Origin of the sequence: Duganella sp. CF517 (genome assembly GCF_900110275.1) — a bacterium.
Taxonomy (GTDB): Bacteria; Pseudomonadota; Gammaproteobacteria; order Burkholderiales; family Burkholderiaceae_D; genus Rugamonas.
In genome coordinates, this window is record NZ_FODC01000006.1 from 1 (window position 1) to 225819 (window position 225819).

The window sequence follows — 225819 nt, forward strand, 5'->3', positions numbered from 1 at the left end:
GAACATGGCACTTGGTGGCATCACCCCAAAACAGAAGCTTGCCTTGGCCGCTTAACCTCTACTTTTAGCGCGCTCTAAAAATGGGAGGATTACCCCTATCGAAAGTGTCCGTCCTGGTGGGGGAAGGCCACCCTGCTAAACGAAAATGCTGGGTCCACCCGGATGCTGATCATATTTTAGCGGCAGCCGAGCTAGCAAACTGGCTTGAAAAACAGCCTTTTCTCGGATGCGGCAAAGTCGAAAATATTTCAGGCGAAGACTGGCGCGACAAGGTCAGTGAGAGGACAGGCATTATCTGTTTTGAGGACTATTACACGCCGTCCGGAGGTTCAGGTGGCGATCATATCGACCTGTGGAATGGAAGTCGCATGACGGACCTGACATCCAGTATCCGTACGCGATTTAGCATCGTCATTCCTACCATTTGGTCAGATCTTCGCAAAGCGCGAAAAATCCGTTTTTTTCCGGTCGCTTGATGAGAACATTTCTTTATTCTGCTTTGGGTTTTCTTGCCGCTACGGTCCTTCTATGGGGAGGGCTGTTGATGTGGGCGAAGTTGTCGCTCGATGCCCAAGATAGCTATTGGGACCGCGCTCCATATGCTGCCGATCTTTTCTTCGCTTGCTGGATTATCCTTGGAATTGCAGCCGCAGTGCTAGCTGTCCGTCTTAGTCGCAGGCGTAATAAAAATTAACGAATTGAGTCCCAAACATCTTAACGCCCGATTTTTTCCGTTTCCCTCTTCTCCCTCTATGACTTTTGGGACGATACTAAAGGTATGCCGCTGACGCAGGGCTGGATTGAAACGCTTCCTTGCGGCGGATTAGCCGTCCTTTTCAACACGCCAATTCACACCCGACGCGGAGCCAGTCGAACAGAATCCGAAGAGCTCTAAGAATAAGACGTGTCCAACCTGGCGGCAATTTTGCCAGTGCAAGAAAAGAGTCGCCCCAGCTTATTTCGATATCCTACGGTTCAGTTGCTGCTAGCAGCGAAATGATTTGGGCGTCGTCCAGCGTCGCAGCACCAGGCACCGCGTCCATTTCGGAAGGTCACACGCCCCTATGAACAGTGTTCTAAACTGCTTGGCGTTATCGGAGAAAGGGGAAAAATCTGATGTTCCTATGCCACAAAACGCGGCACAAATTTGGCACAGTCAGTGTGCCAAATCAAAACATAATATCGCTAAACATTGCATCGTATCGCAATGGCTAACTTCTTGATTTTTATAACAAATTCTGGTGCGGCTGGCGGGGATCGAACCCACGACCCTTGGCTTCGGAGGCCAATACTCTATCCACTGAGCTACAGCCGCGTAGGGGGATTTCTTGAAGTGAGCCGTAGGATACCGTTTTTATCGCTTCCCGTCCACGGAAAGTGTCGTTTTGAGCACCTTAGCGTTTCCATACAGGGATTTTTGAGTCTATAATCGCCCGTTTGGTGAAGGTTTTGCAAGGCAGCTGCTTGATCAGTTTTTCGCACGCCACCCCGGCTCGACAATAGTCTGTTAAGGAAATCATGAGCGACGCACATAACGAACACGAATCCGCAATCAGAACACCTAAACAGCTCGCTGCTGCTGTGATCGGCTTTTTCCTAGTCACCGTCTTAGGCATCATCCTGCTGGTCAAGTACGTCACGGAAGATAAATTGACCGGCGCCGGCTCTAACAGTCAGGCCCCGGAGCAAATCGCCGCCCGCCTCTCCCCCGTCGCCGATTCCGGCTTCACCTTCAAGGACGTGAACGCGCCGAAGGTGCTGCAATCGGGCGAAGCCATCTACACCTCCACCTGCGCGGCCTGCCATGGCGCCGGCGTCGCCGGTGCGCCGAAGTTCGGCGATGCCGGCGGCTGGGCCGCACGGATCGCCCAAGGTTACGATACCGTCGTCAAACACGCGATCGAAGGTTTGCGCGCGATGCCCGCCAAAGGCGGCAATCCGGATCTGGACGACGTGGAAGTGGCGCGCGCCGTGGTCTACATGGCCAACAAGTCCGGCGCCAAGTTCAAGGAACCTGAAGTGCCGGCCGCTCCAGCGGCTGCTGCGGCGGACAAAGCCGCCGATCCGGCCCAGCCGAAGTAAGCGCACGCGGCACCCATCGAAACCGGTCTGCATGGCCGGTTTTTTTACGCCCAAAAATTTATTTGCGGCCGGTGCCGATCTGGTATTTCTTCAGCTTGTCGTACAGCGTCTTGCGCGGCACCAGGAGATTGTCGGCCGCCAGACCGACGTTGCCGTCGACGGCGGCCAGCGCCTGGACGATCAATTCGCGCTCGTGGTGGTCGACCTGCTGCGGCAGCGACATGGCAGCGCGCGCCTCTGCGGCCGGCGCGTTACCGGGCGCGGCGACGATGCCCAGCACCAGCCGCTCGGCGAAATTGCGCAATTCGCGGACGTTGCCCGGCCAATCCGCGGCCTGCCATTGCGCCATCTGTTGCGGGGTCCAGGCCGGCACCGGACGCCGGTAGCGGGCGGCGGCGTCGGCGGTGAAGTGGGCCAGCAGCAGCGGAATGTCGTCGCGCCGGTCGCGCAGGCGCGGCAGGTCGATGCTGACCACGCCGATGCGGTAATACAAGTCTTCGCGGAAGTGGCCCTGCGCGCTCAGCTGCAGCAGATCGACCTTGGTGGCGGCGACGATCGAGCATTCCAGCGCGACCGAGTCGTTGCCGCCCAGGCGTTCGAGCTTGCGCTCCTGTAGCACGCGCAACAGCTTGACCTGCAACGCCATCGGCATGCTTTCGATTTCGTCGAGGAAGACGGTGCCGCCCTGCGCGAACTCGAGCTTGCCGATCCTGCGCTTTTGCGCGCCGGTGAAGGCGCCCGCCTCGTGGCCGAAGATCTCGCTTTCAAACACCGATTCGGGCAGCGCGCCGCAGTTGATGGCGACGAAGTTACCCTTGCGTCCGCTGGCCGCGTGCAGCAAGCGGGCGACCACTTCCTTGCCGGTGCCCGTCTGGCCGTTGATCAGCACGTCCACGCCGGCCGGAGCGACGTTGCGCACCAAAACCTTCAATTGTTCGATGGCGGGCGAGCGGCCGATCAGGTCGGGCAGCTCCGGATGCTGGGCGCGGTCGGTGCGCAGCTGGCGGTTTTCCAGCACCAGCCGGCGCCGCTCCTGCGCGCGCCGCACCGCGTCCAGCAGTCGGCCGCTGGCGAAGGGCTTTTCGATGAAGTCGTAGGCGCCGCCGCGCATGGCGGCCACCGCCATCTCGACGTCGCCGTGGCCGGTGACGACGATCACCGGCAGTTCGGCGTCGAGCGCGGCGATCTGCGCCAGCAAGTCCAGGCCGGAGCGGCCCGGCAGGCGCACGTCGGTGACGATGACGCCGGCGTAGTCGGCGCGCAGCAGCGCCTGCGCCTCCTCCGCGCTGGCGCACGCTTGCACGCTGAAGCCGCCCAGCTCCAAGGTCTGGCCGGTGGCCAGCCGCAGCGCGGCTTCGTCTTCGATCAGGATGGCCTGCACGTCATGCTCCTTGGTGTTGTAGCGGCAGGCGCAGCTCGAAGCGCGCGCCGCCGCCGGTCTGATTATGCGCCGTCAGTTGGCCGTTCATCGCCTGCACGATCGACGACGAGATCGCCAGCCCCAGGCCCAGGCCCTTGCCGGACGGCTTGGTGGTGAAAAACGGTTCGAACAGGTGCGCCGCCACCCGCGCCGGGATGCCTTCGCCGCTGTCGCTGATGCCGACCAGCGCGCTGTCGCCGTCGCGCGCGAGGTGGATGGCGACCAGGCGGCGCTCGGCGCCCTCGACCGCGTCCAGCGCGTTGCGCAGCAGGTTGATCAGCACTTGTTCGATGCGCACGCTGTCGCCGGTCACTTTCAGGTTGTCGACGCCGACGTCGATATCGAGGGTGACGGCGTGGCGGCGGAATTCGCTTTCGAGCAGGAAGGCCGACGCCCGCACCGACGCGGCCAGCTCGACCGTGCCCAAGGCCTCATCCTTGCGCGCGAAGCCCTTCAGCTGGCCGATGATGGCGCCCATGCGCGCGCTGGCCTCGCTGATGTGGCCGAGGTTGCCGGCGACCTGCTCGCCCTGCCCCCGTTCGAGGAACACGCGGGCGTTGTCGGCGAAGGCGCGAATCGCGGCAAGCGGCTGGTTCAGTTCATGGGTGATCCCTGTCGCCATCTGTCCCAGCATCGCCAGCTTGCCGGCCTGGACCAGTTCGTTTTGCGTCGAGCGCAGCAGGTGTTCGGTCTCCTGCAGCTTGGCGTACTTGCTTTCCAGGTGCTGGTTGGTGGTGCGCAGCTGCTGCGTGCGCTCGACGATTTTGTCGTTCAGCTCCAGCTCGGCCTTTTGCAGCGCCGCGCGCGAGGCCAGACGCTCCTCCAGCCGCCGCCGGCGCTGGTGCGAGGCCCAGCCCGCCAGCGCGGCGCAGGCCAGCAGCAGGACCGCCGCCAGCGCCCATTGCAGGCCGGCGCGCAGCACCCGCGACTGTCCGGGGAACAGCATCAGCTGCCAGCCCAGCTGGCCCACCGATTGCGTCACGAACAGGTCCGGCTGGCCGCTCAGCGGCGTCACCGTCTTGCCCATGTATTGCTGGGTGTGCGCCAGCTGGCGCTCGGTGGCCGCGTCCAGCGGCGTCAGGCTGCGGTAAATCCAGTCGGGCCGGTTGCTGAGGAAGATGACGCCGCTGCGGTCGGCCAGCACGATGGCGTCGTCGCTGCTGCGCCACGTGCGTTCGAAGTCGGCCAGGCTGATCTTGACGGCGACGACGCCGGTGACCGGCCCGCCGGCGCTGCCGTTGCCGTAGACCGGCTGGGCGATGAAGTAGCCCGCCTCGGTGGTGCTGGTGCCGATGCCGTAGAAGCGCCCCGCCCTGCCCCTGAGCGCGGCGTCGAAGTACGGGCGGTAGGAAAAGTTTTTACCGACAAAACCCAGCGGCAGGTCCCAGTTGCTGGCGCCGATGGTCAGGCCGTCGCGGTCCATCACGTAGATGGCGCCGACGTTGGCCTGTTGCTGGATGGTTTTCAAAGTGCTGTTGAGGCGGCTGATCGCCCGCGCGTCGGACGGATACGCCAGCGCCTCGATCAAGTCGGGCTGGAAGCCGAGCACGAACGGCAGCGTTTCGTATTTTTGCAGCAGCGATTGCAGGTCGGGCGCCATCAGCTGCAATTGCCGTTGGCCCTGCAGGCGCAGGTCGTCGCGGGCGCGAGAGGTGCCGGCCAGATACGAACCGGCGATGACGCCCACCGCGCAGATCAACGCGAACAGGATGAGCAGGGATTTTTTGGCGCGCATCGGCAGATTCTACTGTAAGCCCGCGAACCGGGGCCGGACCGGGATCGTCCGGCCCCATCGCTTAATCGACGGCGGCCATCCGCATCTCGTCGTTGTGGTGGCGCTGCTGTTCCTCCATCACCAACTGCCCCAGCTCGCGCTTCAACGCGTTGAACTCGGCGGCGGCCGGGTCGCGCAGCCGCGGCAGATCGACCAGCATGTCGCGCTTGACGGTGCCGGGACGGTAGGTCATCACCACGATGCGGTCGGCCAGGTAAATCGCCTCCTCGATGCTGTGGGTAACGAAAATAATCGTCTTCTTCAGCTCGGCCCAGATGCGCAGCAATTCGTCCTGCAGGTTGCGGCGCGTCAGCGCGTCGAGCGCGCCGAACGGCTCGTCCATCAGCATGATCGGCGAATCGAGCGCCAGCACGCGGGCGATGGCGACGCGCTGGCGCATGCCGCCGGACAGGTCTTTCGGGAAGCGGTGACGGAAATCGCTCAGCGACAGCATCGCCAGCAGCTCGTCGACCTTGGCCGTGATCGCGGACTGGTCCATGCCCTTGATCTCGAGGCCGAAGGCGATGTTCTTTTCCACCGTCATCCACGGGAACAGCGCGTATTCCTGGAACACCATGCCGCGTTCCGGTCCCGGACCGGTGACCAGCTTGCCGTCGGCGGTGATGGTACCGGACGACGGCAGCGAAAAGCCGGCGACCGCGTTCAGCAACGTCGACTTGCCGCAGCCGGACGGTCCCAGCAGGCAGACGAACTGGCCTTGTGGAATGTCGAGGTTGATATCCTTCAGTGCGACGACGTCGCGGCTGTCGGTCTTGAAAACCTTGTCGACGCCACGGACTTGAATGTGGGTGGGATTCATAGCATGCACCGTCATCTCAATTCTCCAGGCCACGGTGCCACCGCAGCAAATGATTGTTCAGTTTGTTCATGCCGACGTCGATGATCAGGCCCAGCAGACCGATGCTGATCATGCCGGCGATAATCTTGTCCGACCAGAAGTACTCGCGCGCCTCCAGGATGCGGAAGCCGAGGCCGTTGTTCACCGCGATCATCTCCGAGACGATGACGACGATGAAGGCGGTACCGATGCCGATCCGCACGCCCGACAGGATGTACGGCACGGCGGCCGGCAGCATCACGCGGATGAACATCGTGCGCTGGTTGACGCCCAGGTTGCGGGCGGCGCGGATGTAGATGCCGTCGACCTGGCGCACGCCGGCGATGGTGTTGACCAGCACCGGAAAGAAGGCGCCGAGCGCGATCAGGAACACGGCCGGCGCGTTGCCCAGGCCGAACCACAGGATGGCCAGCGGGATGTACGCGATCGGCGGAATCGGGCGCAGCACCTGCATCAGCGGATTGAGCCAGGCGTACATGCGCTGGCTCGCGCCCATCATCAAGCCCAGCGGCAGCGCCAGGCCGGCGCCGACGGCGAAGCCGACCACCACGCGGTACAGGCTGCTCAAGGTGTCGCCCAGCAGTTCGCCGGAAAGCGCCCAGCTCAGCCACGAGCCGGCGGCCGGATCGTAGACGGTCAGCGGCAACAGATATTCGATCCACTTGCTGACCACGGCCACCGGCGACGGCAGCACTTGCGGATTGACCCAGCCGAGCATGGCGCTGGCCTGCCACAGCACGACGATCAGAATCGGGACCACGGCCCCGGTGGCGCTCTGGCGCCAGTCTTGTTTGTTCATGGTGTCTCCTGCTGTATTGTGGGATTACTTGATGCCCAGGCTTTTTTTCGACGCGTCCAGCAGATCGGTCTTGACCCAGTCCCTGGCCACCGGCGGTTTGCTCATGCGGCCGACGCCGGTCTTGAGCATGATGTCGGTGGTGATCTGGATATGCTCGGCGGTGACGTCGTAGCTGTACGGCGAGTTGCTGATCGCGTCCTCGAAGTCGTCCTTGGTGATCTGGTTCTTGAACATCGATTCGCGCACGTATTTCTCGGCGACGGCCTGGTTGTCGATGAAGGTCTTGGTGGCCTGGACGAAGCAGTTCATGAACTTCTGCGCCAGCGGACGCTTCTCGTTGTAGAACTTCTCGCTCATCACCAGGGTGCGCACCGGCTCGCCGATGGCGGTGTCGTACGGCTTCATCACCTCGACGCCGTAGCCCTTGTTGATCGCCTGCGATGATTGCGGCTCGCTCTGCATGATGGCGTCGAGGTTCTTGCCCATCAGCGCCTGGTTCAGGTCGGCGAAGGCGAGGAACACCAGCTGCACGTCCTTGCCCGGGCGGTCCGACGAGGTCAGGCCGGCTTGCGCCAGTTCGGCGATCAGCAGCACCTCGTGGATGCCGCCGCGCGTGACGCCGACTTTCTTGCCCTTCAAATCCTTGATGGACTTGATGCCTTCGTTGGGACGGGCCACCAGGCGCGCGCCGCCTTTGGCGAAGCCGGCGACGACGTAGATCGGCGCGCCGTTGGCGCGGCCGGAGATGGCCGCTTCGGATGCGGTAGCGCCAACGTCGAGCTCGCCGGCCAGGATCGCTTGCATGACGTCCGGGCCCTTGGCGAAGATGTGTTCCTCGACCTTCAGGCCGCACTTGGGCGCGATTTCCTTGATGTATGAAACGGCGCCGTAGTGGGCGAATTTGAGGTTGCCAAGGCGGACCACTTCCTGCGCTTGCGCGGTGGAAGCGATGGCGATGGCGGCGGTCAGCACGAGCAGACGGAATTTGGGCAGGGATTTAGGCATTACTTGTCTCCATTGTGGGTGTTGTGCTGGAAGACCAAGCAACTTCGATGCCAAGCCAGAATCTATCGCTAAGTCGTTGATTTTAAGGATCTCTTGGCTGTAAGCGGCATCGCTGAGTGCGGAAGGCCGCAATCAGCTCTCCGGAGCGTGCGGATTTTCGCGCTAGCTCCATCCAGATCTACAAAGCGCCATAATGGAACTTATAAGCCGCCGTTAGCGAATAGTGCGATATGTGCAATCCAGAATAGCCCCTGTTCAGCTGCACAGGCCGAACGCCTTACGCTCGGGGAAGTAGCGGTAGGTGAAGGTGCGCATCGGATATTCCTTCAAGCCGATCTCGAACGCGGGCGCGACCACGTCGAAGCGCTGCGGCAGCTTGGCCTTGACCCGCACCCGCACGCGCCACAACGTTTCCTCGCCGGCGGCGCTGGCGACGAACATGTCCGGCACCTTGGGAATCGAGTCGACGATCTCCGGCCGCGAGTTGGTGGTGCGCTGGTACAAGGTCACCAGCTCGGCCTTGTGCAGCACCGCCCCCTTGGGCGCGGTGACGTTGTAATCGCGCGTGAGGAAACGCGCGCGCTCGCCGCGCGGCAGGATGTAGACGAAGGTGAACTCGGCGCCGCCCTCCGGCAACGTGACCGGCGGCGTGGTCGCCACGCTCATGCCGCGCGGCAGTTCGAAGCGCGAGCCCTCCTGCCACGTCTTGCACTCGGGCGTGGCCGCCATGTAAAGATTGCCGGGCGTATAGGACTCGCCGCAGCCGCTGAGCAACAGCGTGAAAAATATCGGTGCCAAGTAACGCAGACGCATGAAGACGGCTTTCCTGAGAATAGAACCCTTAGTTTACCAGTACCCGCCCCGCGCCGGCGGCTCGCATGCGGCTAGTCATGCGTTGCAAAACCGGCCTTGTCACGCGACACGCAAAGGACTAATGTGAGGTAACAGTTCTTGTGCGGCAATTATTCGATTTCGGACCGCCGGCGCGCCGGCATACTATGAAAGCAATAATATGAAAAACAAATTGTTTAGCGCCGCGCTGGGATTGCTGCTGTCCTCGTTGGTGTCGACCGCGTCGGCCGAGACCGGCGTCACCGCCACCGAAATCAAGATCGGCATGGCCAACGCCCAATCGGGGCCCACCGCGGGCCTGGGCCTGGGCATCAAGGCCGGCAGCGAAGCGTACTTCAAGAAGGTCAACGCCGCCGGCGGCGTCAACGGCCGCAAGATCACCTTGGTCAGCGAGGACGACGGCTACGATCCGCCGCGCACCGCCGCCGCCACCGACAAGCTGATCAAGAAGGACGGCGTGTTCGCGTTGTTCGGCTATGTCGGCACGCCGACCAGCAAGGCGGCGATGTCGCTGGTCAACGAAGCCAATATTCCATTCTTCGCGCCGTTCACCGGCGCCGAGTTCCTGCGCACGCCGCTGAACAAACACGTCTTCAACATCCGCTCGTCGTACTTCAATGAAATCGAATTGCAGGTCGAGCGCCTGGTCACCGATGCCGGCGTCACCAAGATCGGCCTGTTCTACCAGGAAGACACCTACGGCAAGGTCGGCAAGGAAGGGCTGCAGGTGTCGCTGCAAAAACGCAAGATGACGATGGCGGGCGAAGGCTTCTACCAGCGCAACACCGAGGACGTCGACGCCGGCCTGGCCGCGCTGATCGCCGCCAAGCCGGAGGCGGTGCTGATGGTCGGCACTTACAAGGCGTGCGCGGCGTTCGTGCAGAAGGCGGCGGCGGCCGGCTTCAAGCCGAAGTTCTTCAACCTGTCGTTCGTCGGCACCGCCAACTTCATCAAGGCGGCCGGCGACGCCGCCGAGGGCGTCTACATCACGCAGGTGGTGCCGTCGCCGTTCGACGAATCGATCCCGATCGTCAAGCAATACCGCGCCGACATGAAGGCGGCCGGCGTCGGCGAAGGCGACTACACGTCGCTGGAAGGCTACATCAACGCCGTGGCGCTGGTCGAGGCGCTGAAGAAAACCGGCCCGGACCTCACGCGCGCCAGCTTCATGGCGGCGCTGGAAAAACTCAACGTCAATCTCGGCGGCCTCGACATCGGCTTCAGCCCGACCGACCACCAGGGCCTGAACACCGTGTACCTGACCAAGGTACAAAAGGGCAAGCCGGTCCCGGTCGGCAAGCTGTAATCCGCGCGGCCAAAAAAAACCCTCGCCACGGCGAGGGTTTTTTGCACCTGCTTTTTTACCACATGATGACGCGGTCTTTCGGCGGCAGGTACATCTTGTCGCCCGGCTTGACGCCGAAGGCGTCGTAGAAGCCCGGCTGGTTGCGCATGGTGCCGTTGGCGCGGTACTGGCCCGGCGAATGCGGATCGGTCTTGATCTGCTGGATCTGCGCCGCTTCGCGCATCTTCATGCGCCACACCTGCGCAAAGCCCATGTAGAAGCGCTGGTCGCCGCTCAGGCCGTCGATCACCGGCGCCGGCTTGCCGTTCAAGGACAGCTTGTAGGCCTTGTAGGCGATCGCCACGCCGCTGTTGTCGGCGATGTTCTCGCCCAGCGTCAGCTCGCCGTTGACGTTGTAGCCCGGCAGCGGGCTGAACTCGCTGTACTGCTTGACCAGCATCTTGGTCTTGGCCGCGAAGTTCTTGTGGTCGGCCTTGGTCCACCAGTCGCGCAGGTTGCCGTCGCCGTCGTACTGGGCGCCCTGGTCGTCGAAGCCGTGGCTGATCTCGTGGCCGATCACGCCGCCGATGGCGCCGTAGTTGACCGCGTCGTCGGCGTCGGCGTTAAAGAACGGCGCCTGCAGGATGGCCGCCGGGAACACGATCTCGTTCATCTCCGGGTTGTAGTAGGCGTTGACGGTTTGCGGCGTCATGCCCCACTCGTCGCGGTCGATCGGCTTGCCCAGCTTGTTCAATTCCTTGTTGTACTCGAACTGCGTCGAACGGATCACGTTGCCCACCAGGTCGTCCTTGGCCACTTCCAGCTTCGAGTAGTCGCGCCACTTGTTCGGATAGCCGATCTTGGTGGTGAACTTGGCCAGCTTGGCCTGCGCCTGTTTCTTGGTGACCGGGCTCATCCAGTCAAGCTTGTCGATGCTGGTCTTGTACGACGCCAGCAGGTTCTTGACCAGCGCATCCATGCGCGCCTTGCGGTCGGCCGGGAAGTGCTCTTCGACGTACAGCTTGCCGACCGCCTCGCCCAACGCGCCCTCGGCCACCGAGACGCCGCGCTTCCAGCGCGGACGCTGTTCGGTCACGCCGCTCAGCACGGTGCCGTAGAAGGCGAAGTTCTCGTCCACATAGGCTTTGCTCAGGTACGGCGCGAACGCGCGCACGGTCTGCCAGTGGAAGTAGGCTTTCAGGGTGTCCAGCGGGGTCTTCTCCAGCAGCGCGGTCATGCCTTTCAGATAGCTCGGCTGGCTGACGATCACGTAGCTGGCCTTGCCGGCGATGCCGGCGCCGCCCAGGTAGGCGTTCCAGTCGTAGCCCGGCGCCATCGCGCCCAGCTTGGTTACCTCGACCTTGTTGTAGGCCTTGATCGGATCGCGCAGCTCGACCTTGGTCCATTGCAGCTTGGCCAGTTCTTTTTCGAACTCGACGATGCCGTGCGCGGTGACGGCACCGTGCGGGTCGCCCGCCAGGGTCAGCATCTTGCCGACGTGCAGTTCGTACTTGGCCAGCACGTCCGCCAGCTTGGCGTCGTCCGCTTTCAGGTAATAGTCGCGGTCCGGCAGGCCCAGGCCGCTCTGGTACAGGTCGGCCACGTACTTGGTCGAATCCTTGTTGTCCTGGTGGATGCCGAAGGTATACGGCGCGCTCACGCCGATCTGGTTGAGGTGGGCGATCAGCGCCGGCAGCTGTTTCTTGTCGCCGACGGCGGCGATGCGTTCGAGCTCCGCCTTGAGCGGCGTCACGCCCAGTTGCTCGAGCTTGGCCTCGTCCATGAAGCTGGCGTAGAAGTCGCCGATGCGCTGGGCGTCGGAACCGGCGGCCTTGTTCGGCTGGTTGGCGGCGCCTTCGATGATGGCGCGCAGTTGCGGCTGGATATCGTCGCGCAATTTGGCGAAGCTGCCCCAGCTGGCCTTGTCGGCCGGAATTTCCGTCGTGGCCAACCATTTGCCGTTCATGTGGGTGAACAGGTCGTCCTGCACGCGCACGGCCGGGTCGATGTATTCGGTGGCGATGCCGGAGGCCATTTTACCGGTGGCTGCGGTGGCTGCGGCGGCATTGGCGACGGGTTTGGCGGGACCCGCACTTTTGGTGGTGTCCGCGGCGCCGGCCAAGCCTGCGATCAGGCTGAGCATCAATGCACTTACGAGATGACGTTTCACAGAAATTCCTTCAAATGTAAAAAGGCAAAAAGGCCACTGCACGATGCATGGCCTGTACCGCTTTATATCACACGGTTTGTCGTGTTACCAGATGATGACACGCTGTTCCGGCGCCACATACATCTTGTCGCCGGGCTTGACGCCAAAGGCGTCGTAAAAGCCCGGCTGGTTGACCATGGTGCCGTTGGCGCGGAACTGGCCCGGCGAGTGCGGATCGGTTTTCACCTGCAGGATCTGCTGCTCGTCGCGCATGCGCACGCGCCACACCTGGCCGAAGCCCATGAAGAAGCGCTGGTCGCCGGTCAGGCCGTCGAGCACCGGCGCCGGCTTGCCGCCCAGCGACAGCTTGTAGGCCTTGTAGGCGATCGCCACGCCGCTGTTGTCGGCGATGTTCTCGCCCAGCGTCAGCTCGCCGTTGACGTTGTAGCCCTTGATCGGGCTGTAGGCGCCGTACTGCTTGACCAGCGCGTCGGTCTTGGCCTTGAAGTTGGCGCGGTCTTCCTTGGTCCACCAGTCGCGCAGGTTGCCGTCGCCGTCGGCCTGGCTGCCGCCGTCGTCGAAGCCGTGGCTGATCTCGTGGCCGATGACGGCGCCGATGGCGCCGTAGTTGACGGCGTCGTCGGCCTTGACGTCGAAGAACGGCGGTTGCAGGATGGCGGCCGGGAACACGATCTCGTTCATCGTCGAGCTGTAGTAGGCGTTGACGGTCTGCGGCGTCATGCCCCATTCCTCGCGGTCGATCGGCTTGCCCAGCTTGTTGATCATGCGCTGGTTGGCGAAGTTGGCCGCGCGCAGCACGTTGCCGATCAGGTCGGACTTGACGATCGCCAGCGACGAGTAGTCGCGCCACTTGCCCGGGTAGCCGATCTTGGGCGTGAACTTGGCCAGCTTGGCTTGCGCCTCCTTCTTGGTCTCCGGGCCCATCCAGTCGAGCGCGTCGATGCTGGTCTGGTACGAGGCCAGCAGGTTCTTCACCAGCTGGTCCATGCGCGCCTTGCGCTCCGGCGGGAAATACTCGGCCACGTACAGCTGGCCCAGGCCTTCGCCGATCGAACGCTCGACCAGCGCCACGCCGCGTTTCCAGCGCGGCTCCTGCACGGCCACGCCGGTCAGCACGGTGCTGTAGAAGTCGAAGCTGGCGTCGGCGAAGTCCTTCGACAAATACGGCGAGGCGCTGCGCAGCAGCTGCCATTCGAAGTAGGCCTTCCACGTCGCCAGGTCGGTCTTCTCCAGCGCCGCGTTGAAGCCGGCCAGGTAGCTTGGCTGGCTGACGATCACGTAGTCGACCTTGTTGGCCACGCCGGCCGACGCCAGCGCGTGGCCCCAGTCGAAGGCGGGCGCCAGTTCCGGCAGCTTGGCGATCGGCGTCTTGTTGTAGCGTTTGACGGGATCGCGGTTTTGCACCTTGGTCCACTGCGCCTCGGCCAGCGCGGTTTCCAGCGAGACGATGGCCTTGGCGTTGGCGTCCGGATTCTTGTCGCCGCCCAGCTTCAGGGTCTTGGCGATGTGCGCCTCGTACTTGGCCAGGATGGCGGCCAGTTTGGCGTCGTCCTTTTTCAGGTAGTAGTCGCGGTCCGGCAGGCCCAGGCCGCTTTGCGAAATGCTCACCGCGTACTTGGTCGACTCGCGCGCGTCCTGGCGCACGCCCAGGCCGTACGGCGTGGCCACGCCGAGCTTGTCCAGATGCGCGATCAGCATCGGGAAGGCCTTCTTGTCCTTGATCGCGCGGATACGGTTGAGTTCACCGGTGAGCGGGCGGATGCCCAGCGCGTCCAGCTTTTTCTCGTCCATGAAACTGGCGTAGAGGTCGCCGATTTTCTGGGCATCGCTGCCGGCCTTCTTGCCTTTTTGCGCCTCGGTCTTTTCGACGATGCCGCGCAGCTCGGACAGGGTGTCGTCGCGCAGCTTGGCGAAGGTGCCCCAGCTCGACTTGTCGGCCGGGATCTCCGTGGCCTTCAGCCACTGGCCGTTGAGGTGGGTGTAGAAGTCGTCCTGCGCGCGCACGCCGGCATCGATGTTCTTCACTTCGATGCCGGAAGTCAGTGGCGCCTTGTCGGCGTCGGCCGGGGTGTCGGCGGCGCCGGCGAAGGCGGCGGCCAGGCTCAGGGTCAGGGTACTCAGCAGAAAGCGGTTCACGGTGGTCCTTTAATTAGAACTTCAACTCATCATTGTCGGCCGCTTGTGACGGCCGCGCAAATATTCTACCGCCTGAGCTTGTGTCTAAATGGCACCGTTCCGCTTTTTTACTTTACGATACACGCCCGCCGCATGGCGCCACCCGCCTAGCCACCGCCTGGCAGATTGATACTGGCGCCGCCGGCGCCGACGCCGACACCCACGCCACCGGCGCCGCCGCCCCTGCGGCCGCCGCCGCGACGCTCGCCGCCCTCCTCCTTGCGTTCGCCGCCGGCGCGCGGGCCGCCGCCATTGTCCTGCACCCGCAGCAGATGCTCGCCGACCTGCTGCGCGACGATGCGGCGCTGGCTTTCATTTAGCGCATCGTTGACGGTCAGCCACCATTCGCGCAGCAGCTTTTCCTCGGCGGCGGCGGCGTTGGTCTCCTCGTCGATCGCCTTGGTCAGATCGCGCAGTTCCACACCGGCGCCCTGCGTGCCGGCCTGGGTCGCCGCCTGCAGGCGCTCGCGGCGGGCTTTGCGTTCACGCAGCAGGTTGCGCGTCTTGCTTTCGGTCTGTTGCCAAAGTATCTGCTGATTCGGATTCAGGTTCAGCGCCTTGCGCAAGTCGTCCGCCATCGGCAGGAAATCCTCCGCATGCATATCGAAGACGGGCACCGCGAACGCCGGCGGCGGCACGGCCCCGGCGAGCAGCAGCGCGCCGGCCAGGGCCAGGGCGCGCAGGGGTAGACAACGCGATGGGGGAAGCAGTGAAAGACGCATGGAAGCTCCGTAGATAAAAAAAAGCCTGCGCTTGGGGCGCAGGCGAAAACCACTTCAGGGTAGAGAGAAATACAAATTCAGTGTAGGCCGGGCCCCCGGCCGTGGCGGCACTTCTTACAAATGCTTACGGACGTGAACGTAAGGGAAACACTGCGTAAATTTATGCAAACTTGATGTAACACCAAGCGGGTGCTGGTGTGGATTCAAAGTCAACGCCAACCGTTGTAAAATTCCGTAAAGGTATAAATCATTTCGCGAGGGCTACTACGATTGCCCGAAATCAGGTTTATACTCAGCTCATGCACACCGCGCACGCAATCGCTCGCCAGTGATGCCTCTCTGTACATTGTTCCAACAGGTGAAACATGGGCAAGAAACTCAAGAATTCCGGTTTGATCGGCCTCGGCGTCGTCGCCGGCATCGCCGTCTCCCTCCAATTTTCCGCCATGGCGCAAAAGCCGGCCGACCCGGGCCTGCCGCTCGAGGAGCTGCGCCAGCTGGCCGACGTGTTCGGACTGATCAAGTCCGACTACGTCGAACCGGTCGAGGACAAGAAGCTGCTGACCGAGGCCATCTCCGGCATGGTCGCCTCGCTCGACCCCCACTCCGCCTATCTGGACAAGAAAGCCTACGCCGAGCTGCGCGAAGGTTCGCAGGGCAAGTTCGTCGGCCTCGGCATCGAGATCGGCCAAAGCGAGGACGGTTACATCAAGATCGTCGCGCCGATCGAGGACTCGCCGGCCTGGCGCGCCGGCATCAAGCCGGGCGACCTGATCAGCCGCCTCGACAGCACCGCCGTCAAGGGCCTGAGCCTGGACGAATCGGTCAAGAAGATGCGCGGCGAGCCGCACTCCAAGGTCAGCCTGACGATCCTGCGCAAGGGCGAGACCGATCCGCTGGTGTTCAACATCACGCGCGAAGAGATCCATCAGAAAAGCGTCAAGGGCAAGATCGTCGAACCGGGCTACGCGTGGCTGCGCATTTCGCAGTTCCAGGAGCCGACCATCGACGACATGGCCGCCAAGATTGTCGAGCTGTACAAACAGGACCCGAACATCAAGGGCCTGGTGCTGGACTTGCGCAACGACCCGGGCGGCGTGCTGCAAGGCGCCATCGGCGTGGCCGCCGCCTTCCTGCCGAAGGACGCGGCGATCGTCTCGACCAACGGCCAGTTGCCGGACCAGAAGCAAATCTTCTACGGCCGTCCCGAGTACTACACCTTGCGCAGCGAAAGCGACGCGCTGGCCAAGCTGCCGGCCGCCGTCAAGCAGGTGAAGATGGTGGTGCTGGTCAACACCGGCTCGGCATCGGCGTCGGAAATCGTCGCCGGCGCGCTGCAGGACTACAAGCGCGCCGACATCATCGGCACGCAAACCTTCGGCAAGGGCTCGGTGCAAACGATCCGCCAGCTGACCGCCGACACCGCCGTCAAACTGACCACGGCGCGCTACTACACGCCGCACGGCCGCTCGATCCAGGCCAAGGGCATCACGCCGGACCTGGCGGTGGACGAAAACGCCGACGGCGACGGCCTGAACGCGCTGCGCACGCGCGAGTCCGACCTCGACAAGCACCTGAGCAACGACAAGGAGAAGGAAATCGCCAAGACCAAGCGCGACGAGCTGGAGGAGCAGCTGCGCATCGTCGCGCTGGAAAAGACCCGCAAGCCGCTCGAATACGGCAGCGGCGACGACTTCCAGCTGGCGCAGGCGCTCAACCACCTCAAGGGCCTGCCGGTGCAGCTGGCCAAGCAGGAAACCAAGGTCGTGCAGACCGACGTCAAAAAATAACCCCGGGGTCAAGTCTGTCATTCGGACACGAACCCATCACTACGACGGCGCCCCCACGGCGCCGTTTTCTTTTTCGTCGCCTATTTCGGCCGTTTATTGCGCGCATCGCGCGGCCATTGTGTAGAATTTGGCTCATTATTGGCGCAAGCCATTGCCAAATTCGAAAGTTTAACCATGAAACAAGCCGTCATCAGCGGTACCGGCCTTTTTACGCCGGCCCAATCGATCTCCAATGAAGAGCTGGTCGAGTGCTTCAACGCCTACGCCGAGCAGTTCAACGCCGACAACGCCGCCGCCATCGCCGAAGGCACCGCCACCCCGCTGGAAATGTCGAGCGTGGCCTTCATCGAGAAAGCGTCCGGCATCAAGTCGCGCTATGTGATGGAAAAATCGGGCATCCTCGATCCGCAACGCATGGTCTCGCGCATTCCCGAGCGCGCCGACGAGGAACTGTCGCTGCAGGCGGAAATCTGCGTCGCCGCCGCCCACCAGGCGCTGGACCGCGCCGGCCGCACGCCGGCCGACATCGACATGGTGCTGGTGGCCTGCTCGAACATGCAGCGCGGCTACCCGGCGATGGCGGTCGAGGTGCAGGGCGCGCTCGGCATCGACGGCTACGGCTTCGACATGAACGTGGCCTGCTCGTCGGCCACCTTCGGCATCCAGCAGGCGGTGGCGGCGGTGCAGAGCGGCCAGGCGCGCGCGGTGCTGGTGCTCAATCCGGAAATCACCAGCGGCCACCTGAACTGGCGCGACCGCGACAGCCACTTCATCTTCGGCGACGCCTGCACGGCGATGGTCATCGAGGCGGCCGACACGGCCAAGGGTTCGCAGCGCTGGGAAATCCTCGACACCAAGCTCAAGACGAGCTTCTCGAACAACATCCGCAACAACTTCGGCTTCCTCAACCGTTTCGACGAGTCGGGCATCGGCCAGCCGGACAAGCTGTTCCGCCAGCAGGGCCGGAAAGTGTTCAAGGATGTCTGCCCGATGGCGGCCGACATGATCAAGGCCACCATCGCCGGCGCCGGCCTGGAAGTGCCGCAGGTGAGCCGCTACTGGCTGCACCAGGCCAACCTGAACATGAATCTCCTGATCAGCCGCCTGGTGCTGGGCCGCGACGCCGAGCCGGGCGAGGCGCCGGTGATCCTCGACGAATACGCCAACACCTCGTCGGCCGGCTCGATCATCGCCTTCCACAAGCACTCCAACGACATGGCCGCCGGCCAGCTGGGCGTGATCTGCTCGTTCGGCGCCGGCTACTCGATCGGCTGCGTGGTGGTGCGCAAAGTCTGAGGCAGGCGATGCGATCACGCCGACGTTATCGGATGAACCCGAAGCTGGCGCGATCGAAGCCGCCGGCCGTCAAGGCGTGTCGCGCCGTCTCCAGTAACGGGCTCTGAGCGGCACGCCCTCCGTGTGCTACCCTTGGGGCTGTCCCCAACCTCCAGAGGAGCCCCCCGCGCATGCCCCACAATATCAGTCTGATCACCACAATCGCAGCGGCGCTGGGCTTCGGCCTGGTGTTCGGCTACCTTGCAACGCGCCTCAAGCTCCCGGCGCTGGTTGGTTATCTGGCTGCGGGTATCATGTTGGGACCGGCGACACCAGGCTTCGTCGCCGACGCCGCGCTGGCGTCGCAGCTGGCCGAAATCGGCGTCATGCTGATGATGTTCGGCGTCGGCCTGCACTTCTCGCTCGACGACCTGTGGGCGGTGCGCAAGGTGGCGCTGCCCGGCGCGGTGCTGCAAATCGCCGTCGCCACCGCGCTCGGCATGGCGCTGGCCCACTTCTGGGGCTGGAGCATCGGCGGCGGCCTGGTGTTCGGCCTGGCGCTGTCGGTGGCCAGCACCGTGGTGCTGCTGCGCGCGCTGGAGGAACGCGGCATCCTCGATACCTTCAACGGCCGCATCGCGGTCGGCTGGCTGGTGGTGGAAGACCTGGTCACCGTCATGGTGCTGGTGCTGCTGCCGGCGCTGGCCGGATCGCTCGGCGGCGTCTCGCTCGACGCCCACGGTGTCGCCATCCCCGCCGGCGAAGTCGATCTGTGGGGCACGCTGGCCGTCACGCTGGGCAAGGTCGGCGCCTTCATCGCGCTGATGCTGGTGGTCGGCCGCAAGCTGTTCCCGTGGATCCTGTGGCAGGTGGCGCGCACCGGCTCGCGCGAGCTGTTCACCTTGTGCGTGATCGCCGCCGCCGTCGGTATCGCCTACGGCTCGACGCACTACTTCGGCGTCTCGTTCGCGCTGGGCGCATTCTTCGCCGGCATGGTGCTGCGCGAGTCGGAACTGGCGCACCGCGCGGCGCAGGAATCGCTGCCGCTGCGCGACGCGTTCGCGGTGCTGTTCTTCGTTTCGGTGGGCATGCTGTTCGAACCGACCATCGTGACCGAGCAGCCGCTCAAATTGCTGGCGGTGGTGGCCATCATCGTGTTCGGCAAATCGCTGGCCGCCTTCGTGCTGGTGGTGCTGCTGCGCTACCCGGCCAAGACGGCGCTGATGGTGTCGGCCAGCCTGGCGCAGATCGGCGAGTTCTCCTTCATCCTGGCGGCGCTGGGGTTGTCGCTCAAGCTCATGCCGATCGAGGGCCAGAGCCTGATCCTGGCCGGCGCCATCATCTCGATCGCGCTCAATCCGGTGGTGTTCCGCCTCTCCAAACCGCTGGAACGCTGGATGGGCAAGGACGGTTCGATGGTGTCGAAATTCGAGCGCACGGCCGATCCGCTGGCCGAGCTGCCGATGTCGGTGCCGCACGAGCATCTGGACGGGCAGGTGGTGCTGGTGGGGTATGGGCGCGTGGGCCGGCGCATCGCCGAGGTGCTGGTCAAGCACGGCATCCCGTTCGTGGTGGCGGAGCAGAACCGCGAGATCGTCGACCAGCTGCGCAAGGACGGCATCCACGCGGTGGCCGGCAACGCGGGCGAGCCGGCGGTGCTGATCCAGGCGCACATCGCGCGCGCCGGCATGCTGGTGATCGCGACGCCGGACACCTTCCATGTGCGGGCGATGGTGGAGACGGCGCGTTTGCTCAACCCGAACATCAAAACCGTGGTGCGCACGCATAACGAACAGGAAGCGGAACTGCTGCGCAGCGAATTGGCCGGCAAGATCTTCATCGGCGAGGAGGAACTGGCCAACGGCATGACCGATTTCGTCGTCACCAATTTCGAGCGTAACAGCGGCGCGCATTGAACCAGCGGCCGCCTTCGACCGGTTGCGTTACAGGCCCAGGCCGACAGCCAGCTCCGCGCCTTCCTTGATGGCGCGCTTGGCGTCCAGCTCCGCCGCCAGCGCGGCGCCGCCGATCTTGCGGAAGCGCGGCCACGACGGATTCGCTTTCGCCTCCTCCTCCGACGGCATCAACTCGGTCAGGCTGTCCTGGCCCGCGCACACCACCACGTTATCCACCGACAGCAAGCGCTGCTCGCCGCCGACCGTGATGTGCAAGCCATGGTCGTCGATCCGGTCGTACTGCACGCCCCCGATCATCACCACGCCATTGCGCGCGAGGACGGCGCGGTGCACCCAGCCCGAGGTCTTGCCCAGCCCCGCCCCCAGCTTGGACGTCTTGCGCTGCAACAGATACAACTGCCGCACCGGCTCCGGCGTCGCCGGCGCGACCAGGCCGCCCGGCGTGTCGCCCTTCAAACCCACGCCCCATTCCCTGGCCCAGACATCCAGCGCCAGCGGCAGCGGATGCTTAGGATCGTGCAGCAGATATTCGCCGACATCGAAGCCGATGCCGCCGGCGCCGATGATGGCCACGCGCTTGCCGACCGGCGCCTTGTTCTGCAACACGTCGATATACGACAGCACCTTCGGATGATCGATGCCTTCGATCGGCGGGCGGCGCACCTTGATGCCGGTGGCGACCACCACCTCGTCATAACCCTCGGCGATCAGCTGCTCGCGCGTCACGCGCACGCCCAGCTTGAGCTTCACGCCGGTCAAATCGATCCGGCGGCGGAAGTAGCGGATGGTCTCGGCGAATTCCTCCTTGCCCGGAATTTGCATGGCGATCTTGAACTGGCCGCCGACGCTGTCGGCCGAGTCGAACAAGGTGACATCGTGGCCGCATTCGGCCGCCACCGTCGCCGCCGACAATCCCGCCGGCCCGGCGCCGACCACCGCCACCCGGCGCGGCCTGGCCGTCCTGGCGTACACCAGTTCCGTCTCGTGGCAGGCGCGCGGGTTGACCAGGCAGCTGGCGCGCTTGTTGGAGAAGGTGTGATCGAGGCAGGCCTGGTTGCAGCCGATGCAGGTGTTGATCTCGTCGGCCTTGCCCTGCGCCGCCTTGACGACGAAGTGCGAGTCGGCCAGGAAGGGGCGCGCCATCGAGATCATGTCGGCGTCGCCGCGCTGCAGGATGCCTTCCGCCTCGGCCGGCATGTTGATGCGGTTCGACGCCACCACCGGTATCGTCAGCTCCAGCCGCAGGCGGCCGGCGATGCCGGCGAAGGCGGCGCGCGGCACCGACGTGACGATGGTCGGCACCCGCGCCTCGTGCCAGCCGTAGCCGCTGTTGAGGATCGTGACGCCGGCCTGCTGCAGCGCCTTGGCCACCGCCACCACGTCCTCCCAGGTATTGCCGCCGTCGACCAGGTCGAGCAGCGAGTGGCGGTACATGATGATGAAGTCATGACCGACTTCGGCGCGGATGCGCTTGACGATTTCCACCGGCAGCCGCATGCGGTTCTCGATGCTGCCGCCCCAGCGGTCGGTGCGCAGGTTGGTGCGCGCGCACAGGAACTGGTTGAGCAGGTAGCCTTCGCTGCCCATCACCTCGATGCCGTCGTAGCCCGCCTCGCGCGCCAGCCTGGCGCAGCGCGCGTAGTCGCGTATCGTCCGCTCGATGCCGGCCTCGGTCAGCGCGCGCGGCTTGAACGGCGAGATCGGCGATTTCTTGTCCGACGCCGACACCACGAACGGCTGATAGCCGTAGCGGCCCGCGTGCAGGATCTGCATCAGGATCTTGCCGCCCTCCTCGTGCACCGCGCTGGTGACGCGGCGGTGATTGCGCACGTCGCCCTTGAAGTTGAGCGTCCCGCCGAAGGGCAGCAACCATCCGGAGCGGTTGGGAGAAATACCGCCGGTGACGATCAGGCCCACGCCCCCGCGCGCGCGCTCCCGGTAGAACGCCGCGAGCTTGCCGTAGTTGTAGAAGCGGTCTTCCAGGCCGGTGTGCATCGATCCCATGACGACGCGGTTGCGCAGCGTGGTGAAACCCAGGTCGAGGGGCGCCAGCAAATGGGGGTATGGTGTATTTGTCATTATGGTTATATGGCCCAGGTGTGATCCGTCAGACTGGATGCCCGCATTAAAACCGAATTCTCTAGACCCGGGCTTCTAAAGGCCCGGCACCGCGTGTATTTTGTAACGGGATGGCGCTTCGCTTGTATTCTGCCACCCTTTCCCTTACGCTGGAACGATGAAGCGATTCCTTGTGTATTTGTTGTTAGGTGTGGCTGCCCCGGTGGCGATGGCACAAGCACCTAAGCTTGAACTACCCAAGCTGGAGGTCTCGGTCAATCGCGTGGACGCCGAAGCGCGGCACATGTACGAAGTGGACGCCACCGCGACGGTGGCGGCGCCACTGCCGAAGGTATGGCGCGTGCTGACTGGCTACGAGCGCATGTCGGAGTTCGTGCCCGACCTGGAATCGTGCAAGGTCCTGTCACGCAACGGCAACGAAGTGATCATCGAACAATTCGGCGTGGCGCGGTTTCTGTTCATGTCCAAGGCCATCCACCTGATCGTGCGGGCGACCGAGCAGCCGATGTCGTCGATCGAAATCTCGCTGATCTCCGGCGACATGAAGCACTACGAATCGAAGTGGGAACTGGTGCCGATGCCGGAGACCGGCGGCACCAGGATCGTCTACAGCGGCAAGCTGCTGCCGAATTTTTATGTGCCGGGCATCCTGGGATCGAACATGATCCGCAGCGACATCGAACACATGATGAGCGCCGTGGTGGCGCGCATCGAGCGCCGCGACGACGGCCCCAAACGGGGCGGCGTGCAGGCCACGCCGGCGGTCCCCGTCAACGCCCCCGCGCCATCGCCGGCACAGCCCAATCAGGCCAGGTAGGTATCGCGCGAGCGCAGCTCGGCGAAGTTTTCCAGGCTGCCGATTTTCACCAGCACCGGATTCAAACTCAATTTGCTCTGCATCGAGCGCCAGGCGAACTGCCACTCCTGCTCCTGCGCCTCGGCCGCCGTCTTGGTGAAGGCGGCGCCCAGCGCGGCGCGGGTGCCGTATTCGACGGCGCCGTCGATGCCGGCCCAGCTGGGGAGCGCGCGCTGCACCGCGCGGTGCAGGCGCTCGCCGAATTCCTCGGTGTTGTGGATGATCAGGCAGGCGTCGGACGAGAACAGCTCGAACAGCTTGCGGTCCCACGCCTTCGAAAAGCTCAGGGTCAGGCAGTTCGAGGCCGGGACGAGGATGAACTGGCCCTGGGTCAGCGCCAGTTCCAGGTCTTCGCGCACGCCGTAGCGGTGCAGGGTCGGAGGGCGTTGGTAGTCGTGCATGTTGGTACTCTATTCTTTACAGGTTATTTGACCGGGGCGCGGCGCACGTGGCGGTGCGAGCGCATCGCCGCCGAGGCGATGAAGATCTCGCGCAGCAGGTAGCAGAAGCTGCCGATCAGCGCCAGCATCGCCACCACGAACATGCCGGCGATGTATTTGTCCAGCGGGGTGTTGGTGATGTCGCCCAAAAACAGCATCGCGATGACCAGGCAAATCAGCAGGCCGCAGGCGGTCGACAGGGTGATCGAGGCGTTGATCAGGTGCGATCTTCGGTACAGCACATCGAGTTCGTTCAGATAGACGTCGCTGTAACCGATGTCGAGCCGGTCCTCCAGCACCCGCGAACGGTCGATGATGCGTGCCAGCCGGTTGGTCAGCACCATCAGGTTAGTGCACACGCCGGTCAGCAGGAACACCGGCGCGATGGCCAGTTGGATAATGTGGCCGATATCGCCGATCTGGATATTCATGATTGCATATAAGCTGGTTTTAATGCGCGCCTCTCTGGGCAGTCGATATTGCTAGTCAAGCCATAGTGTAGCAGCCCGGGACGGGCGCGGGCCGATTCCCGGCGCCGCGCGCGCGAATGTGCGGCGTTTATGCAAACGCGCGGCCGCGCTTGAACTGTTCGGTCGCGCCCACCAGCGCGCGCGCGATCCCCTTTTCCATCGCGCCGTGGCCGGCGTCGGGAATCATGTGCAGCACCGCGCCCGGCCAGGCCTGGCGCAGGCGCCAGGCCGACGACGGCGGGCAAATCACGTCGTAGCGGCCCTGCACGATCACCGCCGGCAGGTGGGCGATGCGGCCCATGTCGCGGATTAGTTGATCGTCTTCGAAGAAGCCCAGGTTGGCCATGTAGTGCGATTCGAGCCGGCCCACGCCCAGGTCGAGCGCGTCCGACGGCGGTTCGTCCGGCTGCGGCAGCAGGAACACGCGGCGGCCCTCGAAACGGCTCCACGCGCGCACCGCCGGCCAGTGGACCTCCGGGTCGTCGCTCATGATGCGGTCGACGTAGGCCTTGAGCAGGTCGCCGCGCTCCGCCTGCGGAATCGGCGCGATGAACTCCTCGTACACTTCGGGGTGGAACCACTGCGCGCCGTACAGGAACCAGTCGATTTCCGCCTGCGTGCACAGGAAGATCCCGCGCAGCACGAAGCCGAGGCAACGCCCGGGATGCGCCTGGCCGTAGGCCAGCGCCAGGGTCGAGCCCCACGAGCCGCCGAACACCAGCCACTGCCCGATGCCGAACAGCGCGCGCAGGCGTTCGATGTCCTCGATCAGCAGCTGGGTGGTGTTGCCGCGGCACTCGCCCAGCGGCAGCGACTTGCCGGCGCCGCGCTGGTCGAACAGGATCACGCGGTACTGTTCCGGGTCGAAGAAGCGGCGGTGCTGCGGCGACAGGCCGGCGCCCGGGCCGCCGTGCAGGAAGATGACCGGAATGCCGTCCGGATTGCCGACCTCCTCCCAATAGATGGTGTGCAGGTCGTCGACCGCCAGCATGCCGTGCCGGGTCGGCAGGATGGGCGGGAACAGGGGCGAGGTCGGGTCGAACATGGCTATCCTTTGCGTATCCGTTGAGCATCGATAGCTGATTGTACGAAAAAAAAGCCAGGATCGCGAACGAACCTGGCTTCGATTGCCGTGGCGGCAAGCTTGCCGCCCCACATGACGGCCGGCTTACGACATGTGCTGGCCGCCGTTGATGGCGATGTTGGCGCCGGTGACGAAGGCCGCCTCGTCCGACGACAGATACGCGACCAGGCCGGCCACTTCCTCGGGCTTGCCCAGGCGCGCCATCGGAATTTGCGGAATGATCTTGGTATCGAGCACTTCCTGCGGGATTTCCATCACCATCTTGGTGCCGATGTAGCCGGGCGAGATGGTGTTGACGGTGACGCCCTTGCGCGCCACTTCCAGCGCCAGCGCCTTGGTGAAACCGTGCATGCCGGCCTTGGCCGCCGAGTAGTTGGTCTGGCCGAAGGCGCCCTTCTGGCCGTTGACCGACGAGATGTTGATGATGCGGCCCCAGCCGCGATCGACCATGCCGTCGCAGACCGGCTTGGTCATGTTGAACACCGAGTCCAGGTTGGTGGCCATGACGGCGTCCCAGTTCGGCTTGTCCATCTTCTTGAACGTCATGTCGCGGGTGATGCCGGCGTTGTTGACCAGCACATCGATCGGACCGATGTCCTTTTCGATGGCGGCCACGCACGCCTGCGCCGAATCGTAGTCCGCCACGTCGCACGGATAGGCGCGGAAGTTGAACCCCTGGTCGCGCGTCGTGGCGAGCCACTGCTCGACCTTGGGATTGCCGGGGGAATACGTCGTGACCACGCAATAGCCGAGCGCCGACAGCTTGAAACACACCGCTTCGCCCAGACCGCCCATACCGCCAGTTACCAATGCAACTCTTGCCATTTTATTGTCCCCTCTTCGTAGTTGATACCAAACTTCGCTGACACCAAAGTTCGCGCGCCGCCCCGCGACCGCGGAGGCGGCATGTTTTATTCTTACGGACGCTCGATCGCCAGCGCCACGCCCATGCCGCCGCCGATGCACAGCGAGGCCAGGCCCTTCTTGGCGTCGCGGCGTATCATTTCGTGGATCAGGGTGACCAGGATGCGGGCGCCGGACGCGCCGATCGGGTGGCCGATGGCGATGGCGCCGCCGTTGACGTTGATCTTGCTGGTGTCCCAGCCCATTTCCTTGTTGACGGCGACGGCCTGCGCGGCGAAGGCTTCGTTGATTTCCATCAGGTCCAGGTCGTCCGGGGTCCAGCCGGCCTTTTTCAGGCACAGGCGGCTGGCCGAGACCGGGCCCATGCCCATCAGCGCCGGGTCCAGGCCGGACGAGGCGTAGGCCTTGACCTTGGCCAGCACCGGCAGGCCCAGTTCTTTGGCCTTGGTGGCGGACATCATGATGACGGCGGCGGCGCCATCGTTCAGGCCGGACGCGTTGCCGGCGGTGACGCTGCCTTCCTTGTTGAACGCCGGACGCAGGCCGGCCAGGCCTTCGAGGGTCGAGCCGGGCTTGATGTATTCGTCGCTGTCGAAGACCACGGTGCCTTTTTTATTGGCGATTTCCAGCGGCAGGATTTCATCCTTGAACTTGCCTTCTTTTTGAGCGGCTTCGGCCTTCAGCTGCGATTGCAGCGCGAACTCGTCCTGCTCGGCGCGCGAGATGTCGTGTTTCTTCGCGACGTTCTCGGCGGTGATGCCCATGTGGTACTGGTTGAACGCGTCCCACAGGCCGTCGACGATCATGGTGTCGACCATCTTGATCTCGCCCATGCGGAAGCCGTCGCGCGAGCCCGGCATCGCGTGCGGCGCGGCGCTCATGTTTTCCTGGCCGCCGGCGATGACGATTTGTGCGTCGCCACATTTAATCGCCTGGGCCGCCAGGTGGGTGGCTTTCAAACCGCTGCCGCACACGTGGTTGATGGTGAAACCGGGGATGGAATTGGGCAGGCCGGACTTGATGACCGCCTGGCGGGCCGGATTCTGGCCGACGCCGGCGGTCAGCACCTGGCCCAGGATCGCTTCGCTGATCTGGCTTGGATCGATGCCGGTCTTGGCCAGCAGGCCCTTGATCACGTGCGCGCCCAGGTCCGAGGCCGCGATCTTGGCGAGGCTGCCGCCGAATTTGCCGACACCGGTACGGCCAGCGGCCACGATAACTACATCATCCATATGACTCTCCAATACGCCGGCCGTGGCCGGCTTAGTTTAGCAACAACATTAGCAACACGTTAGCAACTGCGCGAACGTCGATAATACGCCTACGGCGGCGAGGCCGTGGGGGGTTTCGATTGTGCGTCGCCGCGAGGAATGGCCACTATTTCTCTAGCAGCATCCATGCCAGCGACTGTCCCAAGTCGCGGAGCCATCGTAAGCGCCCGGATTTGGCAACACTTTGATTTGTGTCAATCTTTGTATCGACCTGCCGCAAGACATTTTGAAGAAACCATGCAAATTTGTCACGACAATAATCTGATACCGTCGAGCGTGGCGGCGCACTGCTCGCGTATCACTTTGACGAAATCGAGCACGTAGGCTTTCTGCCGTTGCGACTCCGGCACCGACACGAACAGGTCGCTCCACAGGCCGTGGTCGCCGACCGGCTTGGCGATCACGTAGTCGTAGTCGACGTAGTTCTTGATGGCCCAGTTGGGCAAGGCGGCGATGCCGCGGCGGCTGGCGACCAGTTGCAGCACGGCGACGGTCAGCTCGGCGGTGCGGCGCTGGACCTGGATGCCGGCCGGTTGCAGCACTTCGCGGATCAGATCGATGCGGGTTTCCGGCACCGGATAGGTGATCAGCGTCTCGCCCTCGAAGTCGGCCGCCTGCAGGCGGCGCTGCATCGCCAGCCGGTGCTTTTGCGCCATCACGACCAAAATTTCATAACGGAACAGCGGGAACGTGACGAAATCCGGGCCATACGCCGAGCCGATGACGAGGTCGGCGGCGCCGACGCGCAGCAGCTCGGCCGGCTCGCTGTGGAAACCGGACACCAGGTCGATTTCCACGTCCGGCCAGCGTTTGCGGAACTCGTCCATGACCGGCATCAGCCAATCGAAGCAGGTGTGGCACTCGAGCGCGACGCGCAGCTGGCCGGTGTCGCCCTGCGTCAGTCGCGCCACTTCGCGCTCGGCCGCCTCGATTTCCGGCAACAGCATATCGGCCAGTTTGAGCAGCCGCGCGCCGGTGGCGGTAAAGCCTATCGGCACCGATTTCCGCTCAAAAAGCGGCCCGCCGTAGCGATCTTCCAGCAACTTGATCTGATGGGACAACGCCGACTGGGTCAGGTTGAGCAGTTGGGCGGCGCGCACCAGGCTGCCCGCCGAACGAAGGGCGCTCAAGGTGCGAAGGTGGCGTATCTCTAGCATGGTCTATTAAAAATTTTCATGTGAAACTACAAAATCTTTCGTTTTGATTATAGACCGGAATGCCGCAAACTTTATCGCATCAATATTAAATGCGGATGACACCGATCATGACACCATCAAATAAAGCGGCCCCGAGCCACATCAACATCCACATCCCGGGTTTTCCGCGCATCGGCGCGGCCCGCGAACTGAAATTCGCGCTCGAGGCGCACTGGCGCGGCGAGCTGGACGAAGCCGGCCTGGAAGACGTGGGCCGCGCGCTGCGCGCGCGCCACTGGGCGTTGCAGGAGCGGGCCGGGCTGGACTTCGTCAGCGTCGGCGACTTCGCCTTCTACGACCAGGTCGCCAATCATGTTCAGCTATTGGGCTGCGAACCGGCGCGCTACGGCTTCGATCCCCGCCAATCGCAGCTGAGCCGCTATTTCGCCATGGCGCGCGGCGACGGCGGCGCGGAGCACAAGGAATGCGGCCATGACTGCGGCCACGACCATGCCGACGATGGCGACGTGCATGCCTCGGCCGCGCTGGAAATGACCAAATGGTTCGACACCAATTACCACTACCTGGTGCCCGAATTCACGCCGGAAACGGCGTTCTCGCTGACCTGCGAGCGGCTGTTCGACGAGGTCGCGGAAGCGCAGGCGCTGGGCCACGCGGTCAAGGCCGTGCTGCTCGGGCCGCTGAGCTTCCTGTGGCTGGGCAAGGAAAAAGGCGGCGCCGCCGCGCAGGCGGTCGAGCACAGCTTCAACCGCCTCGACCTGCTCGACAAGCTGCTGCCGGTCTACGGCGCGCTGCTGGACCGCCTGAAGGCGCAAGGCGTGCAATGGGTGCAGGTCGACGAACCCATCCTCGGCCTCGACCTGCCGGCGCCATGGCGCAGCGCGTTCGAAAACACCTACTGGCAGTTGAACCAGGTCGGCGTGCCGCTGCTGCTGGCGACCTATTTCTCGCCGCTGGAGGAAAACCTGAGCCTGGCGTGCCGGCTGCCGGTGGCGGGATTGCATGTGGACGGCGTGCGCGCCGCGCATGAGCTGGCCAGCATCGCCGACTGGCTGCCGGTGCACAAGGTGCTGTCGGTCGGCATCGTCGACGGCCGCAACATCTGGCGCACCGACCTGGACGCGGCGCTGGCCACCCTGGCGCCCATCGTCGAGAAGCGCGGCGGCAAGCTGTGGCTGTCGTCGTCGTGCTCGCTGCTGCACGTGCCGTTCACGCTCGCCGCCGAAACCGCGCTCGACGGCGAGATCAAATCGTGGCTGGCCTTCGCCACCGAAAAACTGGACGAGCTGTACCTGCTCAAGCATACGCTGCAGGGCAACCACGAAGCCCCGGTCAGCGACGCGCTGGAGCGCTCGCGCGCGGCGCTGGCCGGGCGCCGCGCCAGCGAACGCGTGCATCAGGCCGCCGTGCGGGAGCGCCTGGCGACGCTGGGCGGCGACGCCGACCGCAGGCAATCGGCTTTCGCGCAGCGCCAGGCGGTGCAGCGCGCGCGCCTGCGATTGCCGGACTTTCCGACCACCACCATCGGCTCGTTCCCGCAAACGCCGGCCATCCGCGCCGCCCGCGCCGGCTACAAACGCGGCGAGCTGGACGCCGCCGGCTACGAAGGCAAGATGCGCGACGAGATCGCCTACGCGGTGCGCCGCCAGGAGGCGCTGGGACTCGACGTGCTGGTGCACGGCGAGGCCGAGCGCAACGACATGGTCGAATATTTCGGCGAACAGCTCGACGGCTTCGTCTTCACGCAACTGGGCTGGGTGCAATCGTACGGCTCGCGCTGCGTCAAGCCGCCGATCATTTACGGCGACGTCAGCCGTCCGAAGCCGATGACGGTGGACTGGACCGTGCACGCGCAAAGCCTGACCGGCAAACCGATGAAGGGCATGCTGACGGGACCGATCACGATTTTGCAGTGGTCGTTCGTGCGCGACGACCAGCCGCGCTCGCGCACGGCGCTGCATATCGCGCTGGCGATCCGCGACGAGGTGGCCGATTTGCAGCGGGCCGGCATCGGCATCATCCAGATCGACGAGCCGGCCGTGCGCGAAGGCTTGCCGCTGCGCCGCGGCCGCTGGGACGAGTATCTGGACTGGGCCACGCGCGCGTTCCGCGTCTCGGCCGGCGCGGCGGCGGACGGCACGCAGATCCATACGCACATGTGCTATGCCGAGTTCAACGACATCCTGCCGCAGATCGCCGCGATGGACGCCGACGTGATCACGATCGAGACCAGCCGCTCGGACATGGAATTGCTCAACGGCTTCGGGCAATTCCGCTATCCGAACGAGATCGGGCCGGGCGTGTACGACATCCACTCGCCGCGCGTGCCGGGCCAGGCGGAAATGGTGCGGCTGCTGCGCAAGGCCAGCGCGGTAATTCCTGCTGGCAATCTCTGGGTGAATCCGGACTGCGGCCTGAAGACGCGCGGCTGGGCGGAGACGGAGACGGCGCTGCGCAATATGGTGGCGGCGGCGCACCAGCTGCGCGCCGAGCACGCGATTTATTGAGGGGCCCGCCACGGCGCAACGCCGTCATCGGCCAGGGCTGCGCCGCCGGCGGCGCATGCATTGGCCGATGACGCGACGCCGATCCGCCCCACGTGTATCGGAATTTGCCGAGGTCCCGCGCCGGCGCGCCATGCGACCGAGGCCCGGACCCTGGCCGCCGCGCCGGCCCCATCCCGCATTTTTACTGGCCCGGTAAGCCGTGCGCCCTCCCCATCCGCCGCTTTCCACAGTAGAATGCTCGTGCCTGCGCATGCGCGCGAGGTTATTCACCTCACATACCTCTAATACTGTCGCCCATGTCCAAGAGCCTGTTTCAAAAGCCCATCGAAATCAAGATTTCCACCGTCGTCGCCGTCTCCGCCATCCTGGCGACCGCCGACAGCATCGCGCTCGACGCCGCGCTGGCCGAAATGACCGGCGGCACCACCGACTTCTTCGAGGACGACCTGGCCGTGATCGACGTCGCCGCGCTACCGGCCGGCAGCGATCCGGTCGACTGGGCCGGCATCATCGCGCTGCTGAAAAAATACCGCTTGAATCCGGTCGCCGTGCGCAACGCGCCGCCGTCGATGGCCGCCGACATCGCCGCCCACGGACTGAGCCTGGAAACCGCGACCAAGCCGCGCGCCGACGAGGCCGACGCCGTCGCGGCCAAAGCGGCCGCCAAGGCAACGGCTCCTGCACCGGCGCCGGCGCCGGCGCCCACCAAAGCGCCGGTGGCGGCGGCCACCGCCGCCGCCGCCACCGACAGCCTGCCGGGCAACGCCGGCGTCATGATCATCGACACGCCGGTGCGCGCCGGCCAGCGCATCTACGCGCGCGGCTGCGACCTGATCATCACGGCGGTCGTCAACAACGGCGCCGAAGTCATCGCCGACGGCAGCATCCATGTCTACAACACGCTGCACGGCCGCGCGCTGGCGGGCGCCTCCGGCAATCCCGAGGCGCGCATCTTCGCCATGACCATGTCGCCGGAATTGGTGTCGATTGCCGGCGTTTACCGTACTTTTGAAGACGGGTTCCCCGCCGAGTTCGCGCGTTCCCCTGCGCAAATCCGCTTGGTCGGCGACCGAATCGATATACTATCTGTCAATTCCGCGAACCGCGCCTGAACGGCCTGCTGTTCGTCTCTCTGAAAAGGATTATTTGTGGCGAGAATCATTGTAGTGACGTCCGGCAAGGGCGGTGTCGGTAAGACGACTTCCAGCGCGAGCTTTTCCACCGGCCTGGCCATGCGCGGCCATAAGACCGCCGTCATCGACTTCGACGTCGGCCTGCGCAACCTCGACCTGATCATGGGCTGCGAACGCCGCGTGGTGTACGACCTGATCAACGTGATCAACAAGGAAGCGTCGCTGACCCAGGCGCTGATCAAGGACAAGCACTGCGACAACCTGTTCATCCTGCCGGCCTCGCAGACGCGCGACAAGGATGCGCTGTCGGAAGACGGCGTGGAAGTCGTGCTGCACGAACTGATCAACATGGGCTTCGAATTCATCATCTGCGATTCGCCGGCCGGCATCGAGCATGGCGCCCTGATGGCGCTGACGTTCGCCGACGAAGCGATCATCGTCACCAATCCGGAAGTGTCGTCGGTGCGCGATTCGGACCGCATCCTCGGCATCATCCAGGCCAAGTCGCGCCGCGCCCAGACCGGCGGCGAGCCGGTCAAGGAACACCTGCTGATCACCCGCTACTCGCCGAAACGCGTGGAAGCGGACGAAATGCTGTCGTACCAAGACGTGCAGGAAATTCTGCGCATTCCTTTGATCGGCATCATCCCGGAATCGGAATCGGTGCTGCACGCTTCGAACCAGGGTAACCCGGCCATTCACTTCAAGGGCACCGATGTCGCGGAAGCCTACGAAGACGTGGTGTCGCGCTTCCTCGGGCAGGAATTGCCGTTGCGCTTCGTCAATTATGAAAAGCCAGGTCTTCTGCAGCGTATTTTTGGGAGCAAGTGACATGGCCCTGCTTTCTTTCCTGTTCCCGCAAAAACAGAAAACCGCGACAGCGGCCAAGGAGCGGTTGCAGATCATCATCGCGCGCGAGCGCAATGGCCGCAGCGGTCCGGATTTTCTGCCGGCGCTGCATAAGGAATTGATCGAGGTGATTTCGAAGTACACCAAGGTCAACGCCGACGACATCAAGATTTCGCTCGACCGCCAGGGCAACCTGGAAGTACTCGACGTCAACGTGGTGCTGCCGGACGCGTAAAAAAATGGCGGGCCGCGCGGCCCGCCAACGTGTCACCAGCGACACACTTCATGCCGGACGGGCCAGCGCGCCGTCGTGCGCGACACCGGCCGTCACCAGCTTGGCCGCCACCTTGGCGCAGGCTTCCACGTGCTGGTAGCCGATCTGCCGGAACGCGAAAAATCCGATCCCGGCCGCCGCCAGCTGGCCGGCCAGCGGCACCATCTTGCCGGCCTGGCGCGCCACCACCTTCATGCCGCTGCGGCGCAACAACTGCGTGACCACTTCGCGCGTCACCACCTTACCGATCAGCATGCCGCCGACGCCGATCGCCGCTTCATAGGCGATCAGCCTGAACTTGGGCTGCAACTTCTCGATCTGCTCGTCGGACAAGCCGAACTCGTGGTTGATGTCGTCGATCAGCTGCGCGAACAGGCGCATGTCCGACACCACGTCGAGGCCCGGAATCGGTACCGCCGCCACGCCGGCCGACACCATCGCGCGGCGCCGCACCAGCTTGCGGCAGCGTTCCCGCACCGCGTCGATATCGCGCGTGGTGCCTGGAACCAGGGTCCAGTTGGTGTTTGTTTTGAGTCCCATCGCGCCTCCCGGATGAACTGAAGATTCTTTCCAAATTTCAACTTCTTCATTGAATTCGGGCTTTTTCCAGTGTACCGTGTAATAACCGGACGGGCGCGCACGATGAAAATAAGCAACAAAAAGTCGTTGTCAAACGACAAACGTTAATGTCCCAAAAAAAATATTTAATCATTCTGCCAATTAATTTGTGAATCTCTGTTATATTTGACGTGACATCTCTTTAACATATATTTCCTACAGGCAGCAGTATGAGAATCGCCGTACTCGACAACGACCGCAGCCAGGCAGACTTGATCTGCCAGGTATTGACCTCCGCCGGCCACATTTGCCACAGTTTTCAGACCGCAAAAGACGTGCTGGCACAGCTGCGTAAAGACAGTTACGACATGCTCATACTCGACTGGCAGGTGGTCGACCTGACCGGTGCCGAGGTGATGCGCCGCGCCCGTGAAAAGCTGCCCGACAGCGCACCCGTTTTGTTCCTCACGACCAGTTCGGGCGAGGACGACATCGTCGCCGGGCTGGCCGCCGGCGCCGACGATTACATGATCAAGCCGCTGCGCCGCAGCGAGATGGTGGCGCGCGTGCAAGCGCTGCTCCGGCGCGCCTATCCGGCCCAGAACGGTGCTGAACAATTGCAATTCGGTCAATACGTGTTCGAGACGCGGCCCGGCCGTTTGCTGATGGACGGCGTGGTGTTGGACGTTACCCACAAAGAGTTCTACCTCGCGCTGTTATTTTTCCGCAACATCGGCCGGCCGCTGTCGCGCGCCTATATCCACGAGGCCGTGTGGATCCGCGAGACCGCCGTGCCGTCCCGGACCATGGACACCCACGTGTCCCGCGTGCGCAACAAATTGCAGCTGAAACCCGAAAACGGCTTCCGCCTGGTGCCGGTCTACAGTTACGGTTACCGCCTGGAAAAACTCGGCGCGGCGTGATTCCCCGCGGCCGCCCGGTTCCATCGAGGCGGCCGCTGCTATGGCTTTAGGCAGCCTCGGGGCAACATACGGGTACATCACGGTATAATGTCCGCTAACTCACCGCCCGGACCCGAAATGCAGCTGCTTGCCGTCGGCCTCAACCACAACACCGCACCGGTCTCGCTCCGCGAGCAGCTGGCGTTCGCCCCTGACCAGCTCGGCCAGGCGGTGGTGGCGGCGCGTTCGTGGTTCGAGCGCATCGACCATCGCGGCAGCGACGAGGCGGCGATCCTGTCGACCTGCAACCGCACCGAGCTCTACGCGGCCAGCCAGGTGCCGGAACCGCTCGACGCCGGCGCCCATTTCCTCGCCGATTTCCACAAACTGAACTACGCCGAACTGCGGCCGCACCTGTATCTGTTGCCGCAGCACGACGCCGTGCGCCACACCTTCCGCGTCGCCTCCGGGCTCGATTCGATGGTGCTGGGCGAGACGCAGATCCTCGGCCAGATCAAGGACGCGATCCGCACCGCCGACGAGGCGGGCGGCCTGGGCACCTATCTGCACCAGCTGTTCCAGCGCAGCTTCTCGGTCGCCAAGGAAGTGCGCAGCACCACCGAGATCGGCGCCCACAGCGTGTCGATGGCCGCCGCCGCCGTGCGCCTGTCGCAGCGCATCTTCGACAAGATCTCCGAGCAGAACGTGCTGTTCATCGGTGCCGGCGAAATGATCGAACTGTGCGCCACCCACTTCGCGGCGCAGAATCCGAAATCCATCACCATCGCCAACCGCACGCTCGAACGCGGCGAGCTGCTGGCGCACCGCTACGGCGGCCGCGCGATCCGCCTGGCCGACCTGCAGGACAAGCTGCACCAGTACGACATCGTCATCTCGTGCACCGCCTCGTCGCTGCCGCTGATCGGCCTTGGCATGGTGGAGCGGGCGATCAAGGCGCGCCGCCACAAGCCGATGTTCATGGTCGATCTGGCCGTGCCGCGCGATATCGAGCCGGAAGTGTCGCGCCTGAACGACGCCTTCCTGTACACCGTCGACGACCTGGGCAAGGTGGTGCAGACCGGGATGGAGAACCGCCAGGCCGCCGTCGCCCAGGCCGAGGCGATCATCGAGACGCGGGTGCAGTCGTTCATGCACTGGATCGACGACCGCGCCGTGGTGCCGGTGATTCAAAGTTTGCAGGAAAACGGCGAGGCGCTGCGCCAGATCGAACTGGAACGCGCCCGCAAGATGCTGGCCAAGGGCGAGGATATCGACGCCGTCCTCGAAGCCCTGTCCAAAGGCCTGACGGCGAAATTCATGCATGGTCCGCAGCAGGCGCTGCACCGTGCCCAGGGCGACGAGCGCGCCCACCTGGCCGAGCTGCTGCCGCAGCTGTTCCGCGGCCGTCGTTAGCGACCCCGCCGCACACCGCAAGGCCGACCGCGCATGCCGCCGGTCGGCGCCGAACCGCCCCCCGCGCCGCGTCCCTGCGGCATCCGCCTCACCCCTTACAGAATACCGAATACGCTATGAAACCATCCATGCTGTCCAAGCTCGATCAATTGGCCAACCGCCTGGTCGAACTCGATGAACTGCTGATGTCCGAAGGCGCGACCAGCAATATGGACGCCTATCGCAAGATGACCCGCGAGCACGCCGAACTCGGTCCGCTGGTGGCGCTGTACAACGCCTACCAGGAAGCCATCGGCGACGGCGCCGCCGCCCAGGAGATGCTGTCCGATCCGGAGATGAAGGAATTCGCGCAGGACGAGATCGAAGCGTCCAAGGCCCGCATGGCGGAGCTGGAAATCGAGCTGCAAAAAATGCTGCTGCCGAAGGACGCCAACGACGAGCGCAACATCTTCCTCGAAATCCGCGCCGGCACCGGCGGCGACGAATCGGCCTTGTTCGCCGGCGACCTGCTGCGCATGTATACCCGCTTCGCCGAGCGCAATCGCTGGCAGGTCGAAGTGGTGTCGGAATCGGCGTCCGACCTGGGCGGCTACCGCGAGGTGATCGTGCGCCTGGTCGGCAACGGCGTCTACGCCAAGCTGAAGTTCGAATCCGGCGGCCACCGCGTGCAGCGCGTGCCGGCCACCGAAACGCAGGGCCGCATCCACACCTCCGCCTGCACCGTGGCGGTGATGCCGGAGGCGGACGAAGTCGAAGACGTCAACATCAATCCGGCCGACCTGCGCATCGACACCTTCCGCGCCTCCGGCGCCGGCGGTCAGCACATCAACAAGACCGATTCGGCGGTGCGCCTGACCCACCTGCCGACCGGGATCGTGGTCGAATGCCAGGACGACCGCTCGCAGCACAAGAACAAGGCGCAGGCGATGAAGGTGCTGGCCGCGCGCATCAAGGACGTACAGCTGCGCGAGCAGCAATCGAAGGAAGCGGCCACCCGCAAGAGCCTGATCGGCTCGGGCGACCGCAGCGAGCGGATACGCACCTATAACTTCCCGCAGGGCCGCATGACGGACCACCGCATCAACCTGACCTTGTACAAGCTCGATTTCATCATGGACGGCGACCTGACGGAGCTGACCAACGCGCTGGCGGCCGAGCACCAGGCCGAGTTGCTGGCGGCGCTGGGCGACTGATACCGGACATCGGCATTAAGAGCCGCCTAAGACCGCAACGCCGGTGATGTGCGAAAATCACGCGACTCACTACAACGGATAAAACATGAACCAGTCCCGCTCCCTGCTGCTGTTTATCGCCTTCGCCAGCTTCGGCCTGATCGCCGTCGCCCTGTATCTGCAGCATGGCCTCGACATGCTTCCGTGTCCGCTGTGCGTGATCCAGCGCTACCTGTTCCTGGCGATCGGCATCGCCTCGCTGGTCGGCGCGTATATCAGCAAGCCGAAAATCGGCGCCGGCGTCGGCCTGCTGGCCGCGCTGGGCGGGCTGTATTACGCCGGCGACCACCTGTACGTGCTGGCCAACCCCGGCCTGTCGTGCGGCATCGACCCGATGGAGACCTTCCTCAACAAGATCCCCACCGCCACCTACCTGCCCTTCCTGTTCCGGGCCGACGGCTTGTGCGAGGACGCGCTGGCGCCGTGGTTCGGGCTGGCGATTCCGCAGTGGTCCTTCATCTGGTTCGCCTTCTTCGCCCTGGCGCTGGCATGGGCCCTGCTGCGGCGCCCGCGCGCATGATCGACCGACTCGGCGCCATCGGGGCCGGCGTCACCGTCGGCGCCCTGCAAATCCAGTCGCTGCTCGACGCGCTGGATAACCGCATCCTGCTGTGCCACGCGCTGGGCCTGACCCGCGTCGGCCTGATCACCCAATCGGAGCGTGCGCTGGCCGCCGACGAGGCGCAGCGCTTCGCCGCGCTGGTGCAGCGCCGCCTGGACGGCGAACCGATCGCCTACATCGTCGGCCAGCGCGAATTTTTCGGCCTGCCGTTCGAAGTCGGCGCCGCCGTGCTGATCCCCCGTCCCGACACCGAACTGCTGGTCGAGCTGGCCCTGGAGCGCCTGCCGCCGTCGGGCCGGGTGCTCGACATGGGCACCGGCAGCGGCGCCATCGCCGTCGCCCTGGCCCACACGCGGCGGGACGCCGACGTCACCGCCCTCGATGTCAGCGCCGAGGCGCTGGCCGTGGCGCGCCGCAACGCCGCCGCCAACGGCGCCCGCGTCGCCTTCCTGCACAGCGACTGGTACGCGGCGCTGGAGGCAAAGCCGCCGTTCGACGTCATCGCCTCCAACCCGCCGTACATCGCCAGCGGCGACCGCCATCTGTCCGAGGGCGACTTGCGCTACGAGCCGGTGGGCGCGCTGACCGACCACGCCGACGGCCTGTCGGCGCTGCGCATCATCGTCGCCGGCGCGAAGGCGCGTTTGAAGCCGGGCGGCTGGCTGCTGATGGAACACGGCTACGACCAGTCGGCGGCCGTGCGGGAGTTATTATCCGGACAAGGTTACACCGACGTGCAAAGCTGGACCGACCTGGCCGGCATCGAGCGCGTGACCGGTGCGCGAGCGCACTGACAAGCGCCCCTCCCCCGGGGTATGCTGGCTTTGCGCCACCTCCCCCACTATTTGATAAACTAGCAAGCGATCTTTGGTGATGGCCAACTTTTGGCTTCGCCGACGCGTTTGCCCGTTTTCGGTTAATCTCGCACCTCACAGTTTGTTTGATGCAACACGAAAGGAAGATCCAATTGTCCAATCTACTGACTCGCCGCCTGGCACTGCTGGCCAAGCCAGAGCACCGCGCGGTGCTCGGCGGCTTGCGTGGCATCGAGCGCGAAACGCTGCGAGTTGACCGGCAAGGCCACCTGGCCGCCACCCCGCATCCAGTGGCCATGGGCTCGGCCCTGACGCATCCGCAAATCACCACCGATTACGCCGAGGCGCTGCTGGAGTTCATCACGCCGGCCGAGAAGGACATCGCCACCACCATCGAAAAGCTCGATGGCATCCACCGCTACGCCTACAGCAAATTGGGCGACGAGCTGTTATGGAGCCAGTCGATGCCATGCCAGCTGCCGGGCGAGGAAGACATCGAGATCGCCTGGTACGGCAGCTCCAATCTGGGCACGCTCAAACATGTCTACCGCCGCGGCCTGGCGCTGCGCTACGGTAAGGCGATGCAGTGCATCGCCGGCATCCACTACAACTACTCGCTCGACGAACGCCTGTGGCGCGTGCTGGCGGAGAACGAACCGGCCGAAAAGCGCCTGTCGAAGAAGGGCTATCAGTCGGAAGCCTACCTGGCGACCATCCGCAACTTCCGGCGTTACAGCTGGCTGCTGATGTATCTGTTCGGCGCCTCGCCGGTGCTGTCGACCGGCTTCCTGCGCGGCCGCCCGCACAAGCTCGAAACGCTGTCCGAGGACACGCTGTACCTGCCCTACGCCACCAGCCTGCGCATGAGCGACCTGGGTTACCAGAACGACGCGCAATCGGGTCTGAGCCCGCACGAGAACTGTTTGGACAGTTACGTCGCGGCGCTGACCAAGGCCGTCAACCAGCCGTACGCGCCTTACGCGGAACTGGGCACCAAGCGCGGCGACGAATGGATACAGCTCAGCACCAACGTGCTGCAGATCGAAAACGAGTACTACTCCACCATCCGTCCCAAGCGCGTCATCCACACCGGCGAACGGCCGATCCAGGCGCTGTGCGCGCGCGGCGTGCAATACATCGAAGTGCGCTGCATGGACGTCGACCCGTTCGAACCGGTCGGCATCAGCGTCGAAGCGGGCCGCTTCCTCGACGCCTTCCTGCTGTTCTGCGCGCTGGAGGAAAGCCCGAAGATCACGCCGGAGGACAGCCTGCGCCACACCCGCAACTTCGCCCGCACCGTCAAGGAAGGCCGCCGTCCCGGCCTGACCTTGACCAACGACGACGGCGAGATCGGCCTGCAACGCTGGGGCGCCGAACTGCTCGAACGCATCCGCCCGGCCGCCGAGCTTCTGGACTCGCTGCGCGGCGACAGCGCGCACGCCGACGCCATGGCGTCGCAGGCGGCCAAGCTGGCCGACGCCAGCCTGACGCCGTCGGCCAAGGTGCTGGCGACCCTGCAAGCGAACGGCAAGTCGTTCGCCGCCTTCGGACTGGCGCAGAGCGAAAAGCACGCCGCCTACTTCCGCGGCCATGCGCCGGGCGCCGGCGACGCGGCGTATTTCGACGGCCTGGCCGCCGCCTCGCTGGCCGAACAGGCCGAGATGGAAGCCGCCCCGCAAGGCAATTTCGACGATTATGTCGCGGCCTACCGCGCCAGCAATTTGTGCCACTCCAGCGTCGACTGCGACTAACCACAACCCAACGGGACGCCCGTGCTCACCTTCTACAACGAGCTGCATGCGCAGCACCGGGGACGCCACGAGATTTTTCGCGGCGAGCTGGTGCCGTGCTTCGAGAAGCCGGAGCGGGCCGACTCGGTGCTGGCGGAGCTGGGCCGGCGCGGCCTTGGCCGCATCGTCACGCCGCACGGCGTGCCGTTGATGTCCCTGGAGCGCATCCACACGCCGCGCTATCTGCATTTCCTGCGCACCGCGTGGAGCGAGTGGCTGGCGCTCGATCCGGCCAACGCGCAAAAGGACGCCTTCCCGGCCGTCTGGCCGGTGCGCACGCTGCGCGACGACATCGAGCCGGATAACTTCTGCGCCAAACTCGGTTTGTACTCGATGGACAGCGGCACCCCGCTGACGGCGGGCACCTGGACCGCCGCCAAGACCGGCGCCGACTGCGCGGTCAACGCCGCGCACGCGCTGCGGCTCGGCGAGCGCGGCGCGTTCGTGCTGAGCCGCCCGCCGGGCCACCACGCCGGCGCCGATTTCTTCGGTGGCTACTGCTTCCTGAACAATGCCGCGCTGGCCGCGCAGCACATGCTCGACGACGGCGCCAAAAAGGTCGCCATCATCGACATCGACTACCACCACGGCAACGGTACGCAGAGCATTTTCTATGGGCGCGACGACGTGTTGTTCGTGTCCATCCACGCCGATCCGCGCAGCGAGTATCCGTTTTACCTGGGGCACGCCGATGAACGCGGCGAAGGCGCGGGCCAGGGCTTCAATATGAATCTGCCTTTGGCGGCGGGCAGCTCGGTCAAGGCCTGGTTCACGGCGCTGGAGACGGCCTGCATCCGCATCGGCGGCTACGCGCCGGACGCGCTGGTGGTATCGCTGGGCGTGGACACGTTCGCCGGCGATCCGCTGTCGCGCTTCGCGCTGCAAAGCGCGGATTACCTGAAGGTGGGCGAGCGGCTGGCGTACCTGAACCTGCCGACCGCCTTCATCTTCGAAGGCGGCTACGCGGTCAAGGAGCTGGGCACCAACGTCGTCAACGTCCTCGAAGGCTACGAGACCGCGCTGTAGGCGACCGGCCCTACTTCATCGCCTTGAAGACGTAATCGGTCAGCAGCTTGTCGGTGATCGCGTGCGGCGAGCGGACCTGAAAATTGGTCGTCGTGATGACCGCCACCATGCGCTGCTCCGGCATGACCACCACCTTGTTGCCGCCATTCCCCTGCATCATCACCGTGCGATAGGTCTTGCCCTCCAGCGCATAGCGCTTGATCCACCACCAGTAACCATAATCGGTGCTGTCGTCGACCCGCACGTGCGGCGCCGTCGATTGCCGCACCCACTGCTCGGAGATCACGCGTTTGCCCTGCCACACGCCGCCATCGAGATACAGCTGGCCAAGCTTGAGCAGATCGCGGCTGCGCAAGGCCAGGCCGCCGCCGGTCATCGCCGTCCCGGCGGGCGTGTATTGCCACTGCAGTTTGCTGATGCCCAGTGGGTTGAACAGCGTGCGTTGCGCAAAATGGTCGACTTTTTCGCCGGTGGCCTTCTCCAGCAAAGGCCCCATCAAGGTCGGACCGGCGGTGCAGTAGGAAAAACTGCGGCCGTAGGGAGAGTCCTTCGGCTTCGGCGTCCAGGCGGGGAAGCCCCTGATCGGCAGGTCCAGCGCGAACTGGGTCCAGTCCTCGATCAGGTACATGCTTTCCTCGTTGCCGCGCGAGTACTGGTTTTGATCGTCGCATTCGAGCATGGAACTCATGCTCAGCAAGTCTTCGATGGTGATCCTGGCCTTGCGCGGGTCGGGATAACGCACCGGCTGCCGCTCGGGGAAGAAGTCGAACACCGGCGCCGCCACGCCGGACAGGCTGCCCTTGTCGATCGCGATCCCCACCAGCATGTCGGTCACGCTCTTGGTCACGGAGCGCGTGTTGCGCAGGGCGGCCTCGCCCCCGGCGTCGAAGTAGGCCTCGTACACCAGCTTACCGTCGCTGGCGATCAGAATGCTAGTGATCTGCTTGAAGTCGCCCTTGCGCACCGCCGCGTCCATCGCCTCCAGCGAGCGCGGATCGAGGCCGGCGTCGGAGGGCGTGGCGTAGCCCCATTCCTCGGCCGCCATGGGGGTCGTCGTCACGCCCGCCAACATCAAGGAAACAAGAGTTCCGCGCATAGGCCACCCGTCGTTCAAATTGAAGTGAGGCGGCTAGCACCCGGCCGCGGTCCTCAGTATACATCGCGGCGATAGCGGCTCGTCTCGATCAGATCGTCGAGCGCGGCGCGGCCGATGATTTCCTCCAGCGCGGCCTCGACGCCGCCGGCCATGCCCTGCAAACTGCCGCAGACATACAGCACGGCGCCCTCGGCGATCCAGGCGCGCAAGGTGTCGGCCTTGGTGCGCATGCGGTCCTGCACGTACTCGCCGCCGGAGACGTCGCGCGAGAACACCAGGTCCAGCTCCGGCAGGAAACCGCGCTCGCGGTAATCGCGAAGCTCGTCGGCGCAAATGCTGTCGAACTCGCGCTGGCGCTCGCCGAAAATCAGCCAGTTGCGGCGCACGCCGCCGCGTACGCGCGCGCGCAGATGCGAGCGCAGGCCGGCCATGCCGGAACCGTTACCGATGTAGATGCTCGGCAGCGGCTGCGGATGCGCGTCGAAAGAGGGATTGGCCACCAGGCGCACGCGCACCGCGTCGCCCGGCGCAGCCTGCGCCGTCAGCCAGCCGGAGGCCAGGCCCAGGCCCCGTTCATGTTTGACCTGGCGCACCAGCAGCTGCATGCCGCCGTCGGACGGCAGCGACGCCAGCGAATAGCGGCGCGGCGCGATGGCCTGGCGCTGCGCGTCGCTGGCGCCGGCCGGCGTGTAGTGGCCCGGCCAGACGTCGACCAGCGCGCCCGGTTGCCAGTTGGCGGCGGCTTCCGCATCGCCGGCGCACAGCGTGATTTCGTACAGCCCGTCGCCGACGCTGCCGGGGTTGAGCAGCTCGCGCTCCATCAGCGTCCAGTTGGTATAGTCCGACTCCGCCACCGCCGCCGACAGCGACACCTCGGCCGAATCGCCGCCGATCAGCTCACGCAAGGTGTGCGACCAGCGCGCCAGGGCGCCGGCGTCGCCGTTGTCGACTTCGATCATCGGATGCAGCGGACGCGCGCCCATCACGCGCAGGCGCTGGTCCAGCGTCTGGCCGAAGCCGCAGAACTGCACATAATTGCGGTCGCCCAGCGCCAGCACCGCGTACTGCATGTGCGCCAGCTCCTCCGCCGCCGTTTGCAGCAGGCGGCTGAAGCGGCGCGCGCCGTCCGGCGGTTCGCCTTCGCCGAAGCTGCTGGCGACGAACAGCGCGCGCCGGTACTTGACCAGCTGCGGCGGCGTCAGTTTTTCCAGCGAATGCACGTGGACCGGCACACCGGCCTTCTGCAGGGCCGCCGCGCTTTGCAGCGCCAGCCGCTCGGCCTGGCCGGTCTGGCTGGCGTAGGCCATCAGCACCGGCTCAAGAGCGTCATCGGCGACGTTGGCAGCGGCGGCGGCGAACTGCGCCCGCTCGGCTTGCGCGATGCGTTTCTGGCGTCGGCGGTTCAGGTACAACATCCAGCCGGTGATCGCGAAGCCCGGCAGCGCCAGACTGGTAAGGAACATGAACAGACGGCCGGGCAAGCCGAAATACGTCCCCAGATGCAGCGGATAAATGGTCGACTGCGCGCGCGCGCCGATCGTCATGCCGCGATACGGCTCGTTCTTGATGATGACGCCGGTCTGCTGGTTGACCGACATGCGGCCGCGCGCGCGCACATGCGGCGCGTCGTTGGCCACCCACAGGATCTGGAGCGGCTGGGTGGCGCGCTCCGGCGGCCGCAGGAAGGCCATCTTCCAATCCGGCGCGGCCTGCTGGAAGGTCGCCCAGCTTGCGGCGAGGTCGGGCTGCTCGGCGGCGGCCTTCGGCGGCTTGACGCCTTTCGGCTTCGGCGCGGTGGCCACGCGCGGCGGACGGGTGGTGCCCAGCCAGCCGTCGACCGTGTCGCGCAACACATCGAAGCTCCAGTACAAACCGGTCAATGTAAAGACCACGTACGCCACCAGCGCCCAGGTGCCGGCCACCGAGTGCAGCCCCCACAGGAAGGATCGGCCTTTGAGGCGGGTGTCGAAGGTCAGCCAGGTGCGCCAGTCCAGCGCGCGGCGCGGCCAGCGCAGATACAGGCCGCTCAGCGACAGCCCCAGAAGGCAGATCGCCAGGATGCCCAGCACGATGCGGCCGACGTCGCGCGGCAGCAGCAGGTGGCGGTGCAGCGACTCCACCCACTCGAAAACCTCGTCGTAATGCAGCGGCGGCAGCAGCGCACCGGTGTACGGATTGAGATAAATCGTTTCGCCATGTTCGGCGCCGGGCGCCGGCGCCATGGTCACGCGCGCGGTGGTACCGGGTTCGGTGTAGACGATGATGCCGGTGATGCGCGCCTCCGGATGCAGCAGTTTGGTCGCCTGCGCGATCCGCGGCGGCGCCAGCACGGGCGCCGACGCGTCCACCGGCACGTGTATCACGCCCGGATTCAACAGGTCCAGTATCTCTTCGCGGAACGCGAGGATGGCGCCGGTGAGCCCGATCAGTATCAGGATCGTGCCGGCGGTGATGCCGACAAACCAGTGCAGCTGGAACCAGAGTTTTTTCACAGATCGACCTTCACGCCAAGTTTAATCAGACGCGGCGCGCCGGAACTCAGGCGCGTGCCCGCGCCGGCCCAGTATTCCTTGCCGCCCGCGTTTTCCACATTGAGCTGCACGCTGGTGCGCTTGCCCATGACCGTCGTCACATAGCGGGCGCCGGCGCTGAACAAGGTGGCGCCGCCGAGGAAGGCCTGGTTCAAATCGTTGACCGGGCGGCTGCCGGTGTAATACGCGCCGCCGTTGAGCGACAGGCCGGGCACCGCGTCCAGTTCATAGGCCAGGAAGGCGCTGGCGGTGCGCTTGGCGGCGTTCTCCGGCAGCTTGCCGTTGTAGGCCGCGCCAATGTCGCGGAATTCCGCATCGATGAACTGGGCCGAGGTCTGCCACGACAAACGCGGCGTCAGCCTGCCCTGGGTGGACAACTCCACGCCACGGAAGTGCTGCTCGCCATCGGCGCTGTAAATGTTGGCGGCGTTGGTGTAGTAGCCGGGGCGATTGATCTCGAACAGCGAAGCCTGCACCAGGGTGCCGCCGGCGCCCGGCATGCGCCAGCGCGCGCCCAGCTCCTTCTGGCGGCTCACGCCGGGCGCCAGGCGGTCGTTGGCGTTGGCGGTGCCGGTCGGCGCGGTCTCGCCCTCCTCCAGTCCCTGCGAACCGGACACGTAGAACGACAGGTCGTCGGTATATTTGTAGATCAGCGCCGCCATCGGCGTGGTCTTGCTCACGTCATAGTGGCTGGCGCCCTGGTCGCTCTTGTACTTCACGCTGCGCACGCCGGCGACGGCCTGCCAGTTCGGCGAGAAGGTCATGCGGTCGATCGCGTAGGCGCCCGAGTCGCGCGTCTCCAGGCCGGCGGTGGTCGGCGTGGCGGGATAGGCGCCGACGGTGTAGCTGGCGACCGGCGTCGGGTTGTACAAATTCTGCGACGGGATCGTGAAGGTGGCCTGGTAGATCGGGTCCTGTCCCTTGTCGGTGCGGTTCACGCCGAAAGTGACGTCATGCTTGACCGGGCCGGTGGTCACGGTGCCCGCCAACTCGGCGCGCAGCATGGTCGAATCGAGCACGCTGTGTTGCAGGTTGCCGGTGATGCGGCCGGCGCCGGTGGCGATGGCGGCGTTGTTCGTGAAGCGGAAGATCGGCAGCGCGCGGTCGCGCGCCGTTTCCGAGTGGCCGCCTTCGACGGTGAGCGCCCAGTCGTCGCTCAGCGCATAGTCGGCGCGCAGCAGCGCGTTCTTGGTTTCGGTCTCGAATCTGGCCCAGTCCGGGCCGACCAGGCGCTTCGGATCGACGCTGCGCGGCAGCGTGATGACGCCGTTGACGGCGGTCGGCAGGGTCACGCCCACCTGTTCGGTGACGCGGCGCTTGTCGTATTCCAGGTCGGCCGCCAGGCGCAGGCGCGGGTTGACGCGCCAATCCAGCGCCGCCGACACGAAGCGGCGGTTGCCGTTGCCGACATCGTCCAGATAGCTGGCCAAGGTGCCGCCAGCGGCGTTGACACGCACGCCGACCTGCTGCTGCTCGCCGAAGCGGCGCGCGACGTCGGCGCTGGCGACCGCCGTGCCGTTCTGGTCGACCGTCATGCCCACGGTGGTCACCGGCGTGGCGCCGGCGCGCTTGGTGACGAAGTTGACCACGCCGGCCGGCGACGTGAAGCCGTAGTACAAGGCGGTCGCGCCCTTCAATACTTCGACACGCTCCTTGTCCTCCATCGGCACCTGGCCGAAATTCATGATCGGCAGCGAACCGTTGAGGCGATAGTTGGTGCGGTTCTCCACCGCGATGCCGCGGATGACCAGCTGGTCCCAGGTCTCGCCGCCGTTTTGCTGGCGCGTGACGCCGGCCGTGTTGCGCAGCGCGTCGTACAAGCCGCCGGCCGCCTGCAGCTCCAGCACCTCGCGCGTGACGACGTTGACGGTCGACGGCACTTCCATGATGTCGGCGCCCCGGAAGCTGCCCGCTTCCACCGTCGTCGGCACGAAGCCGTCGGCCCGCGCGGCCGTCACTTTGACGGTCTGCAGGATTTTTTCATCGCCCTCCTGGGCCAGCGCGGCGGCCGGAAAAGCGGCGCACAGCGCGAGGTAGAGCGGAATCAGGCGAAACTCGGACATGGGTGGACCAGAAGGCATCAAATTGAAAGGATGCCGTCATTTTACTAGATAATGAGAATGATTATCAATTCCCGTTACCTCTTGCCCCCCGCTTCCTCCGCCGCCAGCGTTTTATTCAGCCGCTCGGCGCCCGCCTGCGCATAGTCGCGGCACGCCTGGCGGTCGATGAAGGCCGCGTTGCCAAGTTTGGCCTGTTCGGCCTGGCGCTCGAACAGGTCCGAGGCGCCCGGATGCGCCGACACCAGGATGTCGCAATCGAGCGCCGCCACGGTGGCGATCGACTTTTTGATATCGGCCAGCGCGGTCGGATACGACTTGGAGTCGGAATAGCGGAACGGCTTGACGGTGAACGCGTTCAGGCTATCCGCGTAGACCATGGCCGCGCTCTTGCCGTTCTCGCTCGAGCGCCAGGTCCAGCTGACGCCACCCTGGGTATGGCCCGGCGTGTAGCGCGCCGTCACCGCCAGCGGCCCGAGCTTGACCACTTCGCCATCGGCCACGGCGCGCGTGTTGGCCACCGGCTTCATCGACGGCAGGTCGCCGTATTGCGGATCGCCCTTGCTCGGCTGGCCGCTGCGCAGCACCTTTTCGCCCTGCACGCTGGCCAGCACGGTCGCGCCGGACAGTTTCTGCAATTCGCTGATGCCGCCGGCGTGGTCGAAGTGGTCGTGCGAGTTGAGGATGAATTTGATGTCCTCCAGTTTGAATCCCAGCTGGCGGATATGCTGCGCGATCATCGGCGCCGATTCCGGGCTGCCGCCGTCGATCAGGATGTGGCCCCGCGGCGACGTGATCAACACGGCGCTCAGGCCGCGCGTACCGACGTAATAGGTGTCGCCGAACACCGCGAACGGTTCCTGCGGATCGTTCCAGTTCTCGGCCATCGCCGGCGCCGCCAAGCAACCCGCGCTAAACAACGCCGACAACATCAAACCTTTCATACCTTGCATCGTCATTCCTTTGGTTGTTAAAACTTGTCCAGGCGCGCGGGCAGCTCGCGCAGCAGGGCGTCGCGGGCGCGCGGGCCGCCGGCGCGCTCCCGCGTGGGGTCCAGCACCAGATGCGCGAAGACGACGGTGCGCCCGCCCTTGCTGGCCCAGCCGACATACCAGCCGTACTGCAGCGCGCCGGCGCCGTCGCCGTCGACCCGCACCGGCGAGGCGGTCCCGGTCTTGCCCTGGACGGTCCAGCCGTTGGACAGCGTCACCGGCGCCATGATCCGCGACGTCATCTCATACGCCTGCGGCGACAGCGGCAGTTCGCGCCGCACCATCTTGCGCAGGAAGGCCACCTGCTCGAGCGGCGAAATCTTCAGGCTCGATCCGACCCACGACAGCGACAAGCCGTTGTCCTTGCCGGCGTCGCCGGACAGATCACGGTTACCGTAATCGAAGCCGTCGATATAGCGCTGGAAGCGCTCCACGCCCAGCGCCGCCGTCACCTGCTGCGCGAACCACAGCACCGAATTCTTGAACCACAGCGTCGGATCGGTATCCTGCCGCCACGACTCGTTGTAGTCGGTATAGCCGGCCTTGAACGGCATCCTCGGCGTGTGCGCGTCGGTCAGGATGCCGCTGTCGTAGCCCATCAGGCTGACCACGATGTTGAACGTCGACGCCGGCGTCACGCGCTCGTCGCAGCGGCCTTCGTTCGCCAGGGTGGCGCCGCTGGCCGCGTCGCTCATCGTCAGGCAGCTGAACGGCTGGCGCGACGCCGCCGCCGCAGCCGACAATGGGTCGATGCGCCAGGCCAGCGCCGGCTGAAACGCCAGGGTGCCGACGATGATGCCGGCCAGCCCGGCCAACGCTCCCAGACGCAGGCGCAGCGAACGCCCGGCGCCGGACGGCGTGCGTATCTGGCCGATGCGGACGGCCAGCTGGCGCGCGCCGGCGCTGCCGAAAGCGAGCGCCGTCTCGACGCCGTCCCCCTGCATCTTCAACTGCGCCAGCAGCGCCGCCGCGTAGGCCTTGCGCTGGGCCGGCGGACGCCCGCGCAGCACCTCGCGGTCGCAGCCCAGCTCCTGCGCCCACGACAAGCGCCCGCGCAGCAGCCGCATGAAGGGATTGAACCAGAACAGCGTTTGCAGCAGCAGGCCGGCGGCCATCCATTGCAGGTCGCGCCGGCGCAAATGGGTCACTTCGTGCTCGATCATCATTTGCCGCTGCAGCGGATCGAAGCCGCACAGATGCCTGGGCAGCAGCAGGCGGGCGCGGAAAAATCCGTACAACATCGGCGAGATCGGCGCGTCCACCTCGATCACTTCGGCGCCGCCGGCCAGCGCGCCGGGAACGCTGCTGCCGGATGCCGACAAACCGCGCAGGAAGCGCCCCGCCTTCAACAGCCGGTACGCCGCGTGGCCGAGGCCCGCCAGGTACACCGCCAGCCACGCGCTGGCGCCGACGGCCAGCCAGGACCGCGCCGCCGGCCGCATGTCCGTCGCCCACTCGGCGCCCGTCGCGGCGGCCGACGGCGTCGGCTTGCCCGGCGCGGGCGCGGCCGCCGCGACGGCATTCGGCAATTCGATTTGCGGCACCACGCGCAAGCGCTCGCTGTGCGGCAGCAGCACCACCAGGAAGGCGGCGGCGACGGTGGCCTGGCCCAGCAGCCAGATCGAGCGTTGCGACGCCAGCGCGGGCAGCCGCCGGCTCATCACCGACAGCATGGCCCATGCGCCCAGGCCGGCGGCCAGGCAGCCGGCGCAGGCCAGCAAGAACCGGTAGATCAGCAGCTCGTCGAAACTCATGGCGCGGTGTCCGGCTCGTCGGGCCAGTCCTTCAGCATTTGTTCGAGCTGCGCCAGCTCGTCATCGTCGACCAGCTTGCTGCCGGTGAACATATTGACGGGCAGCGGGCCGTCCATCTCCATCACCCGCTGGCCGAAATCACGCGCGAACGCGGCCAAGGTGCCGACTTTCTCCAGCACCGCCGTATAGACTTGCACGCCGTGCACGGTGTGCTGGCGCAGCGAACCCTTGTCCAGCATGCGCTCGAGCGTCTTGCGGGTGGATGAAAAAGACCAGCCGAGCTCGTCTTCTATGTGCTGGTGGATTTCGCGCGCGCTCAACGGCTGCTGCTTCCACAGCGCTTTCAGCACGGTCAGTTCGGTGATCGAGGGAATGGTCATGGGGGCCTTGTGTGACTAGTGCCACCATTGTGCGACACTCGTCACAAGGCCGTCAATATGGCCGAACGAAAAAATATTCTAGTAAAATAGCTTGCTATTTAATCGCGTACTATGTATAGTTCTCACATCGGCGCTGCAAACAGCAGCGAAGCGTAGTAGATTAGCAAGCTGTCGCAATGAATGGTAGATCGCTAGCGATTAGATAGTTTGTTAGATTTAATAATGTGCACGTCAACCTAACTGAAAAGGAATTCATCATGTCGATCGAAAAAGTACTGTACCGCGCAACCGCCAAAGCCACCGGTGGCCGTGAAGGCAAAGCCGTCTCCTCCGACGGCGTGCTCGACGTCAAACTGACCACCCCGAAAGAACTCGGCGGCGCCGGCGCCGTCGGCACCAACCCTGAACAGCTGTTCGCGGCCGGCTACTCGGCCTGCTTCCTGGGCGCGCTGAAATTCGTCAGCGGCCGCGACAAGATCGCCCTGCCGGCGGACGTCTCGATCGAAGGCACGGTCGGCATCGGCCCGATTCCTACCGGTTTCGGCATCGAAGTGGAACTGAAAATCGCGCTGCCAGGCCTGGACCGCGAGAGCGCGCAGAAGCTGGTCGACGCCGCCCACATCGTGTGCCCTTACTCGAACGCCACCCGTGGCAACATCGACGTGACCCTGACCATTCTGTAATCGCCCCACTCCGCGATTGACGGTCCCGAGGCCGGCGCCCACCAGCGCCGGCCTTCTGCATTACAATCGTCGTTCATCCCTTACAGAGAAACGCAATGATTGAGTGGCATTGGCTGGGCTTTGACGACATCCCCCGCAACGACTGGTACGAGGTGCTGCGCCAGCGCCAGGACGTGTTCATCCTCGAGCAAACCTGTTTGTATCCCGATATCGACGGCTACGATTTGGACAGCCACCATCTGATGGCGTGGCGCGAGATCGACGGCAAGCGCACGCTGGTCGCCTATTTGCGCTGCCTGCCGCCCGGTTTGAAGTACGACGAGATGTCGCTGGGCCGCGTGTTGACCACCCGCGCCGCGCGCGGCAGCGGCATCGGCCGCGAGCTGCTGGCCAAGGCCATTCCGCTGGCCGAGGCGCTGCATCCCGGCCACCGCTTCCGTATCGGCGCCCAGGCCCACCTGGAAAAATTCTACGCAAGCTTCGGCTTTCAAACCGTCACGGAGCCGTATGACGAAGACGGTATCATGCACATCGATATGCTGCGCTGAAGTGCGCCCTGGGAACGGGCCTTAAAACGTCAGCATGAAGCGCGCGCCCGCGCCGACCGAGCGCGCGTAGCGCACGGTGCCGCCATTGGCATGCACCAGGTGGCGCACCATCGCCAGTCCGATTCCCCTGCCCTGTTTTTTCGTCGAAAAGAACGGCGTGAAGATGTGCGCGGCCAGCGCTTCCGGCACACCGGGCCCATTGTCGGCCACCTCGATGCGCAACCGGCTGCCGCGGCTCAGGCGCGCGCTCACCGCCGCGCGCGGCGGGCGCGCGCCGCCGGCCATGGCCTCGGCCGCGTTCTTGAGAAGGTTGATCAGCGCTTGCTCCAGCTGTCCCGGATCGATCATCACCTCCAGCGACGCCGGCTCCACCGAAAACTCCACCTTCCCGCCTAGCGCCTGCCACTGCGGCGCCAGCAGCGCGGACAAGCGCTCGAACAACTCCTCCAACCGCACCCGCTGCGGCTGCGCCTGCGGCACCGTCGACAGGCTGCGGTAGCTGCCGACAAAGTCGACCAGGCTGGCGGCGCGGCGGGCGATGGCGTCCAGCGCGATACCCAGGTCGGCGTGGATATCGGCCGGCAGCCCGGAACTGGCTTCATCGAGCAGGCCGCAGGCGGTGCGCGACAGCGAGGCCACCGGCGTCAGGGAATTCATGATCTCGTGCGTCAGCACTTGCACCAGCTCGCGCCAGGCGTTCAGGGCCTCGGCTTCCAGCTCGCTTTCCACCGGCATCAGCGCCGCCAGGCGCTGCGCGCAACCCTGCACCGACAACGCGGAAATGGCGACGAGCGCGCGTTCGCCACCGCGTTCGGTGTCGAAAGTGATCAACCTGCGCTGGCCGACCGGCTGCGCCGCCAGCAGCTCGTGCAGATCCTGCGGCGCGCTGGCGCGGCCCGGCGCCAGCAGCCTGCGCGCGCTGGCGTTGAGCGGCGCGACCTGGCCGGCGCCGCTGGCGTGCATGATGCGGAACAGCGCGATGGGCGCGTGCTCCAGCCGCGCCTCCAGCGCCAGCACGCTGGCGGCCAGTTCGTTCTGCCGGGGACCGGCGGCCGTGTCTGCGCTGGCGCCGTGCGGCTCCATGCGCGGCACGCGCGGGCCGAGTTTTCGCACACATTGCCACAGCGCGCAGAGCGGGGCCAGCGCAAGCATCGCGCACAACACGACGCGGCGCGGCTCCGGCGTGGCGGACAAGGCGTCCGCCGCGGCGGCCAGCGCCATCAATGCGAGCACGCTGGCCGCGATCCCCGACTTGAGCGCGCGCTCAGATGCCATGTTTGCCAAGCTTGCGGTACAAGGCGGCGCGGCTGATGCCGAGCGTTTTGGCGGCGTGGCTGATATTGCCGTTGAACTGCGCCAGCGTGCCGGCGATGGCTTCACGCTCGAGGGCCTCGAGCGTCATGTCGCCGGGGACGGCGAGCGCGGCGCCTTCGGCGGCGCCGACGATATTGGCGGTGGCCGCCACCGGGGACCCCGCACCGAGGCCGAAATCGTTCAAGGCATACTCCGTCCCCTGTCCGAGGATGACGGCGCGCTCGCACGCGTGGCGCAGCGCGCGCACGTTGCCGGGCCAATCGTGCCGCCGCAGGCTGTCGATCGCCATGCCGGCCACCTCGCGCACCGGCCGCTGGTACTGCAGCTCGTACAGCTTCAGGTAGTGCGAGAGCAGCAAGGGAATGTCCTCGCGCCGCTCGCGCAGCGGCGGCACCCGGATCACGATGGTATTGAGACGGAACAGCAGATCCGGCCGGAAGACCGAGGCATCGAACAGGCGTGCCTCGTCCAGATTGGTGGCGCTGATGATGCGCACGTCGATCGCCTCCGGCTTGTCGGCGCCGATCGGCGTAACCTCGCGCCGCTCCAGCGCGGTCAGCAACTTGGCCTGCGCCGCCAGCGGCATATTGCCGATTTCGTCGAGGAACAGCGATCCGCCGCGCGCCGCCTGGAAGCGCCCCGCGCGGTCGGATTTGGCGTCCGTGAACGAGCCTTTGCGGTGGCCGAACAACTCGCTCTCGAAAGTCGATTCCGGCAGCGCGCCCATGTCCACCGCCAGCAGCGTGCCGGCCGCGCGGCGCGACAGCGCGTGGATGGCGCGCGCCACCAGCTCCTTGCCGACGCCGTTCTCGCCGAGCACCATCACATTGGCCTCGGTCGGCGCCACGCTGCCGATCAGCGCCTTCAGTTCGCGCATCGCGCCCGACTCGCCCATCAGCTCCGGCGCGGCGGCCGACGATCCGCGCAACGCAGCGCGGCGCGCCAGCGCCTGGTCGACGGCCGCCACCAGCCGCGCGTTGTCCCACGGCTTGGTGATGAAATCGCCGGCGCCGCGCTTGAGCGCCTCGACCGCCAGCGGCACGTCGGCGTACGCCGTCATCGCGATCACCGCCGGCGGCCGTCCCTGGGCGCGCAACACGTCGAGCAGCGCCAGGCCCTCGGCGCCGTTGATGCAACCGGGCGTGAAATTCAGGTCGAGCAGCACCACGTCGGGCACGCCCCGCGCCAGCAGCGCGGGCAAGCCGGCGGGATCGCAGAGCGTGACGACCTGCCCATGGCGCCGCCGCAGCAGCAACTGCGCGGCGGTGGCGACGTCGGGATCATCATCGAGTATCAGTACGTAGGCGGACATGCAGGCATTCTAGCAGCGCCGGAGAGGCTGCGGACAAGGGAAAACCGGCCGGGCGGGGCGCGCTGGATGCGGATGTCCAGTTCCGAACATCGCCCGGTGTTCGATATTGAACACCTGCGTGCCGCGCGCACGCCAAATGCCCTTGTATCGCCGGTTTACACGCGTGGCACGTCCTTTGCTCATAGGCCTGCATGCAGATCAAAAAAAATACCGACCAGCCGCATCCGGGCCTGCCGGCCAGCGGCGCCGCGATGGACACCGTGGTGCCGCGCCGGCGCGGGAGAGCCATCGCCATCGCGGTCGCCTCGGTGCTGGCGGCGGCCGCCGCCGGCTACGCGCTGTGGTCGTGGATGCCGCGCGGCTTGCGGATCGAGGGCGCGGACCTGCGCATCGGCCAGGCCGCGCGCGGCGTTTTCGTCGACGAAATCGTGGTGCGCGCCAACGCCGAACCGCTCAACTCCGTCATCCTCGATTCGGTGGAATCGGGCCGCGTCGAGGAGGTGCTGGCAAGCGACGGGGCGCTGGTCAAAAAAGGCCAGCTGCTGTTCCGCATCTCCAACCCGCAGCGCAACCTGGAACTGCTGGCGCGGCAATCGGAGCACGCGGTCAGCATCTTCAACCTGTCCAACCTGCGCGTGGCGCAGGAGTCCAGCGCCAGCGACCACCGGCGCCGGCTCGACGAGCTGCGATTCGAGGTGGACCAGGCGCGCAAGCAGCACCAGCGCAACGCGCGGCTGGCCGCGCAGGGCTTCATCTCGAGCGTCGCGCTGGAGGAGTCGGCCGACAAGCTCGATCAACAACAACGCCAGCTGGCCAACGAGCAGCGCGCATCGAGCACCGAGGACAAGGTGCGCAGCGCCGCCGCGCAGCAGCTCGAAAGCGCCATCGACGGCCTGAACTCGGGCCTGAAACTGGTCTCCGGCACCGTCGATGCGCTGGCCGTGCGCGCGCCGGTCGAGGGCCGGCTCACCAATTTCCGCCTGCAGGTGGGCGAATCGATCGCCACCGGCAAAAACATCGGTCGCATCGACGATCCGGTGCGCTTCAAGCTCTCGGCCAGCGTCGACGAGTACTACCTCAATCGCATGGCGGTCGGCCGCAAGGGCAGCGTCAAACAGGACGACAAAAGCTATGCCGCCGACATCAGCACCATCTACCCGCAGATCAAGGAAGGCCGCTTCACGGTCGAAATGGTGTTCAAGGACGGCCAGCCGCCGGTGCTCAACCCCGGCCAGAGCCTGGACGCGCGCATCACGCTGGGCGAGCCGGCGCCGGCGCTGCTGCTGCCCAACGGCGCCTTCATCAACGACAGCGGCGGCGCCTGGGTGTACGTGGTCGACGCGGGCGGCCGTGGCGCGCAGCGCCGCGCGGTGCGCATCGGCCGCCGCAACAACAGCCAGATCGAGGTGCTCGAAGGCCTGGCGGCCGGCGACAAGGTGATCCTGTCCAGCTACGCCGCCTACGGAAATTCACCCAGGTTGCAGATTACGCAGTAAATTCACATCCACACCACCAAAAGGCTAACCCACATGCTCAAACTCGTCGGCATCAGCAAAATCCACCAGGCAGGCGAAATCCAGACCACGGCCCTGGACCGCATCGACCTGGAGATCGAGGCGGGCGAATATGTCGCCATCACCGGACCGTCCGGCTGCGGCAAATCGACCATGCTGGGCATCCTGGGACTGCTCGACACGCCCAACCACGGCGAATACTGGTTCGAAGGCCGCAACGTCGCCGGCTGGAGCGAATCGAAACTGAACCAGCTGCGGCGCGGCCGCATCGGCTTCATTTTCCAGAGTTTCAACCTGATCGAGGAGCTGACCGTGTTCGAAAACGTCGAACTGGCGCTCGAATACAACGGCACGCCGGCGCGCGAGCGGCGCCAACGCGTCACCGCGATGCTCGACAAGCTCGGTGTGGGCCACCGTGCAGCGCACCGTCCGTCGCAGCTGTCGGGCGGCCAGCAACAGCGGGTGGCGATCGCGCGCGCGCTGGTGGCCGGTCCCGCCGTGCTGCTGGCCGATGAACCGACCGGTAATCTGGATACCGCGCACGGCGACGAGGTCATGCGACTACTGCGCGAGATCAACGCCGAGGGCACGACCGTGGTGATGGTGACGCACTCGCCGGACCACGCCGCGCAAGCCTCGCGCACCATCAACCTGCTGGACGGCCGCATCATGGTCGACGCCCTGCAAGCCGCTTAAGCGTCAGGATCGCCCGCATGAACCTGCGCGATTTTCGCATCGGCTGGCGCCTTCTGCTGCAACAGCCGGCCTACTCCATCGTCGTCACCGGCGGGCTGGCGATCGGCTTCGCCGCCTGCTTCCTGCTGTTCGGCTTTGTCGCCTTCTGCCTGAACTACGACAGCAATGTGCCCGACAACGGGCGGCTGGTCACGGTCAAGCAGCGCATCAATGTTTTCCCCCGGCCGGAGTGGCAGACCATCGGCTACCTGCCGCTGCGCGATATCGCCCTGGCCAGCGGCCTGGTCGAGCAGGCCACCATCGTCCGGGGAATCGACAAGCCGCTGCGCGCGGACGGCCGGCTGCACGCGATGGACTTGAGCGTGGTCGATCCGGCCTTTGGCCCGCTGTTCGGCATTTCCGCGTCCGAGGGCGATCTGCACGCGGCGCTGACGCAGCCGGACGGCCTGGCGCTGACGCGCAAGGCCGCCCGCAAATTGTTCGGCGAGGCGCCGGCGCTGGGGCGCAGCGTCAACGTCGGCGACAACGTACTGCAGGTGCGCGCGCTGCTGCCCGACCCGCCGGCCAACTCCAGCCAGCTTTACGAGGCGTTGATCGGCAGCACCAGCAGCGCATGGTCTGAACGCGCGACCGCATTTTCTAATTGGGCGCGCGGCACCGTCTACATGAAGCTCAAACCCGGCGCCTCGATGGAGGCGCTGGCCGCGCTGCTGCAGGACGCCACCGAGAAGTCGCCGATGAACCAGCGCGTCAAGGCCGGCCCGATGGGCGCCGCGCTCAATGGCCGCAACGTCTCGGACATCCGCCTGCTGCCGCTGCGCGACGCCTACTTCGACGAAGACCTGCGCAACAGCCGCGCTACACAACGGCATGGCAAGAAAAGCACCGTGTTCGGCATGGCCGCCGGCGGCTTGCTGATCCTGCTGCTGGCGGCGATCAACTACGTCAACCTGGCCACCGTGCGCACCTCGCGCCGCCAGCGCGAGATCGGCCTGCGCAAACTGCTCGGCGCCAGCGCCGGACGGCTGGTGCGCCAGTTCCTCAGCGAAGCGGTACTGACCGCGTCGATCGCGACCATCGTGGGACTGATGCTGGCGTGGCTGCTGCTGCCGATTTTCTCGGACATGGTGAACCGCCAACTGGACGGCATGTTCACACCGCTGCGCTGCGCGATCGCGCTGGCGTTCGGGGTTGTCATCGGCGTTTGCGCCGGCGCCTATCCGGCCTGGATCGCCCTGCGTTCGCTGCCCGGGGCGTCGCTGGCGGGACGCGGCAACAGCGAGACGGTGGCCGGCCTGTGGGTGCGCCGCGTGCTCACCGTGCTGCAATTCGCCAGCGCGATGACGCTCGGCGCGACGGCGCTGGCGGTAGGCTGGCAGACCTGGTTTGCCAGCCACGCCTCGCCCGGTTTCGACTCCGCCAATCTGCTCACCGTGCCGCTGCCCGACGGCGCCGAGGGCAAGCCGGCCGCCACCGCCTTCATCGAACAGCTGCGGCGCGTGCAGGGAGTCGAGGCCGTGGCCGCGATTTCGGAGGCGGTGGGACGCGACGGCCTGAAACTGGTCAGCATCGTCGTCGCCAGGGACGGCAGGGAGATCCCGATGGAGGCCAAGTACGTCTCGCCCAACTGGTTCGAGGTGCACCGGATACGCGCGCTGCATGGGCAGCTGTTCAACCCCGCGCACGATCCCAACGACACCAAGAACCTGGGCGGCGTGGTGCTGAACCAGGCCGGCGCGCTGGCGCTCGGATATGCCTCGCCACAAGATGCGGTGGGCCAGGCGACAGCGAGCGGGCTGCGGATCAATGGCATCGCGCCGGACATCCGCTTCCAGGGATTGCGCCAGCCGGCCAAGGCGATCATCTATGGCATCCGGCCGGCCGGCGTGCTGTCGGTCCGCACCGACGGCCGCGTGGCCGACGCCTACGACGCGATCGAGCCGGTATGGCGCCGCCACTTCCCGGACGACATCCTGGAGATCGCGACGCAAGAGGCGGTGCTGGCCGAACCTTATACCGACGATGCGCGCCTGGTGCGCATCCTGGCCACCACCAGCGTGGTGGCGATCGCGCTGGCGGCCTTCGGCATCTACGTGCTGTCGGCCTACAGCGTTCAGCGCAGCCGGCGCGAAATCGTCATGCGCAAGCTGCATGGCGCGCGGCGGCGCGATATCGCAATGATGATGGGCCGCGAGTTCCTGTCGCTGATCGGCGCCGGCGCGTTGATCGGGTTGCCGCTGGCGGCGCTGGCGATCGAACGCTATCTCGCCGGCTATACCGAGCGCGCGCCGATCGGCATGTGGACGCTGGCGGCGGCGCTGGCGATGGCGGCGCTGGTCGCCCTGCTGGCCACCACGCGACACACATTGACGGCACTGCGCATGTCGCCGGCGATGGCGCTGCGCGACTAGAAAGGGGATGAAGATGAGACTACGGGACTTTCGCATCGGCTGGCGCCTGCTGATCCGCCAACCATTCCAATCGGCGGTCGAGTTGCTGGGATTGGCCACCGGCTTCGCGGTCTGTTTTCTGCTGCTCGGATTTATGGCTTACTCGTTCAGCTACGACCGCGACGTGCCGCAGCGCGAGCGCGTCTACGTGATCAAGCACCGGCTCAACTTCATCCCCCAGCCGCAATGGATGGAATACACGCCGTTCGCGCTGCGCGAGGTGGCGCTGGGCAGCGGCCTGCCGCTGGAGGCCAGCGTGTGGTGGCCGCACAAGACCACAGTGTCGCTGCAGGGGCGCGAGCGCGAGCTGGAGGTGATGGCGGTCGATCCGGCCTTCGAGCGCATCGCCGGCCTGCGGGCGCGGGAAGGCAGCCTGCAACAGGCGCTGACCTTGCCGGACGGCCTGGCGGTGACGCGGCGAACCGCGCTGGCGTTGTTCGGCGCCGCCGAAGCGCTGGGCAAGACCGTCGACATCGGCGGTCAAACCTTGCAGGTGCGCGCGGTGCTGGACGATCGGCCGGGCAACAGCACCCTGCAATTCGGCGCGATGGTCGGCATCGGCAGCGCGCTGTGGCCGGACGCCGAGCGCCAGCGGGCGCTGTCCAACTGGATGGGGATCGAAGGCCGCATCTACGTCAAGACCGGCGCCGGCGTCAGCGCGACGACGCTGCAAAAGGTCCTGCAGGATGTCGTCGACCGGGCCCCGTGGCAGAGCATGGCCACGCCGGAGATGGCCACCATGCTGAACGGCCGCAAGATGGTCGATATCGGCCTCGGACCGCTGGCGGACGCCTATTTCGACCGCAGCGTCGCCAACACCCTGGGCTCGGGCCCGCGCGGCGACATGCGCCTGGTGCTGGCCATGGGCGCGGCCGGCCTGCTGATCCTGGCCCTGGCGGTGGTCAATTACGTCAACCTGGCGACGGTGCGCACCCTGCGCCGCCAGCGCGAGATCGCCGTGCGGCGCGTGCTCGGCGCCACCACGCGCCGGCTGCTGGCGCAGTTCATGGCCGAATCGGTGCTGCTGTCGCTGGCCGCCGCCGCGCTGGGCATGCTGATGGCGTGGCTGCTGCTGCCGTTGTGCGGCGAATTGCTGGACCGCCGGCTCGATGGCGTTTTCACGCCGCTGTCGCTGGCGGGCGGCCTGCTGTCCGGCGTTTTGGTGGGCGCGCTGGCGGGCTTGTACCCGGGCTGGCTGGCGCGCGGCGTCGACATGGGCGCCGCGCTGGCCCACCGCAGCGGCGAAACGGCCGGCGGCGCGTGGCTGCGGCGCGTGCTGACGGCATTGCAGTTCGCCACGGCGATGGCGACCGGCAGCTTGGCGCTGGCGATCCTGTGGCAGACCCAGTTCGCCGGCCGGGCGCCGCCAGGCTTCGATCCGGCGCCGTTGCTGGTCGTGGAAATGAGCAAAGGGCTGGACGATGCGCGGGCGCTGGCGTTCCGCGACGCCGTCGCGCGCCTGCCGGAAGTCGCCGGCGTGGCGGACAGCTTCAATGTGCCCGGGCGCGACGACCACACCGGCACACGCGGCAGCGTATCGCTGCGGCGTACGGACGGCAGCACCGCCGGGATCACGGCGCAATTCGTCAGTCCCGAGTTCTTCGATGTCTACGGCCTGTCCGCCATCGCCGGGCGGCTGTTCGACCCGCGCATCGACAAATCCGACGGCGCCGCCAAGGACGGGGAGCGCAATATCGTCATCAACCGGGCGGCGGTGACGGCGCTGGGCTGGAGTTCGATGCAACAGGCGCTGGGCCAGCGGCTGCCCGACTCCAACTGGCGCATCGTCGGCGTGGCGCCGGACATCCGCTGGTACACCCTGCGCGAACCGGTGGTTCCGATGTTGTACCTGCCGGCCGAGCGCAGCCGCCTGCTGACGGTGCGGATGCGCGCCGCGCCGTCGGCAAGCGGCGCGGCCGGGGCGCTGGAGCGGGCGATCGCGGCGACGGCGCTGCGCTACTTCCCGACATCCCCGCCGGTCATACGGCGCGCCGGCGCCTACCACGCCGAGGCCTACGCGGACGACCTGCGCGTGGCGAGGATGCTGGCCTGCGCCACCGCCGTGGTGTTTGCGCTGGCGGCGTTCGGCATCTACGTGCTGGCGGCGAACAGCGTGCAGCGGCGCGCGCGCGAGATCGTGCTGCGCAAGCTGCACGGCGCCGGCCGCGCGGCCATCGGCGCGCTGGTGGGACGGGAATTCGTGCTGCTGACGGGCGTCGCGGCGCTGGTCGGGCTGCCGCCGGCCATGCTGGCGATCCAGCACTACATGGCGCCCTTCGTCGAGCGCACGCCGCTGGGCGCCTGGGCGCCGGCGGCGGCATTGGCCGCGGCGCTGATGATCGTGGCGCTGGCCACTGCGCGCCACACGCTGGCGGCAATGCGCATCGCCCCGGCGCGGGCGCTGCGCGACTAAGCCGTACGGACAAAAAAAATGGCAGCCGTTCGATCGGCTGCCATTTTCAGTTCGTCCCGTCGGCGATCAGTTGACCGAAATGAGCTCGATGTCGAAGATCAAGTTCGAGTTTGCCGGGATGGTGGTGGACGGCGATGCGGAGCCGTAAGCGAGCGTCGCGGGAATGTAAACAGTGCGTTTGCCACCAACCTTCATGTCCTTCACACCCAGGTTAAAGCCGGGGATGACTTTCAATGGCGAGGAATCGATCACGATCGACAAGGCGTCCACCGCGGGCGTACGGATGTTGGTGTCAAACTGTTTGCCCTTGCCGTCAACGGCGGTGCGGTCATACAACCAGCCCGTGTAACGAACCACGGCTGTCTTACCGGCCGTCGCGGCGGCGCCCGTACCCGCCTGAAGTTCCGTAATGACGAGCGTGGTCCCACCCGGCTGATTGGGCAGCTGGTTAGGCTTGACGACGCTGACCAGTCGCAGTTCATAGACCAGCGGCGAGTTGGCCGGTATCGCGGCGTACGCGACGCCCAACACGGTTTGCGCCTTGCGTTCGGCGGCGCCGTAGGCCAGGTTGTCCGGCAAGGTGGCCAGACGCACGCCACCGACGCGCATGCCGACGACGGCCAGGTCCCAGCCGTTCGGCACGATGCCGCCCACGCCTAGCGTGAACGGCGGCGCCGTCGTGCCGCTGTCGATCGAGCTTTCCACCTTGGCGCCGATGCCGTCTGGCTTGGTGGAGTCGTACAGGTAGCCGGTGTAGGCAACGGCGACCAGATCGCCTTTTTCCGCCAGCGTGGCGCTGCCGGTGCCGCCACCGACCGTGACATCCTTGATCGCGTACGCCGGCTGCGGCACGACGACCGGATCGGATTTCTTCGAACCGCCACCGCAGGCCGTCAGGATCGCCAGGCAGGCAACAGCAACAATAATGTGAAACTTCGATTTCATGATGACCTTTGATGAACAGTTCATATTCGTGCAAGCTTTTAGGAGCAGAAGTTTAGCAGACGCCGGCACCTCCGCCCCAAGCACTACATTCGGTTACATTTTTTAGCGCCGATTGTGTGCTTATATTTCCACTTGGGTGCCAAGTTCGATCACGCGGTTCGGTGGAATCTGGTAGTAGTCGGCCGCGCCGCGGGCGTTGCGCGACATCGTCACGAACAAATGTTCGCGCCATGGCGCCATGCCGTGGCCGGGGGTCGAGATGACCGTCTGGCGCGCGATGAAGAACGACGTTTCCATCATCTCGAACGGCAGGCCAAGACACTCGCACTGCGCCAGCACCTTCGGAATATCCGGTTCATCCTTGAAACCGTAGAACACATTGACCTGGTAGCACTGGTGTCCGAGGTCGATCACCTTGACCTGCTCGTCCTCCGGCACCCACGGTTCCTCGACGATGTGCACGGTGAAGAACACCACGCGCTCGTGCAGCACCTTGTTGTGCGACAGGTTGTGCAGCAGCGCGTGCGGCACGCCGTCGCTTTCGCCGCGCAGGAAAATGGCGGTGCCGTAGACGCGCGCGGGCGGCGCCACGAACAGCGACGACAGGAACTCCTCGAGCGGAATGGCGTGCTTTTGCAGATTCTTGAACACCAGCTCGCGCCCGCGCTTCCAGGTCATCATAATGGTGAACAGGATGATCGCCAGCAGCAGCGGGAACCAGCCGCCGTGGAACAGCTTGAGCGTGCTGGCCGAGAACAGCAGGATGTCGATGATGATGAAGAAACCGGTGGCGCTAAAGCACAGCCACAGCGGCAGGTGCCAGCGGTAGCGGATCACGAAGAAGGTCAACACGGTGGTGCACAGCATGGTGGCCGTGACCGCGATGCCGTAGGCGCCGGCCAGTTTGTCCGACGAGCCGAAGCCGATCACCGCCATCAGCACCACCACCAGCTGCAGCCAGTTGACCGCCGGGATGTAGACCTGGCCGATCTCGGTGGCCGAGGTGTGCAGGATGCGCATGCGCGGCAGCAGGCCCAGGGCGATGGCCTGCTTGGTCATCGAGAAGGTGCCGGAAATGGTCGCCTGCGAGGCGATCACCGCCGCCATCGTCGACAGCACCACCAGCGGGTAGACGCTCCATGAGCCCAACTGGTTGAAGAACGGATTGGACACCGCCTCCGGGTGCGTCAGCAGCAGCGCGCCCTGGCCCAGGTAGTTCAGCGCCAGCGCCGGGAACACGATCAGGAACCAGGCGGCGCGGATCGGCTTTTTGCCGAAGTGGCCCATGTCGGCGTACAGCGCCTCGGCGCCGGTGAAGGCCAGCACCACCGCGCCGAGCGCGACGAAGGCGATCATGCGGTTCTCCAGCATGAAGTAGAAGGCGTTCATCGGATTGAGCGCGTACAGGATCTGCGGCGCGGCGACGATGTTGATCACGCCCATGGCGGCCAGCGCCGCGAACCAGACCACCATGATCGGCCCGAACCAGCGGCCGATGCCGGCCGTGCCCTGGCTTTGCAGCGCGTACAGCGACACCAGCACGATGATCGACAGCGGCACGATGTACTGCTCCAGGCCCGGCGCGGCCACTTCCAGGCCCTCGATCGCGCCCAGCACCGAGATCGCCGGCGTGATGACGCTGTCGCCGTAGAACATGGTGGCGCCGAACACGCCCACCAGCATCAGCGGAAAGTGCCAGCGCGGCGCCGCCTTGGTGACGGAGTTCAGCGCCAGCGCCATCAGCGCCATGATGCCGCCCTCGCCGCGGTTGTCCGCGCGCAGCACCAAGGTGACGTATTTGAGCGAGACAATCATCGTCAGGCCCCAGAAAATCAGCGAGATGATGCCTTGCAGGTTGAATTCGTTGAGCACCAGCCCGTGGTCGGGGTCGAAGATGGTTTTGAGGGTGTAGAGCGGACTGGTACCGATGTCGCCGTATACGATGCCGACCGCCGCCAAGGTGAGGGCGGCGACGCTGCTTTTCTTGTGTTGCTCGGTCAAGATTGCACCTGTTGTTGTTTTGGTGCGTTGCACAATAGGATAACTATTTGCAAAAGGCAAGGAGATTTTGGCATACGCGGGCGTTCCAATTAGTCAATACCGCCAGTGTACGCTGCTGTGGCCGCGAGCGCGAGTTTGGCGCGCTGCGGGAACGCCGTTGTTGCCCTGCGGCCAGCAAGTCCGACTTAATTGGGCGATAATGTCGGCCCGTCCCCTTTACGCCGCTGCGCACCATGAATCCAGGTATTATTTACGCCGCCTTCGCGTTCTTCTGCTGGGGACTGTTCCCGCTGTATTTCCACGCGCTGGCCGAGGTGCCGGCGCTGGAAATGCTCGCGCACCGCATGCTGTGGTCGCTGCTGTTCCTGGCCATCGTGCTGACCGCGCGGCGCCAGTGGAAGTGGCTGCCGCAAACGCTGGGCCGGCCGCGCGTGCTGGCCAGCTTCGTCGCGAGCGCCGTGTTGCTCTCCGCAAATTGGTTCGTCTATATCTGGTCGGTCAACAACGGCCACGTCATCGATGCCAGCCTCGGCTACTTCATTAATCCGCTGGTCAACGTGCTGCTGGGCATGGTGGTGCTGAAGGAAAAACTGCGGCGCGCGCAATGGATCGCGATCGGCCTGGCGGCCTGCGGCGTGCTGTGGCTGACGTGGTCCGCCGGCCAGGTGCCGTGGATTGCCTTGATTTTAGGCATCACCTTCGGTTCCTATGGTTTGTTGCGCAAGACGGCGGCGCTGGCCGCGCTCGAGGGCCTGTCGCTGGAAACGATGATCCTGTTCCCGCTGGCGCTGGTCTATGTGGTGTGGCTGACGCTGCACGGCCAGAACACCTTCGTCAACAGCGAATTCGACAGCACCCGCTGGCTGCTGGCGGCGGCCGGACCGATCACCGCCATTCCGCTGCTGCTGTTCGCCGCCGGCGCGCGCAAGATCCCGATGGCCGCGCTGGGCTTGCTGCAATACCTGTCGCCGACCATGCAGGCACTGCTGGGCGTGTGGGTGTTCCACGAAGCGTTCCCGCCGGCCCGCCTGATCGGCTTTGTCATCATCTGGGCGGCGCTGGTGTTGTACGTGGCCGAGGGCCTGTGGGCCGGCCGGCGCCGGCCGCCTGCGGCTACCTAACGGCGGCCAGCGTCCGGATGATCGTCGCCTGGAATTTTTCCGGTTCATCCTGATGGATTTGATGCCCGGATTTTTCAAAGAGGTAGAGTTCCTTCCGGGGCGCCTGTAACGCCTCGGCATAGCGGACGGTGATGCTTGCCGACGTCTGGATATCGTTTTTGCCGACCAGGAAGTAGACCGGGCACTCGACTTTCTTCAACGACGCGTTCAGATCGATGGCCATCACTTCGTTCCAGACGGGCGACCAGGCTTTCGACCATTGCAGAAAACCACTCTTGAAGTCGGCGCTTGCCGCGAACGCCTTGCCGTCCTTGATGAAAAGCCATTTTCTCAGGTGAAAGAGGTCGTCGTCCGTTTTAAACGGCAGCTTGACCGCGGCCAGTTCATCGCTGGCGGCGGCGTTGTCCTTGAAGTGAAGCTTTAAGGTTTCAAGCAATTCCTTCTCGCTTGCCAACTGGCTGACCACCGGATTGACGGCGAAGTAAGCGCTTAATAATTCCGGATGGGTTTTGACGATATGGAAACCCAGCACGTTCCCCCACGAGCTACCCAGCAAATAAATCTTTTGCTGTTTCAGCTTGGTCCGGACGAATTGGATGACCTCGAACGTGTCGCTATCCATTTGCGCGAGCGAAGGCCTGGTGGGAGAGGGATTCAATTTGAGCGTCTTGCCGGCGTCACGCTGGTCCCATTGAACAATCGTGAAGTGCTCTTTCAATTGGTCGGTGAAAGCGCCCGCGTTATTGATCATCGAACTGCCCGGCCCGCCCGATAAAAAGAGCAGCGCCGGCTTGCCGGCGTCGTCGGTCTTGATCTCGACAACCTGCTTTATGCCGCCGATATCGGGTGTAAAGGATTGATCGATGCTCACCGGGCCGGCGCTGGACGGCAGCGGCATCAGCGTCGCAATACAAAGCAAAAGTATGGTTTTTATCATGGGCTCAGGTTTTTTATAAGGCGGGAGGACTCGGGGCCAGCAGGCGTTCGAGCCGGTCCGGTTTGCCGGGGAGGCGTTCGAGGCGGGGATAACGCAGCGAGTCGTAGTATGGTATCAGCACCGTTTGCGACCGGCCGTCGGCATCGAAGCCGAGCGAAATCGGCTGTTTCGTCGTTGCCGCCGACTTGATCGCCTGCTTGAGGGCCTCGTCGGTGTAGGGCTGTTCGCCGACCGTGGTCAGCCTGGCGCCGATGCCGACGCCGGCGCGGAAGGCCGGCCCTTCCCACGCCACCGTTTTCACCACGCCTTTCTTGCCGATCGTCACGCCCAGCGACGTGCTCAAGTCCATGCCGCCGACGTTGAAATCCTCGTTTTGCACGAAATATCCGGTCGCCTCGTCGGTGTAGACCAGGCGGTAGCCGGCGCGCGCCAGGCCGTCCAGCAAGTGGCCGTCGTCGTGGGCGCGCAGGCGCGTGTCGAAGTAGCCGGCCCAGTCGTACGGCGCGATGGCGTTGAGCGTTTTACAGACGTCGGCGAAGGTGTAGGTGCTGGTCGCCAGCGCGTTGCGGCCGCTCGCCCCCGCGCCGAAGAAGGCGCCGGCGAAATCGGCCAGGCTTTTGTTACCGCCGGTGCGCTCCCTTAACAGCATGTCGACGTCCAGCCACAGCAGCACGCCCTCGCCGTAGTAATCCTCTCGCCGCTGCCAGTCGCGCCATTGCATCCGGCGGCCCGGCATGTACAGCGGGTCGTTGGTGGTGTCGGCCAGCGACTTCCACTGGCGCCCGGTGCGGGCCACGGCGTTGGCGGCATCGACGGCCAGCGCGTCCAGCGTTTGCTGGCGGCTGCGCAAGCCCAGCTGCGCGGCCAGCATCCGGCCCCAGAATTCTGTTTGCCCCTCGTACACCCACAACAGGCTGCCGCGCACCGGCTGGTTCATCGTCGGCGACCACAGGTCGGCCGGCTGGCGGAAGCGGCCGTTCCACGAGTGCGCGTATTCGTGGACGATCAGGTCGGCCATCGGCAGGTGGGCGTCGGGCCGGGTGAAGAAATCCAGCGCGAAGTTGTTTTCGCTCGATTCCTGGTGCTCGCGTCCGCCGCCCGAAGGCAGGATGTCGGACACGGTCAGCAGGAAGTCGTAATGGCGGTAGTGCTCCGAGCGGAACAAGCGCGGCAGCGCGACGGCCATGGCGCGGTATTTGTCCAGCATGGCCGGCGGGATGGCCAGCGCCGCCTCGTTGTCGCCGATCATGTTCAGGCGGACCGGGCGCGCTGCGCCGGGCGCCAGGTCGAACCGTTTGACATAGCGGCCAGCGTGCACGGGCGCGTCGACCAGGTCGTCGAAGGTGGTGGGCTTGAACGACACCAGCTGGTCCTGGACGGCGGCCGTCTCCAGCGACGTGGCGTACTGGAAGCCTGCCGGCAATTTCAACTCCGCGCGCACGGCGATGTTGCGGATGAACCAGCCGGCCGGATACAGCGCGACCTTTTGCCACGGCAAGGTCAGCATGTCGCGGCTCATCAGCACGTTGCCGGCGGTCGGCGACAGGAACTGGAATTCCAGCTCAAGTTCGCGCGCGCCTTGCGGCACGTCGATGTGGAAGGCGTACGGATCGCCGCCGTCGCGCAGCCATTCGACGCGGCGGCCGCCGGCCTTGACGATCAGGCCGGCCAGGCCGGTCAGCTCCTGGGTGGCGGAGTGGCTGTCGGTTTCCCATTGCGGATACATCAGCACCATCTTGCCTGCGCGCTGGACGGGAATGGTTTGGCGCACGCGCAGGATTTTATGGACCTGGTCGGTGGCGTCGACGCTGAGCCTGATCTCGCCCTTGAACGGGATGTCGCGCGGCGCCGGCAGGGCTGCCGACGCCGCGGCCGACACGATGGCAAACAGGACTGCGCAAATCGTATTTTTCATGGATGTTGAGAGAAATAAAGAACAGCCGTGATGAGCACGATCCGTGCCATCGCTAAGTCCTTGAATTTGCTGAAACGCAGTGTCCGGATGCGCGCGCGATGTGTCCGGCGCTGTCCGCTGCGCCTATAATGCTGGATACGGATTATCCCTTACTCTCTTGAAAGCTCCCCCCTGAATGGCAAATTACGTCTATACCATGAACCGCGTGGGCAAAATCGTCCCGCCCAAGCGCCAGATTCTGAAAGATATTTCGCTGTCCTTCTTCCCAGGCGCAAAAATCGGCGTGCTGGGTCTGAACGGATCGGGTAAGTCGACCTTGCTGAAAATTATGGCAGGCATCGACACCGACATCCAGGGCGAAGCCGTGCCGATGCCGGGCCTGAACATCGGCTACCTGCCGCAGGAACCGCAGCTCGATCCCGAAAAAACCGTGCGCCAGGAAGTCGAATCGGGCCTGGGCGAAGTGTTCGAGGCGCAAGCCAAGCTGGAGGCCGTGTACGCCGCCTATGCCGACGAGGACGCCGACTTCGACGCGCTGGCCACCGAGCAAGCCCGTCTGGAAGCGATCATCTCGACCTCCGACGGCGGCAACCTGAATTTGCAACTGGAAATGGCCGCCGACGCGCTGCGCCTGCCGCCATGGGACGCCAAGATCGGCGTGCTGTCGGGCGGCGAGAAGCGCCGCGTGGCGCTGTGCAAGTTGCTGTTGTCCAAGCCGGACATGCTGCTGCTCGACGAGCCGACCAACCACCTGGACGCCGAGTCGGTCGAATGGCTGGAGCAGTTCCTGTTGCGCTTCCCGGGCACCGTGGTCGGCATCACCCACGATCGCTACTTCCTCGACAACGCCGCCGAATGGATCCTGGAACTGGACCGCGGCCACGGCATCCCATGGAAGGGCAACTATTCGTCGTGGCTGGACCAGAAGGCCAACCGCCTGAAGCAGGAAGAATCGACCGAATCGGCGCGTCAAAAAGCGCTGGCCAAGGAATTGGAATGGTCGCGCCAGAATCCGAAGGCGCGCCAGGCCAAGTCGAAGGCCCGCCTGGCCCGCTTCAACGAGCTGAGCGAGTACGAATACCAGAAGCGCAACGAGACCCAGGAGATCTTCATCCCGGTGGCCGAGCGTCTGGGTAACGAAGTGATCGAGTTCAAGAACGTCTCGAAAGCGTTCGGCGACCGCCTGCTGATGGACAACATCTCGTTCACGATCCCGCCCGGCGCCATCGTCGGCATCATCGGCCCGAACGGCGCCGGTAAGTCGACCTTGTTCAAAATGGTGGCCGGCCTGGACCAGCCCGACAGCGGCGAAGTGGTGATCGGCCAGACCGCCCGCGTCTCGCTGGTCGACCAGAACCGCGACACCTTGAGCGACAGCAAGAGCGTGTTCGAGGACGTCTCCGGCGGCGCCGACATGCTGACCGTCGGCCGCTTCGACATGCCGTCGCGCGCCTACCTGGGCCGCTTCAACTTCAAGGGTTCGGACCAGCAAAAGATCGTCGGCAACCTGTCCGGCGGCGAGCGCGGCCGTCTGCACCTGGCCAAGACGCTGCTCAAGGGCGGCAACGTGTTGCTGCTCGATGAACCGTCGAACGATCTGGACATCGAAACCCTGCGCGCGCTGGAAGACGCGTTGCTCGAGTTCGCCGGCTCCGTGCTGGTGATCTCCCACGATCGCTGGTTCCTGGACCGTATCGCCACGCACATCCTGGCGTTCGAGGGCAACTCGCAGGTCACCTTCTTCGACGGCAACTATCAGGAATACGAAGCCGACAAGAAGAAACGCCTCGGCGAGGAAGGCGCCAAGCCGAAGCGTATCCGTTACAAGCCGCTCACCGTGTAACCGAGCCGGTAACAACGCAAAAAAGCCACCTCGCGGTGGCTTTTTTGTTTGCGATTACTTAGACCGTTAGAACGCGTAACGCACGCCTGCCGTCACAGCACCGCTCTTGCGGCCGGTATCGATGTCGTTCTTGCCGTAGTTTTCATATTCCAGCGAGACTTTGACATTTTTGTTGACGGCGTATTCAGCACCGACCGACGCGTACAGCGCGGTCTTGTCCTTGTCGCCGCTCACCGACGAGAAACCGCTGGTGGTCACTTCGTTGGTGTTGCGTGCCACGCCCAGCTTGCCGAACAGCGCGATCTGCTGGTTCACAGGCCACGTGCCCTTGCCGGCCAGGTAGTAGGAATGCGCATCGGTGCGCACGCCGCCAGGCAAGCCGTTGGACGTGTAGTTATACGACTTTTTACCGAAGTCGGTGTAGCCCGCTTCCACAGCCCAGGTCGGATCGATGTTGTAACCACCGTAGACCTTGCCGCCGGCCTTGTAGCCGCTGTGGTTGTCGCCGCTCAGCGCGTTCGGCGCGTTGAACTCGTAACGGCTGCCCACCACGCCGGCGCCGATGTAACCGGTGCCCGCGTCATCGGCGAAGGCGGAATTGGCGCTCAGGGCGGCAGCGGAAGCGACTAATGCGAACAGAATTTTTTTCATGATATCGATCTTTCAGCAAAATGATTGAAGTGGGACTTGCTTGGGATCGCAGTTCTTTGAATTGCGATGTGTTCAAGATAGCACTCCGACCATCATCCGTCACGACCGAATTAGTAATAAGTGTGACCAAGTGTAAGCCATATGTTTCATGGTATAATCGCTGCTTCGCCAAACTTAAGCGAGGCTTAAGAGCATTTCCCAGGCCTTGAATTACAGCTCAGGAAATCAGGCGGAAAGTCAGGTTGATGCGCGGACCGCGCGGCGTGCGCTCCTTGTTGATGCCGTGCAGCCAGTGTTGCTGCAAGGTGCCCGCCATCAGTAGCAAACAACCGTCGCCCAGCGCCAGCTTGACCGTCTTCGGCAAGCGCCGGTGCTTGAGGATGAAGGTGCGCTGCGCGCCGAAGCTGACCGAGGCGACGGCCGGGTCCGGCCCCAGTTCGCGCTCGTCGTCGGCGTGGAAGCCCATGCTGTCGCGCTCGTCCCGATAGTAATTCAGCAGCACGCTGTTGAAACGCCGGCCGGTGGCGCGCTCGACCGCCTCCTTGATGTGCAGTTGCAGCGGCGTGAACGGCAACGGGTGGAAGGTCTTGCCGGAATAACGGTAGTTCGCCTCGCCATGCCAGGCCGTCAGGCGCGGCTGCATGTGCAGCTTGCCCCAGACCTGCACTTGTTCATGGCGCCAGTCGGTCTCCTCGAGCAGGCGCCGCATGACCTCGGCCGGCGGCCAGTCCAGCGCCAGCCGTTGCTGAAACCACAGTTCGCCATCCTCGATCGGGATCGGTGTCAGGGCGGCGTCGTCGGCGAATAAGTCCATGCGCGGTATGATACCGGCACTACGCGATCGAGGAGAATACCGCATGAAAAAACGCCAGTTCATGAGCAACGTCGTGGGCGCCGCCGTCGCCGGCGGCCTGGCCGCCGCCCTGCCCGCTGGCGCCGCCGGCGCGGCCGCCGCCAACGGCCCCGCCTTATTGACCGTCACCGGCGCCATCGGCAAACCCAACCGGGACAAGTTCGACCCGGTGCGCGACCAGATGATGTTCAAGCAAAAGCTAAGTTTCGAAAAGGCGCACGCGTTCACGTTCGCGGCGCTGGCCGCGCTGCCCGCCGTCACCATCAAGCCGACCCTGGAATACGACGCCAAGGCACACACGCTGAGCGGCCCGCTGCTGCTGGACGTGGTCAAGGCGGCCGGCGGCGCGCTCGCCGACAACGTCAAGCTGGTGCTGCGGGCGGTTGATGGCTATGCCGCCTCGGTCACGGTGGCGCAGGCGCGCGCGCAGCGCTACATCGTCGCCACCCATCTGGACGGGGCGGCGATGGCGCTGGGCGGACTCGGTCCGCTATGGGCGGTCTATGATGCCGATAAAGTGCCCGACATGGCAGGCAAACCGCTGCCGGAGCGGTTCGGTTCCTGCCCGTGGGCCTTGTATCACATCGAAGTCGCGGCGTGAGGCCGCGCGGACGGGTTTAAGCGTAGGCTTCGGCCAGCGTCATCACGCGCGGCGCGATGGTGATGCCGATACCGCTGAACAGCGCGGTGATGGCGGCCATGTTGGCTTCCATTTCCTCGGCCTTCCAACCCTGGAACAGGTCGGTGCCGTCCTTCTGGAAGTGCAGGTCGAGCACCTTGCCGCGGTCCTTGTGGGTGTAGCCGCCGCTGTAGGTGTTCTTGAAACCCATCGCGGCCAGCGCTGCCAGCACTTCGGTTGGCGGATTGTCCGGATCGGTGGCCATGAAGACGCCGAAGGTTTTGCCTGGCGGCTTGGCGGCGATGTCGACGTCGTAAATGCCTGGCGCCTTCGTGACGGTCGTACTTTTCAAAAATAACATGTTCTTACCCCTATCCAATTGGCGCCGGCTGCAGTCTTGCTGACGTGTTGTATTGTGTACTTCTTGATTCTCAAAGAAAACATTCTGAAGAACAAGCTTATTGCGAATCGCCGCGTTTGTCGACAAATCCCGGCACTTATTTGTGAATTCGTACCAATAAAACTGCAACGCCTGATCCGGGCGGCGCCGGACCGCAGGCAATCCTGTCTAAAATATAGTTGTTATGTAGTAATTTGCAAGGAGATAAGTGCCGTAGCGTGCGGCGCGGCACGCTTCACGGCGTTCTTTGATGTTTTCTGCGCGCGAGCTCGGTGGTCGGCGCGACCAGGGCCCGGTACAGCTCGCCGGTGGCGGCGTCCCAGCCGGCCACGGCGCGCTGCTGGCGCCCGACGGTCGCCATGTCGCCGCGCGCGATCGGCCCGCTCAACGCGGCGGCAGCGCCCAGCCGGAACACATTGGCCATCGATTCGGATGCCAGCGGCTGCGCCATTTGGCGCGCCACCGGCTCAGGGATGCCGGCGGCCTGGTAGGCGCGCAGCGCGGCGTCCAGCACCGTGACCAGGTAGTTGCTAGCGAAGACGGCGGCCGCGTGGTACACGGTTTTGGCATCGGCGTCGATCGGCACCGGCTGCGCGCCGATCGCCGTCAAGGCCGGCGTCAGCACGGCCAGCGCGCCGGCGTCGCCTTCGATGCCGCAAAACGTGCCAGCGAATTGCGCCGCCACCGCCGACGGATCTGCGAAGCTGCGGATCGGGTGCACGCTGGCCACCAGCGCGCCGGCGTCCCGCGCCGGCTGCAACTGGTCTGAAGCGAGTGCGCCGCTGCAGTGGAACACCACGCCGCCGGCCAGCGGCACGGCGCGGGCCAGCGCGGCGCAGGCGTCGGCGATCTGGTCGTCGCCGACGGCCAGCACGTGCACCGCCGCCGGTTGCAACTGGTCGTAGCGCTCGACCGCCTGGCCGGCGCCGATGAAGGCCACGCCGTCGCGGGCGGACGCCGCGGAACGCGTGAGCACCTGCTGGATGTTGAAGCAGCCTTGCAGCGCGAACAAACGTCCCAGCACGCGGCCCACATGGCCGGCGCCGATCAGGTTCAAACCCGGCGTCATCAGAATCCCGATCCCGGCTGCTGGAGATAGGCCTGCTCTTCAGCGGTCGAGGGCCGGTTCAGGATCGCGTTCCGGTGCGGGAAACGGCCGAAGCGGCGGATCACCTCGCGGTGGCGCTGCGCGTAATCGAGCGAGCCGGCGATGCCTTTGAGGGTGGCTTCCGACGCCACATCGCGTTCCTCGTTTTCCATGCCGGTGTACAGCGCCACGGCCAGCTCCTGCATCGCCATGTCCTCGGCGTGCTCGAACGGCATATACACAAAGCCGCGCTGCAGCGGCGGCAGCGCCTCGTCGTGCCCGGCGTCGACCATCGCCCGCGCCGCTTGCAGCGCCAGCGCGTCGCCGGCGAAGGCCCGCGGCGTGCCGCGATGGACGTTGCGGGTGAACTGGTCGAGCACCACGATGCGCGCCAGTTGCGATCGCGGTCCCTCCGCGTCCCATTCCAGCAGGCCGCCGGCCAGCGCCTGATCGATCAAGGCGCCGAAACGGTCGCCGATTTCGCGGTCGAAGGCGTCGTCCTTCTGGAACCACTCGCGGCGCGGGGCGTCGGCCGGCTGGCCGGGACCGGGCCGGAACCAGAAATCGAATACGGCTTGGGCTTGTTCGTTCATCGTCTTAATTCCTTGCGTGCGACAGTTGGAAGCTGTGGATGCCGTCGAATGCGGCCAGTTCGGCCGACAGCACCGACATCGGCGCGCCACTGCGCTTGCTCAATGCGATGGCGACGAAGCGCCACTCCTGCTGGCCGCCGTCGCTGCCGATCATCAGCGAGCCGCCGGCGATCTCGTAGCCGCGCTGCAGCGCCATGGCCCGCAGCGCCGGCTCCTGCGGCATGTAGCCGGCCTTGAAGCGCATCGTGATCGCGATCGCGTGCCGCGACGGCAGCCACGCCTCCACGCGGGTCAGGAACACCATCGATCCCGCGCACAATATCGCCAGGCCGATCGCACCCAGATAGAAGCCCACGCCCACCATGACGCCGATCACCGACGAGGCCCAGATCGATGCGGCCGTGGTCAGGCCGCTGATGTTGAAGCCCTCGCGCATGATCACGCCGGCGCCGAGGAAGCCGATACCGGTGACGATGCCCTGTACGATGCGGGTCGGGTCGGAATTGATCAGGTACTGCGACACGTGGCCGCCGAACCAGTGCCCGGGATAGCCGCCGATGACGGTGAGCGCGGCCGACGCCATGCACACCAGCCCATAGGTGCGCATGCCAGCCGCGCGGCCATGGTACGAGCGCTCGTAGCCGACCATCAGCCCCAGTGCCAGCGCACCCAGTAGATTCAACAGGATCACGGCGTTGGTCGCCAGTTCGGCGTGCGACCAGTAGGCACTCAGGAAATCGATGGCGGGCATGTCGAGCCTTTATTCTTTGGGTGCTTTTTTGACAAGCTGCTTTTCGAACGCCACATCGAGCTTGCTGACGCGCCGTGGCGGGCCGGGCGAGATGCCGTTGACGAAGGCGACGAAGTCGTCGAGCTCCTGCGGCGCGCACAGCGGCGGCTGGCCGGGGCCCTCGGTCAGGAAGAAGTGGCCGCTGGCGGTGCGCGACATCGAATACTTGGCGTTGCCGCTGCGGACCTTGAGGCGGTCGACGGCCGACGTGGCCCGGGTTGCGCGGCCGCTCATAGCGCCACCGTGCGGTTTTCCAGCCAGGCCAGCGCGTCGCCGGACAGCAGCGGCAGCAAACGGCTGCGCACCGTGGCGTGGTAGTCGTTGAGCCAGCGCTTTTCGTCGTCGCGCAGCAGCGACGGCTCGATGCAGCGGGTGTCGATCGGGCACAGGGTCAGCGTTTCGAACTGCAGGAAGTCGCCGAACTCGGTCTGGCCGGCCGGTTTGTTGAGCACCAGGTTTTCAATCCGGATGCCCCATTTGCCCGGGCGGTAAAGGCCCGGTTCTATCGATGTGATCATGCCTGGTTCCATAGCGGTGTGCGGCTCCGGCATCGCCGATTGCGAGATCGACTGCGGGCCTTCGTGCACGTTGAGAAAATAGCCGACGCCATGGCCGGTGCCGTGGCCGAAATCGAGCCCTTCGGCCCATAGCGGCGCGCGGGCGATGGCGTCGAGCATCGGGGATTTGGTCCCGCGCGGGAAGCGCGCGGACGACAGCGCGATGACGCCCTTGAGCACCAATGTGAAGTCGCGTTTATGTTCGGCTGTGATGGCGCCGACGGCCACCACGCGCGTGATGTCGGTGGTGCCGCCCAAATACTGGCCGCCGGAGTCGATCAGCAGCAGGCCGTCGCCTTCGATCACGGCGTGGTGCGCCTCGCTGGCGCGGTAGTGCATGATTGCGCCGTTGGCGCGGAAGCCGGCGATGGTGGCGAAACTCGGACTGATAAAGCCCGGCCGGCGCGCGCGCGCCGCCGTGATGTGGCGGTCGATCGCCAGTTCGGTCAGCGGTGCGCGCTGCGGATCGGCCAGCGTCTGCTCCAGCCAGGTGAAGAACTCGCACAGCGCGGCGCCGTCCTGCTCCATCGTCGCGCGGATGTGGCTTGCATCCTGCTCGCTCTTCTGCGATTTGGCGAAGGTGGTGGCGTTGACCGCCTCGATCACGCGCACTTGCGCCGGCACGCACTGGCGGGTGCCGAAGGTGACACGGCGCGGGTCCATCAACAAGGCGGCGTCGTGCGGCAAATCGGCCAGCGCGCCGGCGATGGCGCCATAGGGTGCCATATAAATATCCTGCTCCGCCAACCGCTTAATCAATTCGGGGGCGATTTTGCCGTCGGCGACGAACAGGGTCGCGCGGGTCGGCGTGATCAGCGCGTGCGCCAGGAACACCGGATTGAAATTGACGTCGGCGCCGCGCAGGTTGAACAGGTAGGCGATATCGTCCAGGGTCGAGATCAGGTGCCGATCGGCGCCCAGCCGCTGCATCGCGTCGCGCAACTCCGCCAGTTTGGCGCCGCGGGTTTTCGACGCGTACGGCGGCAGGTGTTCGTAGACCGGCGCGGCCGGCAGGTCGGGACGATCGGGCCAAATCTCGGCGAGCGGATCGAGGTCGGTGCGCAGGGTGACGCCGTTGGCTTCCAGCGCTTGGCGCAGCAGGCGCGCGATCGCCAGGCCCAGTACCGCACCGTCGACGGCCAGGGTTTGGCCGGCTTGCAGGTTGGCGGCCAGCCAGTCAACGTACTGCACGCTGGCGCCGGAGGTGAGCTTCATCAGCTGGATCGACGTGCCGGCCAATTCTTGCTCGGCCTGGGTCCAGTAGCGGGCGTCGGTCCAGACGCCGGCAAAATCGGCGGTGATGATGAAGGTGCCGACGGAGCCGGTGAAACCGGACAGCCATTCGCGGCCCTTCCAGCGGGCCGGCAGGTATTCGGACAGGTGCGGATCGGCTGAAGGCACCATCATCGCGTCGATCCGGCGCTGGCGCATCGCGGCGCGCAACAGCGCCAGGCGCTCGGTGACGTGGGTGTTCTGTGAAGTATCCATGGGTAGCTTGAATCCGGTGCGCCGCCACTGCGGCATAGCTTGTCGCTATGATACCGCGAATACCGCCATCGCCCGGCGCGGCTGGTGGTCGCCGTTCACCTCGGCGTGCGCAGGCAGCCGGCAATTAGTGCCGCCGTCGAAGAACTCTTGGAGCAGAGCTTTAATTCGACCTTCCTTCGACAAATCAGAAAAAGCCTCGGCATGTGAATTGGCCACAGGATGCGCGAGTTGTTCGATATCGACTGGTCCCCGATATAAGCGTAGCTGGAAGCAAAAATAAGGCGGGCGGCACACTATTCCGGTATCGATATTCTGGTGAATAACATGACACCGATGCGCTCAACGATTTCTTTCGCCTCGGACGAGGGTTGGCAACGCATGTTTCAAGTAAATGGAAAGCGGCCATCATCAGGTTATCTCTATTTCCAGCGAAGACGGCATTTGCATGCTACTCGTGCCAAGTATTGGCGCGTATCCGCCAAATTCCGGCACGAGGTCTCATACTTCGTAGCGCCGCAGGCCTTCCAGATCGAGTATGCGAATGCCGCCGTAGTCGACGCGCAGCAAGCCTTGCTTCTCCAGCAAATGTAAAGCCTGATGCGCGCGCTGGCGTGACGCGCCGGAAAGCAGGCCCAACTCTTCCTGCGATATTTGAATCAGTTTTTCCAGGCCGGGATAAAGGTGGGAATTAAACATCGACGCCAGGCAGCGGGCCACCCGCGTATCGGGATTTAGCAGGCGGTCGTTTTCCACCATTCCGATAAACTGCCCTAGACGTTCGTTCAATTGCATTAGCAGGAATCGCGTAAAAGGCAAACTGGAATCCAACAGCCACATAAACGTCGCGGCCGGCATGCGCGCGATGCGGGCATCGCGCAACGCCATCGCATCGTATTTAAGAATCTCGTTCTTTAATATGGAACCTTCGCCAAACCAGCCGCCGGCCGGCACGCCGGTAAAAGTCACGCTTTTACCGGAACGCGAAAAATTATTCATCTTGACCATGCCGTCGATAATACCGAGCCAATTCTCGACCATATCTCCCTTGCGGCAAACATAACCTCCCTTGGGCACGAAGGTTTCAAATGTATCGGCCTCGACGCGCGCCATTTGTTCCGGCGTCAGGCTTTGCGCCCAGATTGCGGACCGCAAAGCTTCCTTCAGGGAGATCGGATGTTGGTCAGGCATTATTGCGTCGCACCATAGAAAAGTCGGTCAATTGTCATCGAAACGACAACGCAGGTCTTTGTGTCAGGCTAATATCATCACACAAGAAGCTGTACACAAGTACAAGAAAAGCAACCGGAGACACTGGTGCAAAACAATCAAGAGACTTTTCCTCGCCGTCTGCTCGCGCACGGCCAGGTCAGACCAGGCAAACCCGCGTTCCGCGAAAAACACCTGGGGATCTGGCAAAGCTGGAACTGGGCGCAGGTGAACGACGAAGTGCGCGCCTTGGCCTGCGGGCTGGCGGCGCTGGGCTTCGAGCGCGGCATGAACCTGGCCATCATCGGCGACAACCGCCCGCGCCTGTATTGGGCGATGCTGGCCGCGCAGTGCCTCGGTGGCGTGCCGGTGCCGCTGTACCAGGACGCTCCCGCCGCCGACATGGCCTACGTGCTGGAAAACGCCGAGATCCACTACGCCATCGTCGAAGACCAGGAACAGGTCGACAAGTTGATGGAACTGCAAACGTTGTACCCGCACATCCGCCACATCGCCTACGACGACGAACGCGGCATGCGCCACTACCGCCAACCAGGTTTGCTGTCCTTCGCCCGCCTGCAGGAGCTGGGGCGCGACTGGGACAAAGCCCATCCCGGCATGTTCGACGCCGCCGTCGATGCCGGCCAGGGCGGCGACAACGCCATCATCCTCTACACCTCCGGCACCACCGGCAAGCCGAAAGGCGTGTGCCAGACCCACGCCGCGCTGATCGCGGCCGGCACCGGCGGCGTCGGTTTCGAGCACCTCACCGACGCGGAAGACATCCTGTCCTACCTGCCGATGGCGTGGGTGGGCGATTGCCTGTTCTCGTTCGCCCAGGCGATGACGGCCGGTTTCACCGTCAACTGCCCCGAATCCGGGGACACCGTCATGACCGACATGCGCGAAATCGGTCCCACTTATTACTTCGCCCCGCCGCGCGTGTTCGAGAACATGCTCACTACCGTGATGATACGGATGGAGGACGCCGGCGCCATCAAACGCGCCATGTTCCATTACTTCATGGCGGTGGCGCGCCGCAGCGGCGCGGCGATTTTGGACGGCAAAGCGGTGCCGCTGGCCGACCGCCTGTCTTATGCGCTGGGCCGGGTGCTGGTCTACGGACCGCTGAAAAACGTGCTCGGATTGTCGCGTGTGAGGGTCGCCTACACCGCCGGCGCCGCGATAGGACCCGATCTGTTCCGCTTCTATCGCTCCATCGGCGTCAATCTAAAGCAGTTTTACGGCTCGACCGAAACCTGCGCCTATATTTGCCTGCAACCGGACGGCCAGATCAAATTCGACAGCGTCGGCCTGCCGGCGCCCGGCGTGGAGGTCAAACTGGCCGACAACGGCGAGGTGCTGGTGAAATCGCCAACACTGATGGATTGCTATTACAAGCGTCCCGACGCCACCCGCGAGGCGATTGACGCGCAGGGCTACTTCCACACCGGCGACGCCGGTTTGTTCGATCCCGAAGGCCATCTGAAAATCATCGACCGCGCGGCGGACGTCGGCCGGATGCGCGGCGGCGCCATCTTCGCGCCGAACTACATCGAGAACAAACTCAAGTTCTTCCCGTTCATCAAAGAGGCGGTGGCGTTCGGACATGAGCGCGACGAAGTCTGCGCCTTCATCAATATCGACATCGAGGCCGTCGGCAACTGGGCCGAACGGCGCGGCATCGCCTATTCCGGCTACACGGACCTGGCGGCGCATCCGCAAGTCTATGGCCTGGTCCGCGACTGCATCGAGCAGGTCAACGCCGACCTGGCCGCCGAGCCGATGATGGGCGACACGCAAATCCACCGCTATCTGGTGCTGCACAAGGAGCTCGATCCCGACGACGACGAATTGACGCGCACCCGCAAGGTGCGGCGCAAATTCATCGCCGAGAAGTACGCGGTGCTGATCGATGCCCTCTACGGCGGTAAGCCGTCGCAATACATCGAGACGCAGGTGAAGTTCGAGGATGGCCGAACGGGCCTGGTGGCGGCGGATCTGAAGATAGAGCGCTGCAAGACCTTCCCCGCGGTCCAAGCAGCGGCATGACGGAGAGCGCGACCATGCAGATGAACGAACCAGACGCCCACTTCGGCGCACACATTGGTGGCGGGCGCCGCGTCATCGGCGACGTGATCCTCGACCTGAAAAACATCTCGCTGTCATTCGGCGGCGTGAAGGCGCTAACCGATATCTCCTTCGACGTGAGGAAGCACGAGATCCGCGCCATCATCGGCCCCAATGGCGCCGGCAAAAGTTCGATGCTCAACGTGATCAACGGCGTCTATCGCCCGCAACAAGGCGAGATCGTTTTTCGCGGCCAGCACCGCAAGAACATGGATTGCCACAGCGCCGCCAAGGCGGGCATCGCGCGCACCTTCCAGAATATCGCGCTGTTCAAGGGGATGACGGTCCTCGACAACATCATGACCGGCCGTAACCTGAAGATGAAGTCCAACTTCCTGATGCAGGCGCTGTACTGGGGACCGGCGCGGCGCGAAGAGGTCGCGCACCGCGTCAAGGCCGAGGAGATCATCGATTTCCTGGAGATCCAGGCGATCCGCAAAACGCCCGTTGGACGCCTGCCCTACGGCCTGCAAAAGCGCGTGGAGCTGGGCCGCGCGCTGGCCGCCGAGCCGGAGATACTGCTGCTGGACGAGCCGATGGCCGGCATGAACGTCGAAGAAAAGCAGGACATGTGCCGTTTTATCCTCGACGTCAACGACCAATTCGGCACCACCATCGTCTTGATCGAGCACGATATGGGCGTAGTGATGGATATCTCGGACCGCGTGGTGGTGCTCGACTACGGCCGCAAGATCGGCGACGGCACGCCGGACCAGGTGCGCGGCAATCAGGATGTGATCAACGCCTATCTTGGAGTCGCCCACGAATGAACATCAATTTCTTCTTCGAGGTGCTGATCGGCGGCCTGCTGTCCGGCGTCATGTACGCGCTGGTGGCGATCGGTTTTGTGCTGATTTACAAGGCATCCGGCGTGTTCAACTTCGCGCAGGGCGCGATGGTGTTCTTCGCCGCGCTGACCTGCGTCGGCATCATGGATAAATTCGGCGTGTCGCTGTGGGTGGCGATACCACTGACGATCGTGGTGATGATACTGCTCGGGATGGCGATCGAACGGGTGGTGCTGCGGCCATTGGTCAACCAGCCAGAGATCACGCTGTTCATGGCCACCATCGGCCTGGCCTTCTTCATCGAGGGGCTGGCGCAGCTGATGTGGGGCAACCAGGTGCACAAGCTGGAACTGCCGATCGAAGACGTGCCGTCGGAATACCTGATGGAGAACTTCAACCTGCTGGTGTCGCAGTTCGACATCATGGCGGCGGCGGTGTGCGGCATCCTGGTTACCTCCCTGGCGCTGCTGTTCTCCAAGACCAAGGTGGGCCGCGCGCTGCGCGCCGTCGCCGACGACCATCAGGCCGCGCTGGCGGTGGGCATTCCGCTGCAGCGCATCTGGGCGGTGTTGTGGGCCGTGGCGGGCGTGGTGGCGCTGGTGGCCGGCCTGCTGTGGGGAGCGCGCAATGGCGTGCAGTTCGCGCTGACCTTCGTGGCGCTGAAGGCGCTGCCGGTGCTGATCCTGGGCGGCTTTACATCGATGCCGGGGGCGATCGTCGGCGGCCTGATTATCGGCGCGTCGGAAAAACTGGCCGAGGTGTATATCGGCCCGCTGGTCGGCGGCGGCATCGAAGGCTGGTTCCCGTACGTGCTGGCGCTGATGTTCCTGCTGGTGCGGCCGGAAGGCCTGTTCGGCGAAAAAATCATCCGCAGAATTTAAGAGGCGAACATGCTCTATCGCGAAGCAGGACAATTCAAGACCAGCTATCAGGCCGACAGCCAGATCTTCCCTATTTTGCAGGACCGCGTGGCGATGCTCGCGTTGCTGGTCGTCGCCATCGTGGTGGTGCCGCTGGTGGCGTCGCCGTACGCGCTGTCGGCGATTCTGATTCCATTTTTGATCTTCTCGCTCGCCGCGCTCGGGTTGAACATCCTGACCGGCTATGCAGGCCAGCTCTCGCTGGGCACCGCCGCCTTCATGGCGGTGGGCGCCTTCGCCTCGTATAACTTCGTCGCCCGCATTCCAGGCATTCCGGTGCTGGTGGCCTTCGTGCTAGGGGGCCTGAGCGCGGCGGCGGTGGGCATCGCCTTCGGCCTGCCGTCGCTGCGGATACGCGGCTTCTACCTGGCCGCGTCGACCCTGGCCACGCAGTTCTTCGTAATCTGGTGCCTGACCAAGATCCCCTACCTGACCAACTACAGCGCGTCCGGCGTCATCACGGCGCAAAAAATCGTCATCCTCGGCTACCAGTTCGATACGCCGGACCGCAAATACCTGTTGGTGCTCGGGGTGGTGGCGGTGATGGCGCTGCTGGCCAAGAACATGGTGCGCTCCAACGTTGGCCGCTCCTGGATGGCGGTGCGCGACATGGACGTGGCGGCGGAGGTGATCGGCTTCCGGCTGATGCGCACCAAGCTGCTGGCGTTCGCGGTCAGCTCCCTCTACTGCGGCGTGGCCGGCGCGCTGTATGCCTTCGCCTATCTGGGCACCGTGGAACCGGAGGCCTACAACCTCGATCTGTCGTTCCGCATCCTGTTCATGATCATCATCGGCGGCGTCGGTTCGATCCTCGGCTCCTTCCTTGGCGCCGCCTTCATCGTGCTGCTGCCGGTACTGCTCAATATTCTGGCACACAGCCTGTCGCTGCCGAACAGCGTCGCGTCCAACCTGGAGTTGATGGTGTTCGGCGCCTTGATCATATTTTTCCTGATCGTCGAGCCGCACGGCCTGGCGCGTTTGTGGCAAATCGGTAAAGAGAAACTGCGCCTGTGGCCTTTCCCGCACTGAGCGTAGTCATACCCAGCGTAGTAAACCAAGAGGAGACAACAATGAAAATCATCGCATCGTTCGCACTTGGAGCCGCCCTTGTCGCAACCATCGCGCCCGCGCTGGCGCAGCAGGCAGCCGGACAGTACGTCGCCCTGCCCTCGTACCGCGTCGGCCCTTACGCGGCGGGCGGTTCCGGCTTTTACGGCGGCATCATCGACTACTTCAACCTGGTCAACCTGGCGGGCGGCGTCAATGGCGTCAAGATCGGCTGGGAGGAATGCGAAACCGAATACAACCCGTCGCGCGGCGTCGAATGCTACGAGCGGTTGAAGACCAAGAACGGCGGCGCCACGCTGGTCGAGCCGCTGTCCACCGGTGTCGCCTACGGTGTGCTCGACCGCCTGCCGACCGATAAGATCCCGATGACGATGATCGGCTACGGCCGCTCCGACGCCGCCAACGGCAAGGTCTTCCCCTACGTCTTCCCGCTCATCACGAGCTACTGGAACCAGGCGGCCGGCATGATCAAATACCTGGGCGACAAAAACGGCGGCATGGACAAACTCAAAGGCAAGAAGATCGTGCATCTCTACCACGACTCGGCCTTCGGCAAGGAGCCCTTGCCGGTGCTGGAGGCGCTGTCCAAACAATACGGGTTTGAACTGATCAAAATCCCCGTCACGCCGCCGGGCAGCGAGCAGCAATCGCAATGGCTGCAGATCCGCCAGGCCAAGCCGGATCACGTGATCCTGTGGGGCTGGGGGTCGATGAACGCGGTGGCGATAAAAACCGCGCAGCGCAACGGCTTCCCGCGCGAGAAAATGCTCGGCGTCTGGTGGGCGGGATCGGAGGAAGATACGGTGCCGGCAGGCGATGCCGCCAAAGGCTACAGCGCTATGACCTTCAACACCCCGGGCAACTACCCGGTGATGGATGACATCAGAAAAAAACTCTACGAAGCCGGCAAGGGCAATCTGGCCGACCGCAACCGCATCGGCTCCGTGTACCACATGCGCGGCGTCAGCGCGGCCATCCTGTGGGTCGAGGCGATGCGCACCGCGCAGGAGAAGTTCGGCAAGGGCAAAGCGGTCACCGGCGAGCAAATGCGCTGGGGCCTGGAAAACCTCAACGTCGACGAAGCGCGCCAGAAAGCCATCGGCGCGCTCGGCATGCTACCGGTGGTGAAGACCAGCTGCGACGACCACGAAGGCTCCGGCGCGGTGAAAGTCCAGCAGTGGGACGGCAAAAAGTGGACCGCCATCACGCCCAACTGGGTCGTCGGCGACAAGGCGCTCACGCGCAAGCTGCTGGAAGAAAGCTCCGCGACCTATGCGGCCGAGAAAAAAATCACCCCTGCTTGCGCAAAATGACGCCTTACCTCTCCGTCAACAACGTGGAAGTGATCTACGACCATGTGATCCTGGTGCTGAAGGGCGTGTCGCTACAGGTCCCGCAGGGGAAAATCGTGGCGCTGCTGGGGGCCAACGGCGCCGGCAAGTCCACCACCTTGAAGACCATCTCCACCCTGCTGCGCGGAGAGCGCGGCGACGTCACCAAGGGCGACGTGCAATTCAAGGGCGAACGCATCGACCAGCTCACGCCCAATGAACTGGTCAAGCGTGGCCTGTCGCAGGTGATGGAGGGCCGCCACTGCTTCGGCCACCTGACCATCGAGGAAAACCTGCTGACCGGCGCCTACACGCGCAGCCTGTCGCGCGCGGAGCTCAAGGAATCGCTGGACAAGGTGTACCACTACTTCCCGCGATTGAAGGAGCGCCGCACCAGCCAGGCCGGCTACACCTCGGGCGGCGAACAGCAGATGTGCGCGATCGGCCGGGCGCTGATGGCCAAGCCGTCGATGATTTTGCTGGACGAGCCCTCGATGGGCATCGCGCCGCAGATCGTCGACGAGATATTCGGCATCGTGAAGGACTTGAACGGCAAGGAGAACGTCTCCTTCCTGCTGGCGGAGCAGAACACCAGCATCGCCCTGCGCTACGCCGATTTCGGCTACATCCTGGAAAACGGCCGCGTTGTGATGGAGGGCGCGGCCGCCGACCTGGCCAGCAACGAGGACGTCAAGGAGTTTTACCTCGGCGTGTCCGGCGCCGGCCGCAAGAGCTTCCGCGACATGAAATTTTACCGCCGCCGCAAACGCTGGCTGGCCTGAGGAATCTGCGCATGAATATCAAACAAGCCAAGACCCTCTGCCGCTCCCTGCCCGGCGCCACCGAGGACGTCAAATGGGAAACCAATCTGGTGTTCTCGGTCGGCGGCAAGATGTTCGCCGTCACCGAGAACGACGACAAAGCCAAAGGCATCAGCTTCAAGGTGGATGACGACCGCTTCCTGGAATTGACGGACCGCCCCGGCATCATTCTAGCGCCGTACCTGGCGCGCGCCAGATGGGTCTACGTCGAAGAGCTTAAATCCATCGGCGACGCCGAGGCGGCGGAACTGCTGAAACGCTCGTACGAACTGGTGTTCGCCAAACTGACCAAAAAACTGCAGCGCGAAATCGGAGGACAGCAATGATGACGGATACCCTGGACAGCCTGGAACTACGCCCGCCCGAACAACGCGAGCGCGAACTGATGGCCCGCTTGCCGCAGCTGGTGGCGCGCGCGAAGGCCGCCGCCGGCTGGTCGCGAATACTGAAGGACGTGAACGCGGCCGACATCACCAGCCGCGCCGCGCTGGCGACGTTGCCGGTGACGCGCAAATCCGAACTGCACGCGCTGCAAAAGCTGCAGCCTCCGTTCGGCGGCCTGAATACGACGCCGGTGGGGCAGTTGGCACGCCTGTACATGTCGCCCGGGCCGATCTTCGACCCCGAAGGCAAGGGCAAGGACTGGTGGCGTTTCGGCCGCCCCATGTACGCGGCCGGCGTGCGTCCCGGCGGCCTGCTGCAAAACTGCTTCTCCTACCACTTCACGCCGGCGGCCTTCATGGTCGAAGGCGGCGCCGCGCGCATCGGCTGCACCGTGATCCCGGCCGGCAGCGGCCAGACCGAGATGCAGGTGCAGGCGATCAGCGAGCTGCGGCCGGACACCTATGTCGGCACGCCGTCGTTCCTGAAGATCATCATCGAGAAGGCGCAGGAAATGGGGGCCGACATCAGCAGCATGACCAAGGCCCTGATGGGCGCCGAGGCGCTGCCCGAATCGCTGCGCGAGTGGTTCGTCAACAACGGCGTGCCGCATGTGCTGCAAACCTACGCCTCCGCCGACATCGGCAGCATCGCTTTCGAAACGCGCAGCGGCGACGTGCGCCATCCAGGCATGGTGCTCGATGAAGACGTAATCCTGGAAATCGTCCGCCCCGGCAGCGGCGATCCGGTGGCGGCGGGCGAAATCGGCGAGGTGGTGGTCACCGTTTTCAACCCCGACTATCCGCTGATCCGCTTCGCCACCGGCGACCTGTCGGCGGTGTTGACCGGCGTGCCCGATTCGCCGTGCGGCCGCACCAACACCCGCATCAAGGGCTGGCTGGGGCGCGCCGACCAGACCACCAAGGTGCGCGCGATGTTCGTCCACCCGTCGCAGGTGCATGAGGTGACGCGCCGCCATCCGGAAATCGTCAAGGCGCGGCTGGTGATCTCCGGGCGCATGGCGCAGGACGTGATGACCCTGCACTGCGAGGTGGCCGATCCCGGCGCCGCCAGCGGCGCGGCCATCGTCGAATCGATCCGCGAGCTCACCAAACTGCGCGGCGAGGTGCGCTTCGCCGCCGTCGGCAGCCTGCCCGGCGACGGCAAGGTGATCGACGACGTACGGGATTACACGTAGGGCTGCGGCAAATCCTGTGGCGGGATAGCAACGATGAGCGGGGCGCGGGGATATGGCGGATAATATCGTTCTTCAACATGTTTTAGAAGCCGAAGAAGACCATGCAAGACTTCCACCACAACCGCGCCCGCGCCCTGCTGGAGAACGCGGAAGAGCTGTTCAATAAAGAGACCGTCGACGGCGCCGTCAGCGCGATGGCCGACACCCTCAACGCCCGTTTCAATCAGGCCGACAGCGAGGAATTCCCGCTGGTGCTGGGCGTGATGGGCGGCGCGGTGGTCTTCACCGGAAACCTGCTGCCGCAGCTGACGTTCCCGCTCGAATTCGACTACATCCACGTCAGCCGCTACGGCGACGACGACCAGGGCGGACAAGTGGTGTGGAAAGTGGTGCCGCGGTCGAACGTGGCCGGCCGCGTCGTCATCGTGTTGGACGATATCCTGGACGAAGGCGAAACGCTGGCCCACGTCAAACAGCGCCTGCTGGACATGGGCGCGGCCGAAGTGGTGCTGGCCGTCTTCGCCGACAAAGCGATCGGCAAACCCAAGCCGGTCAAGGCGGACATCGTCGGCATCACGATTCCCAACCGCTTCGTGGTCGGATTCGGCATGGACGCATACGGCTACTGGCGCAATCTGCCGGGCTTGTGGGCGATCCAGACCGAGAACCAATAACGGAATCCTACGGCTGCAATCCCCACGTATCGACGAATTTGCGGATACCGTTGGGATGCTCCTTTTTCCAAGCCTCGAACTCGGGGCGGTAGGACTCCTTGTACAGCAATATCAGAAGGCCGGCCTCCAGTTGATCGGCCTTGGCCAGCGTTTGCATGGCGATCAAGCCTGGATCGGTGAGCGCTTCGCCGCCCTTTGCCTCGATCTCGCTGGCCGCTTTCATCGCCCCCTCCCATGACGCCAGCTCGATGGCGAACGGCGAGCCGGTGACGTTGTCCGCGCGGTTTTTAGCGCGGATGCTCGCCTCTCTCATGCCTAGCATCAGCCAAGCCCCGGCATCGGCCGTTTTCTGCTCGCCCGGCCCGCCGCTGAAAGTGGAGTCGAGTTTGACGGTCGGCTTGCCCGTGGCCGGATCGAGCGTCACGCTGGATTTGCGCACCAAACCCAAAGGCTTGAGCGGCGTGCCGGCCGCCGCGCGCAGGTGCGCCAGCTTGCCCCAGTTGGGCATCTGGCTCGGTTGCGCGGCGATCCCGTTCAGCAGCGCCTCCTCGGCGGCGGCGCGCTTGCCCTGCGCGCCCAGCGCGTCCGACAGGAATCGCCAGCCCTGGCTATTGAGCGGCTCGATCGTCACGCCTTTGCGGAACAGCTGCTCCGCCTCGGCCCATTTTTTCTGCGCGAAGTAGCAATCGCCGGCGTAAATCCAGGCGGTGGAATACAGCGGGTCGGCCTGCGCGGCCTGCAGATACTTTTCGCGCGCCTGGTCCAGCCTTCCGGCGACGAAAAGCTGCTCGCCTTCGTGCTTCAGGTTTGCAGCCTGCGCGGTCGGTTCGTGCAGCGGCGCCGGTTTTTCCTCGGACAGCATGCGCAGCACCTCCTGCGCGATCGGATCGCGCGGCGCCAGCTTCAGCGCCTGCTGCGCGAGGGCCTCCGACTGCGCGCGCCACTGGGATTTTTTCTCGGCGTCGGTTTGCAGGATCGATAAAAAATAGATCGCGTTGGCCAGCTTCGACAACGGCACCGAGGATGTCGGATCGGCTTTCGCGGCCGCCTCATAGCTGCGCAACGCCTCGCCGGCCTTGCGCTGCGACAGCAGCGTATCGCCCTCCTGCAGCAGCGCGGCGGCGGCGTCGTTGATGGGTAGTTGCGCCAAGGCCGAGGGCGCGAAACATAGCAGCGAGAAAGACAGGCAGACAGACACCGGCAGCGAGCGCAACTTGAACATCATTCAATCCCATTTTTTGACAAGGTTGAATTAATTATAAGTTGTTTCGGCAGGCATACTCCACGGCGCGGCTCAGCGGCGGGCTCCAACAGCGGGGGTCAGTGCCGACATTCGGACATTGGGGAACTGTTAAGCATTGAAAAAGTTCCCCATTTTCGCCATTTGTCCGAATGTCGGACCTGACCCCGGGGGTTTAGAGCGCCAAACGGGCGCGGGCGGCGTCGTATTCGGCTTTCAGGCGCGCGACCATCTCGGCGGTGGTTGGCACGTCGTCCATCAGGCCCACGCCCTGGCCGGCGCCCCAGATGTCGCGCCAGGCCTTGGCGCTGCTCGAGCCGAAGTTCATCGAGCTCTTGTCGGCCTGCGGCAGCGCGTCCGGGTCCAGGCCGGCGTTGATGATGGATTTCTTCAGGTAGTTGCCGTGCACACCCGTGAACAGGCTCGAATAGACGATGTCGGCGGCCGACGATTCGACGATGGCGTCGCGGTAGTCGTCGCTGACGTTCGATTCCTTGGTGGCGAGCCAGCGCGAGCCGATGTAGGCGAAGTCGGCGCCCATCGCCTGCGCGGCCAGGATCGCGTCGCCGGTGGCGATCGCGCCGGACAGGGCGATCGGGCCCTTGAAGAATTTGCGCACCTCGCCCACCAGCGCGAACGGCGACAAGGTACCGGCATGGCCGCCGGCGCCGCTGGCGACCAGGATCAGGCCGTCGACGCCCGCTTCCAGCGCTTTTTCGGCGTGGCGGATCGATACGATGTCGTGCATGACGATGCCGCCGTAGCTGTGGATCGCGTCCAGCATCTCCTTCGGCGGCGCGCGCAGCGAGGAGATGATGATCGGGACCTGGTGCTTGACGCAGACTTCGACGTCATGCGCCAGGCGGTCGTTCGACTGGTGCACGATCTGGTTGACGGCGATCGGGCCGACGCGCTTGCCCGGATTGGCGATCTGGTAGTCGGCCAGTTCGTTTTGCAGGTCGGTCAGCCAGACGTCGAGCATTTCCGCCGGGCGGGCGTTCAGCGCCGGGAAGGAGCCGACGATGCCGGCCTTGCACTGCGCCGCCACGAGCGCGGGGCCGCTGGCGATGAACATCGGGGAGGCGATTACTGGAAGTGAAAGATTTTGCAACGCTGCAGGCAGGGCCATGGCGAACTCGCTGACGTAAGTTGATCGGAGTGTAACGGTCTGCGACGATTATAGACCGGAAATAGTACGGTCGTGCCAAAAATAGGTGGATTGCTCTAGAAGTCGCCATGGCCGCCGGCGGCTCGTGGCCGACCACGCGCCGCGCGCTGATCGGCCCTGCGCGGATCAGTGATTGAGTAAGTGCTCACCCTCGATGCGAGCCGCTACGCTGCGCACCAACTTCTTCACCGCCCACGTTGCCAGCGCTTCCGGCGTCTGCTTTAAAAAGCGCGCGTTGGCCGCCTCGAACACCGGCATCGCCAGCAGCAGCGCCGGCACGTCGGTCAACGCGATCCGCTGCCGCTCCAGCAGCAGGAACTTCAGCAGCACCTTGATCGCGTTCTGCGCGTTGCGCACCGGGTCCGCCTCCAGATACGCCAGACGCGACCTGGCCCGCGCCAGCGCGCCTTCGACATCGCTGAACGGCCGGCCGTGCCCGGGAATCACCAGCCGCACATCCAGTCCCGCGATCACATCGAGCGTGGCGCGCGCCTCGGCGAAACCGGATTCGCCATCGAGCTCCGGGAAGATCACGCCGAAGCCGTTCTCCCACAGCGCGTCGGCCGATACCAGCAGGCGCTCCGCCGGACAGTAAAAAATCAGCGAATGCGGATCGTGCCCCGGCGCGCCCAGCGCCCGCCACGCCATGCCGCCCAAGGTCAGCACGTCGCCCGGGGCGACGGTGGCGTCGAAGGTGAACCGCTCGCAGCGCGGGCCGGTGGCCTTGAAACTGAGCGCGTCGACGTCCCAGTCCCGCACCTTGTCGGCCTCGGCGACCGGAATGGCGACGCGGCTGCCGTAATGCGCCTGCAAGGTGGCGTTGCCGCCGCAATGGTCGGAATGCAGATGAGTGTTGAGCACCAGGTCGAGATGGCGGCCTTGCAGCGCGTGCCGCACCAGGTCCAGCGTTTGCGGCGCGTGCGTCAGATAGCCGGTGTCGATCAGGGCGGTGTCGTCGCGCCCCAACAACAGCACGTTGTTGGAGGACAGCCAGCCCCGCTCGAACACCTGGATCGAGGCCGGCAGCGCGCTCATTGCTGGAAATCGTCGTCGAAATCGACGGTCGGCTCGCGCCGGCGGATCTCGGCCCAGACGCCCCGTTTGTAGTCGTCGTCCGCCTTGGACCAGTTGACGATTTCCTCGATGGTGCGCAGGCATCCCATGCAATAACGGCGCTCGGCATCCATCTTGCACAGGCTGACGCAGGGCGACGGGACGGGGGTGGCCAGCTCGGGCGCGGCGCCCGGAACGGCTAAGTTAGTTGGATCACTCATGCCGACATTATGGACCGAATGCGCTTGACTTGGGGAACGCGAAGCCTATACTACCATCCATGTAGATGGTAACCAGATGGAGACGTATGGCTAAGCAAGAACTAAAACTGAAGACCGCCGAATCGGAAAAGATCACGATCAACCTCGGTCCGATCGACCTGGGGCAGATCGATTTGCTGGTGCAGGAGGGGTTTTATTCCAACCGCACCGATTTGATCCGGACGGCGATCCGCAATCAGTTGAACGAGCACGCCGAAGTGGTGAAGCAAACGGTGGCGCGCAAAAGCCTGGTGCTCGGAATGCAACATTACACCCGCTCGGATCTTGAAGCGGTGCAGGCGGCCGGCCAGCGGCTGCAGATACAGGTACTTGGTTTGGCCAGTATCGCCAGCGACGTGTCGGTCGAACTGGCGCTGGCGACCATCGATTCGATTTTTGTACTAGGTTCGCTCCACGCCAGCGCGGTGATCAAAACCGCATTAGCCCAACGAATCCACTAAAGGACAGCTATGAAACTACCGTTTATGTCGAGCGTGCGCAGTGCCGCACAAAAGCTCATTAACAAGGGCGCCACGGCCGCCGTGCAGAAAGCCATGGAAAGCATGATCGAAATGCAGCAAAAGCAGCAGCAACAGCGTGCGGCCGGACCGCAACCGGCGTCGCCGTCGCCATCGGCGCCGCAGCCGTCGGCGCAACCGCCTATGCGTGACATTAACCCGCCGCCGGAATACGTGGCGCCGCGCTCCGCGCCCCAGGCTGCGGCCGATGGCGCGCGCGTGCATGCCGACTCGACGGCGAAACCGGCCGCCCAAGGCGCCGCCGAACCGCAGCCGCAGGCCGCGCCGGCCAGCGCCCCCAATCCGGCCACCAATCCGACCGAGTACGCGCAGGACATGCTGAACCGGATGGGCATCAAGATCGACCTGCAAGCCAATATGCCGGGCAATTTCAACATGGACTTCGGTTCGATGATGAATCCGGCGCCGGCCGCCGCGCTGCCGGAAGGCGCGCAATTCATCAGCGGCAGCTATGCCAACCACGCCGGCAGCCGCAATTACAAGCTGTATGTGCCGTCGACCTATACCGGCCAGGCCATGCCGCTGCTGGTGATGCTGCACGGCTGCACGCAGAACCCCGACGATTTCGCCGCCGGCACGCAGATGAACCAGGTGGCCGAGGAGATGGGCTGCTTCGTCGCCTATCCGGAGCAGACGTCCGGCGCCAACCACTCCAAGTGCTGGAACTGGTTCAACGCCATCGACCAGCAGCACGGCCAGGGCGAGCCGTCGATCATCGCCGGCATCGCGCAGCAGATCATCGACGAGTATCCGGTCAACGAGCGCCAGGTTTACATCGCCGGGCTGTCGGCCGGCGGCGCGATGGCGGTCATCGTCGGCACCTTGTACCCGGAGCTGTTCGCGGCGGTGGGCGTGCATTCGGGCCTGCCGTTCGCCTCGGCGCAGGATTTGCCGTCGGCGCTGAGCGCCATGAAGCGCGGCGCCAGCAGCTCGCGCAAGGCCGGCAACGGCTCGCAGCCGATCATCGTGTTCCACGGCGATAGCGACACCACCGTCAACCCGCGCAACGGCGAGCAGGTGATCGAGCAAAGCCTGCACAGCCATCAAGGCGCGCCGTCGATCCAGTCGGGCAGCGTGCCGAACGGCCACCGCTATACGCAGACGACGCACACCAAGGCCGACGGCTCGCCGCTGGGCGAACATTGGGTGGTGCACGGCGCCGGCCACGCATGGTCGGGCGGCAGCGCCCACGGCACCTACACCGACGCCAAAGGCCCGGACGCCAGCCGCGAGATGGTGCGGTTCTTCCGCACCGTCAGTTAGTCGGTCGAGCGGTCCGCATCGGGCTTGGGATGATCGGCGATGTGCTGCCTTAGGCACGCCGGGCACCAGCAACTGGCGCCCGGGGCCGACGGCACCGGCAGCGACGCCGGCAAAAAGGTGCACCAGCAGGGCTGCGCCGCCGCGGCGGGATCGGCGTCCACCATGGCGCACGAGAAGTCGGCGCCGCAGCGCGAGCAGGTACTCATATGGCGGCAGGTTGGCTGGTCATGCGGTCCAGCGTATCGGATGATCTCGGAAAATACAACCGGATAGCCCTATAATGCGTAACTGATCGCAGCGATCGCAGCCACAGGCTGTAAAATTGCACAAAATTTTTAACCGGACTCGCCATGACCCAACTGACTAACCTTAACTTAGGCATGAATGACGACTTGACCGCGGTGTCGCCGCAGATCAAGGCACAGATTCTGGCCGAGGCCCTGCCCTACATCCGCAATTTCCATGGCAAGACCATTGTCATCAAATACGGCGGCAATGCGATGACCGACGAGCGCCTGAAACACGGCTTCGCCCGCGATGTCATTTTGCTCAAACTGGTGGGCATGAATCCGGTCGTGGTGCACGGCGGCGGTCCGCAAATCGACAACGCGCTGAAAAAAATCGGCAAGCAGGGCACCTTCGTGCAGGGCATGCGCATCACCGACGAAGAAACCATGGAAGTGGTGGAGTGGGTGCTCGGCGGCGAAGTCCAGCAGGACATCGTGATGCTGATTAATCACTACGGCGGCCAGGCCGTGGGCCTGACCGGCAAGGACGGTGGCCTGATCCGCGCCAAGAAGATGGCGATGCCGGACAAAGAGAATCCAGGCCAGTTCCTCGACATCGGCTTCGTCGGCGAGATCGACGCCATCAATCCGGCGGTCGTCAAGGCGCTGCAGGACGACGCCTTCATCCCGATCATTTCGCCGATCGGCTTCGGCCAGGATGGCCAGGCGTACAACATCAACGCCGACGTCGTCGCCGGCAAAATCGCGGAAATCCTGAAAGCCGAAAAGCTGATCATGATGACCAACATCGCCGGCGTGCAGGACAAACAGGGCAACCTGGTGACCGACCTGTCGGCGCGCGAGATCGACGAGATGTTCGCCGACGGGACGATTTCGGGCGGCATGCTGCCTAAAATTTCATCAGCGCTGGACGCCGCGAAGTCCGGCGTCAACACGGTTCACATCATCGATGGGCGAATTGAGCACTCTTTATTGCTCGAGGTGTTGACCGAACAGGCATTTGGAACTATGATCCGGTCTCACTGAAAAAACGGCGATGCACGTTTCGCCGCGTTTTTGAGTGCATCGCCATACCAGTACGCCCTTTTAGCTCAGTGGTAGAGCACTCCCTTGGTAAGGGAGAGGCCACGTGTTCAATCCACGTAAAGGGCACCATCTCCCGCATCACCCCGCCGCCGCACCCTTCCCCGCCTGTAATTGACTGTTTAATAAATCCGCTCCACCGTCATGCCGCGTTGGCGCAGCAGTTCCGGCACGCTTCCCTTGCCGATCAAATGCAGCACGCCGATCGCCGCGACGCTGTTGTTTTCACGCGCCATCAGCTTTGCCATGCTATCGGCCAGCGCCGGATTGCGTCCGTCCAGCAGCACCTTTTGCACGAAGCGGCCGGAGAAGCTGTCGTCGCGCTCCGCCTGGGCCGCCAGCGCGTCGAGCGCCTTGATGTCGGCGGTGCGCCAGGCCTCGGCGATCTCGCGCGCCTGCCTGGCCTGTTCCTTGTCCTCGATGCCGGCGATGGTCTCCTGCAGGAACAGCAGCTGCTCGGCCGGCGACAGATTGCCGAACAGGCCCATTTGGCCCTCCGGCGATTCCAGCTCGATGACTTTCTGGCCACGGTCGTGCGCCTGCCTGGCCAGGTGCGCGTCGACCGCCAGCGTGGCGTCGTAGCCCTGGCTGGCGAATTCGCTCACCGTCAGCAGACTGGCGACCAGCCATGGCTTCATCGCCGCCACGGTCTCCGGCTCGATCTTGTACTGCTTGAGCAGCGCGTCGAGCCGGCGCCGCCATTCCGGCGACAACGACGGCGCGGCGGCGCCGGGACCGACCAGCCCATACTTCTGCACCGCGCGCGCCAGTTTTTGCGGATCGGCCAGCGGATCGATTTCCAGCGCCAGCACCGGCGCGTGCTTCAACGCGGCGGCCACGCGCGGCTCGAGCGGGTAGAAATCCCTTGAGCCGACGTGGATGGTGCCGAACAGGTATAGCGCATGTTCTCCGCTGCGAACCTTGAACAACGCGCCACGGTTGGGCGCCCGCTCCTGGCCCGCCGTCTGGTCCGCCGCCCGGGCCGGGCCGAGGGCAAAGCAGAACAAACTGCAGAACATCACTATAATCTGGCGTCGCATGGCTTCCTTTGTTGATTGGTCTCCCGTGAATATTACTCGTAACTCACCCGTGTGGTTGTTCGATCTCGACAATACACTGCACAACGCCTCCCACGCCATCTTCCCCGCGATCATGGCCAACATGAACGTCTATATCGCCCGTGTGCTGGGCGACGGCGTCACGCCGGCCAGCGAGGAGATCGTCAACGCCGCGCGCACCAAGTACTGGCGCAGGTACGGCGCGACGATACTGGGACTGGTCAAGCACCATGGCGTGATCCCGGCCCATTTCCTGCACGAGACCCACGCGCTGGCCGAGATGGCGCAGATGATCCGCGCCGAGCGCGGACTGCGCCAGCTGATGCGCCGCCTGCCCGGGCGCAAAATCCTGCTGACCAACGCGCCGCACCGCTATTCGACGCAGGTGCTGCGGCATCTGGGCCTGCACCGCGAATTCGGCCACCACGTCTCGGTCGAATCGATGACGGTGCACCGGCAGATGCGTCCCAAGCCGTCCAAACTGATGCTGCGCCACCTGATGCGCCGCCACCGCCTGACGCCGCAGCGCTGCATCCTGGTCGAGGACACGCTGGCCAATCTGCGCAGCGCCCACGCGCTGGGCATGCGCACCGCGTGGATCACCCAGTACCTGACCATCGGCGACACCGCCGGCCTGGCGCATCCCCAAAAAAGGTTAATTCGCCCCGCTTATGTCGATGTCAAAGTAAAATCTGTCAGGAATCTGCCGGCACGCCTGCACCATCTGCGCTGATTCCCCTCTTTTTCGACACCTATCCGCGAGATCACATGGCAAGCACACCGCCGGGCCAGCGCCGCCTTGAAATCCTCCGAGCGCTGGCGGAGATGCTGGAACAGCCCAAGGGCGACAAGATCACCACCGCCGCGCTGGCGCGCAAGCTCGCGTTTTCCGAGGCCGCGCTGTACCGGCACTTCGCCAGCAAGGCGCAGATGTTCGAGGGGCTGATCGAATTCATCGAGTCCACCGTCTTCGGCCTGATCAACCAGATCGCCGAACGCCAGGCCGACGGCCTGACGCAGGCGCGCGACATCGTCGGCATGCTGCTGCAATTCGCCAGCCAGAATCCGGGCATGACGCGGGTGCTGATCGGCGAGGCGCTGGTCAACGAGGACGAACGCCTGCAACTGCGCATGAACCAGTTCTACGACCGCATCGACCTGGCGCTCAAACAGGCGTTGCGGCAGTCGGTGGCGGAAGGGCAGGCGCAGGAGGGCGAGGTGCAGGCGCGCGCCGGCATGCTGACCAGTTTTGTCATCGGCCGCTGGCACCGGTATGCCAAAAGCGGATTCAAGAACAACCCGTCGCAGGACGCCCCGCTGCAAATCGCCTTGCTGTTATCGTAGATGGAAATGAACGCTGAATGTTTCGCGCTGCTGGACGACGCCAGCCCCGGTAGCGGCAGCGCCGGGGGCGAAGGCGCGCCAGCCGCCGCCGCGCGCTCGCGCCTGTACACCGGGCATCTGGGCACGCTGCGCTGCGACGACATCGGCCAGTGGCCGCAAGTGCTCGAGCAAATGCGCGCGGCGCTCACGCGCGGCGAATACGCGGTCACCTTGTGCGCCTATGAGCTGGGCGCGGCGCTGCTCGATATCGGCACCGCCCCGCCGGCCGCCGCGCCGCTGGCGCAAATCCTGCTGTTCAAGGATTGCGCGTCGCTGACCAGCGCCGACGTGGGCGACTGGCTGGCCGCGCGCTCGTTCCCGATCGACCGCCCGGCCGGCATCGCCAACATCGGCGCCAACATCGACCGCCAGGCCTTCGACGCCGCGCTGGCGCGCATCCACGACTACATCGAGGCCGGCGACACCTACCAGGTCAACTACACCTACCGCTTGCGCTTCCACGCCTTCGGCGGCATCCACGCGCTGTACGCGCGCCTGCGCGGGCGCCAGCCGGTGCCCTACGGCGCGCTGGTGGGACTGGAGGACGGCTCGGCCATCCTGTCGCTGTCGCCGGAGCTGTTCGTGCGCCACCAGGACGGCGTGCTGACGGCGCGGCCGATGAAGGGCACGGCGCCGGCCGCGCCGCCGGCGCAGGCGGCCGAGAACATCCTGCGCGCCACGGTGCTGGCGGCCGATCCGAAGAACCGCGCCGAGAACCTGATGATCGTCGACCTGCTGCGCAACGACATCGGCCGCATCGCCCGCACCGGCAGCGTGAAGGTGCCGGCGCTGTTCGAGGTGCACCGCTACAGCAGCGTGCTGCAAATGACGTCGACCGTGACGGCGGAGCTGCGCGACGACGCCACGCTGGCCGACATCTTCGACGCGCTCTATCCGTGCGGCTCGATCACCGGCGCGCCGAAGCGCCGCACGATGGAGATCATCGGCGAGCTGGAACCGGACCCGCGCGGCATCTACACCGGCGCCATCGGCTGGTTCGATCCCGACAAGGAAGGCCAGGTCGGCGACTTCTGCATGTCGGTGCCGATCCGCACCCTTGCGCTGGGCGCGCCGGACGGCGCCGACGGCGTGCGCCGCGGCGAGATGGGCGTGGGCGCCGGCATCGTCTTCGACAGCGACGCCGCCGGCGAATACGCCGAGTGCCAGCTGAAGGCGCGCTTCCTCACCGGCCTGAAAAACGACTTCGAAATCTTCGAGACGATGTACGCCACGCCCCAGGACGGCGCGCGCCACCGCGCGCGGCACCTGAAGCGGCTGGCCGCGTCGGCCGCCTACTTCGGCTACGCGTGGGACGAGGCGGCGGCCAACGCCTATCTGGACACGGCCTGCCGCATGCTGGCGGACGACGCGTCTCGGCCACCGGCGGCCGGCACGGCGTATCGCCTGCGATTGGCGCTCGGCTCATCGGGCGCGTTCTCGGTGCAGCACGCGCCGCTGGCGCCGCTCACGCAGCCGGTGCGCGTGCTGCTGGCCGCCGACGCCACCGCTTCCGGCGACATCTTCCTGCGCCATAAAACCAGCGTGCGCGCGCGTTACGACGCCGCCTGGCGCGACGCCGAGGCGCAGGGCGCGTTCGACACCCTGTTCTTCAACGAGCGCGGCGAGCTGACCGAGGGCGGACGCAGCAGCGTCTTCGTGCGCGTCGACGGCCGCTGGCTGACGCCGGCGCTGCCCTGCGGCGTGCTGCCCGGCGTGATGCGCGGCGTGCTGCTCGACGATCCCGAATGGAACGCCAGCGAGGCGGTGGTCACGCGCGACATGCTGGCGCGCGCGCGAGACATCGTCGTCTGCAACGCCCTGCGCGGCGCGCTGAAAGCGACGCTTTAAAGGTCGACGATCATCTCGAAACCGCCGTAGATCATGCGCTTGCCGTCGAAGGGCATGCGCTTGGGGTCCATGAACTCGGCCAGGCGCGGGTCTTTCATGACTTTTTCGTTGATCTCGTCGCGCTTGGCGCGCGATTCGTAGACGATCCACGAAAACGCCACCACTTCGTTTTCCTTCAAGTCCACGCTCATCGGGAACGAGGTGACCTTGCCGGGCGGGACGTCGTCCCCGATGTTCTCGCGGAATTCGAGCGCGCCGTATTCCTTCCAGACCGCGCCGCAGGCCAGCGACATTTTTTTGTACGCTTCGATGTTTTCTTTCGGGACCGGAATTACAAATCCATCGACATATGCCATGACTGTCTCCTGGTTATTGGGTGAACAATCAGATTAGTCAACTAAGCTTCGGATGACAAGCGACATCACTTAGCGCGAATCAAAACGATGCACGATTTTCAGCCGGCGTCGACGAAGCGTTTTCGGTAGGCGCCGGGCGTGGTCGCGGCCAGCCGGCGGAAATGATGCCGCAGGGATTCTTCGGAACCGAACCCGGCCCGCTCGGCGATCTGCGCCAGCGGCACGTCCGGCACTTCCAGCATCTCCTTGACGAGCGCCACCCGCTCGCGGATCAGCCACTCGAGCGCGCCCAACCCCGTTGCCTGTTGAAAATGCCGCTGCAAGGTGCGCGGACTCATCGCGGCGCGCTCGGCCATGCTGGCGACCGTGTGCGGCCGTTCCGGATGGCTGCGCAGCCAGTCCATCAGCTTGGACAGCCGGCCCTGCTCGCCCTGCGCCATCGGCCGTGGCAGGAACTGCGCCTGCCCGCCCTCCCGGTGCGGCGCCACCACCAGCCGCTGCGCCACCAGATTGCCGATGCGGGCGCCATGGTCGCGCCGCACCACGTGCAGCAGCATGTCCAGTCCGGCGGCCGAGCCGGCGGCGGTGATGACCTGGCCGGTGTCCACATACAGGTGGTCCGGCTGGACGTCGATGTTCGGATAGCGCTTGGCCAGCTTGTCGGCGTAGCGCCAGTGGGTGGTGGCGCGCTGGCCGTCCAGCACGCCGGCGGCGGCCAGCACGAAGACGCCGGAACAGATCGAGCACAGGCGCGCGCCGCGCCGGTGGGCGGCGCGGATCAGCTCCAGCAGCGCCGGCGGCGGCGCCTCGTCGGCGTCGCGCCAGCCGGGAATGACGATGGTGTCGGCCAGCGCCAGCAACCCGGGCGTGTACGGCGCCTGCACGGTGATGCCGCCGGCCGCGCGGATCGGCCCCGGCTCGATGGCGCAGACGGCGAAGTCGTACCAGTCGACATCCAGCTCGGGACGCGCCAAGGCGAACAGTTCGACCGTGCAGCCGAACTCGAAGGTGCACAGCCGGTCGTAGGCCAGCGCGACAACGAGATGTTTTTTCATGGCGTGATCTTAACGCAGAATGGCGGATGCGCCAGCGACGACGGTGGCGGGGCACGCGCACAATGGGACCATCGCCCTCAACCTCACCAAGGAGATCACCATGTCCGCGAAATCCCCCGTCAGCGCCATCCCGGCCGCACCCAGCGCCGCCGCCCTGGCCCACTTCGAAGCCGGCTTCAGCTACGAAACCGACTGCTGGGACGTGCACGATGCGCTCGCCGGCGGCAAGCCCGATTTCGTGTTGCTGGATGTGCGCGGCACGGAGAAGTACGCCGCCGGCCATGTGCCGGGCGCGCTGGATCTGGCGCAGCGCAAGATCATCGGCTCGAGGATCGCCGCATTCCCGGACGATACGCTGTTCGTCGTCTACTGCGCCGGCCCGCATTGCAATGGCGCGGCGCGCGCCGCCGTGCGGCTGGCGCAACTGGGACGGCCCGTCAAACTGATGGCGGGCGGCATCACCGGCTGGCTCGACGAAGGCTTCGCCCTCGCCCCCGCGCCCGCCGACGAGCCGCACCAGGATTGACTACATCGCCAGCGCTTTTTCGACCGCGCCGACGAGCTGCTTGTCGTCCGGTTTGACTTTGCTGCCGAAGTTATCCACAACCTTGCCGTTGCGGTCGATCAGGTATTTGTGGAAGTTCCAGGCCGGCGCCTTGCCGGTCGCCTTGATCAGGTTGGCGAACAGCGGATTCGGCTCCTTGCCCGACACCACCGACTTGGAGAACATCGGGAACTTCACGCCATAGGTGTTGTAGCAGAAATCGGCGATTTCCTTGCTGCTGCCCGGCTCCTGCTGGCCGAAGTCGTTGGACGGGAAGCCCAGCACCACCAGCCCCTTGCTGCCGTACTTGGCGTACATGGCCTCCAGCCCCTCGTACTGGTTGGTGAAGCCGCAGTACGACGCGGTGTTGACCACCAGGATCACCTTGCCGGAATATTGGCACAGGTCTTGCGGCGCCTCGTCCTGCAGGCGCTTGAACGTCTGCTTGAGGATGGCCGGACAATTGGCCGGCGCGGCCGTCGCCGCGGGCGCCGTCGCGGCCGCGACGGCGGGGGCTTGCGCGAACGCCGGGGCGCCCGCCAACAAGGTCAGCGAGGAAACTACGCACAACTGGGCAATTGTCTTGGACATGGTCGAGGTCGCTTAGAGTAAAAAAATCATTCTATGCCAATCCGCCGGACCTTGCCTGATGAGCATGCGAAATCGCAAACATCGGCGGCCATGACCGCGCCGCCGCCGCCGGTTAAATGCCGCCCAGGCAAATGTACTTAACCACCAGATACTCATCGATGCCGTGTTGCGAACCCTCGCGGCCCAGGCCCGACTGCTTGACGCCGCCGAACGGCGCCACTTCGGTCGAAATCAGGCCGGTATTGACGCCGACGATGCCGCATTCCAGTCCCTCGGCCACGCGCCAGATGCGGCCGATGTCGCGCGAGTAGAAATAGCTGGCCAGGCCGAACTCGGTGTCGTTGGCCAGCGCGACGACTTCCTCGTCGGTCTTGAAGCGGAACAGCGGTGCCAGCGGGCCGAAGGTCTCCTCTTTCGCCACCATCATGTCGTTGCCGATATCGGCGATGACGGTCGGCTGGAAGAAGTTGTGGCCCAGCGCATGGCGCTTGCCGCCGGTCAGCAGGCGGCCACCCTTGGACAGCGCGTCGGCCACATGCTGCTCGACCTTCTGCACCGCCTTCTCGTCGATCAGCGGGCCTTGTGTGACGCCCTCCTCGACGCCGTTGCCGACCTTGAGTTTTTCGACGGCGGCCACCAGTTTTTCGGCGAATTGTTCGTACACTCCGTCCTGCACGTACAGGCGGTTGGCGCACACGCAGGTCTGGCCGGCGTTGCGGTACTTGGAGGCGATCGCGCCTTCGACGGCGGCATCGAGGTCGGCGTCGTCGAACACGATGAACGGCGCGTTGCCGCCCAATTCCAGCGACAGTTTTTTGATCGTCTGCGCGCTTTGCTCCATCAGCAGGCGGCCGATCGCGGTCGAACCGGTAAAGGTCAGCTTGCGCACGATCGGGTTGGACGTCATTTCGCCGCCGATGTCCTTGGAGGCGCCGGTCAGCACACTGAACACGCCCGGCGGCACGCCCGCGCGCTCGGCCAGTTCGGCCAGCGCCAGCGCGCAAAACGGCGTGGCTTCGGCCGGCTTGAGCACCATCGGGCAACCCGCCGCCAGCGCGGGGCCGGCCTTGCGGGTGATCATCGCGATCGGGAAGTTCCAAGGGGTGATGGCCGCGCACACGCCGATCGGCTCCTTGGTCACCAGCAGGCGGCGGTCCGGCCACGGCGACGCCAAGGTCTCGCCGGCGACGCGCTTGGCTTCCTCGCCGAACCACTCGATGAACGAGGCGCCATAGGCCACCTCGCCGCGCGATTCGGTCAGCGGCTTGCCCTGCTCCGCCGTCATCAGCAGCGCCAGGTCGTCGGTGTTTTCCAGGATCAGGTCATTCCACTTGCGCAGAATGGCGGCGCGCTCCTTGGCGGTTTTTTTGCGCCAGGCCGGCCAGGCGGCGTTGGCGGCGTCGATCGCGCGCCCGGTTTCGGCCGCGCCCATGCGCGGCACGGTGCCGATTTGCTCGCCGGTGGCGGGATTGGTCACGGGATGGGTTTCGCCGTTGTCGGCGTCGGCCCAGGCGCCGTTGATATAGGCTTGCTGGCGCAGCAGTGTGGGGTCTTTCAGTTGCAGCATCGTTCGTCCTCCTCATGCAAAGAATGACTATGCCACAGAGCGCGCCGGCGTGATTTACACTACGGTGAACGAGGACAGGTCCGGGTGCGGCGGCGGAAAACTCAGATCCATGCCTTCCAGCGTCTCCAGCAGCAGGCTGGCGATCACCAGGTTGCGGTGCGTCTTGGAATTGGCCGGCACGATGTACCACGGCGCGTGCGGCTGGTCGGTCTCGCGGATGGCTTGCTCGTAGGCGCGCTGGTACTCGTTCCATTTCTTGCGCTGCTCGATGTCGGTGGGCGCGAACTTCCACTGCTTGTCCGGATCGTCCAGCCGCTCCTGCAGGCGCTCGCGCTGCTCTTCCTTGGAGATGTGCAGGAACACCTTGACGATGACAGTGCCGGTTTCGGCCAGCATGCGCTCGAAATCGCGGATCTGCGCGTAACGGCGCTTACATTCGCCGCCGTCGATCATGTCCTGCACCTTGGTGATGAGCACATCCTCGTAGTGGCTGCGGTTGAAGATGGCGATCTGTCCCTTGACCGGCACATGCTGGTGCACCCGCCACAGGTAGTCGTGGGCCAGTTCCTCGTCGGTCGGCGCCTTGAAGGCGACCGCGCTCACGCCCATCGGACTGACGCCGCTGAACATCGCGCGTATGGTGCCGTCCTTGCCGGAGGTGTCCATCCCCTGCAGCACCAGCAACACCTTCTGCTTGCGCTGCGCGTACAGCATGCTTTGCAAGGCCGCGATGCGCTTGATCAGCGCGTCGGTGCGCTTGATGTCGAGCGCCTTGCCTTTGGACTTGCTCAACCCGGGATTGGCGGCGCGGCTGGAGAAGGCGCTGTCGCCGGCGTCCTCGTCGCGCAGTTTCTGTTTGTCGGCGGCGCGGAAGTGCTGGCGGGCGTTATGGGTCATGGTGGTCGATTCGGTTTATATGATTTAGCTAGAATATCATTTCGCCGCCAGACCGGCTGCCCGGTAGCCCCACCACGCTGCCTCCTCGAACACCGAGAAGCCCGACAGGTCGGCGTGCGCGAATAAAATCGGGCCGTCCACCTCGCGCAGGGCCTTCATGCCGGCGTTGGCGCGGAAGTTGGGCCATGGCGCCGCCATCGCGTGGCCGCGCAAGGTGATGTCGACCCGCTCGACGCAGGCGGCGAACTGCGCGCCGTAGGCGGTCGCGAGGTCGGCGCCGGCCAGCGCCAGCAACTCCTCCGGCTTGGCGGCCGCCATCCAGTGCCGGGCGCTGCTCGGCTTGCGGTCGGACAGCGCGATGTAGGCGCTGAAGACGGTTTTTTCCGGCGGCCGCACGCGGATATCCTGGTGCGTGGAGACGACATAGCCCAATCCCGGCTCGCTGTAGACGACGTTGTCCCATGACAGCGGCGGCGAATGCGCCCCCTCCTGCAGCTCCTGCGGAAAACGCTTGAGCAGGAAGTTGGCGACCATCCACGGCGCGTATTCCGGGATATGCGTGGCCGGATCGAAACCGTAGGCGGCGATGTTGTCCACAACCCGCGCGGCGACATAGATCGGCATCGCGCAGATGGCTTTGCGCGCGCGCACCAGATAGGTCGTCGGTTTGCCGTTTTCCAGCTTGAAGCACAGCGCCTCGACGCCGTCCGCCGTTTTTTTCAGCGACACCACGGTGCCGGCCATCCGCTTGATGCCGGAGGCGCGCTCCATGCCGGTCGCCAGCGGTTGCAGGCCGCCCGGCCACGTCAGCCAGGTGCCGTTGCCGGCATTGGCGGCCTGTCCCCAGCGGCTGCAGTAGTAATGCAGGCCGGCCCAGGCCGAGACCTTGTCGTAGCGGGTGCCGTAATCGTCGCGGCAGCAGTAGTTCAGATACCAATGCAGTGTCGGCGAACGGTAGCCGCTTTGCTCCAGCCACTGCTTGAGGGTGATGCGGTCCAGCGCCTGCCAATGCGGGTCTTCCGACGACATCACCGTCGGGAACACGAACACGCGCCGGCCGTCGGCGCCGCGGGTTTGCCGCAGGCGCTCCACTTCGGCGAAAAAGCGTGTGTGCTCGTCGATCTCCCATTGCGGCACGCCCTCGGTCGGCATGAAGCCTTCCTGCCACTGGCCGTTGTACAGCAGCCGTTCCTCCGGCGCGTGCAGGATGAAGCGCTCGTCGTAATAGGGCTTCTCGCCCATCGGGTCCTTTTGGATGATGCCCAGGTCGGCCAGGATCTCGCGCACGTGCACCGACTCCGGCGACGGCAGCGGCAGATAGTGGGCGCCGGTCGGATATTCGTACTCGCCGAAGGCGCCGCCGGCGGCGTTGCCGTGCGGTTGCGGGCCGTCGACCATCAGCATGTCGGTCTTGCCGAGCTTGTTGAGCTTCCACGCGGCGGTCAGGCCGGCGATGCCGGAACCGAGGATGGCGATTTCGGTTTGCAGCACCCGCGATGGCGGCGGCAGCGGCTTGCCACGCAGGTCGCGCAGGAAGTGGCCCTCGTCGCGGCCCGGATAATGCAGCGTCGGCGTGATCTCCTGCCAGCGCTGGAAAGCGGCCACGGTACCCGCCGCCGCCAGGCCGGTGGCGCCGGCCCATACAAGGAACGATCGGCGCAGCATCAGCGTATCACCCGCCGCCAGTCCTGCTCGAACTCGTGCACCAGCGATTGCGTATTGAGCCGGTTGGGTTCCATCGGCAACCGCTTCATATCGGGCGGGAAGATGAACATTTCGCGCGTGGTGTCGGCGTTCAGGTAGCGCATCGGCAGACGATACTCGGCGGGCGGCGTGTACAGGGCCTGGGGCGAGGCGAGTATGAAGCCCCATTCGCCGAACGACGGTACATAGGCATGATACGGATAAGTCTTCATGCCGACTTCGCGCAGCGTGGCTTCGATGGTCCAGTAGGCGTGCGGGGCGAAGAACGGCGACGTCGATTGCACCGTCATCAAGCCGTTGGCGGCGAGGTGCTTGCGCACCATGCCGTAGAACGGCACCGAGTACAGCTTGCCGAGCGCGAAGCTGGACGGATCGGGGAAATCGACGATGATGGCGTCGAACATGTCATCGTTTTCGCGCAACCAGAGGGCGGCGTCGGCGTTGATCACGCGTACCCGCTTGTCGCCGAACGAGCCGCCATTGAGCTTGACCAGCTCCGGACGGTTGGCGAAGGCGCCGGTCATCGCCGGGTCCAGGTCGACCAGCGTCACGTGCTCGATATTCTTGTAGCGCAGGATCTCGCGCAGCGCCAGGCCGTCGCCGCCGCCCAGCACCAGCACCCGCCTGGCCCACGGCAAGGGCTGCAGCACCGGATGCACCAGCGCCTCGTGGTAGCGGTACTCGTCGCGCGACGAGAACTGCAGGTTGCCGTTGATGTACAGGCGCAGATCGTCCTTCCAGCGGGTGACCACCAGCCGCTGGTAGGGCGTGGTGGTGGCGAAGACGATTTCGTCGCCGAACAGGCCATGCTCGCCCCAGTAAGTAAGCTTGTCGGCCGACGCGAAGCCGGCCACCAGCACGAACATCACGGCCGAGGCGCGCAGCATGCGGCCGCCGACGTTTTTAAGCTCGGCGCGGAACACGCGAATCGTCCACAGGGCGACGCCGACGTTGAGCATGCCGAACAGGAAGCCGGTGCGCACCAAGCCCAGGGTCGGCGCCAGCACCAGCGGGAACAGCAGCGACACCGCCAGCGCGCCCAGATAATCGAAGGTCAGCACCTTGCTGACGATTTCGCTGAAGCCGGTCTGGCGGGCGTTGAGCGCGCGCATCACCAGCGGCACCTCCATGCCGACGAAGGCGCCGATCAGGAACACCATCACGTACAGCATCGTGCGGAACGGCGCCGCCATCCACGAAAACGTCAGGAACAGGATCGCCGCCGACAGCCCGCCGACCAGGCCGACCGCCAGTTCGATGTCGACAAAGCGCGCCAGCACATCCTCGTCGAGCACATACTTGGAAAAGTGGGCGCCGACGCCCATCGCGAACAGGTAGCAGCCGATCACGGTGGAGAACTGCAGGATGGAGTCGCCCAGCAGATAGCTGGACAGCGCGCCAGCGATCAATTCGTACGCCAGGCCACATGAAGCGACCACAAACACGGACAATATGAGAATCTTTTTGTTCATTTGGCTCTTTTGCACTAATATGCTTCAGCGTTAGTAACTTAACCACAAGGTTCAACACTTTACCCCACTGAGAGCGCGCCGTGCCCGCCATCCTAAACTATCTGATTCACCTTTTACTGGCCGCCGTGCTGCTGGCCGTCTTTTTCGTCGTCTACACGCGCACGACGCCGGCCAACGAAGTGCTGCTGATCCGCCAGGGCAACCAGGCGGCGGCGCTATCGCTGGGCGGCGCGCTGATCGGTTTTTCAATCACCGTCGGTTCGGCGCTGATGCATACTGCGAATTACCAGGAGTTTTTCGCCTGGGCCTTCGGCGCGATGCTGGTGCAGGTGCTGGCCTATGCCATCACCACGCGGGTGCTGAACATGTCGAAGGACCAGATCGAGGCGAACAACACCGCCTTCGGCGGCCTGCTGGGCGCGATCTCCATTTCCATCGGCGTCATCAACGGCGCCTGCATTTCCTAATTAGCCAAACCAAAGCGAGGACCATCATGGGCATCGGCAGCTTTATCAAGAAGCAGTTTATCGACGTACTGCAGTGGAACGAGGAAGTCGACGGCGTACTGGCCTGGCGCTATCCGATGCAGGATTTCGAGATCCAGAACGGCGGCGTGCTGGTGGTGCGCGAGTCGCAGATGGCGGTGTTCGTCAACGAGGGCCAGGTGGCCGACGTCTTCGGCCCCGGCACCCACAAGCTGACCACGCAAACCTTGCCGCTGCTGACCAATCTGAAAAACTGGGACAAGCTGTTCGACTCGCCGTTCAAGTCGGATGTCTATTTTTTCAGCACGCGCGTGCAGACCGGCCGCAAATGGGGCACGCCGCAGCCGATCACTATCCGCGACAAGGACTTCGACATGGTGCGCGTGCGCGCCTTCGGCATGTTCTCCTACCGCGTGGCCGATCCGCGCCTGTTCTTCAAGGAGATCAGCGGCACGCGCGAGGTCTACACCCGCGATGAGGTGGAGGAGCAGCTGCGCGGTATCCTGATGGCTACCATGGCCAGCTCGCTGGGCGGCGCGCAGGTGCCGTTCCTCGACATGGCGGCCAACCAGGCGCTGATGGCGCAGCAGGTCAAGGGCGACCTGTCCACCGCGTTCGGCCGCTACGGCATCGGCCTCGATGAATTCAACGTCGCCAGCGTCAGCCTGCCGGAGGAACTGCAGGCCGCGCTGGACGAGCGCATCTCCGCCGGCATGAAGGGCGGCATGGGCGCCGACAAAATGGCCGGCTTCACCCGCTACCAGGTGGCCAGCGCGATCCCGATGGCGGCGTCGAACGAAGGCGGCCTGGCGGGCATCGGCGCCGGCCTGGGCGCCGGCATGACGGTCGGCCAAATGGTGGGCCAGGCGATGGGCGCGGGCCTGGCGCCCGCCGCCGCGCCGCAAGCGGCACCGGCGGCACCAGCGGCTGCGGCCGGGGACTCGATCGAAAACCGCTTGGAAAAACTTAAGGGACTGCTCGACAAAGGCCTGATCTCGGCCGCCGACTACGACAGCACCAAGGCCGAACTGCTCAAAAAACTGATCGGCTGATAAGGACACATGCAAATCGTTTCCTGTCCCAGCTGCGGCGCGGAGGTCAAATTCCGCTCGCACGCCTCGGTCATGGCCGTCTGCGAATACTGCGGCACCAGCGTGCTCAAAGACGCCGACTCGGTCAAGGACCTGGGCAAGATGTCCTCCGTGCTGGAGGACTATTCGCCGATCCAGATCGGCGCCGCCGGCGTGCTCGACAAGCGGCAATTCACCGTCGTCGGCCGCATCCAGCTGCGCTATTCGGCCGGCATGTGGAACGAGTGGTATCTGCTGTTCGACGACGGCGCCACTTCGTGGCTGGGCGATTCGTCCGGCATCTACACCGTCACCGCCGAATACAAGGGCAACGGCATCACGCCGCACGAGATCAACGTGCCGGCGTTCGAACAGCTGCGCCCCGGCGCCAGCTACGGCATCAACGGCGCGCCGTACATCGCCGCCGAAGTCCGCGTGGCCGATTGCATCGGCGGCCAGGGCGAGCTGCCGTTCAAGGTCGGCGAGGGCTATCAAAGCAAGGTCGCCGACTTCCGCCGCGGCACGGAATTCATCACGCTCGATTACTCGGATTCGCCACGCCCGGTCATCTACACCGGTGCCGCCGTCACGCTCGACAGCCTGCGCATGCAGCTGCTGCGCGACGACGACACGATACAGCGCTCGGCGCGCCGTTACCGGGGCAAGCTTGATGCGCTCGACTGCCCGTCCTGCGGCAGCGCGATCAAATACCTGCCGGGCGTGACCACCACGCTGGTGTGCCCGGCGTGCCAGACGCAAATCGACGCGGCCAGCCCGGAAGCGACGGTGCTGGCGGCGGGTGAACGGGTGACGGCCGCGCGGCCGACCATCGATCTCGGGGCCACCGCCAAAATCAACAAGCAGGACTTCACCATCATCGGCATGATGCGGCGCATGGACGACGAGGGCACCGAGTGGACCGAGTACCTGATGTACGGCGCCCGCGCCGGCTTCTCGTGGCTGGTGGAGACCGACGAGGGCTGGTCCGGCGCGACGGTGATGTCGGAGTGGCCGGTCGTCTACACCCCGGGGCAGCAAAGCGTGACGGTGGAAAAAACGCAGTACGCGCTGCTGTATGCCTACGGCTCGGAGGTCACCTTCGCCGCCGGCGCCTTCAACTGGCGCGTGGCCGTGGGCGACCACACGCAGGTCGAGGAATTCCAGGCCGGCCAGATCCGGCTGGCGTGCGAGACGAGCGAACAGGAAATGACGTGGTCGCGCTCGGCGCCGGTGGCGGCGGACCAATTGAAAGCCTGGTTCGGCGCGCAATTCCACGGCAGCGCGGCGCCGGTGAAGAAGGCGGCCGGCGGCAAGCTGGCGGTCAAAAACCGCTACCGCAACGCCGCCAAATACATCATCGGGTTCATGCTGGTGATCAACGCGATACCGCTGCTGGTCAACTTTTCCAGCACCTGGTTTTTGAGCGCGATCGGCGCCCTGGCGATTTACCTGCCCGCGACATTCTTGGACAGCAACGATAAATCATGACGAAATTTTTCATCTACGCGGTCGTCGTTACCATTCTCACCTCGTGCAATAGCTGGGGGCGGCTTGGTGGCGGCAGCGGCGGCGCTTCCCGTGGCAGCACCTGGAGTTCGCACACGGGCGGCGGCGGCGGCAGTTTCGGCGGCGGTTCCGGCGGCGGAGGCCACAAGTGAAACGCGAAACGCTACCCGGCGCCGTGGCGTCCGCGCCGGCGGTGCACCAGCCGGCCGGCATCCATGTGCTGGCGGATCTGAGCGGAATCGATGCGGCAAAATTGTGCAGCTGCGAGGCGCTGGAACAGTTGCTGCGGACCGCCGCCGAAGCGGCGCACGCGCACGTGCTGCACAGCCATTTCCACGGATTCGGCGAAGGCCAGGGCGTGACCGGGGTGGTGCTGCTGGCCGAATCGCACATTTCGATCCACACATGGCCGGAATGCGGCTTCGCCGCGGCGGACATCTTCATGTGCGGCAATGCGCAGCCAGAGTTAGCGCTCACCATCATCGAACGGGCGTTGGCGCCCGCCTCAACTCACATCAATACGGTGCGGCGCGCGCCCCCGGGCTTTAACTGATCAATTCATCCTGGCCGCGCTTTGGCTGGCCGTCATCGGTTTCAGCGGAACGTCGCGGAAGATCGCGTTGGTCGGCGTGACGGTCGCGATCCTGTCAACCACCGCGCCGGCCGATTCCACCTTCAGCGCTGGATGCCCAACCGTCGACGCACAGCCGGCCAGCGCCAGCACGCCCACTAAAAAGAATGCCTGTTTCATATAGTGTCCCCGCTTTGCTATTTTACCCACTCGCATAACTGAAGTAACAATACCTCAAAGTGCGTCGGGAACCATCGGAAAAGGGGTCTAAATGAAAAATAAATTGGAAATTAGCAACGGTGTTGCAATCGAATCAACTTCCAGATGCGACGGTTGAGACACGCGGGAGCGGCGGGTTTGCATATTTTTTCAGCAGCGCCGGGATGAAGATCAACGGCAGATCCATCAGTGCATGGGCGATCATGCAGGCCACCAGATCGTGATGCCAGAGGTAGAGGCCGGTAAGCAGGCTACCGCCGACAAGAACGCCGACCAGGTGCCCGGCGGACCAGGCGCTCAAGTGGGCGAGGACGAACACGGCCAGGGGAATCGCCGCGGCCAGCCACGTACTGCCTGTCATTTCCTGCAAACGCTCGATCGGATAGCCGCGAAACACGATTTCTTCGGTGATACCCGCCGTCAAAACACCGGCCCAGCGAAACCACAACGGTGTCGACGTCAGCCGCGTTAAACCTGATTCGACGTCGCCGGCGACCACCGGCTTGCCCGCCTTGAGGCGCAGGAAAATCGAGGCGCCCGACATCGCCAGAACAGCGGCGCCCAGCGCGGCGCCGATCGCCCACGCCGTGTAGTTGCCCCACACGACGCCGATGCTGGCTAGCGGCCGGCGTTCCCACAGCAGCACCAAGGCCAGCAGCGCGATGCACGCGCCCCAGGTGATCAGCAAATGTCGCGACTGGTTGATGGGCGCGTCCTTGTTCCCATGCTTGTAGAAGGCCAGAGCCGGGGTCAGGCCGAGCGCCAGCAGCAAGCCGGCGATGGAAGCGAGTTGGACGCCGTTCATGCGCACGCTTTCGAAATCGAATGAACCACGATCTTGGCACGCGACAGTTAATAAATCAACAGCATCAGCCCGCTTGCGCGGCGGCCATCTCGTCATCCCGGCGCCGCACCTCGACGGCGGCCGGCCGGCCCTGCACGCGGGCGACGTAGTCGGTGATTTCCTGGCGCTTGGGCAGCAGGTCGAAAGCGGTCATCCATCCGAGCGCCCCGCCCCACAGCACATCGAGCGCGGTGAACCGCCCGCCCAGCATATACGGTCCGTTGGACAACTGGCCGACCAGGGTGGTGAAAACGTCGTCGAAATTGCCGTAGCCGGTGGTCTTCTTGTCCTCGACTTCGCGCTTTAGCCAGCGGTCGACCAGCGCCGGCTCGAAGCAGCTGCCGTAGAACGCCATCCAGCGCAGATACGGGCCGCGCTGTGGATCGCCGATCGGCGGCGCCAGCTTGGCGTCGGGGAACAAGTCCGCCAGATAGGGGTAGATCGCCGCCTGTTCGGTGACGATGGCGTCGTCGTGGCGAATGGCCGGCACCTTGCCCATCGGGTTGACGGACAGATAGGCGGCCTCGCGGTTTTCGCCCTTCTTCATGTTCATCACGTGCAACTGATAAGGCGCCTTGAGTTCCTCCAACAAAGTGATGACCCCGGTGGAGCGGGAATGCGGGCAGTGATACAAGGTGATGTGCGATGTCATGATGGTCTCCTGTCGATGGTGAGGAAAATGCCACGATAGCCGCTGCTATCATTGCAGTCTTGGAAAAACGCGAACACGATGATGATGAACAAGCGAATGGCCGATGAGCGGTACAAGGGCGTGGTGCATCCGGCGGCGGTGGGCAAGGTTTTCCGCCTTGAACGCTATCTGCCCGAGCCGGACCTGGCGCCGTTTGTCGAGTACTTCTGGCTGGTCGCCTGGCAACTGCCGCCAGGCGCGGTCCATGTGCAGCGCACGCTGCCTTCGCCGTGCATCCACGTGGTGTTTGACAGCGGCCGAAGCGGCGTGTTCGGCGTAATGACGGGCGCCTTCGAATACACGTTGCGCGACAGCGGACGCGTGCTGGGCACACGGTTCCGGCCGGGCGCTTTTCGCGGTTTTCTGGGACGGCCGGTGCAATCCATCACCGACCAGGTATTGCCGCTGTCGTCGGTGTTCCCATGTGACGACGCCGAGGCCGAACGCGATGTACTCGGCGCGCCCGACGACGCGGGCATGGTGGCCGCCGCCAGCGCCATCCTCCGCGGCGCCCTGCCGCTGCATGATCCGCAGGTCGACCGCATCGGCGCGATACTACAGACGATCAAAGACCATCCGGACCTCACCCAGGTGCAGCAACTCGCCGATCAACTGCGGATCGGCGTGCGCCGTCTGCAGCTGCTATTCAAGGAATATGTCGGCGCCAGCCCGAAGTGGGTCATCCGCCGCAACCGCCTGCTCGACGCCGCCGACCAACTGGCCAACGGTGGGGACGTCGACCTCGCCACGCTGGCGCAGGCGCTGGGCTACTACGACCAGGCCCACTTCACGACGGACTTTGAAAAGCTGGTCGGCAAACCGCCGGCCGACTACCGCCGCAGCTGCAAGACCCCGACTGCCTGAGACCTGAAAATTACTCTAAACCACGTGGGGCGGCTTAGCGAAGCGTAATCCGGCAAGCGCGCGGAAGACGCCGGAGCTCGTGTCGCAATGGTGGACCTGACCCCGGAGTAATGCGCGCGGGTCGTCGACACGTGGCGATAACGCGACAGGCGACGCGGCGCGGAATACGTTACACTGCGGCGTATCCCACCACTGAACGCGCCTTTCCCTGTCCGGTACGCCGCCTTCCAGGCGCCGGTCCCATCCCCCTATAAAAAAGTCGCCGCATGAGCATTTCAACCTTTATCCGCGACAACATGACGGACATCCTCGCCGAGTGGACGACGTTCGCCGAAAAAGCCGCGCCGCCGGAAGGTGAAATGACCAAGCTGGCGCTGACCGACCACGCCCGAGAGATTCTTCACGCGATCGCGCTCGATATCGAAACGCACCAGAGCCAGCAACAGCAGTTCGACAAATCGCAGGGCGAGGATATCGATCTGGGTCCGGAAGAAAGCGCGGCGGCCATTCATGGGCGGCTGCGGCATGCCAGCAACTTCTCGCTGCTGCAACTGAGCTCGGAGTTCCGTGCGCTGCGGGCGACCGTGCTGCGTCTGTGGCTGCCGCGCGTGCCGCACATGTCGGCCGATACGATCAATGAAATGGTCCGCTTCAACGAGGCGATCGACCAGGCGCTGGCCGAATCCATCATTACCTATTCGGAACGGGACGACCGGACGCGCGATCTGTTCCTGGCGGTGCTGGGGCACGACTTGCGGGCGCCGCTGGCGACCATCGCGCTGGTGGGCGATCTGCTGGCGCGCGCGCAGAGCGCGCCGGAGCAACTACCCGCGCTGGCCGAGCGCACCAAACGCAGCGCCAAGCTGATGGGTTCGATGGTCACCGACCTGTTGGGATTCGCCCGCCTGCAAATGGGCGCCGGCATGCCGACCGAGCGCACGCTGCTCGAGGCGGCAGAGGTGTGCAAAACGGCCATGGCCGACGCCCAGGCGATGTATCCCGGCGCGCGCATCGCGTTCCACGCCGAGGGCGATCTGCGCGGCAAGTTCGACAACATTCGCCTGCAGCAGCTGGTGACCAATCTGCTGATCAACGCGGCGCAGCACGCCGACCAGGGCACGCCGGTGACATTGGCCGCCAAAGGGGATGACGACGCCATCACCTTGACGGTGACCAACATCGGGCCGGTGATTCCGGCCGAGTCGCTGCGCACCATCTTCCAGCCACTGGTGCAGCTGGAGCCGGAGCCGGGCCACGATGCCCGTCCCCGCACCAGCCTGGGGCTGGGGTTGTTCATCGCGCAGGAAATCACCGCCGCGCACGACGGCTCGATCGGCGTGGCGTCGAACGCGGCCGACGGGACGGTGTTTACCGTGCGTTTTCCACGCGAACGCTGATATGGCCGGCTACGGCGGCGGTCTGAATTCTCAAACGCCCGGCAAGTCGTCGCCGGACAACTTCGCGGCGTGATCCAGCCAGCGCGCAACGATGGCAAGTTCCTCCTGCGAAAAGCCGGCCGTCAATTGACCGTTCAAGCTTTGCAACACCACGCTCGACTGCATGCTGGCGGCCTTGCCGGCAGACGTCAAACGTAGACGCGTCAGACGGCCGTCGGCGGCATCGGCGACGCGCTCGATCAGGCCGGCGCCCTGCATGCGCTTCGACAGGTTCGTGACCGCCGCCGGCGCTACCCGTAGCGCTTCGGCGATTTCGCCGACCGAGGCCTCGTCCTTCGACGTCAGCAGGAACAACAACCCCACCTGGGCCGACGAAATCCCCTCCCAGGAATCGGGGCTGCCTTCGATCCATTTCTGGATCGCACGCTGGGCCCGGTTGAGCAGGAAGACCAGACGCGGCGGCTTGGACCGCGCGCTCATTCCGGCACCGCCGCCAGCAGCCAGTTCGCCACCCTGCCCCATAGCTGTTGCTCAGAACGTTTTTTGAAGAAACCCATGTGGCCGACCGACGTCAGGCCCACGTCGCGCGGATTAAGGTGCCAGTGCTCCAATTGTGCGTTTTTCAGCGGGGATATCAGCATTTGCACCGCGCTGGCATTGGCCCAGGGGTCGTCGTCGAAACTGACCACCAGCAGCGGAATACGCAGCTGCGCCATGCGCGCGTCGGCCGCCATCGCCGGATCGTCGAAGAAGTAGCGCGGCAAGGTGGTCCACCGGCGCCATTGGGTCATCGCCGCTCCCGGCAGGTCTTCGCCGAAGCCCAGGCGCTTGTTGGGCATATAGCCTTTCAGCGCGACCAGGACCGGCGCCAGCACGCGCATGATGAAGCGCACCCGCAGACGCTCGGCCCAACCCTTGATCGTGTGCGAGGCGCCGGCATGCGAGGCGACCATCACCGCCGCGCGCAACCCACCGCTCGATGGCGACAATGCGATCGCGTGGCCACCAACGCTGTGGCCGATGGCCAACAACGGCAACTGCGGAAAGCGCTCCCTCGCCCACGCGGTGACGGCCGGGACGTCGTGATCGATCCAGTCGGACATGCGGACGTCGTAGTCGCGCAGCGAGAATGGACGCGAGCGGCCGATACCGCGATAGTCATAGGTCAGCACGCTCAATCCGGCGTCGGTCAGATAGCGGGCGAAACTCTGGTAATAACCCTGCGGCACGCCGGTGGCGGGATGCAGCAGCACCAGCGCGCGCGGCTCGCGCGCCGGCCAGTAGGTTGCCGAGATCGTGCCGGCGGCCGGCACGGTGATGCTGATGTCTTCGCTGTCCACGGCGATCCCATATAGTTAACGTGTTAACGAATATAGCATCCGGGAGAAGGTATCACAAGGGAAGTGTTTGGTTGGCGTGGGCGGCGGGCAGCAGCAAAAGAAATCGCGCGCGCTGTACCACCGTGCGCGCATAGCGTATAGTGAATTTTCGGGCCAAAGAGGAGGCATGATGGACACGCCAGTAATTCCGCAAATAGCCATGCGCATGTTGCTGGATGAATCCGTGCCGCGCCTTCATGAGCCGCCGACGGAGCATGGCGGATTACGCTTCGCTAATCCGCCCTACGTGTTTTAGATGAATGCTTGAGCTGTCGCCCTAGCTTTATGCCATAAAAAAAGGCAGCCGAGGCTGCCTTTTTGCTGTGCTGCTGTGCAGCCGATGCTTGCGTTGCTTAGTGCTTGGCGCGCAGTTTGGCGATCGCGGCCAGCTGGCCGATCGCGGCCGCCAGTTCGGCTTGCGCTTTCGCGTAGTCGATACCGGAGGTATTGTTCGCCAGCGCTTCCTCGGCGCGTTTCTTGGCCGCGACCGCTTTGGCCTCGTCCAGATCCTTGCCGCGAATCGCGGTGTCGGCCAGCACCGTCACGGCGCCCGGCTGCACTTCCAGCAGGCCGCCGGCGACGAAGACAAATTCTTCCTCAGCTTGACCTGGTACCTGGATGCGGACCGCGCCCGGACGGATGCGGGTGATCAGCGGCGTGTGCTTGGGATAGATCCCCAGCTCGCCCTGTTCGCCCGGCAACGCGACGAATTCGGCTTCGCCGGAGTAGATCAACTCCTCGGCGGAAACCACGTCAACGTGAATAGTATTTGCCATGTGTGTCCTGTCGGGTTAGCTGCGGCCCCGCCTGGGCGGGACCGCGCTCAACGATTAGTTGAGTTTCTTGGCTTTTTCGATTGCTTCTTCGATCGTGCCGACCATGTAGAACGCTTGTTCCGGCAGGTGATCGAGCTCGCCCGAAGCGATCATTTTGAAGCCCTTGATCGTGTCCTTCAGCGAGACGTACTTACCAGGCGCGCCGGTAAACACTTCAGCAACGTGGAACGGCTGCGACAGGAAACGCTGCATCTTACGTGCACGGGCGACCAGCAGTTTGTCTTCCGGCGCCAGTTCGTCCATACCCAGAATCGCGATAATGTCACGCAGTTCCTTGTAGCGCTGCAGGGTGCCCTGCACGGCGCGCGCGGTGTCGTAGTGCTCTTGACCGACGACCAGCGGGTCCAGCTGGCGCGAGGTCGAGTCCAGTGGATCGACCGCAGGGTAGATACCCAGCGAGGCGATGTCACGCGACAGAACGACGGTCGAATCGAGGTGACCGAAGGTGGTCGCTGGCGACGGGTCGGTCAAGTCATCCGCTGGAACGTACACGGCCTGGATCGAGGTGATCGAACCGGTCTTGGTCGACGTGATGCGCTCTTGCAGACGGCCCATCTCTTCGGCCAAGGTCGGCTGGTAACCCACCGCCGATGGCATACGGCCCAGCAGTGCGGACACTTCGGTACCGGCCAGGGTGAAGCGGTAGATGTTGTCGACGAAGAACAGAACGTCCTTGCCTTCGTCACGGAACGCTTCAGCCATGGTCAGGCCGGTCAGCGCGACGCGCAGACGGTTGCCTGGTGGTTCGTTCATCTGACCGTAAACCATCGCCACTTTGGAGTTCTCTGGGTTTTCCAGATCGACCACTTTGGCATCGGCCATCTCGTGGTAGAAGTCGTTACCTTCGCGGGTACGCTCGCCCACGCCGGCGAACACGGACAGACCCGAGTGCGCTTTGGCGATGTTGTTGATCAGTTCCATCATGTTCACGGTCTTGCCGACGCCGGCGCCACCGAACAGACCGACCTTACCGCCTTTGGCGAACGGGCAGACCAGGTCGATAACTTTAATACCGGTTTCCAGCAGGTCCTGCGATGGCGACAGTTCGTCGTACGCAGGCGGGGTGCGGTGGATCGAGGCGATCTGGTCGTGCGCGACCGGGCCGCATTCGTCGATCGGGTTGCCCAGCACGTCCATGATGCGACCCAAGGTCGCTTTGCCCACTGGCACCATGATCGGCTTGCCGGTGTTCTGGATCATCATGCCGCGGCGCAGGCCGTCGGACGAACCCAGAGCAATGGTACGGACCACGCCGTCGCCCAGCTGTTGTTGTACTTCCAGGGTCAGCTCGGAGCCTTCCATTTTCAAGGCATCGAATACCTTAGGCATCGCGTTGCGGGGAAACTCAACGTCCACCACAGCGCCGATACACTGAACGATTTTGCCATCAGCCATGTTCGTTCCTTCTATATAGTTTAATTCGTTTAAACCGCAGCCGCACCGGCGACGATTTCGGAGAGTTCTTTGGTAATCGCGGCTTGGCGGGTCTTGTTGTAGATCAGCTTCAATTCGCCGATCACACTGCCGGCGTTGTCGCTTGCCGACTTCATCGCCACCATACGCGCCGATTGCTCGGACGCCAGGTTTTCCGCCACCGACTGGTACACCAGCGCTTCAATATAGCGCTCCAGAAGTTCATCGATCACGCTTGCTGCGTCCGGCTCGTAGATGTAATCCCAGTTGTGATTACCCGCGTCGGCTTGCATCTTAGCGGCTGGCAATGGCAGCAACTGCTCCACCACCGGCTCTTGCTTCATCGTGTTGATAAACTTGGTGTAGCACAGGTAGACTGCGTCGACCTCGCCGTTCTGGAATTTCTCGAGCATGACCTTGACCGGTCCGATCAATTTTTCCAGGTGCGGCGTGTCGCCGATCTGCGTTACTTGCGCAACGACAGGAACGCCCACGCGATTCAAAAACCCCAACCCCTTGTTACCGATGGCCACCGCGGCAATTTTGTTGCCGGCTGTTTCCAGCTCACGGGTTTTCGACGTCACCATGCGCAAGATGTTGGTGTTCATACCGCCGCACAGACCTTTGTCCGTGGTGACGATGATGAAACCAACCTTCTTGGCCGTGTCCTTTTGCTCTGTTGCCAGGAACGGGTGCGTGTATTCCGGATTCGCGGTGGCCAGATTAGCGGCGATATTGCGAATCTTCTCACTGTAGGGACGGGCGGCGCGCATACGGTCCTGCGCTTTGCGCATTTTCGATGCGGCAACCATTTCCATCGCCTTGGTGATCTTCTTCGTATTCTCTACGCTCTTGATCTTGCCTCGTATCTCTTTGCCTGCTGCCATGAGTCCTTACTCCTTCTGCGCTGAGGGCGGCATCGGGTTGTCCCCGTGCCGCCCGTGCCGCTTAAAATGCGCCGGATTTCTTGAAGTCGGCAACCGCGGCCGACAGCGTTGCTTCGCCGTCTTTGTCCAGTTGCTTCGACGATTCAATCTTCGACAGCAGATCAGCTTGCTTAGTCTTCAGGTAGGCGTGCAGACCGGCTTCGAACGACAGTACCTTCTTGACTGGCACATCATCCAGGTAGCCCTTGTTCACTGCGAACAGCGAAGCGGCCATCAGCGAGATCGACAGCGGCGAGTATTGCGCCTGCTTCAGCAGTTCGGTGACGCGCGCGCCACGGTCCAGCTGTTTGCGGGTCGATTCGTCCAGGTCCGAGGCGAACTGCGCGAACGCGGCCAGCTCACGGTACTGCGCCAAGTCGGTACGGATACCACCGGACAGGTTTTTGATGACCTTGGTCTGGGCGGCGCCACCGACGCGCGACACCGAAATACCGGCGTTGATCGCAGGACGGATACCCGAGTTGAACAGCGAAGTTTCCAGGAAGATTTGACCGTCGGTGATCGAAATCACGTTGGTTGGAACGAACGCCGAAACGTCGCCCGCCTGGGTTTCGATGATCGGCAACGCGGTCAGCGAACCGGTCTTGCCGGTGACGGCGCCGTTGGTGAAGGCGGACACGTAGTCGGCGTTCACGCGGGCTGCGCGTTCCAGCAGACGCGAGTGCAGGTAGAACACGTCGCCTGGATATGCTTCGCGGCCTGGTGGGCGGCGCAGCAGCAGGGAAATTTGACGGTATGCAACGGCTTGCTTCGACAAGTCATCGTAGACGATCAGCGCGTCTTCGCCGCGGTCGCGGAAGTATTCGCCCATCGTGCAGCCCGAGTAGGCCGAGATGTATTGCATCGCTGCCGATTCCGACGCGGTCGCCGCGACCACGATGGTGTACTCCAGCGCGCCGTGCGTTTCCAGCGAGCGGACGATGTTTTTGATGGTCGAGGCTTTTTGACCGATGGCGACGTAGATACACGTCACGCCCTGGCCTTTTTGGTTGATGATCGCATCAACGGCCACGGCCGACTTACCGGTTTGACGGTCGCCAATGATCAGCTCGCGCTGGCCACGGCCAATTGGAACCATCGCGTCGATCGATTTCAGACCGGTCTGCATAGGCTGCGAGACGGACTCACGGGCGATAACGCCCGGTGCGATCTTTTCAATCGGCGAGGTCAGCTTGGCGTCGATGGCGCCCTTGCCGTCGATCGGCTGGCCCAGCGCGTTGACCACACGGCCGCGCAGTTCAGGACCGACCGGCACTTCCAGAATGCGGCCGGTGCACTTGACCGTGTCGCCTTCGGAGATGTGCTCGTAAGCACCCAGAATCACGGCGCCAACGGAGTCGCGCTCCAGGTTCATCGCCAGACCGAAGGTGTTACCTGGGAATTCCAGCATTTCGCCCTGCATCACTTCCGACAGGCCGTGGATGCGGACGATACCGTCGGCGACGGAAATAACCGTGCCTTGGTTGCGTACTTCAGCGCCGCCATCAAGGCCTTGGATACGGCTCTTGATCAGCTCGCTGATTTCAGATGGGTTGAGTTGCATACTAACTCCTAAAAGTGTTTCTCTCAGCTTGCGCGAGGGGAAGAATCTGTTCTAAGCGGGTCCGCCGGCTTGCGCCTCAGGCGGCCAGTGCCATACGCATCTGCGACAGCTTGGCGCGGACCGAAGTGTCCAGCACTTCATCGCCGACGACCACGCGCACGCCACCGATCAACGCCGGATCCACGGTCACGACCGGGTTCAGCTTACGGCTGAATTTCTTTTCCAGTGTCGCGATCAGTTCGGCGACTTGAGCGGCGTTCAGCTCGAAGGCGCTGGTGATCTCGGCGTCCGCGGCGCCTTCCGTGGCGTTTTTCAACGCCTGGAATTGCGCGCCGATTTCCGGCAGCAGACTGATACGGCCGTTGGCGACCAGCATCGCCAGGAAGTTTGTCGCTTCCGGGGTCAGCGGCGATTTCACCAGGGCCGTAATGGCGGCGCTCACGTCGCTTGCCGAGGTCTTCGGGTTGCGGGCGAATGCTTGCACCTCGGGGTGGGCGCCGATCTGGGCCAGTTCGGCCACCAGTTCGGACCACGCCGCGAGGTTGAACGATTCCTTACCTGCTTGGGCTACGCGGAACAAAGCTTCCGCGTAGGGACGGGCGACGGTTGCGTTTTCTGCCATGATTACAGCTCGACAGACAGGCGCGACAACAGATCGGCGTGGGCCGAGGCGTTGACTTCGCGCTTCAAGATTTGCTCGGCGCCCTTCACAGCCAGGTCAGCCACCTGAGCGCGCAGCGTGTCGCGCGCCTTGGCCAGTTGCTGATCGGCATCTGCCTTGGCTTGCGCAATGATGCGGTCCGCTTCGGCTTGTGCATTCGCTTTGATTTCTTCAGCGACCAGTTGCGCGCGCTTTTCGGCGTCGGCAACACGTTGCGAAGCTTCTTCGCGTGCACTGGTCAGCGCTTCGGCGGCGCGCTTTTCAGCGACAACCATCGCAGCCTGGCCCTGGTCGGCCGCAGCCAGACCATCAGCGATACGCTTGGCACGCTCATCCAACGCTGCGTTCAGCGATGGAAATACGAACTTCATCGAGACCCAGACCAACACCGCGAAGGTGATCATCTGGCCGATGAGAGACATATTGATGTCCATACCTTTGCTCCTAACTAAAAGTTTCTCCTAGAAGGGAGCGAATTACTGACCAGCAGCGGCAATAACGGCATTCAGGAACGGGTTGTTGAAGGTGTACAGCAGGGCAACGCCGACGCCGATCATCGAGATCGCATCCAGCAGACCAGCGATAACGAACAGCTTGGTTTGCAGTTGTGGCATCAGTTCTGGCTGACGGGCCGACGCTTCCAGGAATTTGCCGCCCAGAATTGCGAAACCGAGTGCGGTGCCGATTGCGCCGAGGCCGATGATGATAGCGGCTGCCAGAACGGTCATGCTTTGTACTTGTGCGATCAGAGCTTGCATTGAAATTTCTCCTAAGATTTTAAAAAAGACTACAGATACTAAAAAGTGAAAAACTATTTGTTGATTAGTGCTTCTCGACCGCAAGGCTGAGGTAGACAACAGTCAACGCCATAAACACAAACGCTTGCAGGGTCACCACCAGGATGTGGAAGATAACCCAAGGACCACCCAGCAGCCACTGCGCCCACCATGGCAGCAGAGCGATCAAAATGAAGATCAGTTCGCCGGCATACATGTTGCCGAACAAACGCAGAGACAGCGACAGTGGCTTGGCCAGCAACTCGATCATCTGGAAGATGAAGTTGACCGGCGCCAGCACGATGGCCATGAAGCCATGGGCGTGGAACGGGGCGGTCAGCAACTCTTTACCCCAGCCGCCGATACCTTTGGCTTTGATCGAGAAACCAATAATGCACAGCATGACGCCGAACGCCATGCCGAAAGTGTGGTTGACGTCGGCCGTTGGAACGACGCGCAGGTAGTCCACGCCGGCGTAGCTGAGCAGCTTAGGCAGCAGGTCGACCGGCAGGAAGTCCATGGCGTTCAGCAGCCAAACCCAGCAGAAAATGGTGATCGCCAGCGGCGCGATGACCTTGCTCTTGGCGTGGAATGCCGAATTGACGACTTCGTTGACCAGCTCCATGACGGCTTCGACGAAGTTCTGCAACTTGCCCGGAACGCCCGACGTGGCGCGGCGCGAGGCCATGTAGAACACACCCAGGAACACCAGGCCGAGGATGGCCGAAATCCAGAACGTGTCCAGATTGATCGTACCGTCAGCGGTTTTCAGGTGGGTAAGGTGGTGCTGAATATATTCGGTGGCATTTGCCGGCGCCCCGTGGTGCGCCCCTGCAGCGTTTTCTGTGGTCATAAAAGTTTAGATTTTGGTGATTAAATTGCTAGCAGTGAGAACCAGTATGCCAAGGTTGCCACCGCGAAACCCAAGATCAGCCATAACCAAGAGGCCGACTGAAACAGCGCCAGTGCCAAAGCGAACAGCACTACCGTGATAAATATTTTCACTACTTCGGCCCGCACATGCGACCGGAAAGCTTTTTTGGGGTCATTTGTTCCGCCCGCAACAATCATCGCGTACATCAGACTCCCGATGACTGCGATTGCTCCGCCATAGGCGGCCGACCAAGCTTTGAGTACTCCGCCCAAGTTCCAGGCGAGCAAGGCGAATCCAGTGACGATGGCCAACTGGAGGGCGACGACTTTAAACATCGGCTTGGAATTACTCGTTGATTTACTCACTGCCGAGCTCCAAAAAAAGCCGATAAAACCCAAAGACGCGTGATTATATGTGTCTTTACTGTATCACGTCAAACATTGCTGCACCGCAGCAGAGCATTTTGTGCGCGAAAGAGACGCTTTTATAAACATTTCCAAACCCTTTGCACCACTTTGGAGCCAGTTCGGCGTTTGACGTTTTTCTTGATCTTGGGTCAACAAAACGGGGACGTCCGCGACCGATCGCCCCCCGACTCCAGCCATTTTGCAAGTTATGCACGCAACCTTGCCAAAACACCATCGAGGATATCGAGGTCGGCGAAATCGATGATCATCTGGCCGCGCCCCTTGGTGCCCATCTTGAACACCACCGGCGTGGCCAGCTTGTCGGACAGCTCTTCCTCCAGGCGGACGATGTCGCCGGACTTTTCCTTCTGCCGCGCCTCGGTTGGCGACGCCTTTTGTTCTTCCAGGGTCTTGGTCACCAATTTTTCGGTTTCGCGCACCGACAACCGTTTGGCGATGACCATGTTGGCGAGGTTGATCTGCGTGGCCGCGTCGACCGCCAGCAGCGCGCGCGCGTGGCCCATGTCGATATCGCCGGCCATCAGCATGGTTTGCACCGCCGACGCCAGGTTCATCAGACGCAGCAGGTTCGACACTGCGCTGCGCGAACGGCCGACGGCGCCGGCCGCCTGCTCGTGCGTGAAACTGAAATCGGTGATCAGGCGGTGGATGCCTTGCGCCTCTTCCAGCGGGTTCAAATCCTCGCGCTGCATGTTCTCGATCAGCGCCATCGCGGCGGCGGCCTGGTCGTCCACATCGCGCACCAAAACGGGGAGCACTTCCAGGCCGGCGATTTGCGCGGCGCGGAAGCGGCGTTCGCCGGCGATGATCTCGTAGGTGATCTCGCCGGTCAGTTTGTTGGTGCCGACCGGGCGCACCAGGATCGGCTGCATGATGCCCTGGCTCTTGATCGACGCGGCCAGCTCCTGCAGGCCGCCCTCGTCCATGCGGGTACGGGGTTGATATTTACCCGCCTGCATTTGGGTGACGTTCAGCTGGGACGGTGTGTTGGCGTCCGCCGTGGTCAGATCGCCGTCGCCGCCGAGCAGCGCTTCGAGGCCGCGACCGAGGCCCTTGAGTTTTTTGGTTGCCATGATATGGGAATCTTTACGTTACATTTTTTTAATGCGCGCGACCATCTCGGCTCCGAAGGCGATATACGCCTGCGCGCCCTTGGAAGATGGATCGAACGTGACGCCAGGCAGGCCATACGACGGCGCTTCGGCCAGACGCACGTTGCGCGGGATGATGGTCTTGAAGACCTTGTCGCCGAAGTGCTGCTCGAGCTGGGCCGACACCTGCTGCGACAGCGTCATGCGCGGATCGAACATCACGCGCAGCAAGCCGATGATCTTCAGGTCGGGGTTCAGGTTGGCATGCACCTTCTTGATCGTGTTGACCAGGTCGGACAAACCTTCCAGCGCGTAGTACTCGCACTGCATCGGGATGATGACTCCGTGCGCGGCGCACAGGCCGTTCAGGGTCAGCATCGACAACGCCGGCGGGCAGTCGATCAGGATGAAGTCGTACTCCTTGTCGACGGCGGCCAGCGCGTCCTTCAGGCGGCGCTCGCGGTTGTCCAGCGAGACCATCTCCACTTCCGCGCCGGCCAGCTCGCGGTTGGACGGCAGCACGTCGAACTTGCCCGGCTCCGAACGCTGGCGCGCGGTGGCGACGTCGGACTCGCCCAGCATGACCTCGTAGGTCGACGCGGGCAGGCCCGCCTTGTTGATGCCCGCGCCCATCGTGGCGTTGCCTTGCGGGTCCAGGTCCACCAGCAGCACGCGCTGGTTCAGCTTTGCCAGGCCGGCCGCCAGGTTGACCGTGGTTGTTGTTTTGCCAACTCCGCCTTTTTGATTCGCTACGCAGAAAATTTTTGCCATGTAGTTCTTGTCGATCTCTTTTTGGTTTTGGACGCCGAGGTCTCGTTGGTTAAATTTTTTGGTTTAATTATTTATACTGTTTATACCGTATAGACGATTTATACGGTTTATACGATATAAACGATTTATACGATATAAACGATTTATACTGTTTCCGCTTCGATGAACACCAGATGGCGTTCCGCCTCCAGTCCAGGCACCGTCAAAGGCTCTAATTTCTGTACTTTCCATGGCTCCGGAAGCCGCTCTCGTTCCTCCTCTGGAGCCGTTCCTTTCAAGGCGATGAAGCGTCCGCCCTCTTGCAGCAGATGCCCCGACCAGTTGACGAAGTCCGACAGGTCGGCAAAGGCGCGCGAGGTGATGACATCGAACTTGGTCTTCACCTCCAGCTGCTCGACGCGCTTGGTGTAGACGGTCACGTTGGACAGGCCCAGTTCCGCCTTTACCTGGTTCAAAAACGCGGTTTTCTTGTGCACCGTATCAATCATCGACACCTTCATGTCCGGGCGGCTGATGGCCAGCACCATGCCCGGCAGGCCGCCGCCGGCGCCCACGTCGAGCACGTTTTTCGCGTCCGCGAACGCCGATACAGCGGCCAGCGAATCGAGCAAATGCAAGGTCACCATCTGCATCGGATCGCGCACCGACGTCAGGTTGTAGACCGAATTCCACTTGTTGAGCAGCGCCAGATAGTCCAGCAGCTTCTCCACCTGATCTTCCGCCAGGTCCAGCTTCAAATCCTTGATGCCTTGTTTTAAAACATCCGCGACAACCACACGGTCGAACACCTTCATTGCACCGCCTCGTCTTTCTGCGCGTTTTTGTCATTCAGATAGCCGCCGAAACCGGCCTTTTTCAGGTGCACCAGCAGCAGCGAGATCGCCGCCGGCGTCACGCCGGAGATGCGCGACGCCTGGCCCAGTGTCTCCGGACGCTGCGCGTGCAGTTTCTGGCGCACTTCCACCGACAGGGCGGTGATGTCCAGGTAGCTGAAACCTTCCGGCAATTTCAGGTTTTCGTAGTGCTCGTGGCGCTCCACTTCCTTGGTCTGGCGGTCGATATAGCCCGAATATTTGAGCTGGATTTCGACCTGCTCGCGCACCGCGTCGTCGCTCACGCCGGGTCCGGCGAGCTCGCGGCCGTCGATGCCGGACAGGCTCATCAGCTTCTCGTACTCGACGCCGGGACGGCGCAGCAGGTCCGCCAGCGAGTACTCGCGCTCGATCGCCTGGCCGATCACACGCTCCGATTCGGCCGCTTCCAGGATGCGTGGATTGACCCACGTGGAACGCAGGCGCTCCAGTTCCAGCGCCACCGCCTCGCGTTTTTTCTCAAATGCTTCCCACTGCGCATCGCCGACGCAGCCCAGTTTGCGGCCGATTTCTGTCAGCCGCATGTCGGCGTTATCCTCGCGCAGGCTCAGGCGATACTCGGCGCGGCTGGTGAACATGCGGTACGGTTCCAGCACGCCCTGCGTGACCAGATCGTCGACCAACACGCCCAGATACGCCTCGGAACGGGCCGGCGTCCAGGCTTCCTTGCCCTGGGTTTGCAGCGCCGCATTGAGGCCGGCGAGCATGCCCTGCGCCGCCGCTTCCTCGTACCCGGTGGTGCCGTTGATCTGGCCGGCGAAGTACAGGCCGCTGACGGCCTTGGTTTCCAGCGACGCTTTCAGGCCGCGCGGGTCGAAATAATCGTACTCGATGGCGTAGCCGGGACGCAGGATGTGGGCGTTTTCCATGCCCTTCATCGACCGCACCAGCTCGATCTGGACGTCGAACGGCAGGCTGGTCGAGATGCCGTTTGGATAGAATTCGTTGGTCGTCAGGCCTTCCGGTTCCAGGAAAATCTGGTGCGATTCCTTGGCCGAAAAGCGGTGGATCTTGTCTTCGATCGACGGGCAATAGCGCGGGCCGACGCCTTCGATCACGCCCGTGTACATCGGGCTGCGGTCCAAACCGGCACGGATGATGTCGTGGGTTTTGTTGTTGGTGTGCGTGACCCAGCACGGCATTTGCGCCGGATGCATGGCGGCATTGCCCATCACCGAGAACACCGGCACCGGATCGAGGTCGCCCGGCTGCTCGGTCATCAGCGAGAAGTCGATGCTGCGGCCGTCGATGCGGGGCGGCGTGCCGGTCTTTAAACGGCCCTGTGGCAGCTTCAATTCCTTCAGGCGGGCAGACAGCGAGATCGCCGGCGGATCGCCAGCACGGCCCGCTGAATAGTTCTGCAAGCCCACGTGGATCTTCCCGTCGAGGAAGGTGCCGGCGGTCAGCACGACGGCCGGCGCCAGGAACTTCAGGCCGATCTGGGTGACGGCGCCGACCACGCGGTCGCCCTCCACCATCAGGTCGTCCACGGCCTGCTGGAACAGCCACAGGTTGGGCTGGTTTTCCAGCCGCGAACGGATCGCGGCCTTGTACAAAATGCGGTCGGCCTGGGCGCGCGTGGCGCGTACCGCCGGGCCTTTGGACGAGTTCAGGATGCGGAACTGGATGCCCGATTCGTCGGTGGCGATCGCCATGGCGCCGCCCATGGCGTCGACTTCCTTGACCAGATGGCCTTTGCCGATACCGCCGATGGATGGGTTGCACGACATCTGGCCCAGGGTCTCGATGTTGTGCGTCAAGAGCAGGGTCTTCTGCCCCATGCGGGCGGAAGCGAGGGCCGCCTCGGTACCGGCGTGACCACCGCCGACGACGATGACGTCGAAATTAGTTGGAAATAACATGATGGAATTGGGTAAAAGCGAAGGGATTAAGCACCGATTATAAAGTCTTTTGCGGGCTGCGACTTTTTTAGGCAAAATATTTTCGTCTGGATGGCATCATTGTTCCACGTGAAACAATGAAAAAAAGGGATGCTTGTCATCGAACAAGCATCCCTTTCCGCGGCTTTCGGTGTTCCACGTGGAACAATCTACCAGCGACTCCACGAGTCGTAGCTGGTCTTCACGATCAATATGGACACTACCACCAGGAACAGTTTCCGGACAAATCCACTGCCGTGTTTCATCGCCAGCGCGCTGCCGATGATCGAACCGGCGATCTGGCATACGGCCATCATCGCGCCCAGTTGCCAGATCAGGTGGCCGCTATAGCCGAACCAGACCAGCGCCGACAGGTTGCAGGCAACGTTGACAATCTTGGCTACAGCCGACGCGCCGAGGAAGTCGAAGCCGAAAATCCGCACGAACAGGAAGACCAGGAAGCTGCCGGTGCCGGGGCCGAAGAAGCCGTCGTAGAAGCCGATGCCGGAGCCGATCAGCAGCGCCAGCGTCTGCTCCTTGCGACCGGTGTGCAGCGGCGCGTGCACGCTGCCGAAGTCTTTCTTGGCGAAGGTATAGATCGCCACCGCCAGCAGCACGATGGGAAGGACGGTGCGGAAGAAGTCCGGGGAAACTTTGGTGACGGTGTACGCGCCGAAGAAGGAAAAGATCAACGCGGCGAAAGCGGCCGGCGCGGCGACCGTCCAGGCGATGGCCACCCGGCGCGCGTAGCTGACCGCCGCGACGCCGGTACCGGCGATGCTGGCCAGCTTGTTGGTGCCGATGATCGTGGCCGGCGCCATGTTGGGAAATATCGAAAACATCGCCGGCAGTTGTATCAGTCCGCCCCCGCCGACCACCGCATCCACCAAACCGGCGCTGAACGCCGCTACACCCAACACCGCATACTCAACCATGACCCGCTTACCTCGACTGGCAAAAGCCACATTGTACGGAAGAAATTAGCAAACCACCCGGCATCCCCCGCCGCGCTTCATGTAAGCTTTCACGTGAAATCCACCACGTCACGGACCACAGCCATGAACGATTTCCCCGCATTCACTTTCAGCACGGTCGCCCACATCGTCTCCGAGCTGGGCGCCGCCAACAAACTTGGCGCGCACATCGCCCAACGCTTCCCCACCGTCAAACGCGCCCTGCTCGTAACCGATCCGGGCTTCCTCAAAACCGGACTGGTCGATGGGCCCGCCGCAAGCTTGCGGACCGCCGGCATCGACGTCAGCGTCTACTCCAACGTGGTCGCCGATCCGCCGGAGCAAATCGTCCTCGAAGCGGTCGACGCCGCCCGTCGACACCGCAGCGACATCGTCATCGGCCTGGGCGGCGGCAGCTCGATGGATGTCGCCAAACTGATCGCCGTGCTGGCCGGCGGCGAGCAGCACATCGGCGCCATTTATGGCATCGGCAACGTCAAAGGCGTCCGGCTGCCGCTGGTGCAGATTCCCACCACCGCCGGCACCGGCTCCGAGGTCACCAACATCGCCATCGTCACCACCGGCGCCACCACCAAGACGGGCGTGGTCGCGCCGCAGCTGTACGCCGACATGGCCCTGTTGGACGCGGAACTCACGCTCGGCTTGCCGCCGCTCGTGACCGCCGCCACCGGCATCGACGCCATGGTCCACGCGATCGAGGCCTACACCAGCCGCCACAAAAAGAATCCGCTGTCCGACGTCCTCGCGCGCAAGGCGCTGGCCCTGCTGTCCGCCAACCTGATCCCCGCTTGCGAGAACGGCCGCGACCTGGCGGCACGGCAGGCCATGCTACTAGGCGCGATGCTGGCCGGGCAGGCTTTCTCGAACGCTCCGGTCGCCGCCGTGCACGCCCTCGCCTACCCGATCGGTGGCACGTTCCACGTGCCGCACGGGTTGTCGAATTCGCTGGTGCTGCCGCACGTGCTGCGCTTCAACCTGCAGGCGGCGGCGGACTTGTACGCGGAACTGGCGGAGATCGTCGTGCCTGGAGCAGGCGGCAGCGTGGAGGCGCGCGGGGAGGCGCTGGTTGGTGCGATGCAACAAATAGCGGCTGCGACGGGGATCGAGCGGACCTTGCAGCAGGTCGGCATAAAGGAAACGGATCTGGACCAATTGGCGGATGACGCCATGCTCCAGACCCGTCTGTTGGGGAACAACCCCCGCACCGTCACGCGCGACGACGCGAGGGCGATCTACGCGGCGGCTTTCTAGACGCCGCCGCTTTCGTTACCAATCTTACTGCGGTACGTCCACGGTGGTGCCGCTGACGTTGATCAGGTTACCCGGCGCCGGGGATTGCACAATCGGCGGCAGGTTGGCCAACGTCATCGGCGTGGTCGCGTCAGGCCGCGTCACCGTGCGCACCACCTGCGACGGCGGCAGCGGAACGCTCGGGTTGCGCAGGTGGGCCATCATCGCGTCCAGCGCGCGGAACAGATAGATGTGCAACGGCACGATGTTCTGCGGGAACACGCTGGTGAACGTGTCGAAGTGGTTGGCGTTCAACACCTCGATGTAGCGCAGCTTGCTCGCGGGCCCCTCGGCCAGCGCGTTCAAGCCCAGATAGGCGCGCGAATTGAAGTTCACCACCATCAGCGTGTCGCTGCGGCCGGCCGCGATGATCGCCGGTTTGCCACGCAGATTGCCGGTCGCCAGCACCTCGGCGGCGCCGGAACGCACGCGCGCGCTCTGCTCGGCCAAGGTGCCGGTCAGCGCGTTGCCGTTGACCGGATCGATACCGGTCGCCAATGCGCGCAGGCAGAGGAAGCCGTCGAGCGACTGGTCGGCCAGATTGGTGCTCGGCGACACGCCCAGGTTGTAGGCCTTCGCTCCGCCCACCGACGCCTCGTAGATCGGCGTGCCGATGATGCCGTTCTGGGTGGCGAAGCTGGCGGCGCGCTGCGCCGGCGTGAACGGCACCGGCGAACCGCTGGCGTCGGTCGGCGCGAACGTGAATCCGCACAGCTGGTCGGTCACCGAGAAGCGGCCGTAGGCGTTGGCGTAGGTCACGGCCACCAGCACCGTGGTCAGCGCGTGCGAGGCCTGCAGCACGTCGGAATCGGGCAGCCAGCCGTATGCCTTCAGCCGCGCGCGCGCGTCCTCCTGCTGCGCCGCCAAATCCGCGCCGGTCAGCAGGCCCTTGGCGACCAGCGCCGTGCAGCGGCCGGGCGCCGCCGCCGTAGAGGCGATGCACGGCTGGTACAGCGCTGCGTAGGTGGAGTAATCGATCAGCCACTTGCCCTGACCCGTCACCGGCACGCCGTTCTGGCGGATCGAGTAACCGGTGGCGGTGCGCGGCTGGATCTGCGGCTCGTTGGCGGCCACGCCGTCGATCAGGCCCCGGGTATCCTGCTCGGCCGCCAACAAGGCCGAGGCGGCGCCGTTGGAGATGCTGGAACCGATCGTGATGGTGTTGGTCGGCGTGAAGCGCACCACGTGATGGGTGTTGTCCCTGGCGTAGCGGCCGTACTGCTCATTCAACATGTAGAACGCGAACTCGACCGCCTGCAAGGTATGGTTGCCCCAGTCCTTTTCCGGATTCTGTTGCGAATGCGCGTGCTTGAAGGCGACGCGGCCGGGCCTGGAAGCGGCGAAGGCGGCACGGTCGGCATCGCTCACTATCGGCGTGAAGTTGGCGTTCTTGCCGGCGGCGGTACGCTGCGCCCGCACGCCGTTCTGCAGATTCACGCTGTCGTCGTCGAAGGTGTACAGGCCGGTCCCGGACCCCTTGTCGCTGTAGGCGACCGCGCATTTGTTTTTCAGGCCCCACTCGCCGGAGGTGCCGATGGCGCCATACACGCCGCGCGAGCCGCTCGACGCGCCGGTGATGATGCAGGGATTGTTGGCGTCGAAGCTGGCCGGTATTTGCACCATCAGGGTGACATTCTTGTTGCCGCTGCCGTCGTCGGCGTAGGCGATGAACTCGCTGCCGGCGATCTTGCCCTCGCCCGTCGTCGGGTTGCCGCTGACGTCCACGTTCGGGCCGTACAGCCTGCCGAAGCCGGCGGCCGGGCTGATGTCCTGGATGGCGCGGTAATTGGCGTAGATGGCGTTGCGCCGCAGTTCGGCCGGAGTCGGGTTCAGGGGGTCGGCGTAAGCCGGCAGCGCGCCGGCCAGACCGGTCGCGCCCAGCCCGGCGGTCAGCAAATCGTCGCTGACGCCGTCGTAGGTTTTGGCGCTGACGGCGCCGAGAAAACTCGGACGCTCGTTGATGATTTCGGGCTCATCGTGGTGATGGCCGCAAGCGGTCAGTGCGATGCCGGCCAGCGCCAGCGTGATTTTCTTGGTATGCATGTCATCCTCTTCTTCAGTAAGACTCAAAGCAACAGACGGACTACCCCCGATCCGGCCCGGGGCCGGATAAAAAAATTTACTCTCGATTTGAAAAGGACGCCGGGCAGAACGCCCGGCGTCTGTGCTAGATCATGCAGGCTTCTTGTTGCCGAGCTTGGCGACGATTTCGCCGATGATTCCGCGGCGGAATAACAACACGCAAACGATGAAGATCAGGCCGATCACCATGGTGACGGCTTCGCCGATGGTGTTGAACCATTCGATGCCGGTCAGCCGCGTCAGGGCGATGCCCCAGTCGCCCAGCTTGTTCTCCAGCATGATGATGATCACCGCGCCGAGGATCGGACCGGCCAGCGTGCCCATGCCGCCCACCAGGGTCATCAGGATCACCAGGCCCGACATCGTCCAGTGGACGTCGGTCAGCGTTTCGAAGCCCTGCACCAGCACCTTGGTCGAGCCGGCCAGACCGGCCAGCGCGGCCGACAGCACGAAGGCCAGCAGCTTGTACTTGTCGACGTCGTAGCCCAGCGAGATGGCGCGCGGTTCGTTCTCCTTGATCGCCTTGAGCACCTGGCCGAACGGCGAGTGGACGATGCGCACGATCAGCGCGAACGCCAACACGGCGATGGCCAGCACGAAGAAGTACAGCGTGGTGTCGTTGGAGAGGTCGATCACGCCCAGCAGTTTTCCACGTGGAACGCCTTGCAGGCCGTCCTCGCCGCCGGTGAATTCCCCGGCGCTGAGGGCGCCGAAGAACACCATCTGCGCCAGCGCCAGCGTGATCATCGAGAAGTAGATGCCCTGGCGGCGGATCGCCAGCCCGCCCATCACCAGGCCCAGCAAGGCGGCGCCGACCACGCCGGCGAGGATGCCGAGCTCGGTCGGCCAGCCCCACACCTTGAGCGCGTTGCCGGCCACGTAGCCGGCGCCGCCGAAGAAGGCGGCGTGGCCGAACGACAGCAGCCCCGTGAAGCCGATCAGCAGGTTGAAGGCGCAGGCGAACAGCACAAAGCACAGCAGCTTGGCCAGGAACACCGGATAGCCGATGAACGGTGCCGACAGCGCGATCGCCAATGCGATGGTGTAACCGATTTTCTTGTCCATCCGTCCCTCCTATTTTTCTTTACCGAACAAACCAGCGGGACGGATCAGCAGCACGACCACCATCACGAGGAACACCACCGTCGACGAGAACGGCGCATACACGACCTTGGTCAAGCCTTCGATCACGCCCAGGCCCAGGCCGGTGAGGATCGAGCCCATGATCGAGCCCATGCCGCCGATCACCACAACGGCGAATACGACGATAATCAGGTTCTGACCCATCAGGGGCTGCACCTGGATGATCGGGGCCGCCAGCACCCCTGCAAAGCCCGCCAAAGCGACGCCGAAGCCATAGGTGAGCGTGACCATCAGCGGCACGTTGATGCCGAACGCTTCGACCAGCTTCGGATTCTCGGTGCCGGCGCGCAAATAGGCGCCCAGTTTGGTCTTTTCGATGACGTACCAGGTGGCCAGGCAGACCACCACGGAGGCGACCACCACCCAGGCGCGGTAGTTCGGCATCACCATGAAGCCGAGGTCGGTGGCGCCGGCCAGCGCGTCGGGCACCTGGAACGGCTGGCCCGAGACGCCGTAGAATGAGCGGAACACGCCTTCGACCAGCAAGGTGATGCCGAACGTCAACAGCAAGCCGTACAGGTGATCGAGCTTGTACAGATGGCGCAGCATGGTCTTTTCGATAACGATGCCGAACACGCCGATGAGCAGCGGCGCCAGCACCAGCATGGTCCAGTAGTTCAGACCGAAATAAGTCATCCCCATCCAGGCCACGAAGGCGCCCATCATGTACAGGGCGCCGTGGGAAAAGTTAATAACGTTGAGAAGGCCAAAGATGACGGCCAGGCCGAGTGACAGCATCGCGTAGAACGAGCCGTTCACCAGCCCCAGCAGTAGCTGGCTCATCCATACGCTCAAGGGATAGCCGAAAATTTCCATGAGATCACAGTCTAAAGAGCACCCGGCCGGACGGCGAGGCGGAATAAGAGGACAAGAAGGACAAGCACAAGAACCGACACACCGGACAGGCCGGCGCTTCGCCACGCGGAGTGGCGCTGCGCCGGCCCTGTGCACAACTCAGCTTATTTCCACAGGCTGCATTTGGTTTCGGCCTTGGTGGCGTACGCCTGGTCGCCCGGAATGGTGGCCACGACCTTGTAGTAATCCCACGGATATTTCGATTCCGACGGCTTCTTCACTTCCATCAGGTACATGTCGTGCACCATGCGGCCGTCCGGACGGATCACGCCGTTCTTGGCGAACATGTCGTTGATCTTGTTGGCCTTCAGATGCGCCATGACCTTGTCGGCGTCGTCCGTCCCCACGGCCTTGACCGCTTTGAGGTAGTTGGCGGCGGCCGAATAGTCGGCCGCCTGCAGCATCGACGGCGACTTTTTCATCTTGGCGAAGTAACGCTTCGACCAGTCGCGCGTTTCCTGGTTCTGGTCCCAGTACCAGCCGTCGGTCAGATACATGCCCTGCGTCAGGTTCAGGCCCAGCGAATGGATATCGTTGATGAAGATCAGCAAGCCGGCCAGCTTCATCTTCTTGGTGATGCCGAATTCGTTGGCGGCCTTGATCGAATTGATCGCGTCGCCGCCGGCGTTGGCCAGGCCGAGGATCTGCGCGCCCGACGATTGCGCCTGCAGCAGGAAGGACGAGAAGTCCGACGCCGACAACGGGTGCTTGACCGAACCGAGCACCTTGCCGCCGGCGGCCTTGACCACATCGGCCGTGTCCTTCTCCAGCGACTGGCCGAACGCGTAGTCGGCCGTCATGAAGTACCAGCTCTTGCCGCCCTGCTTGACGATGGCGCCGCCGGTGCCGCGCGCCAGCGCGATGGTGTCGTAGGCGTAGTGCACGGTGTAAGGCGTGCATTCCTCGTTGGTCAAACGGGCCGAGCCGGCGCCGATCGAGATGAAGACCTTTTTCTTTTCCGCGGCGACCTTGGCCATGGCCAGGTTGGCGCCGGAGTTGGTGCCGCCGATCAGCATGTCGACGCCCTGCTGGTCGAACCATTCGCGCGCCTTGGAGGCGGCGATGTCGGCCTTGTTCTGGTGGTCGGCGGAGATGAACTCCACCTTCTTGCCGGCGAGGACGACGCCGGCGTCCGCGATCGCCATTTTGATCGCCTCGGCGCCGCCGGCGCCGTCGATATCCGTGTACAGGCCGGACATGTCGGTGATCATGCCGATCTTGATGGTGTCGCCGGAAACCTGCGCTTGCGCGGCGAAGGACAGCCCCAGCGCGCAGACGGCGGTGGCGGCGAGGGTGATAGCTTTGAGTTTCATTTTGTCTCCGTTCGAATAGTCGTGATTTAAATTTGTATGGTCACAGAACGATGAAGTGCATATCTACACGCCAAGCAGCTCGGTCAGCACCGGCATCTTGTCGCTCAATTCCGATGAAACAAAAGTCTCGACGATCTGACCGTGTTCCATCACATAAAACCGGTCCGCCAGCGGCGCGGCGAACCGGAAATTCTGTTCCACCATGACGATGGTGTAGCCCTTCGATTTGAGGGTGGTGATCATGCGCGCCAGGCCTTGCACGATGACCGGCGCCAGGCCTTCCGAAATTTCGTCGAGCAACAACAAACGCGCGCCGGTGCGCAGGATGCGCGCCACCGCCAGCATCTGTTGCTCGCCGCCCGACAGGCGCGTGCCCTGGCTGTGCTTGCGCTCTTCCAGGTTGGGGAACATCGCGTAGATTTCCTTGATCGACATACCCTTTTCGCCGGTCGACAATTGCGGCGGCAGCAGCAGGTTTTCCTCGGTCGACAGCGAGGCGAAAATGCCGCGCTCCTCCGGGCAATAACCGACGCCGAGGTGGGCGATTTTATGCGTCGGCAAACCGATCGCCTCGACGCCGTTGATCTTGATCGAGCCCTTGCGCGCGCCGGTCAATCCCATGATGGCGCGCAAGGTGGTGGTGCGGCCGGCGCCGTTACGGCCCAGCAGTGTCACCACTTCGCCGGGCTGCACCGTCAGGTTGACGTCGTGCAGGATGTGCGATTCGCCGTACCAGGTTTGCAGGTTGGAGATTTGCAGGGCGGCCGTCATCAATGGGCTCCTTCCAGCTCGGCCGCTTCGGTGCCCATGTACGCTTCCATCACTTGCGGATTGCGCGACACCTCGGCATAAGTGCCTTCGGCCAGCATGGCGCCGCGCTGCAAAACGGAGATCTTGTCGCAGATGCCGGAGACGACTTTCATATTGTGTTCGACCATCAAAATGGTGCGGCCGGCCGAGACTTTTTTAATGAGGTCGGTCACGCGGTGCACATCCTCGTGGCCCATGCCCTGCGTCGGTTCATCGAGCAGCATCAGCTCCGGCTCCATCGCCAGGGTGGTGGCGATCTCCAAAGCGCGCTTGCGCCCGTAAGGCATATCGACGGTGACGGTGTCGGCGAACTCGGTCAGGTCGACCTCGGCCAGCAGTTGCATGGCGCGGTCGTTAAGCCTGTCCAACGCGCGTTCGCTCTGCCAGAAATGGAAGCTGGTGCCCAGCTGGCGCTGCAAGCCGATGCGGACATTCTGCAGCACCGTCAGATGGGGAAACACCGCCGAAATCTGAAACGAACGGATCACGCCCATGCGGGCGATCTGCGCCGGCTTGGCCGCGGTGATGTCTTTGTCGTTGAACAGGATCTGGCCCGAAGTCGGCACCAGGAATTTCGTGAGCAGATTAAAGCATGTGGTTTTACCGGCGCCGTTGGGGCCGATCAGCGCGTGGATATGACCGCGCTGCACTTTCAAGTTGACGTCGTTGACCGCAGTAAAACCTCTGAACTGCTTGGTCAAGTTCTTCGTTTCCAAGATAACACCGGACATCCTGTCTCCCTTGCTTTTATGGTTCAAGGTACTAAATTTTTTTAGATCATACAGAGTAAAAAATTAGCTAACAATACAGTATAACTACTACTTACTTTTGATCTAGCGCTAACAAGCGGCCCCATTATTTCAAGCCTGAACGGATCATTTCTGAAGCTTTTTCGGCGATCATGATGGTGGGAGAATTGGTATTTCCGGATGTGATAAAGGGCATGATGGATGCGTCCACAACGCGCAAGCCGGCGACGCCGATGACACGCAATTGGCTATCGACGACGGCGGTGGGATCGTCGGTGCGGCCCATCTTGCAGGTGCCGACCGGATGGAAGATGGTGGTGCCGATATGGCCCGCCGCCTCCGCGAGTTCTTCCTCGGTGCGGTAGTGGATGCCGGGCTTGTATTCTTCGGGCGAGAACTTGCCCAGCGCGGGCGCGGCGACGATTTGGCGCGTCAATGTCAGCGCCGCCGCCGCCACCTTGCGGTCCTCGACGGTGCTCAAATACATCGGCGAAATCTTGGGAGGCGCGTACGAATCGGCACCGGCGATATGCACGTGGCCGCGCGATGTCGGACGCAGGTTGCAGACGCTGGCGGTGAACGCGGGGAAGGCGTGCAAAGGGTCGCCGAATTTTTCCAGCGACAACGGTTGCACATGGTATTGAAGATTGGGCGTGGGCTGGCCGGCGTCGGAGCGCGCGAACGCGCCCAGCTGCGACGGCGCCATCGACATCGGACCGCTCTGGAACATCGCATACTCGAGGCCGATTTTCATCTTGCCGAACCAGTTGGACGCCAGCGTGTTCAACGTGCGGGCACCGCCGCCGAGCTTGTAAATCATGCGCAGTTGCAGATGGTCCTGCAGGTTTTCACCGACGCCGGGCAGGTCGGCCAGCGGCGCGATGCCGTGGTGCAGCAGCTTGGCGGCCGAGCCGATTCCGGAGCATTGCAAAATCTGCGGCGAGCCAACGGCGCCAGCGGCCAGCAGGGTTTCTTTCGCGGCCAACGCCTGGTATTTGGTGCCGCCGCCGGTGAAAATCACGCCTTTGCAGACCGGACCCTGGTCGCTCATTTCTATCTGTAAGCGTTCCACGTGGCAGCCGGTCATGACCGTCAGATTCGGGCGGCCGGAGACCGGCTTGAGGAACGCCTTCGCCGTGTTCCAGCGGATGCCGCGTTTTTGATTGACCTCGAAATAGCCGCAGCCGGCGTTGTCGCCGCGATTGAAATCGTCGACCTTCGCGATGCCGGTTTGTTCGGCCGCGTCGCGGAACGCGTCCAGTATCTGCCAGGACAGACGCTGTTTTTCCACGCGCCACGGACCGCCGGTGCCGTGCTCCGCCGACGCACCGCCGTGATAATCCTCGCTCTTTTTAAATAGCGGCAGCACCTGGTCCCAGCGCCAGCTGGCGTCGTCCGTCAGATCGGCCCAGCGGTTGTAGTCTTCCGCCTGGCCGCGCATATAAATCATGCCATTGATGGACGAGCTTCCGCCCAGCACTTTGCCGCGCGGGTACAGCAGGCTGCGCCCGTTGAGGCCGGCGTCGGCCTCGGTGCGGAACATCCAGTCGGTGCGCGGATTGTCAATGCAATGCAGATAGCCGACCGGGATATGGATCCACACATAATCGTCCCGGCCGCCGGCCTCGATCAGCAGGACGTCGACGTTCCTGTCGGCGCTTAAACGGTTCGCCAATACGCAGCCAGCCGAGCCTGCCCCAATGATGATGTAATCGTAGTCGCCTGCTGATTCCAAAAACTGCTCCTCCAAGGATGACTCGGTATGCCGGGGCGTTACGCTCTCTCGGCGGTCTCGGCCTTAGTCTACGCTGCGTTCATCTCCGATAGCAATGTTTCAACAAGCTTAGCGGCGGGCATCGGCCTGGCGCGTGCGACCCCGGTGCCGCACCATAACGACATCAGTTCGGTATCGCCGCGCTTGGCCGCTTCGGCGCGGATCGGCGTCGTTAGCGCATTTTGCACGGGATATGGAGGCAATTGGGCTTCCACCGGTTCCAACTCACGCATCAGGCGGTTCACCAGGCCGCGCGCGTAGCGGCCGGAAAAGGTGCGGGTGAGCCGGGTCGGATGGTCGCCGGCGGTCAACAACCGTTGTTTGTAGTGTGGATTAATTGCCGATTCGTCGGTCACCAGGAAGGCGGTTCCCATCTGTACGGCCTGCGCGCCCATGTTCAGCGCGCGCTTGATGTCGGCGCCGTCCATGATGCCGCCGGCGGCGATGACGGGAATATCCACCGCCGCGACTATCTGCGGCAGCAACTCGAAAGTTTTCAGGGTCGCATCTTCCTGCGCGCCGATGAAGGTGCCGCGATGGCCGCCCGACTCGGTGCCGGAAGCGATCACGGCATCGGCGCCCCTGCCCTGCCACGCGACGGCTTCCTCGGCATGGGTGATTGTGCCGATCACGACAATACCGGCATCGTGCAAGCGCTGGATTTGCTCCGCGCTCAGGATGCCGAAAGTGAAGCTGGCGACGGCGGGGCGCAGTTCAATCAGCGCCTCGAATTGGGCGGCGAAATCCTCGCACCACTTGGCGGGTGTGGGTAATTCGCTCCAACCGAGCGACGACCAGAGCGGTTTCAGCCACTCGGCCGCCTGGGCGATGTCGGCCGGATCTGGCCGCGGAGTCTCCAACACGAAGAAGTTGAGGCAAAAAGGCTTGTCCGTCAACGCGCGGATTTGCGCGGTCTGTTCGCGCATCGCCGCCGGAGAAAGTAACGAGCAAGCGAGGGAGCCGAGCGCTCCGGCGTTGGAGACCGCGGCGATCTGGGCCGGCGTATTGTTGCCGCCGGCAGTCGGCCCTTGAATGATTGGATGGGGAAAAACGGATGTCAGATTCATCATATTTCTCACTATAAGGCCCACTTACCCCTGTGGATAAGTCTATGGATATCCACAGGCACGATATGTGAGTAAACAAAAAATTTCTGGGGAGCTGTTTTCTTATCCCAAAACAGTTCTTTCGTCATACACGGCTTACGAGCCTGCTTATGAAGTTCGTAAACGCCTGATTTTAATCCAAAATGAGGACTTATCCACAGAAAAGTGTCTACGTTAACAACTACTACTATTTTTATATATACATCTTTAGAGTAAACCATAGTTCACGCGGCGCGAAGAAAACCCGGAAAACCAAGGGGCAAGCGCCTGAAGATCTGCGTTTCAAAAAAAAAAGGAAGTCGTGAGAAAGAAAGCAAGGCGGTGATCAACAAGCGACGACCTGCAAAACAAAAAAATTGCTATGCAGACACGTACGACGGATTTAAAGCGACGGTCGCAATCGGCCATCGATGAGCCGTCGACGACGCTTGGCCGATGACGCTCTGCTAATCCGCTCTCGGTGCGTCGTTGAAAATTTTGGCACTGTGGCCGTAGTGGAGCGGCTCAACAGCCTAGAAAACCCTGCAAAACAATGCCACCTGTGCATAACTTACTGGATATCCACAGGATGAGTTGTGAGTAAGCACGAAGTTATCCAAGGGCCGACATTTTATACAGAATTGCTCCGTAAATCTTACAGCGCTTATGCAAGTGCTTATCTTTCGCGTAAACCAATGATTCGTAAACGTATACAGAACTTATCCACAGCTAAACTCCCGTTTACTACTACTACTATTTTTTATATATATCTTTGTAAACTACTAAACCATGAAAAGCGAAAAACAACCCCAAAACCCGGAAAAGCGCGGATTTCTGACGAAATCTGAGGCCCTCTTCGTGGGCAAAGACCGGTTTACACAGCAAAAAACGCCTTAAAATCGACCGTTTTTAGCTTTGCACTGTGGAGAACTCGCAGGAAGTCCACAGGCCCCACCCGAAAAACAGGAAAAAGATATGCGTTTAGGCATCATTAGTGCGTTGGCTGAAGAACAGCATGGGCTGATAGAAGCCCTTCAGAGCCCCTACAAGCACATCCATGGCATGAGGGAGTACACGACCGGGAAACTGTGGGAAATCGACGCTGTGTGCGTTCTGTCGCGTATAGGCAAGGTTGCAGCGGCTATGACAGCCGCAATCCTTGTGGAAAAGTTCGGAGTTACCCACATCGTCTTCACTGGGGTTGCCGGAAGCGGGGATAAAACCGTCAACGTGGGCGATATCGTCGTCGCGGAAGCATTGGTCCAGCATGATTTCGACGCCAGTCCGTTGTTTCCCAAGTTTGAGATCCCGCTGACGGGGCTGTCGTATTTCGCCACCGACGTCGCGCTAACGGAAAGATTAGCGATCGCAGCGGCCAAAACCGCGCGTGTGCACCGAGGATTAATCGCCAGCGGCGACCAGTTCATCGGGAAGCTGGCGCAAATCCAGGCCATCAAGGCTGGACTGCCTGAATTATTAGCAGTCGAAATGGAAGGCGCAGCGGTCGCGCAAGTGTGTTTCGAGCTTGGAATCCCGTTCGCGGTGATCCGAACGATCTCCGACAACGCCAACGACGACGCTGCCGTCGACTTTATGCATTTCATCAAAACGGTAGCATCGCGCTACGCGTTCGAGGTTATCCACAACTTCTGCAAACAATAGTTTCGGATAAAAAAAGGGCCGGGTTTGATCCCGGCCCTTCGTGTCCACACCTTGTTTTCTTACGCTTCGAGCGTCATCAGGCTGGCGTTGCCGCCCGCTGCGGTCGTATTGACGCACAGAGCGCGCTCAGCAAGCAAACGCCATAGCGGGATAGCCCCGTCCTCGTTGGTGTCGATCAGGCTCACCAGGGCCCCGCTACGGGCCGCCAGTTGGGTGTGCAGGCTGCCGGCCAGCATCGATTCCACCAGCGCGATCTGGAAATCGCCTTCGAAACTGGTTAGATCGGCAACCGGCTTGATGCGGTCCTTCACCGTCGCCGGAAAATCTGCAGGCAGCAGCTTGACTGTGTCGCCGGCGAGCAAGGCGATATTTCCCGTCGCGAGTACCGCCGCCAGCTGGTTCAGCAGGCCATCCTGGGTGCCGGCTGCACAAACCACCGCGCCACGCGGCACCAGCGCCAGCGTGTTGCGCTCACCCGTCGGGCCCGGCAAGGCGGTCAGGCTGCCCAGCATTGTCGTGCGGCTGTACTGATCGGCCAGCTTGGCGATGCCGTCGCGGCCGTGCTTTTGCGCCCAGGCGGTCAGGGCGTCCAGCGCCGGCGTCGCCTGGCGATCGTGCTGATGTTGCGGCGTGGCCGTCGCGCCGCGCTGCAGACGTTTCAGGTACAGCGGACCGCCGGCTTTCGGGCCGGTGCCGGATTTGCCTTCGCCACCGAACGGCTGCACGCCGACCACCGCGCCGACGATGTTGCGATTCACGTAGATATTGCCGACGTGCGCGTTCGAGCTGATGTAGTCGATGGTTTCATCGATGCGCGAATGTACGCCCAGCGTCAGGCCGAAGCCGCTTTCGTTGATTTGCTGGACCAGTTTCGGCAGATCGGCACGCTTGTAGCGGATCACGTGCAGAACCGGGCCGAAGACTTCTTGCGTCAGTTCCGACAGCGAACGGATCTCCAGCACCGTCGGCGGCACAAAAGTACCGGCGGTGATCACGCTCGATGGCAAGTCCAGCGAGAAGTAGTTGACCGCCGTGCCCTTGAGCTTGTTGATGTGCGCCAGCAGGTTTTGCTGCGCTTCGACGTCGATCACCGGACCGATGTCGGTCACCAGGCGGTCCGGGCAGCCGACTTTCAGCTCCAGCATCGCGCCTTTGAGCATTTTGATGGTCTTGTCGGCGATATCTTCCTGCAGGAACAGCACGCGCAGCGCCGAACAACGCTGGCCGGCGCTGTCGAAAGCGGACGAGATGGCATCCTGCACCACCTGTTCCGGCAACGCCGACGAATCGACGATCATCGCGTTCTGGCCGCCGGTTTCGGCGATCAGCGGTATCTCGATGTTTTCCGCCGCTGCGCGTTTTGCCAGCGTGCGGTTGATCAGCTGCGCCACTTCGGTCGAGCCGGTGAAGATGACGCCTTTGACACGCGGATCGGCGGTCAGTGCGGCGCCGACCACTTCGCCACGGCCGGGCAGGAATTGCAGCGCGGCGCGCGGAATGCCCGCTTGGTGCAGCAGCTCGACCGCGCGGTGCGCGATCAGTGGCGTTTGCTCCGCCGGCTTGGCCAGCACCACATTGCCGGCCGCCAGCGAGGCGGCGACTTGGCCGGTGAAAATGGCCAGCGGGAAGTTCCACGGGCTGATGCAGGTGACCGGACCCAGCGCCAGGGTGTTGGGCGAACCGGCGACCTCGGCCGCGTAGTAGCGCAGGAAATCAACCGCTTCGCGCAGCTCGGCGATCGCGTTCGGCAGCGATTTGCCCGCTTCGCGGATCGCCAGGGTCATCAGTTCCATCGCGTTCGCTTCGAACAGGTCGGCGGCGCGGTTCAGCGCGGCGGCGCGTTCGGATGGCTGCGTGGTCTGCCAATCCATCGCGAAATTGCTGGCGCTGATCAGCGCGCTGTCGACGTCGGTGGTGGTCGCTTCGACCAGTTTGCCGACGATATCGCTGTGCTGGGCCGGATTGCTGACATCCTGCACCGGCTGGCCGACGCTGACGCCGCCCGCCAGCAGCGGCGAGGCATACCAGGTGCGCGATTCGGCCAGCGCTGCTGAAATATTACGCAGTACGTCTTCGTTGGCCAGGTCGAAGCCGGCCGAGTTCTTGCGCTCCGCGCCAAACATGTCCAACGGCAGCGGAATGCCGGCGTGCGGCAGACCGCCCTGCTCGCGCGCCTGGGCGACCGGGTCCTTGATCAGCGACGCGATCGGAATCGCCTCGTCAACGATCTGGTTGACGAACGACGAGTTGGCGCCGTTCTCCAGCAGGCGGCGGACCAGGTAGGCCAGCAAGGTTTCGTGGGTGCCGACCGGCGCGTAAATGCGGCACGGCTTGTCCAGGTTGTTCTTGCCGACGACCTGGTCGTACAGCGATTCGCCCATGCCGTGCAGACACTGGAATTCGTAATCGGTGACGCCGTCGCGCTTGGCCCAAGTGTAGATGGTCGACAAGGTTTGCGCGTTGTGCGTGGCGAACTGGGGATAGATCACGTCGGTCGCGCCCAACAGCTTTTGCGCGCACACCAGATAGGAAACGTCGGTATAAACCTTGCGCGTGTAGACCGGGTAGCCGCTCATGCCGTCCACCTGGGCGCGCTTGATCTCGGCATCCCAATACGCGCCCTTGACCAGGCGCACCATGAATTTGCGGCCGCTGCGCTTGGCCAGGTCGATCAGGAAATCGATCGCGAACGGGCAGCGCTTTTGATACGCCTGGACCACGAAGCCGATGCCTTCGAAACCGGCCAGTTCCGGGTCGTAGGCCAGCGCCTCCATCAGGTCCAGCGACAACTCCAGGCGGTCGGCCTCTTCCGCATCGATGTTCAGGCCGATGTTGTAGTGCTTGGCCAGCAGCACCAGCTGACGCATGCGCGGCAGCAATTCCTCCATCACGCGGGCACGCTGGGCGCGGCTGTAGCGCGGGTGCAGCGCCGACAGCTTGACCGAGATGCCGGGACCGTTCTTGATGCCGCGACCGTTCGAGGCCTTGCCGATCGCATGGATCGCCGTCTCGTACGAGGCGTAGTAGTTCTTGGCGTCGGCTTCGGTCAGCGCCGCCTCGCCCAGCATGTCATAGGAATAACGGTAGCCGCGCGCCTCGTTGGCCTGGCCGTTCTTGATGGCCTCGTCGATGGTCTGGCCGGTGACGAATTGATTGCCCAGCATGCGCATGGCCAGATCGACGCCTTTGCGGATCAGCGGCTCGCCGCCCTTGGAAATGAGCTTGGTCAGCGCCGAGCCCAGGCCGGTCTCGCTGTTGGTGCTGACCAGCTTGCCGGTGATGAGCAGACCCCAGGTGGCGGCGTTGACGAACAGCGACGGCGACTCGCCCAGGTGCTTGCGCCAGTCGCCTTTGCTGATTTTGTCGGCGATCAGGCGGTCGGCGGTGGCATTGTCGGGAATACGCAACAGTGCTTCGGCCAGGCACATCAGCGCCACGCCTTCTTCCGACGACAGCGAGAACTCGTGCATCAGGGCGTCGACGCCGGAGGCGCGGGTGCGCTGTTCGCGCACCGAGCTGACCAGTTTATGCGCCAATTGCTGGGCTTTTTGCAGGCTGTCGGCGTCGTTGTTTGTGATCTGATCCAACAACCATTGGACCGCGCTCGCTTCGTCGCGCCGGTAGGCCGCCGTCACTGCTGCGCGCAGGGGCGTCGGGTCGCGCAGGATTTCCGCTTGTAACGCGGCGAAGGGGGTGAAAACGGTCGGATCTGCTGCTTGCATGAGTGACTCTCAGAATGGAAATGTAGGAGCGTCCACTTACAAAAACACGCTCTGCAAGCGGGTAGCTTGAGAGCGTGAATTGAGGTTGAATCGTGGTGTCGAATCGTGAACTGCTGATGATTCGATTGTAAAGTGAATTCTTCTGGATTAATTCTGGTATTACAGGGGGCTAGCAATAGATTGTTTTTAGTGAGACAATTTAACCAAATAATATTTATTTGGGAGTCCCCGGAAATGTTAGACAAGATCAGCAAAAAAATCTTGATGGAGTTGCAGAGCGATGGCCGCATCAGCAACGTGGAGCTGGCCGCGCGGGTGAACCTGTCGCCGGCCGCTTGCCTGGAGCGCGTGCGCAAGTTGCACGAATCCGGCTACATCATGGGCTACACCGCGCAGCTCAATCCCCAGCTGCTCGACGTTTCACTGCTCGTCTTCATCGAAGTCGTGCTCGATCGCACCACGCCCGAAGTTTTCGACGCCTTCAAACACAGCGTCCAGGTGATTCCGGAAGTGCTGGAATGCCACATGGTCGCCGGCGGGTTCGACTACCTGGTCAAGGCCCGCGTCAAGGACATGGCCGCCTACCGCGAATTCCTTGGTAAAACCCTGCTCCAAAAAGGTGTGCGGGAAACACACACTTATGCCGTGATGGAAGAAGTCAAGAATACCACCAAGTTGCCTATAAAGTAGTATGTAGGAAATAAAATTACTTGCTACGCGCCAAAGCGCCGGGGTCAACGGGGGACAAATGAAGCTTTTGCAGCAGAGGTTGATGCAACGTGGATTATGGTTGTTGGGGGCGACGGCGGGCGGAACGTGCCTGGCGTACTTGTTCAATCTGGCGGCGGGCGACAAGGCCGCGTTGATTTATACGGCCGCGCCGGCGGCGCTGGCCGGCGCGCTGATTGCCTGGTGGGCGGCGCGCCAGGGCAACGACGAGGGCGGCGTGCGCCGTTTCGCCCAGACCGTGGGCGAGGAAATCGACGCCATCATGATCGGCGCGGCGGAAACCTCCTATTTCGTCGACTCCGTTAAAAAGAAAATCGAGCTCGACGTCGGCACCGCCGGCGGCATCGTCCACAGTTCGTCGCAAAACGCCGCGACCACCGAGCGCATCGCCGCCAACGCCGAGCGCGCCGCCAAGATCGCCGCCCAGGTGCGCGGCGAGACGGTTGCCGGCCGCACCGAGGCCGACAACGGCCTGCAGCGCATCCGCACCGCGCGCCAGGACGCCCAGACGGCCGCGTCCGTCATGACCAGCCTGCAAACCAACTCCCGCAAAATCTACGGCTTCACCGAGGCCATCAGCGAGATTTCCGCCCGCACCAACCTGCTGGCGCTCAATGCCGCCATCGAGGCCGCGCGCGCCGGCGAACAGGGACGCGGTTTCGCCGTCGTCGCCAGCGAGGTGCGCCAGTTGGCCTTGCGCACCAAGGAAGCGACCGACGAGATCAGCACCATGGTGCGCGAGATCAACCAGCAAGCGGAACAGGCGGCCACCGGCATGACGTCGCTGGCGGTGCAGGTCAGCGAAGCGGCCGGCAACGTCGAGAAGGTGCACGGTTTGCTGGGCAACATCGAGCGCTCGTCCGGCGTGTCGGAAGACGAGATCGGCCAGATCGCCCGGGCCTCGCGCGAGCATGTCGCCACCACCGAGGAAATCGCGGCCGCGATCGCCAGCATCCGCGACAGCCTGCTGTCGACGGAGAAGGAATTGCCGCGCGCCGCCAGTTCGGCGATGGCGCTGGCCGAGCGGGCCGAACTCATCACGGAGGCGCTGGGCGAGTCGTCGATCGCCACGTCGCACGACGCGATCCGGCACGCCGCGCAGCAGGCGGCGACGGAAGTGGGCAGGATTTTCGAGGCGGCGCTGTCTTCGGGCAAGATCACGCGCGAGGCCTTGTTCGACCGCACTTACAGTCCGATCCCGAATACCGATCCGCCCAAGCATAAGACGAAATTCGATGATTTCACGGATCGCGTACTGCCTTCATTGCAGGAGGCGCTGCTGGTGGCCATGCCGCAGCTGGCCTACGCCGGTGCCGTGGATAACAACGGCTATTTCCCCACCCATAACAAGAAGTTCTCGCAGCCGTTGACGGGGAACTACGACGTCGACATCGTCAACAACCGTACCAAGCGCATCTTCAGCGATCGCACCGGCAAGCGCTGCGGGTCGAACACCAAGCCGTTTTTGCTGCAGACGTATAAGCGCGATACCGGGGAAGTGATGCACGACCTGTCGGCGCCGATTTATGTCAACGGCAAGCATTGGGGCGGGTTCCGCATCGGTTACCGTTCCAGCACCAGGCACTAGGACCGTTCAGGGGGCTGTTTTGCGCACGTAATCCCGTGGCGAGCAGCCCATCACGCGCTTGAAGGCCGTGCTGAAGGCGCTTTCCGATTCATAGCCCAGCGACGGCGCGATCACCGAAAGCGGCGCGCTCGAATTGAGCAATTTATCCCCGGCCAGCAGCATGCGCCAGCGCGTCAGGTACTCCATCGCCGACGCCCCCACCATCGTTTTGAACTTGAGCGCGAAAGCCGAGCGCGACATTCCCGAACGCTGCGCCAGCGCTTGCAGGGTCCAGCGATGGGCCGGCTCCGCGTGCATGGCGCTCAGCGCCAATCCCATCTGGCGATCGGCCAGCGCGAACAGCCAGCCTACGCCGGCGCCCTCCTCCATATGCAGCCGCAGCGCCAGTATCAGCATCATGTGCGCCAAATGCTCGGCCATCAACGCGCTGCCCGGCCGCTGCCCGTGCAGCTCCTGGATCATGCGGTTGACCGACCACAGCAGCGCAGCCTGATCCGCTTCCTGGCGCAGATGCACAACCGGCGGCAGCATCGCCAACATGATCTCGCCATGGCTGTGGCCGAGGAAAAAGCGGCTGCCGACCATCATGCAAGCACCGCCGCCGTTGTGCACGATGACGCCGTCGACGCGCGGAGCCGCGACCACTTCCATGGAATCGGCCGCCGTCAGCGACAAATCGCTGCCCAGCACAAACGGCCGTCCGCTCGGCAGCAGGAAACAGTCGCCGGCCTTCAACAGCGTCGGTTCCGGCACGCCATCGACCGCCAGCCAGCACTGTCCCGAGACGATCGAATAGCATTTGATGCCGATGTTGGGCGGATAGCGGACGGCCCAGTCGCCGCCTGCATCGAAGCCGGCCGACACGTAGCTGCGCGGTCGGAGCAGCGCGAGGACTTCGGAGAGTGGATCCATCGATTTTGGACGAACGCGAAGATAATGCAGACTTTATAGCATGGATCGGATGCGATTCCGCTTCTATCATGGGCTTTTTAGTCAGCCAAGGAATTGACCATGCGTGTATTTGTGACTGGAGCGACGGGTTTCGTCGGTTCCGCAGTTGTTGAGGATTTGCTTCAAGCCGGCCATCAGGTGCTGGGACTGGCGCGCAGCGACCAGGCCGCCGCGACATTGACGGGGCTGGGCGCCGCGGTCCAGCGCGGCAGCCTGCTGGATATCGACAGCCTGGTCGCGGGCGCGAAGTCCTGCGATGGCGTGATCCACACCGCCTTCATCCATGATTTCTCGAACATGCCCGAATCGGCCAAAGCCGACCTGGCGGCGATCGAGGCGATTGGTGCGGCGCTGGCCGGTTCGGGCAAGCCGTTCGTGGTGACGTCGGCCATCGGGATATTGCAGCCCGGCCGGCTCTCCGTGGAAGGTGACGCGCCCATGGCCGGTTCGGCCGGGTCGTATCGTATCCCGTCGGAACTGGCGGCGCTGGCGCTGGGCGGACAGGGCGTGCGCGCGTCGGTGGTGCGGCTGCCGCCGTCGGTGCATGGCGACGGCGACCATGGTTTTGTTCCGGCGCTGATCGGGATCGCGCGCAAGCAGGGAAGTTCCGCTTACATCGGCGACGGGATGACTCGTTGGCCGGCGGTGCACCGGCGCGACGCGGCGCGTCTGTACAGGCTGGCGCTGGAGAGCGGCGCGGCGGGGTCGGTGTACCACGCCACGGCGCAGGAAGGCGTGGCGACACGGGAGATCGCCGCAGTGATCGGTCGGCGCCTGGCGGTGCCGGTGGTGGGCGTGTCGGCTGATCGGGCGGCTGAACATTTCGGTTTTATGGGGCGGTTCTTCGGGATGGATTGCCCGGCTTCCAGCGAGCAAACGCGGCGGCAGCTTGGCTGGCTGCCGGCGCATCCGGGTTTGCTTGAGGATATGGATCGGGAGGCGTACTTCGCCGCAGGACCGAATCCTTAAGCGGTGTCCTTCTTCGGCGCGCTGCCCGGCGCGGTGCGCGCCGCCACCTGGTTCATGCCTTCCAGATGCATGCGCAGCCACTTGTGCGCCGGGCTGCGCGCATCGCGTTCGTGCCACAGCATGTCCAGGTGGACCGCCGGCAGCTGGAACGGCAATTCCTTGGCGATCAGCGCATCGGTCATGCCGGTCGAGGCGATCAAGTGACGCGGCAACACCGTGATCAGGTCCGAATTCGCCACCACGCGGCCCGCCGTGAAGAACTGGTTCACCGTCAGCAGGATGCGCCGCTCGCGCTGGATCTGCGCCAGCGCCTCGTCGACCAGGCCGTGCGCGCGGCCCGAGAAACTCACCAGCAGGTGATTGGCCTTGCAATAATTGTCCAGGTTGAGCTCGACCTTGGCCAGCGGATGGTCGCGCCGCATCACGCAAACGTAATGTCCGGAATACAGCCGCTCGTGGCGGATCGGCGAACCGGTCTCGTACGACAGCTGGGCCGCCACGCCGGGGAAGAAGCCGACCGCCAGGTCGATGTCGCCGCGCAGCAGCATCGGCCGTGGTTCGCGCGTGGTCAACGGCACCATGCGCACGTTCACGCCGGGCGCTTCCACTTCGATCGAACGCATCAGCGATGGCAGCCAGAAGGCGGCGGTGGCGTCGGCCATCGCCATGCGGAACGTCGCGTGGGCGGCGGAGACGTCGAAGGTCTCCGGCGCCACGGCCGCTTCCAGGCTGGCCAGCGCGCTGCGCACGGACGGCCACAGCGATTCGGCGCGCGGGGTCGGCTTGACGCCGTAGGCGGTGCGGATCAGCAATTCGTCGCCCAGGCTCTCGCGCAGACGCTTGATCGCGTTCGAAACGGCGGGCTGGGTCATGGCCAGATGGCCGGCCGCGCGTGTCAGATTTTGTTCTGTCATCACGGCGTCGAAGACGCGTAACAAATTCAAGTCCAGCGTCAAAAAGCTCATGTTGGCTCAGGCAGTATGAAAATAGGATAAAGAATCAGAGTGGACAGTATCGAGAAATACACATTTCTCGTCAAGGACAAGCTTCGCCATTCACCGAACGAATAATTGTTATCGTGGAAGTAAATTGGATACTTATGCTGCGCTGCACTATAGTTAACTTGATTCTAAATGCACCGGTCTATCATGTCTACCATCATCTCAGTACTCCAAGCTCTTTCGTTCACCACCGTTATACAGCTGGCGCTGGCCGCCGTTGTCACCATCGGCCTGCTGATTTTGTTCAAACCGCTGCTGCGCGGCTGCGCGCGCGCCGCCGTGCTGATCGTCAAGCCGAAATTGACCAAGGAAGAACGCCTGCAGCGCCGTCAGATGCGCGATGCGATGATGCTTAAGCGCATGCTCAACACCAGCGAATGCGGTGCCAGCCATGCCGCCGAGCTGCGCGCGATGGCGTCGCGCGCCTAAGAAGATCAGTTAACGCTCGCCCAGCAGGGCGGGCTTGAGCGAGCTGTCCACCGGCTTGTCGCCCAGCCAGATCCGCAGCACGGCGTTGTAGAACGCCAGATCCGGCATCAACTCCCCGAGCTTTTTACCGTTCAGATAGCACTGGGTGCCCTCGCCCGGTATCCAGTCGAGCAGCATCTGGTCGCCTTTTTTCAGCGTCTGGATCTGCGCGAACACTTCGCCGAACTTCATCGTCTGCGCCAGGATGCGGGTGCGTTCGAATTTATCGGTATTGGAACTCAAGCCTTCCATGAAGGACTTGCCGAACTCGTCCGAGGTGACGTCGCGCAGCATGATGATGCTGACGCGGCGCGGGCCGGTGGCGCCGAGCACGTCGGGGACGGTGGTTTTCTTTTCGGCCAGGTACAGACCGGCCGCGTACACTTTGAAGATGACCTTGGTGCGCAGGCCGGCGCCGTTGAGCTTGAGTTCCTTGCCGGCCACGGTGGCGATGTCATCGAATTTGGCGCCGGCCACGTCGACGGTGGCGAACGCGGGCGACTGGACGCCGGCGGCCAGCACGGCCACCGCCATCAGACCCTTGATCAGTTGTCGGCGTCGCATGGCGGTCAGGCCTTGGCGGCCTGCAGGTGCTCGTATTTGGCGCGCAGTTGCTCTTCGGTCTCGCGCCAAGCGGGATTGAAGGGGATGCAGCTGACCGGACAGACCTGCTGGCATTGCGGCTCATTGAAATGGCCGACGCACTCGGTGCACTTGTCCGGATTGATTTCGTAAATTTCCGCGCCCATGTAGATCGCGTCGTTCGGGCACTCGGGCTCGCATACGTCGCAATTGATACAGTCGTCGGTGATCATTAAGGCCATGACGGAACTCGCTTATTCGGTCTGCGTAGCTGCGATTTTCTTTTGCAGCCAGCGGTCGACCGATGGGAAAACAAACTTGGAGACATCTCCGCCCAGCACGGCGATTTCGCGCACGATGGTGCCGGAGATGAACTGGTACTGGTCGGACGGCGTCAGGAACAGCGTTTCGACGTCCGGCAGCAGGTAGCGGTTCATGCCCGCCATTTGGAACTCGTACTCGAAGTCGGACACGGCGCGCAGGCCGCGCACGATGACGCGGGCGTCGTGCGCGCGCACGAAATCCTTCAACAGGCCGGAGAAGCTTTCCACTTTCACGTTCGGATAGTGGCCCAGCACTTCGTTGGCGATGGTCAGGCGTTCTTCCAGTGAAAAGAAAGGCTTCTTGTTCTTACTGTCGGCGACGCCGACCACCAGCGTGTCGAACAGACCCGATGCGCGACGCACCAGATCTTCGTGACCACGGGTCAGCGGATCGAACGTTCCCGGATAAACGGCTACTACCATTGCGGCTCCCTGCAGTGCACCAATATAGAACGCGCATTATGCCTGAAAAACGATGTTTGCCTTAATATCGGGCAGTTTGCAGAGAATTGCTTGCAACTTAGTTGTTACTAAGCCACTAAAGTCTTCAACTTCAGCAAATGGAAGAATACCATTCCCGCCTTGTCGGCGCGGAGCACTTCCCATTGCGCCATCCAATCGGGTGTCGCGTCGGCGTCGAATTCCAGCGCCGCGCCGGATTCAGCATAGACCAGTCCGCCCTCCGCCAGGATTCTTGTGCACTGCGGCAGGCAACGCTCCAAAAACTCTTGCTGATATGGGGGATCGAGGAAGATCAGGTCGAATTTCTGGCCGCGCGCGGCGGCCGACTGCGCCACCGCCAAGGCGTCGCCGCGCATGATCTGCACGTTGTCCGCCTTCAGCTTGGCCTTGATTTCATCGAGCTGCCGCACCACGGGTACATTGGAGTCGATCATCATGACCGACCTGGCGCCACGGCTGGCCGCCTCGAAGCCGAGCGCGCCGCTGCCCGCGAACAGGTCCAGCACCTGCGCATCGGCCCAGTTGGCGTCGCGCTGGTGGTTGATCCAGTTGAACACCGTCTCGCGCACGCGGTCCGGCGTCGGCCGCAAGCCCTGCGCGCTCAATACCGGCAGCGGCGTGCGTTTCCACGCGCCGCCGATGATGCGCACCTGGTTGCTGTGCTGGGGACCGTGGACCGGGACTTTTGCGGGTTTTGCGGCTTTGCTTGCTGGCTTCTTTGGCATGTGGCTGTGTTCTAAGTCATTGATACAACAGGGTCCACTATACCATACGGGCTTGCTGGCGCTGGTCAGCGGGCCTCCGCCGCCAGGCTGCGGAAGTCGTTGATCCAACCCTGCATGCGCTTCTGCGCGTGCGCCTTCTGCTCCGGCGTGGCGATCTTCACCACCGTCAGAATCAGCTGCAGGCTGCCCTGCTCGGACGCCTCGAAGAACTGTTTGTGCTCGGAATTCTCCAAACGGTTGAACGAATCCTTGATCAGCGTATTGATCAGCGGAATGGTCGCTTCCTTGCTTAACTTCTCCTGCCGCACCTTGCGCACCAGGGTCAGGATCGCGTTTTGACGGCGCTTGCGCTCGTTGAGCCAGATTTCGTTGTCCAGCGGACGGGCGTCGGAAGCCTTGCGGATCTGCTCTTCCTGTTCCGTCGAGAACTTGCCGAACCACAGCTCGAACTGCTCCATCGATTTTTTGTAGCGGAATTTTTGCTGGGCTTCCTTGTCGCCCTTCATGTTCTTCTTGCGGAAGTCGTCGAGGTTGGAGGCGAACTTCTTCTCCAGGGTGTCGATCTGGTCGGGCTCCAGCGACGTGGCCAGCCCGGCCAGTTCCGGCGCCGCCTTCAGCAGCAGCTTCTGCGTGCGGCCTTTGATATCGTCGTAGTCGGCTTGCAGGTCGGCGGCCGTCAGGTTGCCGGCCAGCTGCTTCTGACCCGTTTGCAGGATCTGCACGTAATCGTTCAACTGGGTCTTGCGGTGCCAGCTGAACAGCTTGTCGATCTCCTTTTGCACCACGCCTTTTTGATCGGAGGTCAGATCGACGTAACCGTCCAGCCACCAGTACAGCAAGGTATCGCCATTGTTATAGGCCAGGCGCAGCGAACTGCACGCGGCCAGCACGGTCATGAGCGCAATCAGGAAAAGGCGGCTTATCGTTCGGTTACCGTTTTGGGACATGTTAGACTTTTGCATTTACTCACTCACTCTATCTGGCTTCTTATGAACGTCGTTATTCTCGCCGCGGGTATGGGCAAACGCATGCAATCCGCGTTGCCGAAGGTTTTGCATCCACTGGCCGGCAAGCCATTGCTCTCGCATGTGCTCGATACCGCGCGCAGTCTGTCTGCCAGCCGATTATGCGTTATTTACGGACATGGGGGCGCTGCCGTGCAGGAACTGCTGGCCAGGCAGCCGGAAAAGGTCGCCACCGCGCTGCAGGAGCCGCAGCTGGGCACCGGCCACGCGGTGATGCAGGCGCTGCCGGAGCTGGACGACAGCGTGCCGACTTTGATCCTGTACGGCGACGTGCCGCTGACCACGAGCGCGTCGCTGCGGGCGCTGGTCGACGTGGCCGGCAACGACAAGCTGGGCATCCTGACGGTCGAGCAAGACGATCCATTCGGCCTGGGCCGCATCGTCCGCGAGAATAATGAAATTGTCCGCATCGTCGAACAAAAGGACGCCACCGAGGCCGAGCGCGCCATCAAGGAAATCAACAGCGGCATCATGGTCGCGCCGACCGCGCACCTGAAGCGCTGGCTCGCTGCGCTCAAGAACAACAACGCCCAGGGCGAGTACTACCTGACCGACATCGTCGCGCAAGCGGTGGCGGACGGGGTGCGGGTGGTGTCGGCGCAGCCGTCGGCGCAGTGGGAAGTGGCCGGCGTCAACAGCAAAGTGCAGTTGGCCGAGCTTGAACGCATCCACCAGCGCAACATCGCCCTCAAGCTGCTGGAACAGGGCGTGACGTTGATGGACCCGGCGCGCATCGATGTGCGCGGTGAGCTGATTTGCGGCCGCGACGTCACCATCGACGTCGGCTGCGTGTTCGAAGGCAAGGTCGAACTGGGCGACGGCGTGCGCGTGGCCGCCCACAACGTCATCTTCAACGCCCGCATCCTGGCCGGCGCCCAGATCAAGCCGTTCTGCCATATCGAAGAGGCGGTGGTGGGCGAAGTCTCGATCATCGGCCCCTATGCGCGGCTGCGTCCGGGCACGGTGCTGGCCGAGGACGTCCACGTCGGCAACTTCGTCGAAATCAAGAACGGCCAGGTCGCCGCGCACAGCAAGGCCAACCATTTGGCCTACATCGGCGACGCCACCATCGGCTCGCGCGTCAACATCGGCGCCGGCACGATCACCTGCAACTATGACGGCGTGAACAAATCGCGCACCGTCATCGAGGACGACGCCTTCATCGGCAGCGACAGCCAGCTGATCGCCCCGGTTACGGTCGGCAAGGGCGCCACCCTGGGCGCCGGCACCACGCTGAGCAAGGACGCCCCGGCCGGCAAGCTGACGATTTCGCGTCCGCGCCAGGTCACGATCGACAACTGGAGCCGCCCGGTCAAAAAGCCGAAATAAGGTGGTGTGGATAAACGTGTGGACATCCACCAGAACAAGCCGGGATAACTATCCCGGCTTTTTTATTTGTGGATAAAGATGTGGAGAAGCCTGCTGATAAGCCCTGAAGAAGCCAGGTATAAGCAGGGGAAATCTGCTGGACAACTTCGCTTGGGTGGGCGGCGACGCCCCGTAGGCCGCACTCAGCCTTGATATCGGCCGGATTGTGGATAAGCCTGTGGGAAATTATGTGGGTAACACAGGATAACTTTTAAATGTGGATAAGCCTGGGTATAAGCGGGTGCAAAGCCCCTGAACAAGCTGTGCAAACCACGGGAAAAGTCCATCGGCGAAAAGGTTGGTGTGAACAAACCTGTGCACAAGCAAGGGAAAAGCGGGGGATAAGCAAACGCGTCGGTCTATTCACACCGCGATTCGCGTCTCGAATTTGCTTCGGAACGTAGAAAAATACGCCTTCACATTCCGCACATTGGTTTGCGTCGCGAACAAGCGATGCGCCAGCGCGTGATAAGCAGGCATATCCGCCACCTGCACGATCAGCACGAAATCCGGCCCCGGCGCCACCCGATAGCACTGCAGTACCGCCTCCTCCCCCGCCACATGCGCCTCGAACTCGGCCATCCGCTCGGCCGCCTGGACATCCAGCGATATCTCCACGATCGCCGTCAAGCTCGGCCCGACCTTCTCCGGCGCGACAATCGCGACCTGCCGCTGGATAACCCCGGTTTCCGTCAAATGCTTGACCCTGCGCAGACAAGTCGGCGGCGACACATGGACTGCCAGCGCCAGCTCGCTGTTGGTTTGTGACGCATCAACCTGCAACACGTTGAGAATGCGACGATCTATCTCATCCATAAAATTTTCGCGCCTAAATGAAATAATATTTCATGCTATCGAAGTGATGAAATATTATTTCAGAAGACTGGATAATAAGAAAGCATATTTCATAGAGGCTGCTCTACGATGGCCTCCTAACTTAACAGAAGAGGTTTTCTATGTGCGGCATCGTCGGCGCGGTAGCGCAACGCAACATCACCCCGATCCTGATCGAAGGCCTCAAGCGCCTGGAATACCGCGGCTACGACTCCTGCGGCGTCGCCCTGCACGTCGACGGCAAACTGCAGCGCTCGCGCAGCACCTCGCGCGTGGCCGACCTGGAAAAGCAAATCGACGAAGCGCACATGAAAGGCTTCACCGGCATCGCCCACACCCGCTGGGCCACGCACGGCGCGCCGGCCTCGCACAACGCCCACCCGCACTTCTCGCCGTCGGCCGACCAGGCGCGCATCGCCCTGGTCCACAACGGCATCATTGAAAACCACGACGAACTGCGCGCCGAACTGACCGCGCTCGGCTACGTCTTCCAAAGCCAGACCGACACCGAGGTGATCGCCCACCTGGTCGACCACATGTACAACGGCGATCTGTTCGACACCGTCCAGCACGCCGTCAAACGCCTGCAAGGCGCCTACGCCATCGCCGTCTTCAGCCGCGAGGAACCGCATCGCGTGGTCGCCGCGCGCCAGGGTTCGCCGCTGATCGTCGGCATCGGCCAGGGCGAAAACTTCGTCGCCTCCGACGCCATGGCGCTGGCCGGCACCACCGACCAGATCATTTACCTGGAAGAAGGCGACGTGGTCGACCTGCAACTGGGCCGCACCTGGATCGTCGACGTCAACGGCAAGCCGGTGCAGCGCGAAGTCAAAACCGTGCTGGCGCACACCGGCGCGGCCGAGCTGGGCCCGTACCGCCACTACATGCAAAAGGAAATCTTCGAGCAGCCGCGCGTCATCGGCGACACGCTCGAAGGCGTCACCGGCATCATGCCGGAGTTGTTCGGCGACGGCGCCTACAACGTCTTCAAGCAGATCGACCGCGTGCTGATCCTCGCCTGCGGCACCAGCTATTACTCCGGCCTGACGGCCAAATACTGGATCGAATCGGTCGCCAAGATCCCGGTCAACGTCGAAATCGCCAGCGAATACCGCTACCGCGACAGCGTGCCGCATCCCAACACCTTGGTCGTCACCATCTCGCAAAGCGGCGAAACGGCCGACACCCTGGCCGCGCTCAAGCACGCCCGCAGCCTCGGCATGGAACACACGCTGACCATCTGCAACGTCGCCACCAGCGCCATGGTGCGCGAATGCAAGCTGGCCTACATCACGCGCGCCGGCGTCGAAGTCGGCGTCGCCTCGACCAAGGCCTTCACCACGCAGCTGGCCGCGCTGTTCCTGCTGACGTTGTCGCTGGCGCAAATCAACGGCCGCCTCACCGACGAAGAGGAAGCGCAGCATTTGAAGGCGATGCGCCACCTGCCGGTCGCCATCTCGGCCGTGCTGGCGCTGGAGCCGCTGATCATCGCCTGGGCCGACGACTTCGCGCGCAAGGAGAACGCGCTGTTCCTCGGGCGCGGCATGCACTACCCGATCGCGCTCGAAGGCGCGCTCAAGCTCAAGGAGATTTCGTACATCCACGCCGAGGCGTATCCGGCTGGCGAGTTGAAGCACGGCCCGCTGGCGCTGGTCACCGAGGAAATGCCGGTTGTCACCATCGCCCCGAACGACGCGCTGATCGAGAAGTTGAAATCGAACATGCAGGAAGTGCGGGCGCGCGGTGGTCAGCTGTATGTGTTCGCCGACGTCGATTCGCGGATCACCTCTGGCGAAGGCGTTCATGTGATCCGCTTGCCGGAGCACTATGGTTTGCTGTCGCCGATACTGCACGTGGTGTCGTTGCAGCTGCTGGCGTACCACTCGGCGCTGGCGCGTGGGACCGATGTGGACAAGCCCAGGAATTTGGCGAAGTCGGTGACGGTCGAGTAGAAATCCGAGTGCACGTGACGAGATGTGAACGGGCAATAAAGTCGGACGCAAAACAATAAAGTTCTACACGAAACAATATGTTTGACACAAATGGCCGAGGTGGACATGCTCTTAGGAACTTCCGCCTTCGGCCAACAGCGGCCCTTCGTGCCAGTCGCGAGATACTCGGTTTTAAAGGAAAAAGATGGGCGCAACACCTGAACAAATTCACGAAATGTTCTCCTGTTGCATGGGTTTCGCTCGAACGATGCTTGAACAGGCCGGGGATTTTTATCCATTCGGAGCTACACTCGCGGCTGACGGCGTTGTCGCCGCAGTCGGTGGAGATAATGGCGAGGAGAGGCCAAATCCAATAGAGATATATAAACTCTTGAGCGACGCCTTTGTAGCGGGCGCGCTAAATGGACAATTTGCAGGAGTGGCGCTTGCAGCCAACGTAAACATTCCTGCTCAATATTCTCCCACCGCGCCAGACGGTCTTCGGATACAGCTAGAAAGCTCCGGTTATGCTCGTTACGTTTATGTGCCTTATCGCGTAAAGAAGGAAGGCATATTCAAAAAGAAGATTGTCGTTGAATTCGACGAGCCGTTTAGCGTCGACATTGCAGCGAATTTTTTCGTCAGCACATCGTGAAAGGTGTGTAGCGCTTTAGATGAAGTAGAACCCAAGCGTCGGCTTTTCTTATGGACGAGAACCTAATTGGGCAACGACGGTTCGTCGGTCCAGCTTCCGGGATGGGTCGTTACGCATGCTGCCTGCGCTTGAGCCAGCGCGACATCGCCAACCACACCAAGGCGGGAACGATCCAGATCAACGGTATCGTGTAGAGCGGCAAGTTGAACGTGTTGTTGCCCGCCAAAACCACCGTAAGCATCAGGCTACCGGCCAGTCCCAATCCCATCCAGAGTTTATGCGACCAAGGCGCGCGCGACCTGAACAGACTGATCAAATATCCGACCAGCAACAGCAGCGTGGGGATCATGCCCAGGAAGAAGATCGTACCCACGCCGGGTGGCGGATGGGCGCTGGCGTCGGTAGCCGTGATGGCAAGCAGCAGCGCTGCATAGGCGCGCATGGTTCGCAGGTCCGGGGGGGTTGTCGGCCTGTCGGGTGTGCTGCTTGCATATCGCATCGTCGCCCGTTCCTTCCATAGATCCTGCGCGCCGCACAGCTGGAGCGAAGTACGATACCGATTACACCGAGTTGGGGGCGATGGTTCATCAGTATAAATCGCTCAGACTTCACTCAGCTGCCAGCGCTGGCGAATGCAGTCCATGCGCGCATTCTACCGAAGTTGGGCTACATTGGCCTGATTGTGCAATGGCGCCCAGCACCGTCCGTAAGGCGCAGCCGGTGACGACTCTGGCCAAAGATATCGCAATAGCGAAAGTCGCCGATTCGGGCCAAATGATCTGGGACACCAAGAGAACGCGCGGAGGCGACGGAAGCCTGTTGACCGAGGCCGGCCCGGTTTCCAACGCGTGACCCCGTTTCCAGATATCCATTTTTGGAGGTTTTTGCCTCGTCTGGTTTGAGATATCCGGACTCTCCGGCGCGCCATGCCGCGGTCCGCCTCCTTTGAGAAGTCGCGTGTCTTACAGGGAGTGCGCACATTTGCCTTTTGAGGGAGGCGACGCCTCTGTTGGAACGTTATTCTTCGGTGACCGGTGTAAGGCAGTGCCTGCCAACCCCCAACTTCACCGCGAAAGCGAACAATATGTCAGTGGAAAAAAAGTCCGAGAACCTGGGCGTCGCCTGGGAAAAAGCCTTCGGTTATGTCCAAGCCGTGAAGGTCAAGGACACGATCTATATTTCCGGTCAACTGAGTCATGATGGCGACGGCGCGCTGGTCGCTCCGGCCGAACTCGACGGATCGGGCAAGCCGATCAACTTCTCCAACATGGAAGCGCAACTGCACCAGACTTATGTGAACGCCATCGAGTTGCTGGCCCGCTACGGCGCAACCCTGGACGACGTGGTCGAAGAGACGTTGTATGTGCTCGACGTCGATGCCGCCTTCACTGCCGGCGCCAAGGTAAGAAAAGCGATGTATGGCTGCGAGCAGCCCCAGTGCGCAAGCAATATCATCGGCATCTCCCGCCTGGCATTCCCTGCGCAACTGGTGGAAGTGACGTTCCGGGCGGTCCTGGCCGATCGTGATTGAGACAGGATAGATCGTTGCTTGCCGGGTGCAGCGGCGCGACTGGCGTCGTGAATGTGGATTCGTTGTAAGGCGCCGCCGCCGCCCTAGAGTTCGGATTCTTCGGGCGACAGCGCCTGTTGGCGCTGCACCTTGCGGTTGATGGTGGCGCGCGACAGTCCCAGCGAGTCCATCAGCGCCTCTTTCGGCATGTCCATGGCCGAGGACAATTCGCCCACGCGCCGGGCCGGGACACCGGACCGGATGACGCGGATCCTGTCCGTGAAATCCATCTTGTACCGAGTGATGAACCCTCCGGTTTTGGTGCCACGCCGGAGCCGAAGCAACGGCGTCGAGCTCTGACAATATCTTGGCGCTTTGCCGTTACCGGATATTTACCAGCGTCGACGGCTGTTCCTGGGACGCCTCGGCAGGCTTTGCCCAAGTCGCATCCGGCTTCAAGAGCAGCAACTGCTCCTCCATCACCCGAAACGCCAGCGGGTTGTCCATGTAGCTCACCTCGCCATCCATGGCCACCTTGACCTGGCGGCGCCGCGCCAGCCTGCGGCCTTTCACCGTCACCTGCATCTGCTTGAAGCTGAAGGTGGTCAGTTCGTCGCCTTGATCCAGCCGCCCCATCCTGCCCAGTGCGCCGTGCAACAGCAACCACAACATCCCCAGCTTGCCTTTGGTGCGTGGCGCCACCGCCGCCAGCCGGCCATCCTCCAGCGCGGCGCTCATCGGCGGAATGCCGATCTGCTCCATTTGCAGGCGATTATTGCCGACAAAGAAGGTCGCGGTGCGCAGCCGCTGCAAGCGGCCGTCGATTTGCAGCGCCAGCCGCAGGCGGCGATGCGGGCTCAGCACGGTTTTCAGCGCCGACAGCGCCGCCACCAGCCGGCTGCGGCCGAACTGCTTCTTGTCCAGTTCGCGCTCCTCCAGCAGCTTCGGATACAGGCCGATGCTGGCGTTGACCAGGAACACGCGGTCGTTGACCATGCCCACCTGCACCTGGTGCAGGCGCGCGGCGAGCAGCGCGTGCACCGCTTCGCTCAGGTCTTCGGGAATGCCGTGGGTGCGGCCGAAATAATTGAAGGTGCCCTGCGGCAGCACGCCAAACGCGCAGCCGTGCGTGATCGCCTGCCGCGCCACCGCGTTGATGGTGCCGTCGCCGCCGGCCGCCACCAGCACGCCGCCGGCGTCGGCCGCCTGTCTGGCAAGTTGGCCGGCGATCTCGTCGATGGTGTCCGGCTGGTCGACGATGGTCAACTCGAACTGCCGGCCGGCATCGCGCAGCACCGTTTCGATGGTCGTGCGGCGCTCCTCGGTCTCGGAATGGCCGGAGCCGGCATTGAGGGCGATGAAAAAACGGGCGTCGGGCGAGATCGGGGTAGCTGGCATGGGGCAAGGTCGGTTGGTCCATCATCACCGGCGCGGTGCGGCAAGTCATTGTATCCTTGGCATCACGTCGCATATGCTCGTTAGCACACAGATATCAATGCATGCCGCCATCGCCGATGGGTTCGGCCCGGCCTGCCGCCATCCTAAACCCGGCTTTGGGTACACTACGTCCATGACAACCAAAACGACGTTAATCCAAAGCTGGCGTTCATTGTGGGAACTGCGTCCCCGCCACGATGTTCCCACCGTCACCCGCCTGGCGATCGCGTCGCTGATCGCCGTCGCCCTGGCCATCGGGCTCATGTCATTTGTCGCCATCTTCGGCCGTGTCGACCGGCCCGGCTGGTGGTGGGCGTCGATGCTGCCGAATATCGCGATCTGCCTGTGCATCGTGCACACGCTGTTCGGCGTGCTGCGCCTTGCCGAGCGCTGTCTGCCGCCGCACCTGGTGGCGCGCCTGTCCGATGTGCGCGACATCCGCGCGGGCATGGCGCTGTCCGCCCTGGCACTGCTCGGCATCATCCTCGGCATGACCATCGGCTTCACGATCGTCCCGATCCTGGTGGGATTCAACGTCTGGGGCATGTTCATTTCGCTGCCGGCCGCGCTGACCAAATTCGCCGTGTTCATTCTGTTCGTTCTGGCCGTCAACTGGGTCTGGTGGCGCGCGCGCCTGCGCCAGCAGCAGCTCCAGGGCGAGGTCACGGAGGCCCGCCTGCGCCTGTTGCAAGGGCAGATCGAGCCGCACTTGCTGTTCAACACGCTGGCCAACATCCAAAGCCTGATGGACTACGACCCTCCCCGCGCCAAGCGGATGATCGAGACGTTCTCCAGCTATCTGCGCGGCAGCCTGGGGCAGCTGCGCCAGACCGACAGCACCCTGGCGGCCGAACTCGACATGACGCGCAATTACCTTTCCTTGCTGCAGATCCGCATGGACGACCGGCTGCGTTTCCACCTCGACGCCAGCGACGAGGCACTGCTGGCCGTCATGCCGACGCTGATGTTGCAACCGCTGGTCGAGAACGCGATCCAGCACGGCCTCGCTCCCAAGCTCGAAGGCGGCAGCGTGGCCGTCAACGCCGTCGTGCGCGGCGGACGGCTGGAGGTGCGCGTCGTCGACGACGGCATGGGCTTGAACGCAGCGGGCAAGCAGCTGCGCCCCGGCGCCGGCATGGCGCTGGCCAACCTGCGCTCGCGTTTGCAGACCCAGTTCGGCGCCGACGCCAGCTTGACCCTGCAAGCGCGCGACAGCGGCGCCGAGGTCGTGCTCGACATGCCTTACCGCAGCCGCGCCACCGCGCCCGCGCCGGAGCTGGCGGCATGACGCGCGCGCTGATCGCGGACGACGAGCCGCATCTGGCGCATTACCTGCGCGACCAGTTGCAGGCCCTGTGGCCGGAACTGCGGATCGTCCATGTCGCCCGCAACGGCGTCGACGCCGCCGCCCGCATCGCCGAGCTCGAACCGGACCTCGCCTTCCTCGATATCCAGATGCCCGGCCTGTCCGGCCTCGAGGTGGCGCAGGGGATCGAAGGGCAGACGCGGGTGGTCTTCGTCACCGCCTTCGACGAGTTCGCGCTGCAAGCGTTCGAGCACGCCGCGCTCGACTATGTACTCAAGCCGGTCAGTACGGAAAGGCTGGGGCGCACGGTGGCGCGCCTGCGCGCGGCGCCCGCCGCGCCGTCCGGCCCGGCGATGGCGCGGGTGCTGCACCAGCTGACGGCCGCGCCGTCCCGCCCGCGGCTGCGCTACATTCTGGCTTCCCAAGGCGACCGCGCCCACCATATCGACGTCGCCAACATTCGTTTTTTCTTTGCCGATGACAAGTACACGGTCGTCGCCAGCGTCGACGGCGAATTCCTGATCCGCACGCCGATCACCGAGCTGGCCGCGCAGCTCGATCCGGAGCAATTCTGGCAGGTCCACCGCTCCACGCTGATCAACCTGGCCTGGCTCGAGGGCACGCGCCGGGACCAGGCCAGCCGCCTGTTCGTGCGCATGCGCGGCCATGCCGGCGAGTTGCCGGTGAGCCGGGCGTTCGTCCACCTTTTCAAGGCGATGTAGCCGGCGCTTGCCGTTCGTCGCGCCCATTGTCGATTCGTCGCACGGCCGATGCGCAGGCGGGCGCCATCGGCGATGCTGGCGTTTTCTTCCGAGGAAACGCCAATGTTCAAGCCGGTCCTTTTTCTTTTCTGCGCCGCCGCCGCAGCAGCAGCGCCCACTTTCGCCGCGCCGCCCGCGCCGCTTGTCGACACCATCGACGGCCGCCGGGTCGAGTCGCTGACCTTGCGCCATCCCACGGCGGAGGCGGTCGTGGTGTTCGAGAGCGGCTCGCGCAACACCATCGACAAGTGGGGCACGGTGCCCGGGCAGCTCGCACAGGAGGCATCGGTGTTCGTCTATAACCGCCCGGGCTATGGCAACAGCGAGGTGGCCGCCACGCCGCGCGACGGCCGCACGATCGTGGAGGAGCTGCGCGGTATCCTGCGGCATAAGGATCTGAAGCCGCCATACGTTCTGGTCGGCCATTCCCTCGGCGGCCTGTACATGCAGCTGTTCGCCAGGATTTATCCGGACGAGGTGAAGGCGCTGGTGCTGGTCGACGCGATCTACCCGCGCATGATCAAGAAAACGCAAGATTTTCCGCTGATGACGCGCATCGCCGGCCAGCTCGCCTTCTCCCGCTCGGTGTGGCGCGAAATCGAGAAAATCGACGAGACCGGCGACATGGTCCTGGGCCTTCCCGGCATCGACGACAAGCCGATCGTGCGGCTGGTGAACCAGCCGACCTCCAGCACCGCGATCGGCGTCGACTTCGGCGCCTTCCGCATGGACAGCGCCACCCGCGACGCGGTGCGCGCGCTGTATCCGAAGGCGAAGACGGTGGTGGCGGACTCCAGCCACCAGATGGCGCTGACGTCGCCGGACATCGTCGCCGCCGCGATTCGCCAGGTGCTGCCGCCACCACGCGATAAAACCTTCGCCGGCCAATAAGCGATAACGCTAACCGTGGACCACCGTCACGCGCGGCCAGCGCGCCGGATAGTTTTTCTGCGCGACGCGCAGGCGATACGTCGCCATGCTCACCCGCGCCGGATTGCGGCGCACCACGCAATCGAACAGATCGTCCAAGCCGTGCGGCGCGATCACTTCGATGGTATCGTCCCGATGCAGGCATAGGCCGACGGCGGTGGCGTATTCCGGCCAGGAGCCGACGCCGTCGCGAAGCGATGCCAGCGGCTCGACCGCATGGCCGAAATACGCCTCGAACCAGCGATGCACCGACGCCTGATTGGTCACTTCCCACGCAATCCCCGGCATCGCGCCGTGAAGACGGCGCTGCAGGTCCGCTTCCGTTTCCGGCGCCAGATCCGACGCGTCGAAATAGGCCACGTCCACGTCGGCCAGTTGCGACGGCGTCTCATAGCCGTGCAAGGCGTCCCACACCAGATTGCGGACCGCGCCGGCGCCGATGCACCATGACGAGAGGCCCAGATCCCGCACCGCCGCCAGCGCCGCGCTGAACCACGCGGAAGAGCACGCGAGATGCCGCAGGCGCTGCGTCAACTCGTCTGCGCGGGCAGTGTCGATGTCGGTTTTCAGATCGGCGCCCTTTCCTCGGAACGCAAGGTAAGCACCCGCGCGCCGTGGCGCGTCACCGCCACCGTGTGCTCGAACTGCGCGGACAGCTTGCCGTCCGTGGTCACCACGGTCCAGCCGTCATCCTCGGTGTGCACGGTGCGGCGGCCCTGGTTGAGCATCGGTTCGATGGTGAAGACCATGCCTTCCTGTAGCACCAAGCCCGTCCTTGGCTTGCCCCAATGCAGCACCTGCGGCGGTTCGTGCATCTCGCGGCCGATGCCGTGTCCGCAATATTCCCGGACCACCGAATAGCCGTTGCGGCGCGCGTGGCGTTCGATGGCGTGGCCGACGTCGCCCAGCCTGGCGCCCGGCCGCACCGCCTTGATGCCTTTCCACATCGCCTCGTAGGTCACTTCCACCAGCCGCCTGGCCAGCGGCGAGACCGCGCCGACGAGGTAGGTTTTGCTGGAATCGGCGATGAAGCCGTTCTTCTCCAAGGTGATATCGAAATTGACGATATCGCCGTCGCGCAGGATGTCGGTGGTGGACGGCACGCCGTGGCACACCACGTTGTTGCGGGAAGAGTTGAGCGAATAGGCGAACCCGTACTGCCCCTTGCTGGCCGGACGCGCGCGCAGTTCGTTGACGATGAAGCCGTCGACCAGGTCGTTGACCTGCATGGTCGACATGCCGATCAGGCTGAACTGGTCCAGATGGCCGAACACGCTGGCCAGCAGCTTGCCCGATTCCGCCATCAGCGCGATTTCTTCCGGTCGCTTGGTCATCCGATCGCGCTCCGGAACTGGGTGTCGGCCTCGACCCCTACCCCCGCCGCGCGCAACTCCCCGGCGACGATCTGGTTGAAACTGAGCGTGGGATTCATTTCGCACAGCATGCCGATCTTGATCCAGAACGCCGCCTGCGCGTTGATCGAGCGGCAGCCCACGCCGCTGGCCTTGCGAATCTGGTCGTGCAGATTGTCGTCGATGTTGACGATGCCCATAAGTAATCCTATATACGAAGTGTATATGGATTGTATATTCATCGTGTGGTCCGGCGCAAGCGGCTTTGCTAGACTTTCCGCTCCTCGGGGATCGGCCGCACCACCAGCAAAAGGTAGGACATGGCGCCGACGAAGGCGATGCCGGCGCCGGTCAGCAGCGCCGGCACGAACGACCAGGTCTGGGCGATGTAGCCGGTCAGGATGGGCGCCAGCGCGCCGCCGAGGAAGCCGCCGAAATTCTGCAAGGCCCCGAGCGAGGCGATGCGGCTGGGCGGCGCCGCCACGGTGGCGAGCGACCAGGCGCAGGCCGACGAGGCGTTGGCCAGGAAGATGACCATCGAGATGCAGGCGACGGCCAGCACGTTGCTGTCGACCAGCGCGGCCGGCACCGTGAACACCACCATGCCCAGGGTGGCGACCACCACCGCGTTGCGGCGGCCGGACATCTGCGACTTGGCCCTGCTGGCGACGCGGTCCGAGGCCCAGCCGGCGATCAAGGCGCCGGCGAAGCCGCAGATGAATGGAATCGACGACGCCAGGCCGGCGCCCGCCAGATCCATATGCCGCTCGGTGCGCAGGTAGCCCGGCAGCCACGTCAGGTACACCCAGTTCAGGTACACCGAGCCGAAGAAGCCGAGCATCATGCCCCACGTGGTGCGGTGCCGGAACAGTGCGCACCAGGCGGCGAAGCCGGTCGCGCCGGCCGCCGGTGCGGCGACGCCGCCGTCCAGATAGGCGCGCTCGTCGGCGCCCAGCCGCGCCGGCGCCGGATCGCGGTACAGCGCCACCCACACCACCGCCGCCACCAGGCCCATGGCGCCGGTGACGAAGAAGGCCCAGTGCCAGCTGGTGGCGGCGATCAGCGGCGCCAGCAACAGCGGCGCGAGCGCGACGCCCAGCGGCGAGGCGGAATTGTAGATGCCGGTCGGCGTGCCGCGCGCGCGCGGCGGGAACCAGTTGCTTACCACCCGCGCCGCCGCCGGAAATTGCGGCGCCTCGCCGATGCCCAGCGCGATGCGGGCGATCACGAACCAGCCGAAGCTCGAGGCCAGCCCGCCGGCCGCCTGCGCCAGCGACCACACCACCAGGCCGATGCCGAGCAGCCAGCGCGGCCCGATCTTGTCGACCAGCGCGCCCACCGGCAGCTGGCACAGCGCGTAGCTCCACGAGAACGCCGACAGCAGCAAGCCCATCTGGCCAAGCGACAGGCCGAGGTCGGCGCGGATGTATTCGTTGGCGACGGCCAGGGTGGCGCGGTCGAGGTAGTTGATGACGCCGCACACCACCAGCAGCACCAGCGCCAGGGTTTGGCTGCGGCGGATGCGGGGCGGGGTATCGTGGGCGGAGAATTTGGTCATTGCGGAAAGCGGCTGTACGGTTAGCGCGACACCGTCGCGGCGAGGGCGTTCCTGCCGGAACGTTGGGAAGACAACACGAGAGTATAGAGCACGCAGGACGCTGCGGACCCGGCCGCCGACCGCAATGTATGGTACCGCACGGAGTTCCGCATGGAAATAAACAACACTGTCACAGGGCGTTCTTTCCACCTTTCCAGCCCGGTCCATTTCTGATCATCTATCGAACCATCCCGCAGATCCGCCCAACCCGGTTAGCTGCTACCAGGAGTAAGCAATGCAAAAGCTAATCACGCGCGTGCGCATCTCGGTGTCGTTGTCGGCCCTGATCACCTTGGCCGTCGGCCTGGCGCTGACGGCGGCGCTGTTCGTCACCGTGCGCAAGGTCGAAATAGCGCGCCAAACCGTGCAATTCCAGCAAAACGCCACGCTGCGCATCAACGCCGTCGTCGGCGGCGTGCGCGACGCCGCCGAACAGGTCGACGTGCTGCAGCGCGTGTTCGCCACCTTCGGCGCCGTCAGCCGCGAGCAATTCGGCCGCCTGAGCGTGCCGCTGCTGAAGCAATCGCCGCAAATCCAGGCACTCGGTTTCGAACGCCTGCTCCGGCACGCCGACCGCGCCGGCTACGAGGCCGCGATGCGCCGCCGCGTGCCCGGTTTCACGCTGACCGAGCTGTCCGACGGCGAGGTGCGCGGCGCCGCCGTGCGCGACAGTTATCTGGTGGTCGATTACCTGGAGCCGTCTTTCGGCAACGAAGCGCATCTGGGACTGGACACGGCGCCGATGGCCGAGCTGGCCGAGGCGCGCCGCGCGTCGCGCGAGCGCGGCGGCAGCGCCGGCACCAGCGTGCTGCCGCTGCTGTTCGCCGCCGGCCGGCACACGGGCTTCCGCGTGGTGGCGCCGGTGTTTTGGCAGGGCGCGCCGCTCGACAACGCCGCCGCGCGCCGGCGCGCCGTCATCGGCGAGCTGGTCGCCGAACTGCGGGTCGACCGCCTGTTCGAGCCGGTGCTCGCGGCGCGCGGCTTCGCGGCGCAACAAAACGTCGGCATGCGCCTGTTCGCCGCCGCCCCCGGCGCCGCGCCGCGCCTGATCGCCGGCCACGGCGATGTCGCCGCCGCCTTCGCACCCGCCGGCGCCCCGCGCTGGCTGCCGGCATGGCTGTTCTACGACCGGCCGGCGCCGGTGGTGTCGTCGTTCGCGCTGGCCGAGCAAACCTTGCGCCTGGAGGTGGCCCAGGCGGCGACCTTCTTCGCCGACGGCCACAACGGTTCGATGTACGCGCTGCTGGGCGGCCTGCTGTCGACGCTGCTGGCGACGGCCTACATCTACGCGCTGGTGTCGCGGCTGGGCTTGATCGAGCGGGCCACCCGCGCGCGCACCGCCACCCTGGAATTCGCCAACCTGCGGCTGGCCGAGGATCTGGCCCGGCGCGCCCAGACCGAGCAGGGGCTGCGGCTGCGCGAACGCGTGATCGAGGTGTCCGCCAACGCCATCATCCTGTGCAGCGCCCGCGCGCCCGAGCACGCGATCGAGTACGTCAATCCGGCGTTCGAGCGCATCACCGGCTTCAGCGCGCAGGAGGTGCTGGGGCGCGGACTCGATTTCCTGCACGGCAGCAGCCAATACCAGGGCAACATCGAGCAGATCCATCACGCGCTGCGCGACCAGACCGAAGGCCATGCGCTGGTGCGCAACCACCGCAAGGACGGCAGCGGCTACTGGAGCGACCTGTTCGTCGCGCCGGTGCGCGACCAGGACGACAAGGTCAGCCACTTCGTCGTGGCCCAGTACGACATCTCGGCGGCGATGGGCTACGAGGCCGAGATCGAATACCAGGCCACGCACGACAGCCTGACCGGCCTGGCCAACCGCAACTTGCTGCGCGAGCACCTGAACGACGCCATCGCCGGCGCCCGGCGCCGGGGCGGCACGTTCTGGGTCGCCTTCCTGGACCTGGACCGCTTCAAGTTCGTCAACGACACGCTCGGGCACGAGGCCGGCGACAAGCTGCTCAAAATCGTCGCCGAGCGCCTGCTGGGCTGCGTGCGCGAAACCGACACCGTGGCGCGCGTCGGCGGCGACGAGTTCATGCTGGTGCTGCCCGACCATCCCGAGGACGGCACCGGCGTCGCGATCCTGAACCGCATCATGGACGCGATCGCGCAGCCGATCCTGGTCGCCGGCCACGAGTTCGTCGTCCACTGCAGCATCGGCGTGGCCACCTACCCGACCGACGGCGAGAGCGCCGAGAGCCTGACCCGTTTCGCCGACATCGCCATGTACCGCGCCAAGGAGCTGGGCCGCAACGCCTTCCAGTTCTACACGGCCGAGATGAACGAGCGCACCCTGGACCGGCTCAAGATCGAGGGCGACCTGCGGCGCGCGCTCGAGCGCGACGAATTCGTGCTGCACTACCAGCCGCAGCTCAATCTGCGCAGCGGCAAGATCGTCGGCATGGAGGCGCTGCTGCGCTGGAACCATCCGACCGAGGGCATGATCGCGCCGTCGCGCTTCATCGGCCTGGCCGAGGAGATGGGGCTGATCGTGCCGATCGGCGCCTGGGTGCTGCGCACCGCGTGCCTGCAGACGATGGCCTGGCAGCGCGCCGGCTACCGCACGCTGCGGGTGGCCGTCAACCTGTCGCCGCGCCAGTTCAGCCAGCAAGCGCTGGTGCAATCGATCGCCGGGCTGCTGCGCGAGACCGGCATGACCCCGTCGCTGCTGGAGCTGGAGCTGACCGAGGGCACGGTGATGCACGACGTCGACCACGCCATCGAAGTGCTGCGCAACCTCAAGTCGCTCGGCGTGCACATCTCGATCGACGATTTCGGCACCGGCTATTCGAGCCTGTCCTATCTGCGGCGCTTCCCGATCGACGTGCTCAAGATCGACCAATCGTTCGTGCGCGAACTGAGCATCGACGCCGACGACGCCGCCATCGTGCGCGCCATCATCACCCTGGCGCACAGCCTGCGGCTGGAGGTGATCGCCGAAGGCGTCGAGAACGCTGCGCAGCTCGATTTCCTGCGGGCCGAGGGGTGCGACCTGATGCAAGGCTACCACTACAGCCGCCCGCTCGGCGCCGAGGCGTTCGAGCAGTTGCTGCGGCAAGACCTGCGGCTGCCGACCAGCCCGGTGGTGCGCTACACCCGCTCAGACAGCCGGGCGATCGTCGATACGGGCCAGCAGATCGGCGCGTTCCTGGCCGATGTGAAAGCCGGCCGCGCCCATCGACATGCCGGCCGCCCCCAGCGCGAAACCAGCGAGCTGTAAGCCGGACTCGATCGCTTCGGACACCACTTCGGTGGCGCCGGCCTGCTTGAGCGCGCGCGCGTGCTTCTCGTCGCGCGCCCGCGCCAGCAGGCACAGTTGTGGATAATGCCGCCGCAGCGCGCCGACCGCGTGCAGCGCCGCGTGCGGGTCGTCCATGGTCAGCACCACGCAGGCGGCCTCGTTGACGCCGAGGCGCCGCAACAGCTCCGGCAGCGCGGCGTCGCCGGAGAACACGCGCTCGCCGTGGCGTTGGCCACGGGCGTGGTCGACCAGGTGGCGGTCGCGTTCGACGGCGATGTAGCGGATGCCCTGCCGGTCGAGCACGTCGGCGATCAGCCGGCCGACGCGGCCGAAGCCGCCGATGATGACGTGGCCGCTCAGATCGGCGGCCGGCTGCGGTTCGCTGTTCGACGCCGCCGCCTCGCGCCCGGCGCGTTCGCGCCGCGCCAGGGCCGCGCCGACGGCGGCCGCGGCGGGCGCGATCAGCATGCTCAGGCTGACCACCAGCAGCAGGAATTGGCTGGCCTCCGGCGTCAGCAGCCGCGTGCTGACCGCGTAGGCGAGGATGATGAAGGCGAACTCGCCGCCCTGCCCCAGCAGCAAGCCGCCCTGCAGGGCGGTGGCCCAGCCTAGCCGGCCCCAGCCGCCCAGTAAAAGCGCCACCACCGCCGCCTTGATCGCGAGCAGCCCCAGCACCGAGGCCGGCAGCAGCAGCGGGAACGCCGCCACCAGCCGCAAATCGACCGCCATGCCGACCGCCATGAAGAACAGCCCCATCAGCAAGCCTTTGAACGGCTCGACGATGATTTCGACTTCGTACTGGAATTCGGTGTCGGCCAGCAGCAGCCCCGCCAGCAACGCGCCCAGCGCCAGCGACAGGCCGCTGGCCGCCGTCAGCGCGGCGATGCCCAGCACCATCAGCAGGATCAGCGCGACGAACACGTCCGGCTGGCGCTGGACGGCGGCCGAGGACAGCAGCGGCTTGGCGACGCGCCTTCCCACGAGGTACAGCAAGGTGATGGTGGCCGCCGCCTTGGCCACGGCCACCAGCAGCGTCCATGCCAGCGCCTGGCCGCCGCCGCCGGCCAGCCCCTCGACCAGGATCAGCGCCGGCACCACGGCCAGGTCCTGCAGCATCAGGATCGCGAAGCACTTCTGGCCCAGCGCGGTTTTCAGCGCGTGCTGCTTGCTCATCAGCTCTATCGCCACGGCGGTGCTGGACATGGCCAGCGTCAGCCCGATCGCCATGGCGGCGGCGGGCGGGTTGCCGAACAGGTAGGCGCACAGGCCGATCACGCTGGCGGTGATGCCGACCTGGGCCGCGCCGGTGCCGAACACGTCGCGCCGCAGGGACCACAGCCGCGTCGGCGACAGCTCCAGCCCGATCATGAACATCAGGAACACGATGCCCAGCTCGGCCAGCGACTTGATGCGCTCGACGTCCTGGAACGTCACCAGCGCCAGCCACGGCGCGCCGCCGGCCCAGTCGCCGATGCCGTGCGGGCCGAACAGGATGCCGGCCACCAGGAATCCCAGCATTTGGTTGACGCGCAGCCGCTGCAGGACCGGCACCAGGATGCCGGCCAGGGCCAGGAAAAGCAGCGCTTCGCGCAGATGATGGGCGGACATGCGGGGCCGGGGCGATAGTGGAGTTGCTTCGAGTGTAGGGGCTGCGCTCCGTTGACACAAGGGAAGGATACCTAGCCGGAGGGGGACGGGGTGTCGGCAGGCCCGTGGCCTGGCGGTCCGGGACCGAGCGGCTTTGTGGTATCCGACCAGCGGGCAAGGTGGCAAGCACCGCGCCCGCGGCGTCGATGCGGCCCGGCTAGCGCGGCGCGCTCAGCGGCGCGCGCGGTTTGTCTGCGGGCGCCATGTCGTCCCAGCCCAGGTCGACCACCACGCGGTCGCGCCCGGCGTCCTTGGCCGCGTACAGGGCCTCGTCGGCGCGTTTGATGGCGTCGCCGATATCGTCGTTCGGCGTCAGCTCGGCGATGCCGAACGAGGCGGTGATGCCGGGCTGGATGGGCCAGCGCGCGTTGTTCAAGCCGGCGCGCAGTTTTTCCGCCAGCACGCGCGCCTGTTCGGCGCTGGTGCCCGAGCAAATGATCAGGAATTCCTCGCCGCCCCACCGCACCAGCTTGTCGCTGGAGCGGATGCCGGCCGTGATCTCGGCGGCGAACTGGCGCAGCACGGCGTCGCCGGCGTCGTGGCCGTGCTGGTCGTTGATGTGCTTGAAATGGTCGATGTCGGTAAACACCACCGACATCGGCGCGGCCAGGATCGCCGGGGTGCTCATCAGCGCCGCCCGCAGGCCCTGGCGGTTCAGCGCGCCGGTCAGCGGGTCGGTGTTGACCTGCTCGACCAGCTCGCGCGCCTCGAGCTGCAGAGCCCGGTTGACTTCGCTCAGCAGATTGAGCCGTTTGCTGCTGTGGCGCAGCTGGCGCCGCAATTGCAGCGACGCCACCAGCGGCCAGCTGACCGCGCACAGGATCCACGCCCCCATCAGCAGCATGTACAGGCGGCCCTGGCTGATCCATTTTCCATGGAAGCGCAGCGAGCGCAGATCGATGATGTGTTCGCCGGCCTGGTTGGCCGCGCCGGTCATTAGTTCGACCCGGGTGACGTTGTCCATGCGCACCCCGGACGCGGCCAGCGGCACGCGCTTGTAGTCGATCCACCAGGTGGCCGTGTGGAACACGTTGAGCGGAATCCCGGCGACGCCGCGGTCCGGCACCTCGAACTCGAGCTCGTTGATTTTCTGCGACATCCAGTCTGACACGGTCGACACTTCCGGTTCGAAATTCATCAGCATCAGGCGCAGCGCGTGGCGTCCCGGGCCGCGGTAATGGACGTCGACGCTGACCGAGTCGAATTCCGACAAGTCCATGCCCTTGCCGGTTTGGCTGATGACGAACAGGTATTTGCAGCTGGGCCAATCGATCGTGCGCATCAACCGGCAGCGCAGGCGCAACACGCCGTCGCCGCGCTCGAGCGTGGCCACGCTCGAGCCGCCGCTGCTGACGTCGCCCTGCACTTCGAGCATGACGTTGTTGCGGTGGGACAGATCGATGACCCGTTCCATGCCGTAGTGGTGCCAAATAAGCAAGCCGATGGTGACGGCCATCAGCATGCCCGTGACATGGCGCATGAAGGACGGGCTGTGGGCGGGGGCGTTTTCCGCTACGGGCGGCGGCGGGCGACCACGCATCAGGCGGGCGCGTCCGTCAGCCGCGCGATTTCCACCCACCCTTGCTGGCCGAAAATCGGACACGCTTCGGCCAGCCGGACGGCGTCGTTCAAATCGCCCGCCGCCAGCAGCGAATAGCCGGCCAGGGTACTGCCGGACAACTTGGGGCCCAGCAGCCGGCTGGTCACTTCGACACCGTCATGTGCCAGGCTGCCGCGGTCGATCAGGGCCGCGCCCAAGGTCGCGAACCAGTCCGACCATAGCCCGGGGTTGTGTTCCGAAGCCTCCGACGTACCGCCGGGAGCGCCACGGTAGACGATCAGGAATCGTTCCATGTTGCCTCCTCCGCACTGATGGGAAAGCGCGCGGCGTAATCCGCAATCCGCAATCCGCAATCCGGATTCCGGGGAGTCCGCGCCGCGCCCAGACCGGAACCTTAGCAGAAGCGGCGCGGCGGCGACGCACCGCTTACGGGTCGACGCTTTACAGATCTACCTTCAGGCGCGTGACGACGCTGCGCGCGGCGCCGGGGATGACATACAGGTTGGCCCACGAGGCCGTGTAGTAGTTGCGGTTGAACAGGTTGTGCACGTCCAGCGACAGCCGCACCTTCTTGCCGATCTGCCAGTAGCTCACCAGCTTGGCCGTGGTGTAGGCCGGCAGGGTGTAGCTGTCGGCGGTGTTGCCGGAGCGCTCGCCGACGTAGTTGACGCCGGCGCCGACGCCGTAGCGGCCGCCGTCGAGGACGGCTTCGCGGATGGCCAGCACGCCGGCGGCCACTTTCGGCACGTTCATGATGCGCGTGCCCGGCGCCAGGGTCCGGTCCTGGTCGACGCGCGCGTCATCCCACGCAAAATTGCCGCTGACGCGCCAGTTGGCGTCGATCTGGCCGTAGACGTCGGCCTCGGCGCCGCTGCTCTTGATCTTGCCGGCCGCGACCGAATAGCCGGGCACGTCGCTGGCCGTCAGCACATTGGTTTTGGCGATGTCGTAGACGGCGAAGTTGGCGCCCAGGCGCTGGTCCGGCGTTTGCAGTTTCCAGCCCGCCTCATACGACGTCGAGCGTTGCGGCTCGAACGGGCTGCCGTTGATGTCGGTGCCGCTGTTGCCACGGAACGATTTGGCGGCCGACACGTACAGCGAGCTCCACGCGTTCGGCAGGAAAGTGAGCCCGGCGCGCGGCGAGACGGCGCTCTGCTGTTTCGACGAAGCCGTCCTGGCGACGCGGTTGTCGATGTCCTGGTTGTATTCGTCCCAGCGCAGGCCGCCGAGCAACTTCCATTGCGGGGACAGGCTGAGCTGGTCTTGCGCGAACACCGCCTTCACGCGCTGGCGCTCGTCCGAGCTGGAGGTGCGGTTGGTCAGCGCCGTCGCCGGCCTTCCGTAGACCGGATTGTAGATATCGATCGGCGTGTTGGCCGAGCGCAGGATCTCGGTGTTCATCCACAGGCGCGACGCCTCCGCGCCGACCAGCAGCGTGTGGCCGATGCCGCCGGTGTCGAACTTGCCTTCGAGCTCGCCCTGCACCGAGACGTCGCGCGACGGCAGCTGGCGCCACGTGGCCTGGCGGTTGAGCGTGCGGTTGTCGGCCGCCAGCGACGTGGCCTCGGTGTAGTTGCCGTCGAACGTGCTTTCCTTGTAGCTGGCGCCGGCGCGCGCGCGCCAATGCTCCGACAGCGCCCGGTCCAGGGTCAGCTGGTGGGTGTCGCTGCGCATGGCCATGTTGCCGTCGGACGGTTCGTTCAGGATGCGGTCGCGCGGCAGCGTGCCGAGCGCGCCGCGCACGTTGACGAGACCACGGTCGAGCGGCGTGTCCACGCGCAGGAACTCGGCTTCGTAGTTCAGCATCGTTTGCGCATCGATGACCCAGGTCAGCGCCGGCGCCACCAGGTTGCGCTTGTTGTGCAGCAAGGTCGAGCGGCTGTCGCCCTCCTCCGTCATCAGGTTGATGCGGTAGGCCAGCTTGGCGCCGAGCGCGCCGGTGCTGTCGACGGTGGCGCGGCGCAGGCCCCGGCTGCCCAGGCTGACCTCGGCGACGTTGTGCGCGCTGAACTTGGGTTTCTTGGTGACGATGTTGATCGTGCCGCCAGGCTCGCTGCTGCCGTACAGCGCCGACGCCGGTCCCTTGAGGAATTCGAAGCGCTCGACGGTGGCGGTGTCGCGCGGCGGGTTGTAGCCGCGCGAGCCGGGAAAGCCGTTGACCAGGAAGCCCATGTCGGTGCTGCTGAAACCGCGAATGGCGTAGTTGTCCCAGGTGCCGCCGAAATCGTTGAGGCGGGAGACGCCGCTGACGAAATCGACGGTGTCGGCCAGGCGCAGCGCGCCGAGGTCCTCGATCTGCTGCTGGCCCATCACCCGCACCGATTGCGGCACTTCGCGCAGCGGCGTGTCGGTGCGCGTGGCGCCGCTGCTGTGCTGCGGATTGTACTGGCCGCTGGCGCGGTCGGCGACGACGTTGACCTGGGGCAGGGCGGCATCGACGGCCGTGGCGGCGCCGGCGGCGTCATCGGTGCCGGGCTGGGCCTGGGCCACGGAGGCGAAGGGGGCGGCGGAAAGGAGGCTCAGCGCGAGGAAGCGCGCGGTGGGACGAAAAGACATGTAAACCCGTTGAAAATGAAATAAGTTTCACATTATAAATGATAATCACTCTCATTCGCATGCGGACGAGGGCTGGCCGGCCGCCATCCGGGGGCGGCGCCGGACCCGGATGGCGGAATTCTGCTATTTTGTGGGACGCACATTCGAAAGGCAGCACATGACCGATCTCTCCCATTTCCCCGTCACGCAAAAATGGCCGGCCGCCCACGCCGACCGCATCCAGCTGTATTCGCTGCCGACGCCCAACGGCGTCAAGGTGTCCATCATGCTGGAGGAAACCGGGCTGGCGTACGAGCCGCACCTGGTGAACTTCGAGACCGGCGACCAGACATCGCCGGAATTCCTGTCGCTCAATCCGAACAACAAGATTCCGGCCATCATCGACCCGAACGGTCCGGACGGCAAGCCGCTGGCGCTGTTCGAATCGGGCGCGATCCTGATTTATCTGGCGGAAAAGAGCGGGCAATTGCTGCCGGCCGACGCCGCCGGGCGCTACGAAACGATCCAGTGGCTGATGTTCCAGATGGGCGGCATCGGGCCGATGTTCGGCCAGCTGGGCTTCTTCCACAAGTTCGCCGGCAAGGACTACGAGGACAAGCGCCCGCGCGACCGTTACGTGGCCGAGTCCAAGCGTTTATTGGGGGTGTTGAACGGGCATCTGGCGACGCGCCGGTGGCTGGCCGGCGACCAGTACACGATCGCCGACATCGCCACCTTCCCGTGGGTGCGCAACCTGATCGGTTTTTATCAGGCCGGCGATCTGGTCGGCATCGCCGACTTCCCGCATGTGACGCGGGCGCTGGAGGCCTTCGTCGCCAGGCCCGCCGTGGCCAGGGGCCTGGAGATTCCGCAACGGGCCTAGGCCCGGATCAATACTTGACGAACTTCGATTCGTCCGGTCCGCCCGCCAGCTCGACCTGGCGGATCGGCACCGGCCGCGCGCCGCCGCGCGGCTGCGGACGCGGCGCGGCGCTCCTGGCGCCGGCCGTGTGGCCGATCCGGAAGAAGCTCATCGCCTGCTGAAGCTCCTCGGCCTGGCTGCTCATCTGCTCGGCCGTCGACGCCAGCTGCTCGGAGCCGGCGGCGTTTTGCTGCGTGGTCTGGCTCAGCTGCGCGATGGCGCTGTTGATCTGCGCCAGCCCCGACGACTGCTCCTCCGACGCGGCCGTGATCTCCTGCACCAGCTCGGACGTCTTTTTGATGTTCGGCACCATCGCCCCCAGCATTTGCCCGGCCTGCTCGGCCAGGCTGACGCTGCTGGTGGCGACCTCGCCGATCTCCTGCGCGGCGATCTGGCTGCGCTCGGCCAGCTTGCGCACCTCGGCCGCGACCACGGCGAAGCCCTTGCCGTGCTCGCCCGCGCGCGCCGCCTCGATGGCCGCGTTCAGCGCCAGCAGGTTGGTCTGGTAGGCGATGTCGTCGATGATCAACACCTTGGCGGCGATCTGTTTCATCGCCGACACCGTCGAGCGCACCGCCTCGCCGCCCTCGGTGGCCTCGGAGGCGGCGCGGCTGGCCATGGCGTCGGTGACCTTGGCGTTGTCGGTGTTTTGCGCCACCGACGCCGTCATCTGCTCGACCGACGCCGAGGTTTCCTCGACGCCGGCGGCCTGCTCGCTGGCCGCCTGCGCCAGCGAGTTGGCCGTCGCGCTGACCTCTTCGGACGCGGCCGCCAGGCCCTCGGCGTTGGCGTTCACTTCCGACACCACCTGCGCCAGCTTGGCGACGGTGTTGTTGGCGTATTTTTTCAGTTCGCCATAGGCGCCCTCGTACGGCTTGTCGATGGTCTGCGTCAGGTCGCCCTCCGACATCGCGCCCATCACGCGCACCACGTCGTCGATGCTGGCGCCGGTGGTGGTGGCGAGCTGGTTCAAGCCCTCGCCCATTTCGCGCTGGAAGCCCTGCAGGCCGTTGAGGTCGATGCGCGCGGCGAAGTTGCCGCGGTTGGCCGCCTCCACCACCGTGCGCTGGCCGTCGATCACCTGCGTCAACTTCGCCACCATCTGCTTGATGGTGAGCAGCAGGCTGCCGCGGTCGCCCGGCTTGACCCGCACCTCGCCGCTGAGGTCGCCTTCGGAAATGCGCCGCATGACGTCGGCCGCGTAGTTCGGCTCGCCGCCGAGGCTCTTGACCAGGCTGGCGGTGATGAGCCACGCCAGCACCACCGCGATCAGCACCGCCGCCACCGACAGGCTGACGATCACCGTGCGCGTGCTTTCGTAGTTGGCGTTGGCGGCGACGCGCTCCTGGTCCATCAGCTCATTCTGGAACTTGACCAGATTCTCGAGCGCGCCGAGATAGGCGCTGTTGATGACGACGAAATCCTCCTTCAAATAATCGAGCGCCTTCTTCGGATCGTTCTTGATCAGGTTATACAGTTCGTTGTACGCCGGGTTGAGCACGGCGTTCCTGTCGGTGATCTCCTTGAACAGCGCGCGCCCCTTGTCGCTGTTGATCAGCTTGTCCAGCTTGCCCAGCGCGTCGGACACCTTTACGCGGTTGGCCTCGGCCGCCGCCTTGTATTTTTCGCGCTCGTCCTCGTTGGTGGTCAGCAGCATGCTGCGCACCTGGCGGGCGTTGTCGAGCGTGCGCGTGGCCGCCTCGTTGGCCAGCACCACCTTGGGATAGCGGTCATTCATGATCAGATCCATATCGTGGTCCATGCTGGCCATGCGCATCATGCTGACCGCCGACAGCACCAGCAACAACAGCACCACCGCGCCGAAGCCCAGCGACAGCCGCACGGCCACCTTCATGTTTGAAAACATAATTTCTCCCTAGAGCGGATGCATCGGCGCTGCGCGCGGCGCGCAGGCGACGATTCGTGAAACAGCGAAAATGGATGCCGGCGTAACGGCGTGGAGGCTAGCGGGATACAAGTGGCTTTTCGGGTCGTGGTGCGATGACGCTTGAAGAGTGCAAGCTGCTGCGTGCCTTGCCCATTGCGGGCATGAGGAGAAATCCACCACCATCGCGACCACATTCCCTTCCGAAATGCGCAACATCAAACCAAAGTCTGATCTTGATCATGTCACGTTAGCGTTACGCGTGGCAAGTATTTTCAGGAAGGGGGAGTCGGACCGTTGCATTCGGTCGGCAGCGTCGGCGTGGTTCGCATACGCCCTTGTGGCATAAGGGCGCATGCTTCGGGGGAGGCGCGGCGTGGCTTGCAGTTTGTAAGCCTGCGTGCGCTCAACCGGCCCTGGTCGGCGGGCCGATGCGGGTGGTCTTGAACGCGCCGGCGCGCCACGCCAGCAGCGCCAGCCCCAGCATCAGCAACATCCAGCTGCCCGGCTCCGGCACCGGCGCCAGCGCGCCGCCCTGGCCGACCAGGTAGCTGAAGCCGTAGATGCCGTTGTCCAGCGTGAAGGTCAGCAGCAGCTCGAGCGTATTGGCGTTGACCACGCCCAGGTCGAGCACGTGGCCGTTGAACACGCCGTCGGCCTGGGCCAAGGTGGTGAAGCTGGCCGAGTACAGCGAGGTGCCGCCGTTGCTGACCGAGAAGCTGAAGCTGCTGTCGAAGCCGGGCGAGAAGAACGGCCGCACCAGTCCCAGCAGCAGGTGGTTGCCGGCGCTGAACGGCAAGCTCAATTCGGCGCTGGCGGTCAACGGGGCGATCATCGCGGCCATGGTGCCGGCCGCCAGCGTGGTGGCGTCGGCGAACGCCGCCTGCACCTCGGCCGATGAGGCGATCAGCGGCGCCACCGAGGCGGCGGTGGGCAGCGCGCTGGCGTACGAGACCACCGGCACGCCTTGCCCGTCCCCGGGGGCCCAGGGGCCGTAGGCCGCGCCGCCGACATTGGCGGCGGTGTTCGCCTCGGCCGTGTACAGCATCAGCGGTTCCCCGCTGACGGCGCGGGTGGTGACGGCGGCGCCCAGGCTGTCGTCGATGTAGGTGCTGCGCGCGGCGACCGCGCCGCCGTGGTAGGTGGACACGGCGCGCGCGCGCGCCTCGGACGGCTGCGCCGCCGACACCGGCGCGGCGGCGATGCGGGTCACGGTGGCCTGGGCCGACGCCGCGCCGCCATCGGTCCAGCCGAAGCGTCCGCCGCCGGGCGTGGCCACGGCGTTGGCGCTGGCGAAGTAGCCGGCGCTGGCCGTCGCGGTGGCGTTGGCGGCGGCGCCGCCGTTGAAGAAGGCGCCGCCGCCGGCGGCGTTGGCGCGGGCGATGGCGATGTAGTTCGAGCCGGCCGTGGCCTGCGCGTTGCCCTGGCCGCCGGCGGCCGCGCCGTATTGGCCGGTGGCGTCGGCCACGCTGGTCACGCGGCCGGCGCCATTGACGACGGCGACGGCGGTGGCCGCGCCGCCGTCCGGGGTGGTGAACGCGCCGTCGCCCTGCCGGCCGGCGACGGCGGTGCTGGCGCCGGTGATCTGGGCGGTCCAGCCGGTCGCCGACGAGTTCAGCGACAGCTGGCTGTCGGCCGCGCCGCCGCCGCCGGGTGTGCCCCATTCGGCGCCGCCATCGAACGGGCCGCCGACGCCGGCGCCGCCCTGGCCGCCGATGGCGGTGCCGGCCACGTTGACCGACGGCGCGGCGCCGGACGACAGCGCCAGCGTGGACGTGGCGTTGCCGCCCTGGCCGCCGAGGCCGAAGATGGTGGCGCCGCCGGCGCCGCCGGTGGCCGTCTGCGTCAGCGTCAGCGTGTTGGCGGCGTAGGCGGCGGTGTTGCTGGCCGTGGCCGCGCCGCCGTTGCCGCCGTTGGCGTGCGGCGCCAGCGTGAAGTCGCCGTTGGCGTCGCCGCCGCGCCCGCCGGTGGCGGTGGTCAGCATGGTCAGGTCGGGCACGCCCGAACCCGGAGCACCGAGTCCGTTGGTGGCGGTGGCCGCGCCGCCGGCGCCGGCCTGCGCGTTGTCGAAGGTGGCCGCGCCGCCGGCGCCGCCGTTGGCGCTGGACGACAGCTGCAACGGCGCGCTGCCGAAGCTGACGGCGCGGGCGTTGCTGGTGGCGGCGCCGCCGTTGCCGCTGGCGCGGCCGGCGCTGCCGAGGCCGCCCTGGCCGCCGCTGGCGCTGGCCGCCACCTGGCCGGCCGCGCCGGCGGCGGTGATCAGCGTGGCCCTGGCGGTGGCGTCGCCGCCGTTGCCGCCGGTGCCGCCCTGGCCGCCGCCCGGCGCGCCGAAACCGGCCCCGGGCTGGCCGGCGTTGCCGCCCAGTCCGCCGGTACCGGCGACCGCCACCGAGGCCGGACCGGCGACCAGCGTCGCGGTCAGCACGCCGAAGCTGAAGGCGCCGTTGCCGCCGGCGCCGGCGTTGCCGCCCGCGATGCTGGCGTTGCCGGGCGCGCCGTCGCCGCCGTCGCCGCCCTTGCCGCCGGTGACGGCCATCGTGTTGGCAAGGTCGCCGCTGACCCGCACCTGCAGCGCGGTGGGCGCCGTCGCGCCGTTGCCGCCGGCCGCGCCCGGCGCGACGCCGGTCAGGCCGCTGCCGCCCGGCGGCCCCTGGTAGATCACGTCGATGGCCGCCGCGCTGCCCGCCCACGCCGCGCACAACAGCGGTAGCAGGCGCAGCCCGGTGCGCAGTCGGTTGGAGCGGAAATGGGGTGGTGGGCGGGTGCCTCGTACGCTGACCATGGAAACCTCCGTGTATGAACGGAAGGCCGCGTCGGCGCGCGCTCGCGCCACGCCGGCCACCCGTGAACTGGGAGTTTAGCCAGCGTGCTCAAAATTGCTAGACTTTTTTATATTCTTTTTGAGGGAACTGTTGCGAACTTGCGAAAGTGTAGCCGCCGGGCAGCAGCCCGGCGGCCGCCGGCAGGTTGCCGCGTGGTTGCCCGGCCTAGACTTCGCTCCACTGGCGCAACAGATTGTGGTAATGCCCGGTCAGGCCGACCAGTTCGGCGCAGTCGCCCAGGCGCGCGCGCAGGCTCTGGATGGTCTGGTCCAGCTCGAGCAGCATGCCGCGCCGCATGTCGTCGCGCACCATGCTTTGGGTCCAGAAAAACGAGCACACGCGGGCGCCGCGCGTGACCGGCTCGACCCGGTGGACGCTGGTCGACGGGTACAGGATCAGGTCGCCCGCCGGCAGCTTGACCTCGTGCTCGCCGTAGGCGTCGGTGACGATCAGCTCGCCGCCGTCGTAGTCGTCCGGATCGCTCAGGAACAAGGTCGACGAGACGTCGGTGCGCACCCACTCGCCGCCGCCCGCGGTCACGTTCACGTTCGGCATGCGGCGCAGCGCGCCGTCGACGTGCGCGCCGTAGTGCTCGCCGCCGGCGTAGCTGTTGAACAGCGGTGGAATGGTGCGCAGCGGCAGCGCGGCCGAGAAGAACAGCGGGCAGTCGGCCAGCGCCGCCAGCACGGTGCGGCCCAGCTCGAGCGCCAGCGGCGAGGTCTCCGGCAGCTGCCGGTTCTGCTTGACCTGGGCGCCCTGGGCGCCGACGGTGGCGCGGCCGTCGATCCAGTCCGAGGCGTCCAGGCGCGCGCGCATGGCGGCCACCTGTTCGCGGCGCAACACGCCCGGGATGTGCAGCATCATGGTAAAACTCCTCGAAACAGTAAGTCCGGAAAAACAAAAGCCCCGCCGGCGAGGGCGGGGCAAGCAACACGGCTGAAGGGCCCTTTGCTTAAACCTTACAAGCTTACCTTAGAACTTGATGTTGGCCGTCAGGCTGGCCGAACGCGGCGTGCCCGGGGTGTAACGGTAGCCCGACTTGTTGATCGCCGCGGCGTATTCCTTGTCGGCCAGGTTGTACACGTTCAGGCGCACATCGATGTTCTTGTTGATCGGATACGACGCCATGGCGTCGGCCACCCAGTACGAATCGATGTAGGCCGGGGTGCCGACGGCGCCGTCGGTGCCGCGCAGCAGCTTGTCGGAGAAGCGCACGCCGCCGCCGACCGTCAGGCCCATCGGCAGGGTGTACGAGGTCCACGAGGTGAACGCTTGCTTGGGCGTGTAGGCCAGTTGTTCCTCGCCGTTGGCCAGCACCGAGCGGCCCTTCTCGACCTTGGTCGACATGCGGGTGTAGCCGGCGCTGACGATCCAGCCGCGGGTGATTTCGCCGGTCACGCCCAGCTCGACGCCCTGGACGCGCTTCTTGCCGTTTTGGTAGTAGACGGCCGGGTTGGTCGGATCGACCTCGACCTCGTTCTTGACGTCGGTGCGGTACAGCGCGGCCGACAGCGACAGCTTCTGCTTGAGCAGGTCCCACTTGCCGCCCACCTCGTAGTTGGTGGTTTCCTGCGGGTCGTAGTTGACGTTGGCCGCGCTGTTGGCCGCCGTGCTCAGGGTGAAGTTGGTGCCGCCCGGCGGCGCCTTCGACGTCGCCACCAGACCGTAGACGCTGCTCTCCGGGGTCAGCTTGTAGAGCGCCGACAATTTGCCGTTGATCAGGTTGTCGCTTTTCTTGAGCGAGGTCGGGATGCGCGTGCCGACCGGCAGCGGCTGCACCGCCGGCGGGGTCACCAGGGCCTGCAGCGCCACGGCGTCGTACTCGGTGGTGTAGTGGTCGAGGCGCACGCCGCCGTTCAGGATCCACTTGTCGCCGATCTTGATGGTGTCGAACACGTACGCGCTCTGGGTGTCGGTGGTGCCGCGGCTTTGCGCGCCGGTGAGGGCGTAGGTCAGCTTGAACGACGTGGCCGGGTTCGGATAGTAGATGCTGGTGACCGGCAAGCCGGTGCCGCCGGTCGGCGCCCACGTGTACAAGGTCTGCTTCTCGCTGGTGAGCTCGATGCCGCCGACCACGGTGTGCTTGAGCGCGCCCGTGGCGAATTCGGCGGTGGCGGTGGTCTGGTTGGTGAAGACCTTGTTGGTCGCGTCGCGGAAGGTGGTGTTGGTGCGCAGCATCTGCCAGGTGGCCGGATCGGGGGTCGGCAGGATCACGTTGGCGTTGGTGGCCATGAACGAGGTCAGCAGGTAGTCCTGCTCGGTCTTGCCGAAGCGGGTGGTGTTCTGCAGTTTGACGCCGCCGGCGAAGTCGTGCTCGATGCGCACGGTGCCCATGTCGGCGGTGACGTCGTCATGGTCGTACGAGGAGCCGTAGAAGTTGCGCGGATCGACGCGCGGGGCGCTGTTGAGCGGCGCCAGGCGCACGGCCTCGGCCGCCCGGAACGCCGCCGTGCCGCCGGTGGTCGGCACCGGCGCGCGGTAGCCGGGCAGGCCGATGGTCAGCACGCCGCCGTCGGGGATGTTGTTTTGCTTGACGTGCAGGTAGTTCAGGTAGACGCGGGTCGGACCGTTCAGGCCGAACGCGACCGACGGCGCCACGGCCCAGCGCTTGTTCTCGACGACGTCGCGCGCGGCGTTGCCGGAGTCCTGGCCCAGCACGTTGACGCGGAAGGCGGTGCCGCTGTCGGCGTCGAGCACCTGGTTGAGGTCGGCGGTGGCGCGCTTTTGCTTGCCGCTGCCGAAGGTGACGGAGCCGAGGTAGGCGTTTTCCTGCTGCGGCTGCTTGCTGACCAGGTTGATCGAACCGGTCGGCGAGCTGCGGCCGTTGTCGGTGCCGGCCGGGCCCTTGAGCACGTCGATCTGTTCGATGTTGAAGGTGTCGCGCGAGATCGAGCCGATATCGCGCACGCCGTCGACGTAGATGCTGCCGGAGGCGTCGAAGCCGCGCATGAAGATGGCGTCGCCGGTGTTGGTGTTGCCGTTCTCGCCCAGGAAGAAGGCGCCCACGCCGGGGGTGTTGCGCAGCGCTTCGGTCAAGGTGACGGCGCCCTGCTGTTCGATCAGTTCTTTTTTGATGACGGTGATGGTCTGGGCGGTGTCGACCAGCTTCTCGGTGTACTTGACGGACGAGGCCTTGTCGGCCTTGATGCCGTCGGCGGTGCCCTGCACCGTGACCTCGGGCATGGTTTGTTGCTGCGCCACGGCCGCGACCGGCAGCAGCATCACGGCCAACGCCGCGCTCATGTGTTGGTTGAAACGCGATTGCGCGTGTTTGCGACTCTTGATCATTGCCATTCTTTCATCTAATCGAAGGGAGGCCGGCGGGGCGAAGTGTTGCTGAAGTGTTGCCAACCTGTGTTTGACAGCCGGGAAATCTTTACCAATTTGTGAGAGTGTAACAACAAAATGCATAATCGTAAATGCGAATTGTTATCAATACTATTCACGTGATGGCAAAAGGCAACGGGTTTTGCATGGACGGCAGGACGCCGCGGGGCATTCGATGGTGCTTACGACGCCTGGCGCTCCAGCCAGGCGCGGGCCTCGGCCAGGGTTTGTTCGAGTTCGGCGCGGACGGCGTCGACGCGCTGCGCCAGCTCGCCGTCGCGCGCTTCGCCGATGGCCGTCTCGGCGTCGATGGTGGCCTGGATCAGGCGCCGGGCGCCGAGCACGCCGACGGCGCCGCGCAGGCCGTGGAACAGGCGCGCGGCGTCGCGCGGCCGGCCGTCGCGCAGCGCCTGCTCGGCCTGCTCGACCGGCGCCATGCCGGTATCGATGGCGCCGCGCACCATCTTGACCATGACCGCGCGGCCTTTGGCGTCGCGTCCCATCACGCGCATCAGGCTGTCGATGTTGAAGGCGCTGGCCTCGCCGGCCGGCGCCGGCGAGCTGACCAGCTTGACCGGCGCCGGCGCCTGGGCCGGCGATGGCGGCGGCGGCGGTAGGTCGGCGGCGACCGGTGCGCTTGCCACTGCCGGCGCCAGCGCGGGCGCAGGTGTGGGCGCCGGTGTAGGCCCCGGTGCCGGCGCGGCGAAAACCGCCGCCGGTCCCGTCGGCGCCGCCTTGCCGGGCAAATGCTTGTGCAGCACGGCCAGCATTTCCTCGACCTCGATCGGCTTCGGAATGAAATCGGTGATGCCGGCCTCGATGCTGCGCTCGCGCTCGGATTCGAGCACGCCGGCCGTCATGGCGATGATCGGCAAGTCCAGCTTCAATTCCTGGCGCAGCAGGCGGGTGGCGGTGAAGCCGTCCATCACCGGCATCTGCATGTCCATCAGCACCAGGTCGTAGACGCCGGGGCTGGCGCGCATGCGCTCGAGCGCCTGCTGGCCGTTGTCGACGACGTCGAGCGTGGCGCCGGCCAGCTCGAGGATGCCGCGCGCCACCGCCTGGTTGAGCAGGTTGTCCTCCACCAGCAGGAAATGCATGCCGTCCAGGCTGCCGTCGATGCCGCCGTCGGCCGCCGCCTGCACGCTGGCGTCGGCCTTGGTCACCAGCGCCTGGTGCAGCGCGTCGAACAGGTTGGAGCTGGTGATCGGCTTGACCAGCACCACGTCGGCCTCGGGCGCGTTGGAAATCTCCTCCATGCGGTCGCGGGCGAAGGCGTTGACCATCACCACGATCGGTTGCCGCTTGTCGGGCGCGGCCGCGCGGATGCCCTTGGCCGTGGCCAGTCCGTCCATGCCGGGCATGTGCCAGTCGGCCAGCACCACGTCGTAGGCGCGCTCGGCCTCCACACTGAGCCGGAAGCGCTCGAGCGCGGCCGCGCCGGAATCGACCTCGTCGGCCTGCCAGCCCCACGCCCGGATCAGGTTGGCGATCAGTTGGCGGCTGGTGCGGCTGTCGTCGGCCACCAGCAGGCGCAAGTCGCCCAGCGCCGGCTTGCGGCGCTCCTCGGGCCGCTCCGGCAGCACGTCGAAGGGCAGGCTGAAAAAGAAGGTCGACCCCTGGCCCGGCGTGCTGTGGACGGCGATCTGGCCGCCCATCAATTCGATCAGGCGCTTGGTGATGGCCAGGCCCAGGCCGGTGCCGCCGAAGCGCCTCGTGATGCTCTGGTCGCCCTGCGAGAAAGCGTGGAACAACTGCGCCAGCTGCTGCTCGGTCATGCCGATGCCGGTGTCGCGCACCTCGAAGCGCAGCAGCGCGCCGTGGGGGGTGTGCGCCTTGCGCGCGTCGAGCTCGACGCTGACGACCACCTCGCCCTGTTCGGTGAACTTGATGGCGTTGCCGGCCAGGTTGACCAGGATTTGCTGCAGCCGCATCGAATCGCCGCGCAGCCGCTTGGGCACGGATGGCTCGACGCTGATGGCCAGCTCCAGTTCCTTGTCGCCGGCGCTCATCGTCATCATCGTCGCCAGCGAGTTCATGGTGTCGTCGAGGCTGAATTCGACCGGCGACAACTCCATGTGGCGCGCCTCGATCTTGGAGAAATCGAGCACGTCGTTGAGGATGCCCAGCAGCGACTGGCCGGACACCTTCACCATGTTCAGGTACTTGCGCTGCTGGGTGGTCAGGCTGGTGTTGCCCAGCAGGTAGGCCATGCCCAGCACCGCGTTCATCGGCGTGCGGATTTCGTGGCTCATGTTGGCCACGAATTCGCTCTTGGCGCGGTTGGCGGCCTCGGCGCGGTCGCGCTCCTGCTCCAGTTCCTGGGCGCGCGCCTCGACCTCCAGCTGCAGCCGGCGCCGCTCGGTGATGTCGGCGATCACGGCCAGCACCTTGGTGCCCTGGTCGGTGCGCACCGCGCTCAGATTGATCTCGACCGGGAACTCGCTGCCGTCGCGGCGCAGGCCGAGCAAGGTGGCGCCGGCGCCCATGCGCACCGGCTCGGCGCTGAGGCGGTCGGCGAAGAACTTGACGCGGTGCGCGGCGTGCTGCGCGCGCAGCGCCGCCGGCACCAGCGTCTCGAGCGGCTGGCCGAGGATCTCGTCGCGGCCGTAGCCGAAGCGGCGCTCGGCCTCGCGGTTGAAGGTTTCGATGCGGCCGTCGACGCCGACCACGACGATCGCGTTGGGCGCGAATTCGACCAGGCTTTGCAGGCGCGCGTCGGCCGCCAGCCGGTCGCGCATCAAGTTGTTGAAGGCGGCCGTCAGCTGGCCGACCTCGTCGCCGGCGCGCACCGGCAGCGGCGCGAAATGGGTGGCGTCGCCGCGCAGCGCGACGATGGCGTCGCGCAGCTTGATCAGCGGCGCCAGCAGCCGCAAGGTGAGCCAGCCGATCAGCGCCGCCGCCAGGATCGAGGCCACCACGCTCCACAGCAGCACGCGCGAGAGCACGCCGTTGAACGGTTCGAAGGCCTCGTCCGCCGGCAGCGAGGCGGCCAGTATCCAGTCGACCGCCTTGAGCGTTTTGTAGCTGTTGAGGGCGCGCTCGCCGCTGCCGTTGACGCTGTCGACGGTGCCCTCGAAGCCGTCGCGCAGCGCGCGCGTGGTGGCGGCGTTGGCGCCCGCCTGGCGCGGCTGCAGCAGGCGGCTGGCGTCCGGATGCAGCACGTAGACCGGATGCTCGCCGCGCGTGAGCGCGAAGAAATAGCCGCTGTTGCCGACCTTGGCGGTGCGCAGGTGGCCCAGCATGTTGTCCTTGTACAGCCGCAGCACGCCGATAAGCACGCACACCACGTCGCCGTTGGCGTTGAGCACCGGCGCCACCATCTGCACGATCGGTTGCTTGTTGGACTTGCCGATCAGCGGATCGGCGATCAGTGGCTTACGTGTGCGCATCACCATCTTGAAATAGGCGCGGTCGGAGGCGTCGATGCCGACCCGGCCCGGTTGGACCGGGACGTCGGCGACCACCACGCCCTGCGGGCTGAGCACCAGCAGATCGTCGAACAGCGCCAGCACCGCGCGGTCCTGGTAGTAGGTGCGCAGCCGCTCGGTCGAGCCGGCCAGCTCGACCGGCTGGTGGCGCGCCGACAGCGCGATGATGTCGAGCAGCATGGTCAGCTTGTCGTCGAGCTCCTCGGCGGTGCGCCCGAGCAGCGCCGTTTGCTGGGTGAAAAGCACCTTGGTGAAATCCGCCTTCATGCGTTGCATCTGGACCACGGTCACCAGCGCGATCATCAGGATCGACGTGATGCTCGTCGCCAGCGCGACTTTAGCCTTGATGCCAAGTGGCTTCATTTCATCCTTGTCGGGCGGGTCGGACGTGAAATCGGAGAACTACCGGGGTGCTCGGGAATTCTCCTATCAATGCCCGACCTTGGCAACAGTATTAACGTTGTGCGGCGGCGATGATCACGTCGGCGACTTTTTGCGGCTGCGACACCATCGGCACGTGGCTCGCTTTCAGCGTGATAGTGGTGGCGTTGATTTTCTTGGCGAACGCTTGCTGCAAGGCCGGATCGATCATGCGGTCGTCGGACGCGGCGATGTAGTAGTTCGCCTTGTTTTTCCAGGCCGCCACGGTGGTCTTGTCGGCGAAGGCCTTGGCGGCGATCGGGCCCTGGGTGGCGGCGATCAGCGCGGCGGTGGCCGGCGCGACGTCCTGGGCGAAGTTGGTGGAGACCGACGCCGTCGGCAGCCACAGGAAACCGCCGGCGTCGGCCTGCAGCGTGGCGATCCCTGGCGGCACCGCGTAGTCCTTGCCCAGTTCGGCGCTGGACTGGCCTTCGGACGGCGCGAACGCGGCCACGTAGACCAGCGCCTTGACCTTGTCGCTGGTGCCGGCCTCGGTGATCACGGTGCCGCCCCACGAGTGGCCGACCAGCACCACTTTACCGGTTTGCGCGTCGATCACGCGCCGGGCGGCGGCGACGTCGTCTGCCAGCGAGGTCAGCGGGTTTTGCACGGCCACCACCTTCAAGCCCTTGGCTTGCAGCAGCGGGATGATTTTTTCCCAGCTGGAACCGTCGGCAAAGGCGCCGTGCACCAGCACCACGGTGGTATCGGCGGCCGGCGTGGCGGCTTGGGCGGTCAGGACGGTGGCGGCCAGCAGGGCGGAGGCGATGATCGAGCGTTTCATGGTGTATCCTTTCGAGGTTGGTTGTTTGCGATTAAGTAGTGTGCGACTTGCTTGAGTTGAACTATAGCGAACAATAAAATAGCGCGCAAGTTAAATTTGACCGGATGTCGAAAATATTTTTCAGCGCCTGCCGTGGCGGTGGCGGGGTCGCTAGCATCGGGCAAGGCGCGCAACGCGGCGAATACCTGATCGGCATGGTGCGGCATCGCACCAAAGCGCCAACGAATGGTCTACACTGGCGCCATGATAAGAGACCTTCCCGCACTGGTGCTGCCCGGCGCCACCATCGACATCCTCAAGGCAAGCTGCGCCAACTGCAGCATGCACCAGCTGTGTTTGCCGATGGGACTGGGCAACGAAGACATGGACCGGCTCGACCAGATCATCGGCCGCCGCCGCAAGGTCGCGCGCGGCGCCGTGTTGTTCCGCATCGGCGACCCGTTCGTGAATTTGTACGCGATCCGGCTGGGCCACTTCAAGACCTACCAGGTCAACCGCGAAGGCGCCGAGCAGATCACCGGTTTCCAGATGGCGGGCGAGCTGTTGGGCATGGACGCCATCAGCACCGACCTGCACCATTGCACCGCCGTCGCGCTGGAGGACAGCGAGGTGTGCGAGATCCCGTTCGGCAGCCTGCAACAGCTGCTGGCCGACATGCCGACCTTGCTGCGGCATTTCCACCGCATGATGAGCCAGGAGATCACGCGCGAGCAAAGCGTCATGCTCCTGCTGGGCAATATGCAGGCGACGCAGCGCTTCGCCGCCTTCCTGGTCAACCTGTCGTCGCGCTACGAGGCGCGGGGCTACTCGCCCAACACCTTCCAGCTGCGCATGTCGCGCGAAGAGATCGGCAACTACCTCGGGCTGACGATCGAAAGCATCAGCCGCCTGCTGTCGAAGTTCAAGAAGGAAGGCTTGCTACGCGTCAGCAACCGCGAAATCGAACTGCTCGACCCGCCGATGCTCAAGGCCATCACCGCCGGCACCCAAACCTGCCACTAGCGGCACAGCGCCCCCCGGGGTCAGTGCCGACATTCGGACATTTACAAACGCACCCGCGGGGTCAGTGCCGACATTCGGACATTCACGAACCTTCGCGTTCTACAAAAGTTCCCCGATTTATCGAAATGTCCGAATGTCGGCACTGACCCCCGGGGTTAGTCGGCGCGGAGGGTGACGCTGCGCTGCGTCGGCCAGCTCCACGCCCCCGCCAGCCGCCAGTCGCGCTTTTCGCCTTCCACCAGCACCACCCAGCGGCTGCGCTCGAGCATCGGCAGATTGATCCGGAAGCTGCCGAATTCGTCCGGCTGCACCACCAGCTGGATGTCCTTGGCCGGCAGGGTCGCGTGCGACAGGCGCACGAACAGCCGCTCCGTTTTGCCGTGGTCGTCGCTATCGCGGCGCAGCTGCCCTGCCAGCAGGCCCTGCGTGGCGTCGTAGCCGATCGACATCGACAACCCCAGGCTGCTGGCCACGCGGTCGCGCCGCAAGTCCTGGTTGATGGCCTTGCCCTGCTTGTAGTAGTCGCCCACCACCAGCGCGTCCTGCCGCGTGAAGGCCAGGTAGCCGGTGTAGACGCCGGCGACGATGACGATCGCCGGCCCGGCCATCAGCAGCCACGGCCAGCGCTGCTTCCACCACGGCGTTGCCGTGGTATGCAATATCGATACGGTCATGCGGTTCTCCTTAGCGCGGTACGATGAAGACCGCGTCTTCCTTCACATGCAGCGACGGGTCGTCCACCGACGTCAGTTCGACGGCGATCTTGTTCGAGCCCGGATGGGCGGCGCCGTGCGCCGTGCGCAGCCGGATCGGATGCGCCTTGGTTTCGGTGGCGTCGAGCCGCACCAGCTCCGGCGTGACCTGCGTCAACGTGTCGATGCCGCTGACCTTGATGCGGTACGTTTGCGCCCGCTCGGACGTGTTCATGATCTGCAGCCGATAAACGTTTTCGATCATGCCGTCCTCGACCTCGCGGCCCATGGCGCCACGGTCGCGGATCACGTCGAGCTTGAGCGGCACCCGCAGGTACAGCGCGGTGCCGACGGCGGCCACGATCAGCGCCAAAATGGCGGCGTAGATGCGCACCCGGGGACGCAAGGTGCGGCGGCGGATTTCCGTCGGCGTCAAGTGCATGTCCATCGCGCGCTCGGTGCTGTAGCGGATCAGCCCGCGCGGCAGGCCGATCTTGTCCATGACGCCGTTGCAGGCGTCGACGCAGGCGGCGCAGCCGATGCATTCGTACTGCAAGCCGTTGCGGATGTCGATGCCGGTCGGGCACACCTGCACGCACATCGAGCAGTCGATGCAGTCGCCGCCGTTGCCGGCCGCCTTCTTCGACAGCGGCATGCGCGGTTCGCCGCGCTCGCCGGCGTAGGTGATGATCAGGGTGTCGCGGTCGAACATCGAGCTCTGGAAGCGGGCGTACGGACACATGTATTTGCATACCTGCTCGCGCATCCAGCCGGCGTTGCCGTAGGTGGCGAAGCTGTAGAACACCACCCAGTACCATTCCCACGGGCCAAAGCTCAACGTCAGCACTTCTTGCGCCAGGTGCTTGATCGGCGTGAAGTAGCCGACGAAGGTGAAGCCGGTCCATAGCGCCACCGCGCCCCACGCCAGGTGCTTGGCGCTTTTCTTGGCGAACTTGGACACCGACGGCGGCTGGCGGTCGAGCGCCATGCGCGCGCTGCGCTTGCCTTCGATCCGGCGTTCTATCCACAGGAAGATTTCGGTGTACACCGTCTGCGGACAGGCGAAGCCGCACCATACCCGCCCCGCCACCGCCGTCGCCAGGAACAGCAGATAGGCGCAGATGATCAGCAGCGCGGCCAGGTAGATGAAATCCTGCGGCCACAACACCAGGCCGAAGATGTAGAACTTGCGCGCGCCCAGGTCGAACAGCAAGGCCTGGCGGTCGTTCCATTGCAGCCAGGGCGTGCAGTAGAACGCCAGCTGCGTCAGCCAGACGAACAGCCAGCGCAGCCGGGCATAGCGGCCCGAGGCCTCGCGCGGGTAGATCTCCTCCCGCGCGGCGTACATGTGGACGACTTGTGATTCAGGCGAGCTCATAATCTTCGATGGCTTATTCCGCCGCGGGCGTGGTGGCGGCGACGGCCGGCGCCGGCGGAACCGGCGACGCCTCCGGCGCGTTGACGTCGTTCGACAAGCTCCACACATACGCCGCCAGCACGTGCACCTTGGCGTCGCCGAGGAAGTCCTCGAACGCCGGCATGGTGGCGTTGCGGCCCTTGCGGATGGTTTCCATGATGGTTTCGGCGCTGCCGCCGAACAGCCACACCTTGTCGCTCAGGTTGGGCGCGCCAATCGCCTGGTTGCCGGTGCCGCCGGCGCTGTGGCAGGCCATGCAGGCGCCGAACTTGCCCTTGCCGAACACCGCCTTGATCGGATCGGCGGTCGAGCCGGACAGGCTGAGCACGTAGTGGGCGACGTTTTCCACCTCCTTGTCCGAGCCGAGCGCGGCGCCCATCGGCGGCATCACGCCCACGCGGCCGTGCAGGATGGTTTCCTTGATGGTTTGCGGCGTGCCGCCGAACAGCCAGTCGTTGTCGGTCAGGTTGGGGAAGCCCTTGTTGCCGCGCGCGTCCGAGCCGTGGCATTGCGCGCAGTAGGTCAGGAACAGGCGCTGGCCGATGGCGTGCGCCTTCGGATCGGCGGCGACCTTCTTCAGGTCCTGCTTCTGGTATTGCGCGAACAGCGGGCCGTATTCGGTTTCGGCCTGCTTGAGCTCGGCCTGATACTGGCCGGACGACTTCCAGCCCAGCTTGCCCGCGTAGCTGCCCAGGCCCGGATACAGGAACAGATAGGCCAGCGCGAAAATGATGGTGATGTAGAACAGCCACATCCACCAGCGCGGCATCGGCGTGTTCAGTTCGGTCAAGTCCTCGTCCCAGGTGTGGCCCGTCGTACCAACCTGGCCGTCCTTGCCCTTGGCCAGCTTGACCTTGGCCTGCGAGTACAGCAGGATGCCGCAACCGGCGATGCCGAGCAGGGTCAGCACGACGATGTACAGGTCCCAGAAACCGTTGGTGAAATCAGCCATGGCCGTTCTCCCGGCCGGGTTGGTCGAGGTGCTCGTCCTCGAACGGCAGCCGCGCGGCCTTGGCGAAGTCGTCTTCCTTGTTGGAGATGAACGTCCACCACAGGATGCCGACGAACGTGATGAAGGAAATCACCGTCATCACGCTGCTGGCGCGGTCAAACAGGTTCTCGATAGCCATGCTAGTTCCTCGTCTTGATTAATGTGCCCAGGCCTTGCAGATAGGCGATCAGGGCGTCTTCTTCGGTCTTGTCTTTGAGCTCTTCCGGCGCGGCGGCGATCTCGGCGTCGGTGTACGGGTCGCCCAGGCGTTGCAGCGCGCGCATCTTCGGCACGATCTCGGCCGGCACCAGCGCGGTCTTGGCCAGCCACGGATAGTTCGGCATGTTCGATTCCGGCACCACGTCGCGCGGGCTGGCCAGGTGCGTGCGGTGCCATTCGTCGCTGTAGCGCCCGCCCACGCGCGCCAGGTCGGGACCGGTGCGCTTGGAACCCCACTGGAACGGCCGGTCGTAGACGAACTCGCCGGCGACCGAATAGTGGCCGTAGCGCTCGGTCTCGGCGCGGAACGGCCGCACCATCTGCGAATGGCAGTTGTAGCAGCCTTCGCGCACGTAGACGTCGCGTCCGGCCAGGCGCAGCGGCGAGTACGGCTTCAGGCCGGCGACCGGTTCGGTGGTCGATTTCTGGAAGAACAGCGGGACGATCTCGACGGCGCCGCCGACGCTGACCACCAGGGTCACCAGCGCGATCAGCAGCCAGGGGTTTTTCTCGATCCACTCATGTGAAAATTTCATGCTTCGCTCCGATATCAGGCGTGGCCGGCGGCCAGCGCGGGAATGCGCGCGGTCGCGGTCTCGCGGTTACGCAAGGTCATCCAGGTGTTGTAGCCCATCAGGCACATGCCGCCCAGGTACAACAGGCCGCCGCCGAAGCGCACCACGTAGTACGGATAGGTGGCCTTGACGCCCTCGACGAAGGTGTAGGTCAAGGTGCCGTCGGGGTTGACCGCGCGCCACATCAAGCCCTGCATGACGCCGGCGATCCACATGGCGGCGATGTACAGCACGATGCCGATGGTGGCGACCCAGAAGTGCAGGTCGATCAGCTTGGTGCTGTACATCTTTTGCTGGCCGGCCAGGCGCGGGATCAGGTAGTAGATCGAGCCCATCGTGATGAAGCCGACCCAGCCGAGCGCGCCGCCGTGGACGTGGGCGATGCTCCAGTCGGTGTAGTGCGACAGCGAGTTGATGGTCTTGATCGACATCATCGGCCCTTCGAAGGTGGCGATGCCGTAGAACGACAGCGAGACGATCATGAATTTCAGGATCGGGTCGGTGCGCAGCTTGTGCCAGGCGCCCGACAACGTCATGATGCCGTTGATCATGCCGCCCCACGACGGCGCCAGCAGCACCAGCGAGAACACCATGCCGATCGATTGCGTCCAGTCCGGCAGCGCGGTGTAGTGCAGGTGGTGCGGGCCGGCCCACATGTAGGTGAAGATCAGCGCCCAGAAGTGCACGATCGACAGGCGGTACGAGTACACGGGACGCTCGGCCTGCTTGGGGATGAAGTAGTAGACCATGCCGAGGTAGCCGGCGGTCAGGATGAAGCCGACCGCGTTGTGGCCGTACCACCATTGGATCATCGCGTCCTGCACGCCCGAGTAGGCCGAGTACGATTTAAACGCCGAGGCCGGCATGCTGGCGCCGTTGACCACGTGCAGCAGGGTGACGGCGATGATGTAGGCGCCGAAAAACCAGTTGGCGACGTAGATGTGCTTGACCTTGCGCTTGAGCAGCGTGCCGAAGAACACGATCGCGTAGGCGATCCAGACCACGGCGATCAGGATCGTGATCGGCCATTCCAGCTCGGCGTATTCCTTGCCGCGCGTCAGGCCCATCGGCAACGTCACGACCGCGCTCAGGATCACCGCCTGCCAGCCCCAGAAGGTGAAGGCGGCCAGCTTGTCCGAGAACAGGCGCACCTGGCAAGTGCGCTGGACCACGTAGTACGAGGTGGCGAACAGGCCGCAGATGCCGAACGCGAAGATCACCGCGTTGGTGTGCAGCGGCCGCAGGCGGCCGTAGGTCAGCCAGGGGATGTCCAGGTTCAGCGCCGGCCAGGCCAGTTGGGCGGCGATGATCACCCCCACCAGCATGCCGACGATGCCCCAGACTACGGTTGCGATCGCAAATTGCTTGACGATCTTGTAGTTGTAGTTCTGTGCCAGGTCCACGAAGTTCTCCCATAGAACGCTTTGATGATGTAAGTCAAAGGTTACTTTTCGGGGCTTCAAAAAACCTTGATGTGGATCAAAATTTTCCGGATGGGTCTTTCTCGCCGGCGTTTACTGTCGACGAGTCGTCGTCCTGCAACAGGCGCAATGCCGGACCGACCAGATCGTCGAACTGGCCGTCGTCGGCGGCGTTGAAGAACACCCACAAGGCGGCGAACACCAGCGCCACGCTGAGCGGAACCAGCAAGAATAAGGCTTCCATCACATTTCCCTTTTTTCGCGGACACGCCCGCGCCCGCGCAACCGCAGCGCGTTGAGCACCACCACGGCCGAACTGGCCGCCATGCCGACGCCGGACAGCCACGGATTGAGCAGGCCGAGCGCGGCCGCCGGGATCGCCAGCAGGTTGTACAGGCTGGCCCAGGCCAGGTTCTGGCGGATCACGGTCATGGTCCGGCGCGCCACGCGCGCGCTGTCGGCCACGGCGCCAAGGCGCCCGCCAATCAGCACCGCGTCGGCATGGGCCTGGGCCAGCGCGGCGCCCTCGCCCATCGCGAACGAGACGTCGGCCGCGCTCAGCACGGCGGCGTCGTTGATGCCGTCGCCGACCATCGCCACCACCGCGCCCTTCATTTGCAGTTGCCGCACGAACGTCAGTTTTTCCTCCGGCAGATAGCCGCCGACGGTGGTGCCGATGCCGAGCCGGTCGCCGACGCGGCGCGCCAGCACGTCGTGGTCGCCGCTGAGCAGCACCACCGTTTTGCCGGCGCCTTTGAAGTAATCGATGGTGGCCTGGGCGTCGGGCCGCAGGCCGTCGTGCAGCTGCAGGCAGGCCAGCCACTGGCCGTCGGCGCCGAGGTAGACCGGCGTGGCGCCGTCGGCGACCACGTGCGGCGGCACCGAGCCGCTGAGTTCGGCCACGTAGCCGGCGTTGCCGAGGCGGTAGAGGCGGTTGTGCAGCCTGCCTTCGACGCCGCGTCCCGCCGTTTCCGTCAGCGCCGCGGCGTGCCAGTCGGCGCGCGCGCCGCCGCCCGCCTCGGTGGCGGCGGCGACGATGGCGCGCGCCAGCGGGTGGCCGCTGCCGGCGTCGAGCGCGGCCGCCACCTGCAGGCAAAAGTCGTCGCGCATCGCGCCCAGCGGCAGCACGGCTTGCAGCACCGGCCGGCCGAAGGTCAAGGTGCCGGTCTTGTCGAACACCACATGGGTGGCGCGGTGCAGCGTTTCCAGGGTTTGCGCGCCGCTCACCAGCACGCCCTGCGCGAGCAGGCGGTCGGTGGCGGCGGCCAGCGCGGTCGGCGTGGCCAGCGACAGCGCGCACGGGCACGACACCACCAGCACGGCGATGGCGATCGGCCAGGCGCGCGCGGCGTCGCCGTCGAGCCAGAACCAGAAGCCGAACGCGGCCAGCGCGAATACCAGCAAGCCGGCGACGAACCAGGCGGCGACCTTGTCGGCCCACAGCGCGATGCGCGGCTTGTCGCGGCCGGCGCGGGCGATCAGCCTGACCAGGTTCGACAGCGTACTGTCCTGGGCGCGGCGCGTCACCCTCGCCAGCACCACGGCGCCGGCGTTGATGGCGCCGCCGGGCAGCGCCTCGCCGGTTGCCTTGGCCACCGGCGCGCTCTCGCCGCTGAGCAGCGACAGGTCGAGCGTGGTGGCGCCGTCGACGATGACGCAGTCGGCGGCCACCGCCTCGCCCGGCTTGATCATGATGATGTGATCCACCAGCAGCGCCGCCGCCTTGACGAGGGTGGCGTCGCGGCTGGCGGGATAGTCGGCCAGCAAGGTCGCCGACGCCGGCAGCGCGTGCTGCAGGCGTTCGAGCGCGGCGCCGGCCTTGCGGCGCGCGCGCAGTTCCAGGTGGCGGCTGCACAGCAGCAGGAAGATGAACATCGTCACCGAGTCGAACCAGACGTCGCCGTGGCCGCGCACGGTGGCGGCCACGCTGGCGCCGAAGGCGGCGGCGATGCCCAGCGCGACCGACACGTCCATGCCGGGCGCGCGGGCTTTGATGCCGGTCCAGGCGCCACGCCAGAACGGCTGCGCCGCGTAGCAGATCGCCGGCAGTGTCAGCAGCAGGCTGGCCCAGCGCATCAGCGCGGCCATGCTGTCGTCCAGTGTGCCGTCCTCGGCCAGGTAGGCCGGCGCCACGTACATCATCACCTGCATCATCGACAGGCCGGCGACGAACAGCTGCCGGCCCAAGGTGCGCGCGGCCTTGCGCTGCTGTTCGCCGTGGCGGCCGGCGTCGTACGGGTAGGCGCCGTAGCCGATCGTGTGCAGCGCGGTCAGGATGTCGGCCGGCTGGCAGGCGTCCGAACGCCAGCGCACGTAGAGGCGCTCGGTGGCGACGTTGAGCTGGGCGCTGTCGACCCCGGGCAGGCGCGCCAGCCGGCTTTCGATCAGCCACACGCAGGCGGCGCAGCGGATGCCTTCGACCGACAACGTGGTTTCGCGGCTGTCCGCGTCGAGCGCGAAGCGCGGATCGGCGTTGTCGTACAGTTGCAGTTCCGGCGGCAGCAGTTGCGCGCCCTCGGCGGTGGCGGCGAAGGCAGCGCGGTCGCGGTAATAGGATTGCTGGCCCAGGTCGACGATCGCCTGCGCCACCGCCGCGCAGCCGGGGCAGCACATGGCGCGCTCGGTGTCGTCGATGCGCACGGTCCAGGCGCCCGGGGCCGTGGCCGGCACGGGCAGGCCGCAGTGGTAGCAGGCGGCCGGGCCGCCGCTTGTCCGCAACGTGGCCGCCGGCGGGTTCAGGGGTGTGGTGTCAAGCATAGGATATCCATCCACGCGGGCGTCACGGCGTGGCCGCCGACGACGCCGGCGGCGCGCGCGATGCCGAGCAGGCCGAAGGCGAGCACCAGCAGCCCGCAGGCGATGCGCACCTTGCGTTGTTGCAGGGCGTTGCGCAGCCGCGCGCCCAACAGGCCGAGACCGGTCAGCATCGGCAGGGTGCCGAGGCCGAAGGCCAGCATCACGAGGGCGCCGCCGAGCGCGCTGCCGCTGAGCATGGCGGTCAGCAGCACGCTGTAGACCATGCCGCACGGCAGCCAGCCCCACAGCGCGCCGAGCGCGAACGCCTGGTGCGGGCGGTCGGCGGGCATCAGCGTTTTCATCGCCGGCGCCATCCACGGCTGGGCGCGCTGCCACAGCACGCGGCCGGCCCGCTCCAGTGTGGCCAGGCCGCGCCAGGCGTTCATCAGATACAGGCCCAGCGCGACGAGCATCAGGTTGGCCAGCCAGTAGAAACCCAGTTGCAAGCCGGCCAGTTGCGCCAGATCTTGCGCGCCGCCCGCCAGGCCGCCGGCCAGCGCGCCGGCCAGCATGTAGCTGCCGATGCGGCCGGCGTTGTAGGCCAGCACGCGCGGCAGCGCGCGCGCCGGCGATGGCGGATGCGCCGGCGGCGCGCCGAACGCCAGCGCGCGGCCGGCAAATCCGGCGGCGCGCTGGATCGGAATGACGTTGCGCGGCAGCCCGCGCGGGCCGGACTTGCCCGCGCTGGCCGAGATCGCGCCGACGATGCCGCCGCACATGCCGACGCAATGGACGCTGCCGGCCAGTCCGACCAGGAATACGGGCAGCAGCTGGTAGCCGGTGATCATGGTGTCAAATGGTCTTGGAGTAGCGCAGCGGCTGCGTCGTGTCGGCGCGCGCCAACGTCAGATGGCGGTCGAACACCATGCAGATATTGCGGATCAGTAGCCTGCCTTTGGGCGTGACGCTGATCCAGTGGGCGTCGACGGTCAGCAGGCCGTCGTCCTCGAAGGCTTTCAACTTCTCCAGCTCGTCGGCGAAGTACAGCGGGAAGCGGATCGGATAGGCCTGCTCCAGCGACGAGATCGACAACTCGAAATTGCACATCAGCTTTTGGATGACGATGCGGCGCAGCAGGTCGTCGGTGTCGAGCTTGATGCCGCGCGTGATCGGCAGCACGCCGCCGTCGAGCTTTTCGTAGTAGGCGTCGAGCGTCTTCTCGTTCTGGCTGTAGGTGGCGCCGACGGCGCTGATGGCCGACACGCCGCAGGCGATCAAATCGGTCTCGGCGCGGGTCGAATAGCCCTGGAAGTTGCGCTGCAGCCGACCCTGGCGCTGGGCCACGGCCAGTTCGTCGTCCGGCTTGGCGAAGTGGTCCATGCCGATGTAGACGTAGCCGGCCGCGCACAGGCGCTCGATGCACAAGGCCAGCAAGTCGAGCTTGACGGCGGCGCTGGGCAGGTCGGCGTCGAGGATGCGCCGCTGCGGCTTGAACAGGTGCGGCAGGTGCGCGTAGTTGTACAGCGCGATGCGGTCCGGGCTGGCGGCGATCACCTTTTCCATCGTGCGTTCCATGCTGGCGATGGTTTGCTTCGGCAGGCCGTAGATCAGGTCGATGCTGACCGAGCGGAAACCGGCGTCGCGGGCGGCGTCGATGACGGCGCGCGTCTCCGCCTCCGGCTGGATGCGGTTGACGGCCTTCTGCACGTCGGCGTCGAAATCCTGCACGCCCAGGCTGATGCGGTTGAAGCCCTGCGCGCGCAGGCTGTGCACGCGCTCGACGCTGACGGTGCGCGGATCGATCTCGATCGAGTACTCGCCCTGCGCGTCGGGCGCGAAATCGAAGTTGGCGCGCAGGTGCGCCATCAGGTCGCCCATCTGGCGGTCGCTCAGGTAGGTCGGCGTGCCGCCGCCGAAGTGCAGCTGCTCGAGCTGGCCGATGCCGGCGAACAGGCGGCCCTGCATGTCGAGCTCCTGTTTCAGGTAGCCGAGATAGGTGGCGGCCTTGCCGTGGTCCTTGGTGACGATCTTGTTGCAGCCGCAGTAGTAGCAGACGGTGTCGCAAAACGGAATGTGGATGTACAGCGACAGCGGCCGCTGGCTGCGGCGCATGCGCAGGCCGGCCACCGCTTCGAGGAACTGGCCGTAGCCGAATTCCGGCGTGAAGCGGTCGGCGGTCGGGTACGAGGTGTAGCGCGGCCCCGACTGGCTCAGCTTGCCGATGATGGCGGCGTCGAATTCGACGGCGGGAAAGGCGGCGCCGACGCCGGCGTGGCTGGGGCCGGCGCTGTGCGTCGGGCCTTGACTCGGACTGCGGGGGGCACTTGGGCTGGTATGCATGATCAAGACCGTTCTCAGGCGGCCAGGCGCGCGGCCGGCGGCGATTTGCGAACCGCGCGCGGGGTTGGCCGGGCCGGCGTGGCGCGGCCGAACTTGAACAGGCTGACCGCCTGCGTCAGGCCGCCCGCCTCCAGCGCCAGGCTGGCGGTGGCGGCGGCGGCCTCCTCGACCAGCGCGGCGTTCTGCTGCGTGACCTGGTCCATGTGGGCGATGGCCGAGTTGACCTGGTCGACGCCGATGCTCTGCTCGCGCGAGGCGACCGAGATTTCCTCCATGATGGCCGTCACCTGCCGCACCGAGGCCACCACCTCCTTCATGGTGGCGCCGGCGCGGTCGACCTGCGCCATGCCGGCGCTGACCTTGCCGACCGAGACGTCGATCAGGTTCTTGATGTCCTTGGCGGCGGTGGCGCTGCGCTGGGCCAGGTTGCGCACCTCGCCGGCGACGACCGCGAAGCCGCGTCCCTGCTCGCCGGCCCGGGCCGCCTCGACGGCGGCGTTGAGCGCCAGGATGTTGGTCTGGAAGGCGATGCCCTCGATCAGGCCGATGATGTCGACGATCTTGCGCGACGAGCTGTTGATTTCGTCCATCGTGGCGATGACGTCGGCCACGATGGCGCCGCCCTGCACCGCCACCGTCGAGGCGTTTTGCGCCAGCGCGTTGGCCTGGGCCGAGTTGTCGGCGTTTTGCTTGACGGTCGACGAGAATTGTTCGACGCTCGACGCCGTCTCCTCCAGGCTGGCGGCCTGGGCCTCGGTGCGGCCGGACAGGTCGGCGTTGCCGGCGGCGATCTGGCGCGTGGCCACGGCCATCGTCTCGACATTGACGCGGACGTCGCGGATGGTGGCGATCAGGTTGCTGTTCATTTGCTGCAGCGCGCGCAGCAGCTGGCCCACCTCGTCGGTCGCCTCGGTGTCGAAGCTGCCCGACAGGTCGCCGGCGGCGATGGCGCGGGCGCCGTGCAGCGCGCGGTCCAGCGGTTGCAGCACCGACACGCGCAACGTGTACCACAGGAACACGTTGATCAGCAGGCCGACGAAGGTGGCGCCGAAGATGGCGTAGCTGTGGCCGCCGCCGCCGCTCATCAGCGCGGCCGCGCAGACGATCACCTGCAACACGTTGACCACGCTGGTGGCCAGCCACACGCGCATCGCCAGCGAGACGTGGCTCAGGCGCGCGACCAGGTTGCCGACGCCGGGACGGATCACCTGGCCGTTCTTGATGCGGATGCCATGGCCTTGCTTGGCCAGCATGGCGCGGTAGGCTTCCTCCGCCCGGGCGATCTGCTCGCGCCCGGCCTTGACGCGCACCGACATGTAGCCGATGGTCTTGCCGTTTTCGCGGATCGGGGTGATGTTGGCGCGCACCCAGTAGTGGTCGCCGTTCTTGCAGCGGTTCTTGACGATGCCGGTCCACGGCGTGCCGGACTGGATCGAGGCCCACAGGTCGGCGAACGCCTCGGCCGGCATGTCCGGATGGCGCAGGATGTTTTGCGGCGCGCCCAGCAGCTCGGCTTCCTGGTAGCCGCTGATCTGCGTGAAATAGGGGTTTACATAGGTAATGTTGCCCTGTAAATCAGTTTTCGACACGATGGCCTGATCGTCCAGGACGTCCACTTCGCGGTTGCTGACGGCTGGCTTATTGCGGGGTTGATTGTTGCGCATCACATGGCTCCGGCTGAATTGTTGCTCTATCACAATAGATGCAGCCAGTGTACGGAGTGCGAACGTAAATTTTATTGATGTAGATCAAAATTCTCCGGATTGCCCATCGTGGTGTCGCCGCCGGGCTATCCCGTATGTAACGGGCGCAGCTGGCCGACCGCGTAGCCCTGCGCGTAGTCCACGCCCAGTTCGCGCACCACCGCCAGCGTCTCGTCGTCCTCCACATACTCGGCCACGGTGCAGATGCCCATCACGTGGCCGACCTCGTTGATCGCCTTGACCATCGCGCGGTTGACGGCGTTGTTGGCGATGTCGCGGATGAACACGCCGTCGATCTTGAGGAAGTCGACCGGCAGCGCCTTCAGGTAGGCGAACGACGACAGGCCGCTGCCGAAGTCGTCGAGCGCGAAGCGGCAGCCGAGCGCCTTGAGCCGGGTCATGAAATCCTGCGCCTTGACCAGGTTGGCGATGACGGCCGTCTCGGTGATCTCGAAGCAGATTTTCCCGGGGTCGACGTTGTGCTCGGCGAATTGCTCGATGATGTAGTCGTGCAACCCCTCGTCGCCCAGCGACGTGCCCGACAGGTTGATCGAATACTGGCCGGAATACGGGGCCGGGGCCGGCGCCGGCTGCCGCGCGCCGTCCGCGTCCGCTTCCGTGCCGGCGTCCGCCGCCCCCTTGCCCTCGCGCACGCTGCGCACGTGGCGGCACACGGCGCGGATCACCCAGCGGTCGATCGCGGCCATCATGTCGTAGCGTTCGGCGGCCGGAATGAAGGCGCCGGGCAGTATCAATTCGCCGAGGTCGGACTGGATGCGGATCAGCACTTCGTCGTGCACTTCGCCGCGCGGCCCGAGGCCGACGATGGGCTGGGCGTACAGCCGGAAATACTGGTGCTCGAACGCCTCGTTCAGGCGCGACACCCATTGCATCTCGCCCTGGCGGCGCGCCAGGCGCAGGTCCGATTCCTGGTACATGTGGACGCGGTTGCGGCCGCGCTCCTTGGCCAGGTAGCAGGCCTGGTCGGCGGCGATCAGCAGCTCGGTCATCGACTTGCTGTGGCGGTTGATCTCGACCACGCCGATGCTCACGCCCAGCTCGAACGTGCGGCTGTCCCACACGAAGCGGAAATTCTTGACCGACTGGCGGATGCCGTCGGCCACCAGCAGCGCCTGGTCCGGCGGGCAGTGCGGCAGCAGCACGCCCAGCTCGTCGCCGCCGAGGCGGGCCAGGATGTCGCTGTCGCGCATTTCGGTCTGCAGCATCTTGGCCAGCAGTTGCAGCAGCAGGTCGCCGGCGCTGTGGCCGCAGGTGTCGTTGACGATCTTGAACTGGTCGAGGTCCATGTACAGCAGCGCGTGCACGTGGTCCTCCTGCTTGGCGCTGTGCAGCGCGTGGGCGATCTGCGCCTCGAACTCGCGCCGGTTGATCAGCCCGGTGAGCATGTCGTGGCTGGCGTTCCAGGACAGCTGCTTGCTCAGCTTGCGCTCGTGGCTGACGTCGCGGAACACCACCACCGCGCCCAGCAGCTCGCCGGTGTCGGACCAGATCGGCGCGGCCGATTCCTCGACGGCGATGCGGCGCCCCTCGCGCGTGACCAGTTGGTTTTGCGACGGCATGTTGATGGTCTGGCGCAGCCGCAGGCATTGCAGCGCCGCGTGCTCGGCCAGCGGCGCGCCGTCGTCGTCGATCAGCGGCAGCGTGGTAGCGATGTCCAGGCCGTGCGCCTCGTCGTTGCCCCAGCCGGTCAGCTGCTCGGCGATGCGGTTCAGGTATTGGGTTTTGCCGTGTTCGTCGGTGGTGATGACGCCCTCGCCGATCGAGCGCAGCGTGACGGCGGCCTGCTCGCGCTCGCGCGCGGCGCTCTGTTCGATCCGCTTGCGTTCGGTGATGTCCCAGACGATGCCGAGCGTGCCGGTGGGCTGGCCGCCGTCGTCGTAAAACACGTGGGCCTTGGCGGCCAGCCAGTGGTGGCTGCCGTCCCGCCAGACGACGCGGTATTGGACGTCATAGCCGGAGCCGCAATCGACCGCCTCCTGCATGGTGTTGAGCAGGCGGTCGCGGTCCTCGTGGTAGACGAATTGCAGGAATTGCGCGAACGGCTGGGCCAGATCGCCGGGAGGCAATCCCAGCAACCCCGTGCCCCAGCCGACCCAGTGGACGACGCTGCTGATCACCGTGCCATCGGTGAGGTGCGAATCCCAGATGGCCATGCGCGCGGCGTCTAGCGCCATGCGCAAATGGCGCTGAATGATATCCATACTTCGTTCGCTCCAAAAGCCAGGCTTACAGCCGTTGGAGCGAGCGCGAACAAAAAAGTTCCGCGAGAAGCGGCGGTAAAATTATTTGGCGTCGACCGGGCCGGCCGTCTGTGGTTTGACGGCGCCGAGGTCGCGCACGTTTTTTTGCACCGCCACCGCGCCAAACAGGCTCAGCAAGAAGGCCATCGCGTAAAAGCCCTTTTCGCTCAGCGTCAAGGTCGCGTTGATCAGGCCGACGGTCAGCAGCAGCAACGTCAGCATCAGCGACAGCCAGCACAGGCCGAAGTACAGGCCGCTGACGGGCGTGCCCTCGGCGCGGTCGCGCACCGATTTCTGCAGCGAGACGGCGGCGAACAGGCCATACATCAAAATGGTGAAGTAATAGCCCTTTTCGTTGAGGGCCATGGCGGCGTTCCACAGGCCGATCATGAAAGCGCAGGCGCCGGCCAGCAGCGCGATCCAGGAGGCGGCGACGAAGGCGGGGGTGGGACCGAGTGGGGGTTGGGCCATGGGGACTCCTTGCGGGTTGGGGAAGGCGGCGCCGGGATGGCGCGCGCCTTGCCATCAAACCAGAAGAGTCACGATGGCTTCTTGACCGAGCGCAAGAGTTTGCCGCCGATGGTGACCACCACCAGCGCCAGCGCGCCGGCGATGACGCCGGCCACGGCGTCGATCACGCTCGGCGTGAGGAAGCCCAGCACCGGTCCCAGCGCCGGCACCGCCGCCGCCACTTCGGTGGCGTGGTGGACGATGTCGTGCGTGCCCGGCGTACCGTGCACCAAGATGCCGCCGCCGACCATGAACATGGCGGCCGTGCCGACCACCGACAGCAGTTTCATCAGCCGTGGCGCGGCCGCCAGCAGCACGTTGCCCAGGGCGCGGACGGCGCCGTTGGCGCGCTGGCTCAGGTACAGGCCGGCGTCGTCCATCTTGACGATGGCGGCGACGATGCCGTACACGCCCACCGTCATCACCAGCGCGATGCTGACCACCACCATCGCCTGTTTGGCGAACGGTTCGGCCGCCACGGTGCCCAACGCGATGACGATGATCTCGGCCGACAGGATGAAGTCGGTGCGCACCGCGCCCTTGATCTTGTCCTTTTCGATGGCCACCATGTCGGCGTTCGGGTCGTTGAGGGCGGCGCTCAGTTGCTGCTTGTGCTGCGCGTTTTCTTCCTTGTGCATGATGCTGTGGGCGATCTTCTCGAAGCCCTCGAAGCACAGGTAGAGGCCGCCGACCATCAACAGCGGCGTGATAGCGGCCGGCAAGAAGGCGCTGATCGCCAGCGCGGCCGGCACCAGGATGGCCTTGTTCTTGAGCGAGCCGAGCGCGACCGCCCACACCACCGGCAGTTCGCGGTCGGCGCGCACGCCGGCCACTTGCTGCGCGTTCAGCGCCAGGTCGTCGCCCAGCACGCCGGCGGTTTTCTTGGCCGCCACCTTGCTCATCAGGGCGACGTCGTCGAGGATGGTGGCGATGTCGTCGATCAGCGCGAACAGACTGGAGCCGGCCATCTTAGCGGCTCCCTTGCGGGGTCGGGGTGGTGGTATGGGTCATGGGTTGTCCTTGGTAGCGAGCAATAGTAAAGGAGCAATATTAACCCAAGGGCAGGGCGCGGCGATATGGCTTCGCAGCTACAATGTGCGTTGCCTCGCAGCGCCGCTGCGGCCTACACAATGGATCACGTATGAGTTTTGCCACCTGGATGGGTTTTTTCATCGCCGCCTGCATCATCGCCGTGTCGCCCGGCTCGGGCGCGGTGTTGTCGATGTCGCATGGTTTGTCGTACGGCGTGCGCCGCGCCAGCAGCACCATTTTGGGTCTGCAGAGCGGCCTGTTGCTGGTGTTTTTCATCGCTGGCGCCGGGGTCGGCTCGCTGTTGCTGGCGTCCGAACTGGCGTTCAACGTCGTCAAGACGGTCGGCGCGCTGTACCTGATCTACCTGGGCCTGAGCCAGTGGCGCGCCAAGGTGACCATCGGCGAACAGAAAACCCAGGCCGAAGTGGTGGTGCCGTCGGCGCGCAAGCGGTTCTTGACGGGTTTCCTGACCAACGCCACCAACCCCAAGGGGATTATTTTCATGGTGGCGGTGCTGCCGCAGTTTATTAACCAGCATGCGCCGTTGTTGCCGCAACTGCTGATCCTGGCGGCGACCATGTGCGCGATCGATCTGGTGGTGATGCACAGCTACGCCTATCTGGCGTCGTCGATGCAGCGCTTTTTCCGCGACGCCAGCGCCGTCAAAAAGCAGAACCGCGTGTTCGGCGGTCTGCTGATGGGCGTGGGCGCGGCGCTGTTCTTCGTCAAGCGGGGCGGCGCCACGACCTGAGGTATGATTTACTTTGCAATGATTTGTAACCCCGGTAGTCGAATCGCGGCCTGCGGCGTTATAGGTGAAGTAAATTGAGGAGCGCAGCCATGAGCCGCAAGATCATCCCGTCCGTCGTGCTGGCCGTCCTGGCCGGCTTTAGTTCCCTTGCATTGGCCGACCCGCCCGCCGTGGTGGGGCGGATTTCGGCCGTCCAGGGCCAGGTGACCCTGGTGGGCAACGATGCCAACGGTGACAGCGAACCGGTGGCCGCCTCGCTGAACTGGCCGGTCACGGGCGCCAACCATATCAATACCGCCGGCGGCGCGCGCACCGAGTTCCGGGTCGGCTCGACGGCGGTGCGGCTGGACGGCGATTCCGACCTGGAAATCACCGCCATGGACGAGGACCTGCTGCGGCTGCGCCTCAATTACGGCAGCGTCAGCATCCGCGTGCGCAGCCCCGAGCTGCTGCGCGACTTCGAGCTGACCACGCCGCAGGCGCGCGTCACGATGCTCGAGCCGGGTTTGCTGCGGGTCGATGCCGAGCGCGTCGCCGATACCAGCCAGGTCAGCGTGATGGGCGGCAGCGCCCGGGTCGAGAGCGGCGGTTCGTCGGTGGTGGTGGGCAACGGCCGCCAGGTCGACATCGGCGGCGACGACGTGCGCACCGGCGTGGCCCGGCGCGACGGCTTCGATGCCTGGGCCGACGAGCGCGACCGGCAGTCGGAGGCGGTGGTGACGTCGCGCTATGTGTCGACCGGCATCACCGGCTACGAGGAGCTGGACCGCAACGGCAGCTGGACCGAAAGCGCCGAATACGGCCCGCTGTGGGCGCCGCGCAATGTCGCGGTCGACTGGGCGCCCTACCGCGACGGCCGCTGGACCTGGCTGGCGCCGTGGGGCTGGACCTGGGTCGACAACGCCCCGTGGGGCTACGCGCCGTCGCATTACGGGCGCTGGGTGACGGTCAACCGGCGCTGGTTCTGGGCGCCGGGCCGCCCCGTCGGGCGTCCGGTGTGGGCGCCGGCGCTGGTCGGCTGGGTCGGCGGCGACGGTTTTTCGCACCATCGCGGCCCCGGCCTGGGCTGGTTCCCGCTGTCGCCGCGCGAGCGCTACGTGCCGAACTACCGGGTCTCGAACCATTACGAGGACCGCATGACGTGGCACTACAACGGCAAGCCGTTCCGGCCGCGCGCGGACCGGCCGGATCGCCGCGACGGCGTGACGATGTTGCCGCGAGATCAATTCGAGGGACGTCACACGGTGCCCGTCAATCGCGGCGGCGTGGTGATTCCGCCGGCCAACCTGGTCAAGAACGCGGTGACGGTGGCGCCGCCGGCGCCCGGTCCGGGCACGCGGGTCGGCGAGTCCGGCCGGCGGCCGTGGCCGGACCGCGACGGCGACGGCCGGCCGGACCGTGTCGGGCGCAACGACGGCAACAACCGTTTCGAGCGCAACAACAGCCAGCAGCCGGGGCGCGTGATCACCGCGCCGTCGCAGCCCCAGCCGCAGTTGCAGGCCGGGCCGGGGCGTCCGCAGACCACCACCACTCTCGCGCCGGGACAGTTCGGCACGCCGAACGCGCCGGCGCAGACGATCAATCCGAACGATGTGGCGATCGAGCTGCGGCCGGGTTACCGTCCGCGCCCGCAGAATCCGGTGCAGCAGCCGGGCGTGATGCCGGCGCCGATCGTGCACGTCAACCCGAACCGCGACCGTTTCGACCGCGACGACGACAACGGCCGCCGTCCGTCGCGTCAGCGCGACGATGTGCGCGAAGCGCGTGAGCGCGAACAACGCGACCAGCGGCCGGCGTTCCAGCCGCGGCAGCCGCAGCAGCCGCAGCAGCCGCAGCCGCAGCCGCAGCAGCCGCCGCATCAAGTCCAGATGCAGCCGCAGCGGCCGTCCCAGCCGCCGCAGTTCCAGGCGCCGCCGCAGCAGTTGCAGCCGGCGCCGCGGCCATCGCCGCCGCAGGTGCACCAGCCCCAGCCGCAGGTGCAGCAACCCCCGCCGCAAGCGCAGCCGCGGCGGGAACCGGAACGGCGCAACGAGGGGCAAGGCCAGGGCCGCAACAACGGCAACCGGCCGAGCCACAACCTGCAGTAAGCGACGGTTTAAACCGGAAAATAGCAGTTCAGCCAGCAAAAAATGCAGTTCGTCACAATCGGCTGGAAGCGGTCCACCGCTTTGCATAGAGTAGCAACATTGCAAACGGTGGCAGCGCGACGACAAGGACGACAACGTCCGCCGCGCAACGCCGTCGGGACCGCATCCATTTGCCCTGCTATTTTCTAGGTAATTCCCGAGAGAGAATAGTCTTCGCCAGCCTACGGGCTGGCTTTTTTTTGCCCCCGGAGTTGCATTTTTGGTTAGCCGGGGCTGCGGGCGGCTTTTTGGCGCAGGCGGGCGCGCCATTCTCCCAGCGCCGACAGCGCGCCCTGGAATTCGCGCTCGATCAGGTCGGCCTCGGCGGCCGTGACCTTGCCGTCCATCAGCGCCGTCGAGACCGCTTCGGCCACCGATCCCACTTGACTCATCACCTTGCACACCGTTTGCGAGAGGTCGTCGTCGCCGATGTTCTCCGGCAGCGGGACGACGAACGCGGCCATGCCGTGGCGCGTCAGCAGCGCGTGCAGCGGCAGGTGCGCTTCGGCCACGCCGGCGCGGTGGCACAGGTCGACCACCGCCGACACCTCCTCGAACGACGGATAGTGCGAGGCGATCGTCGGCGCCAGCTTGTTGCGCAGCACATTGACCGAGATGCCCATCGCTTGCGCGAGCGCGTCGATGCCGCCGGGATAGCTGCGCGCCACCTTGTAGAGCGCGTCGTGTTGGTTCATGTCGAAGTATTTGCGAGTCATGGTGAAGCGAGCCTTTTATTACCGATGCATCCGCCGTGATCGGGCGCTATGCTGCTTTTTATTCAACTTGTTTATGAAAAGACATCATGAAGCCCTTTCAATCCGCACTGTTGTTGAGCTTTTGTCTTGCACTGGGCGCCAGCGCGCCGGCGCGCGCCGAGGCCCAGCTATATTTTGGCACATCGTCAACTTACAAAAGTGGATTTTCTTCACAAAAAGGCAATGCCGCGAGGAGCCGGCCGTCGGCGCCGCCGGCCAATCGCCAGAGCGGTCCCGGCGCGTTCGGCAAGGCGCCCGGCTCGCCGGCGTCCGCCTCTCCGCGCAACGGCCCGGCGAATGCGTCGGCCGCCTCGCGCGATCTCGACCGCAGCGCCGCGCAGGCCCGGGCGTTGAATAACCTGGACGCCCGGCGCGCCGCCGCTGGCAGGCCGACGCCGTTGCCGCCGTTGAACGACACGCCGATGCGTCCGGCCCCCTCCACGCAGCCGGATGCGATGGCGGCCCGCAACGCCGCCACCGCGCCGCCCGGCTATCCGCGGCAGGTGATCGTGCAGCAGCCGTCCGGCAATAGCGGGCTGATGAGCGGCGTGGTGGGCTTCATGCTGGGCCGGGCGATGAGCCAGGCCAACCAGCCGGTGTCCTACCCTGCGTCCTCGACATCGCCGACCCCGCCCGTCCCCGCGACCTACCCGAGCACGGCCGGCAGCGTGCCGCCGCCCGTGCCGGCCATCAACCAGGCCGGCCAGATCACCGGCATGCCCGGCCTCGGCGATGCGCCGGCCGCCAATGCGCGCACGCCTGCGCCGCCTCAACCGTCGTTCGGCGCCCGCGTACTACGCTGGTTCGCCTGGCTGGCCGTGTGCAGCGGCATCGCCTGGGTGGCCGTGTTGGCGGTGCGCAAAGTGCGCCGCCTGCGCGCGGCCAGACAGCCCCACTATTCATTCGAGAGGAATTGAGATGAGCTGGACGGACGCTTACAACTACCTGCGCAACGGCATAACCAAACTGGGCGGCGCCGACGCGCCCCGCGCCGACCAGGATTTGCCGCTGCGCGCGCGCATCGGCAGCCTGGTGCGGCTGCAACAGTCGCCGCTGCTCGGCGCGCTGGCCAACGGTTCGCTGATCGCCATGCCGGACGCCGACGACAACCGCATCGTCGCCGTCTCGCAAATCCGCCTCAAGCAGACGGGCGGCCTGTACCGCTATTACCTGGCCACCGGCGATGCGAACGAGAAGGAAAAGTTTTTGCAGGTGTACCAGAACGCCCAGGGCAAGGTCGCCGAGGTGATGTATTGCACCCAGCTGGCGCGCGTGATTCCCGAAACCGTGGAAGACCAGGAGGCCTACATGGGCCTGGCCAACGCCGGACTGGGCGACCGCAGCTACACCTTGTGGCGCGCCCAGCTGGGCGACATCGGCCTGGACGAGGCCGACCTGGACCTGGTGTTCGGTAAAGACGAAGGCGTCGATTACTGGCGCGACGCCGGCAGCGACGACGAGGAATTCATCGCGCCGTTCTCCGGCACCGAAACCCGGATCGACCACCCGAGCGGCAGCCTCGGCATGCGCCAGGAAATGTATTTCATGCCGTACATGCGCCAGTTGCGCGGCGGCGGCAACGAATATTTGCTGATCACGACTGAAATCATCAGCAGCGTCAACGGCGACGCATCGAAACGCGGGATCCACGTGGACTTTGTCATCGGCATCCCGGTGGAGCAGGAACGCATCGTTATCCAATGATGCGCATTTTTAACGTCAATTCAAAAAGGAAGACCGACATGAGCAACTCGAATGGCTGGGGTTTGACCGCGCGCCTGATTTCCAAACACTTCGGCGCGCTGGGGGAGCGCGTGTCCGAGGCGATCGCCAATTTCGACCCGGAGACCGCGACCGAGGCCGACCGCGACCGCCTGGCCGACAGCCTGCGCAGCACCGCGCAGAAGCTGGCGGCGGCCCGCGCCTCCTTCGACAAGGAGGCGGCCGACGTCGTCAAGCTGCGCCAGCTGATCGCCACCGACGAGCAGGCCGCCGGCACGCTGGCCGAGCGCCTGGCTTCCGGCAAGATCTCGGAGGCGACGATCACACTGTTCTGCGACGAGCTGGAGGCCAACAAGCAGCGCATGCCCCAGGAGTTGCAGGAGGAGGCCGACGCCCGCCAGTACATGGACGAGCTGCAAACCATCGTCGACGCGCTGTCGAAGCAGCTGGCCGAGTTCGATTCGGCGGCGAAAAAGGCGATGCAGGCGCTGGCCAGCGCCCGCGCCCAGCAGGATTTGCAGGAATTGCGCGCCGAGCGCCAGGCCCAGCTGGCCGGCCTGTCCGGCATGCGCGGCAATTCGAGCGCCCTGAACGCGCTGACCCGCCGCGCCCAGGCCATCAACAACGAGGCGGCCGGACTGAAGATTGTCACCGACATCGGCCAGCGTCCGTACCAGCAGGCCGCCGAGCTCGAAGCGATCCGCAAATCGGTCAGCCAGCCGGCGCTGGGCGATGAATCGGCGCTGGCGCGGCTGCAACGGCTGTCGGGCCGGCAAGCCGCCGCGCCGGCCGCATTGGAGATGAGCAAATCGTAAGCCACGCTGGGTATTCGGTGAATTCGCTACAATAGAGGCCGGCGGCATCGTGTTGATGCCACCGGCTTTTATTTTTGATTGGAATGAATATGCAAGCGATCCCGCCGTCAGAGTCCCTCATCGAATACCCGAGCGACTTCCCGATCAAGGTGATGGGGCCGACTCATATCGACTTCGCCCCGACCATCGTGCTGGTTGTGCAGAAGCATGACCCGGAGTTTCACGAAGGCAAAATGGAAGTGCGTCCCTCGGCCAAGGGCAACTACACCGGCCTGACCGTGACCGTGCGCGCCATCAGCCGCGAACAGCTCGACGCGTTGTATTCGGAGTTGTCGGCGCACCCGATGGTCAAGATCGTCATGTAGGTCCATGCTGCTGGCGCTGGAAGGCGGCGATTTCCTCCAGCAACCAGTTGCGAAACGCCACCACCTGCGGCCTGCCGGCCGAGGCGGCCGGCGCGACGAAGAAATATTCATCCGGGCAAGGCGTGGCGATATCGAACAGCCGCACCAGTTGCCCGGAGGCGATCTCCTGCATCGCCACCACATGGCGCACCAGCGCCACGCCGTTGCCGTCGGCGGCCGAGCGTATCAGCATCGATAAATCCTCGAACATCACCCCGCCCGATGGCTCCGCCATGTCGACGCCGGCCGCGCGCAGCCAGGGCGACCACGGCTCCACCGACCGCAGCAGTGTCTGCCGCGGCAGGTGCTGCGGCGTGGCGGGTAAATGGCCGTCGCGATAGTGGGGACTCACTACCGGATAGTAGACGTCGCCCATCAGCCGCTCCACCACCATGCCGGGATAGTTGCCCCTGCCGAAACGGATGCCGACGTCGATGCCGTCGCGCGCCAGATCCTGCAACTGCCCGCTCGACTGCAGCACGACCTCTATATCGGGATGCAAGTCGATGAAGCGGCCCAGCCGGGGCGCCAGCCAGCGCGCCGCGAACGACGGAATCGACGTCACCGTCAGCCGTTGGTTGACGCTGGCCGCGCGCATCGCGTCGGCAGCGACGGCGATATCGGCGAAGGACTTGCCTAAGAACTGGGCAAATTTGAGCGCGTCGCTAGTTATTTTCACTTGCCGGCCGTTGCGTATAAACAGCGGACGGCCCAGTTCCTCTTCCAATGCCCTGACCTGGTGGCTGATCGCGCCATGCGTCAGGTGCAACTCTTCCGCCGCCCGCGAGAAGTTCTCGTGCCGGGCCGCCGCCTCGAAGGCGCGCAAAGCGGAAAAATTGGGCAGGCGGCGGCTAGCGCTCATCAGGTCGGCATGCTGTGGATAACTATGTGAATAAAATTAGCAAGAATCACGAAAATATAACGTTATACAGGCGCTACGGCAAGGTCTACCATGTGAATAAATCTACCCAAGCCGGAGCCGACATGCCTTTTATCCTGTACGCCGATAGCCTGTTCACCAGCCCCTACGCCCTGTCCGCCTTTGTGGCGCTGACTGAAAAAGGCGTGCCGTTCACCTTGCAGACGGTCGACCTGGAGGCGGGACATCAAAAGCGCGGCGACTACGCCGACCGCGCGCTCACCGCCCGGGTGCCGGCGCTGGTGGAGGGCGATTTCGTGCTGACCGAGTCCAGCGCGATCACCGAGTATCTGGAGGAGAGTTTCCCGGCGCCGGAATATGTGGCGTTGTACCCGAAGGACCGGCGCCAGCGCGCCCGGGCGCGGCAGGTGCAGGCCTGGCTGCGCAGCGACCTGGTGCCGGTGCGGGTCGAACGCGACACGGAAACCGTGTTCTTCGGCAAGGCCAGCGCGCCGCTGACCGAGGCCGGCCGCGCCGCCGCCCGCAAGCTGATCCACGCCGCCGGGCAGCTGGTGCAGGGGCCGAATCTGTTCGGCGAGTGGTCGATCGCCGATGTCGATCTCAGCATGATGCTGAACCGCTTGATCTTCAACGGCGACGACGTGCCGCAAAAGTTGAAGGATTACGCCGCCGCGCAGTGGCAGCGGCCGTCGATCCAGCAGTGGCTGGCGCGCCATCAGCCGGGGTAAGCCGGCTTCAGCCTGGCTTTGCCGCGTGATTTATAATGGCGGCATGACGTCTCCTACCCAAACCGGGCCGGCGCTGATCCGCCACCTCGGTCTCGCCGACTACGACAGCACCTTCGCCGCGATGCGCGCCTTCACCGACGCGCGCACGCCGGACACCCGCGACGAACTGTGGATCGTCGAGCATCCGCCCGTCTTCACGCTGGGCCTGGGCGCCGACCGCGGCCACCTGCTGGCCGGCGCGTCCGCCATCCCCGTGGTGCAGACCGACCGCGGCGGCGAAGTCACCTACCACGGCCCCGGCCAGGTGGTGGTTTATATGTTGATCGACCTGCGCCGCAACAAGCCCGGCGGCAAGCTGTACGCCCGGCAATTCGTCCATAAAATCGAGCAGGCGATCATCAATGTGTTAGGGGCGTATAATCTCGTCGGTGAGCGCGTTGAAGGCGCGCCGGGCATTTACATGGCCGGCGGACCCAAGCGAGGCGCCAAAATCGCCGCGCTGGGCTTGAAAGTGCGCGGCAACGGTTGCACCTACCATGGGCTGTCGCTGAATGTGGCGATGGATTTGGCCCCGTTTTCCTGGATTAATCCTTGCGGCTATGCCGGGCTGGAAACAGTCGATATGCGGTCCGTCGGCGCCCAGGCGCAATTGTCGGACGTGCAACAGCAACTGGCCGACGAACTGATACGCGTCCTGGCTCTTGTAGAAACAGCAACGCCAGCAACACACGAATAACCAAACTATGCCCGCGAGGGCACGCAGCCAAATGACCACTGAGACCACCTCCAGCATTGCCCCCGCTTACAACCCGAGCGAAAAGCAAAAAGGCGCCAGCAAGACCGCGCGCATCCCGATCAAGATCGTGCCGATCGAGCAAGTTGAGCGTCTGAAGAAGCCGGAGTGGATCCGCGTCAAGGCCGCGTCGGCCTCGACCCGTTTCTACGAAATCAAGGACATCCTGCGCGAGAACAAGCTGGTCACCGTCTGCGAGGAAGCGAGCTGCCCGAACATCGGCGAATGCTTCGGCAAGGGCACGGCCACCTTCATGATCATGGGCGACAAGTGCACCCGCCGCTGCCCGTTCTGCGACGTCGGCCACGGCCGTCCGGATCCTTTGGACAAGGAAGAACCGGGCAACCTGTCGCGCACCATCGCCGAACTGCGCCTGAGCTACGTGGTCATCACCTCGGTCGACCGCGACGACTTGCGCGACGGCGGCGCCGGCCACTTCGTCGAGTGCATCCAGAACACGCGCGCGCTGTCGCCGAAGACGCAGATCGAAGTGCTGGTGCCGGACTTCCGCGGCCGCCTGCAAAAGGCGCTGGACATCTTCAAGGACGGCCTGCCGGACGTCATGAACCACAACCTGGAAACGGTGCCGCGCCTGTACAAGGAAGCGCGTCCGGGTTCGGACTACATGCACTCGCTGCAGCTGCTCAAGGAATTCAAGGAGCTGTATCCGGAAGTCAAAACCAAGTCCGGCATCATGGTCGGCCTGGGCGAGACCGACGAGGAAATCCTGCAAGTGATGCGCGACATGCGCGAGCACAACATCGACATGCTGACGATCGGCCAGTACCTGGCGCCATCGAACAGCCACCTGCCGGTGCGCCGCTACGTGCACCCGGACGTGTTCAAGATGTTCGAAGCGGAAGCCTACAAGATGGGCTTCAAGCACGCCGCCGTCGGCGCCATGGTGCGCAGCTCGTACCATGCGGACGAGCAGGCGCACAACGTGCTGGCCGCCGTCAACGCGTAACAAAGAACGGGGTCAAGTCTGTCATTCGGACACGACCTCATCTTTTGCGCGCAGCAAGGTCGGCTCTTTCGAGCGTAGCGATCGCGCGGCTTACCGTTTTCACCGACACCTGAAAGTACGCGGCTATTTGATTCATTGTGTACACGGTAGAGTGGTAAGCCTCGGCCATCGCTACCTCACGCGGGGAGAATTCAGTCGCGTACTCTTCAAGCGGTAAGGCGATCGCCCGCCGTTGCTCCCTTGCGATCTCACCGGATATCTCGGCCGTCGCTGATTTCCGGTGTTGCGCGATAAATGTGTCGTCGCCCAAAATGCACTGGAAGGCCACTTGCTCGAGCGGGCTCTTCGCGTCGATCCCCGCGAGCAGGAAAGCATGATAAGCTTGTCTTGCAGATACTGGATCCGCGCCAAATGAATTCAGTAGCCAGCTCGTCTCCATCCACGATGGCGAAGGGCGGTCTCCCAGCATAAATTGGAGGCTGCTCCATTCCCAATCTCCCAATTTCTTGGCGATGCCTGCCCGCATGGGGTTCAAGACGATATAGCGCGCCAGCTCGAGCTGGTAGCTTTCTTTCTGCACCAATATTGCGTGATACCTGCCTTGTAACACGTGGCCAACCAAGCCATGACGGCGGTTGTAGTAGCGGGAGTAGACGCTGTTCAATTGCCGCATCCCCTGTCCCAGGTTACCGTCGGGTGTTTCGATGAGCAGGTGATAGTGGTTCGTCATCTGACAGTAGGCGTGAATCACGAAGTGGAAACGTTCGCACATGCGCGCGGTTTCTTCGAGCCAGACGAGACGATCTTGCCGATCGGAGAACACTTTCTCACGTCGGTTGCCTCGGCAGGTGACATGATAGAGGGCTCCAGGAAATTCGAGTCTCAGTGGTCTGGCCATGTTGGTCTCCTCGCAGCTTCTTCGTAAAAACGGCCGTTACGGCGCAGCCTCTGTTCGAATCTTTTCGACGGAAGGCTGAGCGCGTGTCCGAATGTCAGACTTGACCCCGGACCTAGACTTGACGCCGGACCTCGCCGGAAGGCTGAGCGCGTGTCCGAATGTCAGACTTGACCCCGGAGCTTGTCGTATCCGCCGGCATCGGGCGCCTCGGCCAGTATCTCGCCATATAGCGCCACCAGCTTGGCGCCTTCGCGATCCCAGCGGTATTTGCTTTCGGCCGCGCGCCTGCCGTTGCGGCCCATTTCGTCGGCCTCCTCGGGATGCGTCAGCAGGTAGGTGATCGCTTTGGCGATCGCGTTGGGGTTCTCGGGATCGACGCAGATGCCGCATTCGGCATCCTCGACGATGCCGCGCCACAGCGGAAAGTCCGACGCGATCACCGGCACGCCAGCCGACATGTATTCGAACAGCTTGATCGGCAGCGCGTTGACGAAGTTCGGCTCCGGCTTCAACGTCACCAGACCGCACAGGCTGCGCGCCATGATCTCCCCCACCATTTGCCGGTCGACGAAGCCGTATTCCTCGACCTGGCGCCAGCCGCGATAAGCCTTGAGCTCCAGCCGCAGCGCGGGCGGGTCGAACGCGCCGGCCAGCAGCAGCTTGACAGGCACCATCTCCAGCGCCTGGATGACGTACCGGATGCCGCGCATTTCGTTGATCGCGCCGACGTAGCAGACGCTGTCGCGCGGGAATGCGGTCAATACCGTCGCCGGTGTGCCGGCAAGTTCGTTGATGGCCGGATAGTTGTGGATCACGGCGACCCGCGCGGCGCTGTGGTCGAACAGCGCGCCGATGTACGGCGTGGCGGCGACCATGGCGGCGAAGCGCCGCGCCGCGAAGTGCTCCACGCCGCGCGCGAGCGAAGCGATGACGCGGCGCAGCGGCCTCGGTATCCATTGCTTCGAGTGGATGTCGGCGCGCAAATCCTCATGCAGGTCGTAGATGACCCTGCGGCCCTGCCAACTGAGCAGCAAGCCATATGGAATCAGCTCGGGATCGTGGAAATGGTAGACGTCGGCATTGAGCGCCCGCGCGGCCCGGTAGCAGCGCCAGCCGTGCGCCACCACGCGCCGCAGGCGCCCGCCCGGCAACGCGGCAAGCGGGTGGATCGTCACCCCGGCGTCGGCCGCTTCGGCGACTTGCGTCTCATCCGCGCCGATCACCAGGTGGACGTCGAAGCCCGCCTGCGCGAGCGAGACGCATTGCTTGCGGTAGATGCGGATGTCGAGGCCGGGATGCACCGACGAAAAATGGCAGACTTTTTTCATGGCGCGGCTCCGTCGCTAAGCCGCCAATCTGGAAGCGCCGGCCTGCCGGCGCGGCACGCGTGTCGGGTCGACCAGCCATGCCAACAACAGCGCCTCGTCGAGCAGGTCGGGATCGTGTGCCAGCGATTCGTCCGACAGGAGCGCGTCGAGTTCCGCGCCGCTTTTGAGCGGCCCCTGCAACGCCGCCGCATGGTCCAAGATGGTCCCGCGCAGCGCGGCGCCGATGCCTTGCGTGATCCAGTTCTGCGTGACGTCGAAGCCGCGCTTCTTGCGGTTGAGCCGCACGACGTCCGGCACCAGGCCCTTGGCCGCGTGGCGCAGCATCCATTTGCCGTAGCCGTTGGCGATCTTCATATGCGTCGGCAGCGCCAGCGCGAATTCGATGAGCCGGTAATCCATGAACGGCAACCGGGTCTCGATGCCGCAGCCCATCGAGTTGCGGTCCTCGTAGCGCAGCAGGGTGGGCAGGCTCCATTGCTGGATGTCCTCGATCTGGCGGTCCGGCAGCGATATGCCGGCCTCGCCCCACAGGTTGTGCGCGCCGGGCTCCCAGTCGAGCATGCGGAATGCGGCCGCCTTGTTCTTGCCGCCCTTGTAGCGATTGAGGTTCTGCCAGTACATGCGCGCCTGGCCGGCCTCGTGCGCGAGCATCAGGCCCAACGAATACATCAGCCGCAGCGCCCCTTTCGGTTCGCGCCGGTGCAGCGCCTCGCGCAGCGCGATGATGATGAACTTGCGGTAGCCGGCGAAGATCTCGTCGCTGCCCTGGCCGCCCAGCAGCACTTTGAACCCGGCGTTCCGGACCTTGTGGAACACGGCGTTTTGCGCGATCGGGCTTAGACCCGAGAACGGCGCTTCCTGGAAGGCCATCGTCTGTTCCATGACCTCGTACAAGTCCCACGCGCTGTAGCGCGGCCACACGTAGGTGACGTCGATGCCGGTGGCCTTGGCCAGCGATTCCGTGCCGGGGCCTTCGGACGTGCGTTCGGACGGCGAACCGAACGAGAACGCGTGCGTGTCCGCGCCGTGGCGTTGCATCATGCAGGCGATCGACGCCGAGTCCAGGCCCGCGCTTAACGACACGGCCACCGGCACGTCGCTGCGCAGCCGCAGCTGGACGGCGCTGTCGAACAGCGTGCGGCATTCTTCGAGCAGGTCGGCGTCGCCGGTTTGCGACATCGCTTCGCGCCGCCGCGCCACCGCGTCGCGCAGCGCATACCAGCGGCCCTCGGTGGTGCCTATCCGTTCGGGCGACAACTGGAACTTGATCCAGCATCCGGCGGCGACCGCGTGCACGTGCTTGTAGGGCGAGCCGGATTGCGCCGTTTCGTAGGCCTTGTAGCGCACGCCGCGCGCGCAGTAGTCGGTGTCGATGTCGGTGCCGACGATGCCGGCGACGCTGGCGACCGACGAGCCGAACGCGATGTCGCCGTTCGCACAGCGTCCCCACAGCAGCGGCTTGACGCCGAAGCGGTCGCGCACCAGCCACAGCTCGCCGGTCTTTTCATTCAATGCGGCGAAGGCGAACATGCCGTTGAAGCGTTGCAAGGCGTCCGGCCCCCACAGCGCCCACGCGCGCAGCAAGACCTCGGTGTCGCTGGCGCCGTTAAATCCTTGCCCGGTGGCTTTTAGTGCTTCGCGGATTTCCCGGTAGTTGTAGATTTCGCCGTTGTAGACGATGGTCCAGCCGGATTCGTGGTCGACCATCGGCTGCGCGCCCAGCGCCGACAGTTCGATCACCGCGAGCCGGCTGTGGGCGAGCGTGACGGCGTGGCCGCGACAGGCCACCTGCCGGGCGCCGCGCGCGTCCGGCCCGCGTCCGTCGATGTAGCGAAAGGCGGCGGCCAGTGCGGCAGAACTGTCGCATTGCGGCGCGCCATTGTTGATGATGCCCCATATTCCGCACATTTTTCTGTCCCGCGATCGATGAAAGTGGCGTTGATCGTAGCTGAACAAAAAGACAACGGATGCGACGTGGGTCAATATCGCGCGTGATCCCTCACACCTGGATTTCGAAGGCGCGCTCGACGAACCAGACCAATGCCACCAAGGCGATCAAGGCCGAACCGCCGGTGAGCATGCGGCGGTAGAACACGGTGTTTCGCAACGTAAAGGCCAGCGGGAGGAAGAGTGCGACGATGCACAATTGCCCGAGCTCCACGCCGAGATTGAATCCGAACAAGCTTGCCAGCAGCGCCGTCTTGGGCAGGCCAAGATCGATCAGCACGCTGGCGAAGCCGAAGCCGTGGATCAGCCCGAACACGAAGGCGGCGACCGGCCGCCGTCCGCGGAACAGCGGGTAGATATTGTTGACCGCCGCAAGGATCACCGAGGCGGCGATGGCCGATTCGACAAAGCGCGACGGCAGCGAGATCAGTGACAGGCTGGCCAAGGTCAAGGTGAGCGAGTGCGCCAGCGTGAACGCCGTCACCACTTTCAAAACGTCGATGAAGGCGCCGCGCAGGTTGTTCGCCGGCGCGGCCAGCAGCACCGCCGGCAGCAGCAGCGACAGCAGGAACAGGATGTGGTCGTAGCCGATCCAGATGTGCCACACGCCCTCCGTGATGTAGGTGGCGAATTGCCGCCACCGGTCTGGCGCCGTCAGCGACAAGGATTGGCGCGCGTGTTGCGGATCGAAGATGGCGGTGGAGGTTACGCCGTCGTGCGTCAGTCGCAGCAGGCCTTTGTGCTGCGGGTCGAGGTCGGCGAAGAGGTGGTAGTCGACGGTGAGCTGTGTCACCGGCTTTTGGCAGGCGACGCCGAAGCGCATCACGCTGTAGGCGCCGTCGGTGTGGTCGTCGATCAGTTGGTCGGCGACGCTGATGGCGCATGGGCCGCTTTCGGTCGATAGCTTGAGGCGCTCCAGCGCGTAGGCGGAGATGGCGGCGTGGCGGGCGCGGATCTCGTCCCACGTCAGTTTGCCGTCGCCGTCCTGATCGAGGCCGATGGCGAAGTCCAGATCGCGCAGGGCGATGTCCCATTGGCCGGTGATGTTATCGCCCTGGGTGGTCAGCGACAGATAGCTGTCGCTGGGTTTGTGTGCTTGCGCCGACGGCATGGCGCCGAGCAGCAGTGCAAGGAGTATGAGCAGGCGTGCCATCATGTCCCCGTGGTGAGTTGGCGTATCAGCCGCTGCGCGGTGACGTCTTCGATTTCGTGCCGCGTCACCCAGTCGATCACCGGTTTGGCGGCGGCGGCGTCGCGCGCCATCACCGCCGCTTCCAGATAGATGCGGATGTCGGCGGGCTCTTTTTGCACCGCCCAGTTTTTCTTCGCCAGCGCCAGTGCGGTCGGCACATCGCGACGCAGCAGCAATTCAAAGCGCGCCTGCTCGCGCTGGTGCACCGTGTCCCCGCGCAGCGCCGCCGCGTCGAAGCGCGCGCCCAGTTCCTTGACGTCGGCGGCCAGCGCCTTCTGTTCGCCGCCCTGCTGCTGCAACGCCAGCGCACGCCGCAACAGCAGCGCGTCGATGCGCGATTGATCGCGCAACAGCGTCAGCACTTCGCCAGCCCGCTTTTGCTCCAGCAGGAAGTCGGCATACGCGCCCAATAGATAGCTGTCGTTCGGCGCCATGACTAGCGCGCGTTTGTAGCGCGCCTCGGCCATGGTGGCATCGCCGCGCCGCTGCGCCATTTCGGCCAGCAGTGTCAGCGCCCACTCCTTCAGTTCCTCCGGCGCGTTGGCGCTGCGTTCCAAGGTCAGGTCCAGCAGCTGTTCGCTTTTGACGGAGCGGCCCGTGACCGTGCCCACATTGGCGATGCACGTCACGGTAATCAGTTCTATCGACAGGTTCGACAAGTGCGCGCAACTGGCGGTGGCGTCGTCGTAATCGCCCCGCACCGTTTGCACGGTTGCTTGCGTCAGCCATGCCTGGGCGTTGTCCGGCTGCGCCGCCAGCACGCCTTTCAGGTCCGCCAGCGCGGGACCGAATTGATGGGTGCTTTGCAGCAGCGTGGCGCGCAGCAGGCGCACCTGCGGCGGTGGCGCGGCCTGCGTCCACCACGGCGCCAGCGCGGCCTGCGCGTAGCCCAGATAGCGCGGATCGGTTTCGCTGCGGCCCAGGGCGATGTAGCGCTGCGCGACGCGGGTGGCCAGCGCGACATCGGTCGGCTTGGCGTTGAGCTCCGCGCGTAGGCTGCGCAACTGCTGCTGTACCGGATCGCCACGGCGCGGCAGCGTTTCGATCACCTGCTTGCCGCTGGACGGAATGTAGGGCGCGGCCTGCGCGACGGCGGCCGACAATGCCAGTGCGGCGATTATTGTTGTTCTCATGGGACCTCTGAACGGATCTCTGAACGGCGCAAAGGGCGGGCCATGCGGCGCCCGCCCTTGTTGCTGCTTACTTCACGACCGCCGGCTCCGTGTCGTCCGGCGTGGTGACGGCGACAGCATCGGTCGCCGTCGGCTCGGTGGTGGTTTCGCTGCCATCGCCGATGAGGGACATCACGGCGGCGAAGAAGCTATCCACCATGCTGACCGGCGGCGTGACCACCGGTGGCGTGACCACTGGCGGCGTCGTCGTCGGTGGCGGTGTGGAGGCGATATGGTCGCTGCCGCCACCGCAGGCGCTCAGCGCGAGCACGCAAACCAGGCCCAGATATTTAAGGGATCTCATGTCGTCCCCCTTACATCTGCGGCGAACCGGCGATCGGCGTTTTCAGGTACGGGAACGAGGCGTTGAAGAAGCTGTCGTCCAGGTAGGCGCCGTCGGTGAAGTGCAGGCCGCCGGCCGCTGCGTCGGCCGGTGCGCAGCCCAGGTTCAGCGTGCACAGTTTGCCCATCACCACGCGCAGCGCGATGTCGACCACGTCGTCGCCCGGACGGCGGCCGTTCGGGAAGCCGGCGTTGTCGCCGTCGATGACGCCGAGGCGCTTCTGCGCGCCGGCGGCGACCGCTGGCGTCGACGTGTTCAGGCGCAGCATTTCAGACGCGGTGACCGTGGTCGGCTGGTTCAAGCCTTTGACGCCGGTGAGGAACGCCGCCACCAGGTCGTTGCGCGGGAAGTTGGTCGGCGCCTTGGCGCCGGCTTTGCCGTACAGGATTTCAATCAGCGCGGGCAGGGTCGGGTTGGTGACGTAGGTGGCGAACTGGCCGTCGCCGCCAGGCTTGCTGGCGTTGAAGGTGTCCTTGTCTTTGAGGCCGATGACGACTTCATTGACCAGCGGCGCGCCCAGACGCGATACCTGGGTCCAGGCGCCGCCCTCTTTCGACGGCGAGCTGGAATTCGGCGTTGGATTCAACAGGCGTCCCTGGCGCACGCTGGCGGTGGTCCAGCCGCCGATGACCGGGTCGCCGCCGGTGGACGCGGTCAGGCACGATGCCGCCACTTCCAGCTCGATCGCGGTCACGTTCTTGGTCGCCAGGTCGTCCTTGGCGCCCTTCTCGGCGCCGGCGGAAAACTCGGTGGCCGGCGCTTTGATGTTGACCAGATCGAAGGTCTCGCCCAGGTTGACGACGAATGGGTCCTTGCGCTGGCCGACGAACAGGCGCGCCGGCGTGCTGCAGCCGGGGATGTTGACGTTGTAGACGTGCGCCGCCGCATAGGCCGCGTAGTTGGGGATCGACTTGTTGCCGATGTTATCGAGCGGCTTGTCGAAGGTGGCGCCGCCGGCGACGTTGGTCACCGCCGCCTTGGTGCCGGTGCGGCGGTCGCCGCGCACGACGTTGACGGTGTAGGTCTCGCGCACGTTGGCGCCGGGCGCGTTGACGCCGGCGATGGCGCCGCCGTTGATCACCAGCGGGATCGAGACGTCCTTGCCGCCGACGGACAGTTTGGTGTCCTTGTTGGTGTTGGTGAAGCGGAACTGGAACGTCAGGTCTTCCTTGGCGTCGCCATTGTTATCGATATGGATTTCGTACAGCGCGTTCGGGTCCATGGCGAAGTAGTTCGGGCCGCCGTAGGCGTCCTGCAGCGGCACGTAGTCGGCGATCAGGGTGACGAAGTTGGCGCGGCCGCTTTCGTAGCTGCGGAACATATAGAAGTCGGTGGCGTCGACTTTGGGACTTTGCGTGACGAACGGTGCTTCGCGGTGGCTGGACGCCACGGCCGGTGCGATGGCGCCGGCCAGCGTGCCCAGCACGGCCACGTACAACGCCTGCTTAAAGATTGTTTGCATTCGATTTCTCCCCAACTGGTTGATTTGATTGGACTGCACGGTCGTATACGCGGGGTCCATGGCGCCAGATTCAGATTCGATAAGATTTTTTAAAATATATTTAGAAAGCGCGCGTCAGAAGTTGTGCGACAGCGTCACGCGCCAGGTGCGCGGCTCGACCGGATGCGAGTGGAC

Annotated in this window: 203 protein-coding genes and 2 tRNA genes (1 of these 205 only partly in view); 76 read left to right on the forward strand and 129 right to left on the reverse strand. The window is 64.7% G+C overall.

Annotated features, from left to right (window positions below; genetic code table 11):
• Positions 1-80 precede the first annotated feature (80 nt).
• Positions 81-476, forward strand: a complete 396-nt coding sequence (locus BMX85_RS22140) for a T6SS effector amidase Tae4 family protein (protein WP_090323915.1) — start codon at positions 81-83, stop codon at positions 474-476.
• Between the two features lie 763 nt (positions 477-1239).
• On the opposite strand, the gene BMX85_RS22145 is transcribed toward BMX85_RS22140, so the two are convergent.
• A tRNA-Arg gene (locus BMX85_RS22145) sits at positions 1240-1315 on the reverse strand.
• A 203-nt stretch (positions 1316-1518) separates the two neighbouring features.
• On the opposite strand from BMX85_RS22145, the gene BMX85_RS22150 reads away from it, so the two are divergent.
• Positions 1519-2082 carry a c-type cytochrome gene (locus BMX85_RS22150; RefSeq protein ID WP_090323918.1) on the forward strand — a complete coding sequence of 188 codons (564 nt, stop codon included), beginning with the start codon at positions 1519-1521 and terminating at the stop codon, positions 2080-2082.
• A gap of 58 nt (positions 2083-2140) precedes the next feature.
• On the opposite strand, the gene BMX85_RS22155 is transcribed toward BMX85_RS22150, so the two are convergent.
• The 6 genes from BMX85_RS22155 to BMX85_RS22180 all read right to left on the reverse strand — a co-directional run bounded on the left by BMX85_RS22155 (position 2141) and on the right by BMX85_RS22180 (position 8752).
• Positions 2141-3463, reverse strand: a complete 1323-nt coding sequence (locus tag BMX85_RS22155) for a sigma-54-dependent transcriptional regulator (RefSeq protein WP_090323922.1) — start codon at positions 3461-3463, stop codon at positions 2141-2143.
• 1 nt (position 3464) lies between these two features.
• A complete protein-coding gene (locus tag BMX85_RS22160; RefSeq protein WP_090323924.1) occupies positions 3465-5237 on the reverse strand; it encodes a sensor histidine kinase in 1773 nt (590 codons plus the stop codon).
• A 61-nt stretch (positions 5238-5298) separates the two neighbouring features.
• A complete protein-coding gene (locus BMX85_RS22165) occupies positions 5299-6096 on the reverse strand; it encodes an ABC transporter ATP-binding protein (protein ID WP_090323927.1) in 798 nt (265 codons plus the stop codon).
• 16 nt (positions 6097-6112) lie between these two features.
• On the reverse strand, positions 6113-6934 hold the full coding sequence (locus BMX85_RS22170; protein WP_090323929.1) for an ABC transporter permease: 822 nt from the start codon (positions 6932-6934) through the stop codon (positions 6113-6115).
• 24 nt (positions 6935-6958) lie between these two features.
• Positions 6959-7939, reverse strand: coding sequence for an ABC transporter substrate-binding protein (locus BMX85_RS22175; protein ID WP_090323932.1), 981 nt, complete (start codon positions 7937-7939; stop codon positions 6959-6961).
• 255 nt (positions 7940-8194) lie between these two features.
• Positions 8195-8752, reverse strand: a complete 558-nt coding sequence (locus BMX85_RS22180) for a hypothetical protein (protein WP_090323934.1) — start codon at positions 8750-8752, stop codon at positions 8195-8197.
• Between the two features lie 199 nt (positions 8753-8951).
• On the opposite strand from BMX85_RS22180, the gene BMX85_RS22185 reads away from it, so the two are divergent.
• The gene (locus BMX85_RS22185) at positions 8952-10097 is read left to right on the forward strand and encodes an ABC transporter substrate-binding protein (RefSeq protein ID WP_090323937.1); all 1146 of its coding nucleotides are present in this window, start codon (positions 8952-8954) and stop codon (positions 10095-10097) included.
• A 55-nt stretch (positions 10098-10152) separates the two neighbouring features.
• Here BMX85_RS22185 and BMX85_RS22190 read toward each other — a convergent pair whose 3' ends face one another.
• From BMX85_RS22190 to BMX85_RS22200, 3 genes are all read right to left on the reverse strand, one after another.
• Positions 10153-12219, reverse strand: coding sequence for a M13 family metallopeptidase (locus BMX85_RS22190; protein WP_177196870.1), 2067 nt, complete (start codon positions 12217-12219; stop codon positions 10153-10155).
• 111 nt (positions 12220-12330) lie between these two features.
• A complete protein-coding gene (locus BMX85_RS22195) occupies positions 12331-14382 on the reverse strand; it encodes a M13 family metallopeptidase (RefSeq protein WP_177196858.1) in 2052 nt (683 codons plus the stop codon).
• Between the two features lie 146 nt (positions 14383-14528).
• The gene (locus BMX85_RS22200; protein WP_090323943.1) at positions 14529-15143 is read right to left on the reverse strand and encodes a hypothetical protein; all 615 of its coding nucleotides are present in this window, start codon (positions 15141-15143) and stop codon (positions 14529-14531) included.
• Positions 15144-15508: 365 nt separating this feature from the next.
• Between BMX85_RS22200 and BMX85_RS22205 the strand changes: the two genes are divergently transcribed.
• The 3 genes from BMX85_RS22205 (at position 15509) to ybaL (ending at position 20124) form a co-directional block, all read left to right on the forward strand.
• The gene (locus BMX85_RS22205; protein ID WP_090323946.1) at positions 15509-16933 is read left to right on the forward strand and encodes a S41 family peptidase; all 1425 of its coding nucleotides are present in this window, start codon (positions 15509-15511) and stop codon (positions 16931-16933) included.
• A gap of 174 nt (positions 16934-17107) precedes the next feature.
• Positions 17108-18229: a beta-ketoacyl-ACP synthase III gene (locus tag BMX85_RS22210; RefSeq protein ID WP_090324692.1), complete on the forward strand. Its 1122-nt coding sequence runs from the start codon at positions 17108-17110 to the stop codon at positions 18227-18229.
• Between the two features lie 170 nt (positions 18230-18399).
• Complete coding sequence (ybaL, locus tag BMX85_RS22215; protein WP_090323949.1) at positions 18400-20124, forward strand: cation:proton antiporter domain-containing protein; 1725 nt, start codon at positions 18400-18402, stop codon at positions 20122-20124.
• Positions 20125-20151: 27 nt separating this feature from the next.
• On the opposite strand, the gene BMX85_RS22220 is transcribed toward ybaL, so the two are convergent.
• Complete coding sequence (locus BMX85_RS22220) at positions 20152-22203, reverse strand: NADPH-dependent 2,4-dienoyl-CoA reductase (protein ID WP_090323952.1); 2052 nt, start codon at positions 22201-22203, stop codon at positions 20152-20154.
• Positions 22204-22411: 208 nt separating this feature from the next.
• On the opposite strand from BMX85_RS22220, the gene BMX85_RS22225 reads away from it, so the two are divergent.
• On the forward strand, positions 22412-23020 hold the full coding sequence (locus BMX85_RS22225; protein WP_229210625.1) for an SRPBCC family protein: 609 nt from the start codon (positions 22412-22414) through the stop codon (positions 23018-23020).
• Here the strand turns inward: BMX85_RS22225 and BMX85_RS22230 are convergent.
• The 6 genes from BMX85_RS22230 to BMX85_RS22255 form a co-directional block, all read right to left on the reverse strand.
• Complete coding sequence (locus tag BMX85_RS22230) at positions 23008-23460, reverse strand: hypothetical protein (RefSeq protein ID WP_090323958.1); 453 nt, start codon at positions 23458-23460, stop codon at positions 23008-23010. The two genes, BMX85_RS22225 and BMX85_RS22230, sit on opposite strands and share 13 nt — an antisense overlap.
• Before the next feature lie 23 nt (positions 23461-23483).
• Complete coding sequence (locus tag BMX85_RS22235; RefSeq protein ID WP_090323960.1) at positions 23484-23930, reverse strand: DUF2721 domain-containing protein; 447 nt, start codon at positions 23928-23930, stop codon at positions 23484-23486.
• A 127-nt stretch (positions 23931-24057) separates the two neighbouring features.
• Complete coding sequence (gene pip / locus BMX85_RS22240; RefSeq protein WP_090323962.1) at positions 24058-25014, reverse strand: prolyl aminopeptidase; 957 nt, start codon at positions 25012-25014, stop codon at positions 24058-24060.
• Between the two features lie 123 nt (positions 25015-25137).
• The gene (gene phbB, locus BMX85_RS22245; RefSeq protein ID WP_090323965.1) at positions 25138-25878 is read right to left on the reverse strand and encodes an acetoacetyl-CoA reductase; all 741 of its coding nucleotides are present in this window, start codon (positions 25876-25878) and stop codon (positions 25138-25140) included.
• 92 nt (positions 25879-25970) lie between these two features.
• Positions 25971-27149, reverse strand: a complete 1179-nt coding sequence (locus BMX85_RS22250) for an acetyl-CoA C-acetyltransferase (RefSeq protein WP_090323968.1) — start codon at positions 27147-27149, stop codon at positions 25971-25973.
• Between the two features lie 287 nt (positions 27150-27436).
• Entirely contained in the window at positions 27437-28345 is a 909-nt protein-coding gene (locus tag BMX85_RS22255) for a LysR family transcriptional regulator (RefSeq protein ID WP_090323971.1), read from the reverse strand.
• A 107-nt stretch (positions 28346-28452) separates the two neighbouring features.
• Between BMX85_RS22255 and metE the strand changes: the two genes are divergently transcribed.
• The 4 genes from metE (at position 28453) to minE (ending at position 33069) form a co-directional block, all read left to right on the forward strand.
• Positions 28453-30852 (forward strand): 5-methyltetrahydropteroyltriglutamate--homocysteine S-methyltransferase, encoded by a 2400-nt coding sequence (metE, locus tag BMX85_RS22260; protein WP_090324695.1) that lies wholly within the window; start codon positions 28453-28455, stop codon positions 30850-30852.
• Positions 30853-31148: 296 nt separating this feature from the next.
• Positions 31149-31964 (forward strand): septum site-determining protein MinC, encoded by an 816-nt coding sequence (gene minC, locus BMX85_RS22265; protein WP_090323974.1) that lies wholly within the window; start codon positions 31149-31151, stop codon positions 31962-31964.
• 36 nt (positions 31965-32000) lie between these two features.
• Complete coding sequence (gene minD, locus BMX85_RS22270; RefSeq protein WP_090323976.1) at positions 32001-32816, forward strand: septum site-determining protein MinD; 816 nt, start codon at positions 32001-32003, stop codon at positions 32814-32816.
• A 1-nt stretch (position 32817) separates the two neighbouring features.
• Positions 32818-33069: a cell division topological specificity factor MinE gene (gene minE, locus BMX85_RS22275; RefSeq protein WP_090323978.1), complete on the forward strand. Its 252-nt coding sequence runs from the start codon at positions 32818-32820 to the stop codon at positions 33067-33069.
• 48 nt (positions 33070-33117) lie between these two features.
• On the opposite strand, the gene BMX85_RS22280 is transcribed toward minE, so the two are convergent.
• Positions 33118-33648, reverse strand: coding sequence for a hypothetical protein (locus BMX85_RS22280; RefSeq protein WP_090323980.1), 531 nt, complete (start codon positions 33646-33648; stop codon positions 33118-33120).
• Positions 33649-33896: 248 nt separating this feature from the next.
• Between BMX85_RS22280 and BMX85_RS22285 the strand changes: the two genes are divergently transcribed.
• From BMX85_RS22285 to BMX85_RS22315, 7 genes are all read left to right on the forward strand, one after another.
• Positions 33897-34589 carry a response regulator transcription factor gene (locus BMX85_RS22285; protein ID WP_090323982.1) on the forward strand — a complete coding sequence of 231 codons (693 nt, stop codon included), beginning with the start codon at positions 33897-33899 and terminating at the stop codon, positions 34587-34589.
• Positions 34590-34706: 117 nt separating this feature from the next.
• Positions 34707-35981: a glutamyl-tRNA reductase gene (gene hemA / locus BMX85_RS22290; RefSeq protein WP_090323985.1), complete on the forward strand. Its 1275-nt coding sequence runs from the start codon at positions 34707-34709 to the stop codon at positions 35979-35981.
• A gap of 116 nt (positions 35982-36097) precedes the next feature.
• On the forward strand, positions 36098-37174 hold the full coding sequence (gene prfA / locus BMX85_RS22295) for a peptide chain release factor 1 (protein WP_090323987.1): 1077 nt from the start codon (positions 36098-36100) through the stop codon (positions 37172-37174).
• Positions 37175-37259: 85 nt separating this feature from the next.
• Entirely contained in the window at positions 37260-37733 is a 474-nt protein-coding gene (locus tag BMX85_RS22300) for a disulfide bond formation protein B (RefSeq protein ID WP_090323990.1), read from the forward strand.
• A complete protein-coding gene (gene prmC, locus BMX85_RS22305) occupies positions 37730-38569 on the forward strand; it encodes a peptide chain release factor N(5)-glutamine methyltransferase (protein ID WP_090324696.1) in 840 nt (279 codons plus the stop codon). Before BMX85_RS22300 ends, prmC begins: the two co-directional genes overlap by 4 nt.
• 173 nt (positions 38570-38742) lie before the next feature.
• Entirely contained in the window at positions 38743-40341 is a 1599-nt protein-coding gene (gene gshA, locus BMX85_RS22310) for a glutamate--cysteine ligase (RefSeq protein WP_090324697.1), read from the forward strand.
• A gap of 21 nt (positions 40342-40362) precedes the next feature.
• Positions 40363-41406 carry a histone deacetylase family protein gene (locus BMX85_RS22315; protein WP_090323994.1) on the forward strand — a complete coding sequence of 348 codons (1044 nt, stop codon included), beginning with the start codon at positions 40363-40365 and terminating at the stop codon, positions 41404-41406.
• 10 nt (positions 41407-41416) lie between these two features.
• On the opposite strand, the gene BMX85_RS22320 is transcribed toward BMX85_RS22315, so the two are convergent.
• The 6 genes from BMX85_RS22320 to BMX85_RS22345 form a co-directional block, all read right to left on the reverse strand.
• Complete coding sequence (locus BMX85_RS22320) at positions 41417-42466, reverse strand: serine hydrolase domain-containing protein (protein ID WP_229210626.1); 1050 nt, start codon at positions 42464-42466, stop codon at positions 41417-41419.
• 89 nt (positions 42467-42555) lie between these two features.
• Positions 42556-44994 carry a PepSY domain-containing protein gene (locus tag BMX85_RS22325; protein ID WP_090323998.1) on the reverse strand — a complete coding sequence of 813 codons (2439 nt, stop codon included), beginning with the start codon at positions 44992-44994 and terminating at the stop codon, positions 42556-42558.
• On the reverse strand, positions 44991-47096 hold the full coding sequence (locus BMX85_RS22330; RefSeq protein WP_177196859.1) for a TonB-dependent siderophore receptor: 2106 nt from the start codon (positions 47094-47096) through the stop codon (positions 44991-44993). The genes BMX85_RS22325 and BMX85_RS22330 overlap by 4 nt, the downstream gene beginning before the upstream one ends.
• Positions 47097-47170: 74 nt before the next feature.
• Positions 47171-48046 carry a subclass B3 metallo-beta-lactamase gene (gene bla / locus BMX85_RS22335; protein ID WP_229210627.1) on the reverse strand — a complete coding sequence of 292 codons (876 nt, stop codon included), beginning with the start codon at positions 48044-48046 and terminating at the stop codon, positions 47171-47173.
• Positions 48047-48063: 17 nt separating this feature from the next.
• A complete protein-coding gene (gene blaOXA, locus BMX85_RS22340; RefSeq protein ID WP_090324004.1) occupies positions 48064-49839 on the reverse strand; it encodes a class D beta-lactamase in 1776 nt (591 codons plus the stop codon).
• Positions 49836-50219 carry a BlaI/MecI/CopY family transcriptional regulator gene (locus BMX85_RS22345; protein ID WP_090324006.1) on the reverse strand — a complete coding sequence of 128 codons (384 nt, stop codon included), beginning with the start codon at positions 50217-50219 and terminating at the stop codon, positions 49836-49838. The genes blaOXA and BMX85_RS22345 overlap by 4 nt, the downstream gene beginning before the upstream one ends.
• A gap of 257 nt (positions 50220-50476) precedes the next feature.
• Between BMX85_RS22345 and BMX85_RS22350 the strand changes: the two genes are divergently transcribed.
• Both BMX85_RS22350 and BMX85_RS22355 read left to right on the forward strand, forming a co-directional pair.
• The gene (locus BMX85_RS22350; protein ID WP_090324701.1) at positions 50477-50902 is read left to right on the forward strand and encodes an organic hydroperoxide resistance protein; all 426 of its coding nucleotides are present in this window, start codon (positions 50477-50479) and stop codon (positions 50900-50902) included.
• Positions 50903-50997: 95 nt separating this feature from the next.
• Positions 50998-51450 carry a GNAT family N-acetyltransferase gene (locus BMX85_RS22355; protein WP_090324009.1) on the forward strand — a complete coding sequence of 151 codons (453 nt, stop codon included), beginning with the start codon at positions 50998-51000 and terminating at the stop codon, positions 51448-51450.
• A 21-nt stretch (positions 51451-51471) separates the two neighbouring features.
• Here BMX85_RS22355 and BMX85_RS22360 read toward each other — a convergent pair whose 3' ends face one another.
• Positions 51472-52725, reverse strand: a complete 1254-nt coding sequence (locus BMX85_RS22360; RefSeq protein WP_090324011.1) for a sensor histidine kinase — start codon at positions 52723-52725, stop codon at positions 51472-51474.
• Positions 52715-54076 (reverse strand): sigma-54-dependent transcriptional regulator, encoded by a 1362-nt coding sequence (locus BMX85_RS22365; RefSeq protein WP_090324013.1) that lies wholly within the window; start codon positions 54074-54076, stop codon positions 52715-52717. The genes BMX85_RS22360 and BMX85_RS22365 overlap by 11 nt, the downstream gene beginning before the upstream one ends.
• A 191-nt stretch (positions 54077-54267) precedes the next feature.
• Here BMX85_RS22365 and BMX85_RS22370 point away from each other — a divergent pair, with 191 nt between their 5' ends.
• From BMX85_RS22370 to BMX85_RS22385, 4 genes are read left to right on the forward strand one after another with little or no spacing between them, the layout of a single operon-like run.
• Positions 54268-55572 carry an efflux RND transporter periplasmic adaptor subunit gene (locus tag BMX85_RS22370; protein WP_229210628.1) on the forward strand — a complete coding sequence of 435 codons (1305 nt, stop codon included), beginning with the start codon at positions 54268-54270 and terminating at the stop codon, positions 55570-55572.
• Between the two features lie 33 nt (positions 55573-55605).
• Entirely contained in the window at positions 55606-56286 is a 681-nt protein-coding gene (locus tag BMX85_RS22375) for an ABC transporter ATP-binding protein (RefSeq protein WP_090324016.1), read from the forward strand.
• Positions 56287-56303: 17 nt separating this feature from the next.
• Positions 56304-58697 carry an FtsX-like permease family protein gene (locus BMX85_RS22380; RefSeq protein WP_090324019.1) on the forward strand — a complete coding sequence of 798 codons (2394 nt, stop codon included), beginning with the start codon at positions 56304-56306 and terminating at the stop codon, positions 58695-58697.
• Positions 58698-58710: 13 nt separating this feature from the next.
• Positions 58711-61149: an ABC transporter permease gene (locus BMX85_RS22385; RefSeq protein WP_090324705.1), complete on the forward strand. Its 2439-nt coding sequence runs from the start codon at positions 58711-58713 to the stop codon at positions 61147-61149.
• A gap of 66 nt (positions 61150-61215) precedes the next feature.
• On the opposite strand, the gene BMX85_RS22390 is transcribed toward BMX85_RS22385, so the two are convergent.
• Positions 61216-62094, reverse strand: coding sequence for an FKBP-type peptidyl-prolyl cis-trans isomerase (locus BMX85_RS22390; protein ID WP_090324021.1), 879 nt, complete (start codon positions 62092-62094; stop codon positions 61216-61218).
• A 120-nt stretch (positions 62095-62214) separates the two neighbouring features.
• Entirely contained in the window at positions 62215-64095 is a 1881-nt protein-coding gene (locus BMX85_RS22395) for a potassium transporter Kup (RefSeq protein WP_090324023.1), read from the reverse strand.
• 233 nt (positions 64096-64328) lie between these two features.
• On the opposite strand from BMX85_RS22395, the gene rarD reads away from it, so the two are divergent.
• A complete protein-coding gene (rarD, locus tag BMX85_RS22400; RefSeq protein ID WP_090324025.1) occupies positions 64329-65216 on the forward strand; it encodes an EamA family transporter RarD in 888 nt (295 codons plus the stop codon).
• On the opposite strand, the gene BMX85_RS22405 is transcribed toward rarD, so the two are convergent.
• Positions 65209-66153 carry an alpha/beta fold hydrolase gene (locus BMX85_RS22405; protein WP_229210629.1) on the reverse strand — a complete coding sequence of 315 codons (945 nt, stop codon included), beginning with the start codon at positions 66151-66153 and terminating at the stop codon, positions 65209-65211. The genes rarD and BMX85_RS22405 overlap by 8 nt on opposite strands.
• A gap of 13 nt (positions 66154-66166) precedes the next feature.
• The gene (locus BMX85_RS22410) at positions 66167-68068 is read right to left on the reverse strand and encodes a M61 family metallopeptidase (protein WP_090324030.1); all 1902 of its coding nucleotides are present in this window, start codon (positions 68066-68068) and stop codon (positions 66167-66169) included.
• 175 nt (positions 68069-68243) lie between these two features.
• Here BMX85_RS22410 and ettA point away from each other — a divergent pair, with 175 nt between their 5' ends.
• A complete protein-coding gene (gene ettA / locus BMX85_RS22415; protein ID WP_090324034.1) occupies positions 68244-69911 on the forward strand; it encodes an energy-dependent translational throttle protein EttA in 1668 nt (555 codons plus the stop codon).
• A gap of 66 nt (positions 69912-69977) precedes the next feature.
• On the opposite strand, the gene BMX85_RS22420 is transcribed toward ettA, so the two are convergent.
• Positions 69978-70562, reverse strand: coding sequence for an outer membrane beta-barrel protein (locus tag BMX85_RS22420; protein ID WP_090324036.1), 585 nt, complete (start codon positions 70560-70562; stop codon positions 69978-69980).
• 217 nt (positions 70563-70779) lie between these two features.
• A complete protein-coding gene (locus BMX85_RS22425) occupies positions 70780-71376 on the reverse strand; it encodes an alpha-ketoglutarate-dependent dioxygenase AlkB family protein (protein ID WP_090324038.1) in 597 nt (198 codons plus the stop codon).
• Positions 71377-71419: 43 nt separating this feature from the next.
• Here BMX85_RS22425 and BMX85_RS22430 point away from each other — a divergent pair, with 43 nt between their 5' ends.
• Positions 71420-72016, forward strand: a complete 597-nt coding sequence (locus BMX85_RS22430; RefSeq protein ID WP_090324040.1) for a molybdopterin-dependent oxidoreductase — start codon at positions 71420-71422, stop codon at positions 72014-72016.
• 16 nt (positions 72017-72032) lie between these two features.
• Here the strand turns inward: BMX85_RS22430 and BMX85_RS22435 are convergent, their stop codons facing one another.
• The 7 genes from BMX85_RS22435 to BMX85_RS22465 form a co-directional block, all read right to left on the reverse strand.
• Positions 72033-72395, reverse strand: a complete 363-nt coding sequence (locus tag BMX85_RS22435) for a hypothetical protein (RefSeq protein WP_090324042.1) — start codon at positions 72393-72395, stop codon at positions 72033-72035.
• Positions 72396-72669: 274 nt separating this feature from the next.
• Positions 72670-73503 (reverse strand): Rossmann-like and DUF2520 domain-containing protein, encoded by an 834-nt coding sequence (locus BMX85_RS22440; RefSeq protein ID WP_090324045.1) that lies wholly within the window; start codon positions 73501-73503, stop codon positions 72670-72672.
• Positions 73503-74114, reverse strand: coding sequence for a DUF924 family protein (locus BMX85_RS22445; RefSeq protein WP_090324047.1), 612 nt, complete (start codon positions 74112-74114; stop codon positions 73503-73505). The genes BMX85_RS22440 and BMX85_RS22445 overlap by 1 nt, the downstream gene beginning before the upstream one ends.
• Before the next feature lie 4 nt (positions 74115-74118).
• Positions 74119-74865 (reverse strand): MgtC/SapB family protein, encoded by a 747-nt coding sequence (locus tag BMX85_RS22450; protein WP_090324049.1) that lies wholly within the window; start codon positions 74863-74865, stop codon positions 74119-74121.
• A gap of 9 nt (positions 74866-74874) precedes the next feature.
• On the reverse strand, positions 74875-75138 hold the full coding sequence (locus BMX85_RS22455) for a hypothetical protein (RefSeq protein WP_090324052.1): 264 nt from the start codon (positions 75136-75138) through the stop codon (positions 74875-74877).
• On the reverse strand, positions 75135-76949 hold the full coding sequence (locus BMX85_RS22460) for an aminopeptidase P family protein (RefSeq protein ID WP_090324708.1): 1815 nt from the start codon (positions 76947-76949) through the stop codon (positions 75135-75137). Before BMX85_RS22460 ends, BMX85_RS22455 begins: the two co-directional genes overlap by 4 nt.
• 498 nt (positions 76950-77447) lie before the next feature.
• Positions 77448-78137, reverse strand: coding sequence for a Crp/Fnr family transcriptional regulator (locus BMX85_RS22465; protein ID WP_090324055.1), 690 nt, complete (start codon positions 78135-78137; stop codon positions 77448-77450).
• 123 nt (positions 78138-78260) lie between these two features.
• On the opposite strand from BMX85_RS22465, the gene BMX85_RS22470 reads away from it, so the two are divergent.
• The 9 genes from BMX85_RS22470 to BMX85_RS22510 all read left to right on the forward strand — a co-directional run bounded on the left by BMX85_RS22470 (position 78261) and on the right by BMX85_RS22510 (position 87466).
• The gene (locus BMX85_RS22470) at positions 78261-80207 is read left to right on the forward strand and encodes an AMP-binding protein (RefSeq protein WP_218147402.1); all 1947 of its coding nucleotides are present in this window, start codon (positions 78261-78263) and stop codon (positions 80205-80207) included.
• 14 nt (positions 80208-80221) lie between these two features.
• Positions 80222-81055 carry an ABC transporter ATP-binding protein gene (locus BMX85_RS22475; RefSeq protein WP_373924010.1) on the forward strand — a complete coding sequence of 278 codons (834 nt, stop codon included), beginning with the start codon at positions 80222-80224 and terminating at the stop codon, positions 81053-81055.
• A 2-nt stretch (positions 81056-81057) separates the two neighbouring features.
• Positions 81058-81954, forward strand: a complete 897-nt coding sequence (locus BMX85_RS22480) for a branched-chain amino acid ABC transporter permease (RefSeq protein WP_177196871.1) — start codon at positions 81058-81060, stop codon at positions 81952-81954.
• A gap of 9 nt (positions 81955-81963) precedes the next feature.
• Complete coding sequence (locus BMX85_RS22485; protein WP_090324061.1) at positions 81964-83022, forward strand: branched-chain amino acid ABC transporter permease; 1059 nt, start codon at positions 81964-81966, stop codon at positions 83020-83022.
• Positions 83023-83063: 41 nt separating this feature from the next.
• The gene (locus tag BMX85_RS22490; RefSeq protein ID WP_090324064.1) at positions 83064-84374 is read left to right on the forward strand and encodes an ABC transporter substrate-binding protein; all 1311 of its coding nucleotides are present in this window, start codon (positions 83064-83066) and stop codon (positions 84372-84374) included.
• On the forward strand, positions 84371-85174 hold the full coding sequence (locus tag BMX85_RS22495) for an ABC transporter ATP-binding protein (protein WP_090324066.1): 804 nt from the start codon (positions 84371-84373) through the stop codon (positions 85172-85174). Before BMX85_RS22490 ends, BMX85_RS22495 begins: the two co-directional genes overlap by 4 nt.
• 11 nt (positions 85175-85185) lie before the next feature.
• On the forward strand, positions 85186-85539 hold the full coding sequence (locus BMX85_RS22500) for an MmcQ/YjbR family DNA-binding protein (RefSeq protein WP_090324068.1): 354 nt from the start codon (positions 85186-85188) through the stop codon (positions 85537-85539).
• Positions 85539-86792: a phenylacetate--CoA ligase family protein gene (locus tag BMX85_RS22505; protein ID WP_090324714.1), complete on the forward strand. Its 1254-nt coding sequence runs from the start codon at positions 85539-85541 to the stop codon at positions 86790-86792. Before BMX85_RS22500 ends, BMX85_RS22505 begins: the two co-directional genes overlap by 1 nt.
• A 101-nt stretch (positions 86793-86893) precedes the next feature.
• A complete protein-coding gene (locus BMX85_RS22510) occupies positions 86894-87466 on the forward strand; it encodes a hypoxanthine-guanine phosphoribosyltransferase (protein ID WP_090324070.1) in 573 nt (190 codons plus the stop codon).
• 7 nt (positions 87467-87473) lie between these two features.
• Here BMX85_RS22510 and BMX85_RS22515 read toward each other — a convergent pair whose 3' ends face one another.
• The 4 genes from BMX85_RS22515 to BMX85_RS22530 form a co-directional block, all read right to left on the reverse strand.
• Complete coding sequence (locus BMX85_RS22515; protein WP_090324074.1) at positions 87474-88691, reverse strand: tetratricopeptide repeat protein; 1218 nt, start codon at positions 88689-88691, stop codon at positions 87474-87476.
• A gap of 190 nt (positions 88692-88881) precedes the next feature.
• The gene (locus BMX85_RS22520; RefSeq protein WP_090324076.1) at positions 88882-89835 is read right to left on the reverse strand and encodes an NAD(P)H-dependent flavin oxidoreductase; all 954 of its coding nucleotides are present in this window, start codon (positions 89833-89835) and stop codon (positions 88882-88884) included.
• 165 nt (positions 89836-90000) lie between these two features.
• Positions 90001-90909, reverse strand: a complete 909-nt coding sequence (locus tag BMX85_RS22525) for an MBL fold metallo-hydrolase (RefSeq protein WP_090324078.1) — start codon at positions 90907-90909, stop codon at positions 90001-90003.
• On the reverse strand, positions 90906-91148 hold the full coding sequence (locus BMX85_RS22530) for a DUF1289 domain-containing protein (protein ID WP_090324079.1): 243 nt from the start codon (positions 91146-91148) through the stop codon (positions 90906-90908). Before BMX85_RS22530 ends, BMX85_RS22525 begins: the two co-directional genes overlap by 4 nt.
• Before the next feature lie 86 nt (positions 91149-91234).
• Between BMX85_RS22530 and BMX85_RS22535 the strand changes: the two genes are divergently transcribed.
• Positions 91235-91648, forward strand: a complete 414-nt coding sequence (locus BMX85_RS22535) for a CopG family transcriptional regulator (protein WP_090324081.1) — start codon at positions 91235-91237, stop codon at positions 91646-91648.
• A 9-nt stretch (positions 91649-91657) separates the two neighbouring features.
• Positions 91658-92989, forward strand: coding sequence for an extracellular catalytic domain type 1 short-chain-length polyhydroxyalkanoate depolymerase (locus BMX85_RS22540; protein WP_229210630.1), 1332 nt, complete (start codon positions 91658-91660; stop codon positions 92987-92989).
• Here BMX85_RS22540 and BMX85_RS22545 read toward each other — a convergent pair.
• Positions 92986-93195: a cysteine-rich CWC family protein gene (locus BMX85_RS22545; RefSeq protein WP_090324083.1), complete on the reverse strand. Its 210-nt coding sequence runs from the start codon at positions 93193-93195 to the stop codon at positions 92986-92988. The two genes, BMX85_RS22540 and BMX85_RS22545, sit on opposite strands and share 4 nt — an antisense overlap.
• 174 nt (positions 93196-93369) lie before the next feature.
• Between BMX85_RS22545 and argB the strand changes: the two genes are divergently transcribed.
• On the forward strand, positions 93370-94263 hold the full coding sequence (gene argB / locus BMX85_RS22550) for an acetylglutamate kinase (RefSeq protein WP_090324085.1): 894 nt from the start codon (positions 93370-93372) through the stop codon (positions 94261-94263).
• Between the two features lie 54 nt (positions 94264-94317).
• Positions 94318-94392 (forward strand) — tRNA-Thr (locus tag BMX85_RS22555).
• Between the two features lie 50 nt (positions 94393-94442).
• On the opposite strand, the gene BMX85_RS22560 is transcribed toward BMX85_RS22555, so the two are convergent.
• On the reverse strand, positions 94443-95360 hold the full coding sequence (locus BMX85_RS22560; RefSeq protein ID WP_229210631.1) for a TraB/GumN family protein: 918 nt from the start codon (positions 95358-95360) through the stop codon (positions 94443-94445).
• On the opposite strand from BMX85_RS22560, the gene BMX85_RS22565 reads away from it, so the two are divergent.
• Genes BMX85_RS22565 through BMX85_RS22575 form a run of 3 tightly spaced genes read left to right on the forward strand, consistent with a single transcriptional unit; the run spans position 95359 to position 98609 of the window.
• Positions 95359-96111, forward strand: a complete 753-nt coding sequence (locus BMX85_RS22565; protein WP_090324089.1) for an HAD-IA family hydrolase — start codon at positions 95359-95361, stop codon at positions 96109-96111. The two genes, BMX85_RS22560 and BMX85_RS22565, sit on opposite strands and share 2 nt — an antisense overlap.
• Positions 96112-96146: 35 nt before the next feature.
• Positions 96147-96722, forward strand: a complete 576-nt coding sequence (gene slmA / locus BMX85_RS22570; RefSeq protein WP_090324091.1) for a nucleoid occlusion factor SlmA — start codon at positions 96147-96149, stop codon at positions 96720-96722.
• A gap of 6 nt (positions 96723-96728) precedes the next feature.
• Positions 96729-98609, forward strand: a complete 1881-nt coding sequence (locus BMX85_RS22575) for a chorismate-binding protein (protein WP_090324720.1) — start codon at positions 96729-96731, stop codon at positions 98607-98609.
• Here the strand turns inward: BMX85_RS22575 and BMX85_RS22580 are convergent.
• The gene (locus BMX85_RS22580; protein WP_090324095.1) at positions 98606-98965 is read right to left on the reverse strand and encodes a DUF1428 domain-containing protein; all 360 of its coding nucleotides are present in this window, start codon (positions 98963-98965) and stop codon (positions 98606-98608) included. The two genes, BMX85_RS22575 and BMX85_RS22580, sit on opposite strands and share 4 nt — an antisense overlap.
• A gap of 98 nt (positions 98966-99063) precedes the next feature.
• A complete protein-coding gene (gene ftrA, locus BMX85_RS22585; protein ID WP_090324097.1) occupies positions 99064-100020 on the reverse strand; it encodes a transcriptional regulator FtrA in 957 nt (318 codons plus the stop codon).
• A 100-nt stretch (positions 100021-100120) separates the two neighbouring features.
• On the opposite strand from ftrA, the gene BMX85_RS22590 reads away from it, so the two are divergent.
• The gene (locus tag BMX85_RS22590; protein ID WP_090324723.1) at positions 100121-100546 is read left to right on the forward strand and encodes a rhodanese-like domain-containing protein; all 426 of its coding nucleotides are present in this window, start codon (positions 100121-100123) and stop codon (positions 100544-100546) included.
• On the opposite strand, the gene BMX85_RS22595 is transcribed toward BMX85_RS22590, so the two are convergent.
• From BMX85_RS22595 to BMX85_RS22615, 5 genes are all read right to left on the reverse strand, one after another.
• A complete protein-coding gene (locus tag BMX85_RS22595) occupies positions 100547-101155 on the reverse strand; it encodes a glutathione peroxidase (RefSeq protein WP_090324099.1) in 609 nt (202 codons plus the stop codon).
• Between the two features lie 112 nt (positions 101156-101267).
• Positions 101268-102722: an NADP-dependent succinate-semialdehyde dehydrogenase gene (gabD, locus tag BMX85_RS22600; RefSeq protein ID WP_090324102.1), complete on the reverse strand. Its 1455-nt coding sequence runs from the start codon at positions 102720-102722 to the stop codon at positions 101268-101270.
• Between the two features lie 54 nt (positions 102723-102776).
• Positions 102777-103619 (reverse strand): PPK2 family polyphosphate kinase, encoded by an 843-nt coding sequence (locus BMX85_RS22605; RefSeq protein WP_090324104.1) that lies wholly within the window; start codon positions 103617-103619, stop codon positions 102777-102779.
• 36 nt (positions 103620-103655) lie between these two features.
• Positions 103656-105284 (reverse strand): NAD(P)-binding protein, encoded by a 1629-nt coding sequence (locus BMX85_RS22610; RefSeq protein ID WP_090324106.1) that lies wholly within the window; start codon positions 105282-105284, stop codon positions 103656-103658.
• On the reverse strand, positions 105284-106795 hold the full coding sequence (locus tag BMX85_RS22615) for a polyamine aminopropyltransferase (protein WP_090324108.1): 1512 nt from the start codon (positions 106793-106795) through the stop codon (positions 105284-105286). Before BMX85_RS22615 ends, BMX85_RS22610 begins: the two co-directional genes overlap by 1 nt.
• Before the next feature lie 80 nt (positions 106796-106875).
• Between BMX85_RS22615 and BMX85_RS22620 the strand changes: the two genes are divergently transcribed.
• Genes BMX85_RS22620 through speD form a run of 5 tightly spaced genes read left to right on the forward strand, consistent with a single transcriptional unit; the run spans position 106876 to position 110409 of the window.
• Positions 106876-107262, forward strand: a complete 387-nt coding sequence (locus tag BMX85_RS22620; RefSeq protein ID WP_090324111.1) for a DUF350 domain-containing protein — start codon at positions 106876-106878, stop codon at positions 107260-107262.
• A 26-nt stretch (positions 107263-107288) separates the two neighbouring features.
• The gene (locus tag BMX85_RS22625; RefSeq protein ID WP_090324114.1) at positions 107289-108332 is read left to right on the forward strand and encodes an SPFH domain-containing protein; all 1044 of its coding nucleotides are present in this window, start codon (positions 107289-107291) and stop codon (positions 108330-108332) included.
• Positions 108333-108341: 9 nt separating this feature from the next.
• Positions 108342-109838: a DUF4178 domain-containing protein gene (locus tag BMX85_RS22630; protein WP_090324117.1), complete on the forward strand. Its 1497-nt coding sequence runs from the start codon at positions 108342-108344 to the stop codon at positions 109836-109838.
• Positions 109835-110008, forward strand: a complete 174-nt coding sequence (locus tag BMX85_RS31450; RefSeq protein WP_177196860.1) for a hypothetical protein — start codon at positions 109835-109837, stop codon at positions 110006-110008. The genes BMX85_RS22630 and BMX85_RS31450 overlap by 4 nt, the downstream gene beginning before the upstream one ends.
• Positions 110005-110409 carry an adenosylmethionine decarboxylase gene (gene speD, locus BMX85_RS22635; RefSeq protein WP_090324120.1) on the forward strand — a complete coding sequence of 135 codons (405 nt, stop codon included), beginning with the start codon at positions 110005-110007 and terminating at the stop codon, positions 110407-110409. The genes BMX85_RS31450 and speD overlap by 4 nt, the downstream gene beginning before the upstream one ends.
• On the opposite strand, the gene BMX85_RS30225 is transcribed toward speD, so the two are convergent.
• The 3 genes from BMX85_RS30225 to BMX85_RS22645 form a co-directional block, all read right to left on the reverse strand.
• Positions 110410-110607 (reverse strand): hypothetical protein, encoded by a 198-nt coding sequence (locus tag BMX85_RS30225; RefSeq protein ID WP_143068047.1) that lies wholly within the window; start codon positions 110605-110607, stop codon positions 110410-110412.
• A 133-nt stretch (positions 110608-110740) separates the two neighbouring features.
• On the reverse strand, positions 110741-111451 hold the full coding sequence (locus BMX85_RS22640) for a CPBP family intramembrane glutamic endopeptidase (protein WP_177196861.1): 711 nt from the start codon (positions 111449-111451) through the stop codon (positions 110741-110743).
• 64 nt (positions 111452-111515) lie between these two features.
• The gene (locus BMX85_RS22645) at positions 111516-112142 is read right to left on the reverse strand and encodes a glutathione S-transferase family protein (RefSeq protein WP_090324125.1); all 627 of its coding nucleotides are present in this window, start codon (positions 112140-112142) and stop codon (positions 111516-111518) included.
• A gap of 96 nt (positions 112143-112238) precedes the next feature.
• Between BMX85_RS22645 and BMX85_RS22650 the strand changes: the two genes are divergently transcribed.
• Entirely contained in the window at positions 112239-113045 is an 807-nt protein-coding gene (locus BMX85_RS22650) for an AraC family transcriptional regulator (protein WP_090324726.1), read from the forward strand.
• A 266-nt stretch (positions 113046-113311) separates the two neighbouring features.
• Positions 113312-114442 carry a sensor histidine kinase gene (locus tag BMX85_RS22655; protein WP_143068048.1) on the forward strand — a complete coding sequence of 377 codons (1131 nt, stop codon included), beginning with the start codon at positions 113312-113314 and terminating at the stop codon, positions 114440-114442.
• A 30-nt stretch (positions 114443-114472) separates the two neighbouring features.
• Here the strand turns inward: BMX85_RS22655 and BMX85_RS22660 are convergent, their stop codons facing one another.
• The 16 genes from BMX85_RS22660 to BMX85_RS22735 form a co-directional block, all read right to left on the reverse strand.
• Complete coding sequence (locus tag BMX85_RS22660; protein ID WP_090324132.1) at positions 114473-114922, reverse strand: MarR family winged helix-turn-helix transcriptional regulator; 450 nt, start codon at positions 114920-114922, stop codon at positions 114473-114475.
• The gene (locus BMX85_RS22665) at positions 114919-115782 is read right to left on the reverse strand and encodes an alpha/beta hydrolase family protein (protein WP_229210632.1); all 864 of its coding nucleotides are present in this window, start codon (positions 115780-115782) and stop codon (positions 114919-114921) included. The genes BMX85_RS22660 and BMX85_RS22665 overlap by 4 nt, the downstream gene beginning before the upstream one ends.
• A 392-nt stretch (positions 115783-116174) precedes the next feature.
• On the reverse strand, positions 116175-116597 hold the full coding sequence (locus BMX85_RS22670; protein ID WP_090324134.1) for a F0F1 ATP synthase subunit epsilon: 423 nt from the start codon (positions 116595-116597) through the stop codon (positions 116175-116177).
• A gap of 54 nt (positions 116598-116651) precedes the next feature.
• Positions 116652-118052, reverse strand: a complete 1401-nt coding sequence (gene atpD / locus BMX85_RS22675; protein ID WP_090324137.1) for a F0F1 ATP synthase subunit beta — start codon at positions 118050-118052, stop codon at positions 116652-116654.
• 29 nt (positions 118053-118081) lie between these two features.
• Positions 118082-118957, reverse strand: a complete 876-nt coding sequence (gene atpG, locus BMX85_RS22680; RefSeq protein ID WP_090324140.1) for a F0F1 ATP synthase subunit gamma — start codon at positions 118955-118957, stop codon at positions 118082-118084.
• 61 nt (positions 118958-119018) lie between these two features.
• Positions 119019-120560, reverse strand: coding sequence for a F0F1 ATP synthase subunit alpha (atpA, locus tag BMX85_RS22685; RefSeq protein ID WP_090324142.1), 1542 nt, complete (start codon positions 120558-120560; stop codon positions 119019-119021).
• Positions 120561-120636: 76 nt separating this feature from the next.
• A complete protein-coding gene (locus BMX85_RS22690) occupies positions 120637-121182 on the reverse strand; it encodes a F0F1 ATP synthase subunit delta (protein ID WP_090324144.1) in 546 nt (181 codons plus the stop codon).
• A gap of 2 nt (positions 121183-121184) precedes the next feature.
• Positions 121185-121655 (reverse strand): F0F1 ATP synthase subunit B, encoded by a 471-nt coding sequence (locus BMX85_RS22695; RefSeq protein WP_090324147.1) that lies wholly within the window; start codon positions 121653-121655, stop codon positions 121185-121187.
• A gap of 42 nt (positions 121656-121697) precedes the next feature.
• Positions 121698-121967, reverse strand: a complete 270-nt coding sequence (gene atpE / locus BMX85_RS22700) for a F0F1 ATP synthase subunit C (RefSeq protein WP_373924077.1) — start codon at positions 121965-121967, stop codon at positions 121698-121700.
• Positions 121968-122043: 76 nt separating this feature from the next.
• Positions 122044-122850 carry a F0F1 ATP synthase subunit A gene (atpB, locus tag BMX85_RS22705; protein ID WP_090324151.1) on the reverse strand — a complete coding sequence of 269 codons (807 nt, stop codon included), beginning with the start codon at positions 122848-122850 and terminating at the stop codon, positions 122044-122046.
• Between the two features lie 20 nt (positions 122851-122870).
• Entirely contained in the window at positions 122871-123236 is a 366-nt protein-coding gene (locus BMX85_RS22710; protein ID WP_229210633.1) for an ATP synthase subunit I, read from the reverse strand.
• 248 nt (positions 123237-123484) lie between these two features.
• The gene (locus BMX85_RS22715; protein ID WP_090324155.1) at positions 123485-124372 is read right to left on the reverse strand and encodes a ParB/RepB/Spo0J family partition protein; all 888 of its coding nucleotides are present in this window, start codon (positions 124370-124372) and stop codon (positions 123485-123487) included.
• Positions 124373-124390: 18 nt separating this feature from the next.
• Entirely contained in the window at positions 124391-125161 is a 771-nt protein-coding gene (locus BMX85_RS22720) for a ParA family protein (RefSeq protein WP_090324157.1), read from the reverse strand.
• A gap of 143 nt (positions 125162-125304) precedes the next feature.
• Positions 125305-125955, reverse strand: coding sequence for a 16S rRNA (guanine(527)-N(7))-methyltransferase RsmG (gene rsmG, locus BMX85_RS22725; protein ID WP_090324160.1), 651 nt, complete (start codon positions 125953-125955; stop codon positions 125305-125307).
• Entirely contained in the window at positions 125952-127895 is a 1944-nt protein-coding gene (gene mnmG / locus BMX85_RS22730) for a tRNA uridine-5-carboxymethylaminomethyl(34) synthesis enzyme MnmG (protein WP_090324162.1), read from the reverse strand. The genes rsmG and mnmG overlap by 4 nt, the downstream gene beginning before the upstream one ends.
• A 188-nt stretch (positions 127896-128083) precedes the next feature.
• Entirely contained in the window at positions 128084-128848 is a 765-nt protein-coding gene (locus BMX85_RS22735; RefSeq protein WP_090324164.1) for a TSUP family transporter, read from the reverse strand.
• Positions 128849-128971: 123 nt separating this feature from the next.
• Here BMX85_RS22735 and BMX85_RS22740 point away from each other — a divergent pair, with 123 nt between their 5' ends.
• Complete coding sequence (locus tag BMX85_RS22740; RefSeq protein ID WP_090324166.1) at positions 128972-130138, forward strand: iron-containing alcohol dehydrogenase; 1167 nt, start codon at positions 128972-128974, stop codon at positions 130136-130138.
• A 24-nt stretch (positions 130139-130162) separates the two neighbouring features.
• Here the strand turns inward: BMX85_RS22740 and BMX85_RS22745 are convergent, their stop codons facing one another.
• From BMX85_RS22745 to BMX85_RS22780, 8 genes are all read right to left on the reverse strand, one after another.
• Positions 130163-132220, reverse strand: coding sequence for a 3-hydroxybutyrate oligomer hydrolase family protein (locus tag BMX85_RS22745; protein WP_090324168.1), 2058 nt, complete (start codon positions 132218-132220; stop codon positions 130163-130165).
• A 129-nt stretch (positions 132221-132349) separates the two neighbouring features.
• Complete coding sequence (locus tag BMX85_RS22750) at positions 132350-133324, reverse strand: branched-chain amino acid ABC transporter permease (protein WP_090324171.1); 975 nt, start codon at positions 133322-133324, stop codon at positions 132350-132352.
• Positions 133325-133333: 9 nt separating this feature from the next.
• Positions 133334-134218, reverse strand: coding sequence for a branched-chain amino acid ABC transporter permease (locus BMX85_RS22755; protein ID WP_090324173.1), 885 nt, complete (start codon positions 134216-134218; stop codon positions 133334-133336).
• Positions 134219-134361: 143 nt separating this feature from the next.
• The gene (locus tag BMX85_RS22760) at positions 134362-135570 is read right to left on the reverse strand and encodes an ABC transporter substrate-binding protein (protein ID WP_090324175.1); all 1209 of its coding nucleotides are present in this window, start codon (positions 135568-135570) and stop codon (positions 134362-134364) included.
• Between the two features lie 63 nt (positions 135571-135633).
• On the reverse strand, positions 135634-136341 hold the full coding sequence (locus tag BMX85_RS22765; protein WP_090324177.1) for an ABC transporter ATP-binding protein: 708 nt from the start codon (positions 136339-136341) through the stop codon (positions 135634-135636).
• A complete protein-coding gene (locus BMX85_RS22770; RefSeq protein WP_090324179.1) occupies positions 136341-137111 on the reverse strand; it encodes an ABC transporter ATP-binding protein in 771 nt (256 codons plus the stop codon). The genes BMX85_RS22765 and BMX85_RS22770 overlap by 1 nt, the downstream gene beginning before the upstream one ends.
• Before the next feature lie 124 nt (positions 137112-137235).
• Positions 137236-138864, reverse strand: a complete 1629-nt coding sequence (locus tag BMX85_RS22775) for a GMC family oxidoreductase (RefSeq protein WP_090324182.1) — start codon at positions 138862-138864, stop codon at positions 137236-137238.
• 68 nt (positions 138865-138932) lie between these two features.
• On the reverse strand, positions 138933-139970 hold the full coding sequence (locus BMX85_RS22780; protein ID WP_090324732.1) for an NAD(P)H-dependent flavin oxidoreductase: 1038 nt from the start codon (positions 139968-139970) through the stop codon (positions 138933-138935).
• A gap of 993 nt (positions 139971-140963) precedes the next feature.
• On the opposite strand from BMX85_RS22780, the gene BMX85_RS22785 reads away from it, so the two are divergent.
• A complete protein-coding gene (locus BMX85_RS22785) occupies positions 140964-141650 on the forward strand; it encodes a 5'-methylthioadenosine/adenosylhomocysteine nucleosidase (RefSeq protein ID WP_090324184.1) in 687 nt (228 codons plus the stop codon).
• A gap of 59 nt (positions 141651-141709) precedes the next feature.
• On the opposite strand, the gene putA is transcribed toward BMX85_RS22785, so the two are convergent.
• On the reverse strand, positions 141710-145372 hold the full coding sequence (putA, locus tag BMX85_RS22790; protein WP_090324187.1) for a trifunctional transcriptional regulator/proline dehydrogenase/L-glutamate gamma-semialdehyde dehydrogenase: 3663 nt from the start codon (positions 145370-145372) through the stop codon (positions 141710-141712).
• A 234-nt stretch (positions 145373-145606) separates the two neighbouring features.
• Here putA and BMX85_RS22795 point away from each other — a divergent pair, with 234 nt between their 5' ends.
• Complete coding sequence (locus tag BMX85_RS22795; RefSeq protein WP_008443393.1) at positions 145607-146062, forward strand: Lrp/AsnC ligand binding domain-containing protein; 456 nt, start codon at positions 145607-145609, stop codon at positions 146060-146062.
• Positions 146063-146120: 58 nt separating this feature from the next.
• A complete protein-coding gene (locus BMX85_RS22800; RefSeq protein ID WP_090324189.1) occupies positions 146121-147689 on the forward strand; it encodes a methyl-accepting chemotaxis protein in 1569 nt (522 codons plus the stop codon).
• 6 nt (positions 147690-147695) lie between these two features.
• Here BMX85_RS22800 and BMX85_RS22805 read toward each other — a convergent pair whose 3' ends face one another.
• Positions 147696-148601 carry an AraC family transcriptional regulator gene (locus BMX85_RS22805; protein WP_090324192.1) on the reverse strand — a complete coding sequence of 302 codons (906 nt, stop codon included), beginning with the start codon at positions 148599-148601 and terminating at the stop codon, positions 147696-147698.
• 99 nt (positions 148602-148700) lie between these two features.
• Here BMX85_RS22805 and BMX85_RS22810 point away from each other — a divergent pair, with 99 nt between their 5' ends.
• Positions 148701-149609, forward strand: a complete 909-nt coding sequence (locus BMX85_RS22810; protein WP_090324734.1) for an SDR family oxidoreductase — start codon at positions 148701-148703, stop codon at positions 149607-149609.
• Here BMX85_RS22810 and BMX85_RS22815 read toward each other — a convergent pair.
• Complete coding sequence (locus tag BMX85_RS22815; RefSeq protein ID WP_090324195.1) at positions 149606-150574, reverse strand: LysR family transcriptional regulator; 969 nt, start codon at positions 150572-150574, stop codon at positions 149606-149608. The two genes, BMX85_RS22810 and BMX85_RS22815, sit on opposite strands and share 4 nt — an antisense overlap.
• A gap of 183 nt (positions 150575-150757) precedes the next feature.
• On the opposite strand from BMX85_RS22815, the gene BMX85_RS22820 reads away from it, so the two are divergent.
• Positions 150758-151039, forward strand: a complete 282-nt coding sequence (locus BMX85_RS22820) for a hypothetical protein (RefSeq protein WP_229210635.1) — start codon at positions 150758-150760, stop codon at positions 151037-151039.
• Between the two features lie 9 nt (positions 151040-151048).
• On the opposite strand, the gene BMX85_RS22825 is transcribed toward BMX85_RS22820, so the two are convergent.
• From BMX85_RS22825 to BMX85_RS22845, 5 genes are all read right to left on the reverse strand, one after another.
• Complete coding sequence (locus BMX85_RS22825) at positions 151049-151642, reverse strand: chalcone isomerase family protein (RefSeq protein WP_090324200.1); 594 nt, start codon at positions 151640-151642, stop codon at positions 151049-151051.
• Positions 151643-151647: 5 nt separating this feature from the next.
• Positions 151648-151902, reverse strand: a complete 255-nt coding sequence (locus BMX85_RS22830; protein ID WP_090324202.1) for a YfhL family 4Fe-4S dicluster ferredoxin — start codon at positions 151900-151902, stop codon at positions 151648-151650.
• A gap of 12 nt (positions 151903-151914) precedes the next feature.
• Complete coding sequence (gene coaD, locus BMX85_RS22835; protein WP_090324204.1) at positions 151915-152406, reverse strand: pantetheine-phosphate adenylyltransferase; 492 nt, start codon at positions 152404-152406, stop codon at positions 151915-151917.
• A 107-nt stretch (positions 152407-152513) separates the two neighbouring features.
• The gene (gene rsmD, locus BMX85_RS22840) at positions 152514-153170 is read right to left on the reverse strand and encodes a 16S rRNA (guanine(966)-N(2))-methyltransferase RsmD (protein WP_090324207.1); all 657 of its coding nucleotides are present in this window, start codon (positions 153168-153170) and stop codon (positions 152514-152516) included.
• Positions 153171-153235: 65 nt separating this feature from the next.
• Positions 153236-154066: a DUF6279 family lipoprotein gene (locus tag BMX85_RS22845; protein ID WP_229210636.1), complete on the reverse strand. Its 831-nt coding sequence runs from the start codon at positions 154064-154066 to the stop codon at positions 153236-153238.
• Between the two features lie 93 nt (positions 154067-154159).
• Here BMX85_RS22845 and glmU point away from each other — a divergent pair, with 93 nt between their 5' ends.
• The gene (gene glmU / locus BMX85_RS22850) at positions 154160-155524 is read left to right on the forward strand and encodes a bifunctional UDP-N-acetylglucosamine diphosphorylase/glucosamine-1-phosphate N-acetyltransferase GlmU (RefSeq protein ID WP_090324210.1); all 1365 of its coding nucleotides are present in this window, start codon (positions 154160-154162) and stop codon (positions 155522-155524) included.
• Between the two features lie 402 nt (positions 155525-155926).
• Here glmU and BMX85_RS22855 read toward each other — a convergent pair whose 3' ends face one another.
• Entirely contained in the window at positions 155927-156379 is a 453-nt protein-coding gene (locus tag BMX85_RS22855; protein WP_090324212.1) for an Lrp/AsnC family transcriptional regulator, read from the reverse strand.
• A gap of 140 nt (positions 156380-156519) precedes the next feature.
• Between BMX85_RS22855 and glmS the strand changes: the two genes are divergently transcribed.
• Both glmS and BMX85_RS30230 read left to right on the forward strand, forming a co-directional pair.
• A complete protein-coding gene (glmS, locus tag BMX85_RS22860) occupies positions 156520-158349 on the forward strand; it encodes a glutamine--fructose-6-phosphate transaminase (isomerizing) (RefSeq protein ID WP_090324215.1) in 1830 nt (609 codons plus the stop codon).
• A 184-nt stretch (positions 158350-158533) separates the two neighbouring features.
• A complete protein-coding gene (locus BMX85_RS30230) occupies positions 158534-158983 on the forward strand; it encodes a hypothetical protein (protein ID WP_143068049.1) in 450 nt (149 codons plus the stop codon).
• 109 nt (positions 158984-159092) lie between these two features.
• On the opposite strand, the gene BMX85_RS22865 is transcribed toward BMX85_RS30230, so the two are convergent.
• On the reverse strand, positions 159093-159425 hold the full coding sequence (locus tag BMX85_RS22865; RefSeq protein ID WP_090324217.1) for a hypothetical protein: 333 nt from the start codon (positions 159423-159425) through the stop codon (positions 159093-159095).
• 567 nt (positions 159426-159992) lie between these two features.
• Between BMX85_RS22865 and BMX85_RS22870 the strand changes: the two genes are divergently transcribed.
• Positions 159993-160514 (forward strand): Rid family hydrolase, encoded by a 522-nt coding sequence (locus BMX85_RS22870; RefSeq protein WP_229210637.1) that lies wholly within the window; start codon positions 159993-159995, stop codon positions 160512-160514.
• Positions 160515-160597: 83 nt separating this feature from the next.
• On the opposite strand, the gene BMX85_RS31335 is transcribed toward BMX85_RS22870, so the two are convergent.
• Both BMX85_RS31335 and BMX85_RS22880 read right to left on the reverse strand, forming a co-directional pair.
• The gene (locus BMX85_RS31335) at positions 160598-160783 is read right to left on the reverse strand and encodes an antitoxin Xre-like helix-turn-helix domain-containing protein (protein ID WP_090324222.1); all 186 of its coding nucleotides are present in this window, start codon (positions 160781-160783) and stop codon (positions 160598-160600) included.
• A gap of 91 nt (positions 160784-160874) precedes the next feature.
• Entirely contained in the window at positions 160875-161891 is a 1017-nt protein-coding gene (locus BMX85_RS22880) for a diacylglycerol/lipid kinase family protein (protein ID WP_090324225.1), read from the reverse strand.
• Positions 161892-162063: 172 nt separating this feature from the next.
• Between BMX85_RS22880 and BMX85_RS22885 the strand changes: the two genes are divergently transcribed.
• The 3 genes from BMX85_RS22885 to BMX85_RS22895 all read left to right on the forward strand — a co-directional run bounded on the left by BMX85_RS22885 (position 162064) and on the right by BMX85_RS22895 (position 164888).
• On the forward strand, positions 162064-163218 hold the full coding sequence (locus BMX85_RS22885) for a sensor histidine kinase (protein ID WP_177196862.1): 1155 nt from the start codon (positions 162064-162066) through the stop codon (positions 163216-163218).
• Positions 163215-163958 (forward strand): LytR/AlgR family response regulator transcription factor, encoded by a 744-nt coding sequence (locus BMX85_RS22890; RefSeq protein ID WP_090324229.1) that lies wholly within the window; start codon positions 163215-163217, stop codon positions 163956-163958. Before BMX85_RS22885 ends, BMX85_RS22890 begins: the two co-directional genes overlap by 4 nt.
• Before the next feature lie 102 nt (positions 163959-164060).
• Entirely contained in the window at positions 164061-164888 is an 828-nt protein-coding gene (locus tag BMX85_RS22895) for an alpha/beta fold hydrolase (protein ID WP_090324232.1), read from the forward strand.
• Between the two features lie 9 nt (positions 164889-164897).
• Here the strand turns inward: BMX85_RS22895 and BMX85_RS22900 are convergent, their stop codons facing one another.
• The 4 genes from BMX85_RS22900 to BMX85_RS22915 form a co-directional block, all read right to left on the reverse strand.
• Positions 164898-165461: a nucleotidyltransferase family protein gene (locus BMX85_RS22900; RefSeq protein WP_090324233.1), complete on the reverse strand. Its 564-nt coding sequence runs from the start codon at positions 165459-165461 to the stop codon at positions 164898-164900.
• A 32-nt stretch (positions 165462-165493) separates the two neighbouring features.
• Positions 165494-166261 (reverse strand): type I methionyl aminopeptidase, encoded by a 768-nt coding sequence (gene map / locus BMX85_RS22905; protein ID WP_090324235.1) that lies wholly within the window; start codon positions 166259-166261, stop codon positions 165494-165496.
• Complete coding sequence (locus BMX85_RS22910; RefSeq protein WP_090324238.1) at positions 166258-166479, reverse strand: ParD-like family protein; 222 nt, start codon at positions 166477-166479, stop codon at positions 166258-166260. The genes map and BMX85_RS22910 overlap by 4 nt, the downstream gene beginning before the upstream one ends.
• Before the next feature lie 68 nt (positions 166480-166547).
• The gene (locus tag BMX85_RS22915; RefSeq protein WP_090324240.1) at positions 166548-167837 is read right to left on the reverse strand and encodes an MFS transporter; all 1290 of its coding nucleotides are present in this window, start codon (positions 167835-167837) and stop codon (positions 166548-166550) included.
• A 274-nt stretch (positions 167838-168111) separates the two neighbouring features.
• Here BMX85_RS22915 and BMX85_RS22920 point away from each other — a divergent pair, with 274 nt between their 5' ends.
• Positions 168112-171108, forward strand: coding sequence for a bifunctional diguanylate cyclase/phosphodiesterase (locus tag BMX85_RS22920; protein ID WP_090324243.1), 2997 nt, complete (start codon positions 168112-168114; stop codon positions 171106-171108).
• Here the strand turns inward: BMX85_RS22920 and BMX85_RS22925 are convergent.
• From BMX85_RS22925 to BMX85_RS22940, 4 genes are all read right to left on the reverse strand, one after another.
• Positions 170989-172737, reverse strand: coding sequence for a cation:proton antiporter domain-containing protein (locus tag BMX85_RS22925; protein WP_090324246.1), 1749 nt, complete (start codon positions 172735-172737; stop codon positions 170989-170991). The two genes, BMX85_RS22920 and BMX85_RS22925, sit on opposite strands and share 120 nt — an antisense overlap.
• A 196-nt stretch (positions 172738-172933) precedes the next feature.
• Positions 172934-174256, reverse strand: coding sequence for a GGDEF domain-containing protein (locus tag BMX85_RS22930; protein ID WP_177196863.1), 1323 nt, complete (start codon positions 174254-174256; stop codon positions 172934-172936).
• A 59-nt stretch (positions 174257-174315) separates the two neighbouring features.
• Positions 174316-174630, reverse strand: a complete 315-nt coding sequence (locus BMX85_RS22935; RefSeq protein ID WP_143068050.1) for a hypothetical protein — start codon at positions 174628-174630, stop codon at positions 174316-174318.
• A gap of 148 nt (positions 174631-174778) precedes the next feature.
• The gene (locus BMX85_RS22940) at positions 174779-176893 is read right to left on the reverse strand and encodes a TonB-dependent siderophore receptor (protein WP_090324253.1); all 2115 of its coding nucleotides are present in this window, start codon (positions 176891-176893) and stop codon (positions 174779-174781) included.
• Positions 176894-177050: 157 nt separating this feature from the next.
• Between BMX85_RS22940 and BMX85_RS22945 the strand changes: the two genes are divergently transcribed.
• On the forward strand, positions 177051-177755 hold the full coding sequence (locus BMX85_RS22945; RefSeq protein ID WP_090324256.1) for a glutathione S-transferase N-terminal domain-containing protein: 705 nt from the start codon (positions 177051-177053) through the stop codon (positions 177753-177755).
• A gap of 7 nt (positions 177756-177762) precedes the next feature.
• On the opposite strand, the gene BMX85_RS22950 is transcribed toward BMX85_RS22945, so the two are convergent.
• The 6 genes from BMX85_RS22950 to BMX85_RS22975 all read right to left on the reverse strand — a co-directional run bounded on the left by BMX85_RS22950 (position 177763) and on the right by BMX85_RS22975 (position 190463).
• Entirely contained in the window at positions 177763-179661 is a 1899-nt protein-coding gene (locus tag BMX85_RS22950; RefSeq protein WP_090324259.1) for a HAMP domain-containing methyl-accepting chemotaxis protein, read from the reverse strand.
• 424 nt (positions 179662-180085) lie between these two features.
• Positions 180086-182461 (reverse strand): PEP-CTERM sorting domain-containing protein, encoded by a 2376-nt coding sequence (locus BMX85_RS22955; RefSeq protein ID WP_177196864.1) that lies wholly within the window; start codon positions 182459-182461, stop codon positions 180086-180088.
• Positions 182462-182666: 205 nt separating this feature from the next.
• Positions 182667-183365 (reverse strand): Fe2+-dependent dioxygenase, encoded by a 699-nt coding sequence (locus BMX85_RS22960; RefSeq protein ID WP_090324263.1) that lies wholly within the window; start codon positions 183363-183365, stop codon positions 182667-182669.
• Positions 183366-183473: 108 nt separating this feature from the next.
• A complete protein-coding gene (locus tag BMX85_RS22965; RefSeq protein ID WP_090324266.1) occupies positions 183474-185795 on the reverse strand; it encodes a catecholate siderophore receptor Fiu in 2322 nt (773 codons plus the stop codon).
• A 215-nt stretch (positions 185796-186010) separates the two neighbouring features.
• Positions 186011-189622, reverse strand: a complete 3612-nt coding sequence (locus BMX85_RS22970) for a response regulator (RefSeq protein ID WP_090324268.1) — start codon at positions 189620-189622, stop codon at positions 186011-186013.
• A gap of 91 nt (positions 189623-189713) precedes the next feature.
• Complete coding sequence (locus BMX85_RS22975; protein WP_090324271.1) at positions 189714-190463, reverse strand: alpha/beta fold hydrolase; 750 nt, start codon at positions 190461-190463, stop codon at positions 189714-189716.
• Between the two features lie 243 nt (positions 190464-190706).
• Here BMX85_RS22975 and fnr point away from each other — a divergent pair, with 243 nt between their 5' ends.
• Positions 190707-191465: a fumarate/nitrate reduction transcriptional regulator Fnr gene (gene fnr, locus BMX85_RS22980; protein ID WP_090324736.1), complete on the forward strand. Its 759-nt coding sequence runs from the start codon at positions 190707-190709 to the stop codon at positions 191463-191465.
• Between the two features lie 155 nt (positions 191466-191620).
• On the opposite strand, the gene BMX85_RS22985 is transcribed toward fnr, so the two are convergent.
• From BMX85_RS22985 to BMX85_RS23050, 14 genes are all read right to left on the reverse strand, one after another.
• Positions 191621-192139, reverse strand: coding sequence for a FixH family protein (locus BMX85_RS22985; RefSeq protein ID WP_090324273.1), 519 nt, complete (start codon positions 192137-192139; stop codon positions 191621-191623).
• Between the two features lie 10 nt (positions 192140-192149).
• Entirely contained in the window at positions 192150-193535 is a 1386-nt protein-coding gene (gene ccoG, locus BMX85_RS22990; protein WP_090324276.1) for a cytochrome c oxidase accessory protein CcoG, read from the reverse strand.
• A gap of 13 nt (positions 193536-193548) precedes the next feature.
• The gene (gene ccoP / locus BMX85_RS22995; RefSeq protein ID WP_229210638.1) at positions 193549-194526 is read right to left on the reverse strand and encodes a cytochrome-c oxidase, cbb3-type subunit III; all 978 of its coding nucleotides are present in this window, start codon (positions 194524-194526) and stop codon (positions 193549-193551) included.
• Positions 194519-194704 carry a cbb3-type cytochrome oxidase subunit 3 gene (locus BMX85_RS23000; protein ID WP_090324279.1) on the reverse strand — a complete coding sequence of 62 codons (186 nt, stop codon included), beginning with the start codon at positions 194702-194704 and terminating at the stop codon, positions 194519-194521. Before BMX85_RS23000 ends, ccoP begins: the two co-directional genes overlap by 8 nt.
• Position 194705: 1 nt before the next feature.
• Positions 194706-195320, reverse strand: a complete 615-nt coding sequence (ccoO, locus tag BMX85_RS23005; RefSeq protein ID WP_090324282.1) for a cytochrome-c oxidase, cbb3-type subunit II — start codon at positions 195318-195320, stop codon at positions 194706-194708.
• A gap of 14 nt (positions 195321-195334) precedes the next feature.
• Positions 195335-196762 (reverse strand): cytochrome-c oxidase, cbb3-type subunit I, encoded by a 1428-nt coding sequence (gene ccoN / locus BMX85_RS23010; RefSeq protein WP_090324284.1) that lies wholly within the window; start codon positions 196760-196762, stop codon positions 195335-195337.
• 76 nt (positions 196763-196838) lie between these two features.
• A complete protein-coding gene (gene ccoS / locus BMX85_RS23015; protein WP_090324287.1) occupies positions 196839-197024 on the reverse strand; it encodes a cbb3-type cytochrome oxidase assembly protein CcoS in 186 nt (61 codons plus the stop codon).
• The gene (locus BMX85_RS23020; protein ID WP_090324289.1) at positions 197024-199537 is read right to left on the reverse strand and encodes a heavy metal translocating P-type ATPase; all 2514 of its coding nucleotides are present in this window, start codon (positions 199535-199537) and stop codon (positions 197024-197026) included. Before BMX85_RS23020 ends, ccoS begins: the two co-directional genes overlap by 1 nt.
• Positions 199516-200361: a sulfite exporter TauE/SafE family protein gene (locus tag BMX85_RS23025; protein WP_090324739.1), complete on the reverse strand. Its 846-nt coding sequence runs from the start codon at positions 200359-200361 to the stop codon at positions 199516-199518. Before BMX85_RS23025 ends, BMX85_RS23020 begins: the two co-directional genes overlap by 22 nt.
• Before the next feature lie 7 nt (positions 200362-200368).
• Positions 200369-201856: an oxygen-independent coproporphyrinogen III oxidase gene (hemN, locus tag BMX85_RS23030; RefSeq protein ID WP_090324742.1), complete on the reverse strand. Its 1488-nt coding sequence runs from the start codon at positions 201854-201856 to the stop codon at positions 200369-200371.
• Between the two features lie 14 nt (positions 201857-201870).
• Positions 201871-203520: a methyl-accepting chemotaxis protein gene (locus BMX85_RS23035; RefSeq protein ID WP_090324292.1), complete on the reverse strand. Its 1650-nt coding sequence runs from the start codon at positions 203518-203520 to the stop codon at positions 201871-201873.
• 125 nt (positions 203521-203645) lie between these two features.
• On the reverse strand, positions 203646-205781 hold the full coding sequence (locus tag BMX85_RS23040; RefSeq protein ID WP_090324294.1) for an EAL domain-containing protein: 2136 nt from the start codon (positions 205779-205781) through the stop codon (positions 203646-203648).
• 81 nt (positions 205782-205862) lie between these two features.
• The gene (gene yiaA, locus BMX85_RS23045; RefSeq protein WP_090324296.1) at positions 205863-206291 is read right to left on the reverse strand and encodes an inner membrane protein YiaA; all 429 of its coding nucleotides are present in this window, start codon (positions 206289-206291) and stop codon (positions 205863-205865) included.
• 68 nt (positions 206292-206359) lie between these two features.
• Entirely contained in the window at positions 206360-207298 is a 939-nt protein-coding gene (locus BMX85_RS23050; RefSeq protein WP_090324299.1) for a DUF808 domain-containing protein, read from the reverse strand.
• Positions 207299-207471: 173 nt separating this feature from the next.
• Between BMX85_RS23050 and BMX85_RS23055 the strand changes: the two genes are divergently transcribed.
• Together BMX85_RS23055 and BMX85_RS23060 are read left to right on the forward strand one after the other, a co-directional pair.
• On the forward strand, positions 207472-208113 hold the full coding sequence (locus BMX85_RS23055; RefSeq protein ID WP_090324301.1) for a LysE family transporter: 642 nt from the start codon (positions 207472-207474) through the stop codon (positions 208111-208113).
• Positions 208114-208202: 89 nt separating this feature from the next.
• Entirely contained in the window at positions 208203-210200 is a 1998-nt protein-coding gene (locus BMX85_RS23060; protein ID WP_177196865.1) for a DUF6600 domain-containing protein, read from the forward strand.
• A 263-nt stretch (positions 210201-210463) separates the two neighbouring features.
• Here BMX85_RS23060 and BMX85_RS23065 read toward each other — a convergent pair whose 3' ends face one another.
• Positions 210464-210955, reverse strand: coding sequence for a phage regulatory CII family protein (locus BMX85_RS23065; RefSeq protein WP_090324304.1), 492 nt, complete (start codon positions 210953-210955; stop codon positions 210464-210466).
• Between the two features lie 86 nt (positions 210956-211041).
• Here BMX85_RS23065 and BMX85_RS23070 point away from each other — a divergent pair, with 86 nt between their 5' ends.
• From BMX85_RS23070 to BMX85_RS23085, 4 genes are all read left to right on the forward strand, one after another.
• Positions 211042-211911, forward strand: coding sequence for a hypothetical protein (locus BMX85_RS23070; RefSeq protein ID WP_090324306.1), 870 nt, complete (start codon positions 211042-211044; stop codon positions 211909-211911).
• 1 nt (position 211912) lies between these two features.
• On the forward strand, positions 211913-212698 hold the full coding sequence (locus tag BMX85_RS23075; RefSeq protein ID WP_090324308.1) for a DUF2491 family protein: 786 nt from the start codon (positions 211913-211915) through the stop codon (positions 212696-212698).
• Between the two features lie 38 nt (positions 212699-212736).
• On the forward strand, positions 212737-213531 hold the full coding sequence (locus BMX85_RS23080) for a coiled-coil domain-containing protein (RefSeq protein ID WP_090324310.1): 795 nt from the start codon (positions 212737-212739) through the stop codon (positions 213529-213531).
• Between the two features lie 89 nt (positions 213532-213620).
• Positions 213621-213896 (forward strand): DUF493 family protein, encoded by a 276-nt coding sequence (locus BMX85_RS23085; RefSeq protein ID WP_090324744.1) that lies wholly within the window; start codon positions 213621-213623, stop codon positions 213894-213896.
• Here BMX85_RS23085 and gcvA read toward each other — a convergent pair.
• Positions 213889-214797 carry a transcriptional regulator GcvA gene (gcvA, locus tag BMX85_RS23090; protein ID WP_090324313.1) on the reverse strand — a complete coding sequence of 303 codons (909 nt, stop codon included), beginning with the start codon at positions 214795-214797 and terminating at the stop codon, positions 213889-213891. The two genes, BMX85_RS23085 and gcvA, sit on opposite strands and share 8 nt — an antisense overlap.
• Before the next feature lie 122 nt (positions 214798-214919).
• Here gcvA and yfcF point away from each other — a divergent pair, with 122 nt between their 5' ends.
• The 3 genes from yfcF to lipA are packed head-to-tail and all read left to right on the forward strand — an operon-like array spanning position 214920 to position 217303.
• On the forward strand, positions 214920-215543 hold the full coding sequence (gene yfcF, locus BMX85_RS23095) for a glutathione transferase (protein ID WP_090324316.1): 624 nt from the start codon (positions 214920-214922) through the stop codon (positions 215541-215543).
• 43 nt (positions 215544-215586) lie between these two features.
• Positions 215587-216279 (forward strand): lipoyl(octanoyl) transferase LipB, encoded by a 693-nt coding sequence (lipB, locus tag BMX85_RS23100; RefSeq protein WP_090324318.1) that lies wholly within the window; start codon positions 215587-215589, stop codon positions 216277-216279.
• A 31-nt stretch (positions 216280-216310) separates the two neighbouring features.
• Positions 216311-217303: a lipoyl synthase gene (gene lipA, locus BMX85_RS23105; protein ID WP_090324320.1), complete on the forward strand. Its 993-nt coding sequence runs from the start codon at positions 216311-216313 to the stop codon at positions 217301-217303.
• 37 nt (positions 217304-217340) lie between these two features.
• On the opposite strand, the gene BMX85_RS23110 is transcribed toward lipA, so the two are convergent.
• The 8 genes from BMX85_RS23110 to BMX85_RS23145 all read right to left on the reverse strand — a co-directional run.
• On the reverse strand, positions 217341-218201 hold the full coding sequence (locus BMX85_RS23110; protein WP_090324322.1) for an REP-associated tyrosine transposase: 861 nt from the start codon (positions 218199-218201) through the stop codon (positions 217341-217343).
• A 161-nt stretch (positions 218202-218362) separates the two neighbouring features.
• A complete protein-coding gene (locus tag BMX85_RS23115) occupies positions 218363-219529 on the reverse strand; it encodes a glycosyltransferase family 4 protein (RefSeq protein ID WP_090324325.1) in 1167 nt (388 codons plus the stop codon).
• Positions 219530-219544: 15 nt separating this feature from the next.
• Positions 219545-221437 carry an asparagine synthase (glutamine-hydrolyzing) gene (asnB, locus tag BMX85_RS23120; protein ID WP_090324328.1) on the reverse strand — a complete coding sequence of 631 codons (1893 nt, stop codon included), beginning with the start codon at positions 221435-221437 and terminating at the stop codon, positions 219545-219547.
• A gap of 91 nt (positions 221438-221528) precedes the next feature.
• Positions 221529-222632: a HupE/UreJ family protein gene (locus tag BMX85_RS23125; protein WP_090324330.1), complete on the reverse strand. Its 1104-nt coding sequence runs from the start codon at positions 222630-222632 to the stop codon at positions 221529-221531.
• Complete coding sequence (locus BMX85_RS23130) at positions 222629-223801, reverse strand: tetratricopeptide repeat protein (RefSeq protein ID WP_090324333.1); 1173 nt, start codon at positions 223799-223801, stop codon at positions 222629-222631. The genes BMX85_RS23125 and BMX85_RS23130 overlap by 4 nt, the downstream gene beginning before the upstream one ends.
• A gap of 67 nt (positions 223802-223868) precedes the next feature.
• A complete protein-coding gene (locus BMX85_RS23135; RefSeq protein WP_090324336.1) occupies positions 223869-224144 on the reverse strand; it encodes a hypothetical protein in 276 nt (91 codons plus the stop codon).
• Between the two features lie 10 nt (positions 224145-224154).
• Complete coding sequence (locus BMX85_RS23140; protein WP_090324339.1) at positions 224155-225645, reverse strand: DUF4331 domain-containing protein; 1491 nt, start codon at positions 225643-225645, stop codon at positions 224155-224157.
• A gap of 114 nt (positions 225646-225759) precedes the next feature.
• Positions 225760-225819: the 3' portion of a TonB-dependent receptor gene (locus BMX85_RS23145; protein ID WP_090324342.1), read on the reverse strand. It continues 1980 nt past the right edge of the window; 60 of the gene's 2040 nt are visible here — the last part of the coding sequence; the start codon falls outside the window, past its right edge — the gene reads right to left on this strand; the stop codon is at positions 225760-225762.

Excerpts from the sequence above, each read along its gene's own strand:
- BMX85_RS22515 (WP_090324074.1), bottom strand. The coding sequence starts at position 88,691 with ATGATGTTCAAGTTGCGCTCGCTGCCGGTGTCTGTCTGCCTGTCTTTC.
- hemN (WP_090324742.1), bottom strand. The coding sequence starts at position 201,856 with ATGCATACCAGCCCAAGTGCCCCCCGCAGTCCGAGTCAAGGCCCGACG.
- glmU (WP_090324210.1), top strand. The coding sequence starts at position 154,160 with ATGAACGTCGTTATTCTCGCCGCGGGTATGGGCAAACGCATGCAATCC.
- BMX85_RS22865 (WP_090324217.1), bottom strand. The coding sequence starts at position 159,425 with ATGCGCGCCTATGCAGCGCTGCTGCTTGCCATCACGGCTACCGACGCC.
- argB (WP_090324085.1), top strand. The coding sequence starts at position 93,370 with ATGAATGACGACTTGACCGCGGTGTCGCCGCAGATCAAGGCACAGATT.
- BMX85_RS22465 (WP_090324055.1), bottom strand. The coding sequence starts at position 78,137 with ATGCCTGACCAACATCCGATCTCCCTGAAGGAAGCTTTGCGGTCCGCA.
- BMX85_RS22755 (WP_090324173.1), bottom strand. The coding sequence starts at position 134,218 with ATGGAAATTTTCGGCTATCCCTTGAGCGTATGGATGAGCCAGCTACTG.
- BMX85_RS22960 (WP_090324263.1), bottom strand. The coding sequence starts at position 183,365 with ATGATGCTGCACATCCCGGGCGTGTTGCGCCGCGAACAGGTGGCCGCC.
- BMX85_RS22625 (WP_090324114.1), top strand. The coding sequence starts at position 107,289 with ATGGGCATCGGCAGCTTTATCAAGAAGCAGTTTATCGACGTACTGCAG.
- BMX85_RS22640 (WP_177196861.1), bottom strand. The coding sequence starts at position 111,451 with ATGAACGGCGTCCAACTCGCTTCCATCGCCGGCTTGCTGCTGGCGCTC.
- BMX85_RS22595 (WP_090324099.1), bottom strand. The coding sequence starts at position 101,155 with ATGTCCAAGACAATTGCCCAGTTGTGCGTAGTTTCCTCGCTGACCTTG.
- BMX85_RS22610 (WP_090324106.1), bottom strand. The coding sequence starts at position 105,284 with ATGCTGCGCCGATCGTTCCTTGTATGGGCCGGCGCCACCGGCCTGGCG.
- BMX85_RS22970 (WP_090324268.1), bottom strand. The coding sequence starts at position 189,622 with ATGAAGCCACTTGGCATCAAGGCTAAAGTCGCGCTGGCGACGAGCATC.
- BMX85_RS22375 (WP_090324016.1), top strand. The coding sequence starts at position 55,606 with ATGCTCAAACTCGTCGGCATCAGCAAAATCCACCAGGCAGGCGAAATC.
- BMX85_RS22280 (WP_090323980.1), bottom strand. The coding sequence starts at position 33,648 with ATGGGACTCAAAACAAACACCAACTGGACCCTGGTTCCAGGCACCACG.
- BMX85_RS22890 (WP_090324229.1), top strand. The coding sequence starts at position 163,215 with ATGACGCGCGCGCTGATCGCGGACGACGAGCCGCATCTGGCGCATTAC.
- BMX85_RS22175 (WP_090323932.1), bottom strand. The coding sequence starts at position 7,939 with ATGCCTAAATCCCTGCCCAAATTCCGTCTGCTCGTGCTGACCGCCGCC.
- BMX85_RS23080 (WP_090324310.1), top strand. The coding sequence starts at position 212,737 with ATGAGCAACTCGAATGGCTGGGGTTTGACCGCGCGCCTGATTTCCAAA.
- BMX85_RS22500 (WP_090324068.1), top strand. The coding sequence starts at position 85,186 with ATGAATATCAAACAAGCCAAGACCCTCTGCCGCTCCCTGCCCGGCGCC.
- BMX85_RS23000 (WP_090324279.1), bottom strand. The coding sequence starts at position 194,704 with ATGGCTATCGAGAACCTGTTTGACCGCGCCAGCAGCGTGATGACGGTG.
- gcvA (WP_090324313.1), bottom strand. The coding sequence starts at position 214,797 with ATGAGCGCTAGCCGCCGCCTGCCCAATTTTTCCGCTTTGCGCGCCTTC.
- BMX85_RS22915 (WP_090324240.1), bottom strand. The coding sequence starts at position 167,837 with ATGACCAAATTCTCCGCCCACGATACCCCGCCCCGCATCCGCCGCAGC.
- BMX85_RS22535 (WP_090324081.1), top strand. The coding sequence starts at position 91,235 with ATGGCTAAGCAAGAACTAAAACTGAAGACCGCCGAATCGGAAAAGATC.
- BMX85_RS23060 (WP_177196865.1), top strand. The coding sequence starts at position 208,203 with ATGAGCCGCAAGATCATCCCGTCCGTCGTGCTGGCCGTCCTGGCCGGC.
- BMX85_RS22360 (WP_090324011.1), bottom strand. The coding sequence starts at position 52,725 with ATGGCATCTGAGCGCGCGCTCAAGTCGGGGATCGCGGCCAGCGTGCTC.
- blaOXA (WP_090324004.1), bottom strand. The coding sequence starts at position 49,839 with ATGAGTTTCGACGAGCTGCTGATCTACCGGTTCTTGCTGGCCTGCGCC.
- BMX85_RS22385 (WP_090324705.1), top strand. The coding sequence starts at position 58,711 with ATGAGACTACGGGACTTTCGCATCGGCTGGCGCCTGCTGATCCGCCAA.
- BMX85_RS22695 (WP_090324147.1), bottom strand. The coding sequence starts at position 121,655 with ATGGACATCAATATGTCTCTCATCGGCCAGATGATCACCTTCGCGGTG.
- BMX85_RS22845 (WP_229210636.1), bottom strand. The coding sequence starts at position 154,066 with ATGACCGTGCTGGCCGCGTGCAGTTCGCTGCGCCTGGCCTATAACAAT.
- slmA (WP_090324091.1), top strand. The coding sequence starts at position 96,147 with ATGGCAAGCACACCGCCGGGCCAGCGCCGCCTTGAAATCCTCCGAGCG.
- BMX85_RS23050 (WP_090324299.1), bottom strand. The coding sequence starts at position 207,298 with ATGGCCGGCTCCAGTCTGTTCGCGCTGATCGACGACATCGCCACCATC.
- BMX85_RS22505 (WP_090324714.1), top strand. The coding sequence starts at position 85,539 with ATGACGGATACCCTGGACAGCCTGGAACTACGCCCGCCCGAACAACGC.
- asnB (WP_090324328.1), bottom strand. The coding sequence starts at position 221,437 with ATGTGCGGAATATGGGGCATCATCAACAATGGCGCGCCGCAATGCGAC.
- BMX85_RS22405 (WP_229210629.1), bottom strand. The coding sequence starts at position 66,153 with ATGATAAAAACCATACTTTTGCTTTGTATTGCGACGCTGATGCCGCTG.
- BMX85_RS31335 (WP_090324222.1), bottom strand. The coding sequence starts at position 160,783 with ATGGATTTCACGGACAGGATCCGCGTCATCCGGTCCGGTGTCCCGGCC.
- BMX85_RS22830 (WP_090324202.1), bottom strand. The coding sequence starts at position 151,902 with ATGGCCTTAATGATCACCGACGACTGTATCAATTGCGACGTATGCGAG.
- BMX85_RS22985 (WP_090324273.1), bottom strand. The coding sequence starts at position 192,139 with ATGACCGTATCGATATTGCATACCACGGCAACGCCGTGGTGGAAGCAG.
- mnmG (WP_090324162.1), bottom strand. The coding sequence starts at position 127,895 with ATGTTATTTCCAACTAATTTCGACGTCATCGTCGTCGGCGGTGGTCAC.
- BMX85_RS22350 (WP_090324701.1), top strand. The coding sequence starts at position 50,477 with ATGTCGATCGAAAAAGTACTGTACCGCGCAACCGCCAAAGCCACCGGT.
- BMX85_RS22910 (WP_090324238.1), bottom strand. The coding sequence starts at position 166,479 with ATGGGCATCGTCAACATCGACGACAATCTGCACGACCAGATTCGCAAG.
- BMX85_RS22615 (WP_090324108.1), bottom strand. The coding sequence starts at position 106,795 with ATGAACAAAAAGATTCTCATATTGTCCGTGTTTGTGGTCGCTTCATGT.
- rsmD (WP_090324207.1), bottom strand. The coding sequence starts at position 153,170 with ATGCCAAAGAAGCCAGCAAGCAAAGCCGCAAAACCCGCAAAAGTCCCG.
- BMX85_RS23020 (WP_090324289.1), bottom strand. The coding sequence starts at position 199,537 with ATGCTTGACACCACACCCCTGAACCCGCCGGCGGCCACGTTGCGGACA.
- BMX85_RS23140 (WP_090324339.1), bottom strand. The coding sequence starts at position 225,645 with ATGCAAACAATCTTTAAGCAGGCGTTGTACGTGGCCGTGCTGGGCACG.
- BMX85_RS22330 (WP_177196859.1), bottom strand. The coding sequence starts at position 47,096 with ATGTCCGAGTTTCGCCTGATTCCGCTCTACCTCGCGCTGTGCGCCGCT.
- BMX85_RS23115 (WP_090324325.1), bottom strand. The coding sequence starts at position 219,529 with ATGAAAAAAGTCTGCCATTTTTCGTCGGTGCATCCCGGCCTCGACATC.
- BMX85_RS31450 (WP_177196860.1), top strand. The coding sequence starts at position 109,835 with ATGACGAAATTTTTCATCTACGCGGTCGTCGTTACCATTCTCACCTCG.
- BMX85_RS22460 (WP_090324708.1), bottom strand. The coding sequence starts at position 76,949 with ATGGATACTTCACAGAACACCCACGTCACCGAGCGCCTGGCGCTGTTG.
- BMX85_RS22745 (WP_090324168.1), bottom strand. The coding sequence starts at position 132,220 with ATGCATACCAAGAAAATCACGCTGGCGCTGGCCGGCATCGCACTGACC.
- phbB (WP_090323965.1), bottom strand. The coding sequence starts at position 25,878 with ATGGCAAGAGTTGCATTGGTAACTGGCGGTATGGGCGGTCTGGGCGAA.
- BMX85_RS23055 (WP_090324301.1), top strand. The coding sequence starts at position 207,472 with ATGAGTTTTGCCACCTGGATGGGTTTTTTCATCGCCGCCTGCATCATC.
- BMX85_RS23135 (WP_090324336.1), bottom strand. The coding sequence starts at position 224,144 with ATGAGATCCCTTAAATATCTGGGCCTGGTTTGCGTGCTCGCGCTGAGC.
- BMX85_RS22205 (WP_090323946.1), top strand. The coding sequence starts at position 15,509 with ATGGGCAAGAAACTCAAGAATTCCGGTTTGATCGGCCTCGGCGTCGTC.
- rsmG (WP_090324160.1), bottom strand. The coding sequence starts at position 125,955 with ATGAAGGTGTTCGACCGTGTGGTTGTCGCGGATGTTTTAAAACAAGGC.
- BMX85_RS22645 (WP_090324125.1), bottom strand. The coding sequence starts at position 112,142 with ATGACATCGCACATCACCTTGTATCACTGCCCGCATTCCCGCTCCACC.
- gabD (WP_090324102.1), bottom strand. The coding sequence starts at position 102,722 with ATGCTGCAACTGAAAGACCCCACACTGCTGCGCCAGCAAGCCTATATC.
- metE (WP_090324695.1), top strand. The coding sequence starts at position 28,453 with ATGACACCATCAAATAAAGCGGCCCCGAGCCACATCAACATCCACATC.
- BMX85_RS22450 (WP_090324049.1), bottom strand. The coding sequence starts at position 74,865 with ATGCCCGCCATCGATTTCCTGAGTGCCTACTGGTCGCACGCCGAACTG.
- BMX85_RS22435 (WP_090324042.1), bottom strand. The coding sequence starts at position 72,395 with ATGTTATTTTTGAAAAGTACGACCGTCACGAAGGCGCCAGGCATTTAC.
- BMX85_RS22945 (WP_090324256.1), top strand. The coding sequence starts at position 177,051 with ATGACCGATCTCTCCCATTTCCCCGTCACGCAAAAATGGCCGGCCGCC.
- BMX85_RS22140 (WP_090323915.1), top strand. The coding sequence starts at position 81 with ATGGGAGGATTACCCCTATCGAAAGTGTCCGTCCTGGTGGGGGAAGGC.
- BMX85_RS22185 (WP_090323937.1), top strand. The coding sequence starts at position 8,952 with ATGAAAAACAAATTGTTTAGCGCCGCGCTGGGATTGCTGCTGTCCTCG.
- fnr (WP_090324736.1), top strand. The coding sequence starts at position 190,707 with ATGATAAGAGACCTTCCCGCACTGGTGCTGCCCGGCGCCACCATCGAC.
- BMX85_RS22170 (WP_090323929.1), bottom strand. The coding sequence starts at position 6,934 with ATGAACAAACAAGACTGGCGCCAGAGCGCCACCGGGGCCGTGGTCCCG.
- lipB (WP_090324318.1), top strand. The coding sequence starts at position 215,587 with ATGACGTCTCCTACCCAAACCGGGCCGGCGCTGATCCGCCACCTCGGT.
- BMX85_RS22750 (WP_090324171.1), bottom strand. The coding sequence starts at position 133,324 with ATGGACAAGAAAATCGGTTACACCATCGCATTGGCGATCGCGCTGTCG.
- BMX85_RS22590 (WP_090324723.1), top strand. The coding sequence starts at position 100,121 with ATGTCCGCGAAATCCCCCGTCAGCGCCATCCCGGCCGCACCCAGCGCC.
- BMX85_RS22670 (WP_090324134.1), bottom strand. The coding sequence starts at position 116,597 with ATGGCAAATACTATTCACGTTGACGTGGTTTCCGCCGAGGAGTTGATC.
- BMX85_RS22655 (WP_143068048.1), top strand. The coding sequence starts at position 113,312 with ATGAGCATTTCAACCTTTATCCGCGACAACATGACGGACATCCTCGCC.
- BMX85_RS22475 (WP_373924010.1), top strand. The coding sequence starts at position 80,222 with ATGCAGATGAACGAACCAGACGCCCACTTCGGCGCACACATTGGTGGC.
- atpG (WP_090324140.1), bottom strand. The coding sequence starts at position 118,957 with ATGGCAGCAGGCAAAGAGATACGAGGCAAGATCAAGAGCGTAGAGAAT.
- map (WP_090324235.1), bottom strand. The coding sequence starts at position 166,261 with ATGACCAAGCGACCGGAAGAAATCGCGCTGATGGCGGAATCGGGCAAG.
- BMX85_RS22805 (WP_090324192.1), bottom strand. The coding sequence starts at position 148,601 with ATGGATCCACTCTCCGAAGTCCTCGCGCTGCTCCGACCGCGCAGCTAC.
- atpD (WP_090324137.1), bottom strand. The coding sequence starts at position 118,052 with ATGGCTGATGGCAAAATCGTTCAGTGTATCGGCGCTGTGGTGGACGTT.
- ettA (WP_090324034.1), top strand. The coding sequence starts at position 68,244 with ATGGCAAATTACGTCTATACCATGAACCGCGTGGGCAAAATCGTCCCG.
- BMX85_RS22630 (WP_090324117.1), top strand. The coding sequence starts at position 108,342 with ATGCAAATCGTTTCCTGTCCCAGCTGCGGCGCGGAGGTCAAATTCCGC.
- rarD (WP_090324025.1), top strand. The coding sequence starts at position 64,329 with ATGAATCCAGGTATTATTTACGCCGCCTTCGCGTTCTTCTGCTGGGGA.
- BMX85_RS22345 (WP_090324006.1), bottom strand. The coding sequence starts at position 50,219 with ATGACCATTCCCTCGATCACCGAACTGACCGTGCTGAAAGCGCTGTGG.
- BMX85_RS22210 (WP_090324692.1), top strand. The coding sequence starts at position 17,108 with ATGAAACAAGCCGTCATCAGCGGTACCGGCCTTTTTACGCCGGCCCAA.
- BMX85_RS22230 (WP_090323958.1), bottom strand. The coding sequence starts at position 23,460 with ATGCACGACTACCAACGCCCTCCGACCCTGCACCGCTACGGCGTGCGC.
- BMX85_RS22250 (WP_090323968.1), bottom strand. The coding sequence starts at position 27,149 with ATGGATGATGTAGTTATCGTGGCCGCTGGCCGTACCGGTGTCGGCAAA.
- lipA (WP_090324320.1), top strand. The coding sequence starts at position 216,311 with ATGACCACTGAGACCACCTCCAGCATTGCCCCCGCTTACAACCCGAGC.
- BMX85_RS22690 (WP_090324144.1), bottom strand. The coding sequence starts at position 121,182 with ATGGCAGAAAACGCAACCGTCGCCCGTCCCTACGCGGAAGCTTTGTTC.
- BMX85_RS22940 (WP_090324253.1), bottom strand. The coding sequence starts at position 176,893 with ATGTCTTTTCGTCCCACCGCGCGCTTCCTCGCGCTGAGCCTCCTTTCC.
- BMX85_RS22650 (WP_090324726.1), top strand. The coding sequence starts at position 112,239 with ATGGCCGATGAGCGGTACAAGGGCGTGGTGCATCCGGCGGCGGTGGGC.
- BMX85_RS22300 (WP_090323990.1), top strand. The coding sequence starts at position 37,260 with ATGAACCAGTCCCGCTCCCTGCTGCTGTTTATCGCCTTCGCCAGCTTC.
- BMX85_RS23085 (WP_090324744.1), top strand. The coding sequence starts at position 213,621 with ATGCAAGCGATCCCGCCGTCAGAGTCCCTCATCGAATACCCGAGCGAC.
- BMX85_RS22735 (WP_090324164.1), bottom strand. The coding sequence starts at position 128,848 with ATGGTTGAGTATGCGGTGTTGGGTGTAGCGGCGTTCAGCGCCGGTTTG.
- BMX85_RS22390 (WP_090324021.1), bottom strand. The coding sequence starts at position 62,094 with ATGAAATCGAAGTTTCACATTATTGTTGCTGTTGCCTGCCTGGCGATC.
- BMX85_RS22285 (WP_090323982.1), top strand. The coding sequence starts at position 33,897 with ATGAGAATCGCCGTACTCGACAACGACCGCAGCCAGGCAGACTTGATC.
- BMX85_RS22220 (WP_090323952.1), bottom strand. The coding sequence starts at position 22,203 with ATGACAAATACACCATACCCCCATTTGCTGGCGCCCCTCGACCTGGGT.
- BMX85_RS22180 (WP_090323934.1), bottom strand. The coding sequence starts at position 8,752 with ATGCGTCTGCGTTACTTGGCACCGATATTTTTCACGCTGTTGCTCAGC.
- BMX85_RS22715 (WP_090324155.1), bottom strand. The coding sequence starts at position 124,372 with ATGGCAACCAAAAAACTCAAGGGCCTCGGTCGCGGCCTCGAAGCGCTG.
- BMX85_RS22920 (WP_090324243.1), top strand. The coding sequence starts at position 168,112 with ATGCAAAAGCTAATCACGCGCGTGCGCATCTCGGTGTCGTTGTCGGCC.
- BMX85_RS22160 (WP_090323924.1), bottom strand. The coding sequence starts at position 5,237 with ATGCGCGCCAAAAAATCCCTGCTCATCCTGTTCGCGTTGATCTGCGCG.
- coaD (WP_090324204.1), bottom strand. The coding sequence starts at position 152,406 with ATGGTAGTAGCCGTTTATCCGGGAACGTTCGATCCGCTGACCCGTGGT.
- minE (WP_090323978.1), top strand. The coding sequence starts at position 32,818 with ATGGCCCTGCTTTCTTTCCTGTTCCCGCAAAAACAGAAAACCGCGACA.
- BMX85_RS22950 (WP_090324259.1), bottom strand. The coding sequence starts at position 179,661 with ATGTTTTCAAACATGAAGGTGGCCGTGCGGCTGTCGCTGGGCTTCGGC.
- BMX85_RS22855 (WP_090324212.1), bottom strand. The coding sequence starts at position 156,379 with ATGGATGAGATAGATCGTCGCATTCTCAACGTGTTGCAGGTTGATGCG.
- BMX85_RS22545 (WP_090324083.1), bottom strand. The coding sequence starts at position 93,195 with ATGAGTACCTGCTCGCGCTGCGGCGCCGACTTCTCGTGCGCCATGGTG.
- BMX85_RS22370 (WP_229210628.1), top strand. The coding sequence starts at position 54,268 with ATGCAGATCAAAAAAAATACCGACCAGCCGCATCCGGGCCTGCCGGCC.
- minC (WP_090323974.1), top strand. The coding sequence starts at position 31,149 with ATGTCCAAGAGCCTGTTTCAAAAGCCCATCGAAATCAAGATTTCCACC.
- glmS (WP_090324215.1), top strand. The coding sequence starts at position 156,520 with ATGTGCGGCATCGTCGGCGCGGTAGCGCAACGCAACATCACCCCGATC.
- BMX85_RS22420 (WP_090324036.1), bottom strand. The coding sequence starts at position 70,562 with ATGAAAAAAATTCTGTTCGCATTAGTCGCTTCCGCTGCCGCCCTGAGC.
- BMX85_RS22560 (WP_229210631.1), bottom strand. The coding sequence starts at position 95,360 with ATGCGACGCCAGATTATAGTGATGTTCTGCAGTTTGTTCTGCTTTGCC.
- BMX85_RS22200 (WP_090323943.1), bottom strand. The coding sequence starts at position 15,143 with ATGCGTCTTTCACTGCTTCCCCCATCGCGTTGTCTACCCCTGCGCGCC.
- BMX85_RS22820 (WP_229210635.1), top strand. The coding sequence starts at position 150,758 with ATGTCTACCATCATCTCAGTACTCCAAGCTCTTTCGTTCACCACCGTT.
- BMX85_RS23035 (WP_090324292.1), bottom strand. The coding sequence starts at position 203,520 with ATGCGCAACAATCAACCCCGCAATAAGCCAGCCGTCAGCAACCGCGAA.
- BMX85_RS22455 (WP_090324052.1), bottom strand. The coding sequence starts at position 75,138 with ATGAGCGGCCGCGCAACCCGGGCCACGTCGGCCGTCGACCGCCTCAAG.
- ccoG (WP_090324276.1), bottom strand. The coding sequence starts at position 193,535 with ATGAGCTCGCCTGAATCACAAGTCGTCCACATGTACGCCGCGCGGGAG.
- BMX85_RS22495 (WP_090324066.1), top strand. The coding sequence starts at position 84,371 with ATGACGCCTTACCTCTCCGTCAACAACGTGGAAGTGATCTACGACCAT.
- bla (WP_229210627.1), bottom strand. The coding sequence starts at position 48,046 with ATGCAAGGTATGAAAGGTTTGATGTTGTCGGCGTTGTTTAGCGCGGGT.
- BMX85_RS30230 (WP_143068049.1), top strand. The coding sequence starts at position 158,534 with ATGGGCGCAACACCTGAACAAATTCACGAAATGTTCTCCTGTTGCATG.
- BMX85_RS22365 (WP_090324013.1), bottom strand. The coding sequence starts at position 54,076 with ATGTCCGCCTACGTACTGATACTCGATGATGATCCCGACGTCGCCACC.
- BMX85_RS22780 (WP_090324732.1), bottom strand. The coding sequence starts at position 139,970 with ATGAATCTGACATCCGTTTTTCCCCATCCAATCATTCAAGGGCCGACT.
- ftrA (WP_090324097.1), bottom strand. The coding sequence starts at position 100,020 with ATGAAAAAACATCTCGTTGTCGCGCTGGCCTACGACCGGCTGTGCACC.
- BMX85_RS22815 (WP_090324195.1), bottom strand. The coding sequence starts at position 150,574 with ATGAGCTTTTTGACGCTGGACTTGAATTTGTTACGCGTCTTCGACGCC.
- BMX85_RS22530 (WP_090324079.1), bottom strand. The coding sequence starts at position 91,148 with ATGAGTGATCCAACTAACTTAGCCGTTCCGGGCGCCGCGCCCGAGCTG.
- BMX85_RS30225 (WP_143068047.1), bottom strand. The coding sequence starts at position 110,607 with ATGAAACAGGCATTCTTTTTAGTGGGCGTGCTGGCGCTGGCCGGCTGT.
- yfcF (WP_090324316.1), top strand. The coding sequence starts at position 214,920 with ATGCCTTTTATCCTGTACGCCGATAGCCTGTTCACCAGCCCCTACGCC.
- BMX85_RS23070 (WP_090324306.1), top strand. The coding sequence starts at position 211,042 with ATGAAGCCCTTTCAATCCGCACTGTTGTTGAGCTTTTGTCTTGCACTG.
- BMX85_RS22165 (WP_090323927.1), bottom strand. The coding sequence starts at position 6,096 with ATGAATCCCACCCACATTCAAGTCCGTGGCGTCGACAAGGTTTTCAAG.
- BMX85_RS23110 (WP_090324322.1), bottom strand. The coding sequence starts at position 218,201 with ATGGCCAGACCACTGAGACTCGAATTTCCTGGAGCCCTCTATCATGTC.
- BMX85_RS22190 (WP_177196870.1), bottom strand. The coding sequence starts at position 12,219 with ATGCTCAGCCTGATCGCAGGCTTGGCCGGCGCCGCGGACACCACCAAA.
- ccoO (WP_090324282.1), bottom strand. The coding sequence starts at position 195,320 with ATGAAATTTTCACATGAGTGGATCGAGAAAAACCCCTGGCTGCTGATC.
- BMX85_RS22255 (WP_090323971.1), bottom strand. The coding sequence starts at position 28,345 with ATGCTAGAGATACGCCACCTTCGCACCTTGAGCGCCCTTCGTTCGGCG.
- BMX85_RS22975 (WP_090324271.1), bottom strand. The coding sequence starts at position 190,463 with ATGAAACGCTCGATCATCGCCTCCGCCCTGCTGGCCGCCACCGTCCTG.
- BMX85_RS22895 (WP_090324232.1), top strand. The coding sequence starts at position 164,061 with ATGTTCAAGCCGGTCCTTTTTCTTTTCTGCGCCGCCGCCGCAGCAGCA.
- BMX85_RS22520 (WP_090324076.1), bottom strand. The coding sequence starts at position 89,835 with ATGGCCCTGCCTGCAGCGTTGCAAAATCTTTCACTTCCAGTAATCGCC.
- BMX85_RS22565 (WP_090324089.1), top strand. The coding sequence starts at position 95,359 with ATGGCTTCCTTTGTTGATTGGTCTCCCGTGAATATTACTCGTAACTCA.
- BMX85_RS22795 (WP_008443393.1), top strand. The coding sequence starts at position 145,607 with ATGTTAGACAAGATCAGCAAAAAAATCTTGATGGAGTTGCAGAGCGAT.
- BMX85_RS22935 (WP_143068050.1), bottom strand. The coding sequence starts at position 174,630 with ATGGAACGATTCCTGATCGTCTACCGTGGCGCTCCCGGCGGTACGTCG.
- ccoP (WP_229210638.1), bottom strand. The coding sequence starts at position 194,526 with ATGGCTGATTTCACCAACGGTTTCTGGGACCTGTACATCGTCGTGCTG.
- BMX85_RS22410 (WP_090324030.1), bottom strand. The coding sequence starts at position 68,068 with ATGAAAAATACGATTTGCGCAGTCCTGTTTGCCATCGTGTCGGCCGCG.
- BMX85_RS22965 (WP_090324266.1), bottom strand. The coding sequence starts at position 185,795 with ATGGCAATGATCAAGAGTCGCAAACACGCGCAATCGCGTTTCAACCAA.
- putA (WP_090324187.1), bottom strand. The coding sequence starts at position 145,372 with ATGCAAGCAGCAGATCCGACCGTTTTCACCCCCTTCGCCGCGTTACAA.
- hemA (WP_090323985.1), top strand. The coding sequence starts at position 34,707 with ATGCAGCTGCTTGCCGTCGGCCTCAACCACAACACCGCACCGGTCTCG.
- BMX85_RS22810 (WP_090324734.1), top strand. The coding sequence starts at position 148,701 with ATGCGTGTATTTGTGACTGGAGCGACGGGTTTCGTCGGTTCCGCAGTT.
- BMX85_RS22720 (WP_090324157.1), bottom strand. The coding sequence starts at position 125,161 with ATGGCAAAAATTTTCTGCGTAGCGAATCAAAAAGGCGGAGTTGGCAAA.
- BMX85_RS22380 (WP_090324019.1), top strand. The coding sequence starts at position 56,304 with ATGAACCTGCGCGATTTTCGCATCGGCTGGCGCCTTCTGCTGCAACAG.
- BMX85_RS22925 (WP_090324246.1), bottom strand. The coding sequence starts at position 172,737 with ATGTCCGCCCATCATCTGCGCGAAGCGCTGCTTTTCCTGGCCCTGGCC.
- BMX85_RS22955 (WP_177196864.1), bottom strand. The coding sequence starts at position 182,461 with ATGGTCAGCGTACGAGGCACCCGCCCACCACCCCATTTCCGCTCCAAC.
- BMX85_RS22575 (WP_090324720.1), top strand. The coding sequence starts at position 96,729 with ATGAACGCTGAATGTTTCGCGCTGCTGGACGACGCCAGCCCCGGTAGC.
- BMX85_RS22660 (WP_090324132.1), bottom strand. The coding sequence starts at position 114,922 with ATGAGCGCGCGGTCCAAGCCGCCGCGTCTGGTCTTCCTGCTCAACCGG.
- BMX85_RS22800 (WP_090324189.1), top strand. The coding sequence starts at position 146,121 with ATGAAGCTTTTGCAGCAGAGGTTGATGCAACGTGGATTATGGTTGTTG.
- BMX85_RS22770 (WP_090324179.1), bottom strand. The coding sequence starts at position 137,111 with ATGTCCGGTGTTATCTTGGAAACGAAGAACTTGACCAAGCAGTTCAGA.
- yiaA (WP_090324296.1), bottom strand. The coding sequence starts at position 206,291 with ATGGCCCAACCCCCACTCGGTCCCACCCCCGCCTTCGTCGCCGCCTCC.
- BMX85_RS22440 (WP_090324045.1), bottom strand. The coding sequence starts at position 73,503 with ATGACGCCGGGTTTGAACCTGATCGGCGCCGGCCATGTGGGCCGCGTG.
- BMX85_RS22785 (WP_090324184.1), top strand. The coding sequence starts at position 140,964 with ATGCGTTTAGGCATCATTAGTGCGTTGGCTGAAGAACAGCATGGGCTG.
- BMX85_RS23040 (WP_090324294.1), bottom strand. The coding sequence starts at position 205,781 with ATGGATATCATTCAGCGCCATTTGCGCATGGCGCTAGACGCCGCGCGC.
- BMX85_RS22760 (WP_090324175.1), bottom strand. The coding sequence starts at position 135,570 with ATGAAACTCAAAGCTATCACCCTCGCCGCCACCGCCGTCTGCGCGCTG.
- BMX85_RS22490 (WP_090324064.1), top strand. The coding sequence starts at position 83,064 with ATGAAAATCATCGCATCGTTCGCACTTGGAGCCGCCCTTGTCGCAACC.
- BMX85_RS23130 (WP_090324333.1), bottom strand. The coding sequence starts at position 223,801 with ATGAGAACAACAATAATCGCCGCACTGGCATTGTCGGCCGCCGTCGCG.
- BMX85_RS22580 (WP_090324095.1), bottom strand. The coding sequence starts at position 98,965 with ATGGCATATGTCGATGGATTTGTAATTCCGGTCCCGAAAGAAAACATC.
- BMX85_RS22430 (WP_090324040.1), top strand. The coding sequence starts at position 71,420 with ATGAAAAAACGCCAGTTCATGAGCAACGTCGTGGGCGCCGCCGTCGCC.
- BMX85_RS22355 (WP_090324009.1), top strand. The coding sequence starts at position 50,998 with ATGATTGAGTGGCATTGGCTGGGCTTTGACGACATCCCCCGCAACGAC.
- atpA (WP_090324142.1), bottom strand. The coding sequence starts at position 120,560 with ATGCAACTCAACCCATCTGAAATCAGCGAGCTGATCAAGAGCCGTATC.
- BMX85_RS22445 (WP_090324047.1), bottom strand. The coding sequence starts at position 74,114 with ATGAACGAACAAGCCCAAGCCGTATTCGATTTCTGGTTCCGGCCCGGT.
- BMX85_RS22880 (WP_090324225.1), bottom strand. The coding sequence starts at position 161,891 with ATGCCAGCTACCCCGATCTCGCCCGACGCCCGTTTTTTCATCGCCCTC.
- BMX85_RS22425 (WP_090324038.1), bottom strand. The coding sequence starts at position 71,376 with ATGGACTTATTCGCCGACGACGCCGCCCTGACACCGATCCCGATCGAG.
- BMX85_RS22740 (WP_090324166.1), top strand. The coding sequence starts at position 128,972 with ATGAACGATTTCCCCGCATTCACTTTCAGCACGGTCGCCCACATCGTC.
- pip (WP_090323962.1), bottom strand. The coding sequence starts at position 25,014 with ATGTTCGACCCGACCTCGCCCCTGTTCCCGCCCATCCTGCCGACCCGG.
- BMX85_RS23065 (WP_090324304.1), bottom strand. The coding sequence starts at position 210,955 with ATGACTCGCAAATACTTCGACATGAACCAACACGACGCGCTCTACAAG.
- BMX85_RS22150 (WP_090323918.1), top strand. The coding sequence starts at position 1,519 with ATGAGCGACGCACATAACGAACACGAATCCGCAATCAGAACACCTAAA.
- prmC (WP_090324696.1), top strand. The coding sequence starts at position 37,730 with ATGATCGACCGACTCGGCGCCATCGGGGCCGGCGTCACCGTCGGCGCC.
- BMX85_RS23075 (WP_090324308.1), top strand. The coding sequence starts at position 211,913 with ATGAGCTGGACGGACGCTTACAACTACCTGCGCAACGGCATAACCAAA.
- ybaL (WP_090323949.1), top strand. The coding sequence starts at position 18,400 with ATGCCCCACAATATCAGTCTGATCACCACAATCGCAGCGGCGCTGGGC.
- BMX85_RS22765 (WP_090324177.1), bottom strand. The coding sequence starts at position 136,341 with ATGACGGCCGCCCTGCAAATCTCCAACCTGCAAACCTGGTACGGCGAA.
- BMX85_RS22235 (WP_090323960.1), bottom strand. The coding sequence starts at position 23,930 with ATGAATATCCAGATCGGCGATATCGGCCACATTATCCAACTGGCCATC.
- BMX85_RS22930 (WP_177196863.1), bottom strand. The coding sequence starts at position 174,256 with ATGCGCCATGTCACGGGCATGCTGATGGCCGTCACCATCGGCTTGCTT.
- BMX85_RS22485 (WP_090324061.1), top strand. The coding sequence starts at position 81,964 with ATGCTCTATCGCGAAGCAGGACAATTCAAGACCAGCTATCAGGCCGAC.
- prfA (WP_090323987.1), top strand. The coding sequence starts at position 36,098 with ATGAAACCATCCATGCTGTCCAAGCTCGATCAATTGGCCAACCGCCTG.
- BMX85_RS22525 (WP_090324078.1), bottom strand. The coding sequence starts at position 90,909 with ATGAGCGCGCTGCCGGCCTCGATCCAGGTGTTCGAGCGGGGCTGGCTG.
- BMX85_RS22225 (WP_229210625.1), top strand. The coding sequence starts at position 22,412 with ATGGCACAAGCACCTAAGCTTGAACTACCCAAGCTGGAGGTCTCGGTC.
- BMX85_RS22510 (WP_090324070.1), top strand. The coding sequence starts at position 86,894 with ATGCAAGACTTCCACCACAACCGCGCCCGCGCCCTGCTGGAGAACGCG.
- BMX85_RS22885 (WP_177196862.1), top strand. The coding sequence starts at position 162,064 with ATGACAACCAAAACGACGTTAATCCAAAGCTGGCGTTCATTGTGGGAA.
- BMX85_RS22540 (WP_229210630.1), top strand. The coding sequence starts at position 91,658 with ATGAAACTACCGTTTATGTCGAGCGTGCGCAGTGCCGCACAAAAGCTC.
- BMX85_RS23125 (WP_090324330.1), bottom strand. The coding sequence starts at position 222,632 with ATGATGGCACGCCTGCTCATACTCCTTGCACTGCTGCTCGGCGCCATG.
- ccoS (WP_090324287.1), bottom strand. The coding sequence starts at position 197,024 with ATGGAAGCCTTATTCTTGCTGGTTCCGCTCAGCGTGGCGCTGGTGTTC.
- BMX85_RS22825 (WP_090324200.1), bottom strand. The coding sequence starts at position 151,642 with ATGCGACGCCGACAACTGATCAAGGGTCTGATGGCGGTGGCCGTGCTG.
- BMX85_RS22605 (WP_090324104.1), bottom strand. The coding sequence starts at position 103,619 with ATGACCCATAACGCCCGCCAGCACTTCCGCGCCGCCGACAAACAGAAA.
- atpB (WP_090324151.1), bottom strand. The coding sequence starts at position 122,850 with ATGACCACAGAAAACGCTGCAGGGGCGCACCACGGGGCGCCGGCAAAT.